This is a genomic window from Sphingobacterium multivorum (genome assembly GCF_039511225.1).
Lineage (GTDB): Bacteria > Bacteroidota > Bacteroidia > Sphingobacteriales > Sphingobacteriaceae > Sphingobacterium.
The window spans coordinates 3,573,192-3,803,877 of sequence record NZ_CP154261.1 but is presented as its reverse complement, the minus strand read 5'-3'; the positions used below and the strand labels follow the sequence as shown (position 1 = coordinate 3,803,877).

Here is a 230,686-nt window from a genome sequence, read left to right as displayed (position 1 = left end):
AAACCACGCTCGTATAAGGACTTACCGGTTCGCTTTGCTGAGTTTGGTACTGTATATCGTTACGAGCAATCTGGTGAGCTTCACGGTTTGACAAGGGTTCGTGGGTTTACGCAAGATGATGCGCATTTGTTTTGTCGTCCTGATCAGGTTAAAGATGAATTCAAAAAGGTAATAGACTTGGTTCTTTATGTATTTGGAGCGTTAGGCTTTAATGATTATACAGCACAAGTGTCATTACGTGACCCTGAAAACCGTACAAAATATATTGGTACTGACGAAAATTGGGCTTTGGCTGAGTCTGCGATTATTGAGGCTGCTGAAGAGAAAGGCTTACCGACAGTCGTGGAATATGGAGAGGCAGCTTTCTATGGTCCTAAGTTAGACTTTATGGTGAAGGATGCTTTAGGACGGAAGTGGCAATTAGGTACAATACAGGTCGATTACAATTTACCTGAGCGTTTTGAATTGGAATATACTGGAAGTGATAATATGAAGCATCGTCCAGTAATGATCCACCGTGCACCTTTTGGATCTTTGGAACGTTTTGTAGCTGTACTAATCGAACATTGTGCGGGTCAATTCCCGTTATGGCTTGCACCTGAGCAATTTATCGTCTTGCCAGTGTCAGAAAAATACGAAGAATATGCGCAAAATGTTTTGAATTCGCTAAATAATTCCGATATTCGCGGACTGATAGACTTACGTGACGAGAAAGTGGGCAGAAAAATCAGAGACGCCGAAGTGAAAAAGCTTCCTTATATGTTGATTGTAGGGGAAAAAGAGGTGGAAAATGGCACAGTTTCTGTACGTAAACATGGCTCAGTGGAATTGGGAACAATGACTGCTGAGGCATTTAGAGATATATTAATTAAGGAAATAACCGTTTAATTTTTAAACATTTGGCATTAAAAAGACCCGGTGGTCCAAGACCACCAATGAGAAAGAAAGAACCAGATCACCGCATTAATGAGTTAATCAAGGTACCGGAGGTGCGCTTGGTAGGAGATAATGTGGAACAAGGAGTTTACCCTACGCGCAAAGCGTTAGAGTTGGCTGATGAGTTGGAACTTGATTTAGTGGAGATTTCGCCAAATGCTGTACCGCCGGTTTGTAAGATTATCGACTACAGTAAGTTTGTTTACGAACAGAAGAAGAAACAAAAGGAAATCAAAGCTAATGCAAAACAGACTGTTATTAAAGAAATTCGTTTCGGACCTAACTCTGGTGAGCATGATTTTGAGTTCAAATTGAAACATGCTATTAAGTTTCTAGAAAGTGGAGAGAAAGTTCGCGCTTATGTACACTTCAAAGGTCGCGCTATTGTACACAAGGATCAAGGTGAGATCTTGTTGTTGCGCTTCGCTCAGGCCTTGGAAGACTACGGTAAAGTAGAGCTTTTGCCCAAATTAGAAGGTAAACGCATGTTTTTGACAGTAGCTCCAAAGGCTCCTAAAAAATAATAAGAATTCTAACAGATTGATATAAAATTTATAAGTATTATGCCAAAAGTTAAAACCAATTCCAGCGCAAAGAAACGTTTCAAATTGACTGGAACAGGTAAAATTGCAAGAAAAAACGCTTTCAAAAGCCACATCTTGACAAAAAAGAGCACAAAACGTAAACGTAACTTAACACAAACAAGTTATGTATCTGATGGCGATATGGGCAACGTAAAACGTATGCTTGCTATCGGTAAATAAGTTTTATTCGATTTTATTTAATAATAATTTTTTAACCGGGTACAAGGTTGTAAGTTCATTGAAATACATGACACCTTCTACCAAACTAATTTTAAAAATATGCCACGTTCGGTTAACGCAGTAGCTTCTAGAAGAAGACGCAAAAAAATCCTAGGCCTTGCAAAAGGTTACTTTGGATCACGTAGCAAAGTTTATACTATTGCTAAAAATACAGTAGAAAAAGGTTTACAATACGCTTACCGCGATCGTAAAACCAAAAAACGCGAGTTTAGAGCTTTATGGATTCAACGTATCAACGCTGGAGCTCGTCAACACGGAATTTCTTATTCCCAATTGATCGGTAAATTAAACGCTAAGAATATTGGTTTGAACCGTAAGGTTTTAGCTGACTTAGCTTTAAATAACCCAGAAGCTTTCAAAGCAGTTGTAGACGCAGTAAAATAGAGTTTTTAATCCGTTGTCAATTTGTTAGAGATATTAAAGGAGCCTGTTAGGCTCCTTTTTTTGTTGTAACGGATGCTGTATCTTTTTTGGGACGTTATGTTCCAAGTACCCCTAACACATGCTATATTTCATTTTAGTTCTTATTCCCCAATTATACTTTTGAGGCAATTGACGCAGTATATTACAGCTTATATCCCTTTTAAATCTGAAATTAGGTTTGATTTTTGTTGAACTGTAGAAAATAGAGCATTATGAAACTAAGAACAATTACAGTTGGATTTTCGCTTCTTCTGATCGGAAGCTTGGTGATAGCGGCCAAAGAGCCATTTTCCAAGACTCTAACGAACGATGTGGTTAATCAACAGGGAAAAGTTATCTCGATTGAAGGGGTGAACAATAACCGTACGATAGAGGCCAAAGGAGGAGAGATTGTACAAATAGAAGGAGCTGACAATAAAGTTGTGATTCGTGGCAATGTGAGCAAATTGATTATTGAGGGGAAGGGGAATACGGTGACAGGCAATGACATTGCAACGGTGACGATAGAAGGAGCAGACAATATGGTCAATATTGGTTCAGTAGAGACTGTTCAGATTGAGGGAGTCAAAAATCATGTCCATTATAAGTCTACGAAGAACAAATCCGGTCAGGTAAAAGTGTCTACTGAAGGCGCGGATAATATGGTGATGAAGATGAAATAATGTAAATCATATTTCATAAAAAATGGTTTCGTATATTATTTACGAAACCATTTTTACGCGAGGTGGTAACTATGGTTTATCTGGATGATCCTCGGGATGACTGCTATTGGCTCTATCACCCTGGGATTGAAATTCCGCTCCAGCTTCGTTTTCTCTTTGTTTTGTAATTGAATAAGGCTTTAGAAAATCTTGATCAAAAGGATGAACTGTCGCAGCCTTCTGAATAATCTCATCGTTCTGATATGTCCGAACACAGGTGCCTTTTACACGTTCCGATTTATAGACGTAAGTTCCCCAAATGCAGAAGAAAAGGATCGCTCTGATATGATCTGTATAATTTGAAAATGAATCATCTATGTTACCCATATATTGTTTGGACATATAATGGTATCCTATTGCATGGACGAGATAGAATATAGCCATAAACAAAGTGACTAGAAAAAATGTCTGGGCAAAAATATCCCTTTTTTTGATCATAAGTATAAAACTATAAACCAACCCGATCAGAATTAAAAGATGAGCTGTCATTTCAGATATGAGTAGCATTTTATAGAATGTCGGTGCACCACCATCGATATGGTCTATCGCCCGCCAGGTATTAAGGTTAAAGAAGGATTCCCTAAAGAAAAGAAAAGTGAATTTCGTAAATATGCTTGTAACTATTAAAAGAAGTAAAAAAATCATCCAGCCCCCAATTTGGTCATGATAAATTTCATCATAGGGTTTGATGATAAAAGGTTTGCTCTTCCTGTACTTTTTTGCGATATACCAAAGCAAAGATGATAGCAATAGAATAAATAGGATTAATGAAAACCAATTAATTTCATTGACTGAAGAAGGGGTTCCTAAGCGAGGTATCCCATCTGTTACATATCCGTCATTGTCAAGATAGAAGCCATTATAAAAGATATCATCACGATCCGCAAAATCTGTATAATACTGTTTCAGGTCTTTTTGTTCGACAAAGGGTTCGTGGAAACTTAACGTGTATGCGAGCTTAATACTATCTTGATTTACTTCCAGTGTTTTACCGAAGACATACGCAGTCCGGTCAAAATAACTATTGTCCCTGTAATTGCCAAATTCCTTTTTCCCTCTGTTGACAATATACATTTCGTAGGTTAGATCTGTTGGAAAAGAAAGGCTTAGGGGAGCAATACGATCCTCCATAATCTCTGGGAGCTTTTCATTGATATTTGTTCCCAACAAAGGAATATATTTTTTTGTAGATCCGCTTTCCGTCTTTCCAATGTTCTTTATTTTATACTTTTCGATGATCTCCACAATATTATTCTCCATATCATCTTTGTATTGTATATGGCCAATTTTATTGATCTTCGGGTAGATCTTTGTGTAATACTCCAAGTATTGCTTCTGTATGTCATTTTTGGCGCTACTTTGAAAATAACTGCGCATATCGTCCGCCTCATTTCCAACATAAGTTGTGTGGACATCCAGGGTAGCCTCAAATTTGCCTTCCAGTGTCAACGTTTCCTTGACTTTAATATTGCCGGTAACATGCTGCGGTACGTCTGTAAGCTTTCCACTACCCATGGTGGAGAGTACTTTCCCATAAGCTGGGAAATACCTGTTTTTTATATCTCCACCCTGATGAGTTATGGTTGGGTCAATATATTGAGAACGTCCACCAATATTAACTTCAATAACCATATGGTTGAAAGCATAGGGCGAGGGGAGTTCTTCCTGCAGGCCTCTATTCTTATAGGTATTGGCTAATACGAGTCCTACATCAATATTCTTGTTTTTGAGCATTGTAGCCAGCAGCATTGATTTATCTTTGCAATCGCCGTAGCGCTGGGAAAATACTTTTTCTGGAACATTTGCCCGGTGCGAATATTCTCCCATCTCAATACCCATATAACGTATCTCATTTTGTACAAAGTCGCAGGCTTTTTTCAGGTATGCATAGGGCTGTCCATTGGACTCTTTCCAAAGTTGGTTGACGAAGGTTTGCAGTGTACTTGTCGTTGCTATTTGCGGAATGGGATTAATTTTACGGTTCCATTGATCAACTTCCTGCCAGGTTTTAAATTCCGTGCATTGGATATATTTTAAAGGGCTGTACCATGACGGGCTATAATCTTCGTATTGAACCGTTTTGTCCGCCGTCAGCTCCCAGAAGAAATTTGTTGTATTTCCTGTTGACTGTTGCTGCACCTCAGGAGCGCCATTGAAACTCTTAAACTGAAGTTTGCGACCATTTGGTACAATATAGTTGAGATGGACAAGACCTATAGGTTCATAACCCTGTAAGTAGTAGCTGTCGAAAAATTTCTGTTCAAATACTGGGTTTACACCTATTATTGAATAAGCAAATACAATCTTGTCGTCTTTACGTAAATCCTCCAAAACATAATGGGCCATTTGACTTCCATTGTAGATAGATCTCGAAAGCTCCGTTTCGGAGGCAAGGAGCTTAAATTTTGCTTGCGGTAGTAGATTAATATCCTTGCCGTTGCGAATAACCTTTAGCTCATGTATTTGAAGTTTTTGAAAATGCGGGTCAAAGGTTACCTGAATTTGTCCCAGATTTTCGATTCCAGTCTGATCAAATAGAACTTTTATGTCCTTATAATATTTTGTTTGGGTAGCCAAGTTTATTTGATGTTCGATTAGCTCGTAGTAATATCCATCACTAATATCATCCAAATTTGGCTTTATGGCCTTTTTTGTAGTGGGCCGGAGCCAAGCTGGCGATGCCGTCTTTTGAATAGTTGTTTGGCTAAAAGACCAGGAAAATGCAGCTAGTACGAGTACAAAGGCAAATAGAAGATGGCTAAATCTTTTCATTAATTTATAATTTAGCGTAAGATAAGTAAAAATTGGAAGCAACGGTAGGCGAATTTAAGAAGTATTGAAAATTCGACTTTAGTTGAGTTTAGGTTATTTAGCAATTAAAAGGGGGAGCAGTATATACCGCTCCCCCTTTTAATTGCTCATTCAGTAACCTTATAATTTACTTTCTCTTTTTTTCTTTTTCTTAACGACTTTAGGCATTTGAGCTTGCTTTGCTTCATATTGTCTCTCAATATATTGTATAATTTCTGAGGCAATATCTTTTTTTGTCGCTTTCTCAATTCCTTCCAAACCTGGAGATGAATTAACTTCGAGTACTAAAGGGCCTCGATCGGAAGGGATCATATCGACGCCACATACGGTAAGTCCTAACTGCGCGGCAGCAGCAATAGCTGTATCTTTCTCTGCCTTACTTAAACGGATAATCTGTGCGGTACCGCCACGATGAATGTTTGATCTAAATTCACCCTCTTTCGCCGTGCGTTTCATCGCTCCAACAACTTTGCCGTCAACCACGAATGCGCGAATATCAGAGCCTTTAGACTCTTTGATGAACTCTTGGATCAGGATGTTATTACCCAGGCCGTAGAACGCTTCTATAACAGAAGAGGCCGCTTTTTTGGTTTCGGCAAGTACCACACCAATACCTTGGGTTCCTTCTAATAATTTGATCACTAATGGAGCTCCACCGACCATACTAATCAAGTCGTCCACATCGGAGGCTGTTCGTGCAAATCCTGTAATCGGGAGTCCGATACCTGCCCCGGATAAAATCTGTAGGCATCTCAATTTGTCTCGGGAACGCGTAATGGCTTGACTGGGATTCGCGGAAATGACATCCATCACCTCAAATTGTCTAACGATGGCAGATCCATAGAATGTTACCGATGCCCCTATCCGGGGAATAATGGCATCAATATCACTGAGATCCTGTCCTTTATAATGAATACTGGGTTTACCTTGTTGAATGCCTACATAACATTTGCTGTGATCGATGACAACACATTCGTGTCCTCTTTGTTGTGCGGCTTCTACGAGACGACGAGTTGAGTATAAGCTCTTTACTGTCGATAATACGGCAATTTTCACGATTTGTATATTGAATATATTTTGTGCTAAGATAACAAAATAGCTTGGCTAATTGTTTTTATTTTGCGGAGGCCTTTCTAGAGAGATTTTCCTTGGAAACATCGACCAAAAATCTTTTATACAAAAAGTTTTTTCCCAAAAGCATGGGATAGGTCATCTGGGATCGGTTTCTAAAGGATATCTTAATGCTAAATACCTGGTTATATAATGCTGCTGTAGTGCGGATATAAAATCGCTTTTCTTCTTGACCAAAAGAGCTTTTAACTAATTTTGCTTTATAAAGTTTTAATTTTAGCGTTTTTGTCTCTTCGGTTTCAAAATTAATGATGAGTTCACAGATGATCCAGTCTTGACCATCTTCGTTAACTATCTCGTAAGAGTTACAATGCAAGACCGAAGAAGCCGCTCCCGTATCAACCTTTGCTTCTATACCAAATATTCCCAGTTCAGGTAAATCAAGGGTCTCTTTCCAGCCTACGAGAAGTTTTTCTTTCATGTATAGCAAATTGAAAAAACATCCCTTGCGTCGCCTATAAGCACGAGACAAGGGGTGTTTTTTTATTCGTAAATAAATTCTCCGTAGGGAGAGGTTATTGTTACTTTTTTAACGGCGGATTCTTCTACGCGGCCGATGATTTGAGCCGGAATGCCAAATGACTCTGAAATAGCGACGATATCCGATGCAATTGATTCAGGTACATATAATTCCATGCGATGTCCCATATTGAATACTTTGTACATTTCTTTCCAGTCTGTATTGGATTCTTTCTGTATTAATTCAAAAAGAGGTGGGATTGGGAAAAGATTGTCTTTGATAACGTGCACATTATCAACGAAGTGTAAAACCTTTGTTTGCGCTCCACCTGAGCAATGTACCATTCCGTCGATTTGTGAACGATATTTGTCCAGTATTTGTTTGATAACAGGCGCATAAGTACGCGTCGCAGAAAGAACAAGCTTACCCGCAGTTATTTTTTCTCCTGTTTCAACTTCGATTTCATTGGTGAGGTCCTGACTCCCAGCGAAAACTAAATTGTAAGGAACAGCAGGATCGTACGCTTCAGGATATTTTTCAGCTACTTTTTTGTTAAATACATCATGACGTGCGGAAGTTAGTCCATTGGAACCCATTCCGCCATTGTACGCCTGTTCATAGGTTGCTTTTCCATTCGATGCCAATCCAACAATTACATTGCCGCCTTTGATGCGATGATTTGAAATGACGTCTTCACGTTTCATACGACAGGTCACAGTACTATCAACAATGATGGTACGAACAAGGTCGCCAACGTCGGCAGTTTCACCCCCTGTAGAATAGATGCCAATGCCCAAATCCCGAAGTTCAGATAGAATCTCTTCCGTGCCATTGATAATTTCGGCGATCACCTCTCCAGGAATAAGATTTTTATTTCTACCAATCGTTGAGGATAAAAGAATGTTATCGATGGCTCCCACACAAAGCAAGTCATCAATATTCATGATAATTGCATCTTGTGCAATACCTTTCCAAACTGAAATATCACCGGTTTCCTTCCAGTATACGTAAGCCAATGAAGATTTGGTACCAGCACCATCCGCATGCATAATATTACACCAGTCTGGATCTCCACCCAAAATATCTGGAATTATTTTGCAAAATGCTTTGGGAAACAGACCCTTATCTATATTTTTTATCGCATTGTGCACATCCTCTTTCCCTGCGGACACGCCTCGTTGATTGTATTTTAAATCTGACATCTTAGGGCAAAAATAAGCAATAGGACTGAATTAACGAACCTAATTCGTGCAATTTAATCACTTATTATTATGCGCCAATGTTGAATTAGATTTTCGAGATTACTTTTCGCATTGGCTGGACTTGTGCTGGGTAAGCATCTGTACTTAATGTCTTCTCTTTTGCTGAAATGCTTTAAATACAAACTGTACGCTTTTTGTCCGTTGAAAATAATTTGTGTGATTGCAGGATAGGTTTGCAGCAACTCGTCAATTGGATTCGGAACTTCATTTTGTATGGCTAAATCCATGCTGCCGGGGCGAGAGGCTTCTGCACAAACATCCCAAAGACCGATGTTGTTTTCGAGTAAAAGTTCCACATTCTCCTTATAGCCTGTTTTTTCTGGTACATTGAATAAATATTTGATTACTTTCCAGAATCGATTTTGTGGGTGTGCATAATATTCATTTTCTGCTAAAGACTTATCTCCAGGCAAAGAGCCAAGGATGAGGGTTTCTGTCGCAGAGTTTACTAAAGGAAGAAAGGACTTTTTGCGCATGATCAAAAATAATCATTTTAAATTTTCATTTGAAATATGAAAAATATTATAGTATATTTATGATATTAAAATGATATCAAATATATATTAACGAATTATGGAAAAACTAATTAAACCAATGTCAGGCTATTTAGCTTTATTGATAGCTGTTGTCTCGTTTGTGGCAGCTATATTTTCATTTGCAAGCGTAGAAGAAAGTTCGCTGTATGTTGTATTGGGGGTTGTATTGATGATTGCTACTTTTTTCATTTTAAAGGGATTGATGATTATTAATCCAAACCATTCCCGTGTGTTGAATTTCTTCGGAAAATATGTAGGTACCGTTAAGGAAAATGGTTTGTTTTTTGTCAATCCGTTGTATTCGACGATTAAAATAAGTCTTCGTTCGGATAATCTGCAAGGACAGACGCTGAAAGTAAATGACAAGATGGGAAACCCAATTGAGATTGGGGCAGTGATCGTGTGGCAAGTGGGTGACACGTATAAAGCTGCTTATGATGTGAGTAATTATACATCTTATGTACGCACGCAGAGTGAAGCAGCAGTAAGACATTTGGCTGGAAGCTTTCCGTATGATAACTTGGAAGATGAAGGTGCTGAAATAACCTTACGGGAGGGAGGAGATACCGTAAACCATATTCTTGAGCAGGAGTTGTCGGATCGTTTGGCGCCAGCTGGCGTTATTATTAAGGAAGCAAGAATCAGCCATTTGGCCTACGCGTCAGAAATCGCTGGTGCGATGCTTCAAAGACAACAGGCGGCAGCAATTGTGGCCGCAAGGGCAAAGATCGTAGATGGTGCAGTTGGGATGGTGGAAATGGCCTTGCATAAATTGTCTGAGAAAGATATTGTAGAGTTGGATAACGAGAAAAAAGCAGCAATGGTCAGCAATTTAATGGTTGTACTCTGTGGAGAGAAAGCAGCGACACCAATTGTAAATACAGGTACTTTGTACCAATAAACGAAATGAAATGGCGGATAAGAAAAACTTTATGCTACGCTTAGACGACCAAATGTACAAAGCATTGGAAAAATGGGCTGCAGATGAGTTTAGAAGTGTTAATGGGCAGATAGAATATCTTTTACATAAGGCACTGCAAGAAAATAAAAGATTGGGCACGGAAAAAAAGGCTGCCGACAAGAAATAGAAAAGAGTAAGGAATGAAATCTGTACCTTTGGCTTCATAATTGACAAAGCCAAAGGTACTTTTTATTTTAAAGTTTAACGAAAAAAGATGAATGTTAATCCAGCGTACAAGTTATTGGTCGTGAGTACAAGTACGATCTATGGTAGTGAATTTTTAGCTTATATTAAACAGGAATTTGTCGAATTTATTCAGTCAGACGAATTGCTATTTGTCCCTTTTGCGAGACCTTCAGGAATTTCCTTTGATGCTTATACCGCTAAGGTACAAGAAGCCCTGAAAGATGAGGGCGTGACGGTTAGGGGGCTCCATGAGTTTGACAATATGAAGAAGGCTATTCAGGATGCTAAAGCTATTTTTATTGGTGGAGGAAATACATTTTTACTCTTAAAAACGCTGTATGATCTGGATTTGGTTCCGCAACTGCGCGTACAAGTAGCAAAGGGGATTCCATATGTCGGTACATCCGCAGGGTCTAATTTGACCGGACTAACAATTGGAACCACGAATGATATGCCTATTGTTTATCCTGCTTGCTTTGAGGCGCTTGGTTTTTTACCCTTCAATATTAATCCGCACTATTTGGACCCAGATCCAAATTCCACACATAAAGGAGAGACAAGAGAAACACGAATTCAGGAATTCCATCAATTGAATAGCCAACCTGTCATCGGTTTGCGTGAAGGTAGCTGGTTGCACGTAAGTGACGGGAATATTATACTGCAAGGCGGTTTAACAGCACGGTTGTTTAGGGCAGGTATTGAGCCTGTAGAGCTAGTACCTGGATTAATTAATTTTTAAGCTATTGTAAAGTCTAACAGCAGCCTCAGCAGTATGCCCTGCCAAATACAAGGGGAAAGGGACTTACGATTGGCGTTAAGCAATTTGCCATAGAAAAATAGTTTTTCAGATTGTTGAAAATAATACAAAATAAGCTACTTTTGCGCTAAATCCATTAAAATTTTCTTCCAATGGAACAAAATTCAGCATTACACCCAGCCGATATCGCGGAAGAAATATCGCGTTTAAGTAAGGGAGAACAACATCAACAGTTTATGGACTATCCTTTGGAGGATAGATTGGAGATCTTTTCATTTTTTGAAATGGATGTTCAATATACGTTGATCAAATCAATGACGGAACATGAACTGTCCGAATTGCTGAATAATTTGAAGCCGGATACGCGTAATGAATTGCTGTCTGAGCTGCCTGATGATCTGATCAAGTACCTTATCAATCTATTGAATGAACGCGAAAAGCAGATGGCTTTGGAGCTTATCGGATATAAAGAGGATAGTATCGCTCGGCTGATGACGCCAATGTATGTTCAGGTGCGCCCTTATTATACCGTCGATGATGTCTTTCGGCATATCAAGGTTTTTGGAAGGAAGGCCGAAACGCTTAATTTTATTTATGTAGTTGATGAGAAAAACGTATTGATCGATGACTTGAAAATTGGTCAATTACTGCTATCGGATTCTTCTACCAAAATTTCCGACTTAATTGACTACAACTTTGCTGCGATTAAGGCGTCTACACCCATGGAAGAGGCATTTGAAATTTTTCAAAAATATGACCGAAGTGCTTTGCCTATCATTACAGAAGCCGGCGTATTGGTCGGGATTGTGACATTTGATGACGTGTTGGATCGAATTGAGGATCGGGATACCGAAGATATTCAGCGATTTGGAGGTATGGAAGAATTGGATCTGGCTTATACCAAAACTCCTTTGTTGCAATTGATTCAAAAAAGAGCCGGCTGGTTAATCATCTTGTTTTTTAGCGAAATGCTTACAGCCTCTGCAATGGGCTTTTTTGAAGGGGAATTGGAAAAGGCGGTTGTGCTGGCTCTATTTGTTCCTTTGATTATATCCAGTGGCGGTAATTCGGGGTCGCAGGCGGCCTCTTTAATTATTCGTGCAATGGCTTTAGGTGAGTTAAAGCTTAAAGATTGGTGGTACGTGATGAAACGCGAAGTTTCTTCCGGTTTAATCTTAGGTGGGATATTAGGTTCGATCGGATTTCTACGGATATTGGCCTGGCATTTTCTTGGCCTATATGACTACGGTCCTTATTGGATTTCAATTGGTTTTACGGTTGCGGTTTCCTTATTGTTTATTGTTTTATGGGGGACTTTGTCGGGATCGTTTATTCCATTTATCCTACGTCGGTTTGGATTGGATCCAGCGACAGCATCAGCGCCATTTGTAGCAACGCTGGTGGATGTTTCCGGATTGATTATCTATTTTACTGTTGCAGCATTCTTTCTGCATGGAAAACTACTGTAGTGGAGGGATACAAAGAGGTAGACAGATAAGCTGAAAACGCATTGTCTTGTTTATAAATTAAGTCTGCGGTATAACTTTTCCTTTACCCCCCCTTTTTGCGCAACATAAATTCCCTTTTTGCCAGAAAACAAAAATGCAACTATACAGGCGATTGCTATAAATAAAATTGGTTGAATACCAAATAATTCGTACCCCATGACAATACAGGCGAGCGGGGTGTTTGTCGCGCCTGAAAATACCGCTACAAAACCCATGGCAGCCAGCAGGCTGACGGGAAGTGGAATAATAGTGCTTAATGCACTACCTAAAGTTGCCCCGATAAAAAATAACGGGGTGACTTCTCCGCCTTTAAACCCGGCCGAAAGGGTGAAAGTCGTCAAAAGTAATTTGATAATAAAATCATAATAGTTCGACTGATCAACAAATGCATTCTGACTCATCGGGATGCCAAGTCCAATATAGCTGCTGCTGTGAAATAAGGTAATGATAAGTACCAAAATAATACCGCCAATCACAGGCCTAAATAGCGTATACTTAATTCGTTTGAATTGAAGGCTAAAGAAATCGCTGGTAAATGTAAAAAGCCATGCTGTAATACCGAATAGAATGCCTGCAGCAAGGCTAAATCCAATATTGGTCAAGGACAGCATTGGAATAACATCATGAATTGGATAATGGGTGTGTGGAATATTCCATAATTGACAGCTGAAGTTCGCAAAATAGGCGGTAAATAAACAGGGCAGGATGCCGAAATATCTTTTTTTGCCAATCAGTAGGACTTCCAAGCCGAATATCGTTCCGGCGAGCGGGGTCCCAAACACAGCGGCGAATCCTGCAGTGATGCCGATCGAAATTAAGATGCGACGTTCAGTTTTATCGAAGTCAAACCAGCGATTAAGCTGATCGGAAACTGCTCCACCGATCTGTACAGCGGTTCCTTCACGACCTGCAGAACCTCCAAACAGATGTGTAAGTAAAGTTCCGAATAGGACAAGAGGCGCCATGATAAGCGGAATGCGGCGTTGGGGATGAAGGTATTCTTCAATCAGCAGGTTATTTCCTTTGCTTGATGGATTGCCCCAATACTTATAGGACAATGCTATGGTAAATCCCGCCAGGGGAAGTCCATAAATTATCCAAGGATGAGTTTCTCGGTACTGCGTTACCCAATTGAGGGAAAAGAGAAAAAACGCACAAATAGAGCCTACGATGAAACCTATCGCGCTACAGGAGATAAGCCATTTAAGAAAAAAATGAAGGTTGCTTTGATTTGAATGTGTTATAGCCATAAGTCTACACTTTATATAAAATTGTTGTTTTATACTAAAATAGTAGACGTCATCAGCTTATTAAGGCGGTTAAGGGCAGACATCATTGCCATATCTATTTCAAATCTACAAAAAACGAATGATAATAGCAACCCAGCCTGCGATCATCAATAATCCACCGAGCGGGGTAATTGGGCCAAGAAACTTTAGATTCTTTTTCCAGTATTCAGCAAACGATAGAAAATATATACTTACCGAGAATAAAAGAGTTCCCAGTGTGATCAGATAAAATGCGACTCGTTCAGACTGAAGCTCAAAGTGGAAATTGAATCCTAGAATCAATAGGGTTAGCGCAGCATACATTTGATAGCGAACGCCGACCTCAAAGGATTCCAGTTTTTCAGCTGATAGGATTTTTTTGAATGCATGGGCTCCAAATGCACCTAGGATAATAGCGAGGCCGCCAAATAGGGCGGCTGTGATGATGACAAGGTTTTGCATGCCTAAATTTACTAAATTGCGGGTTTAATCATATCAATATGGAGGATTCCATAATCAGGGTAGGGCTCGGAGATTTGTTTAAACCCTAATTTTTCATAAAAGGATTTTAAATGAAATTGCGCACCTATCTGTATCTCGCCTTCACCAAATTCTTTATAGAGAGATTCGATGGAATGAATCATTAATTGTTGACTCAAACCGGTTCCGCGGGCTTGCTCAGCAACAATGACCCGACCGATGGAAGCCTGCGGATAGGAGAGACCAGGGGGAACTAGTCTCGTGTATGCAATGATATCATCATTGTGTTCTGCCCAAAGATGGAGACAAGAAAAGTCCTTATCGTCCAATTCAGGATATAAGCATTCTTGTTCCAAAACAAAAACTTCCATTCGAAGCTTTAAGATACGATACAGTTCTTTATTGTTGAGTTCATCAAACTTCTTGAGGTTCCACTGAAAATCCATCATTAAAATAAAAAAAAGAGTCAAATTAAATCGATATATCAGGGAAGACATACCCGATTTAATTTGACTCGAGTGATTTGAAAACTTTTATGCGAGAAGACTTTTAACGACTTCAGAAATTGTTTTACCATCAGCTTGTCCTGCAAGCTTTTGATTTGTCGCGCCCATTACTTTACCCATATCTTTAATGGAAGAAGCCCCTGTTTCAGCGATAATTGCTTTGACGACGGTCTCAACTTCTTCTTTACTTAACTGTTTGGGTAGGTAAGCCTCAATTACTTTTTCTTCCTCGACTTCAATTTCATACAGATCTTCACGGTTTTGCGTCTTATAAATTTCAGCAGATTCGCGACGTTGTTTGACAAGTTTTTGTAACACTTTAATCTCCGCCTCCTGGCTAAGATCTTCTGCATGACCTTTTTCTGTTTTCGCTAAGAGGATAGCTGCTTTGATCGCACGTAAACCACGTAATTTTGCCGTGTCTTTTGCGATCATTGCCGCTTTAATGTCTTGATTTATTTGTATTTCTAATGACATGATATTTAAATTATTTTCGATTGACAAGTGTGCCTGTAGCCTGCGCTGTAGGCATGATTAAGAGATCGTTTATATTGACGTGTGCAGGTCTGGTAATGACGAAAAGAATCGTTTCGGCAATATCTTTACCTGTTAGAGGTTGTACACCATTGTAAACATTTTTAGCTCTTTCTCGATCTCCATGAAAACGAACTTCCGAAAACTCAGTCTCTACCATTCCGGGATCGATGGAGGTTACTTTAATGCCTTGCGTAAGCAAATCAATACGCATCGCTTTAGTCAGCGCATCAACGGCATGCTTGGTGGCACAGTACACATTTCCATTAGGATAAACCTCTTTTCCCGCAATGGATCCTAAATTAACAATATGAGCACCGTTTTCAGTATCCATAAGGGGTATCACAGCTTTACTTACATACAATAAGCCTTTGATATTGGTATCAATCATTCTGTCCCAATCGCCGATATCACCATCTTGAATAGGATCTAATCCCTGGCTCAACCCAGCATTGTTGATGAGAATATTTATTTTTTTCCATTCGGGGGGCAAACCTTCAATTTGGTTTGCAACTTGCTCAGCATCTCGGACATCAAGTTCAAATATATGGATCTGAATAGTCGGGTAGGCTGCAAGTAGCGTATCTCTTAATGTTTCTAAACGGTTTAACCTGCGCGCGCAAAGTAAAAGATTATACCCCTCTTTCGCTAAAACTTCGGCACAAGCCTGACCGATGCCGGAACTTGCTCCTGTAATAAAAACTGTTTTAGTCATATATTGTAACTAGTTGGTATTTAAAATTTAATCAGATTTTCCCTAAAAAACAGCGCCTCGGTCACCCTATTTTGTAGCAATATAGATGGTACAGATGCCAAACGTCTGTGGTCTAACAGTAGTTTCATTAAAACCAGCTCTTTTGTTTATGGCAACGAACTTTTGACCATCCGGAAATTGAGCAACCGATTCGGGTAAGTATTCATAGGCGCTGGAATCCTTTGAAAAGAATTTTCCGATGGTAGGCGTGATAAATTTGAAATAAAAATTATACAATTGTTTAATGGGGAACTTCTTCGGATTCGAAAATTCTAAAATAACCGCCTTCCCACCAGGCTTTAATACGCGGTATATATCCGATAAGCCCTTTTCCAGATTTTCAAAATTGCGGACACCAAATGCTACAGTAACTGCGTCGAAGGTATTATCTTCGAATTGAAGCCGCTCAGAATCTCCTAACTGAACTTCAAATTGATTCGCTAATCCCTTGCTTGCAATCTTTTTCTTGGCGACTTCAAGCATGCCTTGGGAGATATCGACACCAATAATCTTTTTTGGATTCAAGATTTTAATTGATTCCAGTGCAAAATCACCAGTTCCTGTCGCTACATCCAACATCAGTTGCGGTTTTATGGACTTTAAGGAATTGATGGCTTTTTTACGCCATATAATGTCAATACCCAAAGACATGAAATGGTTCAAAAAATCATAGGAATGCGAGATATTGTCAAACATATCTGCTACCTGTTTCTTCTTCCCATCGTTGGTGTCTTTGTAGGGTTTTAGTGTTGAGGAATCGTGCGTCATTTTACAAAGATACAATATATGAATATTTTTTGGTGCTAAAAAAGGGATTTGTTTTCATATCAAAGTCAGTTTATTTTGATGGTAGTGGAGGATATTGATTTGTTTTTGACCATTTTGCTTATTCACAACAGTTTAAGTTATTAACATTTTTTAAGATATTGATTTTGAGTGGTAAATTTTTATTTTCAACATCTTTTCAACAGTATGTGTTGAAAACTAATCCTGTAAATCTGTGTCCTTCAAAGCTTTTTGGGGGTTCGGATCTGATCGTCGAATTTCGTTGTTTGTAAATCCTCATGGTGGTGAATTTTATTTTTTATACATTTGTTATCCTATCTCAATTTATAAGGATAGCAAAGCTATATTTCTGATATAATATCATGATGAACGACAGTAATTTTGAAGCGAATAACACGGATAATAACAAACGGGGTAATTATGGCGAACGTCGTACCAAGTTAAATAATTTGGTAAGCGGTTTGGGTAAGCTTCCGCCGCAGGCAGTGGACCTTGAAGAAGCTGTCCTGGGTGCTTTGATGCTGGAGAAAAATGCTCTGAGTGAGATTATTGATATTCTAAAACCGGAATCGTTTTACAAAGAATCACATCAAAAGATCTTTGAAGCGATTTTTGGCCTCTTTCAAAAGACTTCTCCAATTGATATATTGACAGTTACCTCGGAACTTAGACGGATGGGGGCTCTTGAAATGGTCGGCGGTGCCTATTATATTACGCAATTGACAGACCGTGTGGTTTCGGCAGCTAATATTGAGTATCATGCCCGTATTATTTCTCAAAAATATATTCAGCGTGAGCTTATTAAGGTTTCTACCGAAATTATCAATAGTTCATATGACGAAACATCAGATATCTTCGATCTGTTGGATCATGCCGAAAAAAGTTTGTTTGATATCGCGCAAAACAACTTGCGGAGAGATTCGAGAAAGATGGATGATATCATGCGCGAGGCGATTTCTAATCTTGAAATGCTGCGGGATCGTACAGATGGGCTGACAGGTGTGCCTTCGGGTTTAACAGCCTTGGATCGTATGACTTCAGGTTGGCAGCCTTCTGATCTTGTTATTATTGCAGCACGTCCAGCGATGGGAAAAACTGCATTTGTACTTTCTGTCGCGCGCAATGCCGCCGTTGAGCATGGTAAAGCAGTTGCCGTATTCTCGCTGGAGATGTCATCCGTTCAACTTGTCAATCGTCTAATCGCTGGGGAAACCGAAATTGAGCAAGAGAAATTGAAGAAAGGAAATCTTGCTGATCATGAATGGCAACAATTGCATTCGAGAATTGGTCGTTTAACTGATGCGCCTATTATTATTGATGATACGCCTGCATTGAACGTGTTCGAATTTAGAGCAAAATGTAGACGTTTAAAAGCGCAATACGATATCCAGATGGTGATCGTCGATTACTTGCAGTTAATGCATGGAAAAGCAGAGGGTAAAGGCGGGGGGAACCGGGAACAAGAGATTGGTAGTATTTCTCGTGCGTTGAAGTCTGTAGCTAAGGAGTTAAATATCCCTGTACTAGCATTATCGCAATTGAGCCGTGCAGTAGAGTCAAGACCGGGGAATAGTAAACGTCCTATGTTGTCCGATTTACGGGAGTCTGGTTCTATTGAGCAGGATGCGGATATGGTTCTTTTCTTATATAGACCCGAATATTATGGCTTGACAGAAGATGAAGAGGGGCGTCCTACTGCGGGAGTCGGTGAAGTTATTATTGCAAAACACCGTAATGGAGAGACCGGTATTGTTCCGCTTCGCTTTGTGGGTAAATTTGTGAAGTTTGTGGATTTAGAAGATGAGTTTTCTGGTATGGGCGGAGGAGATGGGTTCGGTGATGCGCCGGCTACATTTTCTGCTTCGGCCTTGAATCCGTCTCCAAATTTTGCTGATGATTTTAGTGCTGGAGGGTTTAGTGGTGGTATTACTATGCCGTCCCGCATGAACGACATGCCTGATGATGCGCCATTTTAGTGCTTAATTTTACGTAAATATTCCTAATAATAGAGAAAACCGAATGATTTAAATTCGGTTTTTTCGTTTACGGCGTCCGGCTTGTTCTCGCTAGTAAAACAAGGTTATTATCCATTTTCAACGTGATGTTTTAAGCGTATACGGAAAATAAATGTTTTATATCTAAACGAATAAAAGGGCGTAATGTTTTTTGTCGTTTTGATTGTGTTTATTTTAAATAAAATCAGAACTTTGCGCCATTGGATGTGTACACAATTTATTAGGATAGCAACTTTTGGATAAAAGATTGTGAACAGCTTTTGATAATGACCGGAAACAAGAAGATAACCACTATTTATTTTGGATCGATAAAACCGGATTCTATTGTGCTATTCATAACGAAAACTTATAAAATGTTTAGATGAGGATAACGTTACTTTGTATAGGGAAAACGGATGATAAATATCTGATTGAAGGTATTGAAAAGTACATTAAACGATTAAAGTTTTATGTGAACTTTAGTATTCTGGTGATACCGGACATCAAAAATGTCAAGAATCTTTCTACTGAGCAGCAGAAAGATAAGGAGGCTCTTTTGATTCTGAAACAAGTGCAGCCGCAAGATTTGGTCGTTCTGTTGGATGAACATGGAAAAGAGTTTCGCTCGTTGGAGTTTTCTGCTTATTTGGAAAAAATGATGGTGCAAAGCGTTCAACATCTAGTATTTATTATTGGAGGCCCGTACGGGTTTGACCAAAAAATTTATGATCGGGCAAATGCAAAAATTTCATTGTCCAAGATGACATTTTCACATCAAATGATTCGTTTATTTTTTACAGAACAGCTTTATCGCGCGTATTCTATCATGAAGGGGGAGCCTTATCATCACGAATAATATGGAAAAAAGTCCGTAACTTCATCATAAATAAAAACAAGCTTATGAATTTGCCCAATAAACGAGATTATCACTATAAAAGTGACGAAGGAGAGAAAAATAGCCAATTGAATAAATACATTATGATTGCTTGTATTATCATAGTAATCGCATTGGCATTTTTTTTCGCATAGCTTCATATCCTCCAAACGGATGAAGTAAAAGAAATAAATCTCTTACTTAATACCCGTATGGAGGATATTAGCAGATGATTTTAATAGAATTTAATGGAATTGTTTAAGCAAGAACGCTTAATTTTTTGGAGAAGGTTGATCGGTTTTGCGCGCTCTTTTTGGGCTTGTGTTGTTTACGAACCCCCAGTTGGTCATATAGAATGACAAGGGATTAATCTCTAATAGTTTTTTCATTTTTTCTTTTTTTACCATATAATAATTTATTGATTCGATATATTTTATCAATAATCGAGCCAAACTAGATTCTGTGTCATGTTTAAACAAAGTATAGGGAGTACCTTTAGTAAAAATAGTTGAAAGGATGGTTTTTAGGCTAATATAAAAAACGCAGCCCAGTTGAGGGGGGCTGCGCTGAATCGAATATTTATTTTTTATCAATTTTATACAATTTTCCGATATCTGTTATCGCGTACAGTGCACCGTCTTGGCCCTGCGTGATATCTCTAAATCGCTGACCTTCGTTGCCTAGAAGACGTTCTTCGCCAACAACCTTGTTATCCTTAAGTATAATTCTGGCAATGTGCATGCTGCTCAACCCACAAATAAAGAGATTGTTCTTCCATTCTGGAATATTTTGTCCGGTATAGAATGTAATGCCACTAGGAGAGAGGACTGGATCCCAATAATAGACCGGTTGTTCCAGGCCGTCTTTTTGTTGTATACCCGCACCAACTTTATCGCCTTTATACTCTATACCATAGGTAATGGTTGGCCATCCATAATTCTTTCCCGCTTCAATTCTGTTCAGCTCGTCGCCGCCCCGCGGACCAAATTCGGTTTCCCAAAGATCGCCAGTTTCCGGGTGTAAAGCGAGTCCCTGAGGATTGCGATGTCCATAACTGTAAATTTCCGGACGGACATTTGACTTGCCTATAAATGGATTTCCTGGAGCAGGCTGTCCATCAGTAGTGATCCGTAAGATCTTTCCTAATGCAGCATTTAGATCTTGCGCTAATGGTCTTGTAACCAAATCAGATCTTTCACCCGTACTTAAAATAATGTTTCCTTCTTTATCAAAGATAATACGGCCACCATAATGCAGATTCCCCTTATGAGCCGGAGTAGCTTGATAGATAACCTTAGCACCTTCGATCGATTTCTCGTCTGCTGACAGTTTTCCCTTTGCAACAGCCGTCAACGTGCCGGCAGCGGTATTATCAGAGAAAACCCAATAAATCATACGGTTTGATTCGAATTTTGGATCAAGGCGTAATCCCAAAAGCCCACCTTGTCCACTGCTATTGACTTGAGGTAAACCTTTAATTGGTTCACTTAACTTACCGTCCGCCGTTGCAATGCGAAAATCACCTTCTTTTTCTGAGATTAATAGTCGGCCATCAGGCAGCGCAGTTATACCCCAAGGAGATTTTAATCCCTCGGCAATTACTTTACCCTCAAATGGCGTGCTTGTCTTTGCACCCTGGATTCTCGTTTGTCCAGCAAATGCTGGTTTATAACTTGTGTTTGCCTTTTGTGTTTCAACCGGAGGGTAGCTTGTTGTGTCAGTTGCAGCATTTGTACTGCTATCCGAACTTGAATTTGAATTCGCATGGTTGGAATTACATGCGGCTAATCCTAAAGATACTGTTAAGAGGCTTATTGTCAGTTTGGTTTTCATTATCTGTTAGTTGTTTTTTGGTCTGATTATCTGCTTGAAGATATTAAAAATTAATGAAATATTATTTTACAGAATGTAATAATATAAATATATAACTCATATTAATCAGAAAGGGAGGATGCTAGCCAGCCAATAGATTTTAAATATTAAAAGAGTTATTTTTCCGCCAGGCAGTGTTTTACGATTCGGTGGAGTTCAGTTTCCTTGTTTACATAATAATCACTTATGTCCAGAATCGTGTTTGTGTTTAAATTGTAGATACACACGGGTACATAGTTAGGCTGGGCAGATGTCTCGAAAGTTTTAAAATAATCTGCACTTTCCTGAATACTTGAAAATTCTTTGGATTCACAATGTTGTGTATCCTGATTGTAAGCAATGGTTATAAAGTTCTTTTTCATTGTACTAGCCTTTTTATCAACATAACGAAGACCAGGAAGTAAAAGTTTTAAAAATCATTGCCTTTTATTTGTTAAACACTGATGTGGCTTGCGGCTATTGGTTGTCCAAAAAATATTTTCGCTTTACTTTCAAAGTCTGTCGGATCATCTGTCGTATAGAAAGCCAATTGCCCATTTTGGGAACAAAGTGTTTCAATTTCCTGATGACGATGGAGATAGTCCCTTAAGCTATTTGCAACAATTGGACCCTGAGAAATGATATTGATATAGCTTGGTGTATATTTTTTGATTACGGGCAGCAATAATGGATAGTGGGTACAGGCAAGCACAATGGTGTCGATCTGATCGGACTGTTGTAAAAGTTCCCGAATATCTTTTTCTACAAAGTAATGAGCGCCTTCTGTATTGATTTCGTTATTTTCTACTAAAGGGACCCAAAATGGGCAGTCGTGTTGAAAAACTTCTATTTCTGGATTGAATTTGTGTATTTCTATTTTATAGGATTCAGATTTTACCGTTCCCGTAGTAGCTAAAATCCCGATCTTATTCGTTTTCGTAAAATTGTGTACAATTTCGGTAGTTGGTCTGATGACGCCGAGGACTTTTTTTCCAGGGGGAAGATCATGCTGTTGAATAGTCCTTAATGCTTTTGCTGAAGCAGTGTTACATGCCAGAATAACAAGGTTACAACCCAGATCAAATAGTTTAAAAACACATTGTTTGGTATAGTTATAAACGGTTTCAAAGGACCGTGTACCATAAGGGACCCGAGCATTATCTCCTAAATAGATATAATCATACTGAGGTAAAAGATGTTGAATTTCCTTAAATACGGAGAGTCCTCCGTAACCGGAGTCAAAAATACCAATCGCACCTGGTTTTGATAAATTATCCATAACACAATGTTATAAGTTCTTCCACTTATAACATTGTGTTATAAGTTTCAGCTTTATTGAAGCAAAGATGGCTTCTCTTTATAAATTTTCCAAATTAATTCGCCAAATAATGTATTTGTCCAAGCAAACCAATGTCTTGTGAATTTTTTAGGATCGTTTTTATGAAAAGATTCATGCATAAATCCAGTTCCACCGTGCGTATTGACCAATGTTTTAATGCAATTGCGAATCTCGTCATCATTTGTCGAAGTTTGCGCTCGCATAATAATGGACATCGGCCAGATCATATCTCTTCCTATGTGAGGTCCGCCAATGCCTTCTGCTGCTGTTCCTTTAAAAAAGAATGGATTTTTATCAGACAAAACAAAGTTACGCGTACGTTGATAAACTTCGTTATTTAGATCGACAGCCCCTAAATAAGGTAGAGCCAGTAAACTCGGAATATTTGCATCATCCATCATAAGATGGCTGGAAAAACCGTCTACCTCAAAGGCATATATTCGGCCTAGTGTCGGATGGTCGATAATACCATATGTATTGACCGCTGTTTCGACCTCATTCGCCAGCGTTTCCATTTTGGCAGCGAGTTCATGTTCATTTTTAACCTTTTTCAAAATTTCGGCAGATTGTCTAAGACTAACGATCGCAAATAAATTGGATGGAATAAGAAAGGAGAAAATGGTAGAATCGTCTGATGGTCTAAAACTGGAGCAGATCAAACCAACTGGATTTACTGGGTATCCGTAGCCATCTACCTGTAATGTATCGGAGCCTCTGGAGGTTGTACGTTCAAATTTGTATGGGCCCAGACTATCTTTGCGCTGTTGCTCAACGAATGTCTGATATATTTTATGTTGCGCTTCTAACCATTCTTCATTAAATGGACTGCTGTCATTCGTTTCTTTCCAATAATGATAAGCTAATCGAATTGGATAACACAATGAATCGATTTCCCATTTTCGTTCATGGATTCCAGGTTTCATATTTGTGTGATCACTGAACCATTCGCCTTTCTTTGTTGGATCATTGTAAAATGCATTGGCATAGGGATCAATGTTGATGCATTTACTCTGTTTTTGGATTAGGCCAACAATAAGATCCTGAAGCTTTTTGTCCTTTTTCATAAAAGGGAGGTATGGCCATACCTGCGCACTGCTATCGCGCAACCACATGGCATCAATATCCCCTGTAATTACATAGGTGTAATTTCTTCCGTTTTGGACATAGGGAAATACAGTCGTGTCTAGGGTATTCGGAAAGCAGTTGTTAAATAACCAGGCCAGTTCCTTATTTTTAACATTTTTCTGAAATTCTACAATGGCATCTTCGATGACCTTGCTCGAGAAAAGTCTTTTCTCTTTACTTGTCCGTACAGTGGGAAAAGAATGTTCTTGAGCAAATGAAAATTTGCTTGTAAGTGCACCCGCGGTTAACAGGCTTGCGTTTTGGATAAATGTTCTGCGTTTCATGCTTGCTAGGACTGATTTTTATGTTATAAGGTTATTTACTAATATGCAAGATATAAATATTTTTGAATAAAAGGAATAGCAAATACGATTTAGCATTATAAAATTGACTGAACATAGGAATAAAGTCATTTTTATTCGGTTAATTTGCGTTTAGGAATGCATTTTGCTAGAAAAAATAATCTTTGAAATAATTTTATGAGGCTTAATATAACAAAAAATAATAATTTACTCCGAATTGTGCTGGCAAGCATGGGGGTAGGTATTTCCTTCGGCGGTTTTGCCCAGATTAAGAGTCAGCCTTATTCGTATCATTTTTATCAAAAAATGAACGATGCGGTTTATTCTACTGAAACGAGGATGCACACTGCTGCTAAACCATTCGTCATCAAAGACTCTTTATTGTTAGCCAAGTTTGATTCAATCCAATCCAATAAGCCTGTTTCTTCGTCCAATTGGTTTATGCGTAAGATTTTTAATGAACATCTGGTGCAGGTTGAGAAAGAAGATTATACATTCTATGCTGATTTTTTACCGGATCTTTATATTGGAAAGGATATGTTAGGCGACAAGCGTCGGACATGGATGAATAGCAGAGGATTTCAGGTGGGATTGAACGTAGGTAATAAATTTACATTCAATACTTCCGCATTTGAAAGTCAGGCGGTATTTCCCAAATATTTGGATGACTATATCGTTGCTAATAAAGTTATCCCTGGTCAAGGAAATACAAAATTTCAGTCCAAAAATAAAATGGACTGGATGTATGCGACAGCCAGTATGACCTATGACGCACATAAGTATATTCAAGCGACGTTGGCCTATGACAAGAACTTTATTGGAGACGGGTATAGATCCATGCTGTTATCGGATTTTTCTTCAAACTATGCACATTTGAAGTTGACCGGCACGATAGGAAACGTTCAATATACGTCGATCTGGGCCTACATGAATGATCCGACGCATCCTAGACAGGATTTGACTGGTACAACTCCTATGGAGGGACAGAATAACACACGTTTGGGGGATGGAAAAAAATGGGGGGCTTTCCAATATTTGGACTGGAATGTAACCAATAAGTTATCAATAGGATTTTTTCAATCTGTTGTTTGGGCTGCCCAAGATGAAGCTGGAAAAAGAGGTTTTGATTTCAGTTATCTAAGTCCAATTATCTTTATCCGACCTGTTGAAAATAATAATCGTACTTCGCCGGACAAAATGTTTTTGGGATTGACTTCCAAATATAAACTACCCTATAATTTGACGGCATATGGTCAGTTCTTATTGGGGGAGTTTACCGCGAAAGAGTTTTTTGCCGGGAATGGATATGCGCACAACAAATGGGGAGCACAAGTTGGTGTCAGGGGATATGATATGTTTGGTGTGAAAAACCTGAACTTTTTAGCTGAGTATAATACAGCCAGACCATATACTTACGCACACTTTAAATCGTATTCAAACTATAGCAACAATGCCGAACCGTTGGCTCATCCGAAAGGGGCAAACTTTAGAGAGCTTGTTGGCCTTGTGAATTATGCATGGGATAGATGGGACTTTTCGTTACAGGGTATGTTTACCCAAAATGGACTTGATCTGCCTGATGGAAGTAATATGGGCGGTAACATCTTCCAATCCTATAATACAATACCAAATCTATATGGAAATCATATTGCCCAAGGAATAAAGAATAATATCTATTATGCGGATGCTAAGGCTGCCTATGTGCTTAATCCCAAGTATAACCTCCGTTTAGAACTTGGTTATACCCAACGTTACGCAAAAGCACAATATGAAACACCTGTAGTCAATAAATCTGGCGTAGTGTCATTTGGACTTCGTTCAAGTTTCCGGGCAATTTATAACGATTTATAGAAATTTTTATAAACCGATCTAAATTAAAATAAACTATATTGATTTGGCGATAAATGCTATAAAACCAATATAGTTTGTTTTTAAATTTAGTTTTAGCACAAATTGACAATTAGGGAAGACAACTTGGGTACAATTAAAATAAATATTCGATCGTTGACGATCCCTTCTTACGATGTATTACGGTTTAAAAAAGATTTACTTAGACAGAAAATGGCAAGGGTTCGCTTAGTTAGCCAATGGACCAGCACAAAACTAATGATATTCCAATGAAAAAAATCCTCATATTGAATGGCCCAAATTTGAATTTGTTGGGTGTAAGGGAGAAATCAATTTATGGTAGCCAGGACTTCCTGAGCTATTTTGAAGAACTAAAACAACAATTTGAAACGGTGGAATTAGCCTATTTTCAAAGCAATTCTGAAGGGGGATTAATCGATAAGATACACGAAGTCGGCTTTGAATTTGATGGAATTGTATTGAATGCTGGAGCTTATACACACACTTCAGTTGCGATTGGCGATGCAATTGCAGCAATCACAACACCAGTTATCGAAGTTCACATAAGCAATGTCCATCAAAGAGAGGAATTTCGCCATCATTCGTTCCTCGCAAAGAATTGTAAAGGGGTGATCTGTGGTTTTGGTTTGGATAGTTACAGATTGGGAATCGAGGCATTTATTAAATAATATCTTCTTTTGCAAGGAAGAGAAAAAATAGCTATAAAACAAAAAGCGGGAATTCCCGCTTTTTGTTTTATAGCTAACAGACTTGTTCTAACCAATAAGACTTCTAATTTCGACTTCGTCTGCTTTGATCTGAGCTTTCATTTCTTCAAGTGAGTCAAAGCGTTCATCATGTCGTATAAAATGAAGGAACTTGACGCGTAGCGTCTTGCCATAAATATCCTGATCAAAATCGAAAAGGCTGATTTCAATTGCCCGATTCATGCCATCAACGGTTGGTCTGGTACCGATATAGCCCATGCCTTTCGCAATTGATACTGGACTTTCCTCTTTATACTCGCCCGTAGTGATGTTTTGGATATGATTATAAATGTATACCTCGACCGCATAAATGCCATAGGCCGGTATTAATTTATGCGGTTCGTGAACCTGGAGGTTTGCTGTTGGAAATCCGATTGTACGCCCAATTTGGTCGCCTCTAATCACAGTTCCTGTTAATTCAAAAGGATAACCTAAATAGAGATTAGCCGTTCTTATATCGCCTTTTATAAGCGCTTCACGCACGCGTGTAGAGGACACTGCAATATCATTGATATCTTGCTCTGGAATTTCGTCAACGCTGTAGTCAAATATAGATGCAAACTGTTCTAAATCGCCCATAGTACCTTTTCGATCTTTTCCGAAATGGTGATCATAACCTATTACGATCTTTTTTGTACCCAGTTTGCCGACAAGAACATTGCTAATGTATTCTTCTGGAGTCTGATTTGAAAAATCACGGGAAAAAGGAATGATAATTAAGTGGTCAATTCCCACTTTGCTTAATTGACTGACCTTTTCTTCGATATCATTGATCAGGCGTAAACTATCATCGTCTGGATTGATAATCAATCGTGGATGTGGGAAAAAAGTAAGCAAAATTGTCTCACCATTGATTTTATGAGCTGCTTCCTTTAGGTGAGCCAATATTTTTTGATGGCCAATATGAACACCATCGAAAGTACCGATGGTTACAACTGCATTTTCAACTGGTGAGAAATCATCTAAACTTCTGTAGATTTTCATTTATAGGAGTTTTTGCAAAAATAAGATAAAGAATCAATAAAATGGGACGGTAAAGTTATTTAATGATTTCCTTATGACGTTTTATTTCAGCGATAAGTTGTTCAAGGTTCCAAGCATTTTCTACGCGATAATCTCCACTTTTGGTGCGTCGCAAGGAACTCAGATGTGATCCACTCTGTAAGAATTTTCCAAAATCGTAGGCCAACGATCTGATGTAGGTTCCTTTTGAACAGGATATACGAAAATATACGTTGGGGAGCTCGATTTTTTCAATGATAAAGCTATTGATATGTACCTGGCGGGACTTTATTTCAACCTCCTCGCCACGACGGGCCTTTTCATAGACACGCTCGCCATTAATTTTTATGGCTGAATGGGCAGGGGGAAATTGCTGAATATCGCCTTCAAAGGATTTTGCTGCTTCGAAGATCATGTCCTCCGTGATGTGATCGATTGAAAAGGTCTGGTCAATTTCTGTTTCCAGATCGTAAGAAGGCGTCGTCGCTCCTAAGGTGATCGAACCCGTGTATTCTTTGTCCTCAGCTTGGTAGCTGTCTATTTTTTTTGTTAGTTTTCCGGTACATACAATGAGTAGACCCGTTGCCAGTGGATCTAAAGTACCTGCATGACCAACTTTTAATTTTAATGGTTTGATTGAGTTTCTAACTTTACCAACCACGTCGAAACTTGTCCATGTTAAAGGTTTATCGATCAACAACATTTCTCCTTCAGCAAAATTGAACTTTGCTGAGTTTTCACTAACCTCTATATTTTCCATCCAAAGATTTTAGATAATTTGTAAACTATGACCCGAAAGTAGGAGGGCAAGAATAATAACACCAACGATGATTCGGTACCAGCCAAATGCTTTAAAACCATATTTGGTCAAAAAGCCAATAAAAGACTTAATAGCGACGATTGCTACAACGAAACCAATTAGATTTCCGATAATAAGCAAATTAAGTTCTTCTCCTGTGAAGGTGTTACCTTCTTTAAAAAACTTTAAAAGTTTTACTGCAGAAGCGCCAAACATCATCGGTAAAGCAAGGAAAAAGGAAAATTCGGCAGCAGCTTTACGCGTTAGTTTCTCGGCCATACCACCAATAATTGTGCTTGCAGATCTTGAGGTGCCCGGGATTAATGCAAGACATTGGTATACCCCGATCATAAACGCTTGTTTGTAGGAAACCTTGTCCGAATCTTCAACAGTTGGTTTGTTGAACCACTTGTCCACAAAAAGTAAAACGAGACCGCCGACCACCAACATCACGGCGACCATTAAAGGGCTCTCTAACAGTGAATCAATATAATCGTTGAATAGCAGACCCAACACAGAGGCGGGGATAGCTGCAATGATCAATTTGTAGTAAAATGATAGTGTTTTAAAAAAACGCTTGTAGTATAACACCAATACGGATAATATCGTTCCTAATTGGATGACAATCGTAAATAGTTTAACAAAGGCTGAGGGTTGAATACCCATTAGTGCAGTAGCAATGATCATATGACCTGTCGAAGATACAGGCAAAAACTCCGTTAATCCTTCAATAATAGCAAGGATGATAGCTTCAATAATAGACATCTGTTTGAAATAAGATTATGCTTTAATTTGATTTGTTTTTGGGACGATATAGGATTGCTGCGAATCCGATCGCAAACCCAAGAACAACAACAATAGGGGCTAAGGTAATCTTGGTAAAACTATAAATGTCAGTTTCGCCAGACATCAATGTAAAACCAATGACTACAATAGCTAAGCTCGCTATAAACAGTTGGTAATTTACTTTGGAGAATACAAATGAACCTTTGTTGACTGATTCAGTAGATTTCTTTATTTGAGCCATTTTTATCTGTATAAATCGTTAGATTGTGCCTTTAAATATTTTGTTACTGCGAAATAGGTGCTAAGTCCCGAAATGAGAATCCCGATCAAGATTACGCCTAAAAAGATCACCGCAAATTCGAACCAGTTGCGTAAAAAGACCAGTTCTGGTATTTGCTGCTGTGCAAATTTCAGCGTCAAAATGAGCAGTAAAATTGCGATCAAAGATCCCAGTAAACCATGAATGATGCCATAGGTTATAAAAGGTTTACGAATAAAGTTTTTCGTCGCCCCAATCAATTGCATACTTTTAATTAAGAAACGTTGCGAATAGATCGCAAGACGTATCGTATTGTTGATCAAAGCTACGGCGATAATCAGTAGGATAACCGCAAAAGCCAAAACAATCATTCCAATGATGCGTACGTTTTTGTTAACCATATCAATTAACGACTCCTGGTATACGACTTCTTTAATTTTATTGTTTTTGGAGATTTTTTCAATAAAAGTCTTAATACTATCTGTATTGGCATAATTTTCTTTCATGTACACATCCAAAGAAGGTAACAGTGGGTTATGCCCTAGATATTGTACGAAATCTTCACCAAGATCTTCTTTCAAGTTTTTTGCCGCCAATTCTTTACTAATATATTCGGTGCGAAGTACGTAGGGATCTTTTTCAAGGTCTTTTTGTAGTGAAAGGACATCACCTTCACTTGTGCCATCGTTTACGATGACGTTTAAGACGATATTTTCCTTAACGTATTTCGAAAGATTTTTAGCGTGCACCAAGAGTAATCCCAACATACCTGTTACCAGCAACACGAGAGCGATACTGATAACCGTCGATACATAAACAGATTTTGTTTTTCTTTTTTGTGTGCTTAATTCGTATTCTGACATAATAAGCAAAAATTTATTTGCGAAAGTAACTATTTGAGGGGAAGATTTCGAATTAATCTTGTAATTACTTTGATAAAAATCAATTCGAACGCTGTTTTCTTCCTATGTTTAATTAACTTTTCAATACTATAATTTATTGTTCAAACTACAAAACTTTTATCACATTTCAGTATTAAAATCGTAATTTCGCAAGTCATAAAAATTCCTTACGAATAAAAATGGAGTATAATCACAAATCATTAGAGAAAAAGTGGCAAAAGTTTTGGGCGGATCATCAAACGTATAAAACGTCCGATACGCATCAAAAGCCTAAATACTATGTATTGGATATGTTTCCCTATCCTTCCGGAGCGGGGCTGCACGTTGGTCACCCGCTGGGATATATTGCTTCGGACATCTTTTCAAGATATAAACGTTTGAAAGGTTTCAATGTATTGCATCCGATGGGATATGATTCTTTTGGACTTCCTGCAGAGCAATATGCCATTCAAACTGGTCAGCATCCTGCTGTTACGACTGAGGTAAATATCAATCGTTATCGTGAGCAAATGGATAACATAGGATTCTCTTATGACTGGAGTAGGGAAGTACGTACTTCCGATCCGTCATACTACAAATGGACACAGTGGATTTTTATGAGATTGTTTGATTCTTGGTATAATAAAGAGTCAGATAAAGCTGAACCGATCGAAACATTAATCGCTAGGTTTGTTGCAAGTGGCTCTGCTGGCATTTCAGCGGTTTCCGATGAAGATGTCTTAGCATTCAGCGCTGAAGAATGGAAATCTTTTGATGAAGAGAAACAACAACGGGAATTATTGAAATATCGGATCGCTTATTTGCGTGAAAGTACCGTAAACTGGTGTGCTGCTTTAGGTACAGTACTAGCGAATGACGAGGTAATCAACGGTGTCTCTGAGCGCGGTGGTTATCCCGTGGAACAAAAGAAGATGATGCAGTGGTCTATGCGTATTACGGCTTATGCGGATCGTTTGTTGAAAGGTTTAGATACAATTGATTGGCCGGAACCTTTAGTCGAAATGCAACGAAATTGGATCGGAAAATCAGTAGGTGCCTCCGTGAAGTTTCCAGTACCACAATTCAATACAGCAATTGAAGTCTTTACGACACGCGTAGATACCCTATTTGGTGTTTCGTTTATCGTATTGGCTCCAGAGCATGAATTGGTGGCTGCATTGACGACACCTGAGCAGCAAGCTGAAGTGGATGCCTATATCGAGAAAACGGCGAAAAAATCTGAATTGGATCGTATGGCCGATACGAAAACAGTTTCTGGTGCTTTTACAGGTTCTTATGCTAAACATCCTGTTTCAGGACAAGATGTACAAATTTGGATTGCAGATTATGTACTTGCCGGTTATGGTACAGGTGCTGTAATGGCTGTTCCGAGTGGCGATCAACGTGATTATGTGTTTGCTAAACATTTTGCTCTTCCTATTATTCCTATTTCGGATACCCAACATATTGAAGAAGAGGCTGATCCTAATAAAGACGGGAAATATATCAATTCCGACTTTATCAATGGTATGACTTACCAAGAGGCGGTCCCTGCGTTGATTGCTAAATTGGAGGAATTAAAATTAGGGAAAGCAAAAATAAACTTTCGTATGCGTGACGCTATTTTTGGTCGTCAGCGTTATTGGGGAGAACCCGTACCGGTCTACTTTAAAAATGGATTGCCTTATTTAATAAAAGAAGAAGAGTTGCCGTTATTACTACCGGAAGTAGATAAATATTTGCCGACGGAATCGGGTGAACCGCCATTGGGAAGAGCCAAAGATTGGAAATACGAAGATCAATATGAGTATGAATTGAGTACGATGCCAGGGTGGGCGGGCTCCTCATGGTATTGGTTTAGATATATGGATCCCAAAAATGAGGGTAATTTTGCGTCTAAAGAGGCTGTGGATTATTGGAAAGCCGTAGATTTATACATCGGTGGTTCTGAGCATGCTACTGGACACTTGTTATATTCGCGTTTTTGGAACAAGTTTTTGAAAGATTTGGGCTACCAAAATGAGGAAGAGCCATTCCGCAAATTGATTAATCAGGGCATGATTCAAGGGCGCTCTAATTTTGTGTATCGTGTGTTGGATGAAGAGGGTAGAGGTACAAATCAATTTGTATCCTATGGGTTGAGAAACGAATATAAAACAATTCCATTACATGTCGATGTAAACATAGTCTATAATGATCAGTTGGATTTGGAAAAATTCAAAGCTTTCAGACCTGACTTTGCCAATGCCGAATTTGTGTTGGAAAATGGTAAGTATATCTGCGGCAGTGAAGTGGAGAAAATGTCAAAATCCAAATTCAATGTGGTCAATCCGGACGATATTATCGAATCCTATGGAGCAGATACATTACGACTATATGAAATGTTTTTGGGGCCTTTGGAGCAAGCTAAGCCTTGGAATACAAATGGGATTGAAGGGGTTTATAAGTTTTTACGTAAAGTATGGCGACTGTTCCACGATGCTGAGGGTAGTTTCACTGTTTCCGATGAAGATCCATCCAAAGCAGAGTTTAAAGCCTTACATAAAATTATCAAAAAGGTGGAAGATGATATTGAGCGTTTTTCATTCAACACTTCAGTTTCAGCCTTTATGATCTGTGTCAATGAATTGACCGAGTTGAAATGCAATAAACGACAAATATTGGAACAGCTTGTTATTACTCTTCAGCCTTATGCACCACATATTACGGAAGAGTTGTGGGCGCTGTTGGGTAATGAAGCTGGTACACTATCTTACGCTTCATATCCTGTATTTAAACCAGAATATTTAGTTGAATCGGAATTTGCTTATCCGGTATCTTTCAATGGTAAGATGAAATTTAATCTGTCATTAGCGCTTGATTTAGATCAAAAAGCAGTAGAAGATACGGTTAAAGCCCATGCTGATGTACAACGGCATTTAGATGGGAAGGCGATCAAAAAGATCATTTTTGTCAAAGGAAAAATAATCAATATTGTGATTTAACCCACTCAATACGCAATAAAAAAGCCGTTTTATCCTGTGGATAAAACGGCTTTTTTATGCCAACACATCTTGAAAAGCTATTGTTTTATCGAAGATAGCCTTTGCATAGGGACAATTTGGGATAATTTTAGCATTATTCTTTCGGGCGTAGTCAACAGCCTCCAGTACCAATTTTTTTCCCACACTCATTCCCTGATACTCGTCGTAGACTTCTGTATGATCAATGGAAAACTCATGGTCGTTTTGCCAGGTATACTCTAAAATTCCGGCTTCATTATTTTCAACTTCTGCAATAAAATTGCCTTTTTCGTCCCTTTCGATGTTTCTTATTTCCATAGTTTTTTTAAAAGTAACGTCTAAATGATCTTTTTGTTTTATGGAATTTATCAATTTTAGGATTGCAATTGGGGTTGTCTATTTGCGATAGGATGCGAGAGTATAGGCGCTTATCCACAATTGAAGGTTAAAGTCACCACTAGTCAACCTATTGTTTGCTTTAGGGGCCTTCACAAAAAAAATACGTATAAAACTATTACCTATACATCGGGTTTAAAATCAACGAATGATGAACTCGCGCTACGTTGATATCGTCATGAATACAAACGTTCAATAGTCATTTTCTGAAGAATTTTTCTTATCTTTGCAAATATCTCCTTAGTATACCTCGCATTTTTATCTTTTCAATGAAGCTCTAAAGGTCCGTAACCTCTTCGGGAACATTTTATTTTAATCCATATTGAATGAGCAAAAGCCAAATTACATTTAACAAAAAAGAACGAGAAAAAAAGAAGCTACTTAAAAAGCAACAAAAGAATGAGAAAAAAGAATTCAACAAAACAAACAATGACAAGGGAAAGTCGTTAGAAGAATTGTTTGCTTATGTTGATGAATACGGAAATATCTCAGACAAGCCGCCGGTAAAATTGAAAGAAGGTGAAGCTCCGACCTATAACGCTTCTCCTCAAGAAGACTATTCTTTTGGAAAGGTTGTTCATTATAATACAGAGTCCAATTACGGTTTTATTAGGGACAACGAAACGCAGCAATCAATATATTTCAATGACCGTCTCGTCGGTCAGAAATTAAACCTCAACCAAAAGGTGAAGTTTAAATTCAAAAGTGCAAAACAAGGTGCGCAAGTGACTGAGGTTTTGATTGAATATTAGCACGCAAGAGAACACTTGGAAAATCAGGTGTTAATAATAAGGCCCTTTGTTTGATATCATCGTGATTGGCGTCAAACAAAGGTTTTTTTATGCTGTAACTCGACTGGCCTTGGTTTTACCTATCGATATGATATCGCTATTAAGATAATCATCTGGTTCTCCTTTCATTTATTTTATTAGTTTCAAAGCATTGTGTTTTTCGGACGCCTTGCCTGCATCTGTATTGAGGTAAAAAGCTGTTCCCTGTTTACCGGGGGGATGGAAGATTTCTGCTGATGTAGAGAGGTTGATGAATATAAAAATAGAATAAGCCGCCAGCAAAATAGGCTAAAACATCAATAATGTCTCCGGTATTATAGCTTGTGTACTTGGGCATAATCCATTCAAAAAGGAGAGATACGAGCAAAGAGATCGTCCAGATTTGATATAGTGGATAGCCGTGCACCTTATTATTATTGAATATGAAGCTTCCGATTGTGGATGAAAAATGAATAATAATCGGAACAAATACAAAGTCTGTTAACCAATTGTTCAAGAATGGAATTGGGGAATTATTTGCCCTGGTGAATCTGATAAAAAACCAACAACACCAATAAAAAATAAATAAACAATCAAAAAGCTCCTTGCTTAGTGAGCAAAGGAAACGGCGATTAACATTGCAATTGCGCCACATACCATTAAGGTTAGAAACATAAAAAATGCAGTTTTCTTGCCGAATTTCTTCCAAGTGCTATCGCTTGGATGGGTGGGGATCAAAGTTTGTTTGATGTCTATATACTGTTTTTTTAGCCAATTTTTTGCTGGTTTTTCCATCTATGTTGTCTTAACGTTATACTTCATGATACAAATTTAGAACAATTGTTCTAAATTTGTATCATGAACACGAAGGAAAAAATTATTAACGAAGCGATTAAGGTATATAACCGCGAAGGTGTACGTACGGTAACGACACGTCAAATCGCGCAAGAAATGGGTATAAGCGCTGGTAATCTCCATTATCATTTTAAACATACAGAAGATATTATTTTTCACGTCTTTCAGTTACTTCAAGCAGAATACGATAAAATGATTTTGCTTCCTGCTAATCCGACAATACCTTTTCAGCAACTGCTGAACGGTTTCGTGGATGTTTCTTATGCACTAATTGATAAGTATAGATTTATTTTTGAGAATTTTGTTGAAATCTGTAGCTGGATTCCTGAAATCGCCGAATCTTATCGAGGTTTGGTTGCGCGGCGTGAGGAACAATTGATGTCTTTGTTTATGTATTATGCAGATGCCGGTATGTTTCGTCGAGATATTCCATTGTCGAATTTAAAAAGCTTCGTGCGTCAGCTTTTCATCGTTTCGGATTTTTGGAGTTCAAGCTATGCTGTTTTGGGTAGACCACAAGGGATAGACCCCTTAGACGATTATAGGCAAACAATTTATACCGCATTTTATCCATACCTTCTTTAAAAGGTCGGATCGAACCTAATGGATTTCATTTTGTGATTCCTTTTTTAAGGTGAAAATTGTAACCTCGGGTCTGGCGTTGAATCTGATAGGAATACTGTGTCCCAGTCCTCGATTGATATATAATATTCTGTTTCCGCTTATTTTTTTTATTCCTTGATCATATTTCTTGTTTCGTACAGGTATGATCGGGGAGCCCCAAAATGGAATTCGTACCTGACCCGCGTGTGTATGTCCTGCCAGAATCCAGCCAGTGTAACCATTCCAGACATTGAGGTCTGCGGCATCTGGATTATGGCATAAGACCAAACTGGCTTGCGATTGGTTATACTCCTTCATAGCTTTGATAGGGTTAAAATTCGTTCCCCAAAGGTCATCTATGCCGAATATTCTTAACCCATGGATTGTTATACTTTCATTTCTCAATACGCTGATGTTATATCCTTTGAGTAGGCTCACGATTGAATCTGCTGCAGCACTGTCCCTAAAATTCGTTCCATAATCATGATTTCCTAGGATCGCCAATGTCTGAAGTTTGCCTTTTGGTGCAACTTGCATGACTTTATCAAGCTCAGCTAAGGGTATTTTATGATTAACGAGCCGTACAAAATCGCCGGTGTACACAATGATATCCGGTTTTAATGCTGCGATTTCTCGGAAGGTTCTTTTTATAAAATCTTTATCCACATAGTTTCCGATGTGGATGTCAGAAATCTGGACCAATGATTTTCCGTTCAATACCTCGGGTAAATGTTTTATAGGTAGATCGATCTGTTCATATTTTACCCAATGTGGCTCGATTTTCCAGCTATAAAAACCGATCAATGTACCCATAATAAGTAAGTATAGGGTGATATGCTTTAATTTTCGCTTGTTTTTCATCGCGCTAAATTAGCTTTCCATGTTGATTTATTGATTTGCATATTGAGGCTTTTCCAGGTTTCATCTCCAATTGCTACTGTTGAAATAATATTTTCGTTGATCCGGAAGCCTACGGTTTCATAGCACCGAATTGCATTGTAGTTCCAGTCATAAACGTTTAGATCAGCTATATCATAGTTTCCTTCGGTGAAAAGTAGTTTTAGCAGTGCATTTACGGTGCTTTTGCCATAGCCTTTATTTCGTTCGGAACTTTTTGCAATTAAAATGCGGCAGAGTCTTGGGATGTCTCGTTCGAAGTTTAATTCACAGTGACCAATAGTTTCTGTGGTTGTTGTATCTGTTATTTTAAAAGCGCGGCGCTTTGGGTTTTGTATATATTGTTCAAGTTGCTGATCGCTAAGTGGAAACGAAAAATAAGGTCCTGCAAATTGCAATAGTTCCTCTGCTGATCCAATCCAGGATTTAAAAAGGGGGAAATCTGATCTTTCGAATGGAAGGAGTGTTATCATGCTTATTGTCTATGTTGCTGTTTGGATAGAATACACTCAATTTATAAAATTCTAATGCTGAATCCTAAAGAAGTTACCGAATTTTACGAAATTCGTGTGAAAATTTTTAAGAGTATATTATGCCGCAGCTTATTTTAGATACAGTTATAGAAGCTCCTTTACCTGTTGTTTTTGACCTGGCGCGTAGTATTGATTTGCATATGTATTCGGCAAAGAAAACAAGGGAGAAAGCGATTGATGGAGTGACGACGGGTTTGATCGAAGCAGGACAAAAGGTTCGGTGGCACGCAAGACATCTCGGCATTACGCAAACATTGACCGTGCAGATAACGGCGATGGAAAAGCCTCATTTTTTTGAAGATCAAATGACCCAGGGGGTATTTCATACCATGGATCACAAGCACATTTTCAAGCAACTTGAAAATGGAAAAGTAGTCATGCGTGATATATTTAATTTCAAGGCGCCGCTCGGAGTTTTGGGGAGATTTGCAGAATGGCTTTTTTTAACGCGCTATATGCGATGCTTTCTCGAGGAGCGCAATCAAGTGATCAAAGAAGTTGCGGAATCAGGAAAATATGGCTCGTATATTCAAGAGTAGCTTTGTTGGAAAAAGAATAAAGGATTGATCGGCTCAGCTTAGGCGTCCTTAACAACCGTATGAATGTTCTTCGCTAGAAGGTTATAGATTTGTTCGTATCGTGTGTTTCGTGAGAAGGTCATCGATTCGCTGTTGGCTGGATTAAAATCCGATATTGACTGTGCGGTAGCGTTGCGTCGTTGTACTTTTTTCGATAGTATCCGTAAAACTTTTTTATTAATGATTTCTTGCTACAACAACCAAATCCGGTTTTTTCTTCCAAAGCTCTTCCTGTAAAAAATCGAAAGCTCCTTTTTGATTCATGGTAACTTGATGAATTTTGTTGAATTCATTGTAGAAATAGATACGATAGCTGTTAGGTCCCCGGTAATTTCTGATAATTTTTGTTTCAATACGATGGATTTGATGAATAGCGATCCGTTTATTTCCGATTAACGGAAAGAATAAAATCTCATTTTCATAAAAAAGATAGGGAGCGGCAACGGCAAAAAAGTGCATGAGTCGACTACTGTACTCCTGGTAGACTGCTATATCATGATCGTTTAGTTGCTGTAGCGCATTGATGAATTTTTGATTTTTAATGTAAGCCATCCAGCACAATATACCGAATGCAAAACCTAAATAAACAAAAAGAACAGATAGGGTAGGGAGTGATTTATAGAAAAACGAGAGCTTATCTTCACTGGCTGACCATTTCGAAAAAAAGGCAAATAAGAAAAAACCGTAACAAAAAGCAAACATAACCAAGAAAATTCTAATAATGACATTACGGGCTTTCTTAACCTTTATAAGTTCTGCTTTTAAGAATGATCTCACTACTGAGGTGTCTTTATTCATGGTCTTTTTAAAAAGTTTAAAGATAATAAAACAGCCTGTATTGCACTTTCCAAATCTGATTTTAAGGTATAAGGTAATTTATTTTGTGACATTTTAATTTAACTGATTTGGTTCATTTATTTGTTTTAAAGCTTTTTATTTGTCTATTTATTGTTCTTCGGTAACCGGAATCTATTAACTAACCAATCAGATTCTGGCGCAGGTATGATGTTTGAACCGTTTTAAGCTCTTCTGTGCTTTTCTTGTTTTGAAAAGATTAATCTAGTGCTTCGTAGGGAGATGTTGCCTTAAATCGATTAAGAGGTGGCTAGATTTGGATATGGGGATACTTCGATGACTTTCGATGACTTCCCGTTGGTAGTAATTTAAGTCGCCTCGTAGCTTAATCTTTAAAAAAACAGGTAAGTCTACCGCGGAGTTTTTAAGATTGGTCAATTGTTAGACTGAAAAGCTATTATCGTGCGTTTTAAGCGACTTTATGATGATTACGTGGGAATGACCGATCCTGAATAGTTACTGTTTTATATCGCGCGAAAAGCTTGTTAAATTGGGTGTTTTGATGTAGGCATGAGCGGCCCACCCCGAGTGGGGTTTCGGCCTGGTAAAATGCTCTCTATTTCAGAAGCCGATCATTTGGGAATGTAATCCTTTTTTTGTCTGTGGTTATCCTTGAAAGTGTGGCTCGTTGCAAAGCTATCTTGAATTGTACGAAACACGTGATAGGAATTAATAGTCGTTATCAGTTAGACTTGTGTGTAAGGCGGCAAGGAGAAGCTGTTTCCTTTGAGCTGTGCTTGAATAAAAAAAGGTACGGATAAAATTTTATCCATATCTTTTTTTATTCAAACAAGACCTTTTATTGTGTGTTTTTATGTGTTTTTTTTGTTTACATAGACGGTGTAATTCATTGTTATTTAGAGATTAATTTTTTATTTTTTTTAATTTTGTGTTCTATCCTTGAAAAAGGCTTAAAAATGCAGTAGTAGTCAGAGAATAATCCTCATTTTTTGGGTTTAACCCAAAGGAAAGCTATAAAAAGAGGGCAATTATTGCCCAGTGATCGGTTAGGAAGAAATCCCATTTCTGCGTTAAATAGGGCTGTTTAGATAAAAAATGAACGTTACTTTCAGGAAGTTATATCAAGGCGGCCGGGTCCTGCCAGATCGGTTTTCTTACAAGCGTAGTTTCAGCCTAAAAGGTCGAATTGAGGGAGATTTTAGGCCCTTTGGCAAATGGATGGTAGGTTACCTTAAATTCTGTTTTTTTTAAGGCTTTAAAATGTTTATGTAATTGTTTTTCATGTGTTTAATTGATGTTGCGTCAATTTAATATTGATGTTATAAAAGGCGGGATTTATGCGCGTCTCATTATTTTTATAAGGGCGAACAGGCAGAAAATAGGAAGGAAAAAACTGAAGATTAAACCTGTTAATCCAAAGAATTATCCCTGGTTTTATCCGGGTCGATATGGCTTTTCGTTAATAGGATTTTCCCTTTTATGAGGTCATCATTGAATTGTCCGACCGTTGTTTTTTGAAGCATTTCCGAGAGCTTATTGCGTATGCTTTTGAACTCGTGATGCAAGGGACAGGGATATTGTTCGGAGCAGAATTCAAGCCCCATGCCGCAGCCGACAAATAGACTTTCTCCGTCGATCGCTTTAACGACCTCGGATAGTGGTGTGGACATATCTCCGCTGTCGAGGTAAAACCCACCGCCAGGTCCCTTCATGGATCGAATGATGCCTGCTCGGCTTAGATTCTGCAGTATCTTGCCCAGAAAGGCCTCTGGAGAATGGATGCTCTCAGCTATTTCTTTTATGCCCACGCGTTTATTTTCCTGGGAACTTTGTGCGATAAAAAAAACTGCCCTTAGTCCATATTCACATGTTTTAGAAAAAATACCCATAATCTCATTGCTTTTTGCAAATGTACAAAATCAAAAATAGCCATCCGCCAATGATTAAAAATTAGGGATGACTACCTGATGAATTGGGGCGGTACAATTAATTTAGTTGCAGCGATGCGGGACCAAATTCTTCGAAATGAATGTTCTCCGCGTCGATACCCTGATTAATTAAATATTGGAAGTGCTTTTTGATGAATCCTGCTGGCCCACAGAGGTAATAGTTTGCCTCCTGTGGAAGATAAGAAGCATCTATTTTAGCAAGGTCAACCCAACCCGTAAGAACATTCGCGTCCGCATCCTCTGCTTCGTCATAGAAAGAAAAAGTAGTTATGTTTTGATGTTGGCTTTCCAATGTTTTCACTCTTTCTTTAAACGCATGTAGATCAGGGTTACGGCATCCGTGGATCCAAGTGATCGGTTTGTCTTCTTTCTTGTCCGCTAAATGCTCTAACATGGCGATCAATGGGGTCTGACCAACGCCGCCACTGATAAATACATGTGGTTTTTCACATTCGATAAGCTGAAAGGAACCCGTTGGCGCTGTGAGTTCCAGTTGTTTTCCAACCTCAACGTATTGATGTATATAATTGCTCACCATACCCTCAGGTTTTCCTCCCGCAGCTTCTCTTTTTACCGAAATCTGGAGGTACTCGCCATTACTCGCATCGGAAAGACTATATTGTCTGGGTTGATAAAGGTGTAATTCGGGAAGAAATACACGTACACTTACATACTGGCCTGCCGCATGTTTTGGAAGTCTTCCTTGATCTGTTGGCCTGAGATAAATAGACTGAATCTCATCGGTCTCGGCTACCACTTTTATAATGGTGAATGGCTTCCAGCCCGTCCATCCGCCGTCGTTTTGGATCATCTGATTATACATATCCTTTTCGACTCCGATCATCAGATCTGCTAGCTGAAAATAGGCAACTTCCCAGGCTTCAATTAGTTCTGCTGTTGCAGCATCCCCCAATACTTCCTGAATGGACGCCAATAAATGCTTCCCAACAATCTGATAATGCTCCGGACGAATATTGAGGCTACTGTGTTTTTGTCCGATATGTTTCACTGCCGAAAGAAGGACTGCGGGATTCTCAATATGCTCCGCATAGGCTAATACTGCTGTAGCCAAAGCCGTTTGTTGTCGCGCATTTTGTTGGTTTCCCATATTGAAGATATGTTTAAGCTCCGGATTGTGGTCAAACATACGTTTATAAAAATGACTGGTCAGCGCTACACCATGTTCTTTTAAAACCGGTACAGTACCTTTGATTAACTCTTTTTGTGCTTCAGTAATCATAATAAAATATTTAAATACCTTTTTATCTTTTATTTGATCAGAATAAAAAATGAAAAAATCCACTCGCTGTGAGGAATCTTATAACCTTGATAGGGTTCATTTGCAAATGACTATCGTTTACAAAAATAGAGAATTATAATAAAAGACAAAAATATCTTTTATTATTTTTTACTGCTTGTATGGACAACCATCCGGTCGATTTTAACGACAGTCTTGTTCACAGTGGACTACTCCCAGGTTTTAAGGTTTTTAGGATAAAATGTCCATTCAGGGGTTTTTATAATATCTTGGTCAATATCGTACCAAGGACTAAGCTTGCTGTTGTTCCAATTGTTTAAAATTTGTATTTCTTGGGCTGGCATGTAGCTTTGTGCGAGTAGTAAAATTGTTTTTCCAGTGCTGTCCTTGGCCAGATCAACTACAATGATTGCATGGCCAATAGGAGATCCTTTTTGGATAAAAGTATCTCCAATCTTAACTTCTTGAGTCGTTTTTACACGGGGCAGCTCATCATGTAGTGAAGCCGTATTTGCATAGGCAAAAATATATTCCAAATATTTCCAATAGGTTGGGTAGGCGTAATCTCCTTTTGCGTAGTTTGTAAATGTACGGGGTTTACCGTCTGAAAGGAAGTTAAATTTGATATCCTTGTACCGCTTTTGTTGGTATAAGTAATCTGCCCTGAGCCGCATGACAGCATCCGCGCATTGGTGTAAATCGCGCTTTCCGATGTCCAGCTTTACCACACTGTTGTAGATGTTATTTCTAGGTTTAATTTTTCCATTGTAATAATGTACCTCCCTGTCGATGGGGTACAATGGAAGATTTTCAAGGAAATTTCCAAATTCTTCAGTCCGATAGTTTGCCCTTTTAAAGCCTTCCGGCAATAAAATGCGTGATTTGACCGTCATCCCAGCGGCGTTAATAAACTGGTTGCCGTCAGTTCGCGCTACTTCCGGAGTGACAGACTCGAGCACTTGGGATTTTGATGCAGCAACATTTGGCTGTCCGCAGCCGCTAAAGACCCGACAAGAAAGGAGGGGAAGGAGGACATATAGTGATCGCATCGATAAGTTTTAGTTAGTGCAACGTGTTGCAACGAATATAAATAAATTTAAATGCAATTCGAAGCGTGAAACATTTGAAAAAATTAAGAAATTTTTAAGCTGTTTATCAACTGTTTGGATCATTTTCTGATGTAGCTTAGCCGAAGTTAATACGAATATGGTTATGTCAGAAAAACAGATTTTTCAGACGTCAAGCAAAAAGCGCTGGTACGCTTTTTCATGGATGAGCAGTGCATTGGTGATCGGTTTGGTCATTGGGGTAATTTGTGTGGTGTATACATTGGGAAAGATTCAGATTCCTCCTTTTCCAACAATTAATACCAACACAGCGTTGACCGAAAAGTCCACCGCCAGATTAAAAAAATCCAAACAATTTAAGGAGTTTACCATTGTAAAATCCGAATTGGAGAAGATCAGGCATGATCGCGAGCTCAAGCATTTAAAACATATTGGAACCAAAAATAGGATCAATATGGGCTTTTATGTCAGTTCTTGGTCCAATGAAGTCCGCGAGCAATCGCTGTCCGATTTACGCCGAAATATCGGTCATCTGGATATGGTTGCCATGGAGTCCTTTTTTACGGTACCCACCCAGGATACCGTGGTTGATAAAGCGGATACTGCAGCGCTTAAGGTGATCCATCAATATAAGCGTAAAGCAATTGCGCAGATTTCCAATTTCAGTGGTAACGATTTTGATGGGCAGACGGTGAAAGCCATCTTGCTTCATCCGGATAAACAGCAGCGCTTCATAGACGACATCCTGCTCAAAGTCAAACGAAATGGCTTTTCCGGAATAAATATCGACTTTGAGAATTTACAGTTGGATGACCACAAGCCATTAAACGATTTTATGGCGCATATCTATACGGTATTTCACACCGAGGGCCTGCTTGTTACGCAGGATATTTCACCTGAAAATGATGATTATGATCCAGTTTCGTTACAAAAATATAACGACTATATTATTTTGATGGCTTATGACCAGCATTCGATTGAAAGTAATGCCGGCGCCATTTCACATCAGGCATGGGTTGAAAAGAACCTGGATGAACTTTGCAATAAGATCGATGCAGACAAAGTGATTTTGGCTTTGGCATGTTATGGATATGACTGGCCGAAAGATCGGGTCGGCAAGACGTTGACCTATGATAACGCCGTTATTTTGGCGCATAATTACAATGCCAGAATTACTTTTGATCCCCAATCTTCCAATCTCAACTTCAGCTATACAGATGGTGCGGGGATGCACCATGATGTCTATTTCACCGATGCCGCAACTTATTTCAATCTCATCCGCAAAGCCGATGACTGGGGACTTGCAGGCATTGCTCTTTGGCGTTTGGGAAGTGAAGACGCTCGTTTATGGTCGTTTATTTCCAGATCATTGAATCAAGAAAATTTGAAAAAAGAACCCTTTGACTTTCGGAAAATAAGTCAGATCAAGGTGGGAGGCATTCAATATATTGGCGATGGAGAAATTTTGGATTTGGTCAATAGCCCGGCTCCTGGGGAAGTTAAATTTACTTACGATCCATCGACGCTGATGATTCAGGACCAGGTGTATGTAAAAACACCGAGTAATTACGTTATTAAGCGCTTTGGAGAAAGAGACAAGACGGTGGTGCTCACATTCGATGATGGGCCTGATCCTACTTATACGCCACAAGTATTGGACATCTTAAAAAAAGAACGTGTTCCGGGAGCTTTCTTTCTTGTGGGTGTGATGGCTGAGAAAAATATGGATCTGGTCCGTCGCGAATACCAGGAGGGACATGAAATCGGTAACCATACTTTTTTTCACCCCGATATGTCCACAATAGGGCCAAATCGTGTTAAGTTCGAGTTGAACGCCACCCGAAAGATCATTGAGTGTATAACCGGTCATAGTACCATCCTTTTTCGGGCTCCTTTTAATGCCGATGCCGAACCGCAGACGGTGGCCGAAATCCTACCCGTGGCTCAGAGCCGTAAAGAGAACTACATCAATATCGGCGAGTACATTGATCCCAATGATTGGTTACCTGGCCGTACGCCGGATGAAATCTATAATGAAGTCATCAAACAACGCGATAATGGCAACATTATCCTATTACATGATGCCGGAGGCAACCGAGAAGCGACCATAGCCGCCTTGCCTCGTATTATTCATTATTTTAAATCTCAGGGATATAAATTTGCGACGATTGGTGATCTAATGGGCAAAAAACGTGATGAACTGATGCCGCCCGTCGAAAATGCTTCCGATTCGGGATTTAGTGGATCTTCCAACCGCTTGTTCTTGGGAACATTGTTTTATGGGAACATCTTTCTTAACCTGGTATTTTCCATTGCCATTGTATTGGCAATTTTTAGAACAGCAATGATTGCTTATCTGGCAGTCCGGCAAAAACAAAAAAGTAAAAAAGATCAATCTCAATTGGTTTTGGATTCCCGGGAGAGGGTCAGTGTGATTATTCCTGCCTATAATGAGGAAATAACCGTGTTGGCAACTATAAAAAGCCTGTTGAATTTGGATTACCCCAATTATGAATTGATTTTTGTTGATGATGGATCGAAGGACAAGACTTTTGAAATGGTCAGTAAGGTGTATGGTGATCATCCCATGGTAAGGATATTTACAAAACCAAATGGCGGAAAAGCCTCGGCGCTTAACTATGGTATCCAACAATCTGATGCACCGTTTGTGCTCTGTATTGATGCCGACACACAGCTGAAGACAGATGCTTTAAAGCAATTGATGAAATATTTCAATACAGCCCAGGTTGCAGCTGTTGCAGGAAGTGTTAAGGTGGGCAATGTACACAATATATTGACCCATTGGCAAGCAATCGAGTATGTCACTTCACAAAATATGGATCGGCGAGCTTTCGATCTGCTCAATATGATTTCAGTTGTCCCCGGGGCAATCGGCGCCTTTCGGCGGTCTGTTATTCTGGAAGTTGGCGGATTTACAACAGATACACTGGCCGAAGATTGTGACTTAACGATGCGTATATTAAAAGCCGGTTATACCGTTCGGAATTCGTCAGAAGCGATCGCATATACCGAAGCACCAGATACAGTCAGAATGCTCTTTAAGCAACGTTTCCGCTGGAGTTTTGGTGTGTTGCAAAGTTTTTGGAAAAATAAACAGACCTTATTGAATCCCAAATATGGCTATTTTGGTATGGTCGGAATGCCCAATATTCTAATATTTCAGATCATACTCCCCTTATTTGCGCCTTTGGCTGATATATTTATGTTATTTTCCCTAGTGAGTGGTCTCTTCTCTCTCAGTGAGGTGAATGGTATCAGCTGGACGGGAATTGCTGGACTGTTTTCACTGCATAACGGTTTTGGTCAAGTGATGTTTTATTATTTACTTTTTGTATTTGTGGATATATTCTTCGCGGGTATTGCTTTTAAAATGGAAGGCGAGAAACTCAGAAATTTAATTTATTTGTTTCCGCAACGATTTTTCTGGCGGCAACTGATGTATTTCGTTTTATTCAAGTCTGTCAGAAAGGCCATTAAAGGTGAATTAAATACCTGGGGAACTTTAAAACGGACTGGAGGGGTAAAGCAGGCAACAACAGTTGAATAGAAGCACATATTCATTGCAGCGACCTGATCGGATTACGCATTGAGAATCCCGATCGGGTACTCAAAATGTACGGAAATTTTTAATTGACCCTGAGAATAGGTACTTTCAATAAAAATAGCAACGACATGAAGATACTTTCCGCTCAGCAGATGAATAACCTTGATATCGAAACCCTAAGAGATCAGAAAATCAGCAGCCTTGATCTCATGGAACGTGCGGCAACAGTCGTTTTCGAGGAGATAAAAAAACTTTATCCCCGATTGGAGTGCAGTACCTTTTACATTTTTTGCGGCAAAGGAAACAATGGCGGTGACGGTTTGGTGCTCGCCCGCTTGTTGGATCAGCAGCAGGCCGAAGTCAAGGTCTATTTGATTGATGTGAAAGAGTACTCGCCAGACAACCTTTTCAATCAGAAGCGTTTACCCAATTCCATGATCCAAAAGATCAGTCCTGAAGATCGGATTGATATCCCTTCCCAGGTGATCGTATTGGACTGCTTGTTTGGTTATGGGCTAAAGACAGTACTAACAGCTGCTTGGAACGGTATTATTTCCAGTATAAATGGATGTGGTGCAAGGATCTATTCCGTGGATATGCCTTCTGGACTTTTGGCGGACGAAACGACTGCTGCAGATGCTCCCATTATTCGGGCAGATTTGGTTTTTACCTTTCAGTCACCCAAACAGGCCTTGCTGCTGCCCGAAAACCAATGGTATGTAAAAGACTTTAAGGTGTTGGATATCGAGCTAAGTCAGCGGGCAATTGAAGCGGCTAAAAGCAATCTTTTTTATGTCGACCAGGCACTTGTGAGGTCCTTTTACCGAACGCGAAGGAAATTTGATCATAAGGGAACATTTGGTCATACCCTGATTATTGGCGGAAGTAAAGGTAAAATGGGGGCCGTACAGCTTGCACTAAAGGCGGCCCTTCGCGCCGGATGCGGCTTAGCGTCTGCTTATGTACCCGCCTCTGGCAATCCCATCTTACAGAGCACTGTGCCCGAAGCGATGGTGATAACAGATCCCGAGCAAGATTTTATTAGCCAATTCCCTACCGTCGCCAGCTATCAGTCTATCGGTATTGGGATTGGTATGGGAACAGCGCAATATACAATTGATGCCCTAAAGGTATTCGTTTCTGGTATCGATGATACTCCTTTGGTATTGGATGCTGATGCGTTGAACATTCTTGCCCGCGAACCGGAGTTGTGGTCTTTCGTTCCGGCCCACAGTATATTGACTCCTCATCCAAAAGAACTTAGCCGGATATTGGGAACATGGCAGGATGATTTTGAAAAGATCGAGAAAGTGAAAGTCTTTGCACGTAAATATCAGTTTTACGTGTTAATAAAAGGGGCTAACAGTGCTATGGTGATGCCTGATGGACTCGTGTACTTCAATAGTACAGGCAACGTGGGCATGGCGACAGGAGGCAGTGGCGATATACTGACAGGGATTATTACCTCCCTGCTTGGACAGGGGTATTCTTCCAAAGAGGCCTTAATTATGGGGGTATATATTCATGGGCACGCGGCAGATATTGCGGTAAAGACGATCGGCACCTATTCCTTGTTGCCTTCGGATACCATTAATCATCTTTCCGACGCTTTGATCGCATTAGAACAGGACGATAATGGATTTGTACATTGAACAAGTTTTTGCTGCCCGAACATGGAAACTGCGAAAAGATGTTTTCTCTCCCGGGGGCAAGCTCGGAGAAGTGATGTTGGAGGGCGACTTTGAAGCGACGCATTTTGCGGCCTACGACGGAAATGAAGTTGTTGGCGTACTCAGCCTAATTTCTTCAGGGGATAACTATTCAATTCATTTTCTGGCTGTCGCCCCACAGGTTAGATTGAAGGGGGTAGGGACCGCGTTATTGCAATATGCGCGACTATTTATCGATACGTTCGGTGGTAAAATGCTCCAAGCCGAAGTGCCCTTTGCACAGCAGCATTTTTGGGAAAGTAATGGTTTTGTTCCCTTAAAACAAAAGGAGGAGCTCATGATCACGTATTCATTGCCGCTAACCAATGATCTCATGCCCGACAATGAGCCATGAGGTAGGTTATGGTTGCAAACCGGTGCTGCTCCCTGTGATCCTTACTGATTTTCAGCGTAAATGATCCGATCTGCAGCTGTAATGTTACGTATTATCCGGCAGGGATTACCTGCAGCGACGACGTCTGCCGGAATATCTTTTGTGACGACCGATCCCGAACCAATGACTGAATTTTTCCCGATTCGCACGCCGGGGTTGACCACAACATGCCCACCAATCCATACATTATCTTCGATAACAATAGGTAAAGCAAACTCCCAACCTTGATTTCTTGCTTCAAAATGGAGTGGATGACCAGCTGTAAAGAGGCTTACATTCGGACCAAATAACACATTTTCACCGATGGTAACCGGTGCGCCATCTAAAATTGTACAATTATAATTGCTGTAAAAGTTTTCACCGATGGTAATATGATAACCGTAATCACAACGGAAGGGCGGTTCAAGAAAAAATCGATTTCCAGTTGCTTTAAACAGTTTCTGGATGATCTGCTTTCTAAATTTGATTTGTTTGGGTTCCGAATCGTTAAATCGCTTGAGCTCTTCTTTGGCGTATTGCCTATCCTTAAATAATTGCCCATCCGAATCGATGTAGGGAAGGCCGGCAATCATTTTCTCTTTTGGTGATTTCATTCCGTATAGCTTTGTCTGTGGCAAACTTAGATAAATTGATCTTTAAATGCAATACAAACCTAGCGCCATCAATCAATGCTTCTGGTCAACTATTTTGATCGTCAATCCATATCTGTTTGATGACATGGGATTTGTGACAAATCCCCGTGTTATAGCCTCTTAACGCGCAATACGGCGGTGGATCTTCTTAGTGGATCTCCACGCGAAAAAACAGATTTCTAATGAATTCATGCAGTTGTGACAAACAATTTTCGTTCGAAAAGCATTTAGATAATGGACACACGTATGCTACTGCCTTCGTCGTAGCTGTATTCAAAATTATTATTTCAATGAAGATCGCTTATATAAGTACTTACTTGCCCAAAGAATGTGGCATCGCCACTTTTACATCGGATTTGTTGCATGCTGTTGCGCTGCATAATCAGGAATTAACACAGCATGTTTTTGCTGTCGCTGATCGGGACTATGATTATCCCAGTGAAGTTGTCTTTAAAATAGACCAGTATGATCAATTGTCCTATATTGAAGCGGCCAACTATATTAATGAACATGGCTATGACTGTGTGATATTGGAGCACGAATATGGCATCTTCGGTGGTAATAGTGGGATATATATCTTATCGTTGATTAACGCATTGCATATTCCATTGTTAGTTAATTTTCATACCATTCTTGAGAAGCCGAATGTCGATGAAAAGGCTATTCTCATTGAAATTGTAAAAAGAGCTTCGATTGTAATCGTCATGAGTAATTATGCGGTTACTTTACTCAAATCCATTTATAGGGTCAATACCACAAAAGTTAGACTGATACACCATGGTGTGCCCGAGTTTACCTTGGAACATGAACTTGCAAAGCTTAAAAAAGGTCTTTCTGGCAAGAAAGTGTTATTGACATTTGGTTTCCTGGGGCGCAACAAGGGCATCGAAATGGTGATTGAATCCCTACCTGAAGTCGTTAAAGATGAACCAGATCTTTTGTACCTCGTCGTTGGCAAAACACACCCTAATGTGTTGGCGCATTCGGGAGAGGAGTATCGGGAGTATCTAGGCAGTCTCGTGGAAGCTTATCAGTTGCAGGAGCACGTACAATTTGTTAATTCCTTTGTAAGCCAGGCCGATCTGGTGGAGTATTTATGTGCCTGTGATGTTTACGTCACCCCTTATGTTAATGAGGCGCAGATTACCAGTGGAACGTTATCTTACGCTATTGGCGCCGGAGCTGCGGTGGTGTCTACGCCTTACTGGCACGCCAAGGAACTGCTGGCTGACGGCAGAGGAGTATTGGTCGAATTTAAAAATTCAGCCAAGATGGCCGAAGTGCTTAGAAATCTGTTTTCAAATTTGGATTACCGCACCACTTTGCGCGACAATGCAAAGGCCTTTGGAAAAGAGATCACCTGGAAAAACATCGGCCTTCGGTATACGCGGATTTTAGATAAAATCATTCCGACTTACGATGGTCTTAAAGAAAACGCTGGATTTAGTAAAGATGAGATGCCCAAATTCAGCTGGAAGCATATTGATAGACTGACTAATCAAGTCGGTATCTTACAGCATGCAACCTATTCCTTGCCCAATTATAAAGAAGGCTACTGTCTCGACGATAATGCGAGGGCACTTTTACTTGCTTTATTAGCCCAGGATGATTTTGCTGATAAGAAATTAGACCGTCGTATTTCCACCTACCTGAGTTATATTTATTATCATCAGCGCGAGGACGGTCTTTTTCATAATTTTATGGATTTCCAGCATAACTTCTTGGATGAAGTCGGTTCGGAGGATTCCTTTGGACGAACGATATGGGCCCTGGGGGTGCTTCTTCGTAAAACTAAATTAACGAGTTATTATCAATTGGGGCACGAGTTATTTTTTAGAGCTGTGCCGAATTTCGGTCAGTTGCGCTCCAATCGGGCGATAGCGTATACTGTGTTGGGAATTGCGGAATATTTGCATCATCAATCCAATGACGAGGTCATGATAGAGCTGATGCGGACGCTTATTGGCAAACTCGTGCGGGAATACGAAGCGAGTTCAGATGAACACTGGCAATGGTTTGAATCCGTATTGGCGTATGATAATGCAATATTACCTTATGCGTTTTTGACAGCTTATCCTTTTTTAAATGATGAGACAATAAAACAATTGGGGCTAACGACATTAAAGTTTCTCGAAAGCATTACGATCCAAAATGGTGCGCTTTCGTTGGTGGGAAACCAGGAATGGGCCAAGCAGGGCAAGCATGTCAGTAAGTTTGGCCAGCAGCCGCTCGATGTCACAGCCATGGTATTTATGTATCGCGAAGCTTTTCGACTGACGAATAAAAAGGTTTATTTTACCCGAATGATAGCCTCATTCCGTTGGTTTTTGGGCGAGAATGATCTTAGGCTCGGACTCTACGATGAGGAAACCAAAGGTTGCTGTGATGGACTGGAGTCTTATGGCATCAATAGAAACCAAGGGGCTGAAAGCACCCTCTGTTTCTATTTGGCTTATATTGTGGTTTCTCGTGCCTTTAATGATAGCGATCAGGATTCAAGATAGCCAGCAATAAGTCTTCAAGCTTGATGGTGGCATAAGTCGACTCATAATCAGACATTGCATACGGTAAAATAAGGTGTTCATTGTGGACCAGAGCACCGCAGGAATAAATGACGTTTGGTACATAGCCTTCCCGTTCTTCATCGTTTGGGGTCATCAACGGACTATGTAGGCGTCCAATTTCAATATGGGGGTTGTCCAGGTCCAGAAGGGAGGCCCCCAACACATACTCACGCATCGGGCCCACGGCATGGGTCAGGATCAGCCAGCCATATTGAGTTTCAATCGGTGAGCCGCAATTGCCGATCTGGACAAATTCGTAGGGATATTCAGGTTCTTGAATGCGGATTGCCGTTTCCTGCCATATGTTGATATTGTTGGAGTAAGCAATGTAATTGTTTTCACCGTCAATGCGACAGAGCATGGCGTAGCGTCCATTTATTTTTCTTGGAAATAGTGCCGCACCTTTATTGGCAATTTCACCATAGATGGGTTTCACCTTAAAATGATAAAAATCTTTTGTGGTGAGCAGTTTAGGAAGGATACTAAATCCGTCGTAGGCTGTGTAGGTAGCATAATAGATGCTCTCATTCTTCTCAGTTTTGAACTGGACAAAACGGGCGTCTTCAATTCCTCTTTTTTCTGTGTCGGCGAGCGGAAATATCACGCGTTCCGAAATGGATGTGTCCAATGAAAAAGTCATTTCATAATGCGAGGATGCAAGCCATAGTGCCTGTTGTAAAAATGTAACATTTTCAAGATTCTCTTCACTCTCCCGCCGCACTTCATCGATGTACCGCTTGAGTTCCTCATAGGTAAATGTCTCCGTTAGCTTCTCTTCCAGTTTGGACTTGACTTCGGTGGGGTCAGCATGCAGCTCATTCATCTTCTTCAAGAACGACTCCTTGTGATACCGGTGATTTTTTACCTGCATGGGTTTATCTAGCAGATTACCGATATAATCGATATGGATATTATTGTCGACGTCCAAGGTGCCCGAACGAAAAACGATCGAAGAGACATGACCTTCTCCGGTGGCTCTGAAGCTTAAAATAACCCGTTTTTCACCTTTGAATAATTCGGTCTGGTCCGGATGTTCGATAATGGATGGATTAAACAACGCAGCCGATTCAATGGAATATTCCATGGTGAAGTAAGAGCCGATCAGCAACTTGTCAATATGACTGAGCTTTTCTTTTGAAAATGGAATCTTCTCCAAAAGATGGCTTACCCGGTCAAAATTTCGTTCAAAGATATGGGCAATGCTACGATGTCTTTTCGTATAGCTTCGTAAGACCTGTCCAAAGACTTCTTTCCGTTCCGACTCGTTAAGGGATAAAATGCGCCTGATAATTTTTATTGTACGGTCATCGCCAAGGAAAAAAAAACGTGCGAGAACTCTTTTCTTATCCGGTTTAAAGTAAATATCCTTTCGTTCAACTTGTACTGGTTTATGCATAATTTTATGTTCATGTTTACACATTTATTAGAACGATCAGCGATTGTCTTTTGTTTTATTCCCCGGCAATAATCAACGGATATCTGATAAAAATCGAGTAACTTTGGCCAAGGAAAAATTATAGATATGATTGATAATAGTTTAGATCAGTTAGAACCAAAAGCAATCTGGAAAAATTTCGCGGCATTGAATGCGGTGCCGAGGGCTTCCAAAAAAGAAGCGCGCGTAATTGCTTTTATGGTGGACTTTGGAAAATCCCTGGGTTTAGCAACGAGTGTGGATGAAGTTGGAAATGTACTTATCAAAAAGCCTGCTACTTCGGGCATGGAGGACCGTAAAACGATTGTATTGCAGTCGCATTTGGATATGGTGCATCAAAAAAATAACGATACTGTTTTTGACTTCGATAACGAAGGGATTAAGATGTATGTCGATGCTGATTGGGTAAAGGCGGAAGGTACCACTTTGGGGGCAGATAATGGTCTTGGCGTGGCGACAATCATGTCGATTCTAGAGTCATCCGTTATTGTACATCCCGCTATCGAAGCCTTGTTTACCATTGACGAAGAGACTGGGATGACCGGTGCCTTAGGATTAAAGGGTGGGTTACTTTCGGGCGAAATCCTGTTAAATCTGGATACAGAGAATGATACTGAAATTGATATTGGCTGTGCTGGTGGGATTGATGTAACGGCAACGCAGTCCTATAGCGCAGAACCTTGTCCTTTTGATATGCTATCTTTTGAAATTACCGTAAAAGGACTCCATGGGGGGCACTCTGGGATGGATATTCATAAAGGTTTTGCCAATGCCAATAAGGTAATGAACCGCCTGCTCTATAGAGGCTATGAACGTTTTGGATTGCGTATTGCGTCGTTATTGGGTGGAAGCCTCCGCAATGCCATCCCGAGAGAAAGCGTCGCCAAGGTGGTGGTGGTTAAGGATAAAGCAACTGACTTTGTTCAGCAGCTAACACAATTGGCTCAGGATATTAAATTGGAATTTGCAACGACGGAACCGGCTATGGAAATTGTGGTGAAGCAGACTGATGCTGCTTATGCAACAGTCGTTCCCGTAAACGTGCAGGAAAACTTAATCAATAGCGTGTATGCAGCCTTAAATGGTGTATATCGTGTGAGTGCCGATTTTGAAGACTTGGTAGAAACCTCCAATAATATTGCTAAAGTAGAAGTAGGCGGGGAAAAGGTTTCCATCAAATGTCTAACCAGATCTTCTGTTGAAACCTCTAAATTTGATTTAGCCCAATCGTTACAAGCAGCATTTGAACTGGGCGGTTTTACGGTCGATTTTTCGGGCAATTATCCCGGATGGGCTCCTAATCCGAATTCTGAAATTTTAGAAGTGCTCAAATCAATTTACACGAGACAACATGGCGAAGCTCCGGAAGTGGTGGCTTGCCATGCCGGACTCGAGTGCGGTATCTTGGGGACAAACTATCCGGCAATGGATATGATTTCTTTTGGACCAACTATCTTAGGGGCGCACTCGCCGGCAGAACGTGTCTCCATTTCTTCGGTGCAGAAGTTTTGGAATTTTGTGCTTGACATTCTCAAAGAAATCCCCAAAAAATAAGTCGCAACAGCACACGGTTGCATTATTTTTGAACAACAGGCCATGAAACCAAAATTCATAGGCAAGCAAGCAAGCAAGCAAGCAAGCAAGCAAGCAAGCAAGCAAGCAAGCAAGCAAGCAAGCAAGCAAGCAAGCAAGCAAGCAAAAACGGGTATGGCGTGAGCCGTACCCGTTTTTGTTTACATCATTTTTACGTTTTTCTTGCAAAAAATGAAAAATATCCTTACTTTCAGGATGAAAAAATGATTTAATAGACCAAATTTTATACAAGCTCTCAAATTGAGGGAAAACCTAATCATGATATAATGACTATAATCCTCATTGTAATCAGCATTTGTTTGCTTATCCTCTGCATAACTTATTTTAAGATCAATGCCTTTCTCGCTTTTTTAGCTGTTTCCTTACTCAGTGGACTTTGTTTGGGAATTCCACCGGCACAATTGGTGGGCACCGTTGAAAAAGGTGTTGCCGGTGTTATGGGGAGCCTAACGTTGATCATTGTTTTGGGCGCAATGTTGGGAAAAATTGTAGCTGAAAGTGGGGCCGCAGAGATTATTGCTGAGCAAATGGTCCGCTTAATGGGAGAGCGATACCTTCAATGGGGACTTATGTTGACGGGTTTTATCGTTGGTATACCGTTATTTTACGGAATCGGATTTGTCTTATTAGTCCCCTTGATCTTTTCGATTTCCTACCGGTATAGGTTGCCGGCAGTGTATATTGGATTGCCGATGCTGGCAGCCCTGTCTGTAACGCATGGCTTTATTCCACCACATCCTTCTCCCGTTGCTCTTGTTGCCCTGTTTCATGCCGATATGGGATTGACACTTATTTATGGTCTTTTGATTGCCATACCTGCTATTGTTTTGGGTGGGCCTATTTTTGGAAGATACCTGAAAAACATACGGGCAAGTCAGGAATCAATTTTTCGGGATCAAGATCGCTCGGAATCAGCACAGTATCTGCGCCCGACAGTTGGGGTAAGTTTGGCTGTAGCCCTGCTGCCGGTATTACTCATTGTCCTATTTACATTGCTTCCTTATAGCTTTCATACAAGTAATATAGTGCTGCAGCAGGGGGTTAAGTTTGTCGGCAACCCCACCGTTGTTATGGTTATCGCGCTCAGTGTAGCAACCTATTTCTTAGGATTGAAATTGGGCCGATCGATGACCAATGTGATGACAATCTATGAGTCTGCTGTGAAAGATATTGCCATGATCCTGTTGATTATTGCTGGCTCGGGAATCTTTAAACAAGTGATGGAAGACAGTGGGGTCAGCCTGCTTTTGGCCAACACCTTGCAGCAGCTTCCCATTTCACCGTTACTGTTGGCTTGGTTAATTACAGCGGTTATCAGAGGTTGTGTCGGCTCGGCCACAGTAGCAGCCCTGACAGCAGCGGGTGTCCTGCTCCCTATTGTTACCGGAGGAAAAGCGGATCCCAATCTCATGGTACTCGCGATAGGAGCCGGAAGTCTGATGTTTTCGCATGTCAATGATGCCGGATTTTGGCTATTTAAAGAGTACTTTGGCCTGAGCGTAAAGGATACCTTATTCTCCTGGTCTATCATGGAGGCGATTGTTTCCATTGTTGGGCTGCTTGCTGTTTTACTATTGCAATTAATTTTATATTAGCTATTATTTTAAACTTTAAAATCGTTAAAGATGTACAACGCAGATGAACAATTCGAAAAATTAGGTTTGACATTACCACCAGCGCCGGCACCTAAAGGTGTTTATAAACCATACGTCATTGACGGGAAGTACCTGTATCTTTCTGGTCATGGTCCTGTACAAGATGATGCCACATTGATTATTGGTCGAATTGGAAGTGATATCAGCCCGGAAGAAGGCAAACTTGCCGCACGTCAGGTCGGTCTGACCATGCTGTCGACCATTAAAACCAACTTGGGGTCCTTGAACAAGATCAAACGTGTCATCAAAGTATTGGGTATGGTCAACTGTACCTCCGATTTTCTTTATCACCCCGGTGTAATTAATGGCTGTAGTGAACTATTTGCTGCGGTTTGGGGAGAAGAGAATGGTATTGGAACACGCAGTGCAGTGGGGTTCGGTTCTTTGCCCGATAATATTCCGGTCGAAATCGAAGCATTATTTGAGTTATATTAATCCGAATGGTATGGAAACTTGGTGTCACATACAAAATGTCGATCAAGTCGATTCGCCGGCCTTGCTGGTCTACCCTGATCGCATTGTCAAGAACATAGACCGCGCTTTACACATTGTGCATGGGCGGGCGGACCGATTGCGGCCGCATATCAAAACGAACAAGTGTCGTGAAGTATGCCAGCTGATGATGGATAGGGGGATTACAAAGTTTAAGTGTGCAACCATTGCAGAAGCAGAGCTATTGGGTGTTATCGGTGCAAAAGATGTTTTGCTGGCGTACCAGCCCGTAGGGCCAAAGATAGATCGTTTCCTGAATCTGGTAAGCGCCTTTCCCCAAACACATTTTGCCTGTCTTGTGGATCATGTCGATGCAGCAGAGGAAATTTCAGCGCGGAGTCTGTCGAAAGGTTTACGAAGCGCTGTTTATCTGGATGTTAATATTGGGATGGGACGTACAGGGATAGCTTTAGAAGGGATTGAGCGTCTCGTTATGGATATCAATCTCATGAATGGTATTCAGTTGGTCGGTGTGCATGGCTATGACGGTCATATCCATGATAAGGATTATCAGCTTCGCGAAAAACAATGCCAACATGCATACGGTATACTTGAAACGGCCTATCTGATGGCACAGGCGTCTACCTCTAAACCATTGACTAAAGTGATTGGCGGTTCACCGAGTTTCCCTTTTCATGCCGAACGAAGCGATGTAGAATGCAGCCCTGGAACCTTTGTGTTTTGGGATTTTGGCTATGCCGAAAATTATGCAGAACAAGATTTTATGCTAGCCGCGGTACTTCTAACGCGTGTCGTTTCTATTGTTGATCACAAACACCTGTGCTTGGACCTAGGGTATAAATCCGTTGCATGTGAATCGCCGCAGCCTCGCGTCAAGTTTTTCGATCCACGTATTGGCGACATAAAAATGCAGAGTGAAGAACATCTGGTTGTCGAGGTGACAGATAGTACACAGTTTAACCTGGGAGAGGCTTTGTATGCTGTACCCCGGCATATCTGCCCTACCGTAGCCTGTTATGGCGAACTTCAAGTTGTCCATGAACGGCAGGCAGATCAAACGTGGACTGTCTATGCGCGAAATAAAAAGATAAATTATTGATATGTACGAATTTGAAATGCCATTTTTGGTCGATGCACATTTGGATTTGAGTATGAATGCCATGGAATGGAATCGGGATCTTCGGTTGCCGATTACTGAACTGAACCGTCGAGAAAAGGGGATGAATGACAAGCCCGATCGCGGTAAGGCAACAGTCACCTTTGACGAATTGCGTCGTGGCCGTATTGGTTTGGTCGTGGCGACCCAAATTGCCCGATTCGTAAAACCCGAAAGTTCCTTGCCGGGTTGGTATTCGGCAGAACAAGCATGGGCGCAAACGCAGGGACAGCTTGCGTGGTATAAGGCAATGGAAGCCGATGGGCAAATGAAAATGATTTGTACAAAGGCTGATTTGGATCGACATATGGCACTTTGGTCGGATGGAAGCGATCATGTAGATAAGCCAATCGGATATCTGTTGAGTCTGGAAGGTGCCGATTCGCTGGTGAATATCAGTTATCTTGAAACAGCTTATAACTATGGTTTGAGAGCTGTCGGACCAGCGCATTACGGACCGGGGCGATATGCCAACGGGACAGACTCATCGGGCAAGCTTAATGAACAGGGTGTCCTATTGTTGCGGGAGATGGAGCGATTGGGGATGATATTGGACGCAACACACCTCAATGATGATGCGTTTTGGGACGCTGTTGGACGTTATAACGGTGCCATTTGGGCAAGCCATAATAATTGTCGCAAGTTTGTCGACCATAATAGGCAGTTCAGTGACGAAATGATCAAGACTCTTGTTGCGAAAAAAGCAGTGATCGGTGTAGCGCTCGATGCTTGGATGATGGTACCGAATTGGGTCCGCGGTGTATCCGACCCTAAAACAAGCAATTGCTCCATGGAAATCATGGCCAACAATATTGATCATATTTGTCAATTGGCAGGAAATGTCGATCATGTCGGCGTGGGGAGCGATTTAGATGGAGCATTTGGCCGTGAGCAGTGTCCTTATGATCTGGAAACGATTGCCGATATCCAAAAAGTCTTTGGTATCCTGTCAAAAAGAGGGTATAATAAGAGTAATCTTGAAAAGATTGCCAGCAAGAACTGGCTTAATTTTATGCGCGATGTATTGCCCGAATAAAAACGAACACTTCCAACACAACTGAATAGATGAGACCAGTATTACGCGTACAATTGTCCCTGATGATGTTTTTAGAGTATTTTATCAAAGGGGCCTGGTTTGTTACTTTGGGAACATACCTCATTAAATCGCTCAATGCCTCAGGTATGGAGGTAGCGAATATTTTTGCAACACAATCCCTTGGTGCTGTGTTTGCTCCTTTTTTTGTGGGTTTTGTTGCCGACAGATACTTTAATGCCGAGCGGGTGCTTTCGGCTTTACATCTCATTGGAGCTGGGCTGCTTTACGGGATGTCACAGGCACCGGATGCAACACATTTTTATCCCTATGTATTTGTCTATTTTATGGCTTACATGTCTTCGCTATCTTTATCCAATGGAATAGCATTCCGGCATATTGAAGACGCGAAGAAGTATTTTCCGGGGGTCCGCGTGTGGGGAACGATCGGTTGGATCTGTTCGGGACTTGTTATCAGTTATTTGTTCCGTTGGGATGCGCCCGAATCGATACAGGCAGGTGCCCTGCACAACACCTTTATTATGGGGGCGGTTTGCTCGTTGTTACTGGCATTGTTTAGTCTGGCCCTCCCCAAAACCCCACCGCAGGTGAAACTCAGGGACGAAAAATTTGATTTTGGAAAGGCGATCGGTTTGGACGCACTGAAGCTGCTCAAACAGCGGAGTTTTCTTATTTTTTTTGTAACAGCCATCGTAATCTGTATTCCTATTTCGTTCTATTATCAAAATGCCAACCCATTTTTGGTCAACGCTGGAATACCGAATCCCACAGCAAAAATGGCATTGGGGCAATTTTCCGAAGCGATCTGCCTGTTGTTGATTCCATTTTTCTTTAGACGCTTAGGGTATAAAAAGATGATTTTATTGGGGATTGCGGCCTGGGCACTCCGCTATTTGTTTTTTGCCTACGGCAATGGACAGGAATGTTCATTTTTATTGTTATTCGGAATTTTATTGCATGGCATCTGCTATGATTTTATGTTCGTAGTCGGTCAGATCTATACCGATAGAATTGCCGGTGAAAAATACAAAGCTTCTGCACAGGGGCTTATTACCATTGCGATGTATGGGGTAGGGATGTTGATCGGATTTTGGGTTGCTGGTGCTGTTTCAGATTATCTAAAAACAGCTTATGCTGTTCAATTTTGGGAATATCTTTGGTTTATTCCTGCAGGTATTTCGGGTTTTTGTCTTGTGCTATTTGCCCTGTTTTTTAAAGAGGAGGAAGCGGTGCCAGATATGAAAGCCCGTTAAAGATGCTTTTTGGCCAATTGAAAATAGGCAATTCAGAAAAAATTAAAACATGGAGCATCTTCGACGGGGAGGTGCTCCATGCCATTTATAGTCCAATTATATCATATTAAACCATTCCTGGTATTTTTCACCGATGAAAGGAAGGGGTTTTCGCTCTCCGGCAAATGCGGACATTAATCCAAGTACAAGAGCAATAAGTAGGAGCAGTCCAACAATACTAAGGACAATTCCGCCAATACCTGGAACAAAACGTAACAGCCCCAAGGCCATTCCTGTTACGGAGATACCTATACTTTGTCGGATATGAAATTGCGCCAATGCAGTCTTTTCCTTGTTGTTCATAATGATGGCTGCAACAAGGCCGATGATGGTTAAGTAAGAAATAATAGCAATTGTTTTTCCGTCATTTGACGTCGCCTTCTGAATAGGGGTTCTCTCCATGATCCTTAATGTAAAATGTTTGACTTAAATAATTAAGGCAAATTTAGGAGAGATATCCCTTGCATCCTTTAGCTGAATTCAGGGATATTTAAATTATCCTTCCACACTTTCCAGTAATTGCTTTTCATGGAGTTCAAAATATTCACCTCTTTTATCCATCAATTCGGCATGTGTACCCTGTTCTACAATTTCCCCTTGATCCATCACCAATATATGGTCCGCATTCTTGATCGTCGAGATGCGATGGGCAATAAAAATGCAGGTCTTGCCTTTCATGATGCGGCTTAGCGAACGGAGAATGGTTTCTTCCGTTTTTGTATCCACGGCTGAAAGACAGTCATCAAAAATCAATACTTTGGGTTCCTTAATTAAAGCGCGTGCGATGGATACCCGTTGCTTTTGCCCCCCGGAGAGGGTAATCCCACGTTCTCCAACAGCGGTTTCAAATCCATCTTCAAAAGCGATAATATTGTCGTATACAGCGGCATCTTTGGCAGCCTGTTCCACTTGTTCCTGTGTAAAGTGGTCTAAACCAAAGCCTATATTATTGGCAATGGTATCCGAAAATAGGAAAACATCTTGTGGGACAAATCCAACTTGTTGGCGTAAGCTTTTGAAATCAAGATTTTTAATTTCCAAATTGTCATAGTGGATACTTCCTTTGTCGATATCATACATCCGAAGGAGTAAATTGGCCAGCGTAGATTTTCCGGATCCTGTTTTTCCGATAATAGCAAGTGTTTTGCCGATCGGGATTTGGAACGATATATTTTTTATCGCCTGAATGCCGGTTTCCGGATAAGTAAACGAGATCCCATTAACCTTGATTTCGCCCTCCAGTTCCTTGGCAGCTGTGCCGTTAACGATAGGAGATTCGGTTTGAAGGAATTCGTTAATCCGTTTTTGTGACGCGGCAGCACGTTGCACCAATGACGTAACCCAGGCCAGAGACATGGCAGGGAAAGTCAACTGGTTGACATAGATGATAAACTCGGCGATATTTCCGGCAGTCACTGTTCCTTTGGCAACTTCGATTCCACCAATATAAATGGTAATTACTGTACTAAGTCCAATAAGTAATAGAATAAGCGGAAAGAAAACAGCCTGCACTTTGACGAGATCAAGAGCCGTGTTCCGATAAATGGTACTTTCCTTCTCAAATTCCTGCATTTTATTTTGTTCTCTGATATAGGTCTTGATGACACGTATACCCGCAAAAGTCTCCTGGACAAAGGAAGAAAGTTTCGCCAGTTGTCGCTGTATTTTTAAGCTACGCTTATTAATGATCTTATTGACAAATAAAATAATAACCGATAGAACGGGGATTGGTGCCAATGCATAAGTCGCCAGTCTTCCGTTAACGCTATACATCGCATAAATAACCATGATAGAGAGCACAACGGTATTGATCGCGTACATGATAGCAGGTCCAAGGTAATTCCGTACCTGATTGACATCTTCGGTCGCGCGGCTCATGAGATCTCCGGTGTTGTTTTTCCGAAAGAAGCCAAAGTTTAGATCTTGGTAATGATTATAGATCTCATTTTTGAGATCGTATTCAATATAACGCGAGGTTAAAATGATCGTCTGACGCATAAAGAATAAAAATATGCCCCGCAGCAGCGAAAGTAGGAGTACGACGAAGCCAAAAAACAGGAGGCTGGTGCCAAATACCTGGTAGATGAGTTCCTGTCTGTCGAAACCATCAAATAGACGGTATAGATAGATGTTTTCCTGTACCAAATCAAATGCTTCGCGAATTACCTTTGCAGGCAATACCCCGAAATAGTTGGAGATGATAACGAAAATAACCCCTGGAATCAGTTTCCAGCGGTATTTATAAAAGTACTTATTTAAGTAGGCGAGATCCTTCATATTACGAATACAAAAGTAGGACTAATTCATCAAAATGCTTTACGATTTGAGCGAATTTACTGTCATTCGGAAATCAAATGTTAAGTCTTGGATAAAAAAAGTTATTATGCACAACGAATAATTTTCCTACTTTTGCATCAAGTACCTTAAAAAATTAAAACAAATTAGAGTAGTACATTTTATGTCAACATCTCAAAATTCTATTTTTGAATTGATGAGCCAGTCTGGCCATCAAAACTTATTTTTCTGTAATGATGAATTGGTGGGCTTGAAAGCTATCGTTGCGATCCATGATACAACCTTGGGGCCTGCGATAGGGGGAGTTCGTATGTTACCATACGAAAGTACAGAAGAAGCTATTGAGGATGCTTTACGTTTATCCAAGGCCATTACGTATAAATCTGCCATCACTGGGCTGAATTTAGGCGGGGGAAGTGCTGTTATTATTGGGAATAGCCGTTTGGACAAATCTGAGGTTTTATTGCGCCGTTTGGGCCAGTTTATTGAAGGATTGAATGGTAATTTCATTGCTTCACTAGACGTAGGTACGACACAACGTGATTTAGAACATATTTATACCGAGACTGACCACGTTGCTGGTTTACCAAAGGCTATTCATGGTAGCGGTGTCGGTGATCCATCTATCTTTGCTGCGCAAGGTGTTTATTTTGGTATAAAAGCCTGTTTAAAGGAATTATACGGGTCGGAAAATGTTGCGGGTAAAAAAGTTATTGTACATGGAGTAGGTGGTGTTGGGGAGCGTTTGATCGCGATGTTACGTGAAGAGAATGCACGTGTTTATGTCAGCGATATTACGGAAGAAAAAATGCTGAAAGTAGCGGCTAAGTACAAAGCTGAGCCAATACCTTACAATGAAGTATTCGATCACGAATTTGATGTATATTCTCCCTGTGCGTTAGGTGGTACGGTAAATCCAGAATCCGCACAGAAAATGCAATGCAAAATTATTGCCGGTTCGGCCAATAATCAATTGAAAGACGAGCTTGTTACAAGTTCTATTCTGCATGAAAGAGGTATATTATACGCACCGGACTATTTGATCAACGCTGGTGCATTAATCGGCTGTTATTCAGAAATTCAAAATTACGGCGTAGATCACACTGAATTTGTGATCAAAAATATTTATAATGCGACTAGAGACGTCTTGAAAAAATCAAAAGAAGAGAATATTTCAACTTTTGAAGCGGCTAATCGCATCGCGGAGAAGCGTATCCAAGATATTAAAAAAATCAAGCGATAGTCTTCATCCCAAAATCGTTCTTACTTATTATTTTATAAAAAAATCGTTCTTTAAATTACTATGTTAAACAGGAGACACCTGAGGGTAAAAGTAGTGCAAACGCTTTATGCGTACAGTCTTTCAGAAGATAAAGACATCAAAACATTTGAAAAAGCACTATTAAAAAATGTGGATGAAGTCTATGAGATGTATATGTGGACACTGAATCTTTTAGATGAAGTATCTGATTATGTCTTAATAGATGCAGAGGGTAGAGCTAATAAGTTTTTACCAACTGAAAAAGACTTGTCTTTAACGACCAAGTTAAGTACTAATACTTTTATTGAGTCATTGAGACAAAATCCACAATATGGAGAAGGTGTCAAAAAGTATAAGATTTCGTGGAGCTTTGACCCGGAGATCGTACGTACAGTATTTTTGCAATTAAAGGATTCCGAGGCTTATTTGGAGTACTTGCAACAAGAGGATCGTTCGATCGGTACGGAAAAGGATATCATCAAGCATATCTTTAAAAAGATTATCTTGAAATCACCGGTTATTGAGCAGGTTTTTGAGGAGAAATTCATCAACTGGCCTGTCGATAAAGAAGTATTGCAAGCGTTGATTGCGAAGACGTTTAAGAATTTTAGTTCTGAAGATCCACGTAAAAATAAGCTAGCAGAGATTACGCAAAACTGGAATGATGATAGCGACTATGTCATTGCATTGCTGGGTAAAACTATCCGCAATACGAATGAATATCAGAAACTTATCTCGGAGAAAACGAAGAATTGGGAATCAGATCGTATTGCATTAATGGATACTTTACTGATGCGTATGGCGATATGTGAGTTGATTAATTTTCCATCTATTCCGGTGAAAGTGACAATAAATGAGTATATTGAAATTTCTAAGGTATTCAGTACATTGAAAAGTAATACATTTATCAATGGTATCTTAGATAAAATATTAAACGATCTGAATCAGCAAGGAAGAATCCAAAAGGCAGGTCGTGGTTTAAGAGATTAAAACCAAACGCATAAATAATTTATACGAATGAAAAACTTTGGCAAATATTCGGTTTTAGCTTTGTCGGCAGTACTTTTATTTTCTTGTGGAAATGCACAAAAAGGAAAAGAAGAAGGAAGCAAGACAGCGACTGAGACAGCAGCTGCAGATAGCCTTTCTAAGGCGGCAGCACAATTGGGAAAAGTAGAATTTGAAGAGTCTGCATTTGATTTCGGTCAGGTAAAGGAAGGAGCACAGGTAAAACATACCTTTGTGCTGAAAAATTCGGGTGATGCACCTGTTATTATCTCGAAAGTGACTGCTTCATGTGGTTGTACACAACCTGAGTTTTCGAAAAGTCCTATTTTGCCAGGTGGAAAATCGGAAATACATGTTACTTTTAACAGCGAAGGACAGGTTGGTAAACAGCAGAAGATCATAACGATTCAATCGAATGCTTCCAATGGCTTGACAACAGTGCAGTTAAAAGGCGAAGTATTAGCAAAATAACACATTATTAAACGATATAATAGAAGATGAACACAGTATTATTACAAGCAGCGGGTGGCAACATGATGAGTTTTTTACCAATGGTTTTGATTATCGTGGTATTTTATTTCTTCATGATCAGACCGCAGATGAAGAAGCAAAAAGATCACAAAAAATATATTGAAGAACTTGGTGTAAATTCAAAGGTGGTAACTACAGCTGGTATTCACGGCCGTATTGTAGAAGTATCAGACACGACTTTCTTAATCGATGTAGGTTCAGGCGTAAAAATACGTTTTGACAAATCAGCCATTGCTTTAGATGCTTCTAAAGCTGCTAACAACACGGAGAAGAGCGCTTCTTAAACTTTTTTGGGAAAGAAATGAAAGCCAGTTTTCGTAGAAAACTGGCTTTTTTTATTATGTTCCCGTTAAAACGATTATGCTAGGCAACGAGTCTCGAATAGGGTAAAAGTGCGCTGGTATCCCCGATTTTTGATAACACGAAATGATGTTTTGGTGGTAATTTTTATAATTTCGTCTTACGAGATTCAGTCTAAAATGTATCCCTATTCCAATTAGTATAGTGAATATTTTGTATTTCTAGACATCGGAGGTAATTATGGTATCATTAGAATTGAAAGAAGAACGCAGAAAATTAAATCAAACAGCGAAACAGCCTTCTGAAATTGCAAATAAGGAGGATCGGGACTGTTATGAGCCATCCATCCAAATTGGATGAAATTGATGAAGTAAGTGAAAGAAAATATAGAACGTATTTTTATTTTGTTTGCTTTGATGAACCATTTATTAATATTTCTCGGGTTGAAATTAGAAAAGTAACATGCTTTAGATTACTCCACAATAAATGGAATTCGAAAAACCGCCATCTAAGGTATCCCATATTCCGACATAGACATGGAAATCAATGGTTTTTCGCTTTAACCAGTCAAATTGAACTGAACAAGAACCTTCACTTACGCTTGCGATAGAAGTTCTTAAATGGGATTCATTAAATGGGTCCAATAATACCAGATTGATTTTATATACGTTATCACTATATTGATCATCTGCATCCCAGCTCAGGTCGATTACATCATTGTTGATACTGACTTGGCAGTTGGATAATGGGGTAGGCACTCACTGATCCAAATTTACCAATAATAGGTCCATTCGGACCGTTTTGTAAAATTGCCCTAGCTATTCCTCTTTTTTTGTTTATAATGCTTAGTATTTAGCTTATTACCAATTTACTACTATTTTCCTAATTACTTTAGTGGTAATACTATTTTTACAGGGGATTAATAGGGGGTTAACAGGGGATTTACCCCTGTTATACCCCTGTTAACCCCCTGTAATACCCCTGTAAAACCCTAGTTAACATAAAACACAATAATTGCCACATGCAATCGTTTTTGCGAGGTTATTCTCAACTGTTTTTTATTTGTTTCTAAGATTTAAGCCACTGCTGACATTACATTGTCAATCGAGCCTCTAATTTTGTGAAAAAGAATGCTATGAAAAATCTTACACCGTTTGATGGGCAACATTGTGAAACCACGGCGACAGGTACATTACTGAACCATCTTGGCATTGAACTTTCTGAACCGATGCTCTTTGGGTTGGGGCAAGGGCTTAGTTTTATCTATTGGAAAATGAAAACCATGGACTTTCCATTTTTGGGCGGACGAATAAAAACGGATCTTCTGACCCAGCATATCTGCAAAAATCTCGGCCTCGACCTCAGCGTTCATGAAACCTCTTCAAAAACAAAAGCCTGGCAGGCTGTACGACAGCTCTTGGACGAGGGGCAACCTGTGGGATTGAAGCTCGATGCCTATTATCTGGAATATTTTACTAAGCCATTTCATTTTGCGGGGCATTATGTAGCTATGTATGACTATGACGATGATCACGCCTATTTGGTGGATACGAGACAGCAGGGCGGTAGTGTGCAGACGTCTCTTGCAAGTTTAGCTTTAGCGCGGGCAGAGAAAGGGCCTATGTCGTCCAAAAATCTGTATTATACCATAGCAGGCAATAGTGAGAACGTTGACCTGAAACAAGCAGTAATCGCTGCGGTGGTGGCTAATGCAAAGGAATACCTTTCACCGCCCATCAACAATATTTCATATCGAGGAATTTTGAAGACCAGTGAAGAGGTGATTAAGTGGTACAAGACGAGTCAGGCTATTGAAAGCGAATTTAAAATGGCCGCAGATTTTATGGAGAAAGCGGGGACTGGTGGTGCCCTGTTTCGAAATCTCTACCGCGACTTTATCAGGGAAAGTTACGATCTCCTTGGAATAAAACAACTCGAGGTGGTTCATCATGAGTTTGTACAGATTGCATTATTATGGACATCCCTGTCGGAATTGTTTAATCAAATTGCTGAGACGGCCAGTTTCGATGCTGTCCAGCAGGCATCAGCAATTTTCAAAACCCTTGCCACAAAAGAGAAAAATGCAATGGAAATATTGGCGTCTTTGTGATGAAATGCAGATAAGAACGCTAATTTTTGCGCAAATTGATTAAGTTTGTATCATGGCGAATGCAGTTCGAATAAATAAAACCCAACGGCGTAAGATAAATGTCTTCGTGCGTTGTGTTGGAATTTCGTTATTAGCTTGGTTATTGTTTTCAATCTCCAATCAATATACTGTGTCCGTTAAGGCAGCAATTGAATATGTCAATCTTCCCGAAAAACGCGCATTCCACCCGCAACAATCGGATACGGTAAAAGTGAAACTCGAGATGACGGGATGGCAATTTCTGTTTTCCAAAGCTGCTTTGGAAACCCCAAAGGTTCAGGTTGACCTAAGCTCTTTAAAAACTAAAGATTGGATTGTTTTTTCCAATCAATTGGGCTTTATCAACCGGCAGTTTCCACATGAACAACGCGTTGTGTCAGTGAGCCCTGATACCCTGTTTTTTGATTTTTCGAAACAAACGCAGCGTAAGGTGCCTGTCAAACCGCTGTCTAATATAGGCTTTAAGCGTGGTTATGGCTTTATTGCAGATACTAAAATTACCCCAGCCTATGTAACCATTACAGGGCCTTATGAGGATGTTTCGGCCATTGAGTATTGGGAAACCGATACCGTTCGTGGGAAGGAAGTGGAAACTGATGTTCGGACCGTGGCCAACCTGGCGCGTAATCAAAAAGCGAATATCAACGTTTATCCGACTTCGGTCGAGGTGCTAATGCCGGTAGGTGAATTAACGGAGAAAGTGATTGAATTACCCGTGAAAGTTGAAAATGGCCAACGCTATAGCTCTGTTAGGCTTAGTCCAAGCAAAGTGGTCGTGACGGTGTTGATGTCCGTTAAGGATTATAATAACTATACATCGCGCGATTTTGAAGCCGTGGTGGATTTGTCCGATTGGGAGAAAAATGAGGTGCAATACTTGCCTATTTTGCTAACCAAGGTACCCGATTATTGTAAGATAATCAGTGTGGTTCCCCAAAACGTAGACTTTTTTGTACGTAAATAATGCTATTAAATGAAGATTGGAATAACAGGCGGAATTGGATCCGGTAAAACATTTATCTGTCAGCTTTTTAGAGCTTTGGGGGTTCCTGTCTATAATGCGGATGAAGAAGCCAAGAAACTTATGAATACCGATTTACGGATTAAAGAACGCCTGATTGCCGAATTCGGCGAGCAGACCTACAAGGAAGGGAAGTTGGATCGGGCTTTTTTAGCTGAACAGATATTCTCCGACAAAACGAAGCTCGAACGCGTGAATGGCATTGTGCATCCTGTCGTTATTCAGGCAGCTAAGGACTGGGCCGAACAACAAAAATTCCGTTATTCGCTCAAGGAGGCTGCTTTGCTTTTTGAAAGTGGTTCTTACAAGGATCTTGATTATACCATACTGGTAACGGCGCCTTTACCTGTTCGTCTTAAACGTGTTATGGAACGCGATGCTGTTACAGAAGAACAGGTCATGGAGCGCATGAATAAGCAACTCCCCGACGAAGAAAAATTAAAAATGGCAGACTTCGTCATTGTGAATGATGGTACCACACCGCTATTGCCGCAGGTGTGGACGCTACATCAAAAATTTCTAAAATAAGCGTATGTCTACAATATTGCCTGACTTCTTAGTCAGAAAGCCAGAGGGCTACTACTGCCGTTATGGCGATTTTTTTATCGATGCCAGCAATCCCGTCTTGCACAATGTGGTGTCTCATGCCCATGGAGATCACGCCAGTTCGGGACACGACTATGTGTATGCCACACAGGCGACCTCCTTGTTTATGACCTATCGTTATAAACAAAACCGCAAAGATTCTTATCAGGTCAAATTGTTCAATAGCCCCTTTAAAATAGGCGCGGTCGAAATCACATTTTTACCAGCAGGTCATATATTGGGTTCGGCACAAATACTCATGGAATACCGGGGAGTGCGCTACCTATACACGGGCGATTACAAATTGCAAGCTGATGAGACTTGCGAGCCGATCGAAGTGCAGCAAGCCGATGTCCTTATTACAGAAAGCACATTTGCAAATCCGGATATTATACACCCAGATCCTGCGGAGGAGATAAAAAAACTCGACGGACATGCCAGCAATATCTTATTAGGTACTTATGTGTTGGGCAAGGCGCAGCGGATAACCGATTTGATCAACAGGTACTGTCCGGAGCGAAAAGTGCTTGTGCATAGTGGTATATTGCCGTATCATCGTCTTTATGACCAGCATGGGCTGAAGAAATTAGACTATGAACCCTACAACAGAAAAGAAATGAAACAGGGCGAACAGAATAAAGTTTATCTGGTACCGCCGATGACTTTTAATAGTTATTTTAGGGCAACCAAAGTATTGCGTGCATTTGCCTCAGGCTGGAAACGTTTACAGGCACAGAATGATATCGAATTGTATATTTCAGATCATGTGGACTGGAATGATATTCTTCACTACATTAAGATGGTAAATCCCCAGGAAGTTTGGACACTACATGGTGACGGGACCATTTTAAAAAGTTTTTTTAACGAAAAATTGATCGTGCGTGATGTGCTTTCTGCATAAGCAGGCTGTGTCGAAAAATTTTCAATCGGGAACGTAAATTTCTATTTCATATTGACAACTTTGTCAACAATATAAACCGTGTTTCCACGCCAGGGAAGAACGCCATGATATTCTTTGTAGCGCAGATCGAAGTACTTTCCACTATTGAGCTCCAATTGACGGAATATAGAATCATCTTCGATTGAAAATTCAAATTGATTGCTAGCGATACCGCCCGTTTTTATGCTCCCAAAGCCCTCCTGGATGAGTTTACCTTCGTATGTCTTGAAAATATTACCCTTTTTTACAGCATAATTAAGATAACCAGATTTTACGCCTTCACCGAATACATAGTAATACTTCCAGTAAACATAGGAGCCGCCCCCCACAAGAAGTAAAAGGATCAGCATGAGTAAAAACTTCTTAAATCCGGATTTTTTTGTTTTTTGTTCTGGCAAATTTTCCATAATACATTAAATATTTAAGTCCTTTTGTAAGCATGTGCGAGACTATCAGGACTGGATGCTTTTTCGCCTAACCTATAGTTTCACCTAAAGATAAAAAATTAACAGCATAATAACGAATGGTTTAGATGTAGCCTAGAAGGTTGCCGAGCGTGATTGGAGTAAGAGGCTCCCGAGCGTACCGTTTGCGGGCTTTGCTGTAGTTGCTAATTCTATTAGTTATTTTTCGGTTTTCTTAGTCTGTAATGCTAATTTTTGTAAATTTGGATCATGGATCCCGAACAGGTACATCGCAAGATTATTCATTTGGATATGGATGCCTTTTATGCATCTGTAGATCAGCGTGATTTTCCCGAATATCGGGGGAAAGCGATTGCAGTAGGTGGTTCTCCGGATGGGAGAGGAGTAGTTGCGACGGCCAGTTATGAAGCACGAAAATTTGGCGTCAGATCTGCGATGAGCTCCCGAAAGGCTCTTCAGTTGTGTCCTCATATTATCTTTACCCATCCGCGCTTTGATGTGTATCGGCAGGTTTCATATCAAATTCGGGAGATTTTTCTCCGTTATACGGACTTGATCGAACCGCTCTCGCTCGACGAAGCTTTTTTGGATGTAACGGTAGACAAACAGGGTATTGGTTCGGCTATTGATATTGCCAAAGCCATTAAGGAGGCGATCAAAGAAGAATTGAATCTAACGGTCTCGGCTGGGGTTTCCGTCAATAAATTTGTCGCAAAGATTGCTTCGGATATGGACAAACCCAATGGTTTAACATTTATAGGTCCTTCCAAAATTGTCAAGTTTATGGAGTCATTGCCCGTGGATAAGTTTTTTGGGGTAGGTAAGGTGACGGCAAAAAAAATGCATGAACTGGGACTGTTTACTGGGCTTGATTTAAAAAAACAGCGCGAAGAGGATTTGGTGCGCTGGTTTGGCAAGACCGGGCATTTTTTTTATCGCATCGTACGTGGAATTGATGACCGCCCTGTTGTTCCGAATCGCAGCAGCAAATCAGTGGGTATTGAGGATACTTTTGGCGAAGATGTAGAAGCATTTGAAGAATTAAATACCATTTTGCAACGGCTCTGCAAACAGTTGTGGACACGTATCGGGAAAAAGGAAATCTCCGGGCGAACCCTAACTTTAAAAATTAAGTATGCCGATTTTGTGCAGTTGACACGAAGTATAACCTTAGAAAATAGTTTTGATTCGGAAGACAAAATTTACGCCACCGCTCATAGTTTGTTGAGTAAGGTTGAACTGGTGAACAAAGTGAGGTTGTTGGGTGTTTCGATATCAAATTTTGTGGAAGAAGCCGATTTTCCAAAGGAAGGCATACAGCTTTCGCTGTTCGAGCATCGTCCTTAGCAAGGAATTGAGCGGCTTGATCAAATCTCTGCTAAACCGTGTGATATGCGAGATCTGAATTAAGCTTGTTACAGGCAAAATCGTCGTTATTTGTCACAATTCTTTATCTTAGCCAAAATAATTAATAAACATATCCAAAAATTAATGAATACGGTATCAAGAGTACTCTTAGGTGCGTCTATCGTTTTTTTTGTGCACGAGGTTGGTTTCGCACAAAAGAAATTGGATTTTGCACAGTCCTGGGGGCAAAAGTCATCGTTGACAGTTCGTACCAATCAGTATCCTGGCTGGGCAGACGGGACAACTTATCTGGAAAATGATGTAAATGATGGTCGTTTATATCAGGTTAACATTAAATCAGGTCAAAGAAGCATTTATACAGTTCCCGCTAAAGAAGGGACGGTTGTTTATGTCGAGAACAATGATATCTTCCTGAAAGGTACCGATGGTGTAGCAAAGAAGCTAACCAACTCTCCTGATGTTGCTGAACAGAATCCGACCCTTTCGCCGGATGGTAGATATGTTGCCTTTACGCGTAAAAGCAATCTGTATAGCGTGGAGGTTGCTTCAGGAAAAGAAATGCAGTATACAAATGACGGTACCGATGTGATTTACAATGGTTGGTCATCCTGGGTATATTACGAGGAAATTCTTGGGCGTCCGACAAAATACAAAGCGTTCTGGTGGTCTCCGGACAGCCGTAAGATCGCTTTTATGCGTTTCGATGATACCAAGGTTCCCATGTTTCCGATTTATTCATCCAAAGGCCAACACGGCTATCTGGAAGAAACAAGATACCCTAAAGCCGGTGACCCAAATCCGGAAGTTAAAGTTGGTATAGTTCATCTCGATGGAGGCAAAGTCACCTGGGCTGATTTCAATGAAAAAGATGACCAGTATTTTGGTCAGCCTTATTGGGCTTTTGATAGTAAAAACGTAATGGTGCAGTGGATGAACCGGGATCAGAACAATTTAAAGTTCTATCAGGTAGATCCAAATTCTGGTGCAAAAAAAGAAATCTACGACGAGCGGCAGGCTTCCTGGATCAATTTGGATCACGATGAGCGTATCACGTATCTGGCGGACAACAAATATTATATTTTAAAATCGGATAAGACGGGCTGGGCCCATTACTACCTCTATAAATTGGATGGAACCTTGGTCAATCCAATTACATCCGGCGAATGGCAGGTGACCGAATTAAAACGTATTGATGAAAAAAACAAGGTGATCTATTTTACTGCACGTAAAGAAAACTCAGCTCGTTTTGATCTGTACCGCGTGGATTACTCGGGTAAAAACTTAAAACGTCTGACGTTCGGTGAATACTCGCACGATGTCAATGTATCGCCTGATGGCAAATATTTTATTACCAAATACTCCAATGTGAGCACACCGGATCGATTTGCATTGTTGGATAATCAAGGTAAAGTCGTACGTCAGCTAGCGGATAGCAAAGCTGCCGATTTTGCTTCGTATACGTACGGTAAAACCGAATACTTACATCTGAAATCAGACGACGGGCTGTTCGATCTTCCGCTCACCATCACGTATCCGACAAATTTTGATCAAACAAAAGTTTACCCCGTTGTTTTCAGTATCTATGGTGGGCCCGATGCAGGAACGGTAAAAGATACCTGGAAAGGAACCGCCAATCAGTATTGGGCCAATGAGGGCATTATTCAGGTGTCCGCAGATCACCGGGCATCCGGTCATTTTGGTAAACAAGGCGTTGCTTATATGCACCGCAATCTTGGTCACTGGGAGATCATTGATTATTCAACAATTGTCAAATGGTTAAAATCGCAACCTTGGGTCGCTAAAAACAAGGTGCTTATCACCGGCCATAGCTACGGCGGGTATATGACTTGTTTAGCGATGACGAAGGCCGCAGATGTATTTGATTTTGGTATTGCTGGTGCACCGGTTACCTCATGGGATCTGTATGATAGCCATTATACCGAAAGGTGGATGGATACGCCGCAGGATAATCCGGAAGGCTATAAAGCCGGTTCTGTGTTAACCTATGCCAATAATTATAAAGGCGTGTTGCGCATTATGCATGGCGATATGGATGACAATGTTCATTTGCAGAATACAACCCAACTTGTCGATAAATTAACTGATCGAACTGTCCCTTTTGAATTGATGATCTATCCGGGAAGCCGTCATGGATTTGATCGTTCGAAAAGTAAATATGATTTTAATGAGCGTGCGCGTTTCTACTACCAATACTTGTTGGAGAGACCGCTTCCCAAAGAATTTAAATAGGAAGAGTTAAGGTCAAAATAGAAAATCCTTTATCCGTCTGGATAAGGGATTTTCTATTTTTTGCCTGTTTTCATCTATCTGGGATCACAGATTTTCCTTTACCTCTCTTTTTATGTTAAATATGACAAAAAAAGTGATTTTTCTGGGTGTGTAAATTGTTGAAAATTAAAAAATATGGCATCTTTGTAGAAGTTTATTCAAAGAAAAAATGATTCAATTCCTAAAGGAAAGTACTTTTGCCGTTAACGAGGTTTTTAATAAGTCATTGGAGTTGCTGAAAAGGCATTATTTTTCAGTGGCCGGGCTTTGTTTTTTGCTGTTTGTGACCTCCGGTCTTTCCAATTATCTTGCAACTACCATCAGCGACTTCAATGTGGTATTGAGTGGTTTTATGGCTTTCTTTTTCATGGTGATGTATTTTGGATTGAACATGACTTTGTTTAAATATATTTTAAGTCTGATTGATGGTAACCAAGAAAAGAAGCTTGTCCAATGTATTCCGAGTACGAAAGAGCTTGTGTACTTTTTTGGCGCTATGTTGAGTATCATGGTGCTTTCTATAGCACTTCTGATGCTATTGGGCGCCATCTCTTTACCATTCCTTTACCTATTTGAAAACGGTGACAATCGAATGGAGCTAATGAGCAACTTTACGATGTTTGTTGTTTTTGTGGCGGCCATATTGACGTTCATCCTGATTATCCGAGTGGCATTTTATCCATTTTTTATTATTGATAAACATGCGGGGACATTGCGGTCATTGCGCTTCAGTTTTGCGCTTACAAAAGGCAATGTATTCAAACTATTACTGATTTTGGCGGTATTTGCTTTTTTTCAGTTACTACAGATGTATTTTAATTATTTAGAATATTACATAATTTTTATTATTTTGAACCTCGTGAGTTCTTTCTTAGTGGTGCCTCTGGCCAGTGTGGTTGTTTCGGTCGCTTACCGATCCATGATGGCGGATTATCATGGGGGAGAGGACCCAAAGATTTTAAATAATATATTTTAATTAATAGCAGAGGTTTTGAGTAAAAAAGGAATTGCCATTTTAGGGGCAACGGGAAGTATAGGCACACAAGCCTTGGATGTGATAAGAGCCTTTCCTAATACGTTTGAAGCAATCGTTCTGACTTGCGGTAGCAATGCCACACTGTTGGTTCAGCAGGCCTTGGAGTTTAAGCCCAAAGCAGTTGTCGTAACAGATCCCCAGCAATATAATCAGGTACAGGATGCTTTAAAAGGACATGATATCGCTGTCCTTTTGGGTGAAGCCGGGCTGGTTGAAGTGGTGCAATTGGAAGAAGTCGATATCGTTCTGAATGCGATTGTTGGATCTGCGGGATTAAAACCTACTGTTAAAGCGATTCAATCCAAAAAAGATATTGCGCTGGCCAATAAAGAGACGCTGGTTGTCGCCGGTGAGCTAATTATGGCCTTAGTCAAAGAATATGGTGTACGCATGCTTCCTGTGGATTCAGAACATTCAGCGATCTTTCAGTGTTTGACCGGTGAGGATCATAATCCAATTGAGAAAATATATGTGACTGCCTCCGGTGGACCTTTTCGTGGTAAAAAACGCGCCGATCTGCTACAAGTCACCAAAGCTGAAGCCTTGAAACATCCCAATTGGTCGATGGGTGCCAAAATTACGATTGACTCGGCATCCCTGATGAATAAAGGTTTGGAAGTCATTGAAGCGAAATGGCTTTTCAACCTCTCCATAAATCAGGTCGATGTAATCGTCCATCCCCAATCCATTGTACATTCGCTGGTTCAGTTTCAGGATGGTTCCATGAAAGCCCAAATGGGGGTTCCTGACATGAAGTTGCCGATCCAGTATGCGCTGACCTACCCGGCACGTTTCGAAAACAATTTTGAACGTTTTAATTTTATGGACTATCCAACGCTCAGTTTTGAAAAAGCAGATATGGAAACTTTTCGGAATTTGGCATTGGCCTATGAGAGCCTCCGTGCCGGTGGAAATAGAAGCTGTATATTAAATGCAGCCAATGAAGTAGTTGTGGATGCCTTCTTGAAAGACCAAGTTGGTTTTTTGGAGATGAGTGATATCATTGAACAGACGTTAGATCAAGTAGAATTCATTGCCACACCGACGCTGGAGGATTATCTGGAGACGGATCGTGTGGCAAGATTAATAACACAGGAAATAATCAAAGATTAAATTTTAGAAAGCATACATGGGTGTTTTAATTATGGTCGGACAAGTGATTTTAGGCTTGTCAATTTTAATTGTTCTACATGAGTTAGGACATTTCTTAGCAGCACGTGCATTTGGTATCAAGGTAGAAAAGTTTTATCTGTTCTTTGATGCTTGGGGAGTGAAATTATTTAAATTCAATTATAAGGGCTGTGAATATGGTATTGGCTGGTTGCCGCTGGGTGGCTATGTGAAAATTGCCGGCATGATCGATGAATCGATGGATACGGAGCAATTGAAAGGTGAACCACAACCTTGGGAATTTAGATCTAAACCTGCCTGGCAACGTTTAATCGTCATGTTAGGTGGTATTATTGTCAATATTGTCGTCGGTGTTGTTGTTTTTTGGATGCTGACTTTTAAAATGGGCAATACAGACATCAAAATGGATCAGCTGGTAAACGGTATTGTGCCCGGGTCCATTGGTGAATCTATTGGTTTGAAAGCTGGGGATAAGGTGATTTCAATAGACGGTCACCGTATCGAAAATTACTCCGAGCTGATCAGTTCTAAGGTATTAATGGGCGGAGTCACGCTTGCCGTTGAACGCGCTGGTGCGATAACAGATATCAAAGTGCCAGCAGATTTACTGAACACGCTTTCCGACAAAAAAGGCGAGAAGTTTATTGAGCCACGTGTTAAAACGACCAGTGTTGCTGAAGTAGCTCCCGGTTCGGTGGCAAGTAAAATGGGGTTTGTGAAAGGCGATAGCATTATTGCTGTGAACGAGACACTGGTTCCTTTCTTCGATCAATTTAAGGCGCAAATAAAAGCGAACAGCAATAAAACGGTTGCGATTAAAGTTTTACGCAAAGGGGCCGAAGTTTCCTTGCAAGGAATTGTTCCTGCAGATGCCATGCTGGGAATAGGGATCAATCGTGATTATTCCATCAAATCGTTTACAACGCAATATACCTTGATGGAGGCGTTTCCGATCGGTGCAAAGAAAGCGTTTACAGTGATTACCGATAACGCCAAGGGATTTGGTAAAATTTTCAAAGGCGAAGTGCGTGCTGATAAAGCATTATCTGGCCCTATTGGCATTGCAACCTTGTTCGGCACGGAAGTGGACTGGATCCGTTTTTGGTCCTTAGTAGGGATGTTGTCTATGGCATTGGCCTTTATGAACTTATTGCCTATTCCAGCTTTGGATGGCGGTCACGTGTTGTTCTTGTTGGTTGAGATGATTCAAGGCAAGCCATTGAGTGAAAAATTCCTGGAAAAAGCACAAATGGTCGGTTTCTTCATTCTTTTGGCCTTAATGGTCTTTATATTCGGAAACGATATCTTTAAGTTATTTAAATAAGTCAAACGGTCGCCGGAAAATGCTGACGGTGACAATTTCTAAAAAAAAGCTAAAAGCCAACGATGGTCGGAATTTCTTCCGACCATTTTTTGTGATATGACTGTGCTAGCAGGAAAAGGTCTTTACATTTGATTTGTAACATTTATCTATGCAATAGCCCTGCATTCACTTCAATATGCTTTTTCCAGCATTCAGGATGAAGGTCTTTCCAACAATAAATGATTATTTATATTGCATTTAAAAAACTATTTATCTAAGTTTGACCATGGATGGAAGAAATAGAGCAGATGTAAAGCCAGGTATGTTGGTGAATATAATCTTAAAAAAGGACCAGCGTACGGGAAATCTAACAGAAGGCATTGTGAAGGACCTGCTAACATCATCCTCTTATCATTCGAGGGGGATTAAAGTCAGGTTGACGGACGGTCAGGTCGGAAGAGTGGCCGAAATTATTGAAGATGATTTTTAGGAGATATTCAACGGGTCTTCGTTTCTCTTTACCAAGTCTTTTCTAACGCTTTTGACGCGAAAAGATTGCTACCTATGATGTTCTTATTGTATAAATCAAACTAAAAGTTTGTTGGATTGTTAATATTGGACATTTTGAAATAAAATTTGTATAATAACATAATTATTGCTAACTTTTTTCTGTATTTTTTATTTTATTACATATTTATATAATATTGTTTTTATAATTACTAAATGACAGCTTATTCAAATGGATACCAAAGATAGATGTACGATTGTCTACGCAGATGATGCGATGATTCATCATGTGTTGATGCGAGCGATGGCTCAATCACATTTATTGGATTTGGTTTATTGTGCATCCAATGGGAGGGAGTTGATCGACTACCTCCATGAAAACGAGCATGAGCTTCCTGAGATATGTATATTAGACCTGCATATGCCTGTATTAAACGGAATAGAAACAGCAAAAATTGTGAGAGAAAGATTTCCCTCGATCAGAATATTTGGGTTGACATCAAGTAGTGATGAAAATGAGCGCATGGAATTGCGAGACGCTGGGGCAGAAGAGATCTTTTCGAAAGAGCAGATGCCTTTATTAATGAAACAACTTGCGCCCAGCCTATAGAACGTATAAATAAAGAAGAAGCCTAACAGATGTTAGGCTTCTTCTTTTGCTTCTAGGGCATCCTTGAATTTCAGCAGTCTAATCCAAGATGGACATTTGCTTAAATCTTTTTTCCATAAGCTCACATGGATGAAGCTTGTGCTCAAGAAACGCTGTACGTCGAAAACTTGCATATCTTGCTGTATTTCCAGCGTTTCAGGCAAGTCTTTGGATTGAAAATAGTGTTGTAATTCTTCTGGAGTCATACCACAAAAATAAAGTTTTAAATCCTTATCTCCAACCTCCACCGAGCGCACGATACAGATCTACAAAGGCATCTAAATGCTGTTGTCGCAATTCGACGAGATCCAGGTCGCTGTTTAGGGCATTACTTTGCGCTGTAATAACCTCTAAATAGGTGGCAAACCCACTTTTAAAGAGTAAACCTGCATTTTTAACCGCCAGGTGCGCATTTTCGACCCTTTCTTTAGCCAGAGCTAATTGTTCACGTTGCTTATCCACGGTGACCACGGCATTAGAGACTTCGGCGACAGCCTCGACGACTTTTTGTTGCAGTTGGATTTCGGCTTTATCACGTTCCAATTTGGCTACCTCATACTGTGTTTTCAATGTCCTGTTTTTGAAAATAGGCGTTGTTAAATTGCCTGTTATTCCGCCGAGCAATGCGCCGGGGATATTGAACCAATTTTTAGGGAGCATACTATTTACACCCAATACGCCGCCCACGGTCAATGACGGATAACGCATAGCCTGTTGGATATTTGCATTCGCATTGGCTGCCATCAGTTGAAATTCCGATGACCGGATATCAGGTCTATTACGCAGGATCTCGATCGGAGAGCCCAGGGAGATGTCTTTGCTCTCCGCGAAGAGATGCTCGTAAGAAGTTCCTCTTTTGATGCTGTCGGGTAATTTTCCCGTCAGTGTCTGCAGCGCATTTTCCTGGATGACAATCTCCTTTTCGATCTCGGGAACGAGGGAGGCTGCCAATAGGCGTTGGGATTGCGTTTGTTGGATCGCCAAGGCCGTGATTTCACCGGCTTCATATTGGAGCTTGATCATGCGGAGGGTGCTATCGTTTAATTGGACGTTCCGTTTGGCAACTTCAATTTTGGCATCGAGCATCAAGAGATTGAAATACCCTTTTGCCACGGCTGTGATGATCGAGGTCTGTATGGCATTTTTTGCCTCTTGTGTGTCCAAATACTCAGCTAAGAGTTGCTCTTGTTTGCTTCCTATTTTCTTCCAGATATCGACTTCCCAGCTAAAGTTAATATCGGAGCCAAACATAGACTGATAGACGAACATATTTTGAGGAGCTTGTTCACCCTTGTGATCGTAGTATTTGCTGAGTGGGCCGCTGCCAAAGTCCTTCGATCGCCAAGTACGGTTTCCATTGGCAATTGTCGCATTTACACTGGGCAGATAATTGGCTTTGTTCTGCGCTAATACCCTGTTTGAAATTTGAAGGTTGAGTAAAGCGGTCTTCATTTCAAAATTATTGACCAGGGCCGAATCAATCAATAGTTTTAATGTGGGATCGTGAAAGAAGGATTTCCAATGGATAAGGCCCATGCTGGAAGTATCCCCAAAGTAATCCAATGTATCGCCACGAAAGTTTTCCGGAAGTTTGAACTTGGGCTGCACATAATCTTTGCCGATCTTACAAGCATTCATCAGGCCTAAGAGCCCCACGATGATAGCTATCCCCGAAAGGTATTTTTTTATATTTTTCATTATTCTTCCTCTTCTTTAGCTAGTTTATCATGTATTTTTTCATCCAAATTTTTGAATACGACAAAGAGTACAGGGATGATAAAGATGCCGAATGCTACACCAAACAGCATGCCGCCGGCGGCGCTGAAACTGATCGAATGGTTACCGATCGCCGAAGGGCCGACCGTCCACATCAAGGGTACCAGTCCTGCAACAAAAGCGAGGCTGGTCATCAAGATTGGCCTTAACCTAAGTTTTGAACCGCTAATGGCTGCTTCGACAATGCTCTTACCGTTTTTGCGCTCCTGGACAGCGAACTCCACGATCAGAATCGCATTTTTGGCCAAGAGGCCAATGAGCATAATGAGTCCGACTTGCACATAAATATTGTTTTGAAGTCCCACAAGGTTGATCACGGCAAAAACGCCGATCAGGCCGACTGGTATGGACAATAGTACTGCCCAAGGGAGGATATAGCTTTCGTATTGGGCCGAAAGCAGGAAGTAGACGAATAGGATACTAAGCGCAAAAATCAAGATCGTCTGTGAACCGGACTGACTTTCTTCATAGCTCATGCCCGTCCATTCAAAACCGTAATTACCCGGAAGTTTATTGTCGGCCAATTTTTGGATAGCCTGCATGGCATCATCGGTACTATAGCCTTCCGCAGGTGTAATATTAACCGCTATCGCGTTGTACAGATTGTAGCGTGTAATAGTTTCCGGACCCACCGTCTTTTCTAAAGTTAATATGGTGTTAATAGGAACCATTTCGCCTTTACTATTCCGCACAAAAATAGAATTGAAGGATTCGGGATCCTTCCGGAAGTCGAAATCCGATTGGACATAAACGCGGTATTGGCGACCAAACCGGTTAAAATCACTTGCCTGTACACGTGCAAAATAAGACCGTATTGTGGACATAAGATCTTTGATTTCGACGCCCAGCGATTTTGCCTTTACGGCATCGATATTTACTTCATATTGAGGGAAGTTTGATTTAAAGCTTGTGTAGGCGCTGCGAATTTCAGGCAGCGTATTAAGCTGGTTGATAAAGGTATCTGCAATGGTGTTGAAATCCCGAATGTCACCACCCATCCGATCCTGAAGAACCATTTCAATGCCCGCAAAGTCTCCAAAACCCTGTACGGTAGGTCGGGGGAACACCGTAAACGTTGCTTCATTGATCTGGGACAGATCATGCCTGATGGTATCCATAAACGCATTAATGTTTTTGATGTGCTCGCGTTTGGCATGTGGTTTTAAGGTAATATAACCCGCAGCGAAGGCCGGGCTGGAGCTTCCGTCCAAGGCATTAAAACCAGAGACTGTTGTCATGCCATTGATATCCTTTCTTTTCTTTAAAATACTATCGGCACGATGAAGGACCTCAGTTGTCCGGCTCAATGAAGCGCCGGGAGGGAGGGCAATGTTATATGTAATAAAGCCATCATCTTCGGTCGGAATAAAACTTTTAGGTGTTTTAATCATAAACACGATGCCAAGTGCTGTAATTAAAATTAAGCCTGCCCAGGCTATTTTTTTATTCTTGATCAGTATTTCTACAAGAGCGACATAACGGGCGGTCAGCCGATCAAAAGATGTATTGAATGCTTTAAAGAAACGATCTTTAAATTGATTGATTTTGCTGCTTTTTGGATTGGTATCATGCTGTGGGGCTTTCAGGAGTAGCGCACATAAGGCTGGACTTAAAGTCAAGGCATTGAGAGCTGAAATCAGAATCGCTGTTGCCAAGGTATAGGCAAATTGTCGATAGAAAATACCTGCTGGCCCTTCCATAAATCCTACAGGCAAAAATACAGCAGCCATGACCATGGTTATTGACAGGATAGCTCCCGTAATCTCGGACATCGTTGACAATGTCGCGGCCCTGGGTTTCATTCCTGTACTGTGCATTTTTTCATGGATAGCTTCGACGACGACAATGGCGTCATCCACCACGATTCCAATCGCCAGTACCAGAGCAAACATCGTGAGGACATTGAGCGAAAATCCAAAAAGCTGTAGAAAAAAGAAGGTTCCCACCAAGGAAACAGGGATTGCAATTGCCGGAATCAGGGTGGATCTAAAATCTTGCAGAAAGATAAAGACAATAATAAATACTAGGATAAAGGCCTCAAAAAGGGTGTGCTCCACTTGGTTAATCGATTCGTCGATCTGATCACGTACAGAATAGGTCACCTCATAGTGTAGGCCTTTTGGAAATGTTTTTGATTGTTCTTCAAGAACCTTTCTGACGGCAATGTCGATATCATGGGCATTGGAACCACTGGTCTGAGTTAAGTTGAGTGTAAGACCGGGATGCCCATTTACCTTGTTGTCGCTGCTTAAATTTGTAGCACCGAATTCTACCCGGGCTACATCTTTTAAATAGAGCACTGAACCGTCGGTGTTGGTTTTGATCACAATACTCTGGAATTCCTCCGGTGTGGTGAAACGCCCTTTATGACGGATCACTGTTTCGAAAGCTTCATCCGAGGTTTCTCCAAATTTACCGGGGGCAATCTCAAAGTTTTGATCTTTTATAGCATTCATAACATCTTGTGGAACGAGGTTATAAAGGGCTAGCTTTTCGGGATTTAACCAAAGGCGCATGGCATAATCTCTGGCCCCCAAACGGGAGACCTGAGCTACGCCATCGACACGCAGTAAAGGACGCATGAGGTTGATCTGTGCATAGGCTTGCAGAAAGGTTTCGTCGTAGGCACTATCCTGATGATCGGAGTAGAGATTAATGGTCATGATCACACCGGTTTGCCGTGGCATGACAGTGATGCCGGCTTCGTTGACTTCGGCGGGAATGGAGCTGATCGCTTTGGAAATACGTGTTTGTACGTTGACAGAGGCAATATCAGGATTGGTACCTGTCTTAAAGTACACCGACACACTTCCTGATCCTGAATTGGAGGCAGACGACTTGATATAGGTCATATCCTCCACACCATTGATGGCTTCTTCGATAGGTAGTAAAACGCTTTTTGCTACGGTTTCGGCATTAGCTCCCGGATAACTTAGTGAAACAAGCACACTGGGTGGAGCAATTTCTGGAAAGCGCGAGACAGGCAGGAGTTTTAGCCCCACTAAGCCTAAGATAACCAGGATAATGGAAACCACCGTGGCTAATACAGGCCTATTTATAAATGTTTTTAGCATATACATAGAATTTAAAACACGCTACTTTTGGCGCACAGCATGCCTGGCACCGGGTAGTATGCAAAAATGATCGATAATTATTTCTGTAAAATCGGAGTTACTGGAGAACCGTCGGTCAATTTGTCAAATCCACTGGTAATAACGCGATCGTTTTCCTTGAGGCCTGAATAGACGATATAGTTATTTTTACTTTTTCCCGAAAGCTGGATATTTCGTTTTTGCGCCTTATTGTTTTGGTCCAGTATATAGACAAAGGTTTTATCCTGCAATTCATTGACGGCAATCTGCGGGATTTGAAGAACATCTTTTTTTACTTCGGCAATCTTAAGGGTGCCGCTGCTTCCGGATCGAAGAATATTGTCGTGGTTTTGAAATGTCGCACGCAAGGAGATTGCTCCCGTTGTCCGGTTAATCTGGCCGTTGACGGCATCAACCACACCTTTTTTTGCATATTCTTCGCCATCCGCGAGCACCAAAGTCACTTCTGGAAAGATAAGCTTTTGATTCTGGTTATACTTTTTTCCTTCGATACTATCTTTTTTGGCCTGTGCCTTGGAAAAATAAAGAAAATCTGATTCATTCATGGAGAAATACACATACACTTCCTGGATGTCCGAAAGATAGGTGAGGGGCTCTTTATCGCCCTTTGATACCAAGTTTCCGATACGCTTTGGGATGCGGCCAATATAACCGCTTACGGGAGCCGTAATAACTGTAAAGTCTTTACTGATCTGCGCCGAACGTACGGCTGCGATGGCCTGGTCCAGCGTTGCTTTGGCGACTTGATAATCTGATTTTGCCGAAGCCAGCCTGACGTCCGAAATGACTTCGTTTTGAACCAGTGGTTTCAAGCGGTCGACTTCAAGCTGCGCATTTTTTAGTTTGGCCTTGGCAACCTGCTCCGTAGCGACCATATTATTGAGATTTTCCTGATAAGTAGAAGGGTCTACCTTGAATAGCTTTTGGCCTTTTTGAACAAAAGAACCCTCATCGACATAAATTTCCTGAAGCAGTCCTTCAACCTGCGGGCGCACTTCTACGTTGACTTTACCTTCTATGGTTCCTAAATAGTCCTTGATGGTGGTTGCATCTGATTTAGTGACCGTATAGACTGGCAAGGCTACATTTTTTTCATTGGTTTTATTTTCTTTTGAAGAACTTGAAGAACAACTTACCTGCGTGGCTAAGGCTGAACAAATCAATACGGATACTTTAAAAATAGATAATGTTTTTTTCTTCACAATGCTTGATTAATTTTTACGATATATGTGTTGAGTAATATGAATATTACAATATAAACGACAAATCGTTTAATTATTGTGAAGATTAACATTTGTTAACATCCCGATTAATAGTTAATCGCTGTTCAATTATTAATCAAAAATAATGTTTAATAGTTGTAATTACCTGTGAGAGAATTGCTTATCGCGTAGGGATACATCATATTTTCGCTGTAAAGGAAAATATGATGTGTTTTTTAGGGTGTTTAGAATTTAAGGTGCTTCACGGTCAATCCGTTATTGATAAGCTGTTTTAAGGCATCAATACCTATACTGATATGTGCCTCTACATATTTTGCGGTAACAGTGACGTCACTGACTGAGGTTTTAACACCTTCTGGAATCATCGGCTGGTCTGAAACCAACAACAATGCGCCTGTTGGGATTTTATTAGCAAATCCAACGCTGAATATCGTTGCTGTTTCCATATCCACGCACATGGCACGGATTGATTTCAAATACTTTTTGAAAGCTTTGTCATGTTCCCAGACGCGTCTATTGGTGGTGTATACCGTTCCGGTCCAGTAATCCCGTTGGTGGTCCCGAATTGTGGTGGATATAGCCTTTTGCATGGCGAAGGCTGGTAATGAAGGTACTTCGGGTGGAAAGTAGTCGTTGGATGTTCCCTCACCGCGGATAGCGGCAATTGGTAGAATTAATTCGCCAACAGGAATCTTCTTCTTAATCCCACCGGTTTTTCCCAAAAACAGCACTGCTTTAGGAGCAATAGCTGCCAAAAGATCCATAATAGTGGCAGCCATAGGACTTCCCATGCCAAAATTGATAATGGTGATTCCTCCGGCCGTTACAGATTGCATGGGTTTATCTTCGCCATAGATGGGCGCATTATCATGCATTTCAGAAAAAAGGTGGATATATTTTGAAAAGTTCGTTAAAAGGATATATTCTCCAAACTCTTCCAAAGGTCTTCCCGTATAACGGGGAAGCCAGTTGTTCACGATTTCTTCTTTGGTTTTTAAACCGGGTGTGATCGGACTATTTACGGTATTCTTTGCACTTTTCTTTGTTGTCATAGTCATTAAATTTAATTTCTTGAATCTCTTATCTTCCTGTCAACATTCCGTTATGGCTATGTTATTATTGTAATATAAGATTTTTAATTCTTTTAAAAAAAAATCCCGTTCAGCGAACGGGATTTTTTTTAAGCGACTTTAAGCTTTTTCAAATCGGACTTTTCGAATTTTTTCTTCGCATAGTCCAAGGTGATTTCCAATGCTTTCTGTCCGGTTTGCTCTTTTGTTGACGGAATCTCAAACATGGCATCCAGCATAATGGCTTCGCAGATGCTGCGCAGGCCTCGGGCCCCCAGTTTGAATTCGTCAGCTTTGTCTACAATAAAGGTATATACTTCCGGATCAAATTTTAAGTCGATACCTTCGTATTCAAACAATTTCTTATATTGTTTTACCAACGCATTTTTTGGTTCAGTCAATATGCTCAGTAATGTTTCCTTATCCAATGGATTGAGGTAAGTCAATACTGGAAGACGGCCAATCAATTCGGGGATTAAACCAAAGTTCTTTAAGTCCTGAGGTGTAATATACTTGTACAGATTGTTCAAGTCAATTTCCTCTTCGTCTTCGTTCATTTTATAACCTACTGTTTGCGTACGCAAACGGTTTGCAATTTTCTTTTGAATACCGTCAAATGCACCACCACAGATAAATAGAATATTACTTGTATTGACTGCGATCATTTTTTGATCGGGGTGTTTACGGCCGCCTTGTGGTGGAACGTTTACAACTGTACCTTCGAGAATCTTCAATAACGCCTGCTGCACACCTTCACCTGATACATCTCTGGTAATGGAAGGATTGTCGCTTTTACGTGCGATTTTGTCAATCTCATCGATATAGATGATACCACGTTCGGCCGAAGCAACATCATAATCTGCTGCTTGCAGTAAACGCGTCAATATACTTTCGACGTCTTCCCCTACATAACCTGCTTCTGTTAATACCGTTGCATCCACAATACAGAAAGGTACATTGAGTATCTTGGCGACAGTTTTTGCCAGCAAGGTCTTACCAGTACCTGTTTCACCTACGATAATCAAATTGGATTTTTCGATTTCAATCTCATCTTTATCCACTTTCTGATTTAAACGTTTATAGTGATTATAAACGGCTACAGAAATTACTTTTTTTGCATCATCTTGACCGATTACATATTGGTCCAAGTGAGTTTTGATCTCCAAAGGACGGATCAACTTTAAAGCTGTCTGTAAGGTTTTGCTTTTTCGTTGTTTTAATTCTTCTGCCAAGATCTCGCCTGCTTGCTGAATACAACGGTCACAGATGTGTGCACCGTTGCCAGCAATAAGCATCTGGGCTTCATTTTTGCTTATGCCACAAAACGAACAATGAATGTCTCTATCGTTATTCTTTGCCATTGTTATTTAATAATCTCCTTCTTAGGAAGTAAAATCTCGTCAATCATACCGAATTCTTTGGCTTCGTTGGCCCGCATCCAGTAGTCGCGATCGGAAGATTTTTCTACCCATTCGTAAGTTTGTCCAGAGTGATCTGAAATAATGGTGTATAATTCTTCTTTTAATTTCATCATCTCACGTAAGTTGATTTCCATATCGGCTGCGACTCCTTGAGCGCCACCAGAAGGTTGGTGAATCATGACGCGCGAGTGACGTAAGGCTGCACGTTTACCTTTTGCACCAGCAACTAAAAGAACAGCCCCCATAGATGCTGCAATGCCGGTACAGATGGTTGCTACATCTGGCGTGATGTACTGCATGGTATCGTAAATTCCTAATCCAGCATACACGCTTCCACCCGGTGAATTGATGTAGATCTGGATATCACGTTGTGCATCGGTAGACTGTAAGAACAGGAGCTGTGCCTGAATAATGTTGGCTACCTGATCATCAATACCGCTGCCTAAAAATATGATGCGGTCCATCATCAAACGTGAAAATACATCCATCTGAGCAACGTTCAATTGACGTTCTTCGACGATGTAAGGTGTAAGGTTTGTCGGAATGCTAGTCTCTGTACGTGCAATGAAGCTATCAACATGTTGACTTCCAATACGGTGATGCTTTACTGCATATTTTCTGAATTCGTTTTTATCTATATTCATCTTTTTATTTTTTCTATTCTGTAGGACTAATATAAAACTATATTTTAAAAATCAAATAAATTGAAAAGATGTTTTACATCTACTTTACATTTTTTCGGTGCTCCCCGTTTAAGACCTATGGGAGACTGAATCTCCGGATTAATTTTTATCTATTTCATGCATAGCTCCTTAGTCAATTTCATTGTAGTTGGGAAGGTCTTCCAAAAATTCGTAAGACTCCCTGTTAAAATCAATTTTACAATAGTAATGATTCATGCCGTTGCTCACTAACAAGTAAGGTATGCGGTGAACCGTGTTATAATTTGCAATTTGCTCAAATACTTGTTGGGTAATTTTTACGTGTGGCGCTTTAAATTCAGCTAAAACGACCTTATGCCCGCTGCTGTTGTAAATCAACAAATCACTTCGTTTCTGCAGGTTATTTAATTTCAAACCAACTTCGATATGCATCAGTGCCTTGGGGTAATTTTTCATGAGCGACAAATAGTTGATCCAATGCTGTCTAACCCATTCTTCCGGCGTTAACACCAGGTCCTTTTTTCTGAGCTCATCAAAGATGTAAATCGCATTATTCTTTTTGGATATTTTAGCTTGATACGGTGGTAAGTTCAGTGGAGTCGGTGAAAACATACACAAATATACTAAATTTTTAGCAAAAGAAATACATTCATCAGGCATGAAATATGGTGTTTTTTTGCTGACGAAGATGATTTTTTGTAAAAAAACTCAGGTCTGCTTTTATGGCAGTATTGCTTGACCAGAATTGTGGAACTTGTGGTGCTAAATGTTCATGGCTTTAAACCAATAGCTTAAAGTGGTGACAGTAGATGAATCAATTATAAAAGCGTTAATTCGGCAGGGTTACTCGTTTAAATTGCCATTAAAATCGTAATTTTGCTTCCTATAAAATGTCCATAGTCGAACTAGATACACCATGTGAAGATGCAATAACATGGGACATTTTAGACTGTAGCAGATTGTTTGGATGCGGGAAAGTAATGGGGCAACCGATCTGCAGTGAAAAAATAAATAAATAGACCGGGTACTCCATAGCAACTTTAGACAAGTTGCCGCGTGTAAAGAGCTTAATTGGGCCCAGTGAAAATAAATACTATCGATAGTTTTACATATGAACATCAATCCGATCTTATCCGATATTAAGAACAGGTCTTTTAAACCAGTGTATTTATTGCAAGGTGAGGAGAGTTATTTCATTGATACCATTGCTGATGCGTTGGAGACGACCGTACTGAACGAAGCACAGAAGGGCTTTGATCAATCGATTTTCTACGGAAAAGATATTGATATGTCTACCGTTGTCAATGCCGCAAAACGGTATCCCATGTTGAGCGATTATCAGGTGATTATCATCAAGGAAGCACAGGAGCTGAAATGGAAATCGGATACAGAAGAACTGCTGACGAAATACCTGGAGCATCTTACACCGACCACCATTCTTGTGTTTTGTTTTAAACATGGAAAATTTGACAAACGCAAAAAGATCTATAAAGTTTTTGAAAAAAAAGGCTTAGTCGTCGATGCAGCCAAACTATATGACGATAAAGTGGGCCCTTGGATCGGCACATATGTAAAAGATGCGGGTTGGCGCATTCATCCGCAAGCTGCGGTGATGATTGCGGACTATCTTGGTAACGATCTATCAAAAGTGGCCAATGAACTTGATAAGCTGATGCTTAATGTTCCAAAGAGCCAAGAAATAAGCATGGAAGATGTTGAACGGAATATTGGTATTTCCAAAGATTATAATGTTTTTGAATTAAATACTGCATTGGCTAAACGCAATGCCCTAAAAGCGTATCAGATCGTCGATTATTTTGTGGCCAATCCCAAAAATAATCCACTGGTGATGGTTATTGGACAAATTGCTACCTACTTCACGAAGATTCTCAAATACCATTATCTAATCGACAAATCGGTTGCGGCAAAAGAATTGGGGGTACATCCATTCTTCCTGAAAGAATATGAGCTTGCCGCACGAAATTACAATAGACGGAAAACTTTCGATGTGCTCCATGTGTTGAAGGAGACCGACTTGAAATCCAAAGGTGTGAATGTGCCGAGCAATTTTAATAGTGAAGAGATTTTAAAAGAAATGATCTACCGGATCCTTAACTAATCCCATCCAATATAGCGCAGCAAGCCCATCCAACATTGGCGAAATAAATGCCATCTGAAATAGCGAACACCAGAAATGGTGTTTTTTTTTACACAAATTTAATAATTAAACACTTGTTTAAATTAAACGTTTGTTTAACTTTGTCGCGCATTTAGCGAGAACGTCTTTTATTATCGCTATGAATATGCGATGGTATCTTTAAAAGATCGAGGTTTAAAATGGAATTTAACGAGAAACAGATTGATATTTTACTTGTAGCTGAGCGTCTTTTTGCAACCAAAGGGTTTGATGGGACTTCCGTGCGCGATATTGCCAACGAAGCGAATGTAAATGTTGCAATGATCAACTATTATTTTGGATCAAAGGACAAGTTGCTGGATACGTTTTTTGAGTGGCGTGTCCCTGATTTTATGATCAATGTGAATGAGTTGGCGCTTATTGACAATGCGCTGGACAAAATAGACGCGATGGTAGATCGATCAATTAAATCGATGAATTCGCATCGTAAGCTGTATCATATTATTACCATTGAAAGTTCACTAAAACAGCGGATGCTGATCTCTGAAGCATTCAGGAAGCTCAAATTGCATAACCTGGAGGTTATCTCGTCCGTGATCAATGAAGGTGTAGAACAGGGGGTGTTCAAAGGTGGATATGATCCAATTTTAATCCATTCGATGATGATGGGAACTTTTATGAATTTCCAGATGAACCATTGCTTTTTGCAAGATCAGTTGCATATCGATAACGATGAAGAATATGCAAATTATATAGAAACAACTTTAACAGAATTTATACAGACAACAATTAAAGCTTTATTGACATATGAAAAATAAGTTGGCCAATTTGAGTGCTTTATTGCTTTTAAGTCCCATGGGTTTGTTGGCACAGGACAACAAGCACATGACTTTGGAAGAAATAATTCACTTGGCCGCAAATCAAAGCGTGGAAGCGAAGTCTGCCGACACCAAGATATGGGGTAGGCAGCTCGAGGTGGAAACGGCCAAATCGAAACAACTTCCTGATGCAAAATTGAGTGGACAGTACATGGCTATGACTACTCCAAATGTGAATTTAAAGTTGGCTTTAGGTGGGGGGGGATCTGCTCCAGATATCGCTGCAAACCAATTGTGGTTAGGACAGGCTTCGGTGAGTATGCCAATCTATACCGGTGGCAGAATTAAGGGCGGCATTGCTATTGCAAAGGATGTATTGAAAGCCGAGGAATACAATGCTGTAGCGAGCAAAGAACAATTGGCTATACGTGCAGTAAATCTTTATTTGAGTCTTTATAAGGCTCAGCAAACCAATTTGTTGATTGCTGAAAATATTAAGCAGTCGGAGCAACGTGTTTCGGATTTTAAAGCGATGTTGGATAATGGTTTGATCGCACGTAATGACTTATTAAAAGCAGAACTGCAGCTTTCAAACTATCAGGTTTCGCTTCAGGAAGCACAGAAAAATATCAAGGTGCTGAATTATCAATTGGCTAATTTCTTGAAAATTGATGAAGATACCCAACTGGATCAGATCAATTTGGGCGAAGTCACAGGTGTGGATTTGGGCTTAAAAGCATCATATGATGCAGCAAAAACCTCGCGCTCAGATCTAAAATCGATGGAATCGCAACGTTTGGTTGCTGAAGATCAGTTGAAAGTAACAAAAGCGGCTGCCATGCCAACTGTTGCTGCAACAGCTGGATACAATGCTTTTGGTCTTCAAAAGGTGGTTACCGTGACGAATGCTGCCATGGTTGGCATCGGCGTTTCTTACGATATCGGTTCGCTTTACAAAAATAAAAGAGAAGTGAATGTGGCAAAAAACCGTATCAAGGAAATTGATGAGCATATTGAATTATTAAATGACAAGGTAAAAGTGCAGGTTCAACAGGCCAATGAAAACTATATGCTGGCACAAAAGCAGGATGTGGTCTATCATCAGGCGGTGGATCAGGCTGTTGAAAATTATCGGATCACCAAAGATAAGTACGATAATGGTATCGCAGATACCGACGACTTGTTGACCGCAGACGTACAGCAGCTGCAAAGCAAGATCAATCTGGCAATCAGCAAAGCAAACACCATTGAAAAATATTACGACCTGCTGTTAGCAAATGGGTCTTTAAACATTAAATAGCAATTAATCTAGACATGGAAAATACAGTAGAAAACGCACCTGAAAAAAAAGGTACAAATAAAAAATTTACAATTGTTTTGGCTGCATTGGTCATCTTCGGAGGGGCTTATGGGGCGTATAAATATATGCATGGCCAGGCGCATGAGACTACAGACGATGCGCAGGTAGAGAAAAACATGAGCCCGATCATTCCACGGGTGGGTGGTTTTATCGCTAAAGTCTATGTAAAGGACAATGATTTGGTTAAAAAAGGGGATACGTTATTTACCATTGAGAGTCAAGACTATCAGGTTCGTGTGGACGAGGCATTAGCAGCCTTGGCAGCAGCTCAAAGTAGCTTTGATGTTTCAAAGGCAGATGTATCTGCGTCTTCGGCTAATGTGGCGATCTCAGATGCAACGATCCAATCTAATTTAGGCAGCATCGATGCGGCACGTATTCGTGCTAAGCAAGCGAACAATGATTATATCCGCTACCAAAACTTATACAATAACCAGTCCATTACGAAACAGCAGTACGAGCAGGCATTGACTGCGAAATTGGAAGCCGACAAGCAGGTTGAAATTTTGCAACAGCAACGCAATGCCAGTGCGTCGCAACGTAATGCAATCGTCAGTAAGACTACAGTGGCTTCAAAACAAACTTCTGTTGCTGAGGCGAATATAAAAAGAGCGAATGCACAGCTTGAGGCGGCTAAATTGAACCTTTCTTATACCGCGGTACTGGCTTCTGTGGATGGTCAGGTATCCAACATTAAGGTTCAGCCTGGACAAATGGTCAATCCAGGTCAGTCTTTATTCTACATTGTCGATAATATTGAAACTTGGGTAGTAGCCAACTTTAAAGAGACGCAATTGGAAAAAATGAAGCCTGGTCAAAAGGTGGGGATCAAAGTGGATGCTTATCCTAATATCGAATTTGAAGGTGAAGTAAATTCTTTCTCACCGGCGACAGGATCGCGTTTTTCTTTATTGCCGCCAGATAATGCGACTGGTAACTTTGTGAAGACTGTTCAGCGTTTACCTGTAAAAATCAAATTGACAAAAGACAATAAAGCAGAAAATGTGGCTTTGCTCAGACCGGGCATGAATGCTGACGTAGATGTGCATGTTCAATAACTATGGAAAATTTAAATCAACAAGATAGTCTGGTTGAATATGGTTTTCGACGTGTTGTAATCACGATTACGGCGGTGCTTTGTGCGCTGTTGGAAATCGTGGATACAACCATCGTCAACGTGGCTCTGAACGACATGAAAGGTTCGTTGGGAGCGACATTGACGGATGTGGCATGGGTTATCACGGCTTACGCAATTGCCAACGTAATTGTGATTCCGATGACCAGCTGGTTGTCCCAACAATTTGGACGAAGAAATTACTTCGCGGCTTCTATTATCATATTCACAGTATCTTCATTTTTATGTGGTAACGCGACCAATATTTGGGAGCTTGTTGCATTTCGTTTTATACAAGGGATGGGCGGGGGAGCGTTGTTAGTAACAGCGCAGACCATTATTACAGAGAGTTACCCGAAGGAAAAACGTAGTATGGCTCAGGCTATCTATGGTATGGGGGTAATTATTGGTCCAACGCTAGGCCCACCGTTAGGTGGATATATTATCGATAATTTCTCCTGGCCATATATATTCTATATCAATGTGCCGTTAGGGATTATTGCGACCTTGTTGACCTTATCTTTTGTGCGCAGTCCTAAATATAGCCAAAAGCAATCTGCAAAGGAAGTGGATTGGTTTGGTATGATCTTTTTGATCATGTTTATTGGTTCCCTTCAGTTTGTATTGGAACATGGACAACAGGATGATTGGTTTGACGATCCCTTGATTTTAGGCTTGTCAATCTTGTCTGTTTTCGGACTATTGTTCTTTATATGGCGGGAATTGGTCTATGATAAACCCATTGTTAACTTGCGGGTATTGAAGGATAAGAATTTGCAGGTTGGTGTAGTGATGAGTTTTATTCTTGGTTTCGGCTTGTTTGGATCGACTTTTATTATTCCAATCTATACACAGTCGATATTGGGATGGACGGCCACAGACGCAGGTTTGTTATTGTTGCCAAGTTCAATCATGACCGGTATCATGATGCCTTTTATTGGGAAGATGATCCAAAATGGTGTTCCCCAAAAATATATGGTTGCCGTAGGACTAAGTATCTTTTTTGGCTTCTGTTTTTGGATGTACAGTCTCATGACCAATGATACGGGAGCAGAGCACATGTTTTGGCCCCTAATTCTCCGTGGAGTTGGCTTAGGATTGTTGTTCGTACCTGTCATGACACTCTCCCTATCGACATTACATGGTAAGTCAATCGGTGAAGGAGCTGCCTTTACAGGGATGATGCGCCAGCTGGGTGGTTCGTTTGGTATAGCCTTAATTACGACATTTATTGCCCGTGATAGCCAAAAACATCGCGTCGATCTGGTGGCTAATTTAGATCCAAGCAAGTTTGATGTGCAACAACGGGTGCAACAATTGCAAATGAGCTTTCAGGCGAAAGGTTTTTCGCCCAATGAAGCTTTGGCCAAAGCACACCAGATACTCGATATGAGCGTGATGAAACAGGCTACTGTATTATCCTACATGGATGTGTTTTTGTATCTGGGTGTGGTATTTTTGCTGTGTGTCCCCTTTGTTTTGATGATCAAACAAGGAAAGACGCAGATCGATATGTCCAGTGTGCATTAGCATTTAAATAGTCCGGTAAGCTGGTATCAGGGTGACTTCTCAGTAAAGTACTGGTTATCGTTCAGTCAGAAGTCCTCAAAAAGTGTTTAGCTTTTTGAGGATTTTTTTGTGCATTTTCTTTTGCGATAGAAAAGTCCTTAAGGTTGGCGTTTGGTCTTGTCTAAACAGGAGCAAGCATACCTTTGATCAATTGAAAAACCATAAATTGAAAAACCTGATTTAAAATTGATTGTTTAATAATAAAGAGTTTGAAAGAATTTATCTTTTGGCATCAGAAAAGACGAATCTTATCAAATAGCGACTCAGATAGATTGTTTGTCTTTAAAATAGCAAATGGATGTATACGGAAAAACTTAATTTTTTGGCATTTATCATTCCCTTATTTTTAATTCTGATGGTGTTGGAATATGGGTATAGCCTCAAAAAACAGAAACGTTTTTATTCTTTTGATGAATCGATCTCAAATCTTAATGTTGGTATCGTTGAGCGTATGTGTGATATGTTTTCCGTTAGTTTATTTTACTTTTTTTTCGTTTGGGTGTATCAAAATTTTGCGATATTTCAGATTGAAGCTAATGTTTGGACCTGGGTTATACTTTTCCTATTTACAGATTTTCTCTGGTATTGGTATCATCGCTATAGCCATGAAATAAACCTATTGTGGGCTGCGCACGTTGTACATCACCAAAGTGAAGATTATAACTTTACGGTGGCGGCCCGGATCACCATATTTCAAGCCGTTTTCCGTTCGCTATTTTGGGCTTTTATCCCCCTTTTGGGGTTCCCGCCCTTTATGATGACCGCTATTCTGTTGATTCATGGCGTGTATCCATTTTTCTCCCATACGCAGACTGTTGGAAATTTGGGTATTTTGGAGCGGCTATTTGTAACGCCTTCCCATCATCGGGTGCATCATAGCAGCAACGAAATCTATCTGGATAAGAATTATGGGGATATCCTGATTATTTGGGATAAGCTGTTTGGAACATTTATATCGGAACAAAAGGAGGAGCCTTGTGTCTATGGGCTCACAAAGCCCATTCACCGCTATACTTTTCTATGGCAGCATTTTCATTATTTATTTGAAATTGGTTTGTCATTTAAGCGGGCGAAAGGATTTGAGAACAAAATGCGGACTATATTCGGTAAGCCTGACGATATACAGCCTGAAATTCGCGAAGAACTGGAAGAGCGCATATTTGCCGGAGCTAAGCCGCAAGTTCATGCGCAGGCGTTAAGCCGCTATATCTTTTTTCAGTCCATGTTGACGATGACACTTCTTTTTTTCTTTCTGCTTTATGGTAATTATCAGCAACTGATACAACTCGTTATTGGCGGGGGATTTATTCTTTGTAGTGTTATTTGTATTGGAGGACTTCTAGAACATGAAGACTGGGTTTTTCCACTTGAGATGCTGCGGTTATTCTTATTACTACTGTATATTGCTCTAACTTTTTATTCACCATTGGGACTTGTTTTGGTAGGATGTTTCGCTTTGATTCAATTGATTTTTTATCGACCGTTAGCAGTTCGCTATAAAAAAGTTTTGCGTCTTGAAAGACGTTGAATTTATCCGCATGAGTTCTTGTCGTTGGAAGTAAGCACCTATTGTTTCATATTTCATCATTTAATTGATCTTTTATCTGTATAGCAAGCAAGCAAGCAAGCAAGCAAGCAAGCAAGCAAGCAAGCAAGCAAGCAAGCAAGCAAGCAAGTAAGTAAGTTCTATAAACAATGCCTTTTGAAGAGCTTTCCGCGTGGATGACAGAAGCAGTCAACTTGATGCGGTATTACGTTCAATTATTTATCTGCTGCTGTAACTAAGTCTGCAAATGATTGGCAATAGGATCTGGCCATAATATCCCAGCTATATTGTTTTAGGGTATTCTGTTTAAATTGTAGGCTTAGCTTCTTATAGTGGACTGGATCTTTTAAAATGGCTTGAAGTTGTTCGATCCATGCGTTTTGGTTTTCGCTTGGCAGGAGAAGCCCATTGTAATTGTGTGTAACGGCGCTTGTAATTCCTTCTAATTCGGCGGCAACAACAATTGTGCCTGCTGTGGAAGCTTCTAGGCAGACGAGCCCAAAGCCTTCCATATCACCGGCCATTTCAATATTGGGCATCAAAAAGGCCTGTGCGTTGGTCAGGAGGCTTTGCAGTTGTTCGAATGGAACTTTTCCAAGATGTTCAATTTTTTCGGGGTATGCTTTCAGTAATTTTCGGATGGCCCCTTGATCGGTGGGAAATCCGAGGAATAGGGTGATTAAATGATTTATCTTTTTTGGTGTAAGCTGCAATAGGCGTTCTTTCCATTGCGGTTTTTGATCGAATGGCCCCACCATTAGTAATTTGAAATCGCCCTGAATCGCGGGGATGACATGTTTCATCAACCACGAGAAGCCCTTCCGTTTAACAGGGCGTCCCAAAGTGATAAAATAAGGCTTATTTTCGTCGGCCTGTTTATTGTCTTGAGTGGAGTGGTGTATCGGATCTACACCGTTGGGTATAACAATGATCTTGGTTGGATCGATACCGCGTAACTCTGCGGCGTCGGCGGTGGCTTGGCTAACGGCAATAAGCTGATCAAAAGTGTTAAACCGCGGTATGATCTTACGTTGAAAATAACGAAGTGGAAAAACGATATCCAGACCGTGAAGCGTGGCAGCACGTTTTAAATGGGTATATCCTTTGTGAAAAGAGGCGAAGGACGCAATTAATCCATCATTAAAGTGGATAAGCTTGATGCCGGGGTTATCGTTAATTTTGGCTAGAATGCGGCGATTCAGCTGGAAGAAGAAGGCTAAAAGGGGTTCCCGATTGTCATAGACTAAGGTGTGTACTTTCAAGTAAAGGGCTGCAGTATTGATGAGTTCAAAGCTTTGCTTTTCCATACCGCCAACACTTGGGGGATATTTGTGACTGACAAAAAGTATTTCTATTTCAGAGGGGTACATGTACTGGTTTCTTTTTGATGCATAGATAAAATATAAAACCCAGTGCTACCCAGGTGAGCTGTCGGCCGCGACGTAATAATGAAGCACTGAGCCAAATACTACCTCCTGTAATACCGATCATATGGAGTAGGAGCTTATTGGCGATTTCTTCAACGCCCAGCTGTCCTGGAATAAAAGCACCGATGCTTTTTAGCACAATGACGCTCATATCTACTATTAAACCATGTATTGGTTGTACTGAAACGCCCAAAAATTGTAGAATATAATAGAATTCAAGGCTGCCAATAATCCAATGTAGTGCAAAAAGTAAGTAAGAATACCAAAAAACCTTATTTTGATGTTTATAAAAGTCTTTTACACTCCAAAGTAGTGACTGAACATGCGCTTGTGCTTTTCCAAAAGGTGTTGCTGTTGAAGCCTTGGTTTGTGAGGGACTTTTTGCCGCTATTAACCAGTAAAGTATCAAGATCATCAAAAGAAATAAGAACATACAGATCATATAAATTACTGGGCCTGCGTAGCGTATAATTTCATTTTTTAAAGGAGAAAATATCAACCAGATCATAGCAATCAAAAAGAGTGTCAATTGAGACAGTACGGCAGTAATACGGGATATTGCAACCGAATTCAATCCTTCTTTTAAAGGAATGTCATAACGGGTTATCAATTGTGCCTTTAATAAATCGCCACCGATAATGCTTGTGGGATTGAATAGTCCAACGGTTTCCCCGATTTGACGGACGGCAAAGAGTTCGAGCAGATTGACCTTCTTTTTTGCAGAGCCTAAACATATCCACCAAGCTAATGTACCTAAAAAATAGGCCGCGCAAGTTGTAAACAAAATAACAATGAAGCGATAACCAACAGAGGAGAGCTCTTTTTTCAACGCATTTAAATCGCTTTTCGCTAGAAAGATCGTGATGGACACCAGAATCAAAAGTAAAAAAATACCTTTGATGAGTTTGCTTGGGTTTGTTAGTTTGCCCATGCCAAATCGACTTCCTGTGTTTTGTCTATCAATAGTTCAATGTCATTAAAATAGCGTCCAGCTAGTCTATTCCAATCCAGTTGCCTAACATAGGATAGGCCTTCAATGACGAGATTCCTTTTTAAGCTTGCGTCGGAGAGAATTTTTTTGAGGTAGTAAACATATCCAGCCGCATTTTCAGGTTGACACTTAAATCCATTTTTTCCGTGCTGAATCAAGGAGGCCGAGCCTCCGCCGTTGGCGATAACACAAGGAAGTCCGGATGCTAATGCTTCGACAACGACGTTTCCATACGTTTCTGAGACCGACGTAAAAACAAAGGCATCGGCTGAAGCATATAGAATTGCGAGTTCATCATGGTTTTTCTTTCCTAAGAAAATGGCTTTTGGCATCTCTTGCATCGCAATTATTTTGGCTGTTCCTTCACCGACAACAATGAAATTATAGTCGAGGTTTTGGGCCTGTATCTGTTGATAGATTTCAATAAGCGTTTTAATATTTTTTTCCCAGACGATACGACTGACAAAAAGGATTGTTGGTTTGTCATTCTTTGTGATGGTCTGCAGTTGAGATAGATTCTTTTTTTGGGGGGTAAACAGAGCTGTGTCTATTCCCCTTTGCCACAGCTTTAATCCTTCTTGTTGTAAGCCGATCTGCTGTAATTCATTTAGAATGGATTTGGTCGGTACATAGACAATATCACATTTGTTGTAAAAGTTATTCATTGCTTTTTTCATCCATTGTTCAGTCGGTTTGACTAAGGGTAATATGTTTTTGAAATAATAGGCAATGTATGAAATGAAGTGTGTATGATAGATTGTAAGGACAGGAATACCTTTCCGTTTGGCATAATTTAATGCAAAAAAACCTAAAAGGGAAGGAGTGGCAATATGGATCATGTCGGGAGCAAATTTATCTAAGGCGAGCTCAAGTTTCTTTTTAATAAGCTGTGGAATAGCGAGACAATAATCGTCATTGACCGGTATTTTGAAGGTGGGTACCTTGTAAGAATGAAAATTCCGAAATTGCGTAGGGCCGCCGCCATAAATAAAGAAGTAGTTGAATTTCTGCTGGTCTATACGGTTTATCAGCTGAAACATTGTTCGTGATGCACCGTCAAAATCCTCGACGAGTATCTCTGTAAAGAAGGCTACCTTTCTCATGTTATTCTTATTAGGGGTTGTATAAAAATAGTTGAAAGCTGTAACCCCTATGCTATGCAGGTATTAACCTTTTGTCATTATAGTGTTTATAAATTATTAGTTTTTAATGATTTGTGCATGATTATTAAAAGTAGAATTAATTGAATATGATAATAGAGCTAATGTTGGTGGAGTACCTTTGGAGTGAACAAAATATTCAGTCCATGCTATTAGATCTATTGTTCGAAAAAAAAATTAGACCCAAGGGTTTTCGAAAGATTGTCATCTTATTTATTTGTGCGTCTGCCGGTGTTATGTTGGGTTTTAAGTTGAAGCCAAAACAACAGCCGAAGTTTAGTAATTCGGTGTATGCAGCTATGCCGGAGGCGACATACGGAAAGCTAAATTTGTTAACATACAATATAGCTGGCCTTCCTGAATTGATTTCCAGTGCTATAACCGAGCGGTCTTCCAGTATTAGGTCGATCGGCAATCGGATCAATGCGTTTGATATTGTCAATGTACAGGAGGACTTTAACTACAACAAGTTTCTTTACAGCGAAAATAAGCATAGCTACCGAACGGCAAATATGGGTGGAGTACCTTTTGGGGACGGGCTGAGTACACTTTCAAAATATCCGATCGTAGAGTTTGAGCGAATAAGCTGGACCGATTGCAATGGTGCAGATTGTCTGACGCCTAAAGGCTTTTCTTATGCTCGAATTCAATTGGCCAAGGCAGTATTTATTGATGTTTATAATGTACATGCTACAGCGCAGGATGATCAGAATGCAACGATTGCCCGGCAGAAGAATATAAATCAGCTAAAAGCCTATATCAAAAAGTATTCGGCTGGCAAACCACTTTTGATTATGGGTGACTTTAATGCACATTATGCTTACGAGCTGGATAACATCGGTTCTTTTCAGAAGGACTTAGGTTTGGTAGATGCATGGGTAAGTTTACGTAATAAGGGTGATATTCCCGGTCACCAAATGAATTTTGAAGCGAAAGCTGCATTGGAGTTGACGGAAGATTGCGAAGGTATTGATAAAATTTACTATCGCAATGATCATCATTTGCTATTTGAGGCAAAGAATTATCAGGTTCAAAAAGAGCTTTTCCAAAACGAAAAGGGGCAGGATTTATCAGATCATTGTGCCGTTTCTTTACAATTAGGCTGGCGTGTTGTTAAATCTTCGGTTCAGTAAAATAAAATAGTACTTTTTCAATTCTTTCCTAACAATTGCGATTAGCACTGAATACCGCAGTGCTTTTTTATTGCGTATCAAAAAAGCCCCATAAAATGAATTATGGAGCCTTTATTAAATTGGGATAAATTATCTTATTTATACATTTCTTCACGTTGTGCTTTAACCACATCGCTATTAATGTATTCATCGTAGGTCATCAATTTGTCGATGATACCTTTCGGCGTCAGTTCGATGATTCTATTGGCAACAGTTTCAGTCAATTCGTGGTCACGGGATGTGAACAACATGGATCCTTTAAAATCAGACATTCCATTGTTCAATGCAGTGATAGATTCCAAGTCCAAGTGATTGGTTGGTTCATCGAAGATCAGGAAGTTGGCACCTTGAAGCATCATACGGGAGAACATACAGCGCATTTTTTCTCCTCCCGAAAGCACAGATACTTTCTTCATAACCTCTTCACCGGAAAATAACATTTTCCCCAAAAATCCCCGTATAAACTGTTCATCTGCTTCTGGGTTAGTTGTATATTCTCTCAACCAATCAACCAAATTATCATTTTTTCCTTCGAAGAATGCGGCATTTTCAATCGGCATATCGGCAGGAGTGATGGTAACGCCCCATTTGAATTCACCACCGAAATCGGTGTCTCTACCGGTGATAATGTCGTAAAATGCTGTGGTAACCAATGAATTTGGACCTAGAACAGCGATTTTATCGCCTTTATTGATCATAAAGGTGATATCCTTGAAGAATACCTCACCATTGACCGTTTTGCTTAATCCTTCGACTTGTAGCGTCTGATCTCCTGGTTCACGGTTCATGGTATTGAACATGATGGCAGGATATTTACGGTTGGACGGTTTAATCTCGTCAATATTGATCTTATCCAAGGCTTTTTTACGCGAAGTAGCTTGTTTGGATTTGGAAGCATTGGCAGAGAACCGACGGATAAATTCCTGGAGTTCTTTCACTTTATCTTCCATTTTCTTGTTCTGATCAGAACGTTGCTTTAACGCTAATTGAGAAGATTCGTACCAGAATGAGTAGTTACCCGTATAGATTGTCATCTTACCAAAATCAATATCCACTGTATGCGTACATACAGCATCCAAGAAGTGGCGGTCGTGGGATACAACGAGGACGATTGCTTCATAACTCGCTAAAAAATCCTCTAACCATGCAATGGTATTAATATCCAGATCATTGGTAGGCTCATCGAGAATCAAAATATCGGGTTTGCCAAATAAAGCTTGCGCTAAGAGTACGCGTACTTTTTGGTTACCGTCGATTTCAGAAACTAACTTATAATGCAGTTCTTCTTTAATGCCCAAACTGCTCAATAAAGTTGCGGCATTTGATTCGGCATTCCATCCATCCATTTCAGCAAAAAGACTTTCCAATTCGCCGGCACGTTCGCCGTCGGCATCAGAGAAATCCTCTTTCATGTAAATGGCATCTTTCTCTTTCATGATTTTGTAAAGTTCTTGATTACCCATCATGACAGTTTCAAGAACAGTAAACTCATCGAAAGCATAGTGATCCTGACTTAAAACAGACATGCGTTCGCCTGGCGTGAATGCCACGGAACCTGTCGAAGGATCAACTTCCCCTGAGATAATTTTTAAGAAAGTAGATTTACCTGCTCCATTAGCGCCAATAATACCGTAACAGTTTCCAGGTGTGAATTTTAGATTGACATCTTCGAATAGTACACGTTTACCAAAACGAAGGGAGAGATTTGACACATTAATCATGCTGCAAAGATACGTTTTAATATTGTATTTTTAACTATTTAGGGTGATCAGTTTCAGGAGAAATTGCGGAGAGTAATGTTGGGGAAATCAACTGTTTTTAGCTTCTTTTGAAAACCTGTATGGTGTGAAATTTCAAAGGATGAAGAGGATCTTTGAAATGACGTGTGAAATCCGGCAATGTGTGCAAACAATGAATTAATAAATTATAAATATTGTGTTGGTGATTTAAATTGGCTTCTTTTTTGTGGACAAGAGCTGAAATGAAATCAATTATGAAAAGAAATAGAATAACCAGTGTCGTTATACTTACAGTTGCTTTTTTATTTAATATCCAAGGAGCCTCGGCTCAATTTGGAGGGCTATTGGATAAGGCAAGCAAAGCCGTTGCTTCCAAGGGAAGCAAAATGTTGGGTTTGGATAAACTGCTAAAGGAACCAGAAGCGATTAGTACAAGTTTTGAAGATGTAAATAGGAAGGGGGAGCAAATGCCCGATTTTCAAAATACGGCTGTTTATAAACCTTTAGAAAATTTGCAAAAGAATGGCAATGATGGTTACTTATTGGAGGCTGGACATTTTGAAATGACCAATAAGAGCTATTGCTTGAAAGCAGGTACTTATGCGCCTTCGAAAGGTGATGGATATATGTATGCACCTACATTGGGCAAGAAGAGAGAAGTGGTCATTGCAATTTTGAAAAGTGCTGAAAAGCACCCGGAAGTTGCACAATCTGACATACAGATGCTATTGTGGACGATCATAGCGAAGACAAAATTTATTGATTATTCGGGTCCGGTGAAAGAGACAGCCTTAAAATTGCTTACAGCTGAACAAATTTTGCATTTGGAAGGTGGTGCGCTCGGCGTTTTGCCATTCGATGTTGTCCAAAAGGCAAAAGACCAAATGCCTCCTGCAGTACAGACAATCTTTGAAGCGGAAAATAATATTCGGCAGCTCGTTTCCTCAGGTAGCTATTCGTACGCTGATTTTGAGCAATATGCAATCTTAGCTGGTATGGCTGAACCTCGTACGGACGTGCCAAGTGGTATTTGGACGCTTCACCCTGACGGTTATTATGTTCGCTATTTTCCAAGTGGTTATGCGATTACTAAAGTTCAGGTGTATGTTCCTCAAGAATTGATTACAAAATTGAATGGAAAGAAGCTTGTATATGATGCAACAGATGATATTGCATGTCCGGCAAATACGGGATCGCAACGGTTAGCACAAACGAATGAACCGATTCGTGATTAAGATGTGAGGCATTGAAAGGTCGATAGGAAAGAGAAGGGTATAAAGAGGAAATTTAATGAATAAGGGAGATCTACTGATCTCCCTTATTCATTAAATTTCCTCTTTTGCCTCCTGTATAATATATAAACAATGACAATAATAGCGATGATTGCTAAAATAATGTAATGGGAACCTGAATGTTGGGTTTTATCCTCTGTCGTCTGCGCATATGTAAAATTTGCCACGAAAAGAAGCACCATGAAAATCCACTTCTTGCACATAATAAACGGTTTATTAACTATAGTAGCAAGCTAAGTATTTTTTGCAACAAAGTCAAATTATTTCATTAAAAATGACAAAGCTTTTTATAAAAATTGAATGTATAATGTCTGTTTCTCCCATTTGATTCGTTAGATTCGAAAAATAAAAGGTTGGTTACATTGGATATAGCCCGGGATATCGTCCCTCGAATTCGGTAAATGGTCCTAAAAATCGTATCTTGTGAACCTTTGTAAGCGTTTTTAGATATTCAAATCATGTCAAAACTTATCAATTTAACTGTCTTTAGAGAATTCTTAAAATCCAGCTTTGCAGGTGGAATTATACTTTTTTCCTGTGTTATTCTAGCATTGATCGTTGCAAATACACCTTTGTATGGCAGTGTAATGGAATTCCTGAACAAGGAAGTAGGCTTTGAGAGCGATCATATTCATTTAAAATATTCGTGGTTATTGTGGCTCAACGATGGTTTGATGGCTATATTCTTTTTACTGGTGGGGCTCGAGATAAAACGTGAAATTGTAGAGGGTGAACTCTCATCGCCAAGTAAAGCAATCCTGCCCATTTTGGCTGCGGTTGGTGGGGCACTTTTGCCAGCCATCATCTATTTTGTGTTAAATCAGGGAACCAATACGGCAAACGGCTGGGGTATTCCTATGGCGACGGATATTGCATTTGCTTTAGCTGTTATCACGCTTCTGGGAAATAAGGTTCCTGCCAGTCTTAAAATCTTTTTGGCTGCTCTGGCCATTGTTGATGACTTACTTGCCATTTTAGTCATTGCGATCTTTTATAGCAATGGTATTCATGCGACCTATTTATTTATTGCTTTAGGCATCTTTCTGTTTTTGATCGTGTTGAATAAACTGGGCGTTAAAGCGATATGGGCTTACCTTATTCCGGGTCTATTTATTTGGTACTTTGTTCATCACTCGGGAATTCATGCAACAATAGCTGGCGTGTTGGTGGCTATGACGTTACCAACAACACCGGATGCGGAAGAATCTCCCCTGGAAAAACTGGAGCATCTATTGACCAAACCCGTCAATTTTATTATCATTCCGCTGTTTGCATTTGCGAATACGCTTATTCCAATCCATGGGGAAATGATTGGTGGTTTGACTTCAAAATTGGGGATTGGTATTATCCTTGGTCTTATCGCTGGTAAATCAATTGGTATATTTTTGATCTGTTATATTGCGAAGAAGTTGAAGATTGCACAATTACCGGAAGGGGCTGGCTGGAAACAGATTTTTGGTGTAGGCTTATTGGGGGGAATCGGTTTCACGATGTCGATCTTCATCTCGATACTGTCTTTTGATGATAGCATGCTGATTGAAGAGGCCAAGTTCGCGGTTCTGATCGCTTCTTTATGCGCCGGCCTGCTAGGCTACGTCGTTTTGAGCGCAGTGTCAGCTGCAAAGAATACAGAGGTTATTGATTAGATTTTGAATAGATAGCAGTCGAAGGTTAAAGATTAATCCTATTTGGACATCTATTTGAAAGCGGATAACGAGCTATAGGTATTAATTTTAGACTTTTATGAATTAGATTTAGTAATTTAGGGCACAACAATAAAAACAATACGTTGAGATTTGATGAATTTGGCTTTGTTCCGGCTTTGGAAGAAGGTTTAGAAAGTATGATGTTTGAGGAGGCTACGCCGATCCAAGAACAGACCATCCCGATTATTAAAGAGGGAAAAGATATGATTGCCTGTGCACAGACAGGTACAGGTAAAACAGCAGCTTATATGTTGCCGATCCTCGATGCAATAGCACGGAATTCAAGGGAATCTATCCTCGCTATTATCCTTGTTCCGACCCGGGAACTTGCTATGCAAATTGACCAGCAGATTATGGGCATGTCTTATTATACGGGTGCAACATCCATAGCCATTTATGGTGGTGGTGATGGTATGGGGTATGAACAGCAAAAACGGGCCATACGAGAGGGGGTAAATATTATTGTTGCTACGCCGGGAAGGTTGATAAGCCATCTTACCTCCATGAAGATTGATCTCTCTCATTTAAAGCACTTTGTTTTGGATGAAGCCGATAGTATGCTGGATATGGGATTTCAAGACGATATTTTACGTATTGTAAGTTATCTACCGAAGAAAAAGCAGATGCTTTTGTTTTCGGCGACGATGCCGATGAAGATCAGGTCTTTTGCTCGAAAAATTCTGCAAGAGCCTGTGGAAGTCAATATTGCCATTTCTAAACCTTCGGAAGGGATAGATCAACGTGTATATCTTGCGTATGATCAACAGAAAATGGAGCTTCTGAAGAATATACTGAAGGATCCCAACTATGTATCTGTTATTATTTTTGCGTCCCAAAAAACTACGGTCAAACTTCTCGCTCAGGAATTACAGAAGCAGGGAATTGATGCGGAGGGTTTCCATTCGGATCTCGAGCAGTCAAAACGGGAAGATATCATGGCCAGATTCCGGTCTCGTCAGGTACGGGTACTGGTAGGGACAGATGTGATATCTCGTGGTATCGATGTGGTGGGGATCAGTTTGGTCGTTAATTACGATGTTCCACCGGATCCGGAAGACTACGTACACCGTATTGGACGTACGGCACGGGCAGCAACTACAGGAACAGCCATTACCTTTGTCAATGAGAAAGACCAAAACCGTTTCGCTCAGATCGAGAATTTAATAGGTTATCCGATTGAACAACTTCCATTGCCAGAGGGGTTTGAAGCGGGACCTACTTACAATCCTGCCAAAAAGAATCCACAGCATAAGAAGAAGCGTTTCAATAGGAATAAAAATAAAAACTATCAGAAAGCTAAAAGAGCCTGATTTTAAAATACAAAGCCCCCATATGAGAAAAATATGGGGGCTTTGTATTTGAATATATATTTTATTTAACTTTTATTCGACAGTCCACACAGCCAATTCATATCCATCAGGATCCTGGAACTGAAATCTCTTTCCACCGGGAAAGCTAAAAATATCTTTTAATATAGTTCCGCCAGCACGGATAACCTGATCACGCGTAACTTGCAGATCGTCGGCATAGATAACGACCAGAATACTGCCATTTATTGGGTCGCCAAGTGTAAAACCACCATCAACATATTTTCCGCCAAAAGCCGTATAGGCTGGTCCGTAATCCGTAAACTCCCAACCGAAACTCGTTGAGTAAAATGCTTTGGCACGTTCAAGGTCGCTTGATACAAACTCGAGGTATTGGATCTGCTGGTTAACAAATTTGTTTTCTGTACCGCTGTCGCTCATAACGGAGATATCTATTTAATGTATGTATAATAAATTGCTTGATTGCTTGTGCCGATTTCGGAATTAAAACCCGAATCGTTTCATAAATATAAGGCTTTGTTGAAAATGACAGGCATTTTTCTTTTCAACATTTTTTTTCCGGGTCTACCTGATTTTGCTCCGGGTATCACTGCCTCGAGTGAGGAGAAAACAACATTCATTTCCCAATCTGGATCGGACTGGGAAATGGAGATAGGCTGTTAGGCGCTCTTTTTATTACTTATCCAATATTGCAATAGCACAGATGAAACGACTAAAAACAATCCCACATAGAAGGATAGATTTAATTCTTTTGCTTCATTCAGAAATAGAAAAGCAATTAATATGGCATACATGGGCTCGAGATTTAAGCTTAGGTTCAATGTAAAAGCGGATATCTTCTTTAAGATTTCTGTAAACGCGAGATAGACGCCAACAGTGCAACATAAAGAGAGGATGATCAGATAGAAAATATCCAAGGCATTGGGAATGAAAGTGCGGGTTGGATAGTGCTGAATGTAAAAAGGGAGTAGGCAAGCCAGTCCGATTGTACCGCCAACCATTTGGTAATAGTTGATGCAGATGGCATTGTACCTTTTGGTCAATCGTTCGTTGTTAACGGCATAAAGAGAAGCAAAAGCAGGCGAGATTATACCGAATATTATTCCCAGTTGATGTGAAGTGTCAAAATGGAATATCAGTGCTATCCCACACAACGTAAGTCCACTCAACAGAAGTTCTGACAATCTAAATTTCGTTTTATTGATCATCGGTGCAAAAATAGCGGTAAAAAAACTTGCCATACAGTAGCAGATCACGCCGATGGAAATGTTTGAATATTTGATGCTAGCATAGAATAATAGCCAGGATGCTGTCAATAGTAGCCCATTTTTTGCAATATGCAGTTTCTCTTTGAAAGTAAAATCTGTAGGTATTTTATACCATTTTAGAATAAAAAATAGGATAACGGCAGCTAAAAATACACGGTACCATGTGAGTATCCCCTCGTTGAGTGAAATCACTTTTCCAAATACGCCAGATAGTCCCAGGCACAGCACAGCAAGGTGCAGCATGAAATATGAATGTTTCATAAGAAATTGTCTTCCAGTTCCGTCCAATAAGGACGAAAGATGTTAAATAATAAATTTGATAGAAAATAAGAAGCACAGCAAATCGGTCCATTTCTGGTATTGGGCTTCAGTAATATCGGGAAAAAATATTACGCTACTGGAGGAGGAAGACAACTCGTTCTATTCATCATATTTGTATTTACCCGAAGATAGGGAATTTTGGGCGCAGTTGCAAAAAAGTAATGAAAAAGCCCCTAGGAAGTTTTTGCTTCTAGGGGCGTATATTTATTCAGTTGCCTTTATTTTGTGCTTTTTATTTTCTGCTTTTATGGCGTATTTGGCGGTAAAGTATCCGTTCCGCCACCCAGTGCACGGTAAAGATCTATGGCTGCATTGAGCTTTTCCCGTTTTACTGTAATACGTTCCAAATCATTTTGAAGTGCATTATTTTGGGCAGTTATCACTTCCAAATAGTTTGCCATCCCACTTTTGTAAAGTAAGGCCGCATCAGCGGTGGCTTTGGCGAGGGCCTTTGATTTGGCGTGGATAAGTTGCAGGCGCTGTTCTGTATGTTTGATTTTTGCCAAGGCATCCGAAACTTCCGAAACTGCGACCATAACCGACTGTTTAAACTGCAAAGCTATCTTTTCGCGTTCGATGACCGATATCTCATAGTTTGTTTTCAAGGCCCCTTTCTGAAAAATCGGTTGAGCAATATTCCCTGCTATTGTTTTCACAATAGAACCCGGTAGATCAAACCATTTGCTAAATTGAATGGAGTTTGTACCAATGGATGGAGTCAAGCTTATGGAGGGGTACATTGCTGCTTTAGCGAGTCCCATTCTGCTTGTCGCAGCCACAACAGCGTATTCAGCTGCTCTGACATCTGGTCTGCGGCTTAATAGTTCGGCCGGCACCCCTGTAGCAAGTCCGTCTCCAACAATCGTATCATCTAAACTTGCTGTACGTTGAATGCCCTCGGGGAAACCTCCGCAAAGAATGCTCAGCGCATTTTCTTCGACCGCCATATTTTGATGGGCTAGGGGAATCAATAATTCAGCAGTTTTCTTCTGAGCTTCGGCTTGCTCCACAGCAAGCGAACTGACCAGTGATGAGTTGTATTGCAAACGTATCATATTTAATGTGCTATCGCTCAATTGAACATTTCTTTGTGCAATCTTAAGCTGCTCATCCAAAGCAATCAGATTGTAATATGACTGGATGACCTGTACAATAACCCGGGTTTTCAAAGCCGATAAATTTTCCTTTTGGCCAAAAAAATTGGCCAAGGATTCTTCTTTTTGCATTTTTACCTTTCCCCAGATATCGGCTTCCCAAGACAATCTGAGCGTGGCACTATAATCGTCCATATAAGGTGTCCCGATAAATTGGTCACTTAGTGAGCCATTTAAGGAGTTGCTCGATAACCAGGTTCTATTCGCTCCAATGCTTAAATCAGCTGTTGGCAGTAATCCTTTCTTAGACTGCTTGTACGCGAGTTCCAATTGTTGTATGTTGAGGAGTGCTACATTGACGTCTGTATTATTAGATAATGCCTTCTCAATGAGTGATGTCAACAAGGGATCCTGTACAAATTTACGCCAGGATAGCTGCAGGGTGTCGGACGTGAGAACCACGTCGCTGTTTTTAAAATTTTCGGGCATGGCTATCTCCTGACGGGTGTATTTTTTGCCCACACTGCATGCGGACAACAACAGGGTTGTGCTTGCGAAAATTGTTATATAGTGATGAAATTTTTTCATTTTAATCGTTTGTATTGTGTACTGTATTGTCCGTAAGTTTTTTACCTGAAACTTTTTCTTGCAAATATTGGAATACCAGGTATAGTAACGGTATAATGATTACGCCAAGGACAACACCGCTTAACATACCCATTGCTGCTCCCGTACTGATGGAATGGTTGCCAGTAGCCGTTCCGCCAGTCGCAAACATCAAGGGTACCATACCGGCAATGAAAGCCAACGAAGTCATCAGGATTGGGCGTAGACGAGCCCGTGCTCCCTCTAAGGCCGAATCAATGAGTGAGGAACCGGCTCTTCTCCGCTGTAAAGCAAATTCAACAATCAAAATGGCATTTTTTGCCAAAAGACCGATGAGCATGATCAAGCCGACCTGGACATAGATATTGTTGTCCAATCCAATGGCACGTGTTCCTAAGAAAGAGCCAATCATACCTGTTGGGATCGATAACAGGACGGCAAGGGGCAATAAATAACTTTCGTACTGTGCTGATAGTAAGAAATAGACAAATAGCAAGCTTAATGCTAGGATAAGTACGGTTTGATTGCCCGAAGACTTCTCTTCCAAGCTAAGTCCCGTCCATTCGTAGCTATAGTCTCCGGGTAACTTGGTCAATACATTTTTCTCCAATGTTTCCATGATCGCACCATTACTGATGCCAGGCGTACTAACAACGTTTATCGTGAGCGAATTGTATAAATTATAACGGGTTACCGACTCAGGACCATACACTTTACGAAGTGTGACCAAGGTATTTACAGGGACCATTTGGCCTAGATTATTCTTGATAAATATTTCGTTGAATGCTTCTTTATCGGTTCTATAAATGCCATCCGCTTTAACTGCTATCCGATAGAATTTACCGAAACGATTGAAATTCAATGATTGGTCACCCGCAAAGTAAGTTTGTACGGACGAAAGCATTTCACTGACATCTACGCCAAGCTGAGCGGCTTTGTCTTCATCGACTTCCAGTTCCATTTGAGGATAATCTGCCCTGAACATGGTATAGGCAAATTGCACTCCCGGTTGTTTCATAATCTGCGCAATGACGGAGTCGGACATTGCTTTGAGCTCTACCGGCGATTTACCAGCTCTGTCCTGCAAAACGAGTTCCGCGCCATTCATCATACCATAACCGTCAACAGGAGGGGAGCGAAAAGCCATTGCGTTACCTTCTTTGACACTGGATAACTTTTGTGAGATAACTTGGTGAATCTGATCAATATCGTTCATCTCACCACGTTTCTTTTTATCTTTCAAGCGTATAAATCCTGTCGCATAGGCTGCGCTGGAGTTGTTACCGATCATATTGAATCCAGTAATACTTGTATGGCTTTCAATCGAAGGGATATCGGCCAGTAGTTTTTCGATTTTTTCTACTGCTTTTGTTGTTCGGTCCAGTCCCGTTCCTGGGGGCATTTCTAAACTGTATACGACAAAGTTATCATCTTCCATTGGTACGAAACTTTTGGAAGTGCTTGTCATGAGGTACCCCGCAACGCCAATTGTAGCCAGGATCAAAAGTGCCGAAATCCATTTTTTCTTTGCCAGGAATTTTAATGAACCAACGTATCGATTGGTCATGTTTTCGAAGCCTGCGTTAAACGCTTTGAAAAAACGCTGAGAAAACCCAGTTTTTGAGGTCTGTCCATCTTGATTTTCGGCGTGTGTATTTTTAAGTAATAATGCACATAGTGCAGGTGTCAGCGTCAAGGCATTGATCGCAGAGATCACAATGGCGATCACAAGAGTATAGGCAAACTGTTTATAGAACATACCCGATGAACCTGTCATAAATCCAATGGGAATAAAAACAGCGCACATCACCAAGGTGATGGAGATTACAGCTCCCGTGATTTCACTCATGGCACTATGGGTAGCCTGTTTACCTGTTAAATTGGAAGTCTCCATCTTTCCATGTACTGCTTCGACAACGACAATTGCATCATCGACAACAATACCAATGGCGAGTACTAGGGCAAATAACGTCAATATATTGATGGTAAAGCCAAATACGAGCAGGAAGAAGAAGGTACCTACGATAGCTACAGGGACTGCAATTGCTGGAATAATAGTCGAACGTATGTCTTGTAAGAATAAGAATACAACGAGGAAAACCAAAATGAAGGCTTCAATTAATGTCGAGCGTACTTGGGCTGTACTTTCATCCAAGCGCTCTTTGGTACTGATCAATTTAAAAATCTTGATTCCAGGAGGGAATGAGCGTTGCGCTATTTCAATCTGTTTGTCGATTCCAATTTCAATTTCATTGGCGTTGGAGCCTGATGTCTGGAATATACCGATGGTGACGGTATTGAGACCGTTATTTTGGGAATTACCGCTATAGCTGATCGAGCCAAACTCGATACGTGCGACATCCTTTAAACGTACGATCTGAACATTATTATTTTTAACGATAATGTTTTCATACTGCTCTGGAAGATTCTTTTTCCCCTTATAGCGTATAACATATTCAAGAGGTGCTTTTGATTCCTCCCCTAATTTTCCAGGTGCAGATTCCAGACTTTGTTTGGAAATTGCAGCAATGACTTCTTGCGGCACAAGTCCATAACTTGCCATTTTTTGCGGATTCAACCATACACGCATCGAATAGTCTTTGGAACCGAATACCATGGCCTGACCAACCCCGGGTACACGCTTGATCTGTGGGATCAAGTTGATGTTCACATAATTCTGTAAAAATAGTTCATCATATTTTTTATTATCTTCTGTATAGATATTAAATATCATGATCATACTATTTTGTTGCTTGGAGGTTGTTAATCCCATTCGGACAACTTCCTGTGGCAGGATAGGAGTAGCCTGTTGTACTCTGTTTTGCACATTGACGGCTGCTTGATCTGGGTTTACACCTGCTTTAAAGACAATGCGCACAGAGAATGTACCATCGTTACTTGCGGTCGATGTAATGTATTCCATGTCCTCCACACCATTGATTTGCTCTTCAAGGGGTGTAACAACTGATCTCAATACTGTTTCGCTATTTCCTCCGGGATAGCTTCCTGTAACTTGGACCGTGGGTGGGGCGATATCCGGGAATCGCGTTTGAGGCAGCCTAAAAAGGCCGATGACCCCCAGTATGACAAATATGATCGATATAACAGTTGCCAAAACTGGCCTGTCAATAAATTTCTTTAACATTTTAGTATAATTTTTATAAAGCTTTTAGTACCATTTTTTTCAAAAGTGCATACGGAACGTATAGGCGTGTTACCGCTCTTTGGACGTTGCAGCTTTTGCCATGATTGCTATTGCCTGGATTTCTCCCATTTATTTAAAAAGGAACTTTTTCAGCAGCTCTGTCGTTGCTATCTACGCTCCATCTGGTTACATGGTGGATTTTTTAGTGGGTTGAACTTGCATTCCATCGTTAAGCATGTCAATTCTATTCATAACGATTTTTTCACCAGCTGTAAGTCCTGATTTAAGTAAATAGGCGTCGGCTGTATTTCCCGCAATTTCAATCTGTTTCATGGAAATTTTGTTCTTTTCGCCAATAACATAAACGAAGTAGCGGTCTTGAATATCCTTGACAGCCGCCATAGGTACCAACAAAACGTTTTCGTGCGCTTTTTTCAAGATTACTTTGGCTGAACCACCCGAACGGAGAATTTTATCAGGGTTGGTGAAACTTGCTTTAAGTGCCATGCTTCCGGTTGTTCTGTCGATGTTACCACTGGCTAATTCTACTTTCCCCGAATGGTTGTATGCCGTTCCATCAGCTAGTAATAGCGTTGCTTGTTGATTGGATGATTTGTTATTCTGATCTTTGATAAAGGCTATAAAATCGGCCTCACTCAATGAAAAATACACATTTACGGTATTGATTTCAGATAGCGTTGTTAACGGTGTCGCATCTGCTGCGGTAATTAAATTTCCGATCCGATTAGGAATACGGCCGATATAACCACTCACTGGTGCATTGATCAACGTAAATTTGGCATTTATTTGAGATGAACCGAGTGCAGCTTGTGCTTGCGCTACCTGTGCTTTAGCTGCTGCATAATTGGCCTCTGCAGTTTTTAACTGTAATTCGGTATACACTTTACCTTCAACAAGTGGTTTGATTTTTTCAATTTCCAATTTCGCGTTTTGTTCTGCCGATAAAGCAGCTTGGTAAGCTGCCTTGCTGTTGTTTACTTGTTCGTTATAAACATCAGCTTTTATTTTGAAAAGGGGTTGACCCTGGGATACATAGTCTCCTTCTTTGACATAAATCTGATCCAGATATCCCGTTACCTGCGCTTTGACATCGACGTTGACGGTCCCCTCTAATGTACCAGGATATTTTTTTTCGGTCTCCGCGTGGGTAGGAGATAATTCGATAAAGTCAACAGTAACTGCCTGCTCTTGCGGTTGATCTTGGTTGCCTCCACAGGACGATAATAATGCTGCTGCTGTAATAAGTGTAAGGAAAGGTTTTAAAGTCATCGTTCTTTGTGCCATTTTATCATTTTATAATGAAACAAAGAAAAGAATTCTTTTAAGCCATAAGGCAAAGAAATCTACCGAGACGTTACAATTGCTTACTGAAACGTCACAGTGATGAGCTGAATTTTACGATATTAAATGGTACGATCCAATTGTGTTGAAGATATTGGTCTTATCGATTGACATTCCCTTCTTCATCGCGAAAAACTTACTTTACCTTTCTGACGAAAAAAGGAGCAAGCGGATCAGTTTAACATTAATAGTCTAACCAATTTTTTAGCAGTTGAGCCTTTTCTCTGCTCACAAGGATTTCCACTTGATCGTTATTTTTAATTTCTATTTTTAGTTTTCCGTTGAAGTGGTTATGTAATCTTTTGATCGCATCTATATGTATAATGAATTGCCTGTTGGCGCGAAAAAATACTTTTGGATTCAATTGCTGTTCGAGTTCTTCCATTGTTTGAGGGACAATTTCGACAGTACCGCATTTGAGTTGCGCATGGGTAAGTTTAAATTCGGAGTAAAAGTATAATATTTCTTCGACGAGAATGGTCTTATAACCGTCTTTGAATGGAATTAGAAAACGTGAGCGAAAATCTTTTGGATAGATAAAATCCAATAAACCTTGAAGCGGTTGTTGGTTGATCTGGAGATCTTTTTGATAGTCAAGTTTTTGGATGGCATTTCCCAGCTCTATTTTTTCTACAGGTTTGAGCAAATAATCTATGCTATTGAATTTAAAAGCCCTCACAGCGTATTCGTCAAATGCTGTTGTAAATATGATTGGGCAGTCTATTTTTATAGTCTCTAATATTTCAAAGCTTAAGCCATCGGATAAACGAATATCCATCATGACCAGGTGGGGAAGTTCATTGCTATTGAACCAATTGATGCTATCCGCAATATTATCAAGTACATCCAAAATAACGATGGATGGTTTTATTTCTTTCAAAAGTCGCTTTAAACGATCGGCATTGAGCTTTTCGTCCTCGATGATTAATACTTTGGTTATATTCATTATGCTTGCGCTAAAAGTGGGAGGATAACGTTAAATGTTTTGCCATCATTCTTTATTTGCAGTTTTAAGTTGGATAGCAAATCGTATCTTTTAATGATGTTTGAAATCCCTATTCCCGATGATTCGGATACATTCTCAATAGGAATTAATATATTTTCAACAACAAGTTGATTCTGGGCGTTGGTGTAGACTTTAATTTTCAGCGGTTTTTTCTTATTCGTCTGATTATGCTTTAATGCATTTTCTACCAATAACTGTAAGGTGAGCGGGGGCAATTGAAAATTGCGTTTGGCGGGATTGACGTTTATTTCGAAGTTTACCCCATCGCCAAATCGGTTTTTGATGAGAAATATGTATGAATTTAGAAAGTTGAGTTCTTCTTCGAGTGAGATAATGTCCTTTTTGGAATTGACAAGAAGGTAGCGATATATTTTGGAGAAGTTTTCTGCATATTCATAGCCTAATTGTTGGTCTTCGAGGATGATTTCTGAGAGCACGCTTAGGTTATTAAAGACAAAATGGGGGTCGATCTGTAATTTTAACGATTGAAGTTCTGTTTCAAGAATGACCTGATCAAGCTTTGCTGCGCGCATGGATTCATTCTTCCAGTTGGTGATCAAATGACTACCAATATTGATCCCCATGATCATCAACGCAATCAATACACTGATTGTAATGTTTTGAATCATCCCTCTTTTTTCCTCCAAAGATGGGGCTATAGTAACATTTTGAGGTCCAAAATAATATTTTGAAATCAGGTACTCCAAAAGTAAATTGATAAAGAGTACTGCAAAAAGGTTGATGACGGTTTCGAGTAGAAGTCGCTCTGTCGGACTATCTTTCCAGGTTAAGAACTTATTAAGCTTGTCATGGACAATGATACTAAATTCGGAAATGATAAAGCTATAAATGATCGTAAATGTCCATTCACCGAGTATTTCAAACATATTCCGTTTAAAATAGCCATCCCAGCAACTCGAGAAAGGATCAATAATATAGGCGACGAGATAAATAAGCAGAAAGGACAGAAAGGTAAATATCAGCCTTTTTTTATTTGTACTAATTAGAGTCTTATCGTTTTTATAGATCGCTATATCCTGCATTCTTTTAACTTATCTGTATCGGTGAAATCTATGCAAATTTCGTAATTCCTTTTAGTATTGGACGACAAATTTCTGCTGAAGCGTATAAAGCCCTGACTGAAATATCAATTTGATGCACTCAGGCGTATATTGACGAAGGCTGATAGATGATCTAACCTTGGCCTATCAGTATATAATTCATAATGAAATCCCTGTGATATTTTTTTTTTAATATATTGTAAATCTTGTAGTTATCTTTTGTTTTGTAATCATTTGATCTAATAGTGTCAAAGAGTGACTTTGAATATGGAATTCGTTTTTAGTGATAGACAGAAAGGCTTGACATCATTTCGTCAAGCCTTTCTGTTTTATTGTGGTTACTATTTTTTTCGAAGTATTATCCTATAAATTATTTTGGCTCTTGATGAGTTGTTGGTGTATGGATGATATCGAAATAGATCGTTTTGTCATTAGCGTTTGGATAAACTCTATAAGTGAATTCTTTCTTTGTTAATACCGTAATATCAACCACACGAGTAAACAACGTTTCTCCAGCAGCATTTTTAGCAACAATTGTTCTCGTTTTACCATCTGCAGATACGGTCCAGTCGCCGTGCATTTTTGGAGAATTGTCAAGATTGAACATTGTAAAAGTACCATCAGATTTGAAATAAGCAAATCCTACAAAATTTGCCACGTTAGCATCTGTTAATACTACACTTTCACCTTTATTATTCTTTGCGTTTGTTGTTTCCCATGGCGTACTGGCTAATATTTCGCTTGGGGTAAACTGGGGTTCAACAACAGTTTCGTCATCTTTACTGCAGCTCACCGCTACTAACGTGCTTAAGGCGATACATATCGCTAATGCAATTTTTTTTAAATCTCTCATTTTATAAAATTTATATGATGTCACAAAAGTAATCGCATTGTTTCAGCGGCATTTGTCTCTTTTATTCCAAGGTTTGAAGGATTTATAAATTGAATGCGATCGGGTTGTTGAAGAAATTCTAAAAAATAGAAAAAGCTTATGTATTGCCTGATTTGAAGTTTGCTTTACAGGGCGTTATGTTTAAAAATAAAACAGGGGACCCTAAGGGCCCCCCATCTACCAGATATGTATAATAAAATTAGAAAATTGCTTTTTATACCGCATTAGTTATTGCTCCATCCACCTCCCAATGAACGGTATAGATCAACAACAGCAGAAAGCTCCGCTTTTTTTACCTGAGCAAGTTCGAGCTCACTTTGTAAGATATTGCTTTGCGCTGTGATTACTTCCAAGTAGGTGGCCATTCCTGTTTCAAACAAAAGATTGGCATGCTTTGTCGCTTGCTTTAAACGCGTCGTTCTATCCGAAGTAATCTTTTGTTTTTCTTTCAATTTTTGAATTGAAATTAAAGCATCGGATACTTCCCCAGCGGCTGAAATTACTTTTTGCTTGAAGATCAATACATTCTTTTCCTGTTCGACACGCGCTAGCTCATATTGCGTTTTTAATTCCTTGCGTTGGAAAATAGGTTGTGTAATACTCCCTGTAATTGCACCAAATAATGACGCGGGCAAGTTGAACCAATTACTTGCTTTGAATGCATTTACCCCAGCTTCGGCACTAATTACCAAGGAAGGATACATGCGCGCTTTTGCATACTGTTGATAGGCCTGTGAAGCTGTAATAGCTAGTTCGGCTTGTTTTACATCCGGACGGTGGCTCAACAAATCAGCTGGTATGCCAGTTGCTAGCTCTTCGGGGAACTGGATGTCCGTCAATTTCTCCGCTGTTTTAATCTCTTGTGGGAGTTTTCCGCTAAGAATCTGAATGGCATTTTCCTGAATAGTGATCTGCCGTTCAAAGTCAGGGATTAACGCCGCTGCGGACAATCGTTGCGCATCAACCTGTTCCAACGCAAGCAGCGTAATGTCACCAACTTCATATTGCTGTTGGACGATGCGTAAGGTTGTATCGCTTAATTGCAAGTTTTGTTTGGCGATATCACGCAATTGATATAACATCAGCAGTTGATAGTAACCTTGTGCAACTTGTGCAATTAATTGGGTTTGAATTACTTTTTTAGCTTCTTCTGTTTGCAGATAGGAAGCTAAAGCAGCGATATTTTGATTTTTGATTTTACCCCATAGATCGGCCTCCCAGGATAAACCTAAGGATGCCGTATAATCCTCCACATGATGTTGGCCTAAAAACTGTCCGAGGCTCAATCCATTCATACTGTTATTGGATGGATTGGTGCTATTTCCCCTGATCTGTAATTGGGCTGAGGGAAGATAGTTCGCTTTTGCTTGTTTCAGGCTCAGTTGAGACGCTTCTATGTTTTTCAGTGCTAACTTCATATCTAAGTTATGTTGTATTGCACTGTCAATCAATGTCTGTAGGATTTGATCTTTAAAAAAATCGCGCCATGGAATAGAGCCAATGCTAGTTTCCTGCGGAGCTTTAGCTTGGTCGCGGTACTGTTCGGGTAAGTTAGGGGCAAGGTGTTGATTGCTGACCAACTTATCTGTTTTACAGGACCATACGACAAAAGATAAGATGAAAACCGTCAGTAACTTTGCTTTACTATTCATATATTTAAATTTTGTCATGATATACTAATTGTTTGTATGCACGGGTATTTCCAACGAAGCGGTCTCGCTTTCATACTGTTTTTGCTTCGGGACACCAGCTATTTTCTCTTGGATAAATTGGAAGAAAATAAAGAGAATCGGGATAATAAAGAGCCCTAAAACTACTCCGGTGAACATCCCACCCGCAGCGGCAATACTGATGGAATGATTTCCTTGAGCAGACGGACCTACGGCTGTCATCATTGGAATCATACCAACAATAAAGGCTAAAGAAGTCATGATAATAGGCCTCAAACGTAATCTTGCGGCTTTAAGTGCAGCGCTAGGAATCGATAGCCCCTGTTTGCGCCCTTGAATAGCAAATTCCACAATCAAAATGGCATTTTTGGCCAGTAAACCAATCAACATGACAAGTGCGACTTGTACATAGATGTTGTTGGCGATATCAGTGAAGCTAATTGCTGCAAAGACGCCAAATATACCGGTCGGAATGGATAGAATAACCGCTAACGGAATGATGTAGCTTTCATATTGTGCCGCAAGCAAGAAGTAAACAAATATCAGACAGAGAATAAAAATCAATGTAGACTGTCCTCCGGAGACAATTTCTTCCTTGGTCATACCTGAGAATTCATAGGTAAATCCAGTAGGCAATTGTTGTTTTGCAACTTCCTCAACTGCACGGATAGCGTCACCAGAACTATATCCGGGTTTTGGTATTGCATTTATGCCAATTGAATTAAACAAGTTGTAACGCGATGCTGTTTCCGGCCCATATACACGTTCTAATTTGACTAATGTATTAATGGGAACCATGTCACCTAATCTGTTTTTTACAAAAATACCGTCCATTGAAGTAGGTTCACTTCTATCCTTGGCATCAGCTTGGACCATCACACGATAGTACTTTCCAAAACGATTAAAATCTGAAGCTTGGGCACTACCAAAATAGGCCTGCATGGTTTGTAATATACTTTTTGTGCTTACGCCAAGTTGCTCTGCCTTGATATCATCTACCTGGAGCTCATATTGTGGATAATCCGCTTTGAAGGTTGTGAAAGCCATCATGATTTCAGGACGTTTCATCAGTTCGCCAATAAACTTCTGGCCTACGCCACTGAATTTTCCAAGTTGTCCACCAGTTCTGTCCTGCAATACCATATCCAGACCGTCAACATTACTGAACCCTGGTACTGTAGGGAAGGTAAAGACAAAGAAATTTGCGCCTTTGATATTTGCCAGGCGTTGATTCACATCGGCCATAATCGCATTGATGTCTTTTATCTGACCACGTTCTTCATGTGGTTTAAGGAGGATAAACGCAACACCCGCTGAAGGACTTGTGGATTGTGTTAAAATATTGAAGCCGGCAAGTACATTTAAAGTTTTGGTAAAATCAGCATGTTGAAGTTGCTTCTCAGCTTCGGCTAATGCCCCAGAAGTACGATCTAAAGAAGCGCCTGCAGGCATGGATAAAGAAATGGCAATAAATCCTTGGTCTTCCGACGGAATAAATCCAGTAGGTGTTTTACGGATCATAAATATTGTCAAAAGTAGGGTAATCGCCAATCCTGTAAATGCAACCCACTCGTAACGGATCAAGAAGCGCAGACTTCCTAAATAGTTTTTAGTCAACCGGTCAAATCCAACATTGAATCCAGCAAAGAAACGTTCCTTGAAATTAAGTTTCTTAGCATCAGCATGACCATGATGCGTTGGTTTTAAGAAGAGTGCACATAACGCAGGACTTAGTGTCAAGGCATTAATTGCTGAAATAACGATTGCAATCGCTAACGTGAAAGCAAATTGTCGGTAAAACACTCCGGTAGAACCTTCCATAAAGCCGATGGGAAGGAATACGGCAGACATCACCAATGTAATCGAGATAATTGCCCCGGTGATTTCGCTCATGGCAGATGTTGTAGCGAGCTTAGGTGGGAGATTTTCATGTTCCATCTTGGCGTGCACTGCCTCGACGACCACAATTGCATCATCGACGACAATCCCAATGGCAAGCACCAGGGCAAACAAGGTCAATAGATTGATTGAAAAGCCGAAGAGCTGCATGAAGAAAAATGTTCCCACGATGGCTACTGGTACTGCAATCGCTGGTATTAATGTCGATCTAAAGTCCTGAAGGAATAGAAAGACAACTAAAAATACCAATATAAATGCTTCAACTAGTGTATGTTTTACTTGGTCAATAGATTGATCAAGTGCATCTTTTGTGTTGTATAAAACGAGATATTTGACACCTTTCGGAAAGCTTAAAGAGGCTTTCTCCATGAATTTTTGAATCGCGATCTGAATTTCATTTGCATTCGAACCTGCCAGCTGCATTACCCCAATATTCAATCCTGCTTTGCCATTGATACGGGTGTGGCTCGCATAGGTATAGGATCCCAGTTCAACACGAGCGACGTCTTTGAGTTTAAGTACTGAGCCGTCAGTGTTGGAGCGGATAATAATATTTTCGTAGTCACTTGGTTGGTTGAGTTTACCTTTATATTTGATCACAAATTCAAAAGCTTCGCGGCTGCTCTCGCCGAATTTACCAGGAGCAGCTTCAACGTTTTTATCTTGAATTGCAGCCATAACTTCCTCAGGCGTTAGTTTATAGGTCGCCATTTGATTTGGATTAAGCCATACCCGCATGGAGTAGTCTTTGCTACCACCAAACGCCAATGCTTGTCCAACACCAGGTATCCGTTTTAGTTCGGGAATAATATTGATTTGCGCGTAGTTGGTAATAAAGGTCTGATCGTATTTACTCTGATCTTCCGTATAGAGATCCAATACCATGATCAAGCTGTTTTGCTGTTTTGCTGTGGTAATTCCGGCTTGTACAACCTCAGCGGGCAATTGGCTGGTTGCCTGAGCCACACGATTTTGGACGTTCACAGCAGCTTGGTCAGGGTCAGTGCCAAGTTTAAAATATACGGTAATCATTAACGAGCCGTCGTTACTGGCAGTAGAGCTCATGTAGCTCATATTTTCAACACCGTTGATTGACTCTTCGAGTGAGGGAGCTACGGCACGGAGTACCGTTTCGGCATTTGCCCCAGGATATAATGCCGTTACTTGCACCGCGGGCGGTGCAATATCGGGAAACTGCTGCAAAGGCAGTTTGAGGATACCAATCACCCCCAATATGACAAGTAATATGGAGATAACGGTAGCGAGTACAGGTCTTTCTATAAATTTCTTAAGCATGTGATTTTCTAATATTATAATGAATTGATGCTATCTCTTGATAAAGCTTGTGGCGTAATTTTCTGCCCATCCTGAAGCAGGTCAATGCCTTTGTAGACAATCCGATCTCCCGCATTCAGTCCTTTGCTTACGAGGTAATTTGCACCACTTTTTCCGATGACAGTAATGGGCTGTTGAACAACTTTATTTTCTTTGCCAACGGTGTAAACGAAGATTTTATCCTGCATTTCAAGGGTAGCAAGTTGAGGTACCAATAATGCTTGTGCATACTTCTTCTGTAGTCTTACACGGCCGGTATTTCCGTTACGTAAAACCCCTTCCGGATTGTTGAACGTCGCGCGGAGGGTAATCGCACCGGTGTTTTTGTCAAACTGGCCATCTACCATATCAATTTTTCCTTTCTGATCATAAATTGTCTGATCCGAAAGAACTAAGCTGATCGGAGGGAGGTTGTGAAGCTTTTGTTGTAAATTACTACCTTCTGTATTGTTTTTGAATGCGATAAAGTCATTTTCTCCCAATGAGAAATAGACATGGAGATCCTTTACATTTGACAATGCTGTAAGTGGTTGGGAGTCTGTAGGTCCCACTAAACTCCCTTGTTTGCGCTGCAATCTACCGATGTATCCTTCGGCTGAAGCCCGTATTAGCGTGTATCCGACATTGATTTTCGCCGTTTCAACCGCCGACAGTGCCAGTTGTACATTCGCTTTAGCGGCGTTACGTGCGCTAATTGCAGTTTTTAACTGAAAGTCTGTCAGTACTTTGGTGTTCACCAGCTTTGTTTTCTTTTCCACTTCTAACTCGGCGTTTTCTAAGGCAGCTTTTGCTGCTAGCAAATTTGCCTTCGCTTGATTTAATTGTTCCTGATAGGGGCGGTCGTTAATCTTAAAAAGCGCCTGACCTTTATTTACTTTAGCACCTTCATCGACATAGATGTTTTCCAAAATCCCTTCTACTTGTGGCCTGATCTCAATATTGGCCGAAGCTTCAATAGTTGCTGGATATTCTTGATAAACCGTCTCATTACCATTCTCGATGGTAACGACCGGAAGGTTAACCGGTGGTGGATCAATGGGTTTGCTCGTGCCTGTTGAACAACTATATAGAAAGATTGCACTGAGCACATATGCAGTCTTTACGATATTAATTCGTTTAACACTGTTAAGTGTTGGAACGTAAATCCTTTTAAGGCTTGGTGATAAATTTGTTTTCATGTGATATTAAAAATTGAAGTTTTGGTATATTTAACGGTGTTAGATTTCTTAACGTTGTATTTTTTGGTGTAAAAAAAATTAGTCAGTCAGGGAGCGTGTGATGCCGTAAATAGCATCCTTTAAAACCTCTTGATTAGTATTGTCGCCATTGCCTTGGTTCACCAAATTGATCGAAATCAATCCATGTATAATAGACCAGTAGGTGAAATACTTTCTGCAGATCAATTCTTCGGATGGATTTTTCTCTTTCATGATTTCACGGATGACATCACTTATCAATTTTCCATGGGATTCAGCACATTTATAGGTTTTTTCAAAACCACAACAGGCCGTTCCCACACCAAACATTAATTGGTACAATTCGCGTTCTTCGAAAGCAAAATCCCAATAGCTAAACCACATTGCTTCCAATTGTTTCTCCAAATCGGTTTCAGTTGATTTGGCTTGTTTTACCTTTTTGGCAAGCAGGAGATAGCCTTGGTTAGCAAGCTCCATTAAAATGGCATCTTTATTGGCAAAATACTCATATATCATGGGGGCGGTATATTCGATGATATCCGCAATTTTGCGCATACTCAAGGCCTGCCATCCTTCTTCTTTGACGATTTGGAGCGCAGCATCTAGAATATTGGTTCTATTCTCATCTTTGAGCCGTTGTATGCGTTCTTTACTACCCATGCTAATGCGTAAATAATTTAACAGTGTTAAGCAAAAGTGATACTTTTAATTTTAATTATTGACATCTAAAAGTCATTAAATAAAAATGCATTATTTTTTCTGCTCGGCGGAAGCGCTTTCATTCTTCTCAGCGCGAGTTATAAGCTGTTTTATGCGATTCTTTTCTTTGTCAGTTAAGGGAAGTGCCTGTTCGATGATCGGGAGAATTCCCGAGGTTTTTTCCGATTGCAATAACAGGTCAATAAAACCGAGATAAGTGCGGATAAGGTCTGTTTTTATGCCGAAGAAAATGCGTGGGTCTACAATATATAATTCCTGTATTAACGCTAACAAAAGGGTCTTTCTTTTTTTGTCCTTTTCCGAATTGTTGTATGCAGGTAGTAGGCCTTTTCTTTCAAGATCTGTTAATTTTACTGCGACAGCGTGTTCTAGTACATATTTTTTTTGTTTTCTATCGAGTAAATCCCGTAACTCAGCTAGTAAATTTCGATAAATTACTTGTTTGACCTTCCCCGAAAAAAGATTGTCGTCTGTAGAAAGGAAGATATCTTGTTGCTCAAAATGGTCAAAGAAGCCAGATTCCACATAAACAGAATGGTGGAAATTAATGGCGTTATTGTTGAAACTGCTAAGTACTTTGGCAATTTCCTTTTTATCGCTATTCAGAAAATAATAATAATATCGATCACCAATTTGCTGATTCCATCGAATGTAATTGATGGTAAAATGATAAGAAGTATCACGCTCAGGACTATAGCCGGTCCACAAAAGCTGGTCCGTCTCCTGGATTAAATGATCATAAGCCAACAGCTTTCCATTGACGCGTATGGCGTAATTCCTATCCTTATTCAAGTAGAGAAACCATCCAAACTCTTGTGCGAGGAAATTGTTAAAGTCGTCGCTTTCAAAAAATGTAGCATTAAGCCCAAAAACGCCTTCAAGAGTAACTTGCGTTCCCGTACTTTTAGATTCTACCAGCCTGCTTTCACTGATATCGTATTGCTCTTTACTATCGCGATCGATTTGAATTCGGTAGTTTGAGAAATATTTATTCTCTTGAAAAACGGTACTCCAAATTGCGCGTGTTGCAAAAAGTGAGAAAGAAAATCGGCCCTTTCCCTTTTTTCCTCTTGTATAGGAGCTCCGTTTGAGACTATTCTTTTTTATAGAATCCAAAAAGTTTCCAAATGAGGAAGAAAGTGTCTCTAGGGGTATGCCTTCGCCATTGTCCTGTATGCTTATACGATTAATGTAGCCTAATTCATTACTGTCTATAGAGAGTTCAATCTGTGTGGCTTTTGCATCAAATCCATTCCAGAAATATTCAGCAATGGCATGTTTAGGGTCTTTGGGAAGTCCTGCTGATTCGATACTTTGGTTCGTTATTTTTGTGCTTTTCTTCATCATAAAGACAGTTTAGCTTAAAACTTGTATATAAAACAGATGGAAATAATTTGGTCGATTAATTCCATTTCAATGTACGCTATTTTTTAGATCTCTGGATTAGAAATGTGAAAAAATAAGCAAGTCCAAAACAGATAATAAGATCGAAAAGAAAATAAATATAATTGAAACTACTTCGATTCTCAGGTTCCACTGAGCGCTTGCCACCAATATATTCATAAAAAGGAAATGGAAAACCCAATCTGTCATTTCCATCGGATAGGCTATCGCATTTGGCGAAGAGAATGGTGGTCGTGACTGTTATTACACTAAAAATTACCCAGGTTTTCTTTGGGAAATTTGAAACTATCTTCATGGTTATAGCTCTTTAAGTTGTTTAAAATTACATAATATGCGGAGATGTATATTTCTGATTCGTATCAATATGGCTATTTAACGCTAAAGCTGATGTGTTGATATAGAAATTGCTTTTTTGAGTAGAAATATATCTAAATTTAGTCTATGCTTATAGAAACTTTAAAAAGCCTTTTCCAACGGGACTTAAACAGGCTGCGGGATGAAATTTCATTGTACAAACAAGAGGGAAATATATGGCTTATTGAACCAAATATTGCCAATTCAGCGGGCAATCTATGTCTACATTTGATTGGAAATCTTCAAACGTACATCGGTGCCGAAATAGGAAAGACAGGGTATATTAGGGATCGAGCGGCCGAGTTTTCGTTAAAAGATATTCCTCGAACACGATTAATAGAACAGGTAGATGATACGATTGATGTGGTTACCCGCTCTTTGGATCTCTTGTCAGAAGAGAATCTGCAAGAGATATATCCCATACTCGTGTTTGAAGAAAAAACAACGACGCAGTATTTGCTCGTTCATCTGACCACCCATCTAACTTATCACCTTGGCCAAATAAATTATCACCGCCGATTGTTGGATCAACCTGAGGATTAGCTAAAGTAATGAGTTGATCTATTCACAGATATAAATTAATATCATGGATATAAGAAAATCGGTAATTATCCGATGGGTTGGGGTTCGCCCTTTTTGCAGATAGCTGGAATACGCAGAGTGGATCGTGAAGCAATGTAAGTAGCCCATTCGAACCGAGAGCCATAAGTTTTATCAAAATAGCGGTTTTATACTAAAAAAGGAGCAGAAAGTTTTTGATTCTTTGCTTTAAAAGGTGAACTTTAGCCCAAATAGATATCGAGACCATCAAACATTCTACCTGTATCGACTGTTGATTTCTCGAAGACCCGACTTAGATAAAATGAGAAGAATCTTTACATTAATTGCCTGTTGCTGTGTTTTTAATTCGCATGCGCAGCGTATGGACAGTATTACCACGGTGATCGCACCTGAGTATGACCGAGTGGGATTATTGCATCGATTTTGGCTTGGAGATAGTTACCGTAAATTATACAATACTCCTGTTAAGATGCGTGTGATGGATCTCGCTACAGAGCGAGGTGGCCTTCAGATCGTCAAGTTGGGCGGCGGGATGCAGACCCAGTCGCTTAGACTGGTAGATTCTTCGGGTAGGGAGTGGGTTCTCAGGTCCATTCAGAAATACCCTGAGCGCAGTCTCCCGGAAAGCCTCCGAAAAACATTTGCAAAAGATATTGTACAGGATCAGATTTCGATACATCATCCATTTGGAGCATTGACCGTTCCGCCATTTAACAAAGCCTTAGGAATTCCTTCAGCCTCGCCGGAACTGGTTTTTGTGGGAGATGACCCAAGGTTTGGCGAGTATCGTGAGGTATTTAAGAATAGAGCCTATATGTTTGAGGCGCGTACCCCTTTTGAGGATCAAAAAACGGATAATAGCGCAAAAGTCATGCGTAAAGTGTTGGAAGACAATGATACACAAATTGATCAGAAGCTCACACTACGTGCACGATTGTTAGACTTTACGTTGGGCGACTGGGATCGCCATCAAGATAACTGGCGTTGGGATCCTGAAAAAGAAAAAGGTAAAAAGATCTATACCCCCGTCCCTAGGGATAGGGATAAAGTGTACTATAAAACTTCGGGGGTATTTCCAACATTACTTTCCTATCAATGGTTGAAGGCCCATTTGCAACCCTTTAGTCCACATATCCGCAATGTACCACATTGGAATTTTAATGCAAGTACTTTTGATCATTTTTTTCTCACGCATCTTACGGAGGACGAGTGGATTGACGAAATACAATTTGTTCAGAAAACATTGACGGATTCGTTGATTCATCAGGCCATGTTAACGATGCCTGATACCATTGTGAAAATGAGCGCGAATGAACTGGAAACAAATATTCGTTCAAGAAGGGACGAACTGATGGAAAGTGGATTAACCTACTACCGATTTCTAGCCCGTGTCGTTGAACTACCATTGTCCGCCAAATCTGAATTTGTAGATGTCGATTACAATAGTGATGGTTCGGTCACTGTCAATATCCATAACAAGAAAAAGGATGGGACCGAAGGGCGAAAATTGCTAAAACGTACTTTTGTACCTGATCAGACCAAAGAAGTTCGCATATATGGTATATCGGGCGCTGATGAATATAAGTTCCATGGATCGGGCAAATCGCCCATAAAGGTTCGGATTATTGGTGGTGATGGTCAGGATTTGTACCGTACAACAGACAAATTTGCCAATGGCAGGAAAGTTTATATCTATGATGGTAAAGACCAGGTTCAGGGTACTATCCAGGTTGATGATGCTATTCATCTGAAATTGAGCAAAGATAGCGCTGTCCATACGTTTGACTATGACAATTTTGTCTATGATCGTAAAGGAGTTGTTTTTAATTTGGACTATGGCGTTGACCGCGGACTTATTTTTGGACTGGGGTATATGATCGAAAATCAAGGATTCAGAAAGAAACCTTATGCGTATAGGCATCAGTTTCTTGCCAGTTATTTGACCGGTCGCGAATCATTTATGTTTGATTACAAAGGTAATTATAAGAAACTCATTGCAGGGCATGATCTTTACATTCATCTTTCATCCCTTGGGCCCAAAAACTTGAGCAACTTCTTTGGGTACGGAAATAATACCATTTTTGATAAATCGGATTCAAAGCGCATTTCCTATTACCGAAATCGATTTGATCTTGTGAATGGTGATATTTTTCTAGAAAGATACCTAGCCCCCAAATTCAAGGTTTTCTATGGATCCTCCTCCGAATATTATAACAGTAAAGAATTAAATAATGTTGGACGATACTTTGAAGAGTTTCATGAAAAATATCCTTCGGAGCCTATCTACGGTAGTAATTTTTTCACTGGGGTCACCACTGGTATAGATTATGATACCCGCGATAATATCAGTAATCCAAAATCGGGAGTACATTTTCACACTAGATTGGGGTGGAATGCTGAAATTGGAGGGGAGGGCCGCAACTATACAAAATTGCAGCATTCCATGAGTTTTTATAAAACGGTTGCCGACAACTACGTCACTTTTGCCAATCGTGTCGGATTTGATGCGGTATGGGGAGATCCCTATTTTTATCAGCACGCACAAATTGGAGGGGAAATGAGCTTAAGAGGGTATAATTCTCGTCGATTTACGGGCAAAACAGCGCTTTATAATAATTTTGACATGCGATTAAAATTATTTAGCTATTCTTCTTACATTGTTCCTGGAACAGTAGGGGCAATTGGTTTTTATGATGTCGGTCGAGTCTGGATGAGTCATGAAAATTCCAATAATTGGCATATGGGATATGGTGGCGGAATTTATTTTATGCCAGGAGATCTATTAACTATTCAAGGAGTAATAGGGTTCAGTAAAGAAGCAACCTTGCCTTATCTCCGAATTGGACTTTCTTTTTAAAGACCTAAAACGAAGCTTTTAAGTATAAAATGAAATCGGAGATCAAAAAAAAATTAGATAGAAATTTTGCTGAGCGTAGATTACGAAATAGCAGCATCGATTTATCTGTGCTAAAACACTATAAAAGTTACGCAAAAACTTTTGCCGACATTCATAACGGTATAGTCGTACTGAGTGACCTGACGGCGAACTGGAGTTATACCTATATGGGGACAATTGCAGAACGACTTTACCTTCCTTCAGATGGAAAGAAGCTGGAAATAAACGGTATTTGGGAAGATTTTCTTCTCGAACGTGTTTACCCCGATGATTTGGCCATTAAGCATGCTTTGGAGCTTCAATTTCTCAACTTGGTCAAAAAAAAGGATCTGGCGGAGCGATTCAATTATCAAGCAAACAGTATACTTCGGGTCGAAGGGAGAGAGGGGCAAATCATCCAGCTGTCCCATCAAATTTTTTACTTAGACACCCCAGGACCGGAATTCCCCCAGCTGGCTTTATGCTGTTATACCTTACTACCAGAAACTGAAACTTCAATTAATCTTCGAAATTATATCCTTAATCAGGTAACAGGCGTAGTCCATCACTTAGATGGCTATGGTGCGAAAACTTCGATTAGTACACGAGAGAAAGAAATTTTAAGCTGCATCAAGGAGGGGATGATTAGTAAACGAATTGCCGAAAAATTAGGGTTGAGCATTAATACCGTTAACAGGCATCGGCAAAATATACTCCAAAAGCTTCGTGTACGAAATTCATATGAAGCAGTGAGTGTGTTTAACAAGATGCAGCAGGACATACTGACTTAAGATGACGCCCGCCTATGGGGCTGTCTTAGACGGGCGTCGATATTTTTTAGTTTGAATTATTCTCTTTCAGCCATTTGCTTCGACGTTGATCTGCAAGGTGTTTGATCGTAAAATAGTCAAATTTCGCCTGAAAGCCATTGCCGTCTGGTGAAGCTGCCATTAAACCAACCATAACAGGGTGATTATCCTGCAGCCAGGCATTCCTCATCATGATATACTCCTTGTCATCAAAAGAATAGAAAAATTCGACAGCATCTAATCGACGTATTGCTTTGATCCAAATAAAAGGGATTTCCTTATCTATTGGAATAATGCTCCAATCACTCGTTTTATGCGTAACGACTGTACTCAAATTGTATTTTCCATCCACAAATTCTATCCCTGCTTTTATATAATTCTCCTGATCAATGCGCAACATGAGACCTGCTTGGTCAAAGCGGGTTTGGTAGTTCGCCGAGATCTTTGCCTTGACTTCAAACTCTCCCCCGCGTAGCGTATAGAAAAAGGGGGCGTCGTCTACTGTAAATCCATAATGAGAGATACGCCAATAATCGCTTTTAGGCGTAACGAACATCGAAAGTGAATTGTCTTTGATGTTCCATTCTGTTGGTTCGTTAAACCAAAGCATCTTATCCAATTTTTGTGCGCTGGCCTGTATCGTAAGCAATGGAAATAATGAAGCTGCTAAAAATGTCTTTATAGTTTTCATGTTTTTGTTTTTGTAATGATATTCATTTTCATCAGCAAAGATATTTAAGCATAGCCCAGGTTTTCAATACTGATAAATAACCATGATTTCAATAATTCATCATATTGTAATTTATTTGCAATTTAATTGCATTTAATGTTTTTGCTACATAGTTGCAATAGTGAAAAATACTATCTTCGCTGAGTTGACTTTTAATCCACTGTAGTACCGAATCGGTATAGCAAACAAGATCGATTTCAATTTTAAACAATATAAGCAACAGCAGTATGGAATTTTGGGAACGTAATTTTATAGAGAAGCAAGAAATGTGGGGGGATGAAGCCGCAAAGTCTACAACGTTTGCAGTAGGCTTTTTTTTGGAACACAATATCAAAAATATACTGATTCCTGGGTTCGGCTACGGTCGCAACGGTCGCCCTTTTTTGGAAAACGGAATAAAAATTACAGGAATTGAGATTTCAAAAACAGCAATAGAGCTTGCAAGGAAATACATTGGAACCGATACGATAATCCATCATGGTTCGGTTAATGAAATGCCTTTTGATCAGGATATATATGACGGTATATTTTGTTACGGGCTTATTCATCTATTGGACGCTGATGAACGTAATGCGTTAATCCAGCATTGCTTTGACCAATTAGCTGAAGGAGGTTACATGATTTTTACGACCGTATCAAAGCTAGCGAGTATCTATGGAAAGGGGGAGGCCATAGGCACTGATCGATTTGCAATGTTTGATGGAGTACATATGTTTTTTTACGATATTGATTCCATTCATGCCGAATTCGATCCCTATGGATTAATGGAAATTAGGGAGGTAGAGGAAAATTTTCCATTCTACTTCATCATTTGTCAGAAGAGGATTAATATTTAAATATATATATTTATGAAAGATGATAGAAGCTATGAGGTAATTATCGTTGGGGGAAGTTATGCGGGGCTTTCTGCAGCGATGGCATTGGGACGTTCCTTGCGGAATGTGTTGATTATCGATAGTGGGCTACCTTGTAATCGACAGACGCCGCACTCTCATAATTTCATTACGCATGATGGTGAAAAGCCGCTTAGTATAGCGAAAAAAGCGAGGGAGGAAGTTCTGAACTACCCGAGTGTCAAGTTCCAGAAAGGGCTTGCTGTGAGCGGCACGAAGACAGCCACAGGGTATGAAATAACCACCGAAAATGGGGACGTCTTTCACGCTAAAAAGCTCATTTTTGCGACCGGTGTGGAAGATATTATGCCTAGTATACAAGGATTTTCAGCCTGTTGGGGAATTTCGGTTATCCATTGCCCATATTGTCACGGTTATGAATTTCGAAAAGGAAAAACTGCTATTATGGCCAATGGAGAGCGTGCACTTCATGTAGCGGGATTGGTCAATAATCTCTCGAACGACTTAACGCTATTGACTTCGGGTAAGGCTAGTTTTGATGTTAAACAGAAAGCAAAACTAAAGTTACACGGTATTTCGATTATTGAAGAAGAAATAAGTAAAATCCAGCACAAGAATGGATGGGTCCAACAGGTACAATTAAAAGACGGTCGTGAACTTGCCTTCGATGCTGTTTATGCTGCCATTCCTTTTAGGCAACATTCGGCTATTCCTGCCACCTTAGGTTGTGAAATAACGGAACAGGGACATATCAAAATAGATAATTTTCAAAAAACTTCACTTGCAGGAGTTTTTGCCTGTGGAGATAATTCCAGTATGATGCGTTCGGTGGCGAATGCTGTTGCTGCAGGAAACCTAGCTGGAGCAATGGTTAATAAAGAACTTGTTGATGAGGTTTTTTAGTGGCCATATTGATCTGTTTTCTGGCAGTGGTCGCACTTTGTTAATTCATCAGGAAGTTTTGTAAAAACTTCCTGATGCGTAAATGTTGTCTTTAATAGTGTCCCTAGTTCGATGCTTGTCTTAAAAGAAATTCAAATGGACTGTTCTTAAATTTTTTTGTCCAAATTTTGCTAAAATAATAGCTGTCGATAAGATAAACCGACACTAGGAAGTGATCCTTTATGATGGATAATCGTTTTAAAAGTCGACGGCCCCTTCTCTACATTTGTTGAATACGTTCGGTCCGACTAGCCGTTTCCCGTCCCCATTCTGCAATAGATTCTAATAGCGGAATAAGCGTCTTGCCGAATGGTGTAAGTTCATAATCTACTTTTAAAGGGGCTTTATCGGTATGTACTGTACGCTTTACTAAACCATCAGCCTCAAGTTCCTTTAATTGTAAGCTCAAAGTTCGCTCGGTAATTAGTGTACATTCTTTTCTTAATTCATTATAACGTTTTTTTTCAATTAGATGAATCAAAATTACTGCTTTCCATTTTCCGCCTATGTATTTCATAGTCAGGCTGGTACTGCATGGGTATTGTTTGTTGTCTATCAAATACATCTGTTACTATCAAGTTTGACCGTTATTGCAAATATATAACACTATATTTAAGTTTGCAACTATAAAATATATAGTTAATTTAATCTTGTATGTTATGGCTTTTTTAGAAACTGCAAAGCAACGTTACACAACGAAAAAGTATAATTCAGAAGCGCTAATTCCGGAGGAGAAAATCGCTGAATTAAAGGAAATAATCCGATTGAGTCCATCTTCCATCAATAGCCAGCCATGGAAGTTCTTCTTTGTCTCTTCTGGGGAGATGAAACAAAAACTCGCTACCGCATCCTATTGGAACGCACAGAAGATAAATGAGGCAAGCCATCTAGTTGTCTTTAGCGCACTAACCGATGTAGATCGCTTTGAAGAGCAAATCGCAAACACGCTTCCAGAGGGATCGATTAATTACTATAAGCAATTTTTGCAGTCGAAAGGGGAGGTTCATGTTCAATCCTGGATGAAGCAACAGGTATATCTTTCTTTGGGATTTTTCCTTGCAGCCTGTGCTGCAAATCATATTGACGCAACCCCAATGGAAGGAATTGAAAATTCCGTCTATGATGAAATACTGGAACTCGATGGCTATCAGACGTTGTTTGCAGTTGCTATTGGCTATCGACATGTGGAGGATGCCAATCAGCCTGCAATTACCGCAAAATCACGCTTGACAATTGCAGATATAATTGAAGAGCTCTAGGTAAAAAAAGATGAAACCAATAGTGGTTTCATCTTTTTTACATTAGTTTAAACTTATCTTTTTGCCCTGTTCGGGGAAAACATAATTTATTTTAAGTGGATTATTCTTGAGCAATTCGTTTTTAATGATTTCATGGTTATCACCAGTTGGTTTTCGGTGTGTGACCACTATGCTTAGCCCTTCCAAGTTTTTCAGTCCCGTTTTTTCTTTGAGCTTTAGGAGTTCTTCTAGCAGCAAATTGGGGGTTAGGTGACCGAAGAGTAAATTTTCTGGCTGATTATTTGGGAAGGAGACTTCAATCAATATGCTGTTTAATTGTTTATTTTTGATCAGTGGGGTAATCGTATTCCAGAGCTTATCCAGCTGATCGGATCTTTCCACCCGGTCCGCGCCAGTATCGCCGAGGTAAAGGAGGTAGTGATTATCATGGCGGACAAGTGCTGCACTGCTTTTATATGGATTTACATGGCTCAGCTCATATGCCGTCAAAGATAATGCTGTATTTGGTACTTGCATTTCCAGCCCCTCCTGTAAACTGTTGTAATGATACTTTCCTAGTATGGGTTTTTGGCCCTGATCCCCAAAATTGATCCAGGTATCCGTGATAAAATAGTGATTTTGTAGAATTTGAAGGACCGGATCAATAGCGAAAATGTTCTTTTTGCTATCGGCAGGAGAATTAATAATAAGACCCGATAGATGATCGAGATGTCCGTGGGAAATGAAATATCCCTTTATTTGGTTATGCAAAATTGTTTCGACCGATCCATTTAGACTTTTCAACACAATAGCTTTTCTAATCCCCGTATTTATGGTTCCGGCATCGAGGCAAAGGAAGGCCGTATCTCTTGGAGTGCCTACTAAATAAGCAGAAAGATTGTCTTCTTGTTCGCCACCATATATTCCCAGCGGGACAAGGTCAAAATGCTGTGCCTGACAGGTTATGGTCACAAGAAATGTAAAAATGGAAAGCGCTAGTTTTTTCATGATTATTAAACTAAAAACCCATCCATTGTTATAGGATGGGTTCAAATTTACGTTATTTTTTGTTTATTGGTTGAATCGGTAACGTACACCCAGCTGAATTCTCCAGCGTGAAGTTTCATCCACACTATTTGAGAATGTATTGGTCAGTGGAATCTGATTGGTAGCATCTAAATAAGGGAAGGAGAATGTTGGCTGTCCCTGCGCATTCAATCCTTTGTAATTTAAGATACCGTTTGCTTTGTTGGCAAATTGGGCAACTCCCCAGCTTTTGTTGATCATATTACCGAAATTAAATACATCAAAAGTAATCTGCAATTGATGTTTCTTACCGCTGGTATTTAAAAACACATCTTGCGCGATACGAATATCCAGTGTTCCGATCATTTTTCCTACCAATCCGTTACGTTTCGCGTATTGGCCTCTGTGTGCGTTTAGGTAATTGTCCTGATTAATGTATCCGTTCAATTGAGACCATAATTGATCAGCTGTCCGAGTGTCTTGCGCATTGTCGCCAACAAGTGCAATTTCAGCTTTACTATTTGGAATGTAGATCAAGTCATTACCCGACAAACCATCATTGTTCAGGTCACCGCCATAAGTATAAGAGTAGCGAGGCCCGTCCTGCAGTTGATAAAATAAGGAGAATGTCGTTCCTAAATGATCCAGGTATTCTTTACGGTAAGAGAAGTTGGCAATAAATCTATTTTTAACCAAATAAGTTGAATAAGATAGGTCAGCGCTATTTGGATTACCCGACACATAGCGATCACGCCACATGGATTGAGCAATAGATCCTCCATCGTTCACAGATCTTGAATCTGTATAGGTATAACCGATATTTGCAAAAAATCCACCTTTGAACTCTTTCGACAATGTTCCTGTCAAGGTATAACTATAACCTTTTGATGTATTGGACATGACAATAGCGTCCGAAATATTAGGGTTTTCGGGAGTAGGTTTAGCAGCACCATAAATACGAGGAGTACTGTAACGCATACGGTTATCCGCACCAACCAACGCTTGACCGTCCGTTGTATTTAGATTGACATTACGGAAGTAGACCGAATTGATATCTTTTGAATACATGGCTTCAAAAGTTCCAATAACACCGCCCGGTAATTTTTGGTCAACGGCAAGATTCGTTCTCCAAAGCTGCATAAACTTGAACTTATTATCCGTTACCGCCAAGTTATAACTCGAGTTGTTGGCTGCAGTTTGGTGGTTTACATTGCGATAAGCATCTACATCAGGTGTAAATGGACGGTTTGTAGGATTATTAATGGATTCAGAACCAAACATGACACCATTGTTTCCGGCCTGATTAGAAATCCACACCAACGGTGGTCGACCCGTAAAGATTCCTGATCCACCACGTACCTGCGTTTGATTGGTTCCATTGACATTCCAATTAAATCCAATTCGTGGCGACCAAAGAATTGCACTCTTTGGATATTTTGAGACGTCAATCTTTTCACCTTGATCAAAATTTAACTTGGTTACATTGTCATTCTTCAATTCATTCGGTGATGAAATGTTTGTCAAATCAGCTCTCAATCCAGCAGTCAATTTAAAATGGTTATTTACAGCAAAGGCATCTTGTGCATATAGACCAAACATACGCGCTGAAATTTCTGCATAAGGAAACGATCCATCAGGTAAAACAGAATATTGGATTTGGTATTTGGTTGCGTTGGAAACATTATTTTTTGCAGAGTTGTAGAAGTCATCTAAACTGGCAAATGTATAGGCTCCATAATAGTTCGGCGCAAATCCATTGGTAGTTTTGTAATTTTCAAAATTGGCTCCCAAGGTAATCTCATGCTTTCCGGCATAAATATTAAAGTTGTTGGTTGCTTGGAATACCTTCGTCTTTAAGCTATTAAATGCTGTAAATGGTTCGTAACCAAATGCTGTCATGCTACTACCGTCGGGGTTCATGATGTCTACCAAAGGAAATGGTTGGCCACCTTTCGACTCTCTATAGTCGTTCATGACATTGTAGCCTACGGTCAATGAATTAGAATATTTGCTACTGATACGCGTACGTAATTCTAAATTCACATTGTCCATGTTGTTGTTTATACCGTAGCCTGCTGAGCTGAAAGGTAGGCCAAGGTTGGACGGTTGCCGATTATTTTTGGGCGCGCCGCTATTGGACGGTAAGATGTCGCGATAGGAACGAAAGTAGAAATATTTAGCGCTTAAGGTATTTTTTTGATCGATATTGTAATCTAATTTAACGGAAAATTTGTCACTGCGTGTATCCAAAGGGTAATCTTGATAAGATCCAGGATTATACCCGATCGATTTAAGGTAGTTGGCTAGCTCATCAAGTTTCTCCGCAGATACGGTTGAAACATTCGGCCCCGTATTTCCTCCGCGTGAAGCTATAAAATTTGTTCCTGGGTCTGTTCTTCGCTCAAGCTCGCCGCTTGCAAAAAAGAATAGCTTGTTTTTGATAATTGGTCCCCCCACGGTAAAACCATAGCCTTTTAAGCTGAAGTTGTTGACTGGTGCTCTTAGTCCGGCCGAATTGTATTTGTTGACTAAATTCTGATTTCTGAAATAATAATTTAACGAACCTTGTACTTCGTTGGTACCACTTCTTGTTACGGCATTGATTGCAGCACCGGTAAAACCATTTTGTCTTACGTCATAAGGAGCAATGTTTACTGAAATCTCCTCAAAGGCATCCATATTGATAGGTTGCGAGTTTGTTTGGCTTCCGATGGTTCCCTGTAGTCCAAACGCGTTGTTAAATAGCGCGCCATCGATGGTAAAGTTATTGGCAAGGTTGCTTCTTCCTGCAAAAGAAGGATTACCGTACTGCATCGAAAATTGAGGGGTCAGTTTGACAAAGTCTGTAAAGCTTCGATTGAGTGTAGGTAGATTTTGAATCGCTGTGCGGGAAATGTTTTGTGCAGCACCTGTTCGGCCGGAGTTGAAGACTTTGCCCTGTCTCGTACCTACAACGACAGCTTCATCCAATACCTGCGATGCGGACTGCATCTGAATATCTAATGTTGAGCTTTGTCCCAAAGCCAGTTTCTCGATCTGCTTGATATTGGGTGAATGCCCAAGATAAGTTACCGTGATTTGATAAGGGCCACCGATTCTCATATTGGGGAGATTATAGCGACCGTCACTTCGTGATGAAGTAACGTACTTTGTCCCGGAGGGCAAATGTATGGCTTCGATTGTCGCCCCATTGATTGGCGAATTTCCCGCTCTGACGGTTCCATTCAGCGCAGAGGTGGTTTCATTTTGCGCATAGGTAAGTGAGGTACCGATTGTGCTTAGCAAAATACTGGTAATCAAATGTTTTCTCATTTGTTTTGTAGCTGTTTAAATGACTAGGTGATTTTTAAACCGCGATAAAGGTAGGAGAGTAGTGTTGATTTTGTGTTAAGTAAATATTATTTAACGGTTTCCACTGTCGTAGGTATAAGCCGTTTTTTACTGTTGATAATTCAGTCCAATCTTGTTTGCGGCTATTTTTTAATTTTGATTATGTTTACGTTTTTTCTTTTGTTGTTTAGTATATTCAAACCTATTTAACCGGATTGGATTTTATCGTTACTTATGACCATAAATTTTAAAAACATAGATTATTTGAAGTCTGGAAACGACGTGCAGAAAAAAGCCTATCGGTTATTGACTGATTATCACATTACTACTCTTCTTGATGCTTATGATCCGATTGTAGTTGGTACGATACCGATTCAGCTGGATGTGGGTGGGAGTGATATAGACATTATTCTGTGTGTCGACGATTTTGATGCTCTTGAAGAAATGCTGTCTCTTAATTTTTCGAAGCATGCACATTTTCGGTTACGGCGGCCGGCCGATCGCGTAATCGTCTGCCGTTTCACGATTGAAGGGCAGCTTTTTGAAATTTATGCAACGGATGAAGCAACTGAAATTCAGAATGGATACTTACATATGCTTAAAGAGCATGAAATTATTCAATTGAGGGGTGGACAATTCGCTGAACAGGTCAGACAGCTCAAGAGGAGTGGGATAAAAACTGAGCCTGCATTTTGTCAGCTATTGGGAATTGAAGGCGATGCATATACAGAACTTCTAAAGTATAATCCAGCAGATAACACGATGAACTATGAATGATTTTAATCTATAATAGAATGAATCCCCTAATTGAACAGTTCAAAAAATATGGCTATCTCAATGAAGCAATTGAGAAAGCGGTAGAAAATAGAACGCGTTATTTCTTTAAGAAAAAGGGCGAGCATTTTTTGAGAGAAGGGCAGCATTTATCAAGCTATTTTGTTTTAAGTACAGGATTACTACGAGCTTATTTTTTTAAAAACGGACGTGAAATGAACAGCTGGTTTGGTGAGGAAAACCAGATTTTTGGATCGATTTTACCCGTTTATACTGAAAAACCCTCTTTTGAAAATATTCAGCTTCTTGAAGATTCCGAGATCTATGCTATTTCTGTAGACGATTTAAATGAATTGTATAGAATTTATCCTGAACTAAATCTTATCGGTCGGAAGATTGCCGAGGAGGTTTGTATTATTCTTGAAGAACGGATTATGTCGCTGCATACCGAATCTGCAGTAGAACGATATCAATCGCTCATACGCTTACAGCCCAATTTGTTAAATAGAATTAATCTCGGTCATATTGCATCATATTTGGGGATTACACAAGAAACACTTAGTCGGATCCGGCGATAAGGTACGATTTTGATATAAGTCAAAAAATGCCCCTCATTTAGCGATTATCTTTGCTGTAGAAATTTAAACTATTGAAAATGAATTGGATTGCATTGATCATCGCTGGCATTTTTGAAATTGGCTGGCCGCTCGGATTAAAAATGGCTCAACAGCCAGATTCAAATAAATTGGGTTGGATCATATTGGCTATTGTTTCTATGAGCATTAGTGGAGGATTATTGTTTTACGCTCAAAAGGCAATTCCTATCGGTACAGCTTATGCCGTATGGACAGGTTTGGGAGCTGTGGGAACATTGATTGTTGGAATCTTTTTTTTCGGAGATTCTGCCAATATATTTAGGCTCCTTTCAGCAACATTGATCGTCGCTGGAATTATCGGTTTAAAAATATTCTAAAAAGCCACAGGAAATGCTATTTATGTTAGGGAAGATTTAAATAAATTATAAAGGTGAGCTCAATTTGCTTGACTAGAATGTTCAAAGTCGTTTGAAACGCACTTTTTTAATCAAAACTCCTTATAAAAGAGTAGGTTGGGATGATTTTTGCTTGATAATCAAATTATGAGGCAAGAACTAGCAGAAAAAATAGAATTGTATAGTAAAAGGTACGGCCTATTTATGCGGCCGGAGTATATTAGCTTTGCTCGGGACACGACAAGACTATTGCTTCGCAATGAATGTCTCCGTGAAGGTGATATAAAAGCGTACCAAGACTATATTGCTTCTCATTATCCGGAAGATCTTCCCTGGGAAATGAAACAATATCAGGAAACGACCAAAGCATTGGAACGAATGAGTAAGGAAATGGCAATTGCTTGGGTGAATACGCATCAAATCAATATTTTCGAATCCGATATTTTTATCGATGATGAAGATTCAATTTTGCGCCCTATTCAGTCAAAGGATGAAGATATGTTTCGCTATAATTTTAATGCGTTGGAAGAACTCATCTACAATCACCAAAGACCAGAAGATCTATTTCGGCGGAATAGGGATTGTTTTTGGATAGATACAAGAATTGAATGGCGGTAGTTTGCAGCTCATCTTGATGCTGTTTCCCAAGCATTATCTCCTTTTATAATGAATACTTCTTGCGATATTTTTTATAATCGAGACGCTAAAACAATTTTTTGTTTTAGCGTCCAAGTCCTTCGCATATCTGAAGGACTTTTTTATAAAAGCTTTATTTTTAGATTTCTAAATGATACGCCTCTCGACCAATCCTGCAGTGCTAATTTCCCATTGATATGCTTACCAAACTCCGGATAATCTTTGAAATTGCTATGCTTTACTAAATCTTTCCATTTAGCTGAATTAAAATCCATTTCAGCAGTGATTTTACCATTTAGGAAGAATGTTATTTTTCCATCTTTCTGAATGATACTGGATTCATTCCAATCATCTTGCGTTTTAATGTTCACAAAGTTTTGTTGCGGTAGAAATGTATAAAGACAGCCCGAACGCTTTAGCGGTTTATCAAAATCAGGATGGGAATCTGCCAACAGTTGGTACTCCGGCCCAGAATGGTAGGTCGCATTAATATCGGGTCTTTCCTGTACGTTGACAAAAACGCCACTATTTCCCTCTTTTTCCAGCTTCCATTCAAACTTAAACTCATAATTTTTATACTCTTTGTCCGATACCAAGTCGTATTTTTGGCTTTCACTGTTGGGGTCACAGTAAATTGTTCCATTTTTTACAATCCAGGCCGTAGGCGCATTTTTGCTATTATTGTACGTATGCCAATTGTTGAGCGTGGTACCATCAAATAAAAGTTGCCAGCCGTTACTTTGCTCTTCTTCTGTCAATGTATTGGGACTGCTTTTTTCATTTTGACAGGAGAGTAAAATACAGCCCAGAAAGGCCCATAGGGTGATTTTTTTGAAAAGGTTTAAGTTTATCATTGTTTTTATTTGTATAAGTGTCTCTTTAATACGTTTCCCAACTAATATGTATTCCCTAAAATAATTTTTAATGTGAACTTTTGGAGACAATTTCATATTCCTTTGCAAATTTGTTACATAGTGCTTCTGCTAATACCCATCCGGAGGTTCACATATTCTCCCATTCATTCATGAAGTTCTAAAATGTGCTGGCCCATCATTTTAAAAGATAAATCGGCTCAAGCCGTCTATACTTTTTTGGTCACCTTTCAAGCATAGATGACAAGGTACATATTATAATGTTTTGATCACATTTTCAGCATAGTCATTCTCATTTTGATAAAATAACCTTATCAAAATGATAGGATTCTCCAATTCTATTTTGTGACTTATTTTTTTATATCATCTGATTAGTAGTGTTTTATGATGTTTTTTGGCGCAGTGGAACAGGATTTGGCTTATTGGGACAAATGAATGTAAATATGAAAACAGGACGGAAAAGAAAAGTATGTGATAAGAGTCCACCGAGGGGACAATCGGCAAAGCTACTAGCATTAAATTCAAGTTTAAAAAATGAAATCGCAAGTCACTAATAAAGTTTAACAATGGTAATAACAATCATACTCATCATAACTGGACTATTTTTCTTCTGGTTATTCTATAAAATGGTCGACTTTTTCGGCAAAATATAAAATAAATAATATGAAAGAGAAGCAAGAAAATAAAGGCAGAGGTTCCGCTCATAATGTGTCTGGCGACCGTATAGCGAAGTTCATCGTAGTGGTATTGATTATTGCAATGATTTTTCAACTCTATATAGGTTAGATTTTGAAGCATAGTTTTACGTACAACATGAAAAAATTAAATCAATACGGTGCAGGTTTGTATATGGCGCTCCATTATAAAGAAATCCGATCAGAGATTAGTTTCCTATTACGGAAGCACAATTTTGCAGGAGCTTTACAGGCCGTTATTAATCATCTTCGGAGCTTAATAGTACTGCAAAGCACGGACAAAATTTGCCAGCATATTCATTTCCTCGGAATGATTTATGGACGAGGAAACAATTATGTAAAATACATTTTGGAAAATCTTTTTGTTAGATCTTTAGGAGGCCTTCGACGTATAAGTTCGGTCAATGCATGGGCAGAAATCGAAGCCCAGCTACCAACACCATTTTTAGAGGTCCTCAAAGGACAACAAATCCATAATCTTCTAATATCAAAGTAAATGACAGCTTTATTTATTGTAGCACTACTGGTTTTTACATACATCTGTTATGTACTCTTAAGGCCGGAAAAATTTTAATAACAAGATTACTCATTCGTCATTGTCAGCGATGAAACTGCGCTTTCAGTCAGTCCTTTTGGCATTACGAAGTCAAAAGAAGGGCTTAAAGTTAGCTGACGATTGATCATGATACACTTTTTATACAAATCAATTAAAGAAATGAATACAGAGATTCTTGGAATCATAGTGATGTTCATCGTAACATTACTACTCGGACTTCCCCTCGGGAAATATATAGCTAAGGTATATGGTAACGAAAAGACCTGGTTAGATCCATTGTTTCAACCATTGGAACGTTTTTTTTATCGAGTGACAGGAATTAATCCGAATGTTCAGATGACTTGGCAACAGCACCTCGTTGCTCTTCTGACAATTAATCTAGTGTGGTTCCTGTTGAGTATGGCTATCCTGATGAATATGGGAAGTTTGCCTTTAAATCCAGATGGAAATCCTGGAATGACTGCTGATTTGGCTTTTAATACCAGTATATCCTTTTTGGTTAACTGTAATCTCCAACACTATTCTGGGGAGTCGGGCGTGAGTTATCTGGGACAAATTTGGCTCATGTTTCTTCAATTCGTGACTGCAGGAGTGGGAATGGCTGCTGCAGTGGTTATTTTTAAAGCTTTTAGGGATAAAACAACAACGCAATTGGGCAACTTTTACGATTTCTTTGTGAAATCTTGCACCCGGATTTTACTGCCTATCTCGGTCCTGGTTGCTGCCATTTTCGTGTTCCAAGGCATGCCGATGACTTTCGAAGGTAAGGACAGCATGATTACTGTCGCTGGCGATACCGTACAGGTAAGTCGAGGACCAGTAGCTGCCTTTGTCCCAATTAAACATCTGGGAACAAATGGAGGTGGTTTTTTTGGTGCGAACAGTGCGCATCCATTCGAAAATCCCAATTATTTGACCAACATGGTGGAAATGATTGCCCAGTTTATTATCCCGATGGCGATGATATTTGCATTCGGCTTTTTTATTCGCAAGCGTAAATTTTCATGGATGATGTTTGGCGTGATGACCATTGGGTTTATCATCCTGACGATTCCAAATATAAAAATGGAAATGGCTGGAAATCCAGCGATCGCACAGATGGGTATTGATACGTCTATGGGTGCTATGGAGGGAAAGGAAGTACGCATTGGTGCCGCAGCATCCGGTTTTTGGAGTATTGTCACAACGATGATTTCGACGGGTTCTGTCAATTCTATGCATGATAGTTACATGCCCTTATCTGGTATGAACGAACTTATAGCGATGATGGTGAATGCTTTTTATGGCGGTGTGGGCGCGGGGATACTCAATTTCTTCATTTTTATTATACTCGCCGTTTTCATTAGTGGCTTGATGGTGGGGCGCACACCAGAGTTTATGGGTAAGAAAGTTGAAGCGCGCGAAATGAAAATCGCCATGATTGTTGCTCTTGCCCATCCTTTTCTAATCCTTGTCGGTACAGCACTTGCGACAGCGTTTCCAGCCCAAGGTGCTTCTACATTGAACAACCCTGGATTCCATGGTTTTAGTGAAATATTGTACGAATATACTTCATCCGCAGCTAACAATGGAAGTGGTTTTGAAGGTCTTGGAGATAATACCATTTGGTGGAACATTTCGACAGGTATCGTATTGTTACTCGGCCGATTTATACCGATTATAGGCCCAATTGCTATTGCGGGGTTATTGGCTGAGAAGAAATTTATACCTGAAAGCGAGGGAACGCTAAAAACTGATACAAGTACATTCGGTTTAATGGTATTCGCTGTGATCGCGATTATTGCAGCACTCTCTTTCTTCCCTGCGTTGGCATTGGGTCCAATTGCGGAATATTTTTCCATGTAATACGTAAAAATTAAAGAATTCTAAAAATGAGCAATCAACAAACATTGTTTCAGAAAGAGCTTGTACAACAAGCGTTAAAGCAATCTTTCGTGAAGCTAAATCCTAAAATAATGTTCCGTAATCCAGTGATGTTTACCGTGGAAATCGGGACGTTGATTATGGCCGTGGTTTGTCTTTGGATAATGACCGGAGAAAAATCACAAGGTACACTTGGTTATAATTTTACAGTATTTCTTATCCTATTTTTAACCTTGCTGTTTGGCAATTTTGCGGAGGCAATTGCCGAAGCCCGCGGGAAGGCGCAAGCAGATAGTCTTCGGAAAACTCGGGAGGAAACTCCTGCAACCCTGCGCGATGGTCGGGTCGTTTCATCCGCTCAATTGAAAAAAAATGATGTTTTTGTTTGTCAGGCTGGTGATGTAATTCCATTGGATGGGGAAATTATCGAGGGGTTGGCGACAATAGATGAAAGTGCAATTACCGGTGAATCAGCACCGGTGATCCGCGAGGCTGGGGGCGATAAAAGTTCAGTTACAGGTGGCACCAAGGTTTTATCCGATCGAATTGTCGTGCAGGTAACGACAGAACCGGGTGAAAGCTTTCTGGATAAGATGATCGCATTGGTCGAAGGCGCAAGCCGCCAAAAAACACCTAACGAGATTGCCTTAACCATCCTTTTGGCAGGTTTTACACTTGTTTTTATTATCGTAACGGTGACCTTAAAACCATTTGCGGATTATGCCAATGTCGGTATCACCATTGCTTCGTTTATTTCACTTTTTGTCTGTCTGATTCCAACGACAATAGGTGGTCTTTTATCGGCGATTGGTATCGCGGGAATGGATCGCGCACTTCGAGCGAATGTTATTACAAAAAGTGGCAAGGCAGTTGAAACGGCGGGTGACATTGATGTCTTGTTGCTTGATAAAACTGGAACCATTACGATCGGAAATCGTAAGGCGACAAATTTTTACCCTGCCGATGGTGTCATGAAAGAAGCGCTGGTACGTGCAGCAACATTGAGCTCCATGGCGGATGAAACACCAGAAGGGAAATCAATTGTCGAATTGGCTGGTGTCAACCCATCGAGCTATAAGGTCGAAAACCCGGCATTCATTAAGTTTACCGCCGAAACCCGTAGCTCGGGAATAGACTTTGAACAGACACGTATTCGTAAAGGTGCAACAGATGCTATTCGAAATATCATTGTAAAGGCTGGAAATCTATTTCCTCAGGAAATAGATGAGCGCGTAAAGCTTATCTCTCAAAATGGGGGGACCCCATTGGTCGTAGCCGAGAATGAACAAGTACTCGGTGTCATAGAATTGCAGGATGTGATAAAACCCGGGATTCATGAACGCTTTGAAAGGTTGCGAAAAATGGGTATCAAGACTGTTATGGTGACAGGAGACAATCCGTTAACGGCCAAATATATTGCCGAAAAAGCGGGAGTGGATGATTTCATCGCCGAAGCGAAACCCGAAGACAAGATGAACTATATCAAAAAAGAACAGCTTGACGGGCGATTGGTCGCCATGATGGGGGATGGTACAAACGATGCTCCGGCACTTGCACAAGCGGATGTTGGTGTAGCAATGAATAGCGGTACGCAAGCTGCAAAAGAGGCTGGAAATATGGTCGATCTCGACAATGATCCAACCAAATTGATCGAGGTTGTGGAGATAGGTAAGCAATTGTTGATGACCCGGGGTACGCTGACAACATTCAGTATTGCAAACGATGTTGCCAAATATTTTGCGATTATTCCGGCCCTGTTTATTGCGGCAATACCGGCACTTCAAGGTTTAAATATTATGCAGCTCAGTAGTCCACAAAGCGCCATACTATCGGCTGTCATCTTCAACGCAATTATTATCCCATTACTGATTCCTTTGGCATTAAAGGGAGTCGCATACAAACCTATAGGCGCAAGCGCATTGTTACGGAGAAACCTGCTCGTTTTTGGACTTGGTGGAGTTCTCGTTCCATTTATTGGTATCAAGGTCATAGACCTGCTGGTTTCGCTATTTATCTAATACATTTTTAATAATTAAAGCAAAGATGAAAACACATATATATCCAGCAATAAAGATTACAATAGTTTTATTGCTCCTGCTGTCAGTTGTATATCCGGCCCTTGTTTGGGCAATAGCTCAGATAGCACCTAATCATGGAAAAGGGGAAATGCTAGCGTACAACGGGCAAAAGTATTACAGAAATATTGGACAGGCCTTTATGCGTGATGATTACTTCTGGTCGCGTCCTTCCGCTGTTGGTTATAATGCAGCAGGATCGGGAGGAAGTAACAAAGGACCCTCTAATGGGGAATATCTTTCGGAAGTTAAGGCCCGTATTGATACGTTCTTAGTCCACAATCCCACTGTAAAACGCGAACAGGTACCGGTAGACATTGTTACAGCCAGTGGCAGTGGTTTGGATCCAGATATCTCGGTAGAGGCCGCAAAAATACAAATCGATCGTGTTGCGAAAGCAAGAGGTATATCGGTAAATAGCTTACAGTCTCTCGTTGATGCTCACGTTCAGACCCCTCTATGGAATATGTTTGGACCTCGCAAAATCAATGTCCTTGAACTAAATATTGCGTTGGACAAGATGGTTGAAAAATAAAATTGACCTGATGGGTCATTGATTTACACTTTACGAGAACGATATACATGAAAAAACTAGCGATGTTGGCCTGTTTACTCGCAGGAGCAACACAATTATTTGCACAGCAAGATACAACTCAAAATACCCAATTGTCTATCAGTGGTTACCTTGAAGCATATTACCTTCGGGACTTTAACAACCCAATTGGAAATACACGCCCAGGCTTTGTATATAGTCACAACAGAACAAATGAAGTAAACATAAACTTGGCACTTTTAAAAGCTGCGTACGAAACAACAAATACCCGTGCAAATCTTGCTTTTGGTGTCGGTACATATATGAATGCGAACTACAGTGCGGAACCCGGTGTCTTAAAAAATATTTACGAAGCGAATGCCGGTGTTCGTATCTCGAAAAAACATAATTTATGGATCGATGCTGGAATATTTTCTTCCCATTTGGGCTTTGAAAGCGCTATAGGAAAGGATAATTGGACTGTAACAAGGAGTATTTTTGCTGATAATTCCCCTTATTTTGAAACCGGCGCAAAAATATCCTATACATCCGCATCGGGAAAACTATTTTTAAGCGGGCTTATTTTAAACGGATGGCAGCGGATTCAACGTGTGGATGCTAGCAGTTTACCTGCATTTGGACATCAATTAGTCTATAAACCGACAGCTAAATGGACTATCAATAGTGGTTCTTTTATCGGCAGTGATAAAGCGGATAGCGTCAGACAGATGCGCTATTTTCATAATCTATATGCCATTTATCAAATGAATGAAAAGCTGGGAATTACATTCGGATTTGATATTGGAGCGGAACAAAAAGCAAAAGGCAGCTCAACGTACAATGTATGGTACACGCCTGTGTTAATTGCACGATATGCGACGACCGAAAAATTTAGCTTAACAGCAAGAGGAGAATATTACAACGATAAGCATGGTGTAATCGTTTCGACTACGACAGATCAAGGTTTTCAAACGTTTGGCTATTCTTTAAATGCAGATTATGCAATTCTTCCCAATGTCCTTTGGCGCACGGAACTACGTAATCTCACCAATAAAGATGCTATTTTCCTTGATCGGACAAATGAGTTGGTGAAAAATAGTTTGACGGCTGTCACAGCACTTACAGTTAGTTTTTAAAACAATCGTTCCTGCCGTGTGTTGGATCGGCAGGAACTTTCTGAAATGAAAGGCAATAAAAATGGAAGAAAGGAAAAGCGCTGAACACTTTTTGGACCTTATCCGAAAATCGAGAAGAGGTCGCTTCAAACTTTATATCGGCATGAGTGCAGGCGTCGGAAAAACTTACCGCATGTTACAGGATGCCCATACACTTTTACAGGGAGGAATCGATGTACGTATTGGCTATATTGAGACACATAATCGGAAGGAAACCCATCAATTGCTGGATGGTTTACCCGTTATAGCCCGACGCCATCTTTTTTATAAAGGCAAACAGTTAGAGGAACTGGATCTTTATGCTGTTTTGAATTCACATCCTGAGGTCGTCATTATCGATGAGCTGGCACATACCAATATTGAAGGCAGCAAAAATACCAAAAGGTGGCAGGATGTTATGGAGATTCTGGAAGCCGGGATTAATGTGATCAGCGCTGTAAATATCCAGCATATTGAGAGTTTAAACGAGGAGGTTAAAGCGATTACAGGGGTTGAAGTGCAAGAACGTGTCCCCGACAGTGTTATTGATTCCGCCGATGAAGTCGTTAACATTGACCTTACTGCAGAAGAACTTATCATCCGCCTAAAAGAGGGCAAGATCTATGACGCTTCAAAAATTCAGGCAGCGCTTCAAAACTTCTTTAAAAGCGAACATATCTTGCAATTGCGGGAAATGGCGTTGAAAGAAGTGGCTTCCCAGGTTCAACGTAAAGTGGAGATCGAAGTTCAACCTCAACGATGGGTACGAAAGGAGCGTTTCCTGGCTTGTATAAGTTCCAATGAAATAAAAGCAAAAAACGTGATCAGAAAAACAGCGCGCTTAGCAGGATATTACAATAGCAGTTGGTTTCTGCTGTATGTACAGTTGCCAAAAGAGCGTGGCGATCGGATAGCCTTAAATAAACAGCGGCACCTGATCAATAACTTTAAGCTGGCGACAGAACTTGGTGGTGAAATTATCAAAGTGGAAAGTCATAGTGTGGCAAAAGAGATTATCGCTTTGTGCGAGCTCCGCAAGATCACCACAGTTTGTATTGGTAAACCACGATTATCGCTTTTAAGGATGTTACTTGCTAAGGATACATTTAGCAAATTGCTGACACAGCTGTCGACCGAAGACATCGACCTGATTATATTGTCATAATGATAAAGGTAAATTGTGAATAAGATGAAAATAAAAACGAAACTTACCTTTGGTGTAGGATCACTTTTTCTCATGATCTTTCTACTCGCCGCTTTAAGCGGCTGGTATGTAAACCGGTTAAAAAAGGATACCGCAAATATATTGACAGCAAATTACAATACGCTGCTGTATGCCAAGAATATGTTATTGGCTTTGGAGGAAATTCCTGTTGAAAAAACTGCTTTTAAGAACTTCGAGGTCAACCTTGACAAACAACGGAGAAATGTTACTGAAGTCGGAGAGCAACAAACAACGAACGCGATTGCTGAACATTTTTTAAAACTGAAATATAAGCCCTTAGACATCACTATTATCTCGTCCATCAGAAAGGATATTGCTTTGTTAATGGAGCAAAATATGACGGCAATTTCTCGGAAGAGTATTGTTGCGGATCGCACCGCAGAACATGCAATTTTGGTCATTTCATTTGCTGGGGCACTCTGTTTTATTATTGCTTTTATATTGCTGGTCAATTTGCCGTCCAATATAGCTGATCCCATAGCAAAATTGACAGCGAGTATTCGACAGATTGCAGGACAGAACTACAAAGAACGAATTCAGGTACAGAGCGGAGGTGAGTTTGCTGAACTCGTCGCTTCATTCAATTCCATGGCAGAGAAACTTGAAGAATACGCTGAAAGTAAACTTGAAAAAATTTTAAAGGAAAAAAGTCGAATCGAGTCTCTTGTGGATCATATGCATGATCCGGTGATAGGCTTCGACGAAGAGCGACGTGTTATTTTTGTCAACGAGGAAGCGCTTCGCATCACCAATCTACATAAAGATCAACTTCTCGGAAGATCTGCTTTGGCGGTTTCAGATGAAAATGATCTTGCTAAAGATATTTTTAAAGACCTGTTCCTTCCTGTGGAGCAACGTGAAAAGAATGCTGTTAAAATTTATGCGGACGATAGAGAAAGCTATTTTGAGAAAGATGTTATCGATATCAATGTTTTGCCGACAGGTGAACTGGAATCAAAGTTTATTGGGCAGGTGGTTATCCTAAAGAATATTACGCCATTTAAGGAACTTGATCTTGCAAAAACAAACTTTATCGGCACCGTTTCTCACGAGTTCAAAACACCTATTGCTGCAATTCAGATGGGGGTTCAATTGTTGGAAAATGAACAAATAGGCCATCTGAATACCGAACAGCTCACCTTGTTAAACGGAATAAAAGAGGATTCTAACCGACTGCTTCAAATAACCGGTGAACTGTTAAATATGACCCAGGTTGAAAGTGGTTCCATCCAAATTAACTTACATACGACAGAAATACAGCCTATTATTGAATATGCTATCATGGCGAATCAATTTGCTGCGAATCAAAAAAATATACACTTTGTTATAGAGGTAGATCCCAAAGTGAAAGCTATATTTGCTGACAATGAGAAAACTGCCTGGGTTCTTACCAATTTTCTTTCCAATGCGATACGTTACTCGCATGAAGATTCGGTCATTCGTATAGGGGTGGAAAATAACGAACTTAAAACAAAATTTATCGTTACCGACAGCGGGCAAGGGATCGAGCCTAAATATCTGGATAAAATATTTGCACGCTACTTCCGTGTACCAGGGGCCAAAAAAGGTGGAACAGGACTTGGTTTAAGTATTAGTAAAGAGTTTATAGAAGCGCAAGGAGGCGAGATTGGTGTTGAAAGTGATTATGGCGCAGGAAGTTCTTTCTATTTTTCATTACGTACTGCTATTCCCGATAATTAATACATACTAATCGGATCGTATCTGTTCCTATAGTGTATTATGACAACACGACAAAGTTGGATCCGGTGAGAACAGTTTTTGAGATTATAAGTGGTGCCGGCGAGCCACTCATAATCTCAAAAATGGATTAATGGTTAACTAAAGCCATAGCACCTTCGCTGTATCGAGCTCCGATATTAGGGTATTTATGGAGTATTTCATCGATTGTTTTTAAATCATCATTCGATAATTGTATGTCAAGGGCGCCCACATTTTCTTCCAGGTATTTTCTTTTTTTAGTTCCTGGAATGGGAATGATGTCATTTCCCTGTGCCAGTACCCACGCTAAAGCGAGCTGTATAGGACTACAGTTTTTATCTTTTGCCAGTAGAGAGAAGTCGGCGACCAATTGTGCATTGTTCAAAGCATGTTCGCCTTGATTACGCGGTAAGGTTCTTCTAAAGTCGTCCGAAGCGAGATTTTCTAGATTTAAAGAATTTGAAAATAATCCACGCGCTAGCGGTGCATAAGGAATTAAACTTATCCCCAATTGACGTACAGTCTTTAGGATTTCTTTTTCTACATCGCGTGTAAGGAGCGAATATTCGCTCTGTAAAGCAGCTATAGGGTGTACGGCATTTGCTTTGATGATTGACGCAGGGGATGCTTCGCTTAAGCCAAGATACCTCACTTTTCCTTCTTTAACCAATTCCGCCATAGCGCCTACGGTCTCTTCGATGGGAATATTGGGATCTACGCGATGTGCATAATAAAGATCTATGGTATCTATTCCAAGGCGTTTTAAACTTTTTTCCACCGCTAATTTTATCCATTCGGGCGAGCCATCGAAATAGGTGTTTGCCGTACCACTTGGACCTGCTACTTCATCTTTAAAGCGAAACCCAAATTTTGTTGCAATAAAAACTTTGTCACGGTTGGGAACAAGTACTTTTGAAATAAGCTCCTCATTGGCACCGTTGCCGTACATATCTGCGGTATCCCAAAAATTAATGCCTAGGTCCAATGCTCTTTCCAATGTAGCAATACTCTCTTTCTCGTCCGTAGGTCCGTATGCAAAGCTCATTCCCATACAACCTAATCCAATCGCAGAGAGTTTTTCATTTGTTGTTCCAAGATTTCTATATTTCATAATAATGATATTTTGTTTAATACAAAAGTACACATGGAATAAACGAAGGGAGTTAAGACAATCAAACAGATTGTTATACAATTCAAACAGTACCGCTTCGGACTTGGTTTGGGGACATCCCCGTTTGCTTTTTGAAGAAATTGGTGAAATAGGAAGGATATTCAAATCCCAGGCTGTAGGCAATATCCGATATATTCCAATTGGTATGCAACAACAAAGCTTTGGCTTCTTGGGCCACACGGTTTGCAATGTGTGTACTGGTGGTTTTGCCTGTGGCTTCTTTTACCGACCTGTTGAGGTGATTGATATGAACCGAAAGCGCATGAGCATAATCTGCAGGGCTTTTCAACTGTAGGCTAAGCTGAAGGGTATTGATTGGAAATTGTCTTTCTAGCAGCTCAAGAAATAGTCCCGATACCCTGGTTGAGGCGTTGGTATAAGATCCAAAACTCGCTGCGGGACTCGATTTCATCGTTTCATGAATTAGAAGATGCAGATAACTTCGCAACATATCATCTTTATGAACGTAGCTTGAGTTCATTTCAACCATCATCTTTTGGAAGATTGCAGAAATTTCTACTAATTGTGTTTCATCCGGAAAATAGATCGGATTGCTGCCTATCTTGAACAGCGGGGAGTCTTTTAGACTCTCTATCCGTTCACTATGCTGTATAAATTCCTCTGTAAAAACACAATACCATCCTGATTGTTCTGAGGATTCCGGTTCCCAAGCATAGGGGACAACTGGATTCGCAAATAACATGGCCGGTTTATCGATTTGTATCCACTTATCTGCGTAATATAGCTTTCCACGCCCTATAATAAGGGAAGTTTTATAAAAATCACGGCGATTGTACGGAGATACGACAGTACAGGATTCTCTACTGAAAACATTGAAATGCCCAATTCCTGTATTATTTAGCGGCAAATCCAAATTAGTTAAACCTGGTTGCCTTTTGTAAAAATCTGTTACACTTTCGGCTGATTTCATATCACTAAATTAAAAAAAGTGAAACAATCCTAGGTCATAAATGGATCAGTTTCTCAAAAATGAATTCCAATTTTTGGTTAGCTAATGGTATTTTATTTAAACTGTTTGCGATCTTGTTCGTATTTTTGCGTTATCCAATAATTGTTTTTCTTTATCACAAAGATACCCTTTACATGTTATGGCCATGATTAAAATTTATCATAATAAAAATTGTAGCAAGAGTTGTAATGCATTGGAAGTGCTACAGCATCAAGCTGTGGATATAGAAGTGCAGGAGTACTTAAATGATGTTCCAACCAGAGACCAGTTGATTGAATTATTGGGGCAACTCAATTTAAAACCTTTGGAACTTATCAGAAAAGGAGAATCTGTTTTTCAGCAAAAATTCAAAAATCTTCATTTGACCGATGAGGAATGGATCGATGCGATGTTAACGTATCCGGTCTTAATTGAGCGACCTATCGTTGTAAAGGATGGTGTAGCCGTAATTGGTCGACCTATTGAAAAAGTTGTAAAGCTCATTTTGGCTAAACAATAAGTTGGCTTGATCTTTGTAACTTCTTTTTTATGAAGCATTTTATGAATATATTGACAGCTTTGTTCGATATTTTTAAACTATTTGTCTGATCTAACTCATACTTATCTTCAGTGATCTGAACAGACTATTATTTGAGCAAATTAAGTTTATTGATGTCAAAGAGGCTATCTATGGTTATGTTTACTTAATCAAGGGCTTGCTGACGTGTTCGGATGCAATATGCTGGTCATTTTTTTCTTATCATTTTCAAGGGCAACAAAGGGAAGATCAGACAGTACTCGGATTCTAACTTTCGACAGTGCTTAGTCAGTGCTTGTTCAGTGATTACTCAGTGCTTGTTCAGTGATCATTCAGTGTAGACTGAATAAACAATGATTGACTACTGTCTAAAAATTGATTTAAAACTGTTATTAGATACAATTTGGTATCAATGTATTTCAGTTTTATCCTTGATGTCTATGACCTACTCTAGTAAATAAGGAAATCATACAGTCTACTTGTATTTAATTGGTTAAAATATTTGAAATTAACAATTATCATGTTGTTTTCAAATATTGATTGTTAAGCTACAAATATCGCTAAGTTTTGACCTAATATGGGTTCCAGATTTAAGGGGTGAATAATTATGTGCAGATTTACGGTGATCAATGAAAACATGGGGTATGTTTTCACGATTTTACAGATTTAAATACTTCATTAAATATTTTTAGTTTGAAAAGAGTCCTTATTATCCTGTTCATATTGCTGGTTTCATTTTTAATTGCAGCGTTTTTTATAAAAGTCAACAAGAGGGAAACCCTACTCTATAAGATACAGCAGTGGGTTAGCTACGATGCAGCAGATTGGGAAAATTACGAAAAAAATAAGCAGCTATTGGCTTCCGGAGCCACCGCAGTAACGACGACAGAAGTGACGGCTGCCGAAGATGATCTATATCCGGTCGATACGAATCGCATATCGCCGGAATTTAGGGCTTTAGAAATCGAAAAAACTAAAAAAGCAGATTTTGGGCGATTAGTAATAGCAAAGTTACGACCCGATCATGAGGATGCACAAATTGCATTAATTCATCTCACAGATCGTAAATTGACCGATGTGATAATCAATCAGAAGATTAATATTAAAGTTGGAACTTGTTTTGAAAACCCAAAAACAGCAGGTAATTATCGCTGTGTAAGTTGTATGATTTTACTTTACAATCGAGAGAAGAAAGATTGGGTTGAAGCTCCAAACGGCGAGAATTTCTTGAAAAATGCCTATGATTTCTACGAGGTGTCCGAAGGGGATATTTGGCAAGCACGCGAGCTGTCCATGAGAATCCCGTACGATTATGCGCTGGTAGCAAAATATAGTAAGTAAGATTTCTTTTAAGTAGTTAATATCAATACCGTTATGTTTAAGTTTTTGAAAGAATTATTGAATGCGGCAAAGGAAGGTGTAAATGAAGCCAAAGATGAACTTACTTTGAAAGCCGAAGAGGAAAAAAGGACGGGAAGTTTAGTACCTGATAACACTATACTTTTGAATATTCCTTATGAAGAACAGTTTGGTAATGCGCTAGGGGCCGCATTTAGAGTGATTGTTTTTGGGGATTGGTTTACAGTATTCGGAAGTACCGGAGATGATGGTAGTTATCCGATTCACTTATATCAATTTGGTAGTTATCCAAGAATTGATCAATATAGAAGTGATTTTATCAAATTGCTAAAGAAAGATTTTGGTATAACGGATAGAGAAACTTGTCTTCAAATGTTGAGTTCATACTTTACGTTACTTGGGATAGAAAAGACAGGGACCGCATTGGAGGGAAAAAACGGCAAAATTGATACATCCATTTGGGATATCTCCAAATCAGGGGTAAATGCCTTTGTTGTTGCTGTAGTAAGTCATATTACGACATCCGCAACGGACGTTGGATATTTACCAAAACCTGTGGCATTAAATGTTCTCAAGAGTTTGTCACTATATGCGAGAAAGCATTTTATTGATTGGTTGCAATTTTCCGATTATTTCCTGGAAGGAGAAGATCAAGTTGGTGTAAACAGTAAAATTGGGAAATCTTACTTGAAAAGGTATATTGGGTATCTTAAAGAAAAGAAAGGAAGTCCTTGGAATAATATCGCATGGTAGAATGGTAATCATTCCGTCTGAGTGTTGTCTAACGTGGCCTTCACATCCACTACATTTTACAGCTTTGGATTTGCTGTATCAATTTGAACAACAAATCGCTCAGAAACAACTCGGTGACCATAGCTATTTCGAAGGATTAGATGCTATCGAGAAAGATGAAGGGGGAATTCCGATGTTCTATCTGACTTGTGGAAGTTAATTTCTTTTTGTGGAATAAATGAATTCTAAAGGCATCATTTTGGTTATCAGTTGTGTGTTGATCGTTGTCGTGTTCATAGAAGTCTATAGAAAAAATGTAGCTAAGAATTATTTATACGGTGTTAAAAAAAGCTATGAAATGAATGATCATTTTGAGAAAGGTAAATTAAGAAAGCTGTCATCACGTCCCTTTTTATTTGGTATAGAAGATAATCTGCTAACTGACGAAGATTATTTTTTTGATGAAAATTATTTCTATGCTGTCGGTCGAAGAGGCGGGGCAGGTAGATCCTTTAGGTTAGTGGATATCATTGAGCTTCGTAGGACATCGACTCAAATTAATAATCACTATATCTGGCAAGTCGTTGTTCAATTGGATAGTAAGGGACAGTCCATTTTCAGTTTTACGCATAACTATTCCCTCTGGAATAGGAATTTCTATGCTTTTTATCAAAAAATACGGGAACTAAATCCACATGCAATCAAATCAAAATGGAGTTTGTGGAGGATGTAACAAATTCAATTTCAGCGTTTGTTTTGTACAGAAAAAGTTGGCGTAACTAAAACCGTAATCTAATAACTTTTGTTATTTTAAGTAAAACGTTATGGGCAAATTACGATTATTGATCATGAATGTGTTGGCAATTTTTATTTATGGAGCTTGTCAATTTTCTCAGCGCCCACCACAATCCAGTACAAATGAATCTAAGCACAAGGCACAGGAATTACCTTCTAACGTAACCTTTTTTGGTGGTGGAAGATCTAAGGAAATGAATATGGTATCAGGGAAAACAGATACTATTTTCATTTCAGTCCATCAGGCAGATTCGGTTCTTATCAAAATAAAAACTCCCATGGATACAGCCAATGTACGAATTAGTCAGCTTTTTCTGCCCGATGGTTCTTCTGATGGCCCTTTTGGCAAGGAGCTTACCTATAGATTTAAAGATGTTGGCCAATATCATATTACTGTGAATGAGAATAAAATGATAGGGAATCACTATTCAGGGCCATATCTAGTGCAAATTGTGCCAATAGTTCAATCTTTCTAGGCTATTCGACATCGCCTTTGTATTTAATCGTATTATTTACATAAAGCGCTGATTTTTTAGCATCATATCTATAGCTATCCTTCTGATAAATGTCATTCTCAACTTTATCCAAGATAATGGTATTTTTATTGTCATCGGGTAAGAATAATTCTAGCTTTGATTTATCCTCGCTAAGGACAACAAAGGCACTAATGACAGCTTTCCCTTCTTCTTTCTCCGTTGGATTTAGGCGTAAGCCAACATTAAAGACCTGGATACATCCTTGTTTGATCTCACTCCAAGTTTGTCCTGCCGCGACCAAACAACCGTGTTCATCCTTGTTGCCGCCGATCGACGGGGTTGCTTCTTCCTTGCTTTGATCAACTGCTTCTTTGGATTCATTGTTCTTGGGAGTATTATTACAGGCCGTGAAAGTAATAAGACTCATTGCTATAAATGCTAATTTTCTCATTTGAATCGGTTTTTATATGTTCCATGAGGTTCGTACAATAAATATACCACAGTCATCTGTTTATTCTTTAATCGACCCACTACGTTAGATTTTCATCCTTTAATTAGCTATAAAGTGTATCTCTACAGTATCACAGAAAAATGTGTAGCGTACGTCAATATTGTCATAGGACAAGTCGAATTTCTGTATAGTTTATTAATATTGTGATGTCGTTCAATGTAGCCTTTTATCTCAGTACATTAAACGGAATGATTTTAAACCGGTGTAGATAGATAAAAGGATTCTTATCATTTAAAACATCCTATGAAACATAAAGATCAACCTGTAAAAAAATTGGTTTCGGTTATTTTAGTTGAAAAGCAGCTAGCTGATGTTTGGAAATACTGGAGTGATGCTGATGCCATTATGCAATGGAATATTCCATTTGACGATTGGCACTGTCCGGCTGCTGGTATCGATTTTAGGGAAGGAGGGATGTTTAATTTTAGAATGGAACAAAGAAATAGTCGCGAAGGATTTGATTATGTGGGTGTGTACGATGAGATTATTTGGATGGAGTCTATTGAAAGTAACAGTGGGGGAAGAAAGTGTATTGTGGAATTTCAGGCGATTGACAACAATACAATTATTCGCGAAACTTTCGACCCTGATCCGTTTACAAGTTTGGACCTGCAACAGTCTTTTACCGATGGGGTATTGTTAAGTTTTAAAAAATTTATAGAAAACAAATCGCTGTAGAAGCGTGTTGCTAATGATAAAAATATAGACCATTTAATATAAATTATGCGTGAAATAGAATCGAAAAGCGGTTATGCACCTGCTAACGGGATAAAACTTTACTACGAAATATTTGGCACAGGAAAACCTCTCGTACTGATTCATGGTGGTGGCTCCTCCGGTTTTTCGGATTTTGAGGAGACTGTAAAAAGGTTGCATGATCAGTATCAGTTGATTTTGATAGATCTCCAAAATCATGGAAGATCCGATCATCGATCCTCAGCTGAAACATTCGATCAGGATGCCAAAGATATTTTGGCTGTTCTAGATTTTCTTTCCATCGGAAAAGCTTCGTTTTTTGGCTTTAGTAATGGAGCGACAACCCTTTTGAAATTTGCGACGATGTATCCAGACAAGGTCGAAAAGCTGATAGCAGCATCTGGAAATACCAAAAGAGAGGGGCTTCTGGATGGTTTTTTTGAAAGTATGGAAGCGTCAACTATTAACGATATGCCGCCGTTTCTGAAGGAGAATTTTATGAAGCTGAACCCAGATCCGGAGAAGTTTAGAAATATGTATGAAAAAGACAGTCAGCGGATGATACACTTTCAGGATTTTGACGCCGAATCGTTAACGCGTTTGACCTGCCCCGTATTTTTGCTAGGCGGAGACCAAGATGTTGTGAAAACGACACATTTAGCCGCTATGCAACAGCAGATTCCTGCTGCACGATTACTTATTCTACCGGCAAATCATGGCAACTATATGATGGCTGATTTTAATGGCGATGTCAACGTTGAACTGATTGATTTTACATTAAAACAAGTACAACAATTTTTGGAATCTAAATGATGTTCGGGTTATCGAATAACGGAGCCCTAATGATTTATCGGTAATTACGCATATTGCGTTCCAATTTACGCATGCGCTGTTCATTTTTCCCGTCAACACGCGATGCAACCGCCCATATGGCTGCGGGTATCCAACCAAGTATAGTTATCTGAAGGATCAAACAGAGAATGCCACTTAGAATTTTACCACGTAAAAAAAACGATAACCAAGGAAGTAAAACTGCTATTAGTATCATAAGTAAAAGGTTTATAAACATTAAAATACAAAATTACGGTATTCACTACTAAAAATTGCAAATAATATCAACTTAAGCAAAATAAGTAGTTTTTTTTATAATTGTAATGTGTTGATATATAACGCTTAGTGGTTTTGTTCTGTTAGCTTATGTAAATGTTAAGAAAACTTAAAACATGCTATTGGATAGCCAAATTTAAAAATTTTAAGGAGGAGTGGCACCAAAGTTGATGTTTCCCTGTTGAATATTTTAGATGCAGATTACATATAATAAATGACGGAAAACATGGGAAACGATAATAATATTATTGAGAATTTAAACAGCAAATATCATGGATATCTAGAAGATGAGGGGAAATGGCTCAATGAAGGATTTAAGAATATTTTCATCGATGGGGAACCAAGTAAAGCAAATTTGAAAACCTCAGTTTATCTGATGTTACCCCAAGAGATCAGAGAATATGTCGATCAGTTGTTACCCAACGATTGATTATAAAATTATACGAACAAGTAAATCAAATTAAAAGGTTATTAAAATCAAATTTTTCTGATTTTAGTAACCTTTACTTGTTTAAACAGGGGGGACAGACCATATCTCCATTAAATACCATATTCTTTCACGGTTTGGCAAATTTGCTCTTTTTGTTTTCGGCTTAATACGTTCAACATGGTCAGGATTTCTTTACCTTGAAAAGTCTCAAGCTCAAGTCTCGGACCCAACCAATTGCTTTCAATAATGCGGATATTAACGATTTGAATGTAGGGCACGAATACCAGCGCATCCAAATCTGCCAAAGCCCAGACACTCCCGGTCTTTTTTTCGATCCGTTTAAAATACAATCCTTTTTTATCTGTCCGGGCTCGGATAACTTTCCTGCTGTTTTTTAGAAGAAGGAAGCCGCCGATAATAAAAGATAAGTGGAGTAACAGCATAAATAATGAGACTAAAAAGCGAAATACATCTTTAAAGTCAAGTACCATGGCGCTGAAATTCTCTTTAAGTGAATTATGAGGATGATAACCGATAAAACAAGTCGATATCCCCATTAAAATCAAAATACTGCCAATGATAATGGATCGCCAATTTGGTAGGTAATAATTGATAAAGGTTTCACTGTCTGTAGCTGCTAATTTTCTCCTTTTCATATCTAAATATAGGGACCTTATAAATTGACTGCATCGAAGAATTACAATTCGTTCAGAAGCATTTATAATTCGACAACTATTAGTTATAAGGGCATGAAGTCTGTTTTTGAAATTATTATGAACTTGTTTATGGTCGCATCGAAATCCATGCTACCGAAGATTGGACCACTGTACATCTGCTATCTGGATGAGGTTGATACGAAAGAGTTAGGATACATTTGCACTATAAATCAAACTATTTAATGAAATGAATTATAACATTAGAAAGGCAAGTCTTGAGGATCTTGATCAAGCAGCAGCGTTATTCAATCTTTATCGAATTTTCTACAGACAGGAATCGGATTTGGAAAAAGCCAAAGAATTTTTGAGGGAGCGATTTTTGAACGGAGAGTCAGAAATCTTTTTGGCAATTCAGGGCGAACATGCTGTTGGTTTTGTTCAGCTTTATAAATTGTTTCATTATACTAAATTGCAGCGGCAGTGGTTGTTGAGTGATCTATTTGTGCATCCTGATCATCGGAGTAAAGGTCTTTCGGTTCGGCTTATAGATCGAAGTAAAGCTTGGTGTGAAGAGACTGGAGCTTGTGGTCTGATGCTTGAGACCGAGAAAACAAATGTTATCGGTAATAGTCTTTATCCGAGGTGTGGATTTGAATACGACGGCATGCATAACTATTATCATTGGTGGCGATAACTTTAATTGGATCGTCAGTGCACTCCAGCGCCTGGCGATCCAATTGGCAACTGAGATTAATTAGACGGCATCGACAGTCATTTTACCCCATTGGGCACTGCTGCCTGGATTAAGATTTTGAATCCGTGCTATCACTTCATCACCCACTGTTTTGTCAAAAATATTTTTCATAATTTCAATTTACGAAATAATAATCTACATTAATTGAAGTATAATATCACATTTAAAGGCTCATCGTTTACAGTTACTTTCTTTTCGGTAGGCCCACTTTTATTGCTGTACCTCAATGTATAAGACTGATTTTTTTTCACGATAAATGTTAAATGATCATTCGCATCCTGCAGTTTAGTAGCAGTCGAGCCTCCGCCAATTTGATCATTTCCTTGGAAGATATCTACATTGCATTTTGTTCTTCCTTCCGGTTGACATTGATCCTTACTGAGATACATGGTTACGTTTAGACGGGTGTAAGATTTGTCCTTCAATTGTTGGCTATATTGCTGATTGAATAGATCAATATAGCGCTGAGAAACATTATCGGCATACACTTCTGTTTCACTCCACGCCGGGAATGAGGTAGCTGCCGGTTTGTAGGAAGCCGCATAAATAGAATGTTCCTTGCTATTCGGATCGGCTTTACCCGCGTCTGCTAAAAACCAGCTGTAATTCAGGTCTTTGTCCGGATAATATTCAGTAAAATACCATTTACCATTAATCCACACCTCGACCCAACTGTGGTTACCACGGTTGTCATGCCAGTTTGGCGTTCCCGCAATCCGAGCCGGTATACCTACTGATCGCAATGCGTCGATCAATAAAATGGATAATCCGGTACAAGAAGCCATTCCTTGGCTTATCGATTCAGATGGATTTTGATCTGCTTTTTTTCGTTGCGTATTGTAATCGACTTTCACTTCATCTCTGATATTCTTATTTATGGCTACAATGGCATCTTTTATCGTTTTGCTATTTGTCACATATTTTGAGAAACGATCGTAGAAGTCACCACGCCAATCGTCGAGATCTTCAGAAAATACCCGATAGGGCAATACCTCATTTAGAAAAATTGAATCTGGAATTTCCTTTGCCCAGGAAAACGTTGATCTTGCATGGTAAGCCTTTTCAATATTATGGATAAGATGATCACTCTTAATAGTCGTTAAATCATTCTTGGGCATATAAGCTATGAGAAAAGCCGCTCCTTCACGCATTTCTTTGGGTAGATTCGCTAGTACTTTCTCTAATTCAGTGCGATTCATACCGGCAGCTTTTAGTGCATTTTTGACCGGTTTTTGATACTGACTTGGCAACGAGGAAAGCTTGAAATCTTGTGCAGATACGTTGAAAAAAATGGCTGTAGACAAACAGCAGAAAACGAAAGAAAATACCTTTTTGAACATCATATGAGCTTGCTTGTTCTTGATCTATTTAAATTAACACAATTTGTATATTTCAAACATAGATAAATTGATTTTTATATGCAAGAATACGTTTTATAGTCTGACTAGTAGCTTGGAAGCCCAATTTATTTAGTGATGTTTCTGAATTTGAGCAGAAGGACTCCCAAATAGCAAGCGACCACGAACGATGTCCTTTTAGATCTCGCTACACGCCTTATAAGTTCACAGGATCTAATCCCGCATAATTTCATTTGCAAATGAGTACAAATTTATTTTAGTTTGAAGATCTTTATGGCAAAGTAAAGATCATAACCCAAAAAATAATTTAAATGACAATTCCGATGAAGCCGTTTCATTTTCTATATTATAGTGTATGCTGTCTGATCCTTTTATCGGGTATCCTGTATTCCTGTCAATCGCAAGATCCAGACAGGGTGATACTTGAAAAATTGGATAGAACCTTTAATGCATCCAAATTTTATGGCCCCAAGATAAAAAGGAGCGAAGAGTTGCTGCATGCGGACGTTAAAAGTATGGATAAGAAAGAGTTGAAAGTAGTTTTTGAAACCGCCATATTTAAAAAGGATACGCTTGCTGTTTTTAATTCAGAAGGGAGTTTGCCAACACCATTTTATATCGAGTCTACTGCAGTCTGGGGAACACGAAAATTAAAGCCGGTCAGAGATTTCGGTTATCGTTACACCACGGTTTCTTACAATGAAGATAAGGACACCATAGCCATATTAAACGGAGTTCCTTTTCCAGCGTTGACAGTGGCAGAGGATAAAAATGGTGAATTTGCTTATCTATATGCACTGAAGACTTCAAAAAATAAAGATGATTTTCAAAATATTTACAACTATCTACAGAAGACGTTTACAAAATTGAAGGTTCAAGATGATGCGGGAAGTGATATAAAAGGTTGGGAAAATAAAGACTTTTACTATTTTTTGCATAAAAAAAATAGAAGGGAAGAACAGATTTTTTCATTTGGAGAAGATGAAGACGACAAACCGACTACTACAGACATCGCCGATATCCGTTTGGAAATTTATTCTAAAATTTACATCCAAAATATGCAAAAAGAGCAGGTTTACTTACCGGATTATATTCCCAGTGTTAATTAACAGCCTTTAAAAATGGGGCACCGGTAAACTTGTTACAAATCTGCATGGACGATTTTGTTTATATTTACGTCCTTGTAAAAAAATCAATCAAATCGTTTTGTTTTTATGTCCGATACTCAAATACCGACTTCCGTTTATGCAGATACCAAACCACATTATGCAGTACTTGACGGGTTACGCGGTGTAGCAGCTATAACTGTTGTTTGCTTTCATATTTTTGAAGCCTTTGCGACGAGCCATTTAGACCAGCGTATTAATCACGGTTATTTGGCCGTTGACTTTTTCTTTATGCTTTCAGGTTTTGTCGTGGGCTATGCTTATGACGATCGTTGGAAGACAATGACAATAAAAGAATTTATCAAGCGTCGGATAATACGTTTACATCCGATGGTTGTAATGGGTGCGATCATTGGAGCAGTCATGTTTTATTTTCAGGGATGTTCTGTTTGGGATGTGACTAAGGTGACATTTTCTTCGCTGGCGATCGCGACCCTTTTGAATGCCTTGTTGATTCCTGCCATTCCAGGACAAGAAGTGAGAGGGCTTGGGGAGATGTTTCCATTAAATGGGCCGAGCTGGTCGTTGTTTTTCGAATACATCGGTAATATTCTGTATGCATTGATTATTCGTAGATTTTCAACCAAAGTATTGGCTGGGCTCGTTGCTTTATTCGGGATAGGGTTGGCGGCCTTTGCGATATTGGGACCTTTGGGAGATATCTGTGCTGGTTTTTCACTCACAGAAACGGAATTTACGGCGGGTTCACTTCGTCTTTTGTTTTCATTTACAGCTGGCTTATTCTTATCTAGAGTATTTAAGTCTTTACAGATCAAGGGCGCATTTTGGATTTGTAGTTTGATCCTAGTGCCACTTTTGGCCATGCCGCGCATTGGTGGGGCCGAGCATTTATGGATGAATGGTCTGTACGACACGTTATGTTGTGTTGTTGTTTTCCCTTTGCTTGTTGTTTTAGGAGCATCTGGCAAGGGAGAAAGCGGTATTACAAGTTGGCTTTGCAAGTTTTTAGGCGATATATCCTATCCTTTGTATATGGTACATTATCCCTTTATCTATCTATACTATGCTTGGGTTAAGAATGAAAATCTGAGTTTTGAAGAGTCCTTGCCCGGAGCAGCGGCTGTTGTGATCGGAAGTATTGTGCTTGCATATGGCTGTTTGAAGTTATACGATATACCCGTACGGCAATATTTGTCAAAACGATTTCTAAGATCAAAAGGGAAATAGATGCTAGCAAACTAATCCTATTATTTATTATAAAATAAGAAAACACCATTTTTTGGTGTTTTTTTATGCATGTTACCTAGGACAGTGATCTGTACATAGAGAAAATATCTTGTCATGTTAAATAACGCTTCAATGTCAGTCTTTTTCAAAAAAAACGTTGTTATATTTCGACGAATAAAATACCAAATAGAAGCCTAAAGGGCTTCGGTATACCGTTGGATCCGAAGCAAGAATATGATGAGTGGGGAAGTCCATCCACAGTTTTAAGCGTGCGGATTGGTAAGGACAGACTGTTTCGATCTTGCCTTTGTAAACTTTGGATACTTTACCCTCACTTACGACGTTGAAATAAATCGAATCGTTATCCTTTATGACAAAATTGTAGCTATTATATTGCCAGTCAGCTTGTTTTCCTGGGAACAGGTCACGCTTTATGTGGTAGGTACCATAATAATCTTCTTTTTTTAGGATTTTTGGGCTCGTGATCCATTGAAAAAATTGAGACAAAGAAAAAAGTATAATTGCGCCACCGATCAGAGATAAAATTGCATACCCGAAGAATCGTCTTTTTGTGATAACCCCGCATAACAGCAGAATTATCAGCAACGGTATAAAGATAAATACTCCAAATCCCATATTTTTAGACGTTGTGTAGAAAGCTCCTTTCTAAATTGAAAGTTTAACTAAAGTAGCCCCATAGCTACCAAATCCAACACAGTATGCCTTCTATTGGCTAATTTATTGTTGACACATGCTTCAAGGATTTTTTTGACACCATTGGAATAAGAATCATGTCCGAGGACCTTGGTCTCAATTTTAATTTCATCATTTTTATCTTTGATCACAATCTGATGGTAGGCATGCTTTTCTAAGTAGGCAATGGGAATATGGATTTTATAAGCTTGCGTTTTTGCATCGCGAATAGAGATAATGCGTTCATGAGCAACATGTAAAGAATTGGCTATATGATAAGCTGTACCTGGTTCAGTAAGCTTGGAGGACTGATGAGACTCCATAATAGATATTTCGTAGTCTTTGAAATTATGACCAAATTGTTGAAGCATATGGAGTGTTTTTAGCAAAAGTATGGAGGTATTTGGGCAAATGACAAGTGGAAACGCTGTCTCGAGCTTTTCGGTCTCTAGCCCTGTAGACAATTCAATGAATACCGAATCCGTACGTGCACAAAAATCAAGACAATCTTGCAACTCCCAACCCGATCCGGCATGTATAATGATCGATGGCGACGACGTTGTAATGGATGGCTGCCAAGGTAGAATTTCTACATTGGGGATGGAATAATCGGCTTCCAGTATCGCGTTTGCCAGTTTTCCTGATCCAACTACAAAGGCTTTTTTTGTATTCATATTGTTTGTTTTATCAAAACATCCGCTATCCTTTTGACTATGAAACGATAAAATGATACCGGATGAAATTGCAATGAAGTAAAGGTTATGCTTGAGCCGGGTAAGTTACAAAAATAGACGGTAAAATTTAATCTTTGCTATTATGGAATTATTCTTTTTTTGCGCATTTCGTCAAAGAGCTGATAAAACATTTGTTCGGTGTCAATAAATTCATGAAAGCCGAGACGCCTTGCCTTTGTGCCATCGGCAAAAAAATCATAATCCCAAGAAAATACAAAATCGCCAAAAGGCCAAGCTGAAACTTGATCATAGCTATAGCTTAATAAATGCTTTTCTTTTAATTTTTGCCATATAGGCTCCTTATCTGCCATCATTGTGTTGAGTGATAGCGGAATAGGGTCAGCGCTTTCCATATCAAAATAGGCCGCTAATTTGGGCCATAGTTCCTTCCAGCGGAAGAGATCGCCGTTGTTAATGTTGAAGGCTTGATTGGCCGCTTGTGGATTGGTCGAGGCCCATACCGTTGCTTTGGCTAATAGTGTTGCATCGGTCATTTCCATCAATGTCTGAAAAGCGCCAATTTTTCCTGGAAATCGAAGTGGAATACCGAGTTCTTTTGAGATAGATGCATATACAGCAATGAGCATCGCTAGATTCATGGGATTATTGGGGGCCGTTCCACCAACAACTGACGGACGCATCGCTGACCAAGTCCATTTCTTACCCTTTTGCAATTGTTCGAGGTATTGCTGTTGGCTGGTATTGAATTCCGGCGGCATATGTCCGGCATCTGATTCTTTGGCTGGTGTCTTGAAAGGGCCCAGATGAGCACCATATACTTTATACCCTTGCATTAAGCTGATGTGCTGAAGATCACTTGCTACCGGTTCCACTGCGGTCAAAACATTGCTTAGCATTTTCATATTGGGCTCCACTAGCTCGGCCCAGGTCGGTCTATCCTGATAAGCAACGTAGTAAATATGGGTTACGGTATCCAAGTTGCCTAGCTTTTTGAGACAATCGGCTATATCCAATAAATCTACAGCGATAAAACGAACGTTAGTCCGATCGGCATTTGCTCGTCGTGATAAACCTATAATTTCCCATTCCTCCATCTTTTCAAGATAGTCTATGAGATTGTTGCCAATAACGCCATTGGCGCCAACAACTAAAGCGGTGTTTTTTCTAGTCTTCATCTTTCTATATTACTTATAGGGCCAAAGTTAGTTGGAAGCTTAGTGGGTTTTAATGTAAAAATCCAATATAATTAGGTATATTTCTGAAATGAAACGTTATCGTCAGTTTGAACCGGTGCTTATTTCAGGGTTTAAGATGCTTGAATGGACTCATCCGGAACACAATCACAATCATTACGAGTTCATTTTTATTCGTGAGGGGACAGGGCGACATATCGTTAATGGGCATTCATTTCCTTACAAAGCAGGGTCGATCTTTCTACTAGGGCCAGATGACCAACATTATTTTGAAATCGAACAACTCACCCATTTTGTATATCTTAAGTTCACCGACGCCTACCTTGGTCGTAACAGTTCGGGTTCTACGTCCGCTATACAACAGCTGGAATATCTTATAAAAAGTAGAGAAACTCATCAGATGGGGTTTCAATTAGTTGGAGAAGATAATGCGATAATAACACTGATCTTTGATACCCTTCTCTTATTAAGAAAAGATCAAATTGGAAATCAGGAGCTTATTTGGTTCCAATTATTCAGTGTTGTACATGTTTTGCAGCGGAATATGCCCGAATTGCGTAGCAATAGTTTTAAAAGCCGTGACCTGCAGGCCATGTTTTGTTATATCCATAAAAATATTTACGATCCAAATCGTTTACGGATACAAATAATGGCGGAGCATTTTAACATTGCCAACGATTATCTCGGTATTTACTTTAAACGTCAGGCAGGAATTACCTTACGCGAATATATTCAAAACTACCGCAATACATTAATACGTCAAAGAATAGCAACAGGAAGAGTTACCTTAAAGGAAATTGTCGCTGAATTTGGGCTGACTGATGTAAGTCACCTGAATAAGATTATACATAAAACGTAGTGTATTTCCGTCGATGTATTCAAATCAAATGTAATCTAGCAATAGTTGAGCAAAATAGCTTATGAATGTAATAGGTTACCGGCCGAGTCGGAAAGGATTTAGAGAAGTAAAATACGTATTAAAAATTTTAGAAAATTGAGATGTTATATAGAAATATTGCGGAAGAGATTATCCGATTAGCGCAGGACGACGAATCAATGCGGGAAAAGTTATTGCAGAGGGGAGAGCTTCATGGTGGATATCATGTGGAGATGGAAACCATTCACCGACGGAATGCAAAAAGATTACGTGAAATCATTGCCGAAATAGGTTATCCAACTATTTCAAAAGTCGGCGAAGCAGCTAGCAATTCAGCTTGGCTGATTGTTCAGCATGCGATAGGAGAACCTCAATTTATGCAAGATTGTTATCAGTTGCTTCTTGATAATATCATGGACATCAATCTCGCAAACCTGGCTTATTTGCACGATCGAATTCAGGTTTTCAAAAGTAAGCCGCAACGTTATGGGACACAGTTAAGCAGCTGTGGCAGTATTTATCCCGTGGAAGATAAAAATGCAATAAACAGCTTAAGGAGCACAATGAACCTTTTACCCCTTAATCCTAAAGAAATGAATAAAATTGAAGATGTGGAGCGAATTCCATTTCTGGATCAGGAGAACGACACCTACAATGAGTGGCGAAAAAAAGTTGGCTGGGTGAATTGATTTTTCGACATTTTTTGTAGATTTGTCGAGTAATGACAGGTCAACAAGAAAATATTAAAGAGGAAATTATCTTATCATCCATGAAAGTGTTTGAAACCTATGGATTTGCAAGGGTTTCCATGCAGGATATTTCAAAAGCTTGTGGAAAGGGGCGGAGCACGTTGTATTACTATTTTACCAGTAAGATGGATGTCTTTGATGCGATTGCGGAGTACTTATGTCAGCAAGTGTTTGAGGTCGCGAGTAGAACTTATAACAGGGAAGCTTCACTGGAAGATAATTTAGTTGGTTTTTTACAAGCAAAACTACGTCAGATTAATTTAATTACGAAACGCTTTCATCTCGCATTCGAAGATATGAAATCCGACCCAGCCTTGATGGTTTCAAAAACACGATACATGCTGGATGACGAGATTAAGCTGATTCGTGAAATGATTGAATTAGCCGTTAGGAAAGAAGAAATTCAGGCCTTGGAGGAAAAGGATATCCTGTTTTTATCGGAAATGTTAGTGACAACATCACGTTGTTTTGAGCAGGAAGTTTTACTTTTTGATCGTTTTCCGGATTTTGAAGCGAGGCTTTCCTGGTTGACAAGTATATGTGTTAAGGGGCTGCGCTAGCCATTCGACAGGATAACGAGAATAAGTTATTGTAAATAGTAGGGACGTATATCGTTCTTTTTTTAGGAGGTGGTTTCGACAAAAATACAAAATATGTCTATTTTGATTGATCGATTCTTTTTATACAGACAATAAACAGGATGACAACTATGGTGTTAAATGCGAAAGTAGGCAAGTCGGTGGATAGCTTTGCATCAGAAAGATGCGTTTTGGTCATGGTGGAGACAGAGGAAACGATCCGCCCTGAAATGATGGGGGTACTGGATCCCGATATCGATTGTTATTTGTTGATACACAATGATGTGGAGCGCTTGGATAGCCTAGCTCTTGCGCTGGAAAATGAAAATAAAAGGGTTCGACTAGCCCGAGATTTTGAGGAACTGAAACAGATGCCTTTTTTGAACCACCAATTACAACAAATTGCCGTTAAAATTTTGAAATAATCTAAATATGTATAAAGTTGTTTATTCTTTATCTCGTAAGCTGAAGTGGAAAGCCAGCGAGATTTATCATTTTCTCTATCAGAGTTTCCCGGAGATAAAAAATATTGATTTATTGTTGGATGATCAGCAATTTTTGCTTGTCCTGCGGATTAGTACCCGATTGGAATTTTCTATTCTGAACATCTGCCAGAAACAGGGGTTGGCAATGCAATTTGTACAGGTAGAAGATACTGATTAATCCGTCTGTACAGGTAGAAGATGCTGATTAGTTCGTTTGAACAGGTAGAAAATCCTGACGAACCCGTGCGGTTTACAAAGCTTAGCTTATCACAGATGTTCAAGCATGATGCGATGAGCCGTAAAGAAACAGCAACTTGAGCTTTATGGCAACATAATTCTGAAAGTTGCTTTTTACTTTTGTTATCGTTTCTTCAAAACATTTTTTCCATCCATTGGTTAATTTTATCGTGCGGATGGAATCTGTGTTGTACATAGGAATTTTATGCAGTCATTTAAAACAGAAAACAACAATTTTATCAAGTATGAGTACATTTTCAATTAGAGCTTTTGGAACAAGTGCACCAACGGCCGATCTAAAACAGATGGATATTGAACGTCGCGAAGTGACGGAGAAAGATGTCGAGATTGATATCTTATTTTGTGGAGTTTGCCATTCGGATTTACATACAGCGCGAAACGAATGGGGTGGGACCGTTTATCCGAATGTACCCGGCCATGAAATTGTGGGGCGAATTACTCAAGTTGGCTCAGCGGTAACCAAGTTTAAAGTCGGCGATTTGGCTGGTGTAGGCTGTATGGTAGATAGTTGTCGCGAATGTGAAAGTTGTAAGGAAGGACTGGAACAATATTGTGAAAATGGAAATATTCAAACCTACAATGGACACGATAAGCACCTTAATAAACAGACATTCGGCGGTTATTCCGAACGCGTTGTAGTAGACCAGGATTTTGTGCTCCACATTCCTGAAAATTTGGATCTTGCAGCAACAGCGCCTTTATTATGTGCTGGAATTACCACTTATTCACCTTTGAGGCATTGGAATGTGGGACCAGGAAAAAAAGTAGGTATCGTAGGTATCGGCGGCTTGGGACACATGGGGGTAAAAATAGCGAAAGCAATGGGAGCACAAGTTGTTGTCATTACAACGTCTGCGTCTAAAGTGGATGACGCCAAACGTTTAGGTGCCGATGAAGTGATCTTGTCAACTGATGCAGAACAAATGAAAGCGCATGCGGGAACTTTACATTTCATTTTAGATTGTGTTTCGGCACAGCATGACATCAATGCCTATTTAAGTTTATTGAAACGAGATGGTTCCCTGACTCTTGTTGGTGCTCCGGAGCATCCACTTCCTGTGGCTCCTTTTAGCCTGATTCCAACACGTAAGAGTTTTTCAGGTTCGATGATCGGGGGGATAGCCGAAACACAGGAGATGCTTGATTTTTGTGGTAAACACAATATTATATCCGACATAGAGCTGATTAAAATGCAGGATATCAATCATGCTTATGATAGACTATTGAAAAGTGATGTTAAATACCGGTTTGTTATTGACATGGCAAGTTTGAAAAACTAACACAATAAAATTATTCAATGCTGAACCATCAAGGGGAATTTCAAGTACCTTTGATGGTTCAGTCTGTTTATAGAGGTATTTTTACCTAATTGTTGAGTTAACCTTTTACCCTTTAAAATTGTTAACATGGGTAATGATGGTAAATATTGGTCGTTTTTATGGAAAAAAATAAAATTATTGTGTTTTGGTTTCGTCGTGATTTACGGCTGGATGATAATGCCGGGCTTGCTCGCGCGCTGGCTTTGGGTTATCCGGTACTACCTATATTTATATTTGACGAGGAAATTTTGATGCAATTGCAGGATAAAAGGGATCGACGTCTTCATTACATCCATCAGGCTTTAACCCGTATCAATACTATACTAGGGGAAAGTGGTGCAACGTTGAATACGTTCTATGGTAAACCTATCGCTATCTACAGGAACTTGGTTGAAAAATTTGATGTGCAGGGCGTCTATTGTAATCGGGACTATGAGCCAATGGCAATTGCGCGGGACAAAGAAATTTTTGAGTTCTTTCAAGCTAAGGGAATTCCCTTCAAAGCTGTGAAAGATCAGGTTATTTTTGATAAAGCAGATATCTTAAAGAATGATGGGACACCATATACGGTTTATACGCCTTATGCAAAAAAATGGCGTGAGAAATTACGTCCTGAGGACCATCGTTCCTATACCTACGCAATGGAATCCTTCGTTCAGCAAAAGCATCAGCAGATCATTTCTTTGGAGAACTTAGGTTTTTTAGAGACCGATCTTAGCTTTAAAGAACCACACCTGGATGCTACTATCATTGATTACTATGATAAAACCCGCGATTATCCAGCGTTAATGGGCACTACTCATTTGGGGATAGCACTTCGTTTTGGAACAATCAGTGTACGTCGGTGTGTTACCTTTGCTTTAAAACACAATGCGACCTGGTTGTCTGAATTGATCTGGCGTGAATTTTTTATGCAGATTCTCTATCACTATCCGCATGTTGTTACCGAATCCTTTAGAAAGCAATACGACGCCATACAATGGCGGAACGATGAGGTAGAATTCCAGCAATGGTGTGAAGGACAGACCGGATATCCTTTAGTAGATGCGGGTATGCGCCAATTGAATACTTCCGGTTATATGCACAATCGCGTACGAATGGTCGTAGCCAGTTTTCTTTGTAAACACCTTTTGATTGACTGGAGATGGGGAGAGGCCTACTTTGCGCAAAAATTAAATGATTATGATCTGTCGGCCAACAATGGTAACTGGCAATGGGCCGCGGGCAGTGGCTGTGACGCAGCCCCGTATTTCAGGGTTTTTAATCCGACGCTACAGGCTGAGAAGTTCGATAAAAATCAGGAATATATAAAAAAATGGGTTCCTGAATTAGGTACTCCAGCCTATTGTGAGCCTATTGTTGACCATCAGATTGCCCGTGATCGTGCAATAAAGACCTACGCAAAGGCGTTGAAATAATAGTCTTGAATGTCTACATCTTACGAGAGGTTTTAAGGACCAGCAAGTCGGAGTAGACATTCAATGTATCTCATTTTTATCGATCTAAAAACTCGGCAACGAATGCGTCGAATGCCTGTGGATTTTCAGCTTGAACCCAGTGACCAGCATTAGGAATTGTTTTAAATACGGCATTTGGAAATTGTTCCATGATCTTAATCTTATCTTCAGGTAATATATATCTTGATTTTTCTCCTGGTAGAAATAATGTGGGGCCGTTGAATATTCCTGATTTTACCCCGACAGTAATAAACTCCGTATATTTATTTTTTAAAACATCCAGATTAAAGCGCCAATCTAATTTTCGATCTTCTCTGATATATACATTTTTCAATAAAAATTGGATAACACCCGGATCACTCAAGTAGTGTTCAATCTTTACTTGTACATCTTTCCTGTTTTCTAGCGTTGTAATATCTACAGCAGATAGCGCGTCGAATATGTCTTCATGATGTGGAGGATAAGCTTTCGGGGCTATATCAGCGATGATCAGTTTTTCAATCTTTTCAGGATGGTCAATAGCAAATTGCATCGCTACTTTTCCGCCTAAAGAGTGGCCCAATAGCAATACTTTATCTGCTCCAATGGATGCAATATAGGATAGCAGATCGTCTACCATAACTTCCACCGACATATCTTCACTATGGAAACTTCGTCCGTGATTACGAAGATCGAGTAGATGTACCTGTCTTTTCTCGCCAAAACTACGACCAAAGGATCCCCAGTTGTCTGCCATGCCAAAAAGCCCATGCAGGACAATTAATGGAGTGCCACCGTTATCTGAGCCATATATTTTGCTGTGTTGTAATTCTTTCAATGCCATGATATCTATTATTACGATTTATCACCTGTATGTGACGTGTATATGCAGCGAAGTTAGCTTTTGTTGGTGATTTTTTGATCGAAATTATGTAAAACATTACATAACTTTCTATCCATCCCGTCTTATCGCTCTTATCAAAATGGTAGTATTTGGTGATTTATTGGTAGGTCATCGCCGCTAAATCCAGCTTAATTTTGTATTAAACTTAATTCATAATAGATGAGAAATAGCGCATTAATAGTCATTGATATTCAAAACGAGTATTTTGAAGATGGCGGAATGGAACTTGTGGATCCCTTAAAGGCAGGGATGAACGCCAGAAGAGTGATCGACCAATTTAGGCGAGAAAAATTACCTGTGGTTCATATCCAACATATTTCCTCAGATCCAAAAGCAATGCCATTCTTTATTGGTGGCACAAGAGCTGCCGAAATTCATGAAAGCGTGAGTCCAATGCCAAACGAGCTAGTAATACGTAAACATTTTCCCAACAGCTTTAGAGAGACAGAATTATTGGATTATCTTCGCAGCAATAAGGTCGAGAAACTTGTTGTCGTAGGCATGATGACCCATATGTGTATCGACGCTACGGTACGTGCCGCTGTCGATTTAGGTTTTTCATGTACTGTAATTGCTGATGCCTGTGCAACGCGCGATCTTGAGATTAATGGTTCCGTAGTTGCTGCACTGGATGTTCAGCATGCCTTTCTTGCTGCTTTGGCGTTCTTTTATGCGCAGGTTCAGGATACCAAGACGTACTTGGAACTCTATTGATTTATAGGGAAATCGGGCCATGGGGAGGCCGATCTGCATGGCCCGATTTCCATAGCGACAATTTGTATAGATAATTCAACATTTATTTGAATTCCTGAATAAATGCACTGATGGTTTTTCCAGTTTGAGTTTTGAAAAAACGCATTAAATGATTGGGTTCTGAAAAGTTTAGGTCAAAAGAAATTTGATTAACGGAACGGTCAGAGTGGATCAGCAGATCCTGAATCTCGAATAGTAACCGTTGTCGAAGTAAGTGGGCTGCTGTGGTATTAAACTGTGCCTTAACGGCCTGATTTAGTGTAATCCTACTTATTCCCATAAGTGTCGCATATTCGTTTACCCGTTGTTTCTCCCGAATGAACTGTTCCATAAGTTCTTTGAATTGATAGGCGAAGTTATTTTCCGCTTTTTGGTTCGGAAGCATATTTAAGCGTGCATATTTTCGGTTTAAAGTTTGCAATAGGTAATAAAGTAAAGAACGAATAATATGGACACTATCTGCTTGGGTTTCCATGAGTTCAAGTTTAATTTCGGCGAGAAGACCTAAGAATTTTGACATATGTGTGTCATCTGCTATAATCTGGGGTACATAACTAAGCTGGTAGAAATATAATAGTTTGTATGTGAATAATTTATCCGAAAAGAAATCATTCAAAAAGTCTTCCTGAAAAATCAATGTTGTAAACTCAAGGTGTTCAGGATCCAGTTCCCAGGTATGTTTCTGAAAAGCTGAAATAAAGATAATTGAATTGTCGGACAAGGAGAGGATCTCTTGCCCCAATATCAATCTGCCTTTCGCTTTTTTGAAAAATAGAATTTCAAAAAAGTCTTTATGGTAAGTTTCTTGATGTGTATAATCCGTTTCTATTTCGTTGAGGACATTCAACAAGAAGTCAACACCGCATTCTCCCTTATGGAATTTTATTGTTCTCAATCTAGATTACTTTAATCGATCAAAAATACTAAACTTTATAAGTTAAATCAGCCTAAATACAAATATTATCGTAGCGTTTTATCCCACATGTTTATTCAGGCAGCTGAGCAAGGATTAAGGGTTGGAAGCGAAGAGTTTGGAACAAAGGTTTTCTAATGTTTGGTGTTTTTCAAAATAGTTTTCAAAACAGTTAAAAGACAATAGTTGAGGGGCATGTGAAGACGAGTGAAGCTGAATTTTGAATAGGAGAATAAAATTTTTATGAAAAATGATTTTCATCACTTTTTTGCTGAGAAGAATAAGCTATTTTTACTGCTGTAGTCAGTTATCCAGTGAGATTAATCTTTGGGTTTGACAAAGATTATTTAGCCATAAAAATATATTATTTGGGGGTTTTCTCGTTATGAGAGGCCCCTTAATTATTTTAACAACCTCTATCCTGATGTAAAGGGTTGATGTACTATACCACAAGTTTGGAGTCTTGTTTAAAGAAAATAGGTCTTTTCGATAGCTTTCAATAATTTGCTCGAAAAGACCTCTAAGTATCTTCTTATGACTGGTTAGTAAATTGCATTCTGTGCAGTTAATATAACGGGATAGCCATCGGTAACGAGAATCGTATGTTCGTGTTGTGCCATGAATCCACCCTTGTCCCCAACCATTGTCCAGCCATCGTTGAGTTCGGTTGCGTATGTGGAGGTCGTTGAAATAAAGGTTTCAATAGCAACAACGGTATTTTTTCGAAATCTTCGTTGGTCGAAGCGGTTTTTATAGTTAAGCAGTTCGTCGGGCTCCTCGTGCAGACTTTTTCCTACACCATGTCCCCCAAGGTTCTTGATGACTTTATACCCTCTTTTTTTAGCCTCAGTTTCGATTAGATGCCCAATATCCGCTATTTTCACACCACCACGAATATTATTGATTGCCTTTTGAAGAATTTCTTTCGATGCATTGACCAATTTTTCGTGTTCAAAGATGTCCTTTCCTATAACAAAGGAACAACCATTATCAGCCCAATATCCATCTAATTCGGCAGATACATCGATATTGATCAAATCGCCTTCTTGCAATATCCTTTCCGCCGTAGGTATTCCGTGGCAAAATTCGTTGTTTATACTGATACACGTGTAACCTGGGAAACCATAAGTGAGAGCGGGAGCAGATTTTGCACCCATGCTTTTTAATATTTCGGCTCCATATTCGTCAAGCTCCTTCGTGGACATGCCCACTTGAGCATGTTCTATCATAGCTTTTAAGGTGATGGCAACAGCATCGCTCGCTTTTTGTATGCCTGTTAGCTCAGTTTCATTCGTTATAGACATTGCTGATGTTTTTATTGTGGAGCACGTAAGCCCTGTTTTCTATTTTGTTAAGGTATTACCACCGAGAACAAATGGTTCAAGGTCATTTTGTTATACCCGATGCAAACTAATACAAAGGTCCTAATAAAATTGAATAAAATAGGCATTTGTTTGCGATTAGAAGTAAATGTACAGTATTTTAGCCTTAAAAGTTTAGTAGCAAGTGCTAAATAACAATCTGTTTTTGTCCTAATTTTATTGCCTTAGTTCTTGATTTTGATGTTTAGACATTTATTTTTTTATGTATCTTTACATAACTTTATAAAGTTGCTATTGATCATTTAAACTAGAACAAAATGGCTTTATTGGATACCCTAGAATGGCGTTATGCCACAAAAAAATACGACCCCACAAAAAAGGTCGCTCAGGAAGACTTGGATAAGATTTTGGAGGCAGCACGGATGGCACCTAGCTCTTCTGGACTTCAACAGTTCCGTGTAATTGTGATTACGAATCAGGAATTAAAAGAAAAAATTGTGCCTGTGGCTTGGGGGCAACAAATAGTGGCTGATAGTTCACATCTATTGGTGTTTGCAGGATGGGATAGATACACCGACGAACGCATTGATAAAACCTTCGACAAGATGAATACCTTGAGAGGTTTACCTTTAGACACCACTGACGAGTATAAAAATAGGCTGAAAGGCCAATTAGCAAGTTTTACAGAAGAACAACAAGCGGCACATGCGGCGAAGCAAGCTTATATTGCTTTTGGTTTGGCAATTGCACAGGCAGCAGAACTAGGCGTTGATGCAACGCCTATGGAGGGTTTTTCAAATGCCGAATTGGATGAATTACTTGGTTTAGATAAGCTAGGATTGAAGAGTGCTGTTATGCTTCCGTTGGGTTATCGGATGGAAGAACAAGATTGGTTGTTGAAGCTGAAAAAATTTAGACTTCCAAAAGAGGAATTTTTGATTGAGCTCGCATAAATTGTAGTTCACGTTAAAAAAAGCGTTTCCACCATTGTCGAAACGCTTTTTTATAGAAAAATATTTTTAAAATTGATAGGCAACACTTCCAAGTATATTTCTAGGCATTTGCGGGTTTACCGTTGTCCATCCTTTGAAATAAGTTTGATTTCCTAAATTGTTTGCTTTGAAGGCGAATTCAAAATGTTTAAATCCATAAGATAGACTCGCGTTCAGGAGTGTGTAAGACGGAAGGGTAAATGTGCCAGTTGCAACACTATTGGTAATTACATTTTCACTTGCATAATTCATGCCGATACCAAATCCTAGTCCTTTTAGTTTTCCTTGCTGTAAGCTATAGTTTGCCCAGATGTTGGAAAGATGTTTAGGCCCAGCTTCTGTCGGACGTAGGTTGTTGACATTCTTGTCTGCTTTAGTCATCTTACTATTGTTATAACTATAGCTCATAATGAGGTTTAGACCTTGAATAGGGGCCAATGTTACATCAAAGTCAACTCCCCGGCTCAAGCGCGTGCCGTCCTGTACACTAATATTATAGGTTTGTCCGTCAATGGTGACTATGTCAGGACGAAGCATATTATCTACTGAAATGTCATAGTAACTTGCTGTCAGGCCTAATTTGTTGTTTAAAAGGTCTAATTTGACTCCGGCTTCCCATTGTTTGGCTTGTTGGGGCTTGAAGTCTCCCGAGATGCTGGGATGTGGCTGTACAACTGGAGATACATTTTTAAATCCATTTTGATAATTGGCGAATAGTGATACCTGACCTTTTACAGCTTCATAAACCAAGCCGAAACGGGGTGAGAAAGCAGTCTGATGATAAGTCCCAGTCGTTGTGTCTTTATCGAAGTTGTAGGTTCCTTTATTATCAAAATAATCCATACGCAACGCTAGGTTTAGATGTAGCTGCGATGTGAGATCTAATACATTTGAAACATAGGCTCCCAATACTTGATTTCGACCTCTATTGTTCGTTTTGGCTGCCGTTGAAGCGCTTATGGCTGCGTCAATGGTTCCTGCATTAAATTTATAGTAATCTGGATCATCTATTGCTGTGTTGATCTGGTCTACAAGGACATAGGGCGAATTATGTGTTTCTGTTTGTTGGTATAAATAATCCAGACCGACAAGTAGTCTATTGCGAAGCTCACCGATATGAAAATCACCAATAAAGTTCTGTTGAGCATTGATATTTTTTGCAGCATAATTTTGTTTACCAGCATATCTGTTAATAAGTGTGTCATTGCTGTTTTGTAGGTACATCACATATTGAAAGTAGCCATCGGCCTTCCGGTTGTTCCAGTTTACAGTGGTATTGGACGTCCACCGCTCATTAAACCGGTACACTACATTTCCGCGGAGGTTGGTGGTTGGGTTTTTGAATGTGACGTCGTTAGCAGTATAGGACTTATCAAAATCGAATTGGAGTGCCTCGGGGGTTCTGGCAAATAATTGACGTGAACGATTGAGAAAAACCATCAGTGGATTAGTAGCCTTGTTTTGGTAAAGTTCAACATCGAGTTGGATATCCAGTTTCTCGTTTGGTTTATAGGTTAGTGAAGGTGTAATAAACACCGACTTATTAAATCCTGCGTCTTGATAGGTACCTGTATGGGATAATGCTGTATTGATTCGTCCGAGCAATTTTTTATCTGCTGTTAATGGGCCATATATATCTGCCGTAAGGCGATGTTGTGCGAAACTTCCAAAAATATAATTTACCCGACCGCCCACGGTATCTAAAGGTTTTTTCGTGATATTATTGATTAATCCACCGAAACCAACAGCCGCACCGCCATATAATGAACCAGAGGGCCCTTTAATCACTTCAATTGTTTCGAGATTCGCAGGGTCTGGACTTGTACTGGAAATACCGACTACACCATTAATCATGGCAGCCTGCGTACTAAAACCGCGCAACGTGTAGTAACTAACACCGTCTCCGGGCCGTCCAGTCGCCGACCAAAGCTTATCAATTCCTGAAACGTTGGCTAATGCATCATCATAATTTGTATTCACCTGACTTTTTAGCAACTCTTTGGTAACGACAGCATACGACTGTGCGTTCTCCATATTTTTCAGTGGCATTTTGGAAACATATAAACTCTGTTTCCGTGTGAATTTGTTATTTCCTTTACCATTAATAACGATCTCTTGCAGTGTCGATTGATTTTCAATTAAGTAAATATCAGGAACCCTATTTTTACCATCCGTAATTTCGACTTCCTGCTCATGTGGTTGAATACCTATGGCTGAGATGGCTAATTTTGCCTGACCCGGCTTAAGTGATTTAAATTGATATGAACCATTAGATCGTGTAGAAGTTGTTATGTTTTGCGGTTGTAGTCTGACGGTTATCCCTTCAATGGGCTTTCCGTCGGACGAAAGAATTTTACCCAGTATTTCTGCTTTGTGCTGTGCTTGCGCAAGTAGAGCTCCTGGTACAAGCAACATAAGGTAGATGATGATGCGATTCATTGAATGTTTTATTTAGATTAATTATAAACAGAGATAAAGTTATTGGTCCTATTGCATTTTTCAAAGGATTATCTGTTATTTTTTTATAATCATTCTAAATAATGTAATGTAACAATGCAAAGAGCCCAAATTATCGCTTTGGATGATTTGGGCTCTTTGCATTGTTTGCACGCTATCAGTTGACTTAAATTGATTGTATCGGTACTGTGTAATGTGTTTTTTTAATTTGGTAAGGCAAATCCATTGTTTTTATAGGCTACATAAGTTGACTGTTTGTCCCTTTTTTAATTTCACATATTGTATGGTGTTATCTCTCTGTATGAGCTTCCTAGTGCTGATGTGCATGAGTGCCTTGGGTTCAAAAATTCGAAAGCTACCGTCTTCGGTAGCAGTTATTTTCAGCAGAACAATTTTATCTTCTTTTTTTTCAGCGCTTACGATAAATCCACCCATCGTTCTCAAATTTTTGAAAGATGCTGTTGCCCATTCAGCAGGTAAAGCCGGAAAAACTTCTACATAGTTATTTTTGCTCTGAATGAGCAATTCGTGTATTCCTTGTGCAAATGCAAAGTTACCTTCTAAGGTAAATGGTCGATACGTAAAGTCTGAATATTGCCCGCCTTTTTGGTCACCATTCAAATGAAAGGAATTGGAGGAACAAAAGTTCTGCGCAAATTTTCGAAGATTGGTTACGGCTTCCTTTCCTTGTTTAGCGCGCGCGTGTAAACAAGCCATCCATGCAAAGGAATAACCAACCCACGCACGTGTACCCAGTTTTTCAATGTGATTTAGGGAGCTCTCAATGAGTTCTTTTTCCTGCGGATTATTGATGTCTAATAAATCCAATGGATAAATTGCCATATAGGGAGACATATGACGGTGGGAATGTTTCATTGGAAGATTTACAGCAACTTGTAGCCCAGTTTCATCGGCCGCATAGTGAGGTAGTTGCGCCTTGCATTTTAACCAATTCTCTGCTTCTTGCGGTTTGCCCATTGCTGTACTCACCTCTGTAGCAGCCTGGAAAAGAAAATGCGCTAAACTAAGATCGAAATTAGTCCAATTGTCAAACCATGCTGATACACTATTGTCGTTGTATTCGGGACTGCTGCTCAAGGGCAGGTAACGGCGTTCATTTTTTAGTGTGGTTATATTTTTAAGGTAAGTTGCAGATTCCATGATATAGGGATAGGCTTGTTCTTTTAGAAAGGTTTTATCCATGCTATATTTCCATTGCCAATAAAAATGCTGGGCCGCCCATGCACCAATAGTAGGAGAAAGAGAATACTGAATCCATCCACCCATAGGGTCTCCATTTAACGTGAGGACACCGGGTACATTCAGCCCATCGACACCAAAATATTGCTTTGTAAAGTCCTTGTTTTTTTTGCGGATCTTCCAGAGCCAATCCGTATAGCTTTTGGCTTCGGCCAATCTATTTCCCGAATAGGCTGGCCAGTAGCTTAATTGTGTATTAAGGTCATTGTGAAAGTCGCCTTTCCAAGGAGGAAGACCACCATTATCCGCCGTCCACACGGCCTGAAGCGTAATTGCTGGAGCACCTTCTCTTGCGACAGCACCGAGTTTATACATATCAAGATAATATTGTTTTTCGAGATTTTTATCAGGAATGGTTATACTTGATTTGGACCAATAGTTTGACCACCACTGCAAATGGCTTGCTTTTTCTTCGGTGTATTTTTTGAGAGAAAGTGCAGAAGGGCTTGCCTTTTGATCATTGACGATTGTCCAATAACCAATCAGCTTTTTAGCTGATATTTTTTCCCACCTCAATACAACTTCAAAAAAATGATCATCATACGTTTTTTGGTGCAGCACTTCATAGTTGCTGGTGCGGATTATATTTCCTTGCTTATACCCTAATCTTGCTAAATCTTGACCTTCGACAACGCTTTTGTTTTCGTCTTTGTTTGCGTTATTTTCATATTGATGTGGAATTAATTGAGGTAAAAGGTCACTAACATTGTTTCCTGTGATTTCAAAATAGCCAAATGGTTTATAGGCATGTATGAAGGTTTTTAATATCCTACCATCTTTAAATCTAAGAATATTGGTGGCCTGTTCCAGATCAAGTACGTTTGAAACGACAGTGCCAAATTTCGCCAAGTCAAAAAACAGCGACGCTGCTGGAAGCTTGGTGGGATAGGGGGATCTGTCATAAGGAGCGTCTCCCCACTGTTGTACAATGCCGTAGCTGTTGTTTTTTATTTGTTGTTGGACCCAATTGAAATTGTGGTTTTCTATTGCAAAGGCCTTTCTTTCGTCCCATAGATCTGCGCGATCAAGTGAAAATCGAATCGTATTGTCTTTTTTCCAGATCAGTGCACCCAATTGACCATTTCCCAAGGGAATGGCTTCATCCCATCGCGAAGCCAAGTGATCGAAATGGAGGTTGTTGTCAGGTGTTGGTTGCCCGAAAGAGAACAGGGTAAACGAACAGCATAGTATTAAATAAAGATATTTCATAATTGAAAGGGTTAGCTTGTAAATTTAAAACTCTGGATGGGGAGGTACTGACACTATTGTTACTTTTTTGCATACTATTTTAGCAAAGCGATGGCCCTGATCCTGGAATCACGTTTAAGCAAATTTAATTGAGATGTATACAGTGTATGAAATCAAAAAAGTGAGTTCGTATCGAAATTGTTATACTTTTTGAGACAAAAGAATATGGTATAAAAGTACCGTTTTTAGGGTCTGCAGTTTAACCGAAAAAAGTACATCATGCTGTTTTAAATCAATCTTTTGAGCAAGTGGGAATATAGTATCCAGAAAATCTTGCAAGAGCAAAGGGTAATATTGTTTATGTTTCTGTTAATCCAGTTTTAGTATAATCCAGTGTTGTTATCTAATTTTATCCTACTCGAAACTAGCACATTTATCGGATAGTTTCGGCTCCACTTAACGAAAAAAACAATCATTATTTATTTCGTTGTAGTGCATAAACCTAAAATATTATAGAGTAGATATATCCCAATGCTATGAGAAAAAAGATTGTGGTGCTAACATTATTGGCGCTTGTGCTTATTGGTACGAGCATTTTGACCTTTGGAAAGAAAGAGCCAATTGATTTTAGCGCTGATGTTAAACCGATATTGAATAGACATTGTATCACATGCCATGGTGGGGTTAAAAAAAATGGCGGACTAAGTTTTCTTTTTGAAAATGAGGCCTTCGCCAAAGCCGAGTCTGGCAAACCAGCAATTATTCGTGGCGATGGCGAACATAGTGAACTGGTAAAGAGACTGATTTCCGATGACCCTGAATTGCGTATGCCTTACAATGCCCCTAAACTGAACGATGATGAAATTGATATACTCAAAAGATGGATCGATGAAGGTGCCAAATGGGGAGAGCATTGGGCATATACAACGCCCAAGGAGACTGAGGTACCTAAACCTTTTTCATTGCTCGGTATATTTGGTGTCAAACCTAAAGGGGTGAATAATACGATTGATTTTTTTGTTTTGGATAAAATGAAAGAGAAGAAATTATCCTTTGCTGATGAGGCCGATAAAGCACTGTTGCTACGGAGAGTGTATTTAGATCTGATTGGTATTCCACCCACGTTGGCAGAAATTCAAGCCTTTGAAGCAGATCAGCGTGATGATGCTTATACCTTGCGTGTAGATAGTTTGTTAGCGTCGCAGAAATATGGCGAAAAGTGGGCGAGTTGGTGGTTGGATATGGCGCGATATGCAGATACGAAGGGTTACGAGAAGGATGGTTCGCGCACGATATGGTCCTATCGGGATTGGGTCATTAAGGCCCTGAACAAGGATATGCCTTATGATGAATTTACGATTGAACAGCTCGCTGGGGATTTGCTCCCGGAGCCAACCAAGGATCAACTTATCGCAACCGCCTTCCATCGCAATACCATGAATAATGATGAAGGGGGGACCGATAGTGAGGAATTTAGGATGGCTGCGGTTTTGGATCGCTTAAATACAACCTATCAAGTATGGTTGAGTACAACCTTCGAATGCGTGCAATGCCATAGTCATACTTATGATCCCTTTAAATTTGAAGAGTATTATAAATCGTTAGCTTTTTTTAACAACACCAGAGATGAAGACACCCAAGGTGACCATCCTAAACTTCGTTTTTATACGGCACAAGATGAAAAGCGAATTGACAGTATAAAAAGGTGGTTGTCGACGACAGGAAATGCAAGCTTGGTAAAATCAACAGATCTATTCCTTCACACTCTTGAACCCAAAATACATGCGCATTACAGCGATCAAATAGTAGATGGTGCGCTTTATGATACGAAATGGTTGGGGGTTAGAACTGGAGGATCGGCTCGGTTAAGGGCAATAAACTTGGATAATAAACAGCAATTTTTTATGAATTTCTGGACAGGCGCGGTAGGTGGAAAATTAGAAATTCACGTGGATAAACCTACAGGACCAATTCTCGCCGTTATTGATTTGCCGAGTACAAATGGAAGACAGGTTATTCAGTCTCCCATACTCCCGACTCGCGGTGTACATGACTTATATCTGGTTTTCAAAAATCCATCTGTGGCGCATGGGCAGCCGATCTGCATGATTGAATGGTTTGCATTTCGTGAGAACTTTCCACATGAAAAGTCACTGGATAATATGAATTTTCAAAAGACTTTTCTCCAGTTGGTCAACATGCAACCCGAAGGTGTGCCAATCATGATTGAAAATCCCAAAGACATGCATCGTAAAACAAATGTATTTATACGTGGTAACCGTCTGTCTCTGGGGGCGGAAGTACAGCCTACAGTTCCGGCTTCACTGAATAGTTTCCCGAAAGGCGCTCCGCGCAACCGTCTGGGGTTTGCGCAGTGGATTGTCAGTAAGGAAAACCCCTTGACAGCACGAACCTTAGTTAATCGCGTATGGGCACAGCTATTTGGCCGGGGCCTAGTTGAACCATTGGGAGATATGGGCACTCAGAGTATCCCGCCAATTCACCGAGAGTTATTGGATTACCTTGCCCTAGATCTGATGAATACCAAAAAGTGGAGCGTTAAAAAACTGATCCGCGAGATTGTCTTATCCGGAACGTATAAGCAGTCCTCTAGCTTGAACAATTCCAGTTTTGAGAAGGATCCACAGAATTATTATTTGGCAAGGGGACCTCGGTTTAGATTATCTGCCGAGCAGATTCGTGACCAAGCTTTAGCTGTAAGTGGATTGCTCAGCAACAAAATGTATGGACCAAGTGTAATGCCCTACCAACCTGATGGGGTATGGATGACTGTATATAGCGGTGAGTCCTGGGTGAAAAGTGCTGGAGAAGATCAATACCGAAGGGGCATCTATACGTTTTTAAAGCGTACGAGTCCTTATCCGTCTTTTGTTTCTTTTGATGCTTCTAGTAGGGAGGTTTGTTTGGTCGACCGTATTCGCACCAATACACCGCTGCAAGCGCTTGCCACATTAAATGATCCTGTTTATCTCGAAGCGGCTAAACATCTGGGGGCTATTATGGAGAAAGAGGGAAATGGAAACCTTAGAAATGGTATTCGTGTCGGTTATAGACGTGCCATGTTGAAGGATGCCGATGAAAAGAAACTCAAAGAGCTGGAACATCTTTATCAAAAGGCATTGGTTGATTTCAGCAAAAAGCCTGATTCGGCAGCAAAATTTTTGAATGAAGATTTAGCAAAAAGCAATGTAAAGGTCCTGACTTCAAAAGCTGCCTACATGCTTGTTGCGAATGCAGTGTTGAATTTGGACGAATTTTTAACGAAATCATAAATATTGAAATGATAAATATGGACCGAAACTTCTGAATAAGGACTATCGTATGAAAACGAAGTCTTTTATTGAGAAGGTTAGACCTATAAAATAGTAAGAATATAAACCGAAATGAGCTAAAGCTGCGCACTAAAATTTTAGAGACACAGCCCGTTCATACGTAATGATAGTCAGATGAAAGACCTAAATAAGCTAATAAAAGAAGCTCAACAATTTGAATTGCAGGCTGTCACCAGAAGACATTTTCTAAAAGATTGTGTGGCCGGTATCGGCGGTATTGCTTTGGGGAGTTTGTTAACGAGTTGTAATGGATGGGGACAGTCAAAATCAGCAGAAAAGTTGGATCTGAATGCACTCAATCCACTTGTGCCCAAGCCACCTCATTTCCCAGGTAAGGCTAAAAATGTCATTTACCTGCATATGGCTGGCGCTCCATCACAATTGGAGTTATTTGATTACAAGCCTGCCTTGCAGAAATTACATAATCAACCTTGTCCGGAGTCCTTGCTTGCAGGAAAGAAATTTGCTTTTATTCGTGGGATTCCAAAAATGCTGGGACCACAGGCTACTTTTAAACAGTATGGAGCAAGTGGGGCTTGGGTATCAGATCATTTGCCTCATTTTAGTAAAGTCGTTGATGAAGTGAGTTTTCTGAAGGCTGTGCATACCGATCAGTTCAATCACGGCCCGGCCCAATTGTTTATGCATACAGGAAGTGCCCGTCTCGGTCGCCCTAGCATTGGTTCATGGGTAACTTATGGTCTGGGATCTGAAAATAGCAATTTACCCGGTTTTGTTGTGTTAACATCGGGAGGTAAAACGCCTGATGCTGGTAAAAGTGTCTGGGGAAGTGGATTTTTACCATCGGTATACCAAGGCGTTCAATGTCGTTCAAAGGGTGATCCCGTATTGTACATTGCCGATCCTGAAGGAATGGGAAGGGATATGAAGCGTGATTTGATTGACGCCATTAATAACGTCAACAAAACAGAATACGATACCTTTAAAGACCCCGAAACCTTGTCGCGGATCGCACAATATGAGATGGCTTATAAAATGCAGGTAGCCGTACCTGAAGTGATGGACATCAATAATGAACCGGCTTATATTCACGAATTGTACGGAACAGAGCCTGGTAAGGAATCGTTCGCCAATAATTGCCTATTGGCTCGGAAACTCGTAGAACAAGGGGTACGATTCGTTCAGTTATTTGATTGGGGCTGGGACAGTCACGGTACTAATCCAGCAGATTCGATTGATCTCGGTTTTAGAAATAAATGCCGAGAGATTGATCGACCTATGACCGCATTGATTATGGATCTAAAGCAACGTGGTTTGCTGGAAGAAACACTGGTGGTGTGGGGCGGGGAATTTGGGCGCACACCGATGCAAGAAAATAGGGACAACAGCGACATGCCATTCCTGGGACGTGATCATCATACCGATGCCTATACCATCTGGATGGCAGGTGGAGGAGTTCGTAATGGTATAAGTTACGGTCAAACCGATGATATCGGGTTCGCCGGGGTAGAAGGGCGTAGTTCTGTACACGATGTCCATGCGACCATGCTTCATCTTTTGGGTTTTGATCATGAGAAATTTACATACGATTTTCAGGGAAGGCCATTCCGATTGACAGATGTGGAGGGTGAACTAATTCAAGCTATAATTTAAAAAAATGAAACAAATTCTAGTATTAATTTTATTTATGAGCAGTTTTCTATCCATGACTGCCCAGCAGTTGCACATTAAATATTATTGCACCAATTGGGGAAATAATGATTCCTGGGATACGTTCTGTCTCCGTGTGAAAAATGCAGGTTACGATGGTGTTGAATCTTGGTTACCTGGTAGTCCCAAAGAGCGCAAAGAGATGATCGATGCATTACATAAACATGGATTGAGTTTAGGGTTACTTTCAGGGGGATCTGGTGGAACTTATGAGGAATATAAAGAAAGTTTTAAGCGTAATTTGAATGAAGCAGCACAGCTGAAACCCGATTATATTAATTGCCATACAGGTAAAGATTATTACTCGTTTGAACAGAACAAAACATTGATTGAGCTTGCTGATGCAGCTAAAAATAAGTACCATATCCCCGTTTATCATGAGACTCATCGCGGAAGATTTAGTTTTGCAGCCCATGTAACAAAAGAATATTTAGAGAAGATTCCGACGTTACAACTTGCGTTGGATATTTCGCATTGGTGCAATGTACACGAATCAATGCTTTCTGATCAGACCGAGGCTGTAACAAAGGCACTTTCTAGAACTGAGCACATTCATGCACGCATTGGGCATCCCGAAGGACCACAAGTCAACGACCCCGCCGCTCCCGAATGGAAGAGTATTGTTGCACAACATTTGGCTTGGTGGGATAAAGTTGTTGCTAACCACAAGGAAAATGGGATGAAGTTATTAACCATAACAACCGAGTTTGGCCCAGCGGGTTATTTACCCACATTGCCATTTACACAACAACCGGTGGCCGATCAGTGGTCAATCAATGTCTATATGTTGCATTTACTCAAAGACAGATATAAAGAATGATGGTTTTCTTTGATGAATTATTGGGCTTTTCGGGACGATTTCATCCTCTTTTGGTCCACCTACCGATCGGCATATTGTTGTTGGCTTTTGTTATGGCAATTATTGCGCAGTTTAAAGGCGGAGCTATGTATTTGCCTGCTATTAAGCTCTCCTTATTCCTAGGGACTATAGCCGCCATAGTGGCTGCTTTATCGGGTTATCTGCTTTCACGAAATGGAGGTTATGAGGAGGATGTACTGAGCTATCACAAGTGGTTAGGAATTGTCGTGGCGTTGAGCAGCTTATTATTGTGGTTTCTCTATCGTAAAGAATCTTCTGCTGCATTTCGCTTTTGGCTTTTTTTTCTCGTAGTAATCATGATTGGGGTCACTGGACACTATGGTGGAACATTGACGCATGGAAAGGGCTACTTTGTCGAAGCTATGCCAGTGGCACTAAAAAAGCTGTTTAAAACGGAAGAAGACAAAGAGGAGGTTCTTATCGTTCAAAATGCACAGGAAGCAGATGCCTATAATGGAATTATTCAACCTATTCTTAAACAGCGTTGTCAAAGCTGCCATGGGAAAAAAAAGCAGGAAGGGGGGCTGGCATTGGATACAAAAGAGAATTTGTTAAAAGGAGGAGAGAATGGCACAGTACTGCATGCAAGCGATTCGAAAAAGAGTGAATTATATGCCAGGTTGGTATTACCTGAGGGACATAAGAAGCGAATGCCACCTAAAGGTCGTACGCCGATAACTCCTGATCAGATCAGACTGATTGCCTGGTGGATAGATCAAGGAGCCAATTTTGATAAAAAAGTGCGTGAAATACCACAAACGGAGGAAATCGCTCATTTGTTGAAAAAATTGGAAACAGGGGAAAAAGACACTCCATCGGTATTATATGCAGATTTACCTGCAGCGCCAGCTTTGCCAAAAGATAAAATCGATGCTTGGCAGGCTAAGGGTATTAAGATCATCCAAGTTGCAAAAGATAATAACTTTGTGTTGGTTAATGCCATTAATTATCCTCAATTTAATGATAAGGACCTACAGGAATTATTAAGTATTAAGGATAATATTGTACAGCTGAAATTAGGAAATACAGCTGTTACAGATCTTGCTTTCTCAACATTTTCTGCAATGCCGAGTCTTTCCCGCCTACATCTGGAAAATACAGAAATTTCCGATGCCGGATTGAGCCAGTTGAAAGGTCTGTCAAAATTAACGTATTTAAATCTGACGGGAACAAAAGTTACCTCAAAAGGTCTGTCAAAACTGAACGACCTTCCGAGTTTAAAAAACGTCTATCTCTATAAAACCGCAAATCAGGAAGTCGCTACGATAAAGCAGCTGAACGCTAAGATTAAGGCAGATACCGGTAATTATAGTTTGCCTTTTATTGAAACCGATACAATCAGGTTTTGAGCTGTTGTTGGAATTGCTGGCTATACGCTGGAAATCCGCAATCCGAATGAAATATTATTGTATAATTTAACGATTGGGTAAGACGGGAAAGTTATTAAGGAACATAAACAGGATATCTTAGCAGATACGAAGCGAATGTATAAGGGGAATGATACAAAATGCGCTAGAGTGGGATAGGAGGAATAGGAATAGGAATAGGAATAGGAATAGGAATAGGAATAGGAATAGGAATAGGAATAGGAATAGGAATAGGAATAGGAATAGGAATGCGGAGGTGACGATTTCAAATAAAAGAGCAGCAAGGAATTTCCTGCTGCTCTTTTTACATCACGATAAGCTGTTTTTATTTCGTGCCAGCACCTTCTAATAACTCGATGGCATCGTAAAGGACACCTGCTTCACCTCTAAAAGTTCCAGAGCCCTCTGGTTTGTTATCTTTTGTGTACCATTCATAAAATCCTTTGTTTTTGATAACACGGGCAAGCATCGGCTGTATTTGCGCATAAGCTTCCTGTTGAAAGCCATTTTTAACAAGCTGCTGAATCATACGACCACCAAACCAAGTCCAGTCCCCACCATTTTGATAACCGTAAGGATACATGCCTTTGTTCTTAAACGAGCCTGCCGGATAAGTCGGGTACACAGTAAGTCCAATTGTTGCTGCACCAGCATCTTTTACATTTTTAATCATTTTATCCAATGAAACTTTTATTTGCTCTTTGCTGAGCAAATTAGCCTCAATAGCAATTGCTGTTCCACCATGATAATAGATTTGATTTTCATCAAAATCAGCCGCAAAAGGAGAGCCTTTGATATAAATATGGGGAATAAACTTTTGGTTCTTTTCATCCCAAAGGTGTTTCATGGTATTACTTGCTATAGACGCTCTGATTTTTCCCCACTTTTCTTTTTTCTCAGGGAAAAGATCCATGTAATTGTCAAGCGCGATCAAAAACATTGCATTGTCGTAGATGTCCAAAGCAATATGCGAATTTTCATCGAGGTGGACACCCCAATCGTGTTCAGGTTGAACGTCACCCCAATCGACCGTAGTTGCGCCCCAAAGTAAACCATAAGTAGCATTATAACGTTTGTCCAATAAAAATTGTAAAGCATGCTCCATGCGATCCTTTACAGTCGCATTTCCAATTTTTTCATCGAGAAAAGCCTTATCTTTCGTTGCAACGATATATTTATGTACCGCTTGGATCAAAGAAGACTCCTGGTCCGTTTCAACTGTATTTTTGTGTGCTGCATAATCAGGAGCTAAGGGACTAGTGATGGTATAATAGTCCGATACGCCATTTTTTAAGCTGGATTTTTTGACAAAACCATCGGCAATATTACCATCAGAACCTTGTAGCTTAAAAAACAAAGCTAATTGATCTTTGATCTGTTCATGGGGATGGACTTTTGTCGCTAAGGTGATAAATGTATTGTAATCTCTAATCCACACCTCACTGTATCCATCCCCCGCATTGAATCCACTTTTAATGACGTTCGTAGCCATATCTTTGACAAGATTGAAGCTGCTGTCTTTTTGGATGCTGTCCTGTAAATTGTTTGTCGAAACCTTACCGCCAGCATTTTGGCAGGACAGTAATAGGAGAGACGAAGATAACGCAAAAAATAGAGTTCTCATTGTGCTGTTAGTTTATAGTAAATGGTTTGATTAACATTTGGATTCTTTGACAAAAGATTGGATAACCTTTGCCTTATCGTTTCCTAAATTACGCAATGTATAGGATCCAGCAGCAGCAGGAACAGCAAAAGTCTCAGCATAATGAAAGACTTTCTTCATGCCATTTGCTGTCGTCAGCTCAATTGCCTCCCCCTCCACAAGCATCATGATGTGACACTGTCCTTGTGTTTCAATTGCAACATCCTGATCGAATTCGTATCTAAAAACATCGTAGAAATGATCTTCATGCGTTGGCAAATGTATTCTTGTTGATTGCGCATCAAGGGCTACTTCAGTGGGCTGAGCGAGTAGCGTGTTTTTTACGACATCACCTTTTCGGCTAAAATTGAGGTTGGCGAATGCTCTATCAATATTTAATGGGCGTGGTTTCCCATCTAAATCCGGACGTACCCAGTCGTACATTTTAAAGGTATAATTGTAAGGTGTTGCACTGATTTCGAGTACGAGATTATTCACGCCGGAAGAATGTACGGTACCGTGTGGTATCAAATACAATTGGTGTTTCTTGGATTCGAACTTTTGAACGTATTGCTCGATATCCATGGCTGTCCCGCTATGGAAGCTCTCTTCTAAAGCTGAGCGAAATTTGTCTGCATCAATGGATTGCTGAAAGCCCAGATACACTTGTGCGTCCTCTTTTCTATCAACGATATAGTATGATTCGTCCTGTGTGAAGTTTTCTCCAAATTCTGCTTTTGCATAGGCTGGACTAGGGTGACATTGAATGGATAGGTTGCCGCCATCAAAGGTATCCAGAAAATTGAAGCGTATCGGGAATTCAACATCGAAACGTTGCTGGGCATGACCAAGCACATTGGCACTTTCTTGAAACATCAATTGATCGAATGAAATTTCAAGGGTATGTCCATCTGCTTCGAGCAAAATGCCATTCTCAGGGACAATCATTTCGAAGGACCACGCATAGTTTTTGACATGCTGATCTATGCCTGTAAGGTGCTCTTTCATCCACTGTCCACCCCATACGCCCGGTTCAAAAGTTGGTCGTACGCGGAAGTAATTTTGGGACATGGCCAGCAAAGTAGCATGTAGATCCTTCCCTGTGATCCATGGTAGGTTTTGGGACGATTGTTGATCGGCAAGAATTTCGACACGGGAAAGGATAGATCTTTTATGTCTATTCAATATTTCCCAGTCGACAAAATAGTAACGTTTGTAGGTTTCCTTTTGATTGGTCTGTGTTGAACAGCCTAAGTTTAAAGCTTGTCCTGCACGCATGCGTTGAATAAGGACGTTTTTAGGCAGATCAATAAACATCAGCTGACTAGACGTATCGACTAACGATGCTCCAGGACCATAAAAGATGGTATACTCAGCTTGTATTGATTCGGCGTTTGCTCGTATGGTTTGAAAACCCGTGAGCTTTTGGGTGTCAAAGTACTCAATGAGTTGAATCCCGGCCTTTTTTCCAAATAATGGATCGTCGCCACCGAGGTATGGTGCGACAAGCTCCTGGATCGCTGATTCAGTTTTTAAAGCTGAATCCATGGCAATAAATCGTGGAGTTACGCCCTGTTTTTCAAATTCTTGCTTTAGCCTGAGGATGATTGTAGCCCAGTCAACACCTACAAAACCATCAATGCTATGTATATTATGTGTAATGAGATGTGCAACAAGATCCGTGTAGGAATTTGATAATGTTCCCTGAACCGGAAACGTCGGTGTGATTTCGTACTGAAAAGGTTTTGTTTGAGTATTAGAATACATATAATGTAATTTATTGCAAATGAATGATGTTGGATTAAGTCGCTTTTTGCTTACTTGTTTGTTGATTTTTTATTGTGCTTTTCAATCCAGAATTTTTCGATCTCTTCCAAAGGTTTACCCTTTGTTTCCGGAAGGAATGCAAGTACAACAAGGAATGCGATGGCACAGAAAAATGCAAACAACCAGAACGTATAGCGGGCCCCCCAGGAAGCGAGTAGGATGGGTGTTAGTTGTCCCACGATAGCATCGGAAATCCACATCACCATAATACTGATACCCATGGCACGAGCCCGGATGGCATTTGGGAAGATTTCGGCCGCCACAACAAATTTTAGCGGGCCAATGGAAAAAGCAAAGAAAAATAAGAACGAAAGTATAGCGATAATCAATGCGATATTATTGACTTGACCTTGATTAAAAAGATATCCAGTAACCAGCAAACTCAGGGTAGCACCTACCGTTCCCAAAAGATATAAGGGACGTCTACCCCAATTGTCAACCTTCCAGATGGCAAAGAAAGTAAATAACACATTGGCGGCTCCAAAGAATAGTTGAGCATGATAGGAATTATTTAATGAAATACCAGATTCAAGCAATATGCTCGGACCATAGTAGACAATTGCGTTTATGCCACTGAGCTGTGAAAATAAAGGAAGGAATAAGCCCAATAGGAAGGCCTTGCGATAAATAGGCGAGAAGAGATCACGTAGATTTCCCTTCGAGGAAACGTTGCCGACCTCTTGTATATCCGATAGTCCTAATGCGCCACTGATCGCTGCTACTTCCGTGTTCCGCCCATTTTTAGATAGCCAACGTGGACTTTCAGGAATAAAGTAAACTCCGATGCATAACAATAAAGCCGGTACTGCACCAACTAAAAACATAGTTCGCCAGAGTTCATTTTGCTGTGCGGAGCTATATTCGAGAATCAAATAATTGCTGATATACGCAAAAAGGATCCCGAATGTAATAGCGAGTTGGTAACAGGTGACTGATCTTCCTCTAAATTTACTTGGCGATATTTCCGCGAGATATAAGGGCACAACGATTGAGGCTATGCCAACACCCAAGCCCCCAATGCTTCTACTTGCAATTAATATGCTATAAGAAGGACTGAATCCACAGCCAATTGCTGAACATAAAAAGAGCAGGGCCGCAGTAACAAAGGCTGGTTTTCTGCCGTATTTATCTGTTAATGGTCCTGTGAAAAATACACCGACAATACAGCCTAGCAGGGCTGAACTGACAAAAACGCCCTCTTGAGCAGGAGATAGTCCGAAAAATTGCTTTACTAACGGCAATGCACCTGCAATTACAGCCATATCGAAACCGAAAAGGAGTCCTCCAAGTGAAACGATACATAAAATGATGATAAATCTCTTTGACATCTGCGGTTTATATTTATATGTATATACATACAAACATATATCTATTTTTTTAATTATGCAAAAAATCTTATTTTAGCACAAGCAATCCAACTGATGAATTTAAAAATAGATCATAAAAGCCCTGTTCCGCTGCATATACAAGCAGAGAATCTGTTACGCGAATTAATTAAGCAGCCTGAATATATAGAGGGTAAGTTATTGCCCAACGAAATTGAATTAGCAAAAAGATTGGCAATTTCCCGTTCTACTTTGCGTTTGGCGATCAATAAACTAGTCTACGAGGAGTTGCTCATTAGAAAGAAGGGAATAGGCACGAAGGTGGCTAGTTCCAAATTTAGTTCCAAATCCAAGAATTGGCTGAGTTTCTCACAAGAGATGAAAAACCGAGGAATTGAGGTAAAGAATTTTGAGCTTCACGTCAGCTGGGTTGTTCCGGACAAAGCAGTCTCGAAGTTTTTTAATGTAGATGAGGACCAAAAGCTATTAAAACTAGAACGTCTGAGAGGAAAGAAAGATGACCCATTTGTTTATTTTATCTCTTACTTCCATCCGCGTATAGGTTTAAACGGCGATGAAGATTTTAAGAGACCTTTATATGAGATCTTAGAAGCAGATTATCATGTCGTTGCAGATCTTTCTCAGGAAGAGCTGGATGCAATGGCCGCAAATAAATTTATAGCTGATAAATTGGAGATTAATATCGGTGATCCTATTCTGTCCCGCAAGCGCTTTGTATTTGACCAATCTGGGAAGCCGATTGAATATAATTTGGGGTTCTACCGCGCGGAAAGTTTTACCTATACTGTCGAAAGCAGAAGAGATTATTAGGGAATTCACTCATCCTTTTTGAATGGATCAATTGGATGAGTGAATAGCTAATTTATTTATTCTTTTAATGATTCTTTTCCAGGGTAGTTTCAGCCCAGCTTTCTAGGAGAGCTATTGCTTTACTCAGCACGCCTGCTGAACCTTTGAATTTTCCTGATCCACTGGGTACGTTATTTTGACCGTACCATTCGTAAAATCCTTTGTTTTTCACAACCCGATCGATCATCGGTTGGAGTTCGGTATAGGCTTCCTGATAAAAGCCGTTTAAAACGAGTTGCTGGATCATCCGTCCGCCAAACCAGGTCCAATCACCACCATTTTGGTATTGGTAAGGCTGAGCCATTCCGCCGATGAAAAATCCAACTGGATAGGTTGGGTATAAGGTCAATCCAATACTCGGCATGCCAGATAACCGCACGTTTTCAAGCATTTGTTTGTTGACTGTTTTTATTTCTGAAGGTGTCAGTAGCCCTGCTTCGATAGCGATGGCGGTGCCGCCATGATAATGGATCGTATTTTCATCAAATCCTTTAGGAATAGGTGATGTCTTAGGGTATATGTGCGGAATGAATTTTTGTTTTTTCTTATCCCATAAATAACGTCTACTGTTCGTTTCGAGACTCTTTTTTAATCCTTTCCATTCCGCCACCTTGGGAGAGTTGGGCTGGATATCAATCAAGGTCTGCAATGCAATAATAAACATCGCGTTGTCATAAATATCGATTGCCTCATTGGAAAGTTGGTCATTCCAATCACAACCAAAGCTATCGTTGGGCTGTACATCTCCCCAATCTGCTGTCATCGCACCCCAAAGTAGCTGATACTTTTGGTTGAACCGTTCCTTTTTCAGATAATCCAACATAAGTTGGATACGGTCTTTTACAGAAATTCCACCGATAGACTCCTCCAAGATACTGTAATCCTTTGTTTTTATTATGTATTTACCCAACAATTGGATGAGTGACGTTTCCTGGTCGGTTTCTACCGTGTTTTTAAAACCCACATGATCAGGAGCGTTTTTTGAATAGTAGGGTGTATCATCATGCCAGGTAAAGTCTTTCTTTAGTACATAGCCGTCTACCATTTCGCCATTGGGCTGTTGCATCTTAAAAAATACTAAAATAGCCCCTCTAATGTCCGCTTGGGACCGCTCTTCCAATGCGGTTTCGATGAATGTATTGAGATCTCTGGCCCAAATTTGTGAGTAGCCACTTCCCGCATTGAAACCTTCTTTGATGACCTCTCGGGCAAGGCTGTCCACATATTTTAGGTTTTGATCCGCTAGAATGCTTTTTGCTAACTTAAGTTGCGCGATACGGTCGGGTTTTGTTTGTTGTGCTGATAGTTGGGTTCCGAGTAACAGAAGTATTAGACTAAAAAATGTGGTGTTTTTTTTCATTGTGGTTGTATTGTAATTAATTAGGATTGACAAGTGTACCTGTCAATCATTGGTATTTATTTCAACGTTAATTTGTATTTATTTCAGGCTTGTGATCGAAGATCAGCCGTTCGATGTGTATTTTTTTGAATTTATTTACTGGTTATATTTTAATATGTATGTACAATCAAAGTTATGGAAAAATGTCAGTATTTAAGCTTTAATAGTGTTTTATTTGATTAGTATTTAAAATTTTACAAATTTAGGCGTTGCGATGCAATCTGTTAAGTCGTTAAATTAAGTAATAAAATCTAACTCATGTTTATACATACTCTATTTTTTTGTAAGTTTGCTGTAGAACCTAATTGAGAACAATGGTAAAGCGTATCATTTATTATTTTTGTAGTTTATTTGTGAGTACGGCAGCTGTTTCCGCACAGCAGAAAACAGATTTGACCGTTTTTGTAAAACCTAATATTGGATCCGTCCATAGTCGGTATTTCTTTTATACACCAGCAGCCGTACCTTTTGGAATGGCTAAGCTCGCTCCGAGCACAAATGGAAGCTATGGGAACAAGTCGGGCTGGGAGGCCGTGGGTTATGACGATAGGCATACCTCAATAGAAGGCTTTGCTAATTTTCACGAATTTCAGGTAGGCGGAGTGGTATTTGCACCATCCGTTGGAAAATTGAAGACAATGCCCGGTCAACTTGATCGTCCAAAAAGCGGTTATCGTTCCGATTTTGACAAGAAGGATGAATTTGCCACTTCTGGCTATTACCGTGTCATGCTAAAAGATTATAATATACTTGCTGAGCTTACGGCAACGAAGCGTGTCGGTTTTCACCGCTATACTTTTCCAAAAACGGAAGAAGCCAACCTTATTTTCGATATTGGCCATGTGATGGGGGAAAGTGGACCGGTCGTTGATGCCGAAGTAAATTATGACAAACAGCACGTCTGGGGATATGTGGTTACCAATCCTGTATATGTACAAAAATATCAGCAGGGGGCTACGGTCAAGATGTTTTTCTTCGCGGAGATCAACAAACAACCGAAGTCTTTTGGGACATTTAGAGATTCCATAACTTTTGACCAACATACGCGCATAAAAGGAAAAGGAGCTGGAGTATATCTGAAGTTTGGCACTGAAGCAGGCGAATCAATAGACATCAAGACGGGTTTATCTTATACTTCTGTAGAAAACGCACAACTGAATTTGCTTAAAGAGGCGAAGGATATGTCGTTTGATGCTGCAAAGAATAATGCCTTGCAAACCTGGAATAGTGAACTGGGAAGAATTTTGGTGGAAGGGGGCAAAGCGGACGACCGCATTAAATTTTATACGGGATTGTATCATGCTTTACTTGGCCGTGGGCTTGCAAGCGATGTAAATGGTGCATATCCCAAAAATGACGGCTCGGTGGGGCAGATTGCCCTAAATAAGCAAGGGCAACCGATTCATCATCATTATAATACCGATGCTATCTGGGGCGCATTTTGGAATTTGACACAGTTGTGGTCTATTGCGTATCCAGACTATTACAACGACTGGATTCAGAGTCAATTGTTGGTCTATCGCGATGCAGGTTGGTTAGGAGACGGTATTGCCAACAGTAAATACGTTTCGGGTGTAGGAACTAATTTTACGGGTTTGGCAATCGCAGCGGCCTACAATGTCGGTATTCGTGACTATGATATGAATCTTGCTTATGATGCGGTACGCAAAAATGAATTGGAAGCGAAGGACCGTCTGCCTGGAGCAGGAAAGTTAGATGTGGGAGTTTTCGTCCGCAAAGGCTACTCACCGTATATAAAAGATGATCATGGCAGTCCCGAATTAATGACCAATGGATCTCCTTTTGGCGCTTCGCATACCTTGGAATATGCTTTTTCCGCTGGAGCGGCTGCGCAATTTGCAAAATCATTGGGGCGTCAAAAAGACTATGTTAAATTTCAGGAATTATCCAATGGATGGCGCAATCTGTATGATGCCGAGACGAAGTTTATGCGGCCAAAGGATAGTACTGGACGATTCATTTCAAACTTTAACTCTTATGAACCATGGCGTGGATTTCAGGAAGGAAATGCATGGCAGTATACCTTCTATGTTCCGCATGTCCCACAAGAATTGGTTAAACTCGTTGGAAAGGATCTGTTCAATCAGCGGTTGGATAGTATCTTTACGGTGTCGCAGAAGAATGTGTTTGGAGGTGGTACACAAATTGACGCCTTCGCAGGGATTGAAAGTCTTTATAATCACGGTAATCAACCGAACCTGCATATCTCTTGGCTGTTCTATTTTTCTGGTAGACCTGATCTCAGTCAAAAATGGGTACGGGCAATTTGCAATGAGTTTTATGGTAACGATGCGATACATGGCTATGGCTACGGACAAGACGAAGACCAAGGACAGCTTGGAGCATGGTATGTCTTGTCGAGTATCGGCCTATTCGATGTCCGAAGTCTCACCACCGAGAAGCCCGCACTTCAGATCGGCGCGCCACTTTTCGATCGGGTAACGATACAATTGCCGAAGAATTTAAGAAAAAATAAATTTATCATTCAGGTGAAGAAAGAGCAACCCAATAGTTCTATTGTTGATCAAGTTCGGTTGAATAATCGCCTGTGGAAAGGTTGGCAACTTCCTTTTGAACGTTTGGTGGAAGGTGGGATTTTAGATCTCAAGTTGAAAGGTGACTAAATATAAGATAAAAAAATAGCCCCATTCGGGGCTATTTTCAAGGTAGGTTGGTTTGTTGATTGCCTACGCGATTTCAGCAATAAAATTGCCCTCTTGATCCAAATCAGCTTTATGGGCTGCGATTTGTTGAAGATTAATATGTCCGATGACATATTTGAAATCTGGTGCGTAATATCGTTCTGTGATTTCACTGAAATTTAACTTTTCAATCAGTGTATCATCTGTATATCTCAAATAAACCTTAATTAAATAATCTTGGCTATAATTTAATGTGCTGGATTCTAAATGTTTTTTATACTCATAGCGGTATCCATAGCGAAGAGCCGCGATATCCGATAGCACAGCAGAACCTGTTGGGTGGCCACCTGCTCCTTTACCATAGAAAAATTGTTCGTCTGCAAAGGCCGCTTTCACCAATACTCCATTGTTCTCATTTTCTACATTATAGAGCATGCTGTCTTTGCCTACTAGGCGTGGTAATACATAAAGTACAACTTTGTCGCCGTCGATCTCTTTTGCCGTGGGTATCAATTTGATCTTGAGGTTCTTTTCTTTCGCAAAACGAATATCTTGCTGTCCCAATTTATCAATACCAATATTGAACACATCTTCTGGTTTGACATAGATACCGTACGCATGTGAAGCAACAATACATACCTTAAATTTGGGGTCAAATCCACCTACATCCAGCGTTGGATCTGTTTCTGCAAAACCAAGTTCTTGTGCTTTCTTTAAAGCATCTGTATATTGCTGATTTTCGTTGAAAACTTTAGATAAAATGTAGTTGGAAGATCCATTAAAAATACCGCTGACAGAATGCAGTAATTCATTGTCATAGTATTCTTCTAAATTCCGTATAATGGGAATACTTCCGCAAACGGCACCTTCATATAATAAACTGGTCCCGTATTCATGTTGGATATCAACCAGCTCTTCCAAATGGCTGGCAATCATTTTTTTATTGGCAGATACCACATTTTTCCCCGATTTCAAAGCACGAACAGTTAGTTGGTATGCTGCTTCGGCATCATCGATTAGTTCGACAACAGTATTAATTTCTGGGTCACCTAAAATTGTTTCGGCATCGGTAGAAAATAAATCTGCTGGTAGCGAGCGTTTTTTATCTCCGTTTTTAATGACAAATTTCTTGATCTCCAGATTAAGATCTTTGGTTTTGATGATATCGTAAAGACCTTGACCTACGACACCAAACCCAAACATCCCTATTGTTAATTTATTACTCATATCTCTTCTTAAATTCTCTTATATATTATTTACTCTCTTATACTAATTCGTTTATGTATTCTTTTTGTTCCCGCAGAAAGCTGCTAATGATTTTTGTGAGTTTTTTTGTTTCGATCAAAAAGCCATCGTGGCCATAGGTCGATTCAATCTCTTGATAATGGGCATTGGGAACATGTTGCGCGATGAATTGTTGCTCTTGTGGCGGAAACAACAAATCTGTATTAACGCTCAGGACTAAAGTTGGACATTCGATGCTCGCCAAAGCAGATTCAATAGATCGTCTTCCCCGACCTAAATTGTGGCTGTCCATTGCTTTGGTCAGGAAATAATAGCTGTACGCATTATAGCGTTTCACCAATTTTTCACCCTGATAGTTCTGATAGGAGGATGCTTTATAATGATCGAGTTTTTCGTTATCATCCTCCTTTTGCGTGTTGGCATACGTTGTATAGTTGCGGTAAGACAACAGTGCCATAGCGCGTGCAACTTTCAATCCTTTAGCTCCACCATCAGGGTGATTGGCGTAAAAGGTTCGATCAGTTGTAATGGCCAGACGTTGACTTTCATTGAATGCAATACCCCATGGTGAGTGGACGGCATTTGTTCCAACCACGATGAGATGGTTGATGGCTATACTGTGCGATACGGCCCATTCCAATGCTTGTTGACCGCCTAATGACCCCCCGATAAGGATCTCTATTTGTTTGATTTCCAGGTGGTCCGCAAGGACTTGATGTGCGTTGACCAAATCCCTCACTGTGAATTCGGGGAAAGATAGGTAATAGGGTTGTCCGGTTGCTGGGTTTACAGATAGCGGATTACTGCTATTATATGCTGATCCTATGACATTGGCACAAATAATATAATAATCGTTTGCATCAAACAACTCACCTGTTCCAAAAAGACCGGACCACCAATCCAGCACATCTGCATTGGCCGTTAATGCATGGCAAACCCAGATCACATTGCTGCGATCTGCGTTGGGTTTGCCAAATGTTTCATAACTGATTTGTAAATCAGTAAGCTCTCTTCCATTTTCAAATACAAAAGGCTCCGGGTGCAGATATATATGCTTACTCATTTCACGTTTAAGTTTTAAGCCGAAAAAATCTGATTATTTAATTTTATCAAAAGCTTGTTGTAAATCGGCTTTGATATCATCAATATGCTCTATTCCTACAGAAAGACGTAATAAGCCTTTGAAGACTCCGGCATTGGCTTGATCTTCATCACTCAATTGTTGATGGGTTGTAGCTGCTGGATGAATAATCAATGACTTCGTATCACCAACATTGGCCAAATGACTGATCAATTCTAAGCTGTCGATAAAGCTATTGGCCTTTTGCGCTGCGTCACCTTTAAGCTGGAAAGAAAGTACCGCGCCATAGCCATTTTTAAGGTATTTTTGTGCGTTAGCGAAGCTCGGAGAGCTTTTTAATCCCGGATAGTTTACTTTTTCTACCTGTGGATGTGCCTCAAGCCATTTTGCGACCTCTAAAGTGTTGTCTACATGGCGTTGCACCCGCAAAGACAAGGTTTCAAGTCCTTGTAATAATAAAAATGAATTGAAAGGGGAGAGTGCTGGTCCGAAATCCCGGAGCCCTTCCACACGCGCCCGAATAGCAAATTGAATATTTCCGAATGGTCCGCTTTCACCGAAAACTTCGGAAAATACTAAACCATGATAGCCTTCAGATGGTTCGGAAAATTGCGGGTATTTTCCATTGCCCCAATTGTAGTTTCCGCCGTCGATGATGACACCGCCAATGCTTGTGCCATGTCCACCGATCCATTTAGTTGCCGATTCAACAACCACATTTGCACCATACTCCAGAGGTTTAAATAAATAACCTCCGGCTCCAAAAGTATTGTCAACGATTAATGGTAAGTCATATTTTTTTGCTACAGCAGCAATTTTTTCAAAGTCGGGAATATTGAAACTTGGGTTTCCGATTGTTTCAACATAGATTGCTTTTGTTTTATCATCAATGAGCGCTTCAATTTTATCGGCTTCGGCGTCTGTAGCAAAACGAGCTTCGATGCCTAGGCGCTTAAAAGAAACTTTAAACTGGTTGAATGTACCGCCGTATAAGTTGGATCCCGCAACAAAATTGTCACCACTTTCCAAAATATTATTTAAAGCTATAAACTGTGCCGCCTGGCCGGATGCAACAGCAACAGCTGCAACTCCACCTTCCAGTGCCGCAATACGTTGTTCGAAAACATCCGTAGTAGGATTCATAATCCGTGTATAAATATTACCGAACTGCTTTAATGCAAATAAGTTTGCGCCGTGTTCGGCATTTTCAAATACAAAAGATGTTGTTTGATATATAGGAACTGCTCTAGATCCCGTAGTAGGGTCAGCGACTTGGCCAGCGTGAACCTGAAGAGTTTCGAATTTTAAATTTTTGTTTGAAGACATAATATATCAGATTTTAAGGGTTCAAAAAGAAATTGCAAAGTAAAAAGAGAAGCATACACACCTCCTTGAAGGGTCTGTTAAATCTTTATCCAAGAAAACGGAAATGATTTTTAACAAGCATGGAAGTGCATATGCATACGCATTCGCATCGATACAATTGTACGATGGGTTACACTTTCGCTTATCGTGCGGTTCACTTGTGTTGAACCTGAATTTTTAATGGACTTCAGTAATTTAATAATCATTGTCTTATGTCATTTATATGCTCCAAAACGATATTGTTTTGGACAGGAATTGGCACCTTTTCAAACAAATTGAAGGTTGCCAGTGGGTCATTGAGCCAGTCTCTCGCCACTTCTTTATAAATCAAGACCTACTGATGAAGGGAGGTGTTGATTAGAAATCTTCTTTCGAAGACGACACAAATATAAACTCTTTTTTTATTAAAGCAAAAGAAATGCTATTTTTTAGTTAAAGGAATTTTGAATAACATGCCGATTGCCATCACATATCTTCCGATGAAACCGCAAAAGTAACTGTCAATCGGGTATTACGATTTCTTTAAATTGATCCGTTCTGCAGTTTGATTTAAATCTGTTAGAAGAGGTTTAAGCGCATCGATTCTACTATGGATATCATAGGCGAGGTGGCGATTCGTCTTTTTGCTTAACGATAGCGAGAGGCCCACCAAATGGGAATTGACCTGATATGCGAGTGCCTGAAAATGGTGAATATGTGACCAATCCATCCATTTGTGCTCGGGTTCTTTTTTCATTTGATTAATAGCGTCTGAAAACAGGGCCATGGCGGTCTGCGCCTTTTTACGAGCCAGTCGTATATCAAACGAACTTTGTCTTTCGTCCGACAGACGGTTATTGATGATCTGGAAATAATGCGCGTTGTAAAGGGATACCTCTTTTGCCAGCTGAACCATGCCTGTGCTTTGGCGTACAGGTATCAAGAAATAACCCGCTATAGCCAAGAATGCTCCAATCAGTGTGAAAAGTATTCGGCTGCCTAAAATGAGATTGATGTTGCCTTCGAACAGATTGAGTGCAATCACAATTCCCAAGGTAATGAAGATGACACTGACCATATAGTTAGATCGGTTGAACAAAAAGAATCCGAAAAGACCCAATGCAGCTATGGTCAGGAGTGCTGGGAGAAAATGAATAGAAATTAAGCAGAACACACCAACTATAATACCCGAGAATGTACCGACAATACGTTCTATATTACGGGTTTTTGTCATTGAAAATGCTGGCCTGGCAACAATAGCGATCGTCAGTAAGATCCAATAGGTATATTTAAAATCCAAAAATAAAATACCGATCAATGCACCTGTTCCAAAAAGAAGAGCCATCCGAATCGCAAATCGAAAAAGCGGATTATTCATATGGAGTTTACTTTTTAGATCAGCGAGATTACGTAATGGTCGACTGATAAATTGTTGGTACTCACTGGTGTCAATCTTATCCTGAATTTCCTGATTTTGATAAAAAGCGACCTGGATTCTGTTGAGTACATCAATAATTGCTTCGATGTTGCTTATGATCGAACATAATATACCTTTTGCTGGATCGGCCTGTTGTTCTTGAATTTCTTTTAAATCCCGTAAGAGGGCTTTAATTTTAAAGTTATTATGGTATAATTGATGCGCATACCGGAACCTCTTGTTGGGTTGTGAAAAGCTATCGATTTCTAACGCTAATAATTTGATTGTGTGACGAATTAAGGGGAGGCTGCCCGTGTCTGCAAGATTTTTGCGAATTGCATCGTAGTCATGATCAAGCGCAATAATTAACTCATGGAGGTCAATTAATCCATAAACCTGACTAAGCCAATAATTGCTTTTATGCCACTGTTGGCTTATGATTTTTTTTTCTCGAAACAGAAGAGACCTGATTTGTTCCTGTTGTTCGCTGATCTGGCCATGAATTTTTCCTACGCGACTGTACGTAATATTCAAAGGAATATTGGGATCGTAAGACTGTGATCGTATCAATAGAAATTGGGACAATCCATGAAAGCCATTAGCCATGGCATGTTTCAAAGAGCGATAAGGTTGTATATAGGCTTGTAAAAGGCTAAAAAAGTAATATATTATGGAACCTGTTGTAATCTGTAAGCCAACCGCAAAGGGGTGTTGTGGGGCCATTCCGATCACAAAACTCATGAGAATCAATGTCATGTTTCCAATTGCAGCATAGCGGGCTCCGAAAATGCCGTATAAGGTGCATATAAAACCGGCTGCCGCTAGCACGATAACCAAGGGCCAATGATAGGGAAATACAATAGCTGTAAACAATGATGCAACAAAGAAGGTGGGAATACATACTAGAGCTGAAGAAAGTTTATCTTTTCTGTTGCCAGGAGGATCGGTGAGTGTCGTTAACAACGATCCGACACCGATTCCGATAGCCGTGCTCGCTTGCGCTCCCAATAAATAGATCGCCAAACTTGGCAAAATACTGATGGCAACATTACGTAATGCGTCTCCAGCATGCTCGCCATGCATAAATCGTATCATAAGGATATAAATACGGTAGAGTCTTTTCTTCAATGATACAGTGCTCATGAATCAGTTTACTAATTTTCGATGCAAAAATACAAATATTATGCTTAATATTTTTTGTATACAATTTATTTGTTTTGAATTTTATTTATTTTTTGAATTTTTATTTTGATTCGATGTCATTTTCCTACGATATGTTTCAGAAGATTCAAAATTAGCTCGCAGGATCCTATCCGCTGTAAAAGCGATCAGCGAAGGATAGGGTTTACCGATATTATTTGGTTGTCTACCGAGTGAATCGCACTACCTGTCTATTTCTGCTAGTCAACGTGTAATGAATACACGAGGTTTGTTGTCATTATTATGAAGTTGACTATCCGATCGATAGCCCAAAGAAATTACATTATGAAACCACAAAAAATTAAATTGCTCTTATTTTCTATTGTTTTATTCCTGTGTTCTAATGCCGGACCCGTTTCAGCACAGTCTGACGGGGGGAAATTACGTACTGTCGTTGTTGGGCAGGACAACAAGCCCATTGCTGCCGCAAATATTTCACTGTTTCGTAAACCCAATGATGTCTTGTTAAAAGGAACCTTATCCAACGAAAATGGAGAAATTGTGTTGTTTGCGATACCCGAGGGGAAGTACAGCTTACAGGTGTCCACGGTGGGTTATGGTACTTATCGTTCTGGGGAAATGGTTCTGCGTGAGGGTGATTTCAAGGTGCTGGATACGATTCGATTACAGCTGGAAAGTAAAGTGCTGGATGAGGCGCAGGTAATTGGCAAGAAGCCATTAATTGAAAGTCACCTTGATAAAGTTGTGCTCAATGTCGAGAACAGTATTTTGGCAACCGGAAATAACGCATTGGAACTCTTGCAAAAGGTCCCGGGGGTAACTTTAGACAACAAAAAGATCAACCTACGTGGAAAAAGTAATGTGATCATCATGATTGATGGTAAGCCTACTTATCTTTCTGCAGATGAAGTGTCGCGCTTATTGGAAAATACAGCTTCAAATGCAATAGCCTCGATCGAAGTACTCACCAATCCACCTGCAAAATATGATGCGGCAGGGAATGCAGGAATTATTAATATTAAGACGAAGAGGAATACGCAATTTGGAAGTAATGTTAGTTTAAACCTCAATTTAGGGCAGGGTAAATATACAAAGGCTGATGGTGGCTTTCTCATAAACCATCGTAATAATTGGGTGAACTTATTTTCTTCCTATAACTATGCAACTGCCTTAGGCTTTAATGATTTAGATATCGATAGGGCTGTAGATACCAAAAGCGGGACGACTTTTTTCAATTCGGATTCTTATTCGAAATTCCGCTATCGAGGTCATAATTTCAAATTTGCGGCAGATTTTAACCTGGGGAAACAGGAGGTCATTGGATTTGTGGTTAATGGTAATGTAAGCAATGGTCATTCAACACGGGAGGGAAGCAATCTGATCGCTTCTCAAAAAGGAAAGCTTGATTCGGTAGTATTAGGAAGTAATTTGTCAGATTTTAAATACCATTACCTCACTTATAATCTGAATTACAAAAAGACATTTGATACCTTAGGGACTGAATTGACGTTTAATGGGGATTATTCATATTCGAAAAATAATGACAATAGCACTGTTGGAAACCATTTTTTGGACGCAAACTGGGAAGAATTTAAATCACCGCATATTTTCCGGAATGATATGCTTTCTAAGGCAAAAATATTAGTTTTTAAAACCGATTTTGTGCATCCTTTTAATAAAACGACGAAACTCGAGGCGGGGTTAAAATATAGCCGCGTAAAAACAGATAATAATTTGTTGTACGAAGATCAGGATCAGCAAGGCGAGTTTGTGCAAAATAATGGTCAAAGTAATCATTTTTTGTACAATGAAAATATAGCAGCAGCTTATTTCAGTTTAAATAAATCGTTCGGAAAGTTTTCGGTACAAACTGGACTGCGTGTTGAAAATACGAGCTCCCTAGGAAACTCAGTGACGCTTGGGCAACAAACAAAACGTACCTATACCGATTTTTTTCCATCAATATTTGTACAGCAACAAATTAATGATAATCACAAGCTTGGTGCGAGTTATAGCAGACGTATTGACCGCCCTGATTATGGGTCATTGAATCCCTTTGTGTATTATTTGGATCAATACACGTATCAGTATGGCAACCCTTATTTAAATCCACAATATACCAATTCGTATGAAGTAAATTATACCTTTAAAGATCGCTATTTACTGAGTTTGGGCTACAAGAGGACCAACGATGCAATCACTCAGGTGATAGAAAGTAATTCAGAGACCAAAGCTATTGCACAGACCGATCGAAATCTGGCTTATTTTGATTATTACAACATGAATATCAATATACCCGTTAAGCTTTTTAAATGGTGGAGTATTTCTAACAATGCCAGCGCTTTTTATAATAAGTTTAGTTTTGATGAACACTCCGGAGCACAACGCCAATTGGAAAAGTTATCGTTCCAGGTAAGTTCCAATCATGATATCCGAATTGGGGAAACAACAAACCTGGAGCTGACGGGCAATTATTTCTCGCCAGCAGTATATGGCGTATTTAGTTTTCAGTCTTACTATGGCATTGATCTAGGTGCAGGTAAAACATTTCTTGACAAAAAATTGAATGTCAAGTTGGGTATAAATGATGTCTTGAATACAAGAGGCCAGCGCAGACTGTCGAGTTATCAGGAAAATGGATACTATCGTATACGAAATGCATATGATAGTCGGGTTATCCGATTGTCTGTTTCTTATCGTTTTGGTAATATGAATATTAAGTCAGCCAATAAAAAGGGAGGGAATAATGACGAAGATAATCGATTAAAAAAATAGGAGCTATTGTTGTGAGAGGAGATAAGGAGCAAGAGATGACGAACGTTCCCCTAAAACAAAAAGAGCCAGCAATATCGCCGGCTCTTTTGTTTTATTGGGAAGTTATCTTAACTTAAAAATAAAATCTCTCTCAATTTTGGAAGAGGCCATTTTTTGTCATCAACAATTTTCTCCAATTTGTTGACATGATAACGGATCACATCGAAATATGGTTTAACCAATTCATCGTAAGCGATTGATCTCTCACGTACATCATCAATTTGGTTTGCTTTTTTACGTTCTTGACGCATTGCTTCAGCTTGCTCCAAGATGGTATTTACGTGTGTTGAAATACGTTCTACAAAGTTCAATTGAGAGCTGAATGCTGCTTGTGCCAGACCCAGGTCTTTTAATCCTTTGACGTTTTCAATCAATTCGTTTTGATAAATGAAACATGCTGGGGCGATTTGGTTGTTAACCATCTCTTCGATGACACGCGCCTCAATTTGTAATTTTTTATAGAAGTTTTCAAGCAAAATTTCGTGGCGAGCTTCTGATTCACGTTTGGTATAAATACCTAGTGATTCAAACAGGGCTAAAGATTCTTCTTTTACATAAACATCTAATGCTTTAGGTGTCGATTTGATGTTAGAAAGACCACGTGCTTCGGCCTCTTTTTCCCATTCTTCGCTGTATCCATTGCCTTCAAAGCGGATAGCTTTTGAATCTTTGATGTATTTGCGGACAACATTTAAGATCGCAAGATCTTTTTTCGTGCCTTTTTTGATTTGTTTATCTACTTCTGTTTTGAACTCGATCAATTGCGCTGCAACGATTGCATTCAACACGGTCATCGGTAAAGCGGAGTTTGCAGAAGAACCAACAGCGCGGAATTCAAACTTGTTACCGGTAAAGGCAAATGGTGAAGTACGGTTCCGGTCTGTATTGTCCAGTTTTAATTCAGGAACTTTAGGAATACCATGCCATAAGTTTGCCTCTGCTTTTACTTTTTTAGCAACACGAGCAGATTCAACTTCTTCCAAAAGCTCATCCAATTGAGAGCCTAAGAAAATTGAAATAATTGCTGGTGGAGCCTCATTTGCACCCAGACGGTGATCGTTGCTTGCACTAGCGATAGAAGCGCGCATCAAATCAGCGTATTCATAAACAGCTTTGATGGTATTGACGAAGAAAGTCAAGAACATCAAATTGTTTTTAGGTGTTTTTCCAGGAGATAATAAATTTACACCAGTATTTGTGATTAAAGACCAGTTGTTGTGTTTACCAGATCCGTTGACACCAGAGTATGGTTTTTCATGCAACAATACTTTGAAGTTGTGTCTTAAAGCAACTTGTTCCATGACATTCATCAACAATTGGTTGTGATCGATGGCCAAGTTTATTTCTTCGTACATTGGAGCACATTCAAATTGAGAAGGTGCAACTTCGTTGTGACGAGTCTTTAAAGGAATACCTAATTTTAGCGCTTCGTTTTCCAAGTCCACCATGTACGCTAATACGCGCTCTGGAATCGCACCAAAATAGTGGTCTTCCAATTGTTGGCCTTTGGCCGACATGTGGCCAAATAACGTACGGCCCGTTAACTGAAGATCTGGACGAGCATTATATAAGGAAAGGTCAACCAAGAAATACTCTTGTTCAATACCAAGAGAAGCGTTTACTTTAGTGACCGATTTGTCAAAATATTGAGCAACATCCGTTGCCGCTTTATCTACTGCGTTGATGGCTTTCAATAAAGGAGCTTTATAGTCTAATGATTCACCCGTATAGGAAACAAAAACTGTTGGAATACATAATGTTTTACCAGCACCTGTTTCGTAAATGAATGCAGGAGAAGATGGATCCCAAGCTGTATATCCTCTAGCTTCGAATGTATTACGGATACCACCATTTGGGAAAGAAGATGCATCGGGCTCTTGTTGAACTAATGCGTCAGCAGTAAATTTTTCAATGGCTTCACCGTTTTCGTCTGGCTCAAAAAAAGCATCATGTTTTTCAGCAGTCGAACCCGTTAAAGGTTGAAACCAGTGTGTGTAGTGAGAAACGCCGTGGTTAAGTGCCCAAGTTTTCATGGCCTGTGAAATGTGTTCAGCCAAATCTCTTGAAATAATCTGTCCCTCTTCAATGGATGCAACTAACTCCTTGTATGAATTTTTAGGAAGGTAGTCTTTCATTTTGTTTACGGAAAAAACATTCTTTCCGTAAATGTCAGTTGCTTTTTTAGTTTCAACTTTTTCAAATGAAGCAATTTGGCGTGAGCCTGCTGCTTCTACTGCTTTGAATCTTAGGTTCGACATTTGTATTTTGTAGTTAAATTACAGTTTTGTTGATTTTGTTTTTCAAAAATATTGTGTTTTTATTGAAAACTGAAATTTTTTTTGATGTTTTTTGTGAAATAATTCAAAAATTATGGTTTTTGGCTAATAAAAAAGGTGTGATTTATATAAATCACACCTTTTTTATTGTTTTGTGTTATAATTCGAATCCCCAGTCTATTCCTTTTTCGGTGGCAGGTACTCCTTTCTTCATCCAAGAAGGAGCGGGGGCACCTTTTAGGAAATGATCGAAGAATTGCTGTTCGCGAATTTGTATATCCTTACGGTTTTGTCGAAGCATGAGGTTATGTTCATCACCATTATAATTCAGCATCCATACAGGTTTGTTTAATCGGCGTAACGCAGTAAACATTTCAATACCTTGATACCATGGCACGGCCCCGTCGTTGTCATTAGCCATAATGACAACAGGAGTTTTAACTTTATCCAAATGGAATAAAGGTGAATTTTCGATATATAGTTCCGGAGCTTCCCACAGGGTTTTTCCGATACGGCTTTGTGTATGTTCGTATTGGAACTGGCGGGACATACCACTTTGCCAGCGTATTCCGCCATAGGCAGATGTCATGTTGACGACAGGAGCACCAGTCCATGCTGCAGCGTACATATTGGTCCGCGTAATGAGGTGAGCAACTTGATAACCGCCCCAACTTTGGCCCTGTATTCCCATCTTTGTGCTATCAACCCATGCATTCTGAGCGAGGTATCTCATCCCAGAATTGATGTATTCTTCAGCTGATTTACCCGGATGACCTGTTTTGTAGCTTATATTTGGCGCAAATACCAGGTACTCGTTACTTACAAAATAGGGGATGTTCAAACGCGATGGCGTAGGAGCAGGGGGTTGATACGTATATAATCCATCTGAAAGCTTTTCATAGAAGTAAGCTATAATGGGATATTTTTTTGCAGGATCAAAATTTTCTGGTTTATAAAGAATTCCCTCAGCCTGATGTCCTTCGGGCGTTGTCCAATGGACTAACTCCGCTGTCCCCCAGTTGTAATTAGCCTGTTGCTGATTAATATTGGATAGTTGTAATTCGTCTTTGAACTTTATGGTATTGGTGTAGATATTAGGCGAATTCATATAATCCTCTTTACTGTACAGTATCGTTTGTTGATCCGCCGAAGAGCTGATATTCCTGAACGTTTTTGCCTCCACCAAAAGACTTTTAGGATCGCTATGCTGCCCCTTGAACTGGTAGAAACCAGATTCTTTGGTTTTATTGTCAAAGGAAGTTAGAAAACCACCCTTTTTATAGTCGAGTGTTGTGGCCTGTTCGCGATCCTCTTCTCTTTTTAAAGGCAAGTAGCGGAAAGTTGTTTGCGATGCAGCTCCATAGCCGTTGGTCAAGATGGATTTGTTGGAACCGTCCAAGTTAAAATACCAGATATCATACCTCGAATTGACGTAAATCCCTTTAAGGTCCGGACTCCATGCTGCCATGCCATATCCTTGCGCGGCAGTAGGCATATCATTTTCCTCGTCGGCAAAGGACGCCGGTATACCGTCATTTAACACCGTCTTTTTCTTTGAACTAACCTGATAGGAATTCCAGGAACCTTTATCTTGGTCGAAATATACGATGTATTTTGCGTCAGGACTTAAGATTGCATTTCCTGAAAAGTTTGAAAGGATTAACTCTTTATTTCCTGTTTTTGTTGAAACCAGATAAATGTCGTCTCGTGTACTGCCTTCCCATTGACTTGCGATGCGCTTGCCAAAATCAGTGCGTGCTAAGATATACTCTTCATTTCCGTCCGGTGTAAGTGCGGTGGAGTTAAATGTTTGGTCCGTAAGGGGAATAATGTTGCGATTATATTTGGGGTAAGTAACCGCTAAGAAATTTCTTGCAAGATCTTTCTTTAAATTGACCAACTGCATGGGCTGTAAATAGTCGTCTTGCCAGTTCCAAACGTCCACTTTAGCATGCTCAAAATCAACCAAAGTGGTGTCTCTGACACGTGGTATTGGTGCTATGCCGAAAAATAGCTTCTCCCCATTTTTGCTGAAACGGATATCGCCATCCCCGCTAACGGCCCAGTCCTTAGGTATACCATTGCTTGTTTTTGTTGCGAGGTATTGGGCTGTATCTATACCATTGGCATAGTAATATAGATTGTAATTTTTTAGTAATGCCTTTTCATTGGAGAGATCCCCCAGGTAAGCGAGCTGATTACCTGATTCATCAAATTTGAAATTTTTATAATTACCTTTTCCATTTGATATCTTTTTAAGCTTTTTAGTTGCTATTTCGTAAAGGTAGACTCCAGATTCTTTTGATAGGCTGTCTTTTGAATCTGTTTTTTTTGAAAAAACGATTTTTGATCCATTTTTATTCCATTCGTATTGATCTACAGATGAGAATTGCACCGAATCACCGGAATTTAGATCGTATAAAGCAAGCGTTGCCACTGTTTTTTTCTTTTTATCGCTGCCTTTCTTTGCTTGTGTGGCATCAGCAGCCGTTTTTGAATCAGGTTTTTCATTTATTTCCTTGTCGAAAAGAAAAGAGACGAAATTGTTGTTTTGATCAGCAATTTTATAGGATTTTACCTGCGCAAATTTGACAAGGGATGACGTTGTTACATTGTAGATTGCCAATGAATCTTTTGGGAGATCTTCGGCTTTCTTCTTTTTGATCTTGGCTTCGCGGGTTAAGGCAAATGGCGCTTTGATCAAACTTAACAGATGATTTTCGGTATCGGTCAGTTTTCCATTATACCCACGGGGAATTTGAATGATTTCTTTGTTCTCTTTGGTTTTGAGAAAAAGCTGATTGTCGCCTTCTTGTGGAACGACCTGGAATAGAACAAATTTTCCCGATTTACTGATATAGGGTGCTGATACGCTTTGCCAACTATCATATACCGTATGATCCAATGGTTTCTTTTGCGCATGGGCAGCGAATGCAGCCAGAAAACAAAATGGAATACAGATACTTTTCTTATTCATATTTTTAATCCTTTTTGTCGCAATTTATTCATAAAAAATAAATAAACATCGATTTTTTGGTATATTCATTGTTACGTAAACATAAAAAACTGGTTATGAAATCATCATCCGCTGTTATTATTTCGATTATAATGGGCGTTGTGCTCTTGCTCGGCACCTGGATATTGGGTACAGCTTATCGTTATAAGTTTAAATCGACGCAGACAATCACTGTTAATGGTAATGCCAAAAAAGATTTTGAATCCGATTTAGTCAAATGGAGTGCTACTTTTAGCCGAAAGAATTATGAATTGAGTGCTGCTTCAGCACAATTGGCTACCGATAGAGATTTGGTTCGGGATTTTTTAGTACAACAGGGGGTTAAGGCTGACGAGATCCGTTTCGAGGCCGTTAATATTGCCAAAGACTTTGAATATCATACCGATGGAAAAGGGAATGGTTATAATACTTTTTCCGGTTATACCTTATCGCAGGCCGTCAGTGTCGAATCAAAAGACTTAAATAAAGTTGACAACGCTTCAAGAGAAATATCGACATTAATTTCCAAAGGGATAGAACTTAGCTCCAGTACCCCTAACTATTATTACTCCAAGCTAGAGGATCTAAAGCTGGAACTTATTTCACAGGCTTCAAAAAATGCACATCAACGTGCAGAGAATATCGCAAAGGAATCGAATGCCGGATTGGGTAATCTGGTAAAGGCCGATCTGGGAATTTTTCAGATAACGGGACAAAACGACAACGAAGAATACTCTTCAGGTGGTGCATTTAATACAGCCTCGCGAAAAAAAACAGCTAATATCACAGTTAAAGCAAGTTTTTTGAGTAACTAAGGAAAAATTATTTGACTGAATCTCAGTTCTATATTGGTTTTGATTGAAAATTTATTCAAAAAGTTTTCTCCTTTTCAATAAAAAACCTACTTTTGCATCATCCCAAACGGATATGCCCGGATGGCGGAATTGGTAGACGCGCTGGTCTCAAACACCAGTGGGAAACCGTGCCGGTTCGACTCCGGCTCCGGGTACTAAAAGCCACTTTACATATTGTAAAGTGGCTTTTTTTATACACCTATGTTTTTCTGACCTGACGATTGCTACAATACCCCGATAACAACTTATCAAGATAGACAATAAAACGGATATATCCTAATACCAGCGTGTACCTAATACCAATTTTCAAGCAGTTTTTAGACAGTGATTAATCACTGTTTGTTCAGTTGTCACTGAGCAAGCACTGAGCAAGCACTGAACGAGCACTGAACGAGCACTGAACAAGCACTGAACAAGCAGTGTCTAAAGAGTTAATACGATTGCTCTTTGATCCGAATTTTGCTACTGTTAAAAATGAAAAGAGAAAAATGAAAGGAGCAATACTTATATCACAAAAAGGCGGCCGTTGTATGTGGTGTAATAAAAAGGGTAAATCGACTACCGTCAAATTTGGCAATACACAATATCAGCTTTTTTTTATAAACTTTCGTTAATCTGAATATTCTTGTTTAAATTGGAAATACCAAATATAAACTTGGATGAAAACAGTTTTTTTATCGCTGGCACTGTTGTGTTTTTTCATGACGCAGGGACAAGTGGGGTTTGTCTTGAACGGGAAAAAGAATGTCAAAATTCCTTTTCTTTTTGTCCATAACCTAGTCATTATACCTGTGCAAGTAAACGGATATATGATGAACTTCCTGTTGGATACAGGTGTTAAAGAAACCATGATATTTGGGGAAACATTAAAGTCAATTGATAGCGCTGTTTTTGTTAATAAGTTTCAGGGCTTGGGTCGGGAAGAGGGTTTGGACGGCTATTTATCCGTCAGCAATCACGTGAATATTGCAGGCGTATATGAAGATTTAGATCAACCGATCTATATTCTTCAAAATGCTCATATTGATATTTCGACCCGGATAGGCGTGGAAGTGAATGGAATTATGGGTAGTCGTTTCTTTGAAAACCAATTGATCGAAATGGATTTTCAAAAACATCGCATCACCTTATATCCTCGGGCGAACAAGCCTAAGGGGCTTGAGAAGATGCAGCGTTTGCCCTTGGATATTTTAAACAGTCGTCCCTATACTTCGGTCGCTTTTAAACAGGGCGATGTGGCTATTGATGGTCGTGTATTGATTGATATGGGAAATAGCGATGCCTTAATGCTTATTCCTTCCAAGCTAAATAATTTTGATATTAAGCCACCATTTATTGATGACTACATAGGGCAAGGGTTTAATGGTGAGATTTACGGTAAAAGAAATCGAATCCGATCGCTCGAACTTGGGCCGTTTACAATGGATTATCCTCTCGTAGCCTATCCCGAATTGAGTTCGTTACAGCATGCAACATTTGTGAGCGAAAGGGTAGGGTCCATTGGAAATGAGTTGTTACGTCGATTTAAGGTCGTATTCGATTACCCCAACAAGTCCATGTATCTTCATAAGAATAAAGATTTTGATCGCTTTTATTATTTGAATATGAGTGGCTTAGAAATTATCCACGATGGCATTAAATACGAAAAAGAAGAAATACCCGTGGTGCTGCAAAAAGATGGCGGTACAGAGGTAAGATTGGGCAACAGCGTGCAGTATCGCTTTGTACTACGGAATATGTACAAAATTGCGACGGTTCGTGATGGTTCGCCTGCGGCAATCGCAGGACTAATGCCCGGAGATAAGGTCGTAAGGATTAATGGTAGACCTGCATCTTCATTTTCCCTGGAGTCGATTCACAATCTTTTTAAATCAGAAGAGGGAAAGGAAATGCGTTTCCGCGTAACCAGAGGCGGGAATACACGCGACTTTAAATTTGTGCTAAAGGATCCACTTCCATTTAACCCGAATTAAATTTTCGCAAATATGAAAAGTTTAAATAAAACTTATTTATCTTTGCTGTCAATAATAGTATTTTAACAATTAAACACGAAGAGATATGTTGGTCGCCAAGATTATAACACCGCAAGCTTTTAAGGCAAATGGATTTGCTGAAAGCAATCTTCGTGCTATTCGTCATATTTAAGACATTCTTCAAAATAGGGGCACATCGTGTTTGTTCAATCCGCTGGAATGAATAATCGGATCGCTTCACTTCTTTTGGAAAACCAATTAATACAGATGAAAAAGCCGAAGTTCATTCGGGCTTTTTATTTTTCCTGATTTTCGTTTCTATTCATACAACTTAGACACTTTAGGGGCATATGGCTTTCTGAAAAGCTGTTTATAATCCGCTCTTTCGCAGTAATCAACTGTGCATAATGAAGAGCATTTGTTTAATAGATTCGTTATCTCTAAAAGAATATTCCCGAAATTTTTTCAAAAATGCTGCCGATTTCCACGATGGAATTGGGGGCTAATTATGTATGTTTTTTATAAAAAAATGGGAAGTAAATTATCTGGAAAAGACTTAATAAAAATAGGTTTTCCACAAAATAATATAGTTAACACAGCTTTAGGACTGATTACAAGGTATCGAAAGAAGGAGAATAAAGAAACCATTCTTCTTGAACTTGCTGAGCTGTTAGAAGCTCCGGAGCGATTTATGGAGCATAAAATATGGGGAAAGCTTTCTGAAGGGCTGGTGCAACCCATAGAAATACGTGTCCGGGAGCTGCGCTCGCATGGTGCTCCATTTAACATATTTGGTGAAAATGAAATTGATGAGCAGGCGAAAAGACAATTGTACGATGCATTGCGTTTGCCTATTTCAAGGCGAGGTGCATTGATGCCAGATGCACATACAGGTTATGGGCTTCCCATCGGTGGGGTGCTGGCTACAGAAAATGCCGTTATACCCTATGGTGTGGGGGTGGATATCGGTTGCCGGATGAGCCTGTCGATATTCGATTTACCTGGCAGTTATTTTAAAGGACGAGAATTTCAACTGAGAAATATATTGAAGGAAAATACCAAATTTGGTTTAACCGACACGCATCGTGAGAAGTCTGATCACGTCATTTTCAGCCGGACGGAATTTCAGGAAATACCGCTGTTAAAATCCCTGCTGGGGAAAGGTTATAGGCAATTCGGGACTTCTGGCAGCGGAAATCATTTTGTCGAAATGGGCATTGTTGAGCTTCATACCGTGCGGAACGAATGGGGAATGGATCCAGGGCAGTATTTGGGGATTTTATCCCATAGTGGTTCTCGCGGCCTGGGAGCACATATCGCTAAACATTATACGACTCTGGCTGCCCAATTATGTCCATTACCTCGTCATGTGCAGCATTTGGCCTGGTTGGATTTAGCAACCCAAGAAGGACAAGAATATTGGATGGCAATGAATTTGGCAGGGGACTATGCCCAGGCCTGTCATACGGATATCCACCGACGTTTGGCTAAAGCACTTGGAGGTAACCCCGTGGTAACGATCGAAAATCATCATAATTTCGCATGGAAGGAATTCGTGAATGGTGAGGAATGTATCGTTCATCGGAAGGGAGCAACTCCTGCTGGAAAGGGTGTGTTGGGGGTGATTCCCGGCTCGATGACAGCACCTGGGTTCATCGTGGAAGGGAGGGGAAACCCCTTAAGTTTACAGTCGGCATCCCATGGAGCTGGGCGTGTCATGTCGAGATCTGCCTGCAAAAATAATTTAACAAAAAGCGCCATGTTGAAAGATTTGGAAGCATGTGGTGTGGAGTTGATCGGGGGCGCGTTGGATGAGTCGCCACGTGCTTATAAAGATATTCATCGGGTGATGAAATTGCAGGAGGAACTGGTGAATGTTCTCGGAACGTTTAGTCCGAAGATTGTGCGTATGGACAAATAAAGGTGATGGAAGAAAGGTATTTACAGGTTTCTTCGGGACGAGGTCCTAAGGAATGTAATATGGCTGTCAGGTTAGTCTTCGATAGACTCTCTATTGAAAGCCGTAAAGTTGGCGCAGAAATTAAGGAAATAGAAAGAGAAGACATTGATGGACTTCCTTGTTCGTTAATCGTCAGATTGAGCGGAAAAGATATAGATCAATTGATTGATCATTGGATTGGCACAATCTGTTGGGTGTGTAAAAGCCCCTTTCGTCCTTTACACAAACGGAAGAATTGGTTTGTCGAAGTTAAAATGTACCATCCTGGGGAAAAGGAAAAGCTGTTGGATTTGAAGGATGTATATTTCCAAACAATGCGGAGTAGCGGCGCAGGTGGGCAGCATGTCAATAAAGTAAGTTCTGGCGTCAGAGCTACGCATGCACCGACAGGGGTAAGTGTTCAGGTGATGGACACGAGATCGCAATTGCAGAATAAGGAGATCGCAATGCTGCGCCTGGCTGCACGTCTTCGGGATTTAGGGCAGGCCACATTAAACGCGACCAAAGTACAAAAATGGAAAGATCAAATTGAGGTGTCACGGGGACAGGCGAAACGCGTCTTTCATGGACAAAAGTTTGTTGAAAAGTAAGTTATTTTTACTGTTTTATTGCAACGGAGCTCCTAGCCAATATTTTTTGGCTAGGTTTTTTTGTACGGTTAACTCGTTTAATAAGGGATTGTAGTAATAGAAAAAAAACAATTCCAAAAAGTTGGGGCTTTTTGATTGCTGTTGTATCCTCCTTTACAACAAAGCCTATACGGTTGTCAAAGGTATTGCCGTATTTTCTTCTGTCATTGACCTTTTATGTAGAAAATAATTTGTTTTATTGCGGTGATAATTAGTATCTTTAAGAGGAAGGGCCGCAAAAGAATCCCTTCAGACTAAGTAAACTTAAGTAGCCGCCGTAGCCTGTATCTAAAGGAGGTTATAGGGCATGGAATTTCAAATTCGATATTATGATAAAATCCTCGGGCTTCCTTTTTAAGGAAGCGATCAAGAATGAAAAACCATTACAAATTGTTGGAGCGATCAATGCGAATCATGCTCTTTTGGCTGAACAGGCTGGTTTTAAAGCTATTTATCTTTCTGGAGGTGGTGTTGCAGCAGGTTCTCTTGGGATTCCGGATCTTGGGATTACAACACTTCAGGATGTTTTGATTGATGTGGATCGCATTACAAACGTGTGTAAGCTTCCTTTGCTGGTGGATATTGATACTGGCTTCGGTCCTTCGGCGTTCAATGTGGCCCGTACAATAAAGTCTTTAATTAAAGTGGGCGCGGCGGCGGTTCATATGGAGGATCAGGTGGGGGCTAAGCGTTGTGGGCATCGGCCTGGGAAAGAGCTTGTCTCCCGGGCTGAAATGGTTGACCGTCTGAAAGCAGCGGTTGATGCACGTACGGATCAGCATTTTGCCATTGGTGCACGTACAGATGCACTGGCTTCCGAAGGCCTTGAGCTTGCTTTGGAGAGGGCTGTGGCTTATAAAGAAGCTGGAGCAGATTTTATTTTTGCCGAGGCGGTGCATCATTTGGAGCAATACGTTCAATTTAGTGCGGCAACAGGTCTTCCGATTTTGGCGAATATCACCGAATTTGGCCAAACACCGTTGTTTGGCCTGGATGAACTGCGTCAAGCGGATGTTTCTATTGTCCTTTATCCGCTATCTGCCTTCCGTGCAGCTAATAAAGCAGCTACAACAGTTTATCGTCACATTCGGGAAGATGGGGGGCAGCTGAATGTGATCGACGATATGCAGACGAGAGAGGAGTTATACAGAAGTATCGATTATTATGCCTATGAAAATCGATTGGATCAATTGTTTAACAAATAATTATATTCAGATGGAAGAGACAAACGGCGCAGGTTTTAAGCCTAAAAAAAGTGTAGCACTCTCCGGTGTAACAGCAGGTAATACGGCTTTGAGTACTGTCGGAAAAAGTGGTAATGATCTGCATTATAGGGGTTATGATATTTTAGATTTGGCACATCAGGCAAGTTTTGAAGAGGTTGCTTATTTACTTATTTATGGAAGTCTACCAACACAGGCACAGCTCGTCACTTATCAAAGTCAATTGATCAGTCAACGTGGCCTACCTATTACTGTTCAACAAGTCCTTAAGCAGTTGCCATCTACGGCCCATGCCATGGATGTTTTACGGACTTATGTTTCGTTTTTCGGTAGTGTATCGCCAGAAAAGGATAGTCATCCCATTGCTGGTGCAAGGGATATTGCAACTCGTCTGATGGCATCGATGGCTTCAGCACTGTTGTACTGGTATCACTTTAGTCAGCATGGACGTGAGGTGCAGGTTGAGACCTCGGACTCTACTTTAGGCGGACATTTTTTACATCTCCTGCACGGAAAAGTCCCATCGCCGTCTTGGGTGAGAGCGATGCAAATTTCACTTAATTTATATGCGGAACATGAATTCAACGCATCCACATTCACCGCTCGGGTAATTGCAGGAACGGGATCAGATATGTATTCCTGTATAGCAGGGGCAATAGGTGCACTACGTGGACCTAAGCATGGCGGAGCCAATGAGGTCGCTTTCGAAATTCAGAGTCGTTATGCAAATGCTGATGAGGCGGAAGAGGATATCCGAAGACGATTGGCAAATAAAGAAGTCATTATTGGATTTGGTCATCCGGTGTATACGATCTCGGATCCAAGAAATCAAGTGATAAAACAAGTTGCGAGAGAGCTGTCGGAAGAAGCAGGAGACATGACACTCTACCTGATCGCGGAGCGTTTGGAAAAAGTTATGTGGGAAGAAAAGAAAATGTTTCCGAACCTGGATTGGTACTCCGCCGTCTCCTATCACATTATGGGGATTCCTACGGAGATGTTTACCCCCTTATTTGTCCTCTCACGTATAACAGGCTGGTCGGCACATGTCTTCGAGCAACGCCAAGATGGGAAAATTATCCGGCCGAGCGCAAACTACATTGGTCCAGATGACAGGCCTTTTGTACCTCTTTCCGAACGGTAAATTTGGATCGGAAAAAGGCTTTAAAAGGTGCTTTTGAACATAGGGCTTTGAGAGAGAACTTAGCTCAGAAAAAAAGATTTATATTAATAAATAGAACGACAGTCTTATACGAAATACACGAATGAGTTCAGCAATATCAAATGAAAGACCACAACCGGATCAGGTTTTAGTGGACATTGTGGACTATGTCCTAAGTTATAAAATTGAGGAAAAAGCCGCTTGGAATACAGCATTTTACTGTTTTCTCGATACCGTCGGCTGCGGCTTGGAAGCATTGACTTATCCTGCCTGTACTAAATTGTTGGGGCCAGTTGTGGCAGGGACCGTTGTACCGAATGGTGCAAGGGTACCGGGTACAAATTTTCAATTGGATCCCATTCAGGCTGCATTCAATATCGGCACGATTATTCGATGGCTGGATTTTAATGATACCTGGCTAGCTGCAGAATGGGGCCATCCATCCGATAATTTAGGGGGAATTTTAGCTGTCGCAGATTGGTTGAGCCGAACCAATATTGCTCATGGTCAAAAACCATTGAAAACTAAAGTGGTGCTCGAGGCAATGATTATGGCTCATGAGATACAAGGTGTTTTGGCGCTTGAAAACTCATTCAATAAAGTGGGCTTGGACCATGTTATTTTGGTTAAGGTCGCTTCAACAGCGGTGGTGGGTAGGCTCCTTGGTCTGACAAGAGAGGAATTGCTCAACGCGGTTTCTTTGGCTTTTGTCGATGGACAAGCTTTACGCACTTATCGACATGCACCAAATACAGGTAGCCGAAAATCTTGGGCAGCCGGAGATGCAACTTCACGCGCTGTTCGATTGGCCCTAATCGCAAAAACAGGGGAAATGGGCTACCCCTCTGTTTTGACAGCGCCAATCTGGGGATTCTACGATGTATCCTTTAAAGGCAGTGCATTTAAATTTCAACGTGCTTACGGATCATATGTGATGGAAAATATTCTTTTTAAGATTTCTTTTCCTGCCGAGTTCCATGCACAGACTGCAGCCGAAGCAGCAATGTTACTTCATCAGCAATTGAAGGAATTCGGAAAAAGTACTTCGGATATTGCCCGTGTTACCATTCGTACACATGAAGCGGCTATCCGGATTATCGATAAAAAGGGGCCTTTGCACAACCCTGCAGACCGTGATCACTGTATTCAGTATATGGTTGCTGTGCCGCTGATCTTTGGACGTCTGACAGCTGAAGATTATGAAAATCATATCGCTTCTGATCCAAGAATTGACGCATTGCGCGATAAAATTTATTGTATCGAAGATACTCAATTCACCCTTGATTATCACGATCCACAGAAGCGGGCGATATCAAATGCTTTGACCATTGAATTGACTGATGGTACCTTATTGCCTGAGGTAGTTGTCGAATACCCAATAGGTCATCCAAGAAGGAGGGCAGAAGGAATACCTAAGTTAATCGAAAAATACAAAACAAATCTTGCTCGGGTATTTTCTGAAAAACAGCAAAAGGAAATACTCGCAGCTACCTTGGACTACGATACTTTCCTCGAACAGGATGTTTCGTATCTGATGGATTTGTTTGTGCGCTAATCGTACAGCTTGGGGCGACTCAGCCTATTTGTCGCCCCAGCTTTTGTTTATTACTTTATGACATCATTACGAAGTTATATAGAATATTTAGTTTTAAAGATGTAATCCTCTGTTTTGTAGTTTTTAAACTCTTTAATAGTTATCTCTTGGGGTAGCATTTAATAGGTGCTAGAGAACTTCTTCAGTTGAGCACAGGTCGGTTTTAAGACCAGTTTGAGTCGAAACCATTATAAAATCTGAAATCTTTATCTGCCAGCTCTCTTAAAGATGCTGGAATATCCCATTGTTCACCGTAGGGCTGAAATAGTTGACATTCCGAAACGAATAGAGGAAGTGTTGTGAGATCGATGTGACCGAATACCCCTCCGGTATAGCTTGCATAACCTACCCCTAAGATGGAACCAATATCGCCATCGATGGGTTGATGAAGTACACCTTCTGTGAGACATCGGTAACTATCCAATGCCATAACATGCAATAAGCGCTTACGGATAATTGTTGCTGTTATATTTTCCTTTACAGATGCAATTATAGGGTTTTTCCAAATTTTCTTCTTTTTGGTTTCAGTGTCATAATCGTAGAATCCGGCGCCTGATTTTTTTCCTTTTCTTCCTTGATCCACCATATCTTTGAGGTAATTGTATGCGCGCTTTTGGCTGGCATGTAGATGTGGAAGTTGATCATATACATGGAGCATTAGCTCCAAGGAGATTTCGTCTAATACTGCTAAGGGACCTACGGCAAAACCTGCAGCTATCGCTTCCTCTTCGATAAGGGTTGGAGAGATTCCTTCCAGTACCATTGTAATACCCTCCAGTAAATAATTGAAGAAAATACGCGAGGTGAAAAAACCTGGACCGTCTTGTACGACTATCGGAATTTTATTGAGACGTAAAGCTGTGGCAAGTGCTTTCTCCAACGTTTTTTGCCCGGTTTGTTTACCACAGATGATTTCGACAAGGGGCATGCGGTCAACAGGAGAAAAGAAATGCATGCCGATAAAACTCTTAGGTTCGGTGCTTGCTTTCGCAAGCTCCGTAATGGGCAATGATGTCGTATTTGTCGCGAAGAACCCATTTTCACTTAAATAGGGTAAGCTTTCTTGTGTGACATCAGCTTTTAGGTGGAAATCTTCAAATACAGCTTCAATAATACAGTCAGATCCATTCAGATCACCGACTTGTTCCGTTGGTTTTATGCGTGCAAGCAATTGCTCCCCTTGGGATGCGGTCATGGTTCCTAAAGCCATTGATTTTTCACAAACCTGGTTAGCATAAGCTTTGCCGCGTTGGGCTTGGGAAAGTGTAACGTCTTTTAAAGCAACTTTTATTCCCGCCCGGGCCGCCTCATAAGCAATCCCCGACCCCATCATTCCAGCACCCAGAATGCCTATTTTTTTTAGGCTATAATCCTCAAAATGGTTTATACTTTTGGGTGATTTCGCCAATTGGACACCATAATGGAGTGTACGGACCATGCTGAGTGGCTCGGGACGATTCAATACGTGCAGGTACAGGTTTGCTTCCTGCTCGGCGGCCTCAAACGGTGTAGATAATTGTTTTTTTTGTAATAATTCAATAACTGCATTTGTACCGGGGTATAAGCCGCGTGCTTTTTTTTGGATAGCGAGAATTGCTTCGGGGGGCAGTTCGTCAATTTGTTTTGTGTGTTGGTTGGCATCAATGCTGGGAGGATAAAGAATCCAGTTTTTTGCTAAAGATAGGCAATCGTCCGGCTTCTTCGCCAATTTATTGATTAACCCAAGTTGATGTGCTTCTTCACTGCTCACAAGTTTGCTTTGTGTCAGCAGACTTAGGGCATTTTCAGTACCTATCAATGCTGGCAAATAGATCGTTGCACCAAAAGCCGTAAACAAACCATACCTACTTTCCGGAAAGCCAAACTGAAGTTTTTCGGAGGCGATACGACAATTAGACCATAGCATAGTCGCTAGGGCAATCGCAGTACAATTGTTAGTGAAAAGAGAGACAATTGGCTTTTTAAACGTTTCCCAACGTAAAACTTTTGATGTAAGCTTGTATAAGTCCGAAGGGCTCGAATGGCTTGAAGAAAACTGCTCAAATAATTGCGCATAATCAATTTTTTCGTCTTGAATCGGACAGCTGTATACGACACCTATCGTATCTTCCCGTTCGAGAACGAACGTAACCAAATCGACAAATTGTGTGAGATAGTCTATCATATCCAACTGCTCGGGAGCTGCTGTGGATATAGGGTGGATTGTAATGATATGATGACTATCCTGTTCTACACGGAAGAGGGTGTGGGTTATATAAGATTTATTTTCATCCATTGTACTTGGTCCTGATTTTTAAAAGCTTTCTATTGTTTGGACTTTCCGGATTGATAAGTCACATGATCTATTGTCATTTTCGCAATAATTTCGAGCATGATTTCTGAGGTTCCTCCGATAATGGTGCCGACACGGACATCGCGATATAAACGTGCAATTTTATAATCTTCTGTAAAGCCATAACCGCCAAATAATTGGAGACATTGGTTCACGACATTGACGGCGAGCTCACTTGCCTGTAGTTTCGCTATGGAACATTCTTGGACTGCATATTCGTTTTGGTCCTGGAGATCACAACAATGGTAGACAAAGGCTTTCGTGGTAGCAATATTTGCTGCCATTTGTGCGATTCGGTGCCGTATGGTTTGAAATTCCTGGATTTTTTTTCCAAAGGCTTCCCGTTGTGCGATATAATCAAGCGTATACTGAAATGCGGATTCTGCGGTAGCGAGGCTATGAACAGCTGCGGTAAGCCTTTCCAACTGAAGTCCATCCATTAAATAGCGAAATCCTTCTCCGGCAATGCCGACGAGGTGAGAAATAGGGACTCGCACATTATTAAACCCTAGTTCGGCAGTGTCTGAGGCGTGCCAACCTAATTTATTGATTTTGCTTGAAGAGACTCCGCTTGCATTTCTGTCTATAATTAACAAGCTTATTCCTTTTGTTCCTTGGTCAGGAGCCGTTTTGACTGCTGTAATGAAGAAATCACCGTAGTAACCGTTGGTAATAAATGTTTTAGATCCGTTCACAATATAAAAATCTCCATCGCGGACAGCTGTTGTTTTGATCTGCTTTACGTCAGAACCAGCCCCGGGTTCAGTAATAGCAACAGCACTGACCATATCACCAGCAATAACCGGTTTAAGATAGCGTGCTTTCAGATCTTCAGATCCATATTTCAGTAGGTATGGAGCCGACATAAACTGAATGACAAGCGCGGAAATGGTAAATCCGCCAGAAAAACAATGCGACAATTCTTCGCAGAGTATCAAGGAATAATAAAAATCGAGTTCTAGTCCGCCATACACTTCTGGATAATTGAGCCCCATAAATCCCATATCACCCATTTTCTTCCACACTTTCCGGTCGATCTCCCCCTGTTTTTCCCAATCATCGATGTAAGGTGTAATTTCTTTTCGAATAAACGCGCGAAGTGTATCGCGAAAAATCTGATGTTCAGCTGTAAACCGGATTGTCTGCATAATCGTTTATCTTGCTTCTGGTTATCTGATGTAAGGCGGCCTTTTGAATGCCCGTCCATTAGGATGTTATCTGAACGAATTTAACGAAAAGCCTTGGCTTTTTACAAATTTTTATTCTTTATTTTTCGTTCAATAGATTAAGTAGGGATGTTTTTGCGTTATTTTTTTTCTATTTATTCTGTTTTAGCAAAAAAAATAAAACCCGACTTGTTGTGGGGTATCTGTTATATTTTCTATCTTTAATAGTAGAAAGGCTGTTGGGCATATGCTAGTGACAAGCCTTTAAAATTTTGAGCACAACAATTATAAACTTTTTTATATCATGTCAAAGAGCGTATTTATCGTTGCAGCGAAACGTACACCAATAGGAAGCTTTGGTGGGGCGCTATCCTCGATTTCAGCCCCAAAGCTTGCCGCTTGCGCTGTCCGGGCGGTTGTTGATGAAGCTGGAATTGCCAGTGATCTAGTCGACGAGATTATTATCGGTGCTGTTTTGCAAGCTGATTTAGGACAAGCACCGGCTCGACAGGTTGCCCGTTTCGCCGGTTTATCAGATCATACAACTGCAACAACCATCAATAAAGTATGTGCAAGTGGGATGAAAGCAATCGCTGTTGCTGCGCAGAGTATTCTGTTGGGAGATGCAGATGTTGTGATCGCAGGGGGGATGGAAAGCATGAGCAGGGTGCCTTACTATGCGGATGCTATGCGCTGGGGTGCGAAGTTTGGCGCTCAAAGCCTGAGTGATGGCTTGCAACGCGATGGCTTAAGTGATGCCTATTCAAATGATGCCATGGGAGTCTTCGCGGAACTATGCGCCGAAAAATATCATATTGGTCGTAAAGAACAGGATAGTTATGCAATAAGTTCCTATAAAAGAAGCCTCGATGCTTGGCAAAAAAATAAGTTTTTGAGCGAAGTCCAACCTATAACGGTGCAGAGTCGAAAAGGAGAGGTGCTTGTTTCGCGGGATGAAGAGTTTTCTCAGGTCAATTTTGACAAGATACCTGAGCTGAGGCCTGCTTTCAAAAAAGAGGGCACTGTAACGGCTGCGAACGCATCGACGATAAGTGATGGAGCTGCTGCGGTACTGCTCATGTCTGGCGAAAAATTGGAAGAACTTGGACTTGTCCCCTTAGCCGAGATTATTGCTTATGCTGATGCTGAACAAGCGCCAGAATGGTTTACGACAACGCCTAGTGTTGCCACAAATAAAGTATTAAAAAAAGCAGGCCTTACCATTGATGATATTGATTATTTCGAATTTAATGAAGCCTTTTCTGTTGTCGCTTTGGCAAATGCACAAATTTTAGGCTTACCCTTGAACAAAGTAAACGTCTATGGAGGAGCGGTATCTTTGGGGCATCCATTGGGATGTTCGGGAGCTAGAATTGTAGTAACACTGAGCAGCATCTTAAGACAGGAGGGGGGATC

196 protein-coding genes, 1 tRNA gene and 2 riboswitches (2 of these 199 only partly in view) are annotated in these 230,686 nt (G+C 40.0%); of the genes, 107 read left to right on the top strand and 90 right to left on the bottom strand.

The annotated features are described in order from the left end of the window. The 5 genes from thrS to AAH582_RS15960 all read left to right on the top strand — a co-directional run. Positions 1-888 carry the end of a threonine--tRNA ligase gene (thrS, locus tag AAH582_RS15980; RefSeq protein WP_046674460.1) on the top strand. It extends 1,038 nt beyond the left edge of the window, so the window shows 888 of its 1,926 coding nt (coding positions 1,039-1,926); its start codon lies beyond the left edge, outside the window; it ends in the stop codon at positions 886-888. Between the two features lie 11 nt (positions 889-899). Next, complete coding sequence (gene infC / locus AAH582_RS15975; protein WP_083295912.1) at positions 900-1,460, top strand: translation initiation factor IF-3; 561 nt, start codon at positions 900-902, stop codon at positions 1,458-1,460. 39 nt (positions 1,461-1,499) lie between these two features. Then, complete coding sequence (rpmI, locus tag AAH582_RS15970) at positions 1,500-1,700, top strand: 50S ribosomal protein L35 (RefSeq protein WP_002993964.1); 201 nt, start codon at positions 1,500-1,502, stop codon at positions 1,698-1,700. Positions 1,701-1,799: 99 nt separating this feature from the next. Further along, positions 1,800-2,144, top strand: coding sequence for a 50S ribosomal protein L20 (gene rplT, locus AAH582_RS15965; protein WP_046674462.1), 345 nt, complete (start codon positions 1,800-1,802; stop codon positions 2,142-2,144). A 251-nt stretch (positions 2,145-2,395) separates the two neighbouring features. Continuing rightward, positions 2,396-2,845: a DUF3060 domain-containing protein gene (locus AAH582_RS15960; RefSeq protein ID WP_343318616.1), complete on the top strand. Its 450-nt coding sequence runs from the start codon at positions 2,396-2,398 to the stop codon at positions 2,843-2,845. Between the two features lie 69 nt (positions 2,846-2,914). Here AAH582_RS15960 and AAH582_RS15955 read toward each other — a convergent pair whose 3' ends face one another. The 5 genes from AAH582_RS15955 to AAH582_RS15935 form a co-directional block, all read right to left on the bottom strand. Beyond that, a complete protein-coding gene (locus tag AAH582_RS15955; RefSeq protein ID WP_343318614.1) occupies positions 2,915-5,656 on the bottom strand; it encodes a DUF3857 domain-containing protein in 2,742 nt (913 codons plus the stop codon). 159 nt (positions 5,657-5,815) lie between these two features. Then, positions 5,816-6,751 (bottom strand): 30S ribosomal protein S6--L-glutamate ligase, encoded by a 936-nt coding sequence (gene rimK, locus AAH582_RS15950; RefSeq protein WP_046674465.1) that lies wholly within the window; start codon positions 6,749-6,751, stop codon positions 5,816-5,818. A 58-nt stretch (positions 6,752-6,809) separates the two neighbouring features. Beyond that, positions 6,810-7,247, bottom strand: coding sequence for an ATP-dependent zinc protease family protein (locus AAH582_RS15945; protein WP_343318611.1), 438 nt, complete (start codon positions 7,245-7,247; stop codon positions 6,810-6,812). Between the two features lie 62 nt (positions 7,248-7,309). Next, positions 7,310-8,488: an AIR synthase related protein gene (locus AAH582_RS15940; protein WP_343318610.1), complete on the bottom strand. Its 1,179-nt coding sequence runs from the start codon at positions 8,486-8,488 to the stop codon at positions 7,310-7,312. 53 nt (positions 8,489-8,541) lie between these two features. Beyond that, positions 8,542-9,024, bottom strand: a complete 483-nt coding sequence (locus AAH582_RS15935; protein WP_046674468.1) for a DNA-deoxyinosine glycosylase — start codon at positions 9,022-9,024, stop codon at positions 8,542-8,544. 97 nt (positions 9,025-9,121) lie between these two features. Between AAH582_RS15935 and AAH582_RS15930 the strand changes: the two genes are divergently transcribed. The 4 genes from AAH582_RS15930 (at position 9,122) to mgtE (ending at position 12,457) form a co-directional block, all read left to right on the top strand. Beyond that, positions 9,122-9,985 carry an SPFH domain-containing protein gene (locus tag AAH582_RS15930; RefSeq protein WP_046674469.1) on the top strand — a complete coding sequence of 288 codons (864 nt, stop codon included), beginning with the start codon at positions 9,122-9,124 and terminating at the stop codon, positions 9,983-9,985. A 10-nt stretch (positions 9,986-9,995) separates the two neighbouring features. Continuing rightward, positions 9,996-10,172 (top strand): ribbon-helix-helix domain-containing protein, encoded by a 177-nt coding sequence (locus tag AAH582_RS15925; protein ID WP_084823201.1) that lies wholly within the window; start codon positions 9,996-9,998, stop codon positions 10,170-10,172. Positions 10,173-10,259: 87 nt separating this feature from the next. After that, complete coding sequence (pepE, locus tag AAH582_RS15920; RefSeq protein WP_046674470.1) at positions 10,260-10,970, top strand: dipeptidase PepE; 711 nt, start codon at positions 10,260-10,262, stop codon at positions 10,968-10,970. A gap of 170 nt (positions 10,971-11,140) precedes the next feature. Continuing rightward, positions 11,141-12,457 (top strand): magnesium transporter, encoded by a 1,317-nt coding sequence (gene mgtE / locus AAH582_RS15915; protein WP_046674471.1) that lies wholly within the window; start codon positions 11,141-11,143, stop codon positions 12,455-12,457. Between the two features lie 50 nt (positions 12,458-12,507). On the opposite strand, the gene AAH582_RS15910 is transcribed toward mgtE, so the two are convergent. The 6 genes from AAH582_RS15910 to ubiE form a co-directional block, all read right to left on the bottom strand. Next, entirely contained in the window at positions 12,508-13,746 is a 1,239-nt protein-coding gene (locus tag AAH582_RS15910; protein ID WP_343318605.1) for a voltage-gated chloride channel family protein, read from the bottom strand. A 36-nt stretch (positions 13,747-13,782) separates the two neighbouring features. Further along, a riboswitch (Fluoride riboswitch) is annotated at positions 13,783-13,845 on the bottom strand. A 6-nt stretch (positions 13,846-13,851) separates the two neighbouring features. After that, on the bottom strand, positions 13,852-14,226 hold the full coding sequence (locus tag AAH582_RS15905; protein WP_046674473.1) for a DUF423 domain-containing protein: 375 nt from the start codon (positions 14,224-14,226) through the stop codon (positions 13,852-13,854). A gap of 11 nt (positions 14,227-14,237) precedes the next feature. Further along, positions 14,238-14,741 (bottom strand): GNAT family N-acetyltransferase, encoded by a 504-nt coding sequence (locus tag AAH582_RS15900; RefSeq protein ID WP_343318603.1) that lies wholly within the window; start codon positions 14,739-14,741, stop codon positions 14,238-14,240. Between the two features lie 36 nt (positions 14,742-14,777). After that, complete coding sequence (locus AAH582_RS15895) at positions 14,778-15,227, bottom strand: GatB/YqeY domain-containing protein (protein ID WP_046674475.1); 450 nt, start codon at positions 15,225-15,227, stop codon at positions 14,778-14,780. Between the two features lie 10 nt (positions 15,228-15,237). Beyond that, positions 15,238-15,999, bottom strand: a complete 762-nt coding sequence (locus tag AAH582_RS15890; RefSeq protein WP_343318602.1) for an SDR family oxidoreductase — start codon at positions 15,997-15,999, stop codon at positions 15,238-15,240. A 66-nt stretch (positions 16,000-16,065) separates the two neighbouring features. Beyond that, positions 16,066-16,806, bottom strand: coding sequence for a bifunctional demethylmenaquinone methyltransferase/2-methoxy-6-polyprenyl-1,4-benzoquinol methylase UbiE (gene ubiE / locus AAH582_RS15885; protein ID WP_343318600.1), 741 nt, complete (start codon positions 16,804-16,806; stop codon positions 16,066-16,068). Between the two features lie 383 nt (positions 16,807-17,189). On the opposite strand from ubiE, the gene dnaB reads away from it, so the two are divergent. Both dnaB and rlmH read left to right on the top strand, forming a co-directional pair. Further along, on the top strand, positions 17,190-18,800 hold the full coding sequence (dnaB, locus tag AAH582_RS15880; protein ID WP_409994077.1) for a replicative DNA helicase: 1,611 nt from the start codon (positions 17,190-17,192) through the stop codon (positions 18,798-18,800). Positions 18,801-19,200: 400 nt separating this feature from the next. Continuing rightward, complete coding sequence (rlmH, locus tag AAH582_RS15875; protein WP_046674479.1) at positions 19,201-19,674, top strand: 23S rRNA (pseudouridine(1915)-N(3))-methyltransferase RlmH; 474 nt, start codon at positions 19,201-19,203, stop codon at positions 19,672-19,674. Between the two features lie 597 nt (positions 19,675-20,271). Here rlmH and AAH582_RS15870 read toward each other — a convergent pair. The 4 genes from AAH582_RS15870 to AAH582_RS15855 all read right to left on the bottom strand — a co-directional run bounded on the left by AAH582_RS15870 (position 20,272) and on the right by AAH582_RS15855 (position 24,291). Further along, positions 20,272-21,525: a PQQ-dependent sugar dehydrogenase gene (locus tag AAH582_RS15870; protein WP_046674481.1), complete on the bottom strand. Its 1,254-nt coding sequence runs from the start codon at positions 21,523-21,525 to the stop codon at positions 20,272-20,274. A 155-nt stretch (positions 21,526-21,680) separates the two neighbouring features. Next, positions 21,681-21,926, bottom strand: coding sequence for a hypothetical protein (locus AAH582_RS15865; RefSeq protein WP_046674482.1), 246 nt, complete (start codon positions 21,924-21,926; stop codon positions 21,681-21,683). A 71-nt stretch (positions 21,927-21,997) separates the two neighbouring features. Further along, entirely contained in the window at positions 21,998-22,822 is an 825-nt protein-coding gene (gene murI / locus AAH582_RS15860) for a glutamate racemase (protein ID WP_343318596.1), read from the bottom strand. Positions 22,823-22,875: 53 nt separating this feature from the next. Continuing rightward, positions 22,876-24,291: a glycoside hydrolase family 125 protein gene (locus AAH582_RS15855; RefSeq protein WP_046674484.1), complete on the bottom strand. Its 1,416-nt coding sequence runs from the start codon at positions 24,289-24,291 to the stop codon at positions 22,876-22,878. A gap of 195 nt (positions 24,292-24,486) precedes the next feature. Here AAH582_RS15855 and AAH582_RS15850 point away from each other — a divergent pair, with 195 nt between their 5' ends. After that, complete coding sequence (locus AAH582_RS15850; protein WP_343318594.1) at positions 24,487-26,160, top strand: gliding motility protein RemB; 1,674 nt, start codon at positions 24,487-24,489, stop codon at positions 26,158-26,160. Between the two features lie 266 nt (positions 26,161-26,426). Beyond that, a complete protein-coding gene (gene aroQ / locus AAH582_RS15845) occupies positions 26,427-26,846 on the top strand; it encodes a type II 3-dehydroquinate dehydratase (RefSeq protein WP_343318592.1) in 420 nt (139 codons plus the stop codon). Between the two features lie 87 nt (positions 26,847-26,933). Here aroQ and AAH582_RS15840 read toward each other — a convergent pair whose 3' ends face one another. From AAH582_RS15840 to AAH582_RS15820, 5 genes are read right to left on the bottom strand one after another with little or no spacing between them, the layout of a single operon-like run. Beyond that, positions 26,934-27,908, bottom strand: a complete 975-nt coding sequence (locus tag AAH582_RS15840) for a bifunctional riboflavin kinase/FAD synthetase (RefSeq protein ID WP_046674485.1) — start codon at positions 27,906-27,908, stop codon at positions 26,934-26,936. Positions 27,909-27,963: 55 nt separating this feature from the next. Further along, entirely contained in the window at positions 27,964-28,686 is a 723-nt protein-coding gene (gene truB, locus AAH582_RS15835; protein ID WP_046674486.1) for a tRNA pseudouridine(55) synthase TruB, read from the bottom strand. Positions 28,687-28,695: 9 nt separating this feature from the next. Next, positions 28,696-29,490 carry an undecaprenyl-diphosphate phosphatase gene (locus tag AAH582_RS15830; protein ID WP_046674487.1) on the bottom strand — a complete coding sequence of 265 codons (795 nt, stop codon included), beginning with the start codon at positions 29,488-29,490 and terminating at the stop codon, positions 28,696-28,698. Positions 29,491-29,512: 22 nt separating this feature from the next. Next, positions 29,513-29,752, bottom strand: a complete 240-nt coding sequence (locus AAH582_RS15825; protein ID WP_046674488.1) for a DUF3098 domain-containing protein — start codon at positions 29,750-29,752, stop codon at positions 29,513-29,515. A 2-nt stretch (positions 29,753-29,754) separates the two neighbouring features. After that, entirely contained in the window at positions 29,755-30,633 is an 879-nt protein-coding gene (locus AAH582_RS15820) for a cell division protein FtsX (protein WP_046674489.1), read from the bottom strand. A gap of 218 nt (positions 30,634-30,851) precedes the next feature. Here AAH582_RS15820 and leuS point away from each other — a divergent pair, with 218 nt between their 5' ends. Then, entirely contained in the window at positions 30,852-33,635 is a 2,784-nt protein-coding gene (gene leuS / locus AAH582_RS15815; RefSeq protein WP_343318587.1) for a leucine--tRNA ligase, read from the top strand. A 54-nt stretch (positions 33,636-33,689) separates the two neighbouring features. Here the strand turns inward: leuS and AAH582_RS15810 are convergent, their stop codons facing one another. After that, positions 33,690-33,971 carry a GNAT family N-acetyltransferase gene (locus tag AAH582_RS15810; RefSeq protein ID WP_046674491.1) on the bottom strand — a complete coding sequence of 94 codons (282 nt, stop codon included), beginning with the start codon at positions 33,969-33,971 and terminating at the stop codon, positions 33,690-33,692. Between the two features lie 404 nt (positions 33,972-34,375). Here AAH582_RS15810 and AAH582_RS15805 point away from each other — a divergent pair, with 404 nt between their 5' ends. Beyond that, positions 34,376-34,801 (top strand): cold-shock protein, encoded by a 426-nt coding sequence (locus tag AAH582_RS15805; protein ID WP_046674492.1) that lies wholly within the window; start codon positions 34,376-34,378, stop codon positions 34,799-34,801. A 627-nt stretch (positions 34,802-35,428) separates the two neighbouring features. Here the strand turns inward: AAH582_RS15805 and AAH582_RS15800 are convergent. Further along, complete coding sequence (locus AAH582_RS15800; protein WP_046674494.1) at positions 35,429-35,614, bottom strand: hypothetical protein; 186 nt, start codon at positions 35,612-35,614, stop codon at positions 35,429-35,431. Between the two features lie 63 nt (positions 35,615-35,677). On the opposite strand from AAH582_RS15800, the gene AAH582_RS15795 reads away from it, so the two are divergent. Further along, positions 35,678-36,259 (top strand): TetR/AcrR family transcriptional regulator, encoded by a 582-nt coding sequence (locus AAH582_RS15795; protein ID WP_046674495.1) that lies wholly within the window; start codon positions 35,678-35,680, stop codon positions 36,257-36,259. 15 nt (positions 36,260-36,274) lie between these two features. Here AAH582_RS15795 and AAH582_RS15790 read toward each other — a convergent pair whose 3' ends face one another. Together AAH582_RS15790 and AAH582_RS15785 are read right to left on the bottom strand one after the other, a co-directional pair. After that, positions 36,275-37,090, bottom strand: coding sequence for a metallophosphoesterase (locus AAH582_RS15790; protein ID WP_343318582.1), 816 nt, complete (start codon positions 37,088-37,090; stop codon positions 36,275-36,277). 44 nt (positions 37,091-37,134) lie between these two features. Next, positions 37,135-37,647 carry a GNAT family N-acetyltransferase gene (locus AAH582_RS15785; RefSeq protein WP_286753784.1) on the bottom strand — a complete coding sequence of 171 codons (513 nt, stop codon included), beginning with the start codon at positions 37,645-37,647 and terminating at the stop codon, positions 37,135-37,137. A 119-nt stretch (positions 37,648-37,766) separates the two neighbouring features. Here AAH582_RS15785 and AAH582_RS15780 point away from each other — a divergent pair, with 119 nt between their 5' ends. Continuing rightward, positions 37,767-38,246: an SRPBCC family protein gene (locus AAH582_RS15780; RefSeq protein ID WP_343318580.1), complete on the top strand. Its 480-nt coding sequence runs from the start codon at positions 37,767-37,769 to the stop codon at positions 38,244-38,246. 216 nt (positions 38,247-38,462) lie between these two features. On the opposite strand, the gene AAH582_RS15775 is transcribed toward AAH582_RS15780, so the two are convergent. The 4 genes from AAH582_RS15775 to AAH582_RS15760 all read right to left on the bottom strand — a co-directional run bounded on the left by AAH582_RS15775 (position 38,463) and on the right by AAH582_RS15760 (position 43,357). Beyond that, positions 38,463-39,083 carry a hypothetical protein gene (locus AAH582_RS15775; RefSeq protein WP_343318578.1) on the bottom strand — a complete coding sequence of 207 codons (621 nt, stop codon included), beginning with the start codon at positions 39,081-39,083 and terminating at the stop codon, positions 38,463-38,465. A gap of 1,427 nt (positions 39,084-40,510) precedes the next feature. Next, positions 40,511-40,990: an RrF2 family transcriptional regulator gene (locus AAH582_RS15770; RefSeq protein ID WP_046674500.1), complete on the bottom strand. Its 480-nt coding sequence runs from the start codon at positions 40,988-40,990 to the stop codon at positions 40,511-40,513. Positions 40,991-41,087: 97 nt separating this feature from the next. Beyond that, on the bottom strand, positions 41,088-42,290 hold the full coding sequence (hmpA, locus tag AAH582_RS15765; RefSeq protein ID WP_343318576.1) for an NO-inducible flavohemoprotein: 1,203 nt from the start codon (positions 42,288-42,290) through the stop codon (positions 41,088-41,090). A gap of 227 nt (positions 42,291-42,517) precedes the next feature. Continuing rightward, positions 42,518-43,357, bottom strand: coding sequence for a DUF4846 domain-containing protein (locus AAH582_RS15760; protein ID WP_343318574.1), 840 nt, complete (start codon positions 43,355-43,357; stop codon positions 42,518-42,520). Positions 43,358-43,520: 163 nt separating this feature from the next. Between AAH582_RS15760 and AAH582_RS15755 the strand changes: the two genes are divergently transcribed. From AAH582_RS15755 to AAH582_RS15745, 3 genes are all read left to right on the top strand, one after another. After that, the gene (locus AAH582_RS15755) at positions 43,521-46,943 is read left to right on the top strand and encodes a glycosyltransferase (protein ID WP_343318573.1); all 3,423 of its coding nucleotides are present in this window, start codon (positions 43,521-43,523) and stop codon (positions 46,941-46,943) included. 125 nt (positions 46,944-47,068) lie between these two features. After that, complete coding sequence (locus AAH582_RS15750) at positions 47,069-48,592, top strand: NAD(P)H-hydrate dehydratase (RefSeq protein WP_343318571.1); 1,524 nt, start codon at positions 47,069-47,071, stop codon at positions 48,590-48,592. Beyond that, complete coding sequence (locus AAH582_RS15745) at positions 48,576-49,004, top strand: GNAT family N-acetyltransferase (protein ID WP_343318570.1); 429 nt, start codon at positions 48,576-48,578, stop codon at positions 49,002-49,004. The genes AAH582_RS15750 and AAH582_RS15745 overlap by 17 nt, the downstream gene beginning before the upstream one ends. Before the next feature lie 41 nt (positions 49,005-49,045). Here AAH582_RS15745 and AAH582_RS15740 read toward each other — a convergent pair whose 3' ends face one another. Then, positions 49,046-49,636: a sugar O-acetyltransferase gene (locus AAH582_RS15740; RefSeq protein ID WP_343318568.1), complete on the bottom strand. Its 591-nt coding sequence runs from the start codon at positions 49,634-49,636 to the stop codon at positions 49,046-49,048. 221 nt (positions 49,637-49,857) lie between these two features. Between AAH582_RS15740 and AAH582_RS15735 the strand changes: the two genes are divergently transcribed. Beyond that, the gene (locus AAH582_RS15735) at positions 49,858-52,179 is read left to right on the top strand and encodes a glycosyltransferase family 4 protein (RefSeq protein WP_343318567.1); all 2,322 of its coding nucleotides are present in this window, start codon (positions 49,858-49,860) and stop codon (positions 52,177-52,179) included. Here AAH582_RS15735 and AAH582_RS15730 read toward each other — a convergent pair. Further along, positions 52,151-53,635, bottom strand: a complete 1,485-nt coding sequence (locus tag AAH582_RS15730) for a glycoside hydrolase family 130 protein (RefSeq protein ID WP_046674508.1) — start codon at positions 53,633-53,635, stop codon at positions 52,151-52,153. The genes AAH582_RS15735 and AAH582_RS15730 overlap by 29 nt on opposite strands. A 126-nt stretch (positions 53,636-53,761) precedes the next feature. Here AAH582_RS15730 and AAH582_RS15725 point away from each other — a divergent pair, with 126 nt between their 5' ends. The 6 genes from AAH582_RS15725 to AAH582_RS15700 all read left to right on the top strand — a co-directional run bounded on the left by AAH582_RS15725 (position 53,762) and on the right by AAH582_RS15700 (position 60,838). Beyond that, positions 53,762-55,228 (top strand): aminoacyl-histidine dipeptidase, encoded by a 1,467-nt coding sequence (locus AAH582_RS15725; protein ID WP_343318564.1) that lies wholly within the window; start codon positions 53,762-53,764, stop codon positions 55,226-55,228. Positions 55,229-55,533: 305 nt separating this feature from the next. Next, a complete protein-coding gene (locus AAH582_RS15720) occupies positions 55,534-56,862 on the top strand; it encodes a gluconate:H+ symporter (RefSeq protein WP_343318562.1) in 1,329 nt (442 codons plus the stop codon). Between the two features lie 30 nt (positions 56,863-56,892). Then, positions 56,893-57,357, top strand: coding sequence for a RidA family protein (locus AAH582_RS15715; protein WP_046674510.1), 465 nt, complete (start codon positions 56,893-56,895; stop codon positions 57,355-57,357). 10 nt (positions 57,358-57,367) lie between these two features. Beyond that, positions 57,368-58,474 (top strand): D-TA family PLP-dependent enzyme, encoded by a 1,107-nt coding sequence (locus AAH582_RS15710; RefSeq protein ID WP_343318560.1) that lies wholly within the window; start codon positions 57,368-57,370, stop codon positions 58,472-58,474. Position 58,475: 1 nt separating this feature from the next. Further along, entirely contained in the window at positions 58,476-59,567 is a 1,092-nt protein-coding gene (locus tag AAH582_RS15705) for a dipeptidase (RefSeq protein WP_343318558.1), read from the top strand. Positions 59,568-59,596: 29 nt separating this feature from the next. Continuing rightward, complete coding sequence (locus AAH582_RS15700) at positions 59,597-60,838, top strand: MFS transporter (protein WP_343318556.1); 1,242 nt, start codon at positions 59,597-59,599, stop codon at positions 60,836-60,838. Between the two features lie 96 nt (positions 60,839-60,934). Here the strand turns inward: AAH582_RS15700 and AAH582_RS15695 are convergent, their stop codons facing one another. After that, complete coding sequence (locus tag AAH582_RS15695; protein ID WP_343318554.1) at positions 60,935-61,279, bottom strand: hypothetical protein; 345 nt, start codon at positions 61,277-61,279, stop codon at positions 60,935-60,937. Between the two features lie 93 nt (positions 61,280-61,372). Continuing rightward, positions 61,373-63,154 (bottom strand): ABC transporter ATP-binding protein, encoded by a 1,782-nt coding sequence (locus AAH582_RS15690; RefSeq protein WP_343318552.1) that lies wholly within the window; start codon positions 63,152-63,154, stop codon positions 61,373-61,375. Between the two features lie 181 nt (positions 63,155-63,335). On the opposite strand from AAH582_RS15690, the gene AAH582_RS15685 reads away from it, so the two are divergent. Genes AAH582_RS15685 through yajC form a run of 4 tightly spaced genes read left to right on the top strand, consistent with a single transcriptional unit; the run spans position 63,336 to position 66,256 of the window. Next, the gene (locus tag AAH582_RS15685) at positions 63,336-64,415 is read left to right on the top strand and encodes a Glu/Leu/Phe/Val family dehydrogenase (RefSeq protein ID WP_046674513.1); all 1,080 of its coding nucleotides are present in this window, start codon (positions 63,336-63,338) and stop codon (positions 64,413-64,415) included. A gap of 60 nt (positions 64,416-64,475) precedes the next feature. Then, a complete protein-coding gene (gene nusB, locus AAH582_RS15680; RefSeq protein ID WP_046674514.1) occupies positions 64,476-65,423 on the top strand; it encodes a transcription antitermination factor NusB in 948 nt (315 codons plus the stop codon). 27 nt (positions 65,424-65,450) lie between these two features. Continuing rightward, positions 65,451-65,912 carry a DUF1573 domain-containing protein gene (locus AAH582_RS15675; protein ID WP_309363636.1) on the top strand — a complete coding sequence of 154 codons (462 nt, stop codon included), beginning with the start codon at positions 65,451-65,453 and terminating at the stop codon, positions 65,910-65,912. 26 nt (positions 65,913-65,938) lie between these two features. Next, positions 65,939-66,256, top strand: coding sequence for a preprotein translocase subunit YajC (yajC, locus tag AAH582_RS15670; RefSeq protein ID WP_046674516.1), 318 nt, complete (start codon positions 65,939-65,941; stop codon positions 66,254-66,256). A 483-nt stretch (positions 66,257-66,739) separates the two neighbouring features. On the opposite strand, the gene AAH582_RS15665 is transcribed toward yajC, so the two are convergent. Then, on the bottom strand, positions 66,740-67,030 hold the full coding sequence (locus tag AAH582_RS15665) for a hypothetical protein (RefSeq protein WP_343318546.1): 291 nt from the start codon (positions 67,028-67,030) through the stop codon (positions 66,740-66,742). Positions 67,031-67,407: 377 nt separating this feature from the next. Between AAH582_RS15665 and AAH582_RS15660 the strand changes: the two genes are divergently transcribed. Genes AAH582_RS15660 through AAH582_RS15645 form a run of 4 tightly spaced genes read left to right on the top strand, consistent with a single transcriptional unit; the run spans position 67,408 to position 70,928 of the window. Then, positions 67,408-68,382, top strand: coding sequence for a BtrH N-terminal domain-containing protein (locus AAH582_RS15660; RefSeq protein WP_343318544.1), 975 nt, complete (start codon positions 67,408-67,410; stop codon positions 68,380-68,382). Positions 68,383-68,434: 52 nt separating this feature from the next. Further along, positions 68,435-69,385, top strand: coding sequence for a hypothetical protein (locus tag AAH582_RS15655; RefSeq protein WP_343318543.1), 951 nt, complete (start codon positions 68,435-68,437; stop codon positions 69,383-69,385). Between the two features lie 9 nt (positions 69,386-69,394). After that, positions 69,395-69,970: a dephospho-CoA kinase gene (coaE, locus tag AAH582_RS15650; protein ID WP_343318542.1), complete on the top strand. Its 576-nt coding sequence runs from the start codon at positions 69,395-69,397 to the stop codon at positions 69,968-69,970. Positions 69,971-69,974: 4 nt separating this feature from the next. After that, positions 69,975-70,928 carry an exonuclease gene (locus AAH582_RS15645; protein WP_343318540.1) on the top strand — a complete coding sequence of 318 codons (954 nt, stop codon included), beginning with the start codon at positions 69,975-69,977 and terminating at the stop codon, positions 70,926-70,928. 41 nt (positions 70,929-70,969) lie between these two features. Here the strand turns inward: AAH582_RS15645 and AAH582_RS15640 are convergent, their stop codons facing one another. Continuing rightward, complete coding sequence (locus AAH582_RS15640; RefSeq protein ID WP_343318538.1) at positions 70,970-71,374, bottom strand: hypothetical protein; 405 nt, start codon at positions 71,372-71,374, stop codon at positions 70,970-70,972. A gap of 267 nt (positions 71,375-71,641) precedes the next feature. On the opposite strand from AAH582_RS15640, the gene dinB reads away from it, so the two are divergent. The 7 genes from dinB to AAH582_RS15605 all read left to right on the top strand — a co-directional run bounded on the left by dinB (position 71,642) and on the right by AAH582_RS15605 (position 79,636). After that, the gene (gene dinB, locus AAH582_RS15635) at positions 71,642-72,739 is read left to right on the top strand and encodes a DNA polymerase IV (RefSeq protein ID WP_343318536.1); all 1,098 of its coding nucleotides are present in this window, start codon (positions 71,642-71,644) and stop codon (positions 72,737-72,739) included. Positions 72,740-72,883: 144 nt separating this feature from the next. Continuing rightward, complete coding sequence (locus AAH582_RS15630) at positions 72,884-75,010, top strand: S9 family peptidase (protein WP_343318534.1); 2,127 nt, start codon at positions 72,884-72,886, stop codon at positions 75,008-75,010. Positions 75,011-75,218: 208 nt separating this feature from the next. Then, a complete protein-coding gene (locus tag AAH582_RS15625; RefSeq protein WP_343318532.1) occupies positions 75,219-76,025 on the top strand; it encodes a beta-carotene 15,15'-monooxygenase in 807 nt (268 codons plus the stop codon). A 15-nt stretch (positions 76,026-76,040) separates the two neighbouring features. Next, positions 76,041-77,198 (top strand): 1-deoxy-D-xylulose-5-phosphate reductoisomerase, encoded by a 1,158-nt coding sequence (locus AAH582_RS15620; protein WP_046674523.1) that lies wholly within the window; start codon positions 76,041-76,043, stop codon positions 77,196-77,198. Between the two features lie 16 nt (positions 77,199-77,214). Beyond that, positions 77,215-78,540, top strand: coding sequence for an RIP metalloprotease RseP (gene rseP / locus AAH582_RS15615; RefSeq protein WP_343318530.1), 1,326 nt, complete (start codon positions 77,215-77,217; stop codon positions 78,538-78,540). Between the two features lie 265 nt (positions 78,541-78,805). Continuing rightward, positions 78,806-79,009 (top strand): YwbE family protein, encoded by a 204-nt coding sequence (locus AAH582_RS15610; protein WP_046674525.1) that lies wholly within the window; start codon positions 78,806-78,808, stop codon positions 79,007-79,009. A gap of 249 nt (positions 79,010-79,258) precedes the next feature. After that, the gene (locus AAH582_RS15605; RefSeq protein ID WP_053003736.1) at positions 79,259-79,636 is read left to right on the top strand and encodes a response regulator; all 378 of its coding nucleotides are present in this window, start codon (positions 79,259-79,261) and stop codon (positions 79,634-79,636) included. A 32-nt stretch (positions 79,637-79,668) separates the two neighbouring features. Here the strand turns inward: AAH582_RS15605 and AAH582_RS15600 are convergent, their stop codons facing one another. The 8 genes from AAH582_RS15600 to AAH582_RS15565 form a co-directional block, all read right to left on the bottom strand. After that, positions 79,669-79,881, bottom strand: coding sequence for a DUF6965 family protein (locus AAH582_RS15600; RefSeq protein WP_070565692.1), 213 nt, complete (start codon positions 79,879-79,881; stop codon positions 79,669-79,671). 25 nt (positions 79,882-79,906) lie between these two features. Continuing rightward, complete coding sequence (locus AAH582_RS15595; RefSeq protein ID WP_343318526.1) at positions 79,907-81,373, bottom strand: efflux transporter outer membrane subunit; 1,467 nt, start codon at positions 81,371-81,373, stop codon at positions 79,907-79,909. Then, on the bottom strand, positions 81,373-84,525 hold the full coding sequence (locus AAH582_RS15590; RefSeq protein ID WP_343318524.1) for an efflux RND transporter permease subunit: 3,153 nt from the start codon (positions 84,523-84,525) through the stop codon (positions 81,373-81,375). Before AAH582_RS15590 ends, AAH582_RS15595 begins: the two co-directional genes overlap by 1 nt. Positions 84,526-84,602: 77 nt before the next feature. Then, positions 84,603-85,766: an efflux RND transporter periplasmic adaptor subunit gene (locus tag AAH582_RS15585; protein WP_231585279.1), complete on the bottom strand. Its 1,164-nt coding sequence runs from the start codon at positions 85,764-85,766 to the stop codon at positions 84,603-84,605. Between the two features lie 245 nt (positions 85,767-86,011). Next, complete coding sequence (locus tag AAH582_RS15580) at positions 86,012-86,845, bottom strand: AMP nucleosidase (RefSeq protein WP_046674528.1); 834 nt, start codon at positions 86,843-86,845, stop codon at positions 86,012-86,014. A 122-nt stretch (positions 86,846-86,967) separates the two neighbouring features. Beyond that, positions 86,968-88,218, bottom strand: coding sequence for an ATP-dependent Clp protease ATP-binding subunit ClpX (gene clpX, locus AAH582_RS15575; protein ID WP_046674529.1), 1,251 nt, complete (start codon positions 88,216-88,218; stop codon positions 86,968-86,970). Positions 88,219-88,220: 2 nt separating this feature from the next. Next, positions 88,221-88,922 (bottom strand): ATP-dependent Clp endopeptidase proteolytic subunit ClpP, encoded by a 702-nt coding sequence (gene clpP, locus AAH582_RS15570; protein WP_046674530.1) that lies wholly within the window; start codon positions 88,920-88,922, stop codon positions 88,221-88,223. A gap of 168 nt (positions 88,923-89,090) precedes the next feature. Continuing rightward, on the bottom strand, positions 89,091-89,552 hold the full coding sequence (locus AAH582_RS15565) for a type I restriction enzyme HsdR N-terminal domain-containing protein (RefSeq protein WP_343318521.1): 462 nt from the start codon (positions 89,550-89,552) through the stop codon (positions 89,091-89,093). 499 nt (positions 89,553-90,051) lie between these two features. Here AAH582_RS15565 and holA point away from each other — a divergent pair, with 499 nt between their 5' ends. From holA to AAH582_RS15535, 6 genes are all read left to right on the top strand, one after another. After that, positions 90,052-91,059, top strand: coding sequence for a DNA polymerase III subunit delta (gene holA, locus AAH582_RS15560; RefSeq protein WP_046674532.1), 1,008 nt, complete (start codon positions 90,052-90,054; stop codon positions 91,057-91,059). A gap of 218 nt (positions 91,060-91,277) precedes the next feature. After that, positions 91,278-91,895, top strand: a complete 618-nt coding sequence (locus tag AAH582_RS15555; RefSeq protein ID WP_046674533.1) for a TetR/AcrR family transcriptional regulator — start codon at positions 91,278-91,280, stop codon at positions 91,893-91,895. Then, positions 91,885-93,195 (top strand): TolC family protein, encoded by a 1,311-nt coding sequence (locus tag AAH582_RS15550; RefSeq protein ID WP_343318518.1) that lies wholly within the window; start codon positions 91,885-91,887, stop codon positions 93,193-93,195. The genes AAH582_RS15555 and AAH582_RS15550 overlap by 11 nt, the downstream gene beginning before the upstream one ends. Before the next feature lie 14 nt (positions 93,196-93,209). Continuing rightward, positions 93,210-94,313, top strand: coding sequence for an HlyD family secretion protein (locus AAH582_RS15545; RefSeq protein ID WP_070565508.1), 1,104 nt, complete (start codon positions 93,210-93,212; stop codon positions 94,311-94,313). Between the two features lie 2 nt (positions 94,314-94,315). Next, on the top strand, positions 94,316-95,899 hold the full coding sequence (locus AAH582_RS15540; protein ID WP_070565506.1) for an MDR family MFS transporter: 1,584 nt from the start codon (positions 94,316-94,318) through the stop codon (positions 95,897-95,899). 337 nt (positions 95,900-96,236) lie between these two features. Continuing rightward, on the top strand, positions 96,237-97,466 hold the full coding sequence (locus tag AAH582_RS15535) for a sterol desaturase family protein (protein WP_343318515.1): 1,230 nt from the start codon (positions 96,237-96,239) through the stop codon (positions 97,464-97,466). Positions 97,467-97,699: 233 nt separating this feature from the next. On the opposite strand, the gene AAH582_RS15530 is transcribed toward AAH582_RS15535, so the two are convergent. Genes AAH582_RS15530 through AAH582_RS15520 form a run of 3 tightly spaced genes read right to left on the bottom strand, consistent with a single transcriptional unit; the run spans position 97,700 to position 101,005 of the window. Beyond that, positions 97,700-98,791, bottom strand: a complete 1,092-nt coding sequence (locus tag AAH582_RS15530) for a glycosyltransferase family 4 protein (protein WP_343318514.1) — start codon at positions 98,789-98,791, stop codon at positions 97,700-97,702. 49 nt (positions 98,792-98,840) lie between these two features. Further along, complete coding sequence (locus tag AAH582_RS15525) at positions 98,841-99,842, bottom strand: lysylphosphatidylglycerol synthase transmembrane domain-containing protein (RefSeq protein WP_343318512.1); 1,002 nt, start codon at positions 99,840-99,842, stop codon at positions 98,841-98,843. Then, complete coding sequence (locus AAH582_RS15520; RefSeq protein WP_343318511.1) at positions 99,830-101,005, bottom strand: glycosyltransferase family 4 protein; 1,176 nt, start codon at positions 101,003-101,005, stop codon at positions 99,830-99,832. The genes AAH582_RS15525 and AAH582_RS15520 overlap by 13 nt, the downstream gene beginning before the upstream one ends. Positions 101,006-101,151: 146 nt before the next feature. On the opposite strand from AAH582_RS15520, the gene AAH582_RS15515 reads away from it, so the two are divergent. After that, a complete protein-coding gene (locus AAH582_RS15515) occupies positions 101,152-102,195 on the top strand; it encodes an endonuclease/exonuclease/phosphatase family protein (protein ID WP_343318509.1) in 1,044 nt (347 codons plus the stop codon). A gap of 134 nt (positions 102,196-102,329) precedes the next feature. Here the strand turns inward: AAH582_RS15515 and AAH582_RS15510 are convergent, their stop codons facing one another. Further along, complete coding sequence (locus AAH582_RS15510; RefSeq protein WP_343318508.1) at positions 102,330-103,955, bottom strand: ABC-F family ATP-binding cassette domain-containing protein; 1,626 nt, start codon at positions 103,953-103,955, stop codon at positions 102,330-102,332. A 272-nt stretch (positions 103,956-104,227) separates the two neighbouring features. Here AAH582_RS15510 and AAH582_RS15505 point away from each other — a divergent pair, with 272 nt between their 5' ends. From AAH582_RS15505 to AAH582_RS15495, 3 genes are all read left to right on the top strand, one after another. Continuing rightward, complete coding sequence (locus AAH582_RS15505; protein WP_343318506.1) at positions 104,228-105,208, top strand: hypothetical protein; 981 nt, start codon at positions 104,228-104,230, stop codon at positions 105,206-105,208. Positions 105,209-105,723: 515 nt separating this feature from the next. Continuing rightward, entirely contained in the window at positions 105,724-106,911 is a 1,188-nt protein-coding gene (gene nhaA, locus AAH582_RS15500) for a Na+/H+ antiporter NhaA (RefSeq protein WP_343318505.1), read from the top strand. A gap of 143 nt (positions 106,912-107,054) precedes the next feature. Further along, positions 107,055-108,281, top strand: a complete 1,227-nt coding sequence (locus tag AAH582_RS15495) for a DEAD/DEAH box helicase (RefSeq protein WP_046674542.1) — start codon at positions 107,055-107,057, stop codon at positions 108,279-108,281. Positions 108,282-108,353: 72 nt separating this feature from the next. On the opposite strand, the gene AAH582_RS15490 is transcribed toward AAH582_RS15495, so the two are convergent. The 13 genes from AAH582_RS15490 to AAH582_RS15430 all read right to left on the bottom strand — a co-directional run bounded on the left by AAH582_RS15490 (position 108,354) and on the right by AAH582_RS15430 (position 127,221). Next, positions 108,354-108,719 (bottom strand): VOC family protein, encoded by a 366-nt coding sequence (locus AAH582_RS15490; protein WP_343318503.1) that lies wholly within the window; start codon positions 108,717-108,719, stop codon positions 108,354-108,356. Between the two features lie 239 nt (positions 108,720-108,958). Next, complete coding sequence (locus AAH582_RS15485; protein ID WP_343318501.1) at positions 108,959-109,828, bottom strand: DMT family transporter; 870 nt, start codon at positions 109,826-109,828, stop codon at positions 108,959-108,961. 305 nt (positions 109,829-110,133) lie between these two features. Next, positions 110,134-111,570 (bottom strand): efflux transporter outer membrane subunit, encoded by a 1,437-nt coding sequence (locus AAH582_RS15480; protein WP_343318499.1) that lies wholly within the window; start codon positions 111,568-111,570, stop codon positions 110,134-110,136. A gap of 1 nt (position 111,571) precedes the next feature. After that, a complete protein-coding gene (locus AAH582_RS15475; protein ID WP_343318498.1) occupies positions 111,572-114,733 on the bottom strand; it encodes an efflux RND transporter permease subunit in 3,162 nt (1,053 codons plus the stop codon). A gap of 186 nt (positions 114,734-114,919) precedes the next feature. Beyond that, the gene (locus AAH582_RS15470) at positions 114,920-116,038 is read right to left on the bottom strand and encodes an efflux RND transporter periplasmic adaptor subunit (protein WP_053003740.1); all 1,119 of its coding nucleotides are present in this window, start codon (positions 116,036-116,038) and stop codon (positions 114,920-114,922) included. A gap of 241 nt (positions 116,039-116,279) precedes the next feature. After that, on the bottom strand, positions 116,280-117,041 hold the full coding sequence (locus AAH582_RS15465) for a LytR/AlgR family response regulator transcription factor (protein ID WP_046674547.1): 762 nt from the start codon (positions 117,039-117,041) through the stop codon (positions 116,280-116,282). Further along, entirely contained in the window at positions 117,041-118,144 is a 1,104-nt protein-coding gene (locus tag AAH582_RS15460; protein WP_046674548.1) for a sensor histidine kinase, read from the bottom strand. The genes AAH582_RS15465 and AAH582_RS15460 overlap by 1 nt, the downstream gene beginning before the upstream one ends. A gap of 388 nt (positions 118,145-118,532) precedes the next feature. Further along, positions 118,533-119,015, bottom strand: a complete 483-nt coding sequence (locus AAH582_RS15455) for a DUF4822 domain-containing protein (protein WP_046674549.1) — start codon at positions 119,013-119,015, stop codon at positions 118,533-118,535. Positions 119,016-119,278: 263 nt separating this feature from the next. Beyond that, on the bottom strand, positions 119,279-120,706 hold the full coding sequence (locus AAH582_RS15450; protein WP_046674688.1) for an efflux transporter outer membrane subunit: 1,428 nt from the start codon (positions 120,704-120,706) through the stop codon (positions 119,279-119,281). A 24-nt stretch (positions 120,707-120,730) separates the two neighbouring features. After that, positions 120,731-123,919 (bottom strand): efflux RND transporter permease subunit, encoded by a 3,189-nt coding sequence (locus tag AAH582_RS15445; RefSeq protein WP_343318494.1) that lies wholly within the window; start codon positions 123,917-123,919, stop codon positions 120,731-120,733. A gap of 14 nt (positions 123,920-123,933) precedes the next feature. Further along, entirely contained in the window at positions 123,934-125,136 is a 1,203-nt protein-coding gene (locus AAH582_RS15440; protein ID WP_343318493.1) for an efflux RND transporter periplasmic adaptor subunit, read from the bottom strand. Positions 125,137-125,214: 78 nt separating this feature from the next. Then, positions 125,215-125,814 (bottom strand): TetR/AcrR family transcriptional regulator, encoded by a 600-nt coding sequence (locus AAH582_RS15435; protein WP_046674552.1) that lies wholly within the window; start codon positions 125,812-125,814, stop codon positions 125,215-125,217. A 90-nt stretch (positions 125,815-125,904) separates the two neighbouring features. Then, positions 125,905-127,221, bottom strand: coding sequence for an ATP-binding protein (locus AAH582_RS15430; protein WP_343318489.1), 1,317 nt, complete (start codon positions 127,219-127,221; stop codon positions 125,905-125,907). A gap of 498 nt (positions 127,222-127,719) precedes the next feature. Between AAH582_RS15430 and AAH582_RS15425 the strand changes: the two genes are divergently transcribed. The 3 genes from AAH582_RS15425 (at position 127,720) to AAH582_RS15415 (ending at position 131,859) form a co-directional block, all read left to right on the top strand. Continuing rightward, the gene (locus AAH582_RS15425; RefSeq protein WP_343318487.1) at positions 127,720-128,175 is read left to right on the top strand and encodes a DUF1572 family protein; all 456 of its coding nucleotides are present in this window, start codon (positions 127,720-127,722) and stop codon (positions 128,173-128,175) included. Positions 128,176-128,494: 319 nt separating this feature from the next. Further along, entirely contained in the window at positions 128,495-131,050 is a 2,556-nt protein-coding gene (locus AAH582_RS15420) for a BamA/TamA family outer membrane protein (RefSeq protein WP_343318485.1), read from the top strand. Positions 131,051-131,079: 29 nt separating this feature from the next. Further along, complete coding sequence (locus AAH582_RS15415) at positions 131,080-131,859, top strand: helix-turn-helix domain-containing protein (RefSeq protein ID WP_343318484.1); 780 nt, start codon at positions 131,080-131,082, stop codon at positions 131,857-131,859. 46 nt (positions 131,860-131,905) lie between these two features. On the opposite strand, the gene AAH582_RS15410 is transcribed toward AAH582_RS15415, so the two are convergent. Continuing rightward, positions 131,906-132,568 (bottom strand): DUF1349 domain-containing protein, encoded by a 663-nt coding sequence (locus tag AAH582_RS15410; RefSeq protein WP_343318482.1) that lies wholly within the window; start codon positions 132,566-132,568, stop codon positions 131,906-131,908. 266 nt (positions 132,569-132,834) lie between these two features. Between AAH582_RS15410 and AAH582_RS15405 the strand changes: the two genes are divergently transcribed. Both AAH582_RS15405 and AAH582_RS15400 read left to right on the top strand, forming a co-directional pair. Continuing rightward, a complete protein-coding gene (locus tag AAH582_RS15405) occupies positions 132,835-133,443 on the top strand; it encodes a class I SAM-dependent methyltransferase (protein ID WP_343318480.1) in 609 nt (202 codons plus the stop codon). A gap of 12 nt (positions 133,444-133,455) precedes the next feature. Beyond that, a complete protein-coding gene (locus AAH582_RS15400; RefSeq protein ID WP_343318478.1) occupies positions 133,456-134,364 on the top strand; it encodes an NAD(P)/FAD-dependent oxidoreductase in 909 nt (302 codons plus the stop codon). Positions 134,365-134,623: 259 nt separating this feature from the next. On the opposite strand, the gene AAH582_RS15395 is transcribed toward AAH582_RS15400, so the two are convergent. Further along, positions 134,624-134,920 (bottom strand): winged helix-turn-helix transcriptional regulator, encoded by a 297-nt coding sequence (locus AAH582_RS15395; protein WP_197084056.1) that lies wholly within the window; start codon positions 134,918-134,920, stop codon positions 134,624-134,626. A gap of 142 nt (positions 134,921-135,062) precedes the next feature. Here AAH582_RS15395 and AAH582_RS15390 point away from each other — a divergent pair, with 142 nt between their 5' ends. Beyond that, entirely contained in the window at positions 135,063-135,662 is a 600-nt protein-coding gene (locus AAH582_RS15390; RefSeq protein ID WP_343318476.1) for a nitroreductase family protein, read from the top strand. Positions 135,663-135,704: 42 nt separating this feature from the next. Here AAH582_RS15390 and AAH582_RS15385 read toward each other — a convergent pair whose 3' ends face one another. Both AAH582_RS15385 and AAH582_RS15380 read right to left on the bottom strand, forming a co-directional pair. Next, positions 135,705-136,649: a 3',5'-cyclic-nucleotide phosphodiesterase gene (locus AAH582_RS15385; protein ID WP_343318474.1), complete on the bottom strand. Its 945-nt coding sequence runs from the start codon at positions 136,647-136,649 to the stop codon at positions 135,705-135,707. Between the two features lie 63 nt (positions 136,650-136,712). Beyond that, positions 136,713-139,979, bottom strand: coding sequence for a TonB-dependent receptor (locus tag AAH582_RS15380; RefSeq protein ID WP_343318472.1), 3,267 nt, complete (start codon positions 139,977-139,979; stop codon positions 136,713-136,715). A gap of 282 nt (positions 139,980-140,261) precedes the next feature. On the opposite strand from AAH582_RS15380, the gene AAH582_RS15375 reads away from it, so the two are divergent. The 4 genes from AAH582_RS15375 to AAH582_RS15360 all read left to right on the top strand — a co-directional run bounded on the left by AAH582_RS15375 (position 140,262) and on the right by AAH582_RS15360 (position 142,380). Beyond that, positions 140,262-140,774 (top strand): DUF4269 domain-containing protein, encoded by a 513-nt coding sequence (locus AAH582_RS15375; protein WP_343318470.1) that lies wholly within the window; start codon positions 140,262-140,264, stop codon positions 140,772-140,774. A gap of 17 nt (positions 140,775-140,791) precedes the next feature. After that, a complete protein-coding gene (locus AAH582_RS15370; protein ID WP_046674566.1) occupies positions 140,792-141,349 on the top strand; it encodes a Crp/Fnr family transcriptional regulator in 558 nt (185 codons plus the stop codon). A gap of 77 nt (positions 141,350-141,426) precedes the next feature. After that, positions 141,427-141,744 (top strand): DMT family transporter, encoded by a 318-nt coding sequence (locus tag AAH582_RS15365; RefSeq protein ID WP_046674567.1) that lies wholly within the window; start codon positions 141,427-141,429, stop codon positions 141,742-141,744. Positions 141,745-141,909: 165 nt separating this feature from the next. Then, complete coding sequence (locus AAH582_RS15360) at positions 141,910-142,380, top strand: hypothetical protein (RefSeq protein WP_046674568.1); 471 nt, start codon at positions 141,910-141,912, stop codon at positions 142,378-142,380. 140 nt (positions 142,381-142,520) lie between these two features. On the opposite strand, the gene AAH582_RS15355 is transcribed toward AAH582_RS15360, so the two are convergent. Continuing rightward, positions 142,521-143,252: a 3-keto-disaccharide hydrolase gene (locus tag AAH582_RS15355; protein ID WP_343318468.1), complete on the bottom strand. Its 732-nt coding sequence runs from the start codon at positions 143,250-143,252 to the stop codon at positions 142,521-142,523. Between the two features lie 831 nt (positions 143,253-144,083). Here AAH582_RS15355 and AAH582_RS15350 point away from each other — a divergent pair. The 8 genes from AAH582_RS15350 (at position 144,084) to AAH582_RS15320 (ending at position 153,071) form a co-directional block, all read left to right on the top strand. Next, positions 144,084-144,461: a DUF7674 family protein gene (locus AAH582_RS15350; protein ID WP_053003743.1), complete on the top strand. Its 378-nt coding sequence runs from the start codon at positions 144,084-144,086 to the stop codon at positions 144,459-144,461. Continuing rightward, on the top strand, positions 144,462-144,539 hold the full coding sequence (locus AAH582_RS24885) for a potassium-transporting ATPase subunit F (RefSeq protein WP_084823209.1): 78 nt from the start codon (positions 144,462-144,464) through the stop codon (positions 144,537-144,539). 141 nt (positions 144,540-144,680) lie between these two features. Then, entirely contained in the window at positions 144,681-146,366 is a 1,686-nt protein-coding gene (gene kdpA, locus AAH582_RS15345) for a potassium-transporting ATPase subunit KdpA (RefSeq protein ID WP_343318467.1), read from the top strand. A gap of 26 nt (positions 146,367-146,392) precedes the next feature. Then, on the top strand, positions 146,393-148,402 hold the full coding sequence (gene kdpB / locus AAH582_RS15340; RefSeq protein WP_046674570.1) for a potassium-transporting ATPase subunit KdpB: 2,010 nt from the start codon (positions 146,393-146,395) through the stop codon (positions 148,400-148,402). Positions 148,403-148,427: 25 nt separating this feature from the next. Then, on the top strand, positions 148,428-148,994 hold the full coding sequence (locus AAH582_RS15335; protein WP_343318464.1) for a K(+)-transporting ATPase subunit C: 567 nt from the start codon (positions 148,428-148,430) through the stop codon (positions 148,992-148,994). 47 nt (positions 148,995-149,041) lie between these two features. Continuing rightward, positions 149,042-150,127 (top strand): porin, encoded by a 1,086-nt coding sequence (locus tag AAH582_RS15330; RefSeq protein ID WP_343318462.1) that lies wholly within the window; start codon positions 149,042-149,044, stop codon positions 150,125-150,127. 61 nt (positions 150,128-150,188) lie between these two features. Beyond that, the gene (locus tag AAH582_RS15325) at positions 150,189-151,310 is read left to right on the top strand and encodes a histidine kinase (RefSeq protein WP_070565435.1); all 1,122 of its coding nucleotides are present in this window, start codon (positions 150,189-150,191) and stop codon (positions 151,308-151,310) included. A 24-nt stretch (positions 151,311-151,334) separates the two neighbouring features. Further along, positions 151,335-153,071 (top strand): HAMP domain-containing sensor histidine kinase, encoded by a 1,737-nt coding sequence (locus AAH582_RS15320; protein ID WP_343318460.1) that lies wholly within the window; start codon positions 151,335-151,337, stop codon positions 153,069-153,071. 127 nt (positions 153,072-153,198) lie between these two features. Here AAH582_RS15320 and AAH582_RS15315 read toward each other — a convergent pair whose 3' ends face one another. Both AAH582_RS15315 and AAH582_RS15310 read right to left on the bottom strand, forming a co-directional pair. Continuing rightward, positions 153,199-154,200, bottom strand: coding sequence for an aldo/keto reductase (locus AAH582_RS15315; RefSeq protein WP_046674575.1), 1,002 nt, complete (start codon positions 154,198-154,200; stop codon positions 153,199-153,201). Positions 154,201-154,282: 82 nt separating this feature from the next. Beyond that, complete coding sequence (locus AAH582_RS15310; protein WP_046674576.1) at positions 154,283-155,191, bottom strand: helix-turn-helix domain-containing protein; 909 nt, start codon at positions 155,189-155,191, stop codon at positions 154,283-154,285. A gap of 184 nt (positions 155,192-155,375) precedes the next feature. On the opposite strand from AAH582_RS15310, the gene AAH582_RS15305 reads away from it, so the two are divergent. From AAH582_RS15305 to AAH582_RS15280, 6 genes are all read left to right on the top strand, one after another. Further along, entirely contained in the window at positions 155,376-155,729 is a 354-nt protein-coding gene (locus AAH582_RS15305) for an arsenate reductase family protein (protein WP_343318457.1), read from the top strand. A 711-nt stretch (positions 155,730-156,440) separates the two neighbouring features. Then, a complete protein-coding gene (locus AAH582_RS15300) occupies positions 156,441-157,088 on the top strand; it encodes a hypothetical protein (protein WP_343318455.1) in 648 nt (215 codons plus the stop codon). A gap of 33 nt (positions 157,089-157,121) precedes the next feature. Further along, positions 157,122-157,859, top strand: a complete 738-nt coding sequence (locus AAH582_RS15295; RefSeq protein WP_343318453.1) for a DUF1266 domain-containing protein — start codon at positions 157,122-157,124, stop codon at positions 157,857-157,859. A gap of 1 nt (position 157,860) precedes the next feature. Beyond that, positions 157,861-158,058, top strand: coding sequence for a hypothetical protein (locus tag AAH582_RS15290; RefSeq protein WP_070565425.1), 198 nt, complete (start codon positions 157,861-157,863; stop codon positions 158,056-158,058). A 138-nt stretch (positions 158,059-158,196) separates the two neighbouring features. Continuing rightward, entirely contained in the window at positions 158,197-158,571 is a 375-nt protein-coding gene (locus AAH582_RS15285; protein ID WP_156167670.1) for a hypothetical protein, read from the top strand. Between the two features lie 91 nt (positions 158,572-158,662). Beyond that, positions 158,663-159,109 carry a hypothetical protein gene (locus tag AAH582_RS15280; RefSeq protein ID WP_343318450.1) on the top strand — a complete coding sequence of 149 codons (447 nt, stop codon included), beginning with the start codon at positions 158,663-158,665 and terminating at the stop codon, positions 159,107-159,109. Between the two features lies 1 nt (position 159,110). On the opposite strand, the gene AAH582_RS15275 is transcribed toward AAH582_RS15280, so the two are convergent. Further along, positions 159,111-159,560, bottom strand: a complete 450-nt coding sequence (locus AAH582_RS15275; RefSeq protein WP_286842541.1) for a hypothetical protein — start codon at positions 159,558-159,560, stop codon at positions 159,111-159,113. A 303-nt stretch (positions 159,561-159,863) separates the two neighbouring features. Here AAH582_RS15275 and AAH582_RS15270 point away from each other — a divergent pair, with 303 nt between their 5' ends. Continuing rightward, the gene (locus AAH582_RS15270) at positions 159,864-160,298 is read left to right on the top strand and encodes an SRPBCC domain-containing protein (RefSeq protein WP_343318445.1); all 435 of its coding nucleotides are present in this window, start codon (positions 159,864-159,866) and stop codon (positions 160,296-160,298) included. A 45-nt stretch (positions 160,299-160,343) separates the two neighbouring features. Next, positions 160,344-161,129 carry an alpha/beta fold hydrolase gene (locus AAH582_RS15265; protein ID WP_336829834.1) on the top strand — a complete coding sequence of 262 codons (786 nt, stop codon included), beginning with the start codon at positions 160,344-160,346 and terminating at the stop codon, positions 161,127-161,129. A gap of 34 nt (positions 161,130-161,163) precedes the next feature. Here AAH582_RS15265 and AAH582_RS15260 read toward each other — a convergent pair whose 3' ends face one another. Next, positions 161,164-161,364 (bottom strand): YqaE/Pmp3 family membrane protein, encoded by a 201-nt coding sequence (locus tag AAH582_RS15260; RefSeq protein ID WP_046674694.1) that lies wholly within the window; start codon positions 161,362-161,364, stop codon positions 161,164-161,166. A gap of 285 nt (positions 161,365-161,649) precedes the next feature. On the opposite strand from AAH582_RS15260, the gene AAH582_RS15255 reads away from it, so the two are divergent. Then, the gene (locus AAH582_RS15255) at positions 161,650-161,853 is read left to right on the top strand and encodes a hypothetical protein (protein ID WP_139144971.1); all 204 of its coding nucleotides are present in this window, start codon (positions 161,650-161,652) and stop codon (positions 161,851-161,853) included. A 110-nt stretch (positions 161,854-161,963) separates the two neighbouring features. Here AAH582_RS15255 and AAH582_RS15250 read toward each other — a convergent pair whose 3' ends face one another. After that, the gene (locus AAH582_RS15250; protein ID WP_046674585.1) at positions 161,964-162,509 is read right to left on the bottom strand and encodes a hypothetical protein; all 546 of its coding nucleotides are present in this window, start codon (positions 162,507-162,509) and stop codon (positions 161,964-161,966) included. Positions 162,510-162,756: 247 nt separating this feature from the next. Here AAH582_RS15250 and AAH582_RS15245 point away from each other — a divergent pair, with 247 nt between their 5' ends. Beyond that, positions 162,757-163,203, top strand: a complete 447-nt coding sequence (locus AAH582_RS15245) for a GNAT family N-acetyltransferase (RefSeq protein WP_115049334.1) — start codon at positions 162,757-162,759, stop codon at positions 163,201-163,203. A gap of 200 nt (positions 163,204-163,403) precedes the next feature. Here the strand turns inward: AAH582_RS15245 and AAH582_RS15240 are convergent, their stop codons facing one another. Next, positions 163,404-164,606, bottom strand: coding sequence for a transglutaminase-like domain-containing protein (locus AAH582_RS15240; protein WP_343318440.1), 1,203 nt, complete (start codon positions 164,604-164,606; stop codon positions 163,404-163,406). 338 nt (positions 164,607-164,944) lie between these two features. Between AAH582_RS15240 and AAH582_RS15235 the strand changes: the two genes are divergently transcribed. After that, positions 164,945-165,730, top strand: coding sequence for a hypothetical protein (locus AAH582_RS15235; RefSeq protein WP_343318439.1), 786 nt, complete (start codon positions 164,945-164,947; stop codon positions 165,728-165,730). A gap of 105 nt (positions 165,731-165,835) precedes the next feature. After that, positions 165,836-166,975 carry an acyltransferase family protein gene (locus AAH582_RS15230; RefSeq protein ID WP_343318437.1) on the top strand — a complete coding sequence of 380 codons (1,140 nt, stop codon included), beginning with the start codon at positions 165,836-165,838 and terminating at the stop codon, positions 166,973-166,975. A gap of 135 nt (positions 166,976-167,110) precedes the next feature. Here the strand turns inward: AAH582_RS15230 and AAH582_RS15225 are convergent, their stop codons facing one another. From AAH582_RS15225 to AAH582_RS15215, 3 genes are all read right to left on the bottom strand, one after another. Next, positions 167,111-167,611, bottom strand: a complete 501-nt coding sequence (locus tag AAH582_RS15225; protein WP_046674589.1) for a hypothetical protein — start codon at positions 167,609-167,611, stop codon at positions 167,111-167,113. A gap of 47 nt (positions 167,612-167,658) precedes the next feature. Further along, positions 167,659-168,342 carry a dihydrodipicolinate reductase C-terminal domain-containing protein gene (locus AAH582_RS15220; protein ID WP_343318436.1) on the bottom strand — a complete coding sequence of 228 codons (684 nt, stop codon included), beginning with the start codon at positions 168,340-168,342 and terminating at the stop codon, positions 167,659-167,661. A gap of 140 nt (positions 168,343-168,482) precedes the next feature. Continuing rightward, positions 168,483-169,538 (bottom strand): SDR family oxidoreductase, encoded by a 1,056-nt coding sequence (locus AAH582_RS15215; protein WP_343318435.1) that lies wholly within the window; start codon positions 169,536-169,538, stop codon positions 168,483-168,485. An 88-nt stretch (positions 169,539-169,626) separates the two neighbouring features. Here AAH582_RS15215 and AAH582_RS15210 point away from each other — a divergent pair, with 88 nt between their 5' ends. The 7 genes from AAH582_RS15210 (at position 169,627) to AAH582_RS15180 (ending at position 175,240) form a co-directional block, all read left to right on the top strand. Next, positions 169,627-170,415: an AraC family transcriptional regulator gene (locus tag AAH582_RS15210; protein ID WP_115049324.1), complete on the top strand. Its 789-nt coding sequence runs from the start codon at positions 169,627-169,629 to the stop codon at positions 170,413-170,415. Positions 170,416-170,555: 140 nt separating this feature from the next. Continuing rightward, positions 170,556-171,122, top strand: a complete 567-nt coding sequence (locus AAH582_RS15205; RefSeq protein WP_046674593.1) for a DUF6624 domain-containing protein — start codon at positions 170,556-170,558, stop codon at positions 171,120-171,122. Positions 171,123-171,154: 32 nt separating this feature from the next. Next, the gene (locus AAH582_RS15200) at positions 171,155-171,742 is read left to right on the top strand and encodes a TetR/AcrR family transcriptional regulator (RefSeq protein ID WP_046674594.1); all 588 of its coding nucleotides are present in this window, start codon (positions 171,155-171,157) and stop codon (positions 171,740-171,742) included. Between the two features lie 140 nt (positions 171,743-171,882). After that, positions 171,883-172,185 carry a hypothetical protein gene (locus AAH582_RS15195; protein WP_147282053.1) on the top strand — a complete coding sequence of 101 codons (303 nt, stop codon included), beginning with the start codon at positions 171,883-171,885 and terminating at the stop codon, positions 172,183-172,185. A 7-nt stretch (positions 172,186-172,192) separates the two neighbouring features. Next, on the top strand, positions 172,193-172,423 hold the full coding sequence (locus tag AAH582_RS15190; protein ID WP_046674596.1) for a hypothetical protein: 231 nt from the start codon (positions 172,193-172,195) through the stop codon (positions 172,421-172,423). A 304-nt stretch (positions 172,424-172,727) separates the two neighbouring features. After that, complete coding sequence (locus AAH582_RS15185; RefSeq protein WP_112376208.1) at positions 172,728-173,783, top strand: NAD(P)-dependent alcohol dehydrogenase; 1,056 nt, start codon at positions 172,728-172,730, stop codon at positions 173,781-173,783. Positions 173,784-173,941: 158 nt separating this feature from the next. Beyond that, a complete protein-coding gene (locus tag AAH582_RS15180; protein WP_343318431.1) occupies positions 173,942-175,240 on the top strand; it encodes a cryptochrome/photolyase family protein in 1,299 nt (432 codons plus the stop codon). 76 nt (positions 175,241-175,316) lie between these two features. Here AAH582_RS15180 and AAH582_RS15175 read toward each other — a convergent pair whose 3' ends face one another. Next, positions 175,317-176,102, bottom strand: a complete 786-nt coding sequence (locus AAH582_RS15175) for an alpha/beta fold hydrolase (protein ID WP_343318429.1) — start codon at positions 176,100-176,102, stop codon at positions 175,317-175,319. A 219-nt stretch (positions 176,103-176,321) separates the two neighbouring features. Here AAH582_RS15175 and AAH582_RS15170 point away from each other — a divergent pair, with 219 nt between their 5' ends. Continuing rightward, positions 176,322-176,876 carry a cysteine hydrolase family protein gene (locus AAH582_RS15170; RefSeq protein ID WP_343318427.1) on the top strand — a complete coding sequence of 185 codons (555 nt, stop codon included), beginning with the start codon at positions 176,322-176,324 and terminating at the stop codon, positions 176,874-176,876. Between the two features lie 82 nt (positions 176,877-176,958). Here the strand turns inward: AAH582_RS15170 and AAH582_RS15165 are convergent, their stop codons facing one another. Together AAH582_RS15165 and map are read right to left on the bottom strand one after the other, a co-directional pair. Further along, positions 176,959-177,810 carry a helix-turn-helix domain-containing protein gene (locus AAH582_RS15165; RefSeq protein WP_343318426.1) on the bottom strand — a complete coding sequence of 284 codons (852 nt, stop codon included), beginning with the start codon at positions 177,808-177,810 and terminating at the stop codon, positions 176,959-176,961. Between the two features lie 560 nt (positions 177,811-178,370). Further along, positions 178,371-179,132, bottom strand: a complete 762-nt coding sequence (map, locus tag AAH582_RS15160; RefSeq protein WP_046674602.1) for a type I methionyl aminopeptidase — start codon at positions 179,130-179,132, stop codon at positions 178,371-178,373. A gap of 335 nt (positions 179,133-179,467) precedes the next feature. On the opposite strand from map, the gene AAH582_RS15155 reads away from it, so the two are divergent. Beyond that, entirely contained in the window at positions 179,468-180,103 is a 636-nt protein-coding gene (locus AAH582_RS15155) for an NAD(P)H-dependent oxidoreductase (protein WP_046674603.1), read from the top strand. A 66-nt stretch (positions 180,104-180,169) separates the two neighbouring features. Here the strand turns inward: AAH582_RS15155 and AAH582_RS15150 are convergent, their stop codons facing one another. Next, the gene (locus AAH582_RS15150; protein ID WP_343318425.1) at positions 180,170-182,581 is read right to left on the bottom strand and encodes a TonB-dependent siderophore receptor; all 2,412 of its coding nucleotides are present in this window, start codon (positions 182,579-182,581) and stop codon (positions 180,170-180,172) included. Positions 182,582-182,830: 249 nt separating this feature from the next. Continuing rightward, positions 182,831-185,068, bottom strand: coding sequence for a glycosyl hydrolase family 95 catalytic domain-containing protein (locus tag AAH582_RS15145; protein WP_343318424.1), 2,238 nt, complete (start codon positions 185,066-185,068; stop codon positions 182,831-182,833). A gap of 515 nt (positions 185,069-185,583) precedes the next feature. On the opposite strand from AAH582_RS15145, the gene AAH582_RS15140 reads away from it, so the two are divergent. The 4 genes from AAH582_RS15140 to AAH582_RS15125 all read left to right on the top strand — a co-directional run bounded on the left by AAH582_RS15140 (position 185,584) and on the right by AAH582_RS15125 (position 192,300). Then, entirely contained in the window at positions 185,584-188,340 is a 2,757-nt protein-coding gene (locus AAH582_RS15140; protein ID WP_343318423.1) for a DUF1553 domain-containing protein, read from the top strand. A 174-nt stretch (positions 188,341-188,514) separates the two neighbouring features. Then, positions 188,515-190,014, top strand: coding sequence for a DUF1501 domain-containing protein (locus AAH582_RS15135; protein WP_343318422.1), 1,500 nt, complete (start codon positions 188,515-188,517; stop codon positions 190,012-190,014). Between the two features lie 4 nt (positions 190,015-190,018). Continuing rightward, complete coding sequence (locus AAH582_RS15130) at positions 190,019-190,891, top strand: sugar phosphate isomerase/epimerase family protein (RefSeq protein WP_343318421.1); 873 nt, start codon at positions 190,019-190,021, stop codon at positions 190,889-190,891. After that, positions 190,888-192,300 (top strand): c-type cytochrome domain-containing protein, encoded by a 1,413-nt coding sequence (locus AAH582_RS15125; protein WP_286767091.1) that lies wholly within the window; start codon positions 190,888-190,890, stop codon positions 192,298-192,300. Before AAH582_RS15130 ends, AAH582_RS15125 begins: the two co-directional genes overlap by 4 nt. A gap of 343 nt (positions 192,301-192,643) precedes the next feature. On the opposite strand, the gene AAH582_RS15120 is transcribed toward AAH582_RS15125, so the two are convergent. The 3 genes from AAH582_RS15120 to AAH582_RS15110 are packed head-to-tail and all read right to left on the bottom strand — an operon-like array spanning position 192,644 to position 197,115. Further along, positions 192,644-193,942: a hypothetical protein gene (locus AAH582_RS15120; protein ID WP_343318420.1), complete on the bottom strand. Its 1,299-nt coding sequence runs from the start codon at positions 193,940-193,942 to the stop codon at positions 192,644-192,646. Between the two features lie 30 nt (positions 193,943-193,972). Beyond that, positions 193,973-195,727, bottom strand: coding sequence for a class I mannose-6-phosphate isomerase (locus tag AAH582_RS15115; RefSeq protein ID WP_343318418.1), 1,755 nt, complete (start codon positions 195,725-195,727; stop codon positions 193,973-193,975). A 50-nt stretch (positions 195,728-195,777) separates the two neighbouring features. Next, positions 195,778-197,115, bottom strand: coding sequence for a sugar porter family MFS transporter (locus AAH582_RS15110; RefSeq protein ID WP_286753852.1), 1,338 nt, complete (start codon positions 197,113-197,115; stop codon positions 195,778-195,780). A gap of 93 nt (positions 197,116-197,208) precedes the next feature. Between AAH582_RS15110 and AAH582_RS15105 the strand changes: the two genes are divergently transcribed. Beyond that, positions 197,209-197,943: a GntR family transcriptional regulator gene (locus tag AAH582_RS15105; RefSeq protein ID WP_046674612.1), complete on the top strand. Its 735-nt coding sequence runs from the start codon at positions 197,209-197,211 to the stop codon at positions 197,941-197,943. 64 nt (positions 197,944-198,007) lie between these two features. On the opposite strand, the gene AAH582_RS15100 is transcribed toward AAH582_RS15105, so the two are convergent. Beyond that, a complete protein-coding gene (locus AAH582_RS15100; protein ID WP_343318416.1) occupies positions 198,008-199,342 on the bottom strand; it encodes a hypothetical protein in 1,335 nt (444 codons plus the stop codon). A gap of 353 nt (positions 199,343-199,695) precedes the next feature. Here AAH582_RS15100 and AAH582_RS15095 point away from each other — a divergent pair, with 353 nt between their 5' ends. Further along, entirely contained in the window at positions 199,696-202,026 is a 2,331-nt protein-coding gene (locus AAH582_RS15095; protein WP_343318415.1) for a GH92 family glycosyl hydrolase, read from the top strand. Positions 202,027-202,089: 63 nt separating this feature from the next. On the opposite strand, the gene AAH582_RS15090 is transcribed toward AAH582_RS15095, so the two are convergent. The 4 genes from AAH582_RS15090 to AAH582_RS15075 form a co-directional block, all read right to left on the bottom strand. Continuing rightward, positions 202,090-203,271, bottom strand: a complete 1,182-nt coding sequence (locus AAH582_RS15090; RefSeq protein ID WP_046674614.1) for a homoserine dehydrogenase — start codon at positions 203,269-203,271, stop codon at positions 202,090-202,092. A 37-nt stretch (positions 203,272-203,308) separates the two neighbouring features. Then, positions 203,309-204,352 (bottom strand): homoserine O-acetyltransferase family protein, encoded by a 1,044-nt coding sequence (locus tag AAH582_RS15085; protein ID WP_343318413.1) that lies wholly within the window; start codon positions 204,350-204,352, stop codon positions 203,309-203,311. Positions 204,353-204,385: 33 nt separating this feature from the next. Next, complete coding sequence (locus AAH582_RS15080) at positions 204,386-205,696, bottom strand: O-acetylhomoserine aminocarboxypropyltransferase/cysteine synthase family protein (protein WP_343318411.1); 1,311 nt, start codon at positions 205,694-205,696, stop codon at positions 204,386-204,388. Positions 205,697-205,951: 255 nt separating this feature from the next. After that, positions 205,952-206,064: riboswitch (SAM riboswitch) on the bottom strand. A gap of 182 nt (positions 206,065-206,246) precedes the next feature. Continuing rightward, the gene (locus AAH582_RS15075) at positions 206,247-208,274 is read right to left on the bottom strand and encodes an FUSC family protein (protein WP_343318410.1); all 2,028 of its coding nucleotides are present in this window, start codon (positions 208,272-208,274) and stop codon (positions 206,247-206,249) included. Between the two features lie 342 nt (positions 208,275-208,616). On the opposite strand from AAH582_RS15075, the gene AAH582_RS15070 reads away from it, so the two are divergent. Beyond that, positions 208,617-211,067, top strand: a complete 2,451-nt coding sequence (locus AAH582_RS15070; protein WP_343318408.1) for a TonB-dependent receptor domain-containing protein — start codon at positions 208,617-208,619, stop codon at positions 211,065-211,067. 107 nt (positions 211,068-211,174) lie between these two features. Here AAH582_RS15070 and AAH582_RS15065 read toward each other — a convergent pair whose 3' ends face one another. Next, complete coding sequence (locus AAH582_RS15065) at positions 211,175-213,364, bottom strand: glutamine synthetase III (RefSeq protein ID WP_070565356.1); 2,190 nt, start codon at positions 213,362-213,364, stop codon at positions 211,175-211,177. Positions 213,365-213,539: 175 nt separating this feature from the next. Next, a complete protein-coding gene (locus AAH582_RS15060; RefSeq protein WP_343318407.1) occupies positions 213,540-216,359 on the bottom strand; it encodes a S9 family peptidase in 2,820 nt (939 codons plus the stop codon). Between the two features lie 95 nt (positions 216,360-216,454). On the opposite strand from AAH582_RS15060, the gene AAH582_RS15055 reads away from it, so the two are divergent. The 8 genes from AAH582_RS15055 to AAH582_RS15020 all read left to right on the top strand — a co-directional run bounded on the left by AAH582_RS15055 (position 216,455) and on the right by AAH582_RS15020 (position 225,733). Beyond that, on the top strand, positions 216,455-217,192 hold the full coding sequence (locus AAH582_RS15055) for an SIMPL domain-containing protein (protein ID WP_046674621.1): 738 nt from the start codon (positions 216,455-216,457) through the stop codon (positions 217,190-217,192). A gap of 114 nt (positions 217,193-217,306) precedes the next feature. Beyond that, positions 217,307-217,386 (top strand) — tRNA-Leu (locus AAH582_RS15050). Between the two features lie 504 nt (positions 217,387-217,890). Continuing rightward, a complete protein-coding gene (locus tag AAH582_RS15045; RefSeq protein ID WP_343318403.1) occupies positions 217,891-219,204 on the top strand; it encodes a PDZ domain-containing protein in 1,314 nt (437 codons plus the stop codon). Positions 219,205-219,733: 529 nt separating this feature from the next. Beyond that, a complete protein-coding gene (locus tag AAH582_RS15040; RefSeq protein WP_343318402.1) occupies positions 219,734-221,125 on the top strand; it encodes an RtcB family protein in 1,392 nt (463 codons plus the stop codon). 5 nt (positions 221,126-221,130) lie between these two features. Then, positions 221,131-221,754, top strand: a complete 624-nt coding sequence (prfH, locus tag AAH582_RS15035) for a peptide chain release factor H (RefSeq protein ID WP_046672933.1) — start codon at positions 221,131-221,133, stop codon at positions 221,752-221,754. Between the two features lie 368 nt (positions 221,755-222,122). After that, positions 222,123-222,998: a methylisocitrate lyase gene (gene prpB, locus AAH582_RS15030; RefSeq protein WP_343318400.1), complete on the top strand. Its 876-nt coding sequence runs from the start codon at positions 222,123-222,125 to the stop codon at positions 222,996-222,998. 10 nt (positions 222,999-223,008) lie between these two features. Next, on the top strand, positions 223,009-224,160 hold the full coding sequence (prpC, locus tag AAH582_RS15025) for a bifunctional 2-methylcitrate synthase/citrate synthase (RefSeq protein WP_112376587.1): 1,152 nt from the start codon (positions 223,009-223,011) through the stop codon (positions 224,158-224,160). Positions 224,161-224,281: 121 nt separating this feature from the next. Further along, on the top strand, positions 224,282-225,733 hold the full coding sequence (locus AAH582_RS15020) for a bifunctional 2-methylcitrate dehydratase/aconitate hydratase (protein WP_343318398.1): 1,452 nt from the start codon (positions 224,282-224,284) through the stop codon (positions 225,731-225,733). A 202-nt stretch (positions 225,734-225,935) separates the two neighbouring features. Here the strand turns inward: AAH582_RS15020 and AAH582_RS15015 are convergent, their stop codons facing one another. Together AAH582_RS15015 and AAH582_RS15010 are read right to left on the bottom strand one after the other, a co-directional pair. After that, a complete protein-coding gene (locus AAH582_RS15015) occupies positions 225,936-228,047 on the bottom strand; it encodes a 3-hydroxyacyl-CoA dehydrogenase NAD-binding domain-containing protein (RefSeq protein ID WP_343318396.1) in 2,112 nt (703 codons plus the stop codon). A 29-nt stretch (positions 228,048-228,076) separates the two neighbouring features. Further along, on the bottom strand, positions 228,077-229,252 hold the full coding sequence (locus tag AAH582_RS15010) for an acyl-CoA dehydrogenase family protein (RefSeq protein ID WP_343318394.1): 1,176 nt from the start codon (positions 229,250-229,252) through the stop codon (positions 228,077-228,079). A gap of 322 nt (positions 229,253-229,574) precedes the next feature. Between AAH582_RS15010 and AAH582_RS15005 the strand changes: the two genes are divergently transcribed. Further along, on the top strand, positions 229,575-230,686 hold the 5' portion of the coding sequence (locus AAH582_RS15005; protein WP_343318392.1) for a thiolase family protein. It continues 67 nt past the right edge of the window; only the first 1,112 of its 1,179 coding nucleotides appear in the window; its start codon is at positions 229,575-229,577; its stop codon lies beyond the right edge, outside the window.

What these genes read in the sequence shown, in the direction of transcription:
- AAH582_RS15335 (WP_343318464.1), top strand. Translation starts at nt 148,428, where the DNA reads ATGAAAACACATATATATCCAGCAATAAAGATTACAATAGTTTTATTG.
- AAH582_RS15555 (WP_046674533.1), top strand. Translation starts at nt 91,278, where the DNA reads ATGGAATTTAACGAGAAACAGATTGATATTTTACTTGTAGCTGAGCGT.
- dinB (WP_343318536.1), top strand. Translation starts at nt 71,642, where the DNA reads ATGGATCCCGAACAGGTACATCGCAAGATTATTCATTTGGATATGGAT.
- AAH582_RS15755 (WP_343318573.1), top strand. Translation starts at nt 43,521, where the DNA reads ATGTCAGAAAAACAGATTTTTCAGACGTCAAGCAAAAAGCGCTGGTAC.
- AAH582_RS15605 (WP_053003736.1), top strand. Translation starts at nt 79,259, where the DNA reads ATGGATACCAAAGATAGATGTACGATTGTCTACGCAGATGATGCGATG.
- AAH582_RS15445 (WP_343318494.1), bottom strand. Translation starts at nt 123,919, where the DNA reads ATGCTTAAGAAATTTATAGAAAGACCTGTACTCGCTACCGTTATCTCC.
- AAH582_RS15220 (WP_343318436.1), bottom strand. Translation starts at nt 168,342, where the DNA reads ATGAATACAAAAAAAGCCTTTGTAGTTGGATCAGGAAAACTGGCAAAC.
- ubiE (WP_343318600.1), bottom strand. Translation starts at nt 16,806, where the DNA reads ATGACGCACGATTCCTCAACACTAAAACCCTACAAAGACACCAACGAT.
- AAH582_RS15900 (WP_343318603.1), bottom strand. Translation starts at nt 14,741, where the DNA reads ATGTCTTCCCTGATATATCGATTTAATTTGACTCTTTTTTTTATTTTA.
- AAH582_RS15080 (WP_343318411.1), bottom strand. Translation starts at nt 205,696, where the DNA reads ATGTCTTCAAACAAAAATTTAAAATTCGAAACTCTTCAGGTTCACGCT.
- AAH582_RS15740 (WP_343318568.1), bottom strand. Translation starts at nt 49,636, where the DNA reads ATGAAATCACCAAAAGAGAAAATGATTGCCGGCCTTCCCTACATCGAT.
- AAH582_RS15805 (WP_046674492.1), top strand. Translation starts at nt 34,376, where the DNA reads ATGAGCAAAAGCCAAATTACATTTAACAAAAAAGAACGAGAAAAAAAG.
- AAH582_RS15470 (WP_053003740.1), bottom strand. Translation starts at nt 116,038, where the DNA reads ATGGCACAAAGAACGATGACTTTAAAACCTTTCCTTACACTTATTACA.
- clpX (WP_046674529.1), bottom strand. Translation starts at nt 88,218, where the DNA reads ATGGCAAAGAATAACGATAGAGACATTCATTGTTCGTTTTGTGGCATA.
- AAH582_RS15655 (WP_343318543.1), top strand. Translation starts at nt 68,435, where the DNA reads ATGGCGAATGCAGTTCGAATAAATAAAACCCAACGGCGTAAGATAAAT.
- AAH582_RS15520 (WP_343318511.1), bottom strand. Translation starts at nt 101,005, where the DNA reads ATGAGAAAGGTAGCCTTCTTTACAGAGATACTCGTCGAGGATTTTGAC.
- AAH582_RS15010 (WP_343318394.1), bottom strand. Translation starts at nt 229,252, where the DNA reads ATGCAGACAATCCGGTTTACAGCTGAACATCAGATTTTTCGCGATACA.
- AAH582_RS15090 (WP_046674614.1), bottom strand. Translation starts at nt 203,271, where the DNA reads ATGAGTAATAAATTAACAATAGGGATGTTTGGGTTTGGTGTCGTAGGT.
- AAH582_RS15715 (WP_046674510.1), top strand. Translation starts at nt 56,893, where the DNA reads ATGTACAACGCAGATGAACAATTCGAAAAATTAGGTTTGACATTACCA.
- AAH582_RS15230 (WP_343318437.1), top strand. Translation starts at nt 165,836, where the DNA reads ATGTCCGATACTCAAATACCGACTTCCGTTTATGCAGATACCAAACCA.
- AAH582_RS15085 (WP_343318413.1), bottom strand. Translation starts at nt 204,352, where the DNA reads ATGAGTAAGCATATATATCTGCACCCGGAGCCTTTTGTATTTGAAAAT.
- AAH582_RS15660 (WP_343318544.1), top strand. Translation starts at nt 67,408, where the DNA reads ATGAAAAATCTTACACCGTTTGATGGGCAACATTGTGAAACCACGGCG.
- AAH582_RS15155 (WP_046674603.1), top strand. Translation starts at nt 179,468, where the DNA reads ATGGCTTTATTGGATACCCTAGAATGGCGTTATGCCACAAAAAAATAC.
- holA (WP_046674532.1), top strand. Translation starts at nt 90,052, where the DNA reads ATGAACATCAATCCGATCTTATCCGATATTAAGAACAGGTCTTTTAAA.
- yajC (WP_046674516.1), top strand. Translation starts at nt 65,939, where the DNA reads ATGAACACAGTATTATTACAAGCAGCGGGTGGCAACATGATGAGTTTT.
- coaE (WP_343318542.1), top strand. Translation starts at nt 69,395, where the DNA reads ATGAAGATTGGAATAACAGGCGGAATTGGATCCGGTAAAACATTTATC.
- AAH582_RS15305 (WP_343318457.1), top strand. Translation starts at nt 155,376, where the DNA reads ATGATTAAAATTTATCATAATAAAAATTGTAGCAAGAGTTGTAATGCA.
- AAH582_RS15535 (WP_343318515.1), top strand. Translation starts at nt 96,237, where the DNA reads ATGTATACGGAAAAACTTAATTTTTTGGCATTTATCATTCCCTTATTT.
- AAH582_RS15060 (WP_343318407.1), bottom strand. Translation starts at nt 216,359, where the DNA reads ATGAATAAGAAAAGTATCTGTATTCCATTTTGTTTTCTGGCTGCATTC.
- AAH582_RS15290 (WP_070565425.1), top strand. Translation starts at nt 157,861, where the DNA reads ATGGTAATCATTCCGTCTGAGTGTTGTCTAACGTGGCCTTCACATCCA.
- AAH582_RS15415 (WP_343318484.1), top strand. Translation starts at nt 131,080, where the DNA reads ATGAAATCGGAGATCAAAAAAAAATTAGATAGAAATTTTGCTGAGCGT.
- leuS (WP_343318587.1), top strand. Translation starts at nt 30,852, where the DNA reads ATGGAGTATAATCACAAATCATTAGAGAAAAAGTGGCAAAAGTTTTGG.
- prpC (WP_112376587.1), top strand. Translation starts at nt 223,009, where the DNA reads ATGGAAGAGACAAACGGCGCAGGTTTTAAGCCTAAAAAAAGTGTAGCA.
- AAH582_RS15610 (WP_046674525.1), top strand. Translation starts at nt 78,806, where the DNA reads ATGGATGGAAGAAATAGAGCAGATGTAAAGCCAGGTATGTTGGTGAAT.
- AAH582_RS15125 (WP_286767091.1), top strand. Translation starts at nt 190,888, where the DNA reads ATGATGGTTTTCTTTGATGAATTATTGGGCTTTTCGGGACGATTTCAT.
- AAH582_RS15645 (WP_343318540.1), top strand. Translation starts at nt 69,975, where the DNA reads ATGTCTACAATATTGCCTGACTTCTTAGTCAGAAAGCCAGAGGGCTAC.
- AAH582_RS15925 (WP_084823201.1), top strand. Translation starts at nt 9,996, where the DNA reads ATGGCGGATAAGAAAAACTTTATGCTACGCTTAGACGACCAAATGTAC.
- AAH582_RS15530 (WP_343318514.1), bottom strand. Translation starts at nt 98,791, where the DNA reads ATGGAAAAGCAAAGCTTTGAACTCATCAATACTGCAGCCCTTTACTTG.
- AAH582_RS15145 (WP_343318424.1), bottom strand. Translation starts at nt 185,068, where the DNA reads ATGAAATATCTTTATTTAATACTATGCTGTTCGTTTACCCTGTTCTCT.
- AAH582_RS15770 (WP_046674500.1), bottom strand. Translation starts at nt 40,990, where the DNA reads ATGGGTATTTTTTCTAAAACATGTGAATATGGACTAAGGGCAGTTTTT.
- AAH582_RS15280 (WP_343318450.1), top strand. Translation starts at nt 158,663, where the DNA reads ATGGGCAAATTACGATTATTGATCATGAATGTGTTGGCAATTTTTATT.
- AAH582_RS15775 (WP_343318578.1), bottom strand. Translation starts at nt 39,083, where the DNA reads ATGAATAAAGACACCTCAGTAGTGAGATCATTCTTAAAAGCAGAACTT.
- aroQ (WP_343318592.1), top strand. Translation starts at nt 26,427, where the DNA reads ATGAAAAAAATCCTCATATTGAATGGCCCAAATTTGAATTTGTTGGGT.
- AAH582_RS15385 (WP_343318474.1), bottom strand. Translation starts at nt 136,649, where the DNA reads ATGAAAAAACTAGCGCTTTCCATTTTTACATTTCTTGTGACCATAACC.
- AAH582_RS15640 (WP_343318538.1), bottom strand. Translation starts at nt 71,374, where the DNA reads ATGGAAAATTTGCCAGAACAAAAAACAAAAAAATCCGGATTTAAGAAG.
- AAH582_RS15015 (WP_343318396.1), bottom strand. Translation starts at nt 228,047, where the DNA reads ATGGATGAAAATAAATCTTATATAACCCACACCCTCTTCCGTGTAGAA.
- AAH582_RS15435 (WP_046674552.1), bottom strand. Translation starts at nt 125,814, where the DNA reads ATGGGTAGTAAAGAACGCATACAACGGCTCAAAGATGAGAATAGAACC.
- AAH582_RS15855 (WP_046674484.1), bottom strand. Translation starts at nt 24,291, where the DNA reads ATGAAACGCAGAACATTTATCCAAAACGCAAGCCTGTTAACCGCGGGT.
- AAH582_RS15630 (WP_343318534.1), top strand. Translation starts at nt 72,884, where the DNA reads ATGAATACGGTATCAAGAGTACTCTTAGGTGCGTCTATCGTTTTTTTT.
- AAH582_RS15870 (WP_046674481.1), bottom strand. Translation starts at nt 21,525, where the DNA reads ATGAAAACCAAACTGACAATAAGCCTCTTAACAGTATCTTTAGGATTA.
- AAH582_RS15935 (WP_046674468.1), bottom strand. Translation starts at nt 9,024, where the DNA reads ATGCGCAAAAAGTCCTTTCTTCCTTTAGTAAACTCTGCGACAGAAACC.
- AAH582_RS15750 (WP_343318571.1), top strand. Translation starts at nt 47,069, where the DNA reads ATGAAGATACTTTCCGCTCAGCAGATGAATAACCTTGATATCGAAACC.
- prfH (WP_046672933.1), top strand. Translation starts at nt 221,131, where the DNA reads ATGGAAGAAAGGTATTTACAGGTTTCTTCGGGACGAGGTCCTAAGGAA.
- AAH582_RS15100 (WP_343318416.1), bottom strand. Translation starts at nt 199,342, where the DNA reads ATGAAAAAAAACACCACATTTTTTAGTCTAATACTTCTGTTACTCGGA.
- AAH582_RS15355 (WP_343318468.1), bottom strand. Translation starts at nt 143,252, where the DNA reads ATGATAAACTTAAACCTTTTCAAAAAAATCACCCTATGGGCCTTTCTG.
- AAH582_RS15690 (WP_343318552.1), bottom strand. Translation starts at nt 63,154, where the DNA reads ATGAAGGATCTCGCCTACTTAAATAAGTACTTTTATAAATACCGCTGG.
- dnaB (WP_409994077.1), top strand. Translation starts at nt 17,190, where the DNA reads ATGAACGACAGTAATTTTGAAGCGAATAACACGGATAATAACAAACGG.
- AAH582_RS15200 (WP_046674594.1), top strand. Translation starts at nt 171,155, where the DNA reads ATGACAGGTCAACAAGAAAATATTAAAGAGGAAATTATCTTATCATCC.
- AAH582_RS15295 (WP_343318453.1), top strand. Translation starts at nt 157,122, where the DNA reads ATGTTTAAGTTTTTGAAAGAATTATTGAATGCGGCAAAGGAAGGTGTA.
- AAH582_RS15480 (WP_343318499.1), bottom strand. Translation starts at nt 111,570, where the DNA reads ATGAAAAAATTTCATCACTATATAACAATTTTCGCAAGCACAACCCTG.
- AAH582_RS15545 (WP_070565508.1), top strand. Translation starts at nt 93,210, where the DNA reads ATGGAAAATACAGTAGAAAACGCACCTGAAAAAAAAGGTACAAATAAA.
- prpB (WP_343318400.1), top strand. Translation starts at nt 222,123, where the DNA reads ATGATAAAATCCTCGGGCTTCCTTTTTAAGGAAGCGATCAAGAATGAA.
- AAH582_RS15055 (WP_046674621.1), top strand. Translation starts at nt 216,455, where the DNA reads ATGAAATCATCATCCGCTGTTATTATTTCGATTATAATGGGCGTTGTG.
- AAH582_RS15400 (WP_343318478.1), top strand. Translation starts at nt 133,456, where the DNA reads ATGAAAGATGATAGAAGCTATGAGGTAATTATCGTTGGGGGAAGTTAT.
- AAH582_RS15140 (WP_343318423.1), top strand. Translation starts at nt 185,584, where the DNA reads ATGAGAAAAAAGATTGTGGTGCTAACATTATTGGCGCTTGTGCTTATT.
- AAH582_RS15675 (WP_309363636.1), top strand. Translation starts at nt 65,451, where the DNA reads ATGAAAAACTTTGGCAAATATTCGGTTTTAGCTTTGTCGGCAGTACTT.
- AAH582_RS15450 (WP_046674688.1), bottom strand. Translation starts at nt 120,706, where the DNA reads ATGAATAGTAAAGCAAAGTTACTGACGGTTTTCATCTTATCTTTTGTC.
- AAH582_RS15225 (WP_046674589.1), bottom strand. Translation starts at nt 167,611, where the DNA reads ATGGGATTTGGAGTATTTATCTTTATACCGTTGCTGATAATTCTGCTG.
- rpmI (WP_002993964.1), top strand. Translation starts at nt 1,500, where the DNA reads ATGCCAAAAGTTAAAACCAATTCCAGCGCAAAGAAACGTTTCAAATTG.
- AAH582_RS15320 (WP_343318460.1), top strand. Translation starts at nt 151,335, where the DNA reads ATGAAAATAAAAACGAAACTTACCTTTGGTGTAGGATCACTTTTTCTC.
- AAH582_RS15390 (WP_343318476.1), top strand. Translation starts at nt 135,063, where the DNA reads ATGGCTTTTTTAGAAACTGCAAAGCAACGTTACACAACGAAAAAGTAT.
- AAH582_RS15075 (WP_343318410.1), bottom strand. Translation starts at nt 208,274, where the DNA reads ATGAGCACTGTATCATTGAAGAAAAGACTCTACCGTATTTATATCCTT.
- AAH582_RS15580 (WP_046674528.1), bottom strand. Translation starts at nt 86,845, where the DNA reads ATGACTATGACAACAAAGAAAAGTGCAAAGAATACCGTAAATAGTCCG.
- clpP (WP_046674530.1), bottom strand. Translation starts at nt 88,922, where the DNA reads ATGAATATAGATAAAAACGAATTCAGAAAATATGCAGTAAAGCATCAC.
- AAH582_RS15490 (WP_343318503.1), bottom strand. Translation starts at nt 108,719, where the DNA reads ATGAGCGACAGCGGTACAGAAAACAAATTTGTTAACCAGCAGATCCAA.
- AAH582_RS15595 (WP_343318526.1), bottom strand. Translation starts at nt 81,373, where the DNA reads ATGAAAAATATAAAAAAATACCTTTCGGGGATAGCTATCATCGTGGGG.
- AAH582_RS15250 (WP_046674585.1), bottom strand. Translation starts at nt 162,509, where the DNA reads ATGAAAAGGAGAAAATTAGCAGCTACAGACAGTGAAACCTTTATCAAT.
- AAH582_RS15510 (WP_343318508.1), bottom strand. Translation starts at nt 103,955, where the DNA reads ATGATTAATGTGTCAAATCTCTCCCTTCGTTTTGGTAAACGTGTACTA.
- AAH582_RS15475 (WP_343318498.1), bottom strand. Translation starts at nt 114,733, where the DNA reads ATGTTAAAGAAATTTATTGACAGGCCAGTTTTGGCAACTGTTATATCG.
- AAH582_RS15150 (WP_343318425.1), bottom strand. Translation starts at nt 182,581, where the DNA reads ATGAATCGCATCATCATCTACCTTATGTTGCTTGTACCAGGAGCTCTA.
- AAH582_RS15705 (WP_343318558.1), top strand. Translation starts at nt 58,476, where the DNA reads ATGTACGAATTTGAAATGCCATTTTTGGTCGATGCACATTTGGATTTG.
- AAH582_RS15795 (WP_046674495.1), top strand. Translation starts at nt 35,678, where the DNA reads ATGAACACGAAGGAAAAAATTATTAACGAAGCGATTAAGGTATATAAC.
- AAH582_RS15270 (WP_343318445.1), top strand. Translation starts at nt 159,864, where the DNA reads ATGAAACATAAAGATCAACCTGTAAAAAAATTGGTTTCGGTTATTTTA.
- AAH582_RS15725 (WP_343318564.1), top strand. Translation starts at nt 53,762, where the DNA reads ATGATTGATAATAGTTTAGATCAGTTAGAACCAAAAGCAATCTGGAAA.
- AAH582_RS15405 (WP_343318480.1), top strand. Translation starts at nt 132,835, where the DNA reads ATGGAATTTTGGGAACGTAATTTTATAGAGAAGCAAGAAATGTGGGGG.
- AAH582_RS15785 (WP_286753784.1), bottom strand. Translation starts at nt 37,647, where the DNA reads ATGATAACACTCCTTCCATTCGAAAGATCAGATTTCCCCCTTTTTAAA.
- rplT (WP_046674462.1), top strand. Translation starts at nt 1,800, where the DNA reads ATGCCACGTTCGGTTAACGCAGTAGCTTCTAGAAGAAGACGCAAAAAA.
- AAH582_RS15600 (WP_070565692.1), bottom strand. Translation starts at nt 79,881, where the DNA reads ATGACTCCAGAAGAATTACAACACTATTTTCAATCCAAAGACTTGCCT.
- pepE (WP_046674470.1), top strand. Translation starts at nt 10,260, where the DNA reads ATGAATGTTAATCCAGCGTACAAGTTATTGGTCGTGAGTACAAGTACG.
- AAH582_RS15850 (WP_343318594.1), top strand. Translation starts at nt 24,487, where the DNA reads ATGAGGCTTAATATAACAAAAAATAATAATTTACTCCGAATTGTGCTG.
- AAH582_RS15810 (WP_046674491.1), bottom strand. Translation starts at nt 33,971, where the DNA reads ATGGAAATAAGAAACATCGAAAGGGACGAAAAAGGCAATTTTATTGCA.
- AAH582_RS15455 (WP_046674549.1), bottom strand. Translation starts at nt 119,015, where the DNA reads ATGAGAGATTTAAAAAAAATTGCATTAGCGATATGTATCGCCTTAAGC.
- AAH582_RS15240 (WP_343318440.1), bottom strand. Translation starts at nt 164,606, where the DNA reads ATGATGTTCAAAAAGGTATTTTCTTTCGTTTTCTGCTGTTTGTCTACA.
- AAH582_RS15955 (WP_343318614.1), bottom strand. Translation starts at nt 5,656, where the DNA reads ATGAAAAGATTTAGCCATCTTCTATTTGCCTTTGTACTCGTACTAGCT.
- murI (WP_343318596.1), bottom strand. Translation starts at nt 22,822, where the DNA reads ATGGATAATTTATCAAAACCAGGTGCGATTGGTATTTTTGACTCCGGT.
- AAH582_RS15890 (WP_343318602.1), bottom strand. Translation starts at nt 15,999, where the DNA reads ATGACTAAAACAGTTTTTATTACAGGAGCAAGTTCCGGCATCGGTCAG.
- AAH582_RS15745 (WP_343318570.1), top strand. Translation starts at nt 48,576, where the DNA reads ATGGATTTGTACATTGAACAAGTTTTTGCTGCCCGAACATGGAAACTG.
- AAH582_RS15195 (WP_147282053.1), top strand. Translation starts at nt 171,883, where the DNA reads ATGACAACTATGGTGTTAAATGCGAAAGTAGGCAAGTCGGTGGATAGC.
- AAH582_RS15945 (WP_343318611.1), bottom strand. Translation starts at nt 7,247, where the DNA reads ATGAAAGAAAAACTTCTCGTAGGCTGGAAAGAGACCCTTGATTTACCT.
- AAH582_RS15045 (WP_343318403.1), top strand. Translation starts at nt 217,891, where the DNA reads ATGAAAACAGTTTTTTTATCGCTGGCACTGTTGTGTTTTTTCATGACG.
- AAH582_RS15235 (WP_343318439.1), top strand. Translation starts at nt 164,945, where the DNA reads ATGAAGCCGTTTCATTTTCTATATTATAGTGTATGCTGTCTGATCCTT.
- AAH582_RS15095 (WP_343318415.1), top strand. Translation starts at nt 199,696, where the DNA reads ATGGTAAAGCGTATCATTTATTATTTTTGTAGTTTATTTGTGAGTACG.
- AAH582_RS15170 (WP_343318427.1), top strand. Translation starts at nt 176,322, where the DNA reads ATGAGAAATAGCGCATTAATAGTCATTGATATTCAAAACGAGTATTTT.
- AAH582_RS15440 (WP_343318493.1), bottom strand. Translation starts at nt 125,136, where the DNA reads ATGAAAACAAATTTATCACCAAGCCTTAAAAGGATTTACGTTCCAACA.
- AAH582_RS15115 (WP_343318418.1), bottom strand. Translation starts at nt 195,727, where the DNA reads ATGTATTCTAATACTCAAACAAAACCTTTTCAGTACGAAATCACACCG.
- AAH582_RS15960 (WP_343318616.1), top strand. Translation starts at nt 2,396, where the DNA reads ATGAAACTAAGAACAATTACAGTTGGATTTTCGCTTCTTCTGATCGGA.
- AAH582_RS15930 (WP_046674469.1), top strand. Translation starts at nt 9,122, where the DNA reads ATGGAAAAACTAATTAAACCAATGTCAGGCTATTTAGCTTTATTGATA.
- AAH582_RS15735 (WP_343318567.1), top strand. Translation starts at nt 49,858, where the DNA reads ATGAATTCATGCAGTTGTGACAAACAATTTTCGTTCGAAAAGCATTTA.
- AAH582_RS15285 (WP_156167670.1), top strand. Translation starts at nt 158,197, where the DNA reads ATGAATGATCATTTTGAGAAAGGTAAATTAAGAAAGCTGTCATCACGT.
- AAH582_RS15460 (WP_046674548.1), bottom strand. Translation starts at nt 118,144, where the DNA reads ATGCAGGATATAGCGATCTATAAAAACGATAAGACTCTAATTAGTACA.
- AAH582_RS15465 (WP_046674547.1), bottom strand. Translation starts at nt 117,041, where the DNA reads ATGAATATAACCAAAGTATTAATCATCGAGGACGAAAAGCTCAATGCC.
- AAH582_RS15330 (WP_343318462.1), top strand. Translation starts at nt 149,042, where the DNA reads ATGAAAAAACTAGCGATGTTGGCCTGTTTACTCGCAGGAGCAACACAA.
- AAH582_RS15255 (WP_139144971.1), top strand. Translation starts at nt 161,650, where the DNA reads ATGGGAAACGATAATAATATTATTGAGAATTTAAACAGCAAATATCAT.
- kdpA (WP_343318467.1), top strand. Translation starts at nt 144,681, where the DNA reads ATGAATACAGAGATTCTTGGAATCATAGTGATGTTCATCGTAACATTA.
- AAH582_RS15540 (WP_070565506.1), top strand. Translation starts at nt 94,316, where the DNA reads ATGGAAAATTTAAATCAACAAGATAGTCTGGTTGAATATGGTTTTCGA.
- AAH582_RS15700 (WP_343318556.1), top strand. Translation starts at nt 59,597, where the DNA reads ATGAGACCAGTATTACGCGTACAATTGTCCCTGATGATGTTTTTAGAG.
- AAH582_RS15365 (WP_046674567.1), top strand. Translation starts at nt 141,427, where the DNA reads ATGAATTGGATTGCATTGATCATCGCTGGCATTTTTGAAATTGGCTGG.
- kdpB (WP_046674570.1), top strand. Translation starts at nt 146,393, where the DNA reads ATGAGCAATCAACAAACATTGTTTCAGAAAGAGCTTGTACAACAAGCG.
- AAH582_RS15685 (WP_046674513.1), top strand. Translation starts at nt 63,336, where the DNA reads ATGTCAACATCTCAAAATTCTATTTTTGAATTGATGAGCCAGTCTGGC.
- AAH582_RS15260 (WP_046674694.1), bottom strand. Translation starts at nt 161,364, where the DNA reads ATGATACTAATAGCAGTTTTACTTCCTTGGTTATCGTTTTTTTTACGT.
- AAH582_RS15210 (WP_115049324.1), top strand. Translation starts at nt 169,627, where the DNA reads ATGAAACGTTATCGTCAGTTTGAACCGGTGCTTATTTCAGGGTTTAAG.
- AAH582_RS15245 (WP_115049334.1), top strand. Translation starts at nt 162,757, where the DNA reads ATGAATTATAACATTAGAAAGGCAAGTCTTGAGGATCTTGATCAAGCA.
- AAH582_RS15525 (WP_343318512.1), bottom strand. Translation starts at nt 99,842, where the DNA reads ATGGGCAAACTAACAAACCCAAGCAAACTCATCAAAGGTATTTTTTTA.
- AAH582_RS15790 (WP_343318582.1), bottom strand. Translation starts at nt 37,090, where the DNA reads ATGGGTACATTGATCGGTTTTTATAGCTGGAAAATCGAGCCACATTGG.
- AAH582_RS15020 (WP_343318398.1), top strand. Translation starts at nt 224,282, where the DNA reads ATGAGTTCAGCAATATCAAATGAAAGACCACAACCGGATCAGGTTTTA.
- hmpA (WP_343318576.1), bottom strand. Translation starts at nt 42,290, where the DNA reads ATGATTACTGAAGCACAAAAAGAGTTAATCAAAGGTACTGTACCGGTT.
- AAH582_RS15820 (WP_046674489.1), bottom strand. Translation starts at nt 30,633, where the DNA reads ATGTCAGAATACGAATTAAGCACACAAAAAAGAAAAACAAAATCTGTT.
- AAH582_RS15325 (WP_070565435.1), top strand. Translation starts at nt 150,189, where the DNA reads ATGGAAGAAAGGAAAAGCGCTGAACACTTTTTGGACCTTATCCGAAAA.
- AAH582_RS15895 (WP_046674475.1), bottom strand. Translation starts at nt 15,227, where the DNA reads ATGTCATTAGAAATACAAATAAATCAAGACATTAAAGCGGCAATGATC.
- AAH582_RS15905 (WP_046674473.1), bottom strand. Translation starts at nt 14,226, where the DNA reads ATGCAAAACCTTGTCATCATCACAGCCGCCCTATTTGGCGGCCTCGCT.
- AAH582_RS15800 (WP_046674494.1), bottom strand. Translation starts at nt 35,614, where the DNA reads ATGGAAAAACCAGCAAAAAATTGGCTAAAAAAACAGTATATAGACATC.
- AAH582_RS15910 (WP_343318605.1), bottom strand. Translation starts at nt 13,746, where the DNA reads ATGGCTATAACACATTCAAATCAAAGCAACCTTCATTTTTTTCTTAAA.
- AAH582_RS15370 (WP_046674566.1), top strand. Translation starts at nt 140,792, where the DNA reads ATGAATCCCCTAATTGAACAGTTCAAAAAATATGGCTATCTCAATGAA.
- AAH582_RS15310 (WP_046674576.1), bottom strand. Translation starts at nt 155,191, where the DNA reads ATGAAATCAGCCGAAAGTGTAACAGATTTTTACAAAAGGCAACCAGGT.
- AAH582_RS15360 (WP_046674568.1), top strand. Translation starts at nt 141,910, where the DNA reads ATGAGGCAAGAACTAGCAGAAAAAATAGAATTGTATAGTAAAAGGTAC.
- AAH582_RS15940 (WP_343318610.1), bottom strand. Translation starts at nt 8,488, where the DNA reads ATGTCAGATTTAAAATACAATCAACGAGGCGTGTCCGCAGGGAAAGAG.
- AAH582_RS15205 (WP_046674593.1), top strand. Translation starts at nt 170,556, where the DNA reads ATGTTATATAGAAATATTGCGGAAGAGATTATCCGATTAGCGCAGGAC.
- AAH582_RS15065 (WP_070565356.1), bottom strand. Translation starts at nt 213,364, where the DNA reads ATGTCGAACCTAAGATTCAAAGCAGTAGAAGCAGCAGGCTCACGCCAA.
- AAH582_RS15720 (WP_343318562.1), top strand. Translation starts at nt 55,534, where the DNA reads ATGACTATAATCCTCATTGTAATCAGCATTTGTTTGCTTATCCTCTGC.
- AAH582_RS15780 (WP_343318580.1), top strand. Translation starts at nt 37,767, where the DNA reads ATGCCGCAGCTTATTTTAGATACAGTTATAGAAGCTCCTTTACCTGTT.
- AAH582_RS15760 (WP_343318574.1), bottom strand. Translation starts at nt 43,357, where the DNA reads ATGCGATCACTATATGTCCTCCTTCCCCTCCTTTCTTGTCGGGTCTTT.
- AAH582_RS15425 (WP_343318487.1), top strand. Translation starts at nt 127,720, where the DNA reads ATGCTTATAGAAACTTTAAAAAGCCTTTTCCAACGGGACTTAAACAGG.
- AAH582_RS15265 (WP_336829834.1), top strand. Translation starts at nt 160,344, where the DNA reads ATGCGTGAAATAGAATCGAAAAGCGGTTATGCACCTGCTAACGGGATA.
- AAH582_RS15410 (WP_343318482.1), bottom strand. Translation starts at nt 132,568, where the DNA reads ATGAAAACTATAAAGACATTTTTAGCAGCTTCATTATTTCCATTGCTT.
- AAH582_RS15485 (WP_343318501.1), bottom strand. Translation starts at nt 109,828, where the DNA reads ATGAAACATTCATATTTCATGCTGCACCTTGCTGTGCTGTGCCTGGGA.
- AAH582_RS15550 (WP_343318518.1), top strand. Translation starts at nt 91,885, where the DNA reads ATGAAAAATAAGTTGGCCAATTTGAGTGCTTTATTGCTTTTAAGTCCC.
- AAH582_RS15825 (WP_046674488.1), bottom strand. Translation starts at nt 29,752, where the DNA reads ATGGCTCAAATAAAGAAATCTACTGAATCAGTCAACAAAGGTTCATTT.
- AAH582_RS15840 (WP_046674485.1), bottom strand. Translation starts at nt 27,908, where the DNA reads ATGAAAATCTACAGAAGTTTAGATGATTTCTCACCAGTTGAAAATGCA.
- AAH582_RS15105 (WP_046674612.1), top strand. Translation starts at nt 197,209, where the DNA reads ATGAATTTAAAAATAGATCATAAAAGCCCTGTTCCGCTGCATATACAA.
- AAH582_RS15135 (WP_343318422.1), top strand. Translation starts at nt 188,515, where the DNA reads ATGAAAGACCTAAATAAGCTAATAAAAGAAGCTCAACAATTTGAATTG.
- AAH582_RS15505 (WP_343318506.1), top strand. Translation starts at nt 104,228, where the DNA reads ATGAAAAGAAATAGAATAACCAGTGTCGTTATACTTACAGTTGCTTTT.
- AAH582_RS15130 (WP_343318421.1), top strand. Translation starts at nt 190,019, where the DNA reads ATGAAACAAATTCTAGTATTAATTTTATTTATGAGCAGTTTTCTATCC.
- AAH582_RS15395 (WP_197084056.1), bottom strand. Translation starts at nt 134,920, where the DNA reads ATGAAATACATAGGCGGAAAATGGAAAGCAGTAATTTTGATTCATCTA.
- AAH582_RS15565 (WP_343318521.1), bottom strand. Translation starts at nt 89,552, where the DNA reads ATGTTTTCACCGACTCCACTGAACTTACCACCGTATCAAGCTAAAATA.
- AAH582_RS15430 (WP_343318489.1), bottom strand. Translation starts at nt 127,221, where the DNA reads ATGATGAAGAAAAGCACAAAAATAACGAACCAAAGTATCGAATCAGCA.
- AAH582_RS15625 (WP_343318532.1), top strand. Translation starts at nt 75,219, where the DNA reads ATGATTCAATTCCTAAAGGAAAGTACTTTTGCCGTTAACGAGGTTTTT.
- AAH582_RS15190 (WP_046674596.1), top strand. Translation starts at nt 172,193, where the DNA reads ATGTATAAAGTTGTTTATTCTTTATCTCGTAAGCTGAAGTGGAAAGCC.
- mgtE (WP_046674471.1), top strand. Translation starts at nt 11,141, where the DNA reads ATGGAACAAAATTCAGCATTACACCCAGCCGATATCGCGGAAGAAATA.
- AAH582_RS15515 (WP_343318509.1), top strand. Translation starts at nt 101,152, where the DNA reads ATGATAATAGAGCTAATGTTGGTGGAGTACCTTTGGAGTGAACAAAAT.
- AAH582_RS15380 (WP_343318472.1), bottom strand. Translation starts at nt 139,979, where the DNA reads ATGAGAAAACATTTGATTACCAGTATTTTGCTAAGCACAATCGGTACC.
- AAH582_RS15275 (WP_286842541.1), bottom strand. Translation starts at nt 159,560, where the DNA reads ATGAGAAAATTAGCATTTATAGCAATGAGTCTTATTACTTTCACGGCC.
- AAH582_RS15730 (WP_046674508.1), bottom strand. Translation starts at nt 53,635, where the DNA reads ATGCATAAACCAGTACAAGTTGAACGAAAGGATATTTACTTTAAACCG.
- AAH582_RS15830 (WP_046674487.1), bottom strand. Translation starts at nt 29,490, where the DNA reads ATGTCTATTATTGAAGCTATCATCCTTGCTATTATTGAAGGATTAACG.
- AAH582_RS15865 (WP_046674482.1), bottom strand. Translation starts at nt 21,926, where the DNA reads ATGAAAAAGAACTTTATAACCATTGCTTACAATCAGGATACACAACAT.
- AAH582_RS15175 (WP_343318429.1), bottom strand. Translation starts at nt 176,102, where the DNA reads ATGGCATTGAAAGAATTACAACACAGCAAAATATATGGCTCAGATAAC.
- AAH582_RS15040 (WP_343318402.1), top strand. Translation starts at nt 219,734, where the DNA reads ATGGGAAGTAAATTATCTGGAAAAGACTTAATAAAAATAGGTTTTCCA.
- AAH582_RS15180 (WP_343318431.1), top strand. Translation starts at nt 173,942, where the DNA reads ATGGAAAAAAATAAAATTATTGTGTTTTGGTTTCGTCGTGATTTACGG.
- nusB (WP_046674514.1), top strand. Translation starts at nt 64,476, where the DNA reads ATGTTAAACAGGAGACACCTGAGGGTAAAAGTAGTGCAAACGCTTTAT.
- nhaA (WP_343318505.1), top strand. Translation starts at nt 105,724, where the DNA reads ATGTCAAAACTTATCAATTTAACTGTCTTTAGAGAATTCTTAAAATCC.
- AAH582_RS15695 (WP_343318554.1), bottom strand. Translation starts at nt 61,279, where the DNA reads ATGGAGAGAACCCCTATTCAGAAGGCGACGTCAAATGACGGAAAAACA.
- AAH582_RS15315 (WP_046674575.1), bottom strand. Translation starts at nt 154,200, where the DNA reads ATGAAATATAGAAATCTTGGAACAACAAATGAAAAACTCTCTGCGATT.
- AAH582_RS15590 (WP_343318524.1), bottom strand. Translation starts at nt 84,525, where the DNA reads ATGCTAAAAACATTTATAAATAGGCCTGTATTAGCCACGGTGGTTTCC.
- AAH582_RS15110 (WP_286753852.1), bottom strand. Translation starts at nt 197,115, where the DNA reads ATGTCAAAGAGATTTATCATCATTTTATGTATCGTTTCACTTGGAGGA.
- AAH582_RS15350 (WP_053003743.1), top strand. Translation starts at nt 144,084, where the DNA reads ATGAAAAAATTAAATCAATACGGTGCAGGTTTGTATATGGCGCTCCAT.
- AAH582_RS15420 (WP_343318485.1), top strand. Translation starts at nt 128,495, where the DNA reads ATGAGAAGAATCTTTACATTAATTGCCTGTTGCTGTGTTTTTAATTCG.
- AAH582_RS15070 (WP_343318408.1), top strand. Translation starts at nt 208,617, where the DNA reads ATGAAACCACAAAAAATTAAATTGCTCTTATTTTCTATTGTTTTATTC.
- AAH582_RS15215 (WP_343318435.1), bottom strand. Translation starts at nt 169,538, where the DNA reads ATGAAGACTAGAAAAAACACCGCTTTAGTTGTTGGCGCCAATGGCGTT.
- map (WP_046674602.1), bottom strand. Translation starts at nt 179,132, where the DNA reads ATGTCTATAACGAATGAAACTGAGCTAACAGGCATACAAAAAGCGAGC.
- AAH582_RS15185 (WP_112376208.1), top strand. Translation starts at nt 172,728, where the DNA reads ATGAGTACATTTTCAATTAGAGCTTTTGGAACAAGTGCACCAACGGCC.
- rseP (WP_343318530.1), top strand. Translation starts at nt 77,215, where the DNA reads ATGGGTGTTTTAATTATGGTCGGACAAGTGATTTTAGGCTTGTCAATT.
- AAH582_RS15120 (WP_343318420.1), bottom strand. Translation starts at nt 193,942, where the DNA reads ATGAGAACTCTATTTTTTGCGTTATCTTCGTCTCTCCTATTACTGTCC.
- AAH582_RS15710 (WP_343318560.1), top strand. Translation starts at nt 57,368, where the DNA reads ATGGAAACTTGGTGTCACATACAAAATGTCGATCAAGTCGATTCGCCG.
- AAH582_RS24885 (WP_084823209.1), top strand. Translation starts at nt 144,462, where the DNA reads ATGACAGCTTTATTTATTGTAGCACTACTGGTTTTTACATACATCTGT.
- truB (WP_046674486.1), bottom strand. Translation starts at nt 28,686, where the DNA reads ATGGAAAATATAGAGGTTAGTGAAAACTCAGCAAAGTTCAATTTTGCT.
- rlmH (WP_046674479.1), top strand. Translation starts at nt 19,201, where the DNA reads ATGAGGATAACGTTACTTTGTATAGGGAAAACGGATGATAAATATCTG.